The following is a 224,350-nucleotide window of genomic DNA, read 5'->3' on the forward strand; positions in this document are numbered from 1 at the left end:
CCGCTGGATGGACGCGGTGGCGCTGCGCGCGCTGGACCGGGGCGGCGTCGGCGGCCCCGAGTTCTTCGACCGGCTCTTCGACCGCAACCCGCCCGAGCGGGTCCTGCGCTTCCTCGACGGGGTCACCACCCCTGCCGAGGAGATCGCGATCATGAACTCCACCCGACTGCTGCCGATGATCGCCGCCACGGCCGGCGACGCGGCGCACCGCGTACGCGACCGGCTGCGGCCCGCCCGGCCCGCGCCGGCCATCCCGGCGGCCGTGGTGGGCGGGCCGCTCCGGCCCGTCGGCGACTCGCAAACCTGACCGGGGCGGTCAGCGACTCGCGGCCACCCGGTCGCGGATCAGCACGCGCACGTCCTCCATCGGGTCACCGTCACCGGCGGCCAGCAGCGTCTTCGTCGCCGCGATCGTCAACCCCAGCTCCGGGTACGCGTACGCGAGGCTGCCGCCGCTGCCGGCCGCGCCGAACGAACCGTCGCCGTCCACCGCGTACCCGAGGCCCCAGGTCGTCTCCTGCCCGAACACCCACTCCGGTCCGGGCGGCCCGTCGAGCGTCGCCGCCTCCCGCATCCGGGCCGGCGAGGTCAACCGGACGCCGTCCACCTCGCCGATCAGCGCCGCGAGCATCCGCGCCGCCGCCCGAGCGGTCATGGTGCCGGTGGCCGGCACGTCGGCCGCCAGGACGTCGGCGCGGCTGCCGATCTGCGCACCCGGCCGCACGCCGGACGGGGCGACCCGGTCGAAGTTCGGCAGGTTGGCGCTCGCGTAGTCGAACAGCGCCGCCATGTTGCGGTCCTCGACACGGGCCAGCCGGCCCAGCTCGGCCGCCGGAACACCGAGGTACAGCTCGTCGGCCACGCCGAGCGGCCCGGCCACGTCCTCGGCGAGCACCTGGGAGATGCGCCGGCCGGTCACCCGGCGGACCACCTCACCGACCAGCCAACCGAAGGTCCACGCGTGGTACGCCTTCACCTCACCGGCCGGCGCGATCGGCTCCGCGTCGGCCAGGAGGGCGCACATCCGGTCCCAGTCGGTGAAGTCCTCCGGCGTCACGTCGGCGGGCAGGGCCGGCACGCCGGCGGTGTGGGTGAGCGCGTGCCGCAGGGTGACCCGATCCTTGCCGTGCCGGGCGAACTCCGGCCACACGTCGGCGATCCGCAGGTCGTAGTCCAGTTCGCCGCGCTCGGCCAGCACGTGCACCACTGTCGAGGTGAGGACCTTGCCGGTCGACGCGCTCCAGATCGGGGTGTCGGCCCCCAGCTCCCGGCCGGTGTCCCGGTCGGCGACCCCGGCCTGCACCGTCACGATCGGCCTACCGTCGAGGTACGCGGCGACCTGCACCCCGGCTTCCCGTCCGCTGGCGATCAGCTCGTCGATCATCTGCCGTACGTCGGCCCGCAGGCCGTCCCAGTTCCCGTCCACGGTCGTCGACTCTGGCAGACCAGGCGGCGATCGCGCGCAGGATTATCAGCCGGCGGCGAGTCCTCCCTCACTCGGTGAGCAGCCGTCCCCGCAGCCGAGCGGTCAACGACTCGTCCACGCCGAGCCGGTCGGTGGCGTAGCCGACCGCCGACCCGTACGCTGCGGTCAGGTCGGCCAGGAAGTGCCGGATGACGGCCTCGGGGGCGCGACCGTAACCGGGCCAGATCAGCTCACGGTCGGGGTTCAGGGCCCGCCAGTCAGCGATGAGGCGCTCGGTGGCCAGCTCGGTACGCGCGAAGTCGGCGGCGATCTGCTCCTCGTCGACGCCCAGCAGGGCCAGCAGCAGCGCGGCCAGCAGGCCGGTGCGGTCCTTGCCGGACGCGCAGTGGAAGACCAGCGGCGAGTCGGTGGCGGCGATCACCTCCAACGCCTCACGCAGCTCGGCGACGCCGTCCTCGGCGACCTCTGCGTACCGGTCGGCCAGATAGCGCCACGGGTCGACCGTCGGGTCGATCGTCGCCTGGTCGTAGGGGCGGTGCTCGACGCTCAGGTTGTGCCAGGTCAGCCCGTCGATCTGCGGCGCCCGGCCCCGCGCGGCGATCTCCCACGGATACCGCAGGTCGATCACCGTGCCGACACCGAGGGCGCGGAACCGGTCCAGGTCGGCGCCCGCCAGCTTGCCCAGCGAGTCCGAGCGGTAGAGCAGGCCCCAGCGGACCGTTCGACCGTCGTCGGTGCGGTGACCACCGAGGTCGCGGAAGTTGTGCAGACGATCGAACGCGACATGCCGGTCCATCGGCCCGACCCTAGCGCCTCCGGCCCGGCGTGGCGGCCCCCGACGGGTCGGCGCGAGGTCGCCGCCGGGTAGGTTGCCTGCCATGGTGGACGCGGCGGCCGGCAGGGGCGTGCAGATCTGGACCGACGGGGCGTGCAGCGGCAATCCCGGACCGGGCGGCTGGGGCGCGCTGCTGCGCTACGGCGACCACGAGCGGGAGCTGTGCGGCGGCGAGGCCACCCCGACGACCAACAACCGGATGGAGCTGATGGCTGCCATCCAGGCCCTGGAGAGCCTGAACCGGCCGGTCACCGTCGAGCTGCACACCGACAGCACCTACGTGCGCAACGGCATCACGAGCTGGCTGGCGTCGTGGAAGCGCAACGGCTGGCGCACGGCCGCGAAGCAGCCGGTCAAGAACGCCGACCTGTGGCAGCGGCTGGAGGCGGCCTGCGAGCGGCACGAGGTCACCTGGCTGTGGGTGAAGGGGCACAACGGTCACCCGGAGAACGAGCGCGCCGACGGTCTGGCCAACAAGGGCATGACCGAGGCGCGGGCGGCGCTGGCGAGCCGCTAGGTCGTCCGCCCGGATCGGCGGGTCGCGTCGGGGTGCCCCGGCATGCTCGACCCGCCGCCGCTGCTGCCGGAGGAGCCGCCGGTCATCCCCGAGCTGTTGTCCTCGGTGACGATGTCCGGTGGCACGTCGGTATCGGCCGGCGGCGGGACTTCGGTGTCCGCCTCGACCTGCACCAACGGCACCTGGCCGGCCTCGTCCTCGCTGTGCTGCGGGTCGCCCGGCAGCTCGCCGTCGCGCTTTCGGAAGCCCACGCCGTGCCCCCCGTCGATGCCGGTCCGAGTCGGCCGTGGCTACCCGGCGTCATCACCCCGAAACCTCGCCCGGCGAGCGGCTCCCTCCCGGCGAGCGGTTCCGGCGGGCGCAGGGACCGCCGACGGGTGAGGGACCGCCGGCGGGTGAGGGGCCGGCCGGAGGTGGCGGTGCCCGCGTACGCGCGGCTCGCCGCACCCGCCGTCAGCGGCGGCGGCCCCGGCGGGTCGGGGCGGCGGCCCGTGCGGGGCGGCGCACCGGCGTGAGCGCCAGCGCCGTCCAGTGCGCCGGCCGGGTCAGCGTCGCCGGCACTGCGGTGCGGACGTCACCCCGGGCGGCGTCCAGCTGGGCCTGGTGCAGGAACAGGGTGGCGCGCAGGTCCGCGCCGCGCAGGTCGGCCCCGCGCAGGTCGGCGCCCGTGACGTCGGCCAGACTCAGGTCGACGCCGCGCAGGTCGGCGCCGACCAGCAGCGCGCCGCGCAGGTTGGCCCGGCGCAGGTCCGTCCGGCGCAGGTCCGCACCGAGGAGCTGCGCGCCCCGCCGATCGAGCCCGCCGGGGGAGCGGGCCGCGTCACTGGCCCGCGACAGGAGCGGGTTGACGCGGGCCCGGTGCGCGTCGACGTCAACGCCGCGCAGCCGCGCCGGGTCACCGTCGGCGAGCGCGGCGATCTCGGCGCGGGCGCGATCCAGCTCGGCGCGCAGCGCGGCCGGTGGGCGCAGCGACACCGCCTCGCCGAGATACCAGAGCAGTTCGTGCAGCGGACGCAGCACCGTGAACGCCTCGGCCATCGCGGGCAGTGTCTCCGGGGCGTCGCGCCAGTCCCGTCCACCGAAGGTGACCTGGGCGACCTGCTGCCCGGCCCCGAAGCAGTCGAAGACCGTGCAGCCGGCGAACCCCCGCTCCCGCAGCTCGGTGTGGATGCCGCAGCGGTGATCCGGGCGCAGGTTCGGGCAGGGCCGTCCGGCCGGCTTGTCGATGGCGAAGTCGGCCGACGCGGCGAAGGCGGGAACCACGCAGCACAACCCGAAACAGCGCGCGCAGTCGGCACGCAGATGCGACGGCGGCGACGGCGGCGCGGGATCTGTCGACACGGGGGAACGGTCCTCCTGGCGATCGAGGCGGCGACCCCATTGTCCCGCGCCTCGGCCCGACCCAGCGGGTCGGGGGTCACCGTCCGTGCGCGTCGCCGGCCGCCGCGGAGCGGGGAGCGGGGGTACGCGAACCATCCGGCGGCGGCACCAGCCGGCGGATCTCCCGCTGCCCGTCGCCGCCGCCGTACTTCTGGTCGAAGTGCCGGCGTACGGTGGCGGCCGGCGTCCGGTCCCCGTCGACCGGCTCGGCCAGGGCGAACACGCCCGGGGCGCCGCCCGGCGCGCGTGGTGGCAGCACGGCCCGCACGGTCAGCGGCCCGGTCACCTTGAACACTCCGCAGTCGACGTAGTGCTGCCCGTCCACGCTCACGTAGGGCACCTGCACCTCGACCACGTCGGAGTCGTCGTGGCGCAGCGTGACGGCGACCGACCAGTACCGCTCCAGGTTGACGGTTGCCTGCTCGTGCTCCCACAGCTCCTCGAACCGGGCGTGCACGAACCCGCCCCAGGGGCTGTCCATGTCCACCTCGAGCTGGGGCACGTTGAACGACAGCTTCCCGATCGGGAAGAACGAGATCAGCGCCCGGCTGTCCCACTGGTAGAGCTGGATGGACGGGGACGCGTCGTAGAGCCGAACCTGCAACCGGTGCCGCAGTCGGGCGTCGAGCGAGTCCTGGAACAGCGCCAGGTGGCGCAGGTTGGTGCGGATCTGGCGCGGCACGTCCACCCGCTGCCGTTCCAACTCCTCCGAGCGCTGCTGCGCGGCCGTGCAATCCGGGTCCAGCAGGAGCAACTGCACCTGCGCGCCGTTGGCGAGCGCCGCCCGCATCCCCCGCAGCGCCTCCTCGCGCTGCGTGTCCTCCAGCAGGATCGTCCAGGTGTCCAGGATCCGCACCCGGCGTCCGGAGCGGTACAGCCGGGCCACGAAGGCGTGCTGGTCGAAGCTCAGGTGCTCCTGCACACGCGCCCTGCGGGCCTCCTCGAACAGCGGGTCGAAGATGACGTACGAGATGGCCGCGAGCACCACGCTGGAGCCGATGTTGAGCAGCAGGTCGCTGAGGAAGCCGCTGCTGCGCCAGGCGGCCAGCAGCATCACGAGGGCGATCCCGAGTAGCGCGCCGCCGACGCCGAACGCACGTCGTTGCCGGCCGCCACGGTTACCCCGACCAGCCCACTCGGGCATCCGGTCCCCTTTCCGTCCTGGCCCACCGATCATCGAGATGCGGAGGATACGTGCCGGCTTTGCCGCTCGCTGTCCTGTTCGCGACCGACGCGTTCGCCGACCCGGCCGCCCGAACCGCTCTTAAGGTGACGGTAACGGGGTCGGGCGAGCGCGAAAGGTGACGGTGTGGACGACGCGGAACGCGAGAAGGCGCTGCTGAGCGTCCTCAGCACCGAGCACTACGCCCTACAGACGTCCCGCTCCGGCACGATCGACGAGGCCACCGGACGCGCCACCATCTTCCTGTCCGTGCTGTCGGCGGCCCTGATCGGCCTCGGCTTCGCCGCCGGCAACGACAAGGTGGTCCGGCCCTACCTGGGCGCGGTGTTGCCCATCCTGGTGATCATCGGGATCCTGACCTTCCTGCGGCTGGTGGAGACCACCGTGGAGAACTCGCTGGACCTGAAGCGGATTCAGCGCATCCGCGCCTACTACCACCATCGTCTGGCCAGCGAGCACGACTTCTTCGCCGACGCGGTGGTCTCCGAGGACACTGCGCAGGCGGCCTGGACGATGGTGGGCACCCGGCCGGGGCGCTGGGAGTTCCTGCTCACCACGGCGGCGCTCGTGGGCGCGGTCAACGCGGCGCTCGTCGGGTCGGGCGTCGCCCTGCTGCTCGGCATGGTCGGGCGCTGGCACTGGCTGATGGTCGTCGCGGGGGTGGCGGTCGCGCTGGCGGCGTTCGCGGCCCAGTTCGCGTACATCCTTTGGACGTCGGCGGGACGCACGGCCTGAGGGCACTCAGACCCGACGCCAGTCGTCGCTGGCGAGCGCGTTGGCCTGCGGGCCCATCAGCAGCATGCCACCATCGACGGGCCAGGACGCCCCGGTGACGTAGCTGGCGGCAGGCGAGGCCAGCAGTGCGACCACTGCCGCCACCTCCCGGGCGTCGCCGGGCCGTCCCACCGGCACGCCGGGCCGGTCCTGGGTGAACGGGTCGACGTCCTCCTGACCGGTCATCGGCGTGGCGATCTCGCCCGGCGCGACGGCGTTGACGGTGATCCCGTCGGCGGCCAACTCCTGGGCCATCACCCGGGTCAGCAGCCCCAGGCCGCCCTTCGCGGCGCAGTACGCGGCGGAACCCACCCGCGGCGCGTGCTCGTGCACGCTGGTGATGTTGATGATCCGTCCGCCGGCGCCGACGGCCCGCATCCGTCGCGCGGCCCGCTGCGCGCACAGAAAGGGCGCGTCGAGGTCCACGGCGAGCACCTCGCGCCACTGGTCCCAGCCGGTGTCGACGAACGGCGTCGAAGCGCCAGTGCCGGCGTTGTTGACCAGCACCCCGATGCCGCCGAGCCGGTCGGCCAACTCGTCGATCACCGCCGCCGCGTCCGGCAGGCGGGTGAAGTCCACCTCGGCGACCTCGCACCGCCGCCCGGTGGCGCGGACCTCGGTCGCGGTCCGTTCGGCGCCGTCGGGGTCGCCGTACCAGGTGATGCCGATGTCGAAGCCGGCCCCGGCCAGGGCTACCGCGCTGGCCTTGCCGATGCCGGAGTCCGCGCCGGTGACCACGGCGATCCTCGGGTAGTTGTCGTATCGCTGGGGCATTGCTGCGCAGTACCCCGACCGGGCGCGGCGTACCGTCGCCGGATGCGGATCACCCGATACACACACTCCTGCGTCCGCGTCGAGCACGACGGCGGCGTGCTGGTCGTCGACCCGGGCATCTGGAGCGAGCCGGGCGCGCTCGCCGGCGCGGACGCCGTCCTGGTCACCCACGAACACACCGACCACGTGGACGTGCTGCGCCTGGCCGGGCTGGGCGTCCCGGTGTACGCCCCGGAGGGCGCCCGGCTGCCCGACCTCGCCCCGCTGCCGGTGACGCGGGTACGCGCGGGGCAACGCTTCACCGCCGCCGGCATCACCGTCAGCGCGCACGGTGGCCGGCACGCCGCCATCCACGAGGGCCAGCCGGACTGCCCCAACCTCGGCTACCTGATCGGCGACGGGCTCTACCACCCGGGCGACTCGGTGCACGTGCCGGACGAGCCGGTGCACACTCTGCTCGTTCCCGCCCAGGGGTCGTGGCTGCGCCTGGACGAGGCGATCCGCTTCGCCCGCGCGGTGGACGCCGCCGCCGCGTACCCGATCCACGACGCGCAGCTCAACCACCGTGGTCTGGCCAGCGTCGCCGGCTGGTTCGCCGAGACCATCCCCGGCTACCGCCACCTCGCCCCGGGCGACACCGCCTGAGCGACCGGCGTCGTCGCAGCAGTGGGAACCTCGTCGGGCGCGTCACCGGGACCGTCGTGGGTGGTCGGGGCACACGCCGACATCGACGAGCGTGTCGGTCGGGCTCATGTCGGGTGTGGCCTGCGTCACGGTAGCTTCGGCGCACGCCGACGCCCCCGACGGCGCTGCCGAGGAGAACGTTCATGACCCCACCGCGCCGAACCGCCACCGCCGTGACCGCCGTCCTGCTGCTGATCCTGACCATCGCGGCCCCCGCCCAGGCCGCCACCCCCGCCACCACATCGCCCGTCTCCGGGTCGTTGGGCACCTACAACATCTCCGGGGTGTACGTCGCCGGTGTGTCCTCCGGTGGCTACATGGCGACCCAGCTGCACGTCGCCTACTCGTCCCGGATCCGGGGCGCTGCCGTCTTCGCGGCGGGCCCGTACTACTGCTCGCAGAACACCGTCGCCCAGGCGCTCTACGGTTGCGGTGACAACCTGTACCCGACGAACGTGTCCGCCCTGCAGACGTACACCAGGACCTGGGCGACGTACGGCTGGGTCGACCCGGTCGGCAACCTCTCCGGCGACCCGGTGTACGTGTTCCACGGCGCCAACGACACCTCCGTCAAGAAGTCCGTCACCGACGACCTGGTCCGCTATTACCAGCACTTCGGGGCCAGCGTGCAGTACGACAGCGGCTCGGCCGCCGGTCACTCGTGGGTCACGCCGTACGGCACGTCCGGGTGTACGGCCACCGCCTCGCCGTTCCTCAACGACTGCGGCACCGACCCCCAGAACGCCCTGCTGCGCAAGCTGCTCGGCGGGGTGAACGCGCCCAGTCCCGCGGCTCTCGGTGGCCGGCTCGTGCGCTTCGACCAGAACACCTTCGCGGTCAACGGCTGGGCCAACGGGCTGAGCATGGACGCCAACGGCTTCGCCTACGTCCCGTCGGCCTGCGCCGCCGGGCAGTCGTGCCGGCTGCTTGTCGCCCTGCACGGCTGCGCCCAGGGGTACGGGTCGGTGGGCACGGCTTTCGTCGACCGGGCCAACCTCAACCAGTACGCGGACACCAACAACCTGGTCGTGCTCTACCCGCAGGCGGGCACGGCCCTGAGCAACCCGAACGGCTGCTGGGACTGGTGGGGCTACCTGGGCGCGACCAACTTCCCGATCAAGGGCGGCGCGCAGGTGGAGTCCATCATGAACATGGTCCGCCGGCTGGACGGCTGAGGGTGGTGGCCGCCGGGGCGCCGAAGCGGGGCGCGGCGGCGGTGAGCACCGCGGCTGTCGCCGGGACGGACCACCCGTCGGTCAGCTCCGCCACCAGGGTGTCGACCAGCCGGGTCACGGCCGGCTCGGCGCCCTGGTGCAGCGCCTCGGCGACGATCAGCACCGACGAGGTGCCCGCCCGTACGGCGGACCATCCGCTCTGCCGGTTCGTCCATCGCCGGGCGTGCGCCCGCCCGACCGAGTCGACGAAGGTGACCTCGCCCGGGTCGGGGTGCTCGGTGTCGCCGGCGAAACTCAGGTACGTCTCGTCGCCGTGCGCCGGCCGGACCACCAGGTCGCCGTCGACCCGGTCCAGGTCGAGAACGGCAACGGGGATGGCGTAGGCCGCCGAGACGGCGTTGCAGAGATCGACCAGCGGGTGCACGCGGGGCAGTTCGCCGTCCAGACGTAGCCGGCGCAGCAGGGCTTCGGCCGCGCACCGGTACCTGGTAGGTCGTAAGCCCATGGCCGCGTACGCTCGCCGCCACGCCTGGATCTCCGGGAACCCGCTCTCGCTGCCGTCAGCGGTCAACCGCCGTCGGGCCTCGGCGAGGTGGTCGGCCGTGCTCCCCGTCCGGTCGGCGTCGGCGGTGATCCCGTCGGCGACGTGCACCACACCGGCGATCAGGTCGGGATGTGCGGCGCGAAGCTGCGCCGAGTGCTCGAACTGCATGGGACTTCCTATCGTTCGGTGAGGGCGAGCGTCACGCCGAGCGCGACGAACGTGCCGGCGACGGACCGGCGCAGCCAGTCGGTGACGCGGGGGCGGCTCAGCACCCGGTCCCGCAGGCGGGCGGCGAAGACGCCGTAGCCGCTGAACACCACGAAGGTGAGCAGCATGAACACCACGCCGCAGGCGAGCATCGCCCGGGCCGAGCCCGGGGCGGTGGTGTCCACGAACTGCGGCAGGAACGCGACGAAGAACAGCGTCGGCTTCGGGTTGAGCAGGTTGACCAGCACACCGGAGACGATCACCCGGGCCGCCGAGCGGGGTGGGCGCTCGCTCGTCGCCGCGAAGGCGCTGCGGTCGCGGATCGTCGACCAGCCCAGGTAGAGCAGGTAGCCGACGCCCAGGTAACGGACGGCCTCGAACGCCGTGGCGCTCGCCTGCAACAGTGCCGCCAGCCCGGTCAACGCCGCCACCAGGTGCGGCACCACGCCCAGCGTGCAGGCGAACGCGGCCAGCACGCCCGCCCGGGCGCCCCGGGACAGTCCGGCGGAGAGGGTGAAGAACACCCCGGTGCCGGGGGTGATCACCACGATCAGGGCGGTGATCAGAAAGGGGATGCTCACGGTCGTCCTCCGGTGGAGTCGGGCGGGGTGTCTGCGACCCACTCTCCTGCCAAGATGGACCGGTGAGCAGGGCCAAACCGAACGACTCCGAGAGGTCCATAACGGCCGGGTCGGATTTTCTGCACCTCACCGTCGCCGACGCGCCCCCCGGAGGGCGTGCCGACTGGCTCGCCGGCCGGCTGCGCCAGGCGATCGCCGAGGGGCGGGTGCCGATCGGCGCCCGGCTTCCCGCCACCCGGGTGCTCGCCGCCGACCTCGGCGTCTCCCGGGGCGTGGTCACCGAGGCGTACCAGCGGCTCACCGAGGAGGGGCACCTCGCCGGCCGGGGCCGGGCCGGGACGTTGGTCGTCGGCGCCCCGGGAGCGCCGCCCGCGCCGCCCCCCGCCCCGGCCGCGCCGGCGGAACCGGCTGCGCTCTTCCCGCCGACGCCCGGCAGCGACATCTTCGACGCGGTACGCGCGGCCCGCGCGACGATCGACCTGACCCCCGGCGTACCCGACCTGACCGCCTTTCCCCGCGCGGACTGGCTGCGGTCGGAACGCGCCGTGCTCGGCCGTGTCGCCGCGGCGGACCTCGGGTACGGCGACCCGTGCGGGGCGCCCGCGCTGCGCGGGGCCGTCGCCGCCTGGCTGGCCCGCAACCGGGGCATCACCGTCGACCCCGTCGACGTGATCATCGTGGCCGGGGTGTCGCAGGCGGTCGGGCTCCTGGCCCAGGCGCTCCGCCCGGCCGGCATCGATCACATCGCGGTCGAGGAGCCCGGTTCGCTCGGCGTACGGCAGCACCTGAACAACTGGCAGGTCGTCACCCCGCCGGTCCGCGTGGACGACGCCGGGCTGCGGGTCGACGAGCTGGTCGCCAGCGGCCTGCCCGCGGTGTTGCTCACGCCCGCGCACCAGTTTCCGACCGGCGTGGTGCTCGACGGTGACCGGCGTCGCCAACTCCTGGACTGGGCACGGGCCGGCGGTCTGATCATCGAGGACGACTACGACGCCGAACACCGCTACGACCGGCCCCCGGTGCCGGCGCTGCGGGGGCTGTTGCCCGAGCAGGTCTGCTACGCCGGAAGCGTGTCCAAACTGCTCGCCCCGGCGCTGCGGGTCGGCTGGCTGCTCGTGCCGCAGCGACTGCGCGCCGCGGTGGTGGCCGCCAAACGCAACGCCGACCTGGGCAACGCGGTGCTGCCGCAGCTGGTCCTGGCGGAGCTGATGACCTCCGGCGCGCTGGAACGGCACCTGCGGCTGCTGCGCCGCCGGCACACCCGCCGCCGGGACGCGATGATCGCCGCCCTGGCCCGGCACCTGCCCACCGCCACCGTGCACGGCGCCGCGGCCGGACTGCACCTGACGATCACCCTGGCCGACGCCGCTGTGGCGGACACGGAACTGGCGGCGGCGACACTGGCGCGCGGGGTGAAGGTGCAGCCCCTGTCGTGGCACTGCCAACGGCCCCACCGGCCCGGCCTCGTGCTCGGCTACGCGGCCCGGACGGCGACGGAGATCGACGCGGGCGTCGCCGCCGTCGCCGCCGCGCTGGCGCCGACGAATCGGCCGGCTCGCTCAGCCCAGGAAGAGCTGCACGAGCACGAGCACGGCCAGCAGCGCCGGCCCGCGTGAGCCCTGGCGCAGCAGGTCGACCGGGACCATCCCGAACGGCGTGTTGACGGTCGCACCGCCGTAGTTGATCGGCGGGCGGGTGCCGGCCCGCCAGGCGGCGGCTACCACCCCGACCGCAAGCGTCGGCGCCAGCCAGGCCGGGCCGGCGTCGAGGGTCGGCAGACTCGGCAGGGTCAGCAGCCACCACAGGCCCGCGCCGACCGCCGGCACCACCACGTGGATACCGCGCAGCGCCGCGTCGCTGCCACCGAGCGCCCGGCGCAGCCCGGGTGACCGACTGACCGCGCGCAGGCCCCCGGTGAGCCGGTCGGTGGCGAAGTAGGCGAACACCACCTGGGTGGCGCCGGCGAGCCCGGGCAGGGCGAGCGCGGCAGCGTACTGGACGCCGATCAGCCCGGCCCAGATCAGCAGGGCGCTGGGGTGGCGGCGCAGTCGACGTACGTCGGCCTGCAGCAGCGCCCACCACGCCGGGCCGGGCAGGAAACGGCGGCTGCGGACCCGGCCGATGCGCCGCCACCGCCGGCTCTCCACCAGGCTGGTGAGCATGCTCGGGTCGAGCAGGATCGTGGCCGTCGCGGCGGCGTTGGCGAACTGCGCGCCGGTCGTCAGCGTGGCCCGGTCCACCCGGGGCAGCGCGCGTACGGCGAGAACCGTGCCCAGGACCGCGAGGGGCACCCCGACAGCGACAAGCGCGCCGGTCGGCAGCGCCGCCGGCCGGGGCAGTTCGTCGCCGAGGCGACCGGCGATCACCACGAGAGTGGCGACGACGGCGGCCGTCACCATCGGCGTCGCCCCGACCACCGTCGGCCAGCGGCGGCCGGCCCGGCTGCTCTGGGCGACGACGCTCAGGGCGAGCGCGGCGGCGCCCCAGCCGGCGCCGGCCGCCGCGGCCCAGCCCACGGCACCCAGCTGGGTGACGCCGCCCAGCACGGCCACGGCCACCGCGAGCAGTGCCGCGCCGGCCGCCGCGCCCGCCAGCAGGACGCCGAGGCGCGGCGCCAGCCAGGCCCGCCGGTCCACCGGAGTGCTCGTCACCCAGCTCTGGGTGGCCGGGGTGACCAGCAACGGGCCGAGCGCGCGCAGACCCCGCCAGGCGAGCCCCGCGCCGGCCAGCAGCGCGGCGACCGCCAGCCACCAGCGCACCCCCGCGTCGGCCCGGCCCACGGTGGGGGAGACCAGCACGTCGCGGCTGGCGCTGACCGCGAACCAGCCGTACATGCCCACGAAGAGCACGATGACGTACGCGTCGCCCAGCACGTCGCCGAGCGAGTGCTCGTGGTGGCGGCGGCGGGCCCGGCGCAGGTGCGTACGCACCTGTCGGGCGGTGGGCAGCCCGGCGGGCGTCTGGGCGAGCGTGGCCGGCGGGGCGCTCACCGACCGATCTCGATCCGCTCGTCGACCACCGCGTCGATCAGCTCCGGGTCGTGCGAGGCCAGCAGCACTGCGGTGCCGGCGTCCCGTTCCCGGCGCAGCCGGTCGGCCAGCCACTGCCGGCCGCGTACGTCCAACCGCTGCTCCGGCTCGTCCAGGATCAGCACCCGGCGGGGGCGCACGAAGCACGACGCCAGCGCCAGCCGGCGGCGCTGCCCACTGGACAGGGTCACCGGCAGCTGGTCACGGGCCGGTTCCAGGCCCAGCTCGGTCAGCACCTCCTCGACCGGCTCGGCGCTGCCCCCGTGGGCGTACGCGACCAGCTCCAGGTGCTCGACCACCGACAGGTCGGGAAAGAAGTCGATGTCGTCCAGGGCGGCCGCGACCAGGGCCCGCACCTGCGGGTCGGTCTCGTCGGCCCGGTACCCGTGCACCCGCACTTCACCCGCGTCCGGCCGGTCGGCGCCCACCACACACCGCAGCAGGGTGGTCTTGCCGCTGCCGTTGGGGCCCAGCACCACCGCGATCCGACCCGGCGCCACCGTGAAGCTCACGTCGTCGAGCACGACCAGGTTGCCGAAGTTGCGGCTGAGTCCCCGCACCGAGAGAGCGTCCACGGTCACACACTCTCCCAGACCCGTGCCACCGACCAACGCGAGCGATGGACATCACGTCGGCACGGCGCGACGAGCGGCTCAGGGGCCAGCCTGCGGCAGGTCGACGTCCTGTTCCAGGCGGTCGTCCGCGGCGGCCAGCGCCCGGTCGTCGTCGACCTCCTCGGCCACCGTCGCCGCGTCCGCCCAGAGCCGCCGCGCCTCGGCCCCGTCGCCCAGCGCGGCGGCGGCGTCGCCCAGGTACAGCAGGGTGCGGCCCAGCCCCGCCGTCGGCCGGGTCTCCGCCCGCAGCCGCCGGCTCTCGGCCAGCAGCTCGTACGCCGCCCGGGCCTGCCCCGGCGTGCTGGTCAGCAGCGTCGCCCCGGCGTTGAGCAGCGCCGCGGCGCGGCTGGTCGGGTCGTTGACGGACTCGTACTCGCGCAGCGCGGCCCGCCACGCCTGCGCCGCGTCCAGGTGCTCGCCGAGGGCCGCGTGCACCAGCACCAGGTTGGTCAGCGCCGCGGCGTAGCCGCGCGCGTCACCCACCGACCGGAACGTGTTCGCCGCCCTGACCAGGTGGTGGTGCGCGGTGTCCAACTCACCCCGGGCCAGTTGCGCCGCGCCCAGGCCCAGGTCGGTGAGGGCATGCCCGGAGCGGTCCGCCGACGAGCGGTGCCGGCGGGACAGCTCCAGGTGCTCCACCGCGTCGTCGAGCTGCCCCAGATCGAGCAGGGCCAGACCCAGGTTCATCCGTGCCTGGGCGGTGCCCCGCCGGCCGCGCTCGGCCACGGCGAGGGTGAGCGCGGCAGCCGCGCCCTGCGGGTCGTGCCGGCGCCGGCGCAGCACCCCCAGCTCGTTGTGCGCCCACCCGGCGATCTCCGGCCGGTCGTCGGCGGTCGGGGTGGCCAGGACCGTGCGGCAGACCTGCTCCCACTCGTCGAGTCGCTCGACGTGCGCGAGCCATCCGCACAGCGCCACGGCCAACCGGAACCACCACCTGCGGACCCGTCGGGGCAGCGTCTCGGCCGCTCCGGCCGGCACCCGGACCACCGCCAGCAGCAGCTCCTGGTGCAGGTCGAACCAGCCGTACGGGTCGTCGTCGAGCGGCAGCGACCATTCCCGGTCCGGCGGGGAGCCGAGCACGGCCAGGTTGGCCGCGTGTCGTTCGGCCCGCCGGGCCAGGTGCCGGGTCAGTCGGGCCTGCGCGGCGACCCGGGAGCGGGCCGGCTCGGCGTCGCGCAGGTGCAGCCGGGCGTTCGCGGCGAGCAGCGGGCGGACCTCGTACCGGTCGCCGCTCGCGCCGACCACGAACGCGGCGGCGGCCAGCTGGTCGAGAAGCCCGGTCACCCGCTCGGGGTGGCGGCGGGCCAGCGCGGCGATGGTCGGCCGGTCCACCGGGGCGGGGGTCAGCGACATCAGCCGGTACAGCCGACGCGCCTCGCGGGTCAGCGCCCGGTACGCGGTGTCCCGTTCGGTGACGAGTTGGGCCGCCGGCGACACGGCGACGCGCTGGTGCGGCGGGGTGCGCACCGCCCGGCGCAGCGCGTCCAGAACGTCGGAGTGCCGCCAGCCGTGCTGGGCGGTGCGGTAGCCGAGCGCCCGCACGGTGCGGGGCTGCCGTCCGCACAGGTCGACGATCTCGCGTACCGCCGGGTCGGTGCGTGGGTCGGCGCGGCGGATCCGGGCGGCGGGCGCGGCCCCACCGGCCGCCGCGAACAGCTCGACCGCCTCGTCCGGGCCCGGCTCGGCGATCCAGTGCTCCACCACGCCGCCCAGGCCGCTGAGCGCGGGGCCGCCGGCCAGCAGCAGCCGGCAGGTGCGGGCGGTCGGCGGCAGCAGCGCGCGGACCTGCTCGGGACGGTCGACGTTGTCCAGCACCAGCAGGATCTTGCGACCGTCGAGCTTGCGGCGCAGCGCGGCGGCGGCGGCCGCGAGGGCGTCCGGGCGGCCCGACGTCGGTGGGGCGGTGCCCAGGACGCCCGCCAGCGCGGTGAGCACCTGCCGTGCGGAGCGGGGACGACCGCCACGGCGCAGGTCGAAATGGTACTGCCCGTCCGGGAAGTCCTCCCGGCACAGGTTCGCCGCCTGGACGGCGCAGGCGGACGTGCCCACCGCCCGCCGGCCCAGCACCGCCACCGCGTGCTCGCGGGCGAGCAGGTCGAGCACCGCCTGGACGTGCTCCTCCCGGCCGGCGAACCCGGCCGTGTACGGCAGGGTGGGCACGTCGGTAGGCGGTGTGGTGACGACGTCGGTGGGCTCCGGGCCGGTCTGGCGGACGGCACGTCGTCGGCGCAGCTCGAACACCACGAAACCGACGCCGCCCACGACCGCCACCACGATGCTGGCCGGGCCGAGCACACTTGCCGCGAACTCGGACAGCAGGTTGCTGGCCAGGTTGCCGAACACCCCGCTGAGCAGCGTGCCGATCGTCACGAGCACCGGCCAGCGCGGCGCCCGGCCGGGACCGGTGGGGCCGGTCACCGGACGCCCCCGGAGACCAGCCCGGCGACGAGCTGCCGTCGGGCGAGCACCATCAGCACCACCGGAAGCACCGAGGCCAGCACCGACCCGGCGGCCAGGACGCCGCTGTTGGACACGAAGCCGCGGCTCTGCCCGGCCAGGAACAGCCCGAGCGGGGTGGCCTCCGGCCCGCTGAACAGCAGGCCCACCGCCAGGTCGTTCCAGACCTGGACGAACTCCAGCACGGAGACGGCGATCACGGCCGGCAGGTTGTGCCGGGCCAGCCGGTGCAGGGTGCCCCACCAGCGCCGACCGCCCAGCCGGGCGCCCCGCACCTGCTCGGCCGGCAGGTCGGCGAACGCGTTGCGCAGCACCAGCACCGCGAACGGCACCCCCAGCGCCACGTGCACCAGGGCCAGCCCGCGGGCGGTGCCGGAGGAGAGCACCACGCCCAGCACCTCGTTGACCGGCCCGGCGATCACCTGCACCGGGACGACGGTGGCGGCCATCAGCAGCAGCCCGGTCGCCTGCGCGGCCGGCCCGGTCAGCCACGCCAGCGGGTACGCGGCCAGCAGCGCGACGACCAGCACCGTGGCGGTCACGACGGTCGCCAACAACAGCGTGAAGCCCAGCGCCCGCCACAGCTCGCCGCCACCGAGCAGCGCCGCGTAGGAGCCCGTCCCGGGCGGAGCCGACCACCAGCCGCGCGCGGCGGCGTCCACCTGCCCGTGCGCGGAGGTCGCCACGAGCACGACGAGCGGGATCAGCCAGGCCACCGCGCCGCCCGCGGCGAGCAGCCGGAACAGTCGTCGCGGCGGCGGGGTCGTCGGTGCGGGCCCGGGTGTCGCCTCGACGCGGGGTGGCGGCCACGCCTGGCGGACGAAGAACGCCGCCACCAGCATCCCGGCGGCCACCGCCACGAGCCAGACGACGCCGAGCGCGGCGCCCTGCCCGGTGGTGGTGCCGCCCGAGGTCTGCCAGACCCGCAACGCGAGCACCGCCGCGTCGTCGCGGACCGACCCGGGCGTCATGACGAGGATCAGGTCGAAGGTCCGGCTGGTGCCGAGCGCCACCAGCGCGAAGACCACCGCGACGGTACGCAGCAGCAGCGGTCGCCACTGCGCGTCCCACAGGACGTGTCGTCGACCGCCGCCGTAGGCGCGGACCGCGTCGGCGAGGCTCGGTGGCAGCCGGTCCAGTGCGGCCCGGAAGACCAGCACGGCCAGACCCACCCAGGCCCAGACGAACGCCGACATCAGCGCCACCGTGACCAGGCCCGGCCCGAGCAGTTGCGGCGCGTTGTCGTCGGCGCGGCCGGTCAGCCGTGCCGCGAGCAGGGTGGCCAGGCCGCGGGTCGGGTCGGGGTCGTACATGAGGCGGAAGGTCACCCCGGTGACGACAAGCGGCAACGCCACCGGCACCAGCAGGATCAGGCGGACCAGCCCGCCCTCCTTCCAGCGGCGGGACGCCACGGCGAACAGGTAGCCCAGCGCCGTCACCACCGCCGGCACCAGCACCGCCCACAGCACCGTCCGGCCGACCACCGCGCCGGTGCCGGGCGCGGCGAGCGCCGCGCGGAAGTGCTCCGCGCCGACCCAGCGACCGTCGGTGGTGACGCTGGCGTGCAGCGTGCGCAGCACCGGCCACAGCACCAGCGCGCCGAGCAGCAGCGCGGCCGGCAGCAGCAGCGCGGAGGTCGCCCCGGCCGCCGGGTAGGCCCGGCCACGCCGGGGCGGGCCCACGTCGTCGAGCACCGCCAGCTCGCCGAGCACCTTGACCTGGCTCATCGGCCACCGCCCGCGTCGCGGGCCGCCGCCGCGAGCTGCCCGGTGGCCCGGCGAACCGCCTCACCGGCGGAGACACCGTCGGTGACGTCGGCGAAGAAGTCCTGCATGATCCGCCAGATGCCCACCCCGTCGGAGCCGGTGAACGGACCGGGCAGTTGGTCGGAGAGGTCGAAGTGCAGGGTGTCGGGGCCGCGCATCTCGCGGGCCAGCTGGCGACGGACCGGGTCGGCGTAGTCGGTGAGTGCGATGGTGGTGTTCGGCGACAGGTAGCCGCCGGCGCGCAGCCAGGGCTGGAACGAGTCGGCCCGGGTCAGCCACTCGACCAGCTCCACCCCGCCCCGGGCGTCGGCGAACACCACCGCCACGTCCCCGCCCACGATCAGCGCGCCGCCGCCCGTGCCGGCGCTCGGGAACCGGAACGTGACGGGCTCCTCCGGGCCGCGCCGGAACCGGCCGACCACCTCGGCGGTGAAGTCGGCCTCGAAGACCATCACCGCGCGTCGGGAGCGCACCACCTGGATCACCGACTCCTCGTACTGGGTGAGCAGCGCGCGTCGACCGCCGCCGGGGAAGGCGCCGTCGATGCTCCACAGCTCGGCGAGCCGGTCCAGGGTGTCGCGCACCGGCCGGCCCTGCCAGTCGGCGTCCGGCCCGGCCAGGGCGTCGTAGGCGGTCGGCGCGAGGTCGGCCAGCACGTTCTCGAACCAGTCGGTGAGCACCCAGCCGTCCGCCGCGCCGATCGCCAGCGGCGCCGGGCCGGCGCCGCGCCGGGCGAGCGCGCCGAGGCGGCGGGTCAGCGACACCAGCCCGTCCCAGCTGGTCGGCTGCTCGGGCAGCATGGAGGGCAGGTGCCAGACCAGTGACTTGTGCGCGGCCTTGACCCAGACGCCGTAGCGCTGCCCGCCGGCCATCAACAGGTCGCTGAGCCCGATGGGCACCGCGTATTCGGTCGAGGGGCGCACCGGGCGCAGCCAGCCCCGCGCGGCGTACTCCGTCACCAGGCCGGGGCGCGACAGGATCGCCACGTCCGGCGAGGTGCCCGCGAGGTGTCGGGCGCGCAGGAACGCGTCGATGTCGTTGCCGGCGCTGACCACGCGCACCGGGTGGGGATAGGTGGCCACGACCTCCCGGAAGCGGTCCAGCTCGCTGCCGCTCCACACCACTGCCACCTGTACCGAGGGGCTGCCGCCGGCACACCCGGCCGCGGTCGCCGTCGCGCCGGCCGCTGCGGCGCGCAGCAGCGTACGCCGGGTGAGGCGGCCGGCCGGCGTCACCGCAGCGCCTCGTCGGGCTCGGTGACCAGCTCGTGGTGGCGGGGGATCTCGGCGAGCGTGGCCGGGTCGGCGGTGCAGACGAGCACGGCCACCCCCGGCGCGTCCGGAGGCGCCAGTCGGGGCAGCAGGTCGGCGAGGCGGCTGCCGCCGGACGGGTCGACGGGCAGGTCGATCACGAGCACCTCGGGCAGGCAGACCGCCGCGCGGGCCAGTGCCACCCGGAAGCGCTGGGCGTCGGAGAGCAGGTGGGGCAGCAGATCCAGCGTCGGCGCCAGCTCCAGCCGGTCCACCACGGTGGCCGTCCAGTCGTCGGCCACCTCGTGCACCCGCTCGCGTTTGCGCTGGCCGTACTCGATGTTGCGGCGCACGGTGAGCTGCGGCAGCAGCGCCCCGCCGGCGGGCACGTAGCCGATCTGCCGGCGCGGCGGCGCGAGGGCCGTGACGTCCCGGTCACCGACCAGGATCCGCCCGGTGACCGGGGCGGCGAGCCCGGCCAGCACCCGGGCCACGGCGGTGCCGACCCGCTGCGGCGCGACCAGGGCGACCGTTTCACCGGACGGGACGTCGAGGGTCACCGGCCCGGTGCCGGGGACGGCGACCAGTGCGCGTAGTCGTAGCGTGGCCCTCACCTCCGGTGACCGCTGGTGCCCGTCCCAGGGTGGCACACCCTGCCGACAGTCGATGTCCCGCCGATCTTCCACTGTGGAAGCGGCGGTGGCTATCGGGTCGGCGGGCCGGCTGGGGCGTAGAGGGCGGCCAGCCCGGCGGCGGTGGCGGCCAGGCGGTCGCGGAGCGCGAGCGGGGTGAGCACCTCCACGTCGGCGCCGAGGCGCAGCAGGTCACCGTGGGCGTGGGTGAGCGACTCGATCGGCAGGACGGCGGTCACCCAGCCGTGCGCGTCGGGTGGCCCGGCGCTGGCGTCCACCGCGGACACCACCGGGTCGCTGCCGATCTCCCGCAGCCGTTCCCGGCCGGCGGGCGACAGCCGTACGGTGGCCTCGTCGCGGTGCAGCCGTTCCCGGAACCGGAGCACGTGCTCCCGCCACCAGGCCGGCAGGTCGAAGTCGGCAGGTCGGTCGAACTCCTGCGCCAGCGGGGTCAGCGCGAGGATCTGGTTGACCCGGTAGGTCGCCGGCTCGGCGCGGCCCGGCCGGGTGGCCACCACGTACCACCGGCCGCCCTTGAGCACCAGGCCGTACGGCTCCAGCACCCGGGTCACCTCGCCGCGCCAACCGCGGTAGCGCACCTCGATGCGCTGCTGCCGCCAGACGGCCTCGGCCGTGCGGGCCAGCTCGGGGGAGGCGTCGCCGTCGGCGTACCAACCGGGTGTGTCCAGGTGGAAGCGTTGTTGCAGCTGGGTGGCCCGGTCGCGCAGGGGGGCGGGCAGCGCGGCGTGCAGCTTGAGTTGCAGGGCGGCCACCACGTCGCCGTAGCCCAGCTCGTCGGCGGGGCCGGGCAGCCCGGCCAGGAAGAGGCGGTCGGCCTCCTCGGCGGTCAGGCCGGTCAGCCGGGTCCGCCAGCCGTCGACGAGTTGGTAGCCGCCGGCGTGCCCGGCCTCGCCGTAGAGCGGGATGCCGGCGGCGTGCAGCGACTCCACGTCCCGGTAGATGGTGCGTGGGGAGACCGACAGCCGCTCGGCGAGCTGCGCGGCGGTCAGCCGGCCGTGCGACTGGAGCAGCAGCAGGACGGAGAGAAGTCGACTGGCCCGCACTTCACTGACACTAGCTGTCAGGGGAGTGGTCCTACCGTCCCGGCATGGCTTTTCGCGACAAGGATCTACGAACGCCGGGACCAGTCACCGTGGACGGCTGGCAGCTCAAGCGCTACCACATCGACCAGCTGGAGCGGCCGATCGAGCCGGAGGTGTGCAAGGCCGCGTACGACCTGCTGCCAGCGCTGCTGGCCCGCGCGGTGAGCGACGGCACCCCGGCCGCCGGCTGGGTGGTGCTGCACCGGGGCGCGGACACCGGCGCCTACCTGCTGGCGTACACCTGGGTGTGGGACAACGCGCTGCAAGTGCACATCGCGGTGGCCGGGCAGCCCGCGCTGGACTGCCCGGACGTCGACCCGACCCACTTCGTCCAGCTGGGTCGGCGCGAGGTCGGCTGCGTGTGGGAGCTGGCGGTGCTGGAGCACGAGCGGGCCGCCTGGGTCCGGCACATGCTGGTGCCCGAGGCTCCCGACCTGACCGGCTATCTGGATGACACGCGAGCGGAAGGGCCGGTGGGCCGCTGATGGGCGACTTCGACTTCTACGTGGGCACCTGGAACGTGGTCAACCGTCGGCTGCGCGAGCGGCTGACCGGCTGCGACGAGTGGGAGGAATTTCCCGGGGTGTCGGTCGCGCACAGCTTCTTCGGCGGCGGCGGCAACTTCGACGAGATCACCTTTCCGACCAAGGGTTTCTCCGGCGCGACGATCAGGATCTTCGACCCGGCGAGCGGGCAGTGGTCGATCTACTGGATGAACAGCGGTCGGGGGGAGTTGGAGCAGCCGCCGATGGTGGGGCGTTTCGTCGACGGGGTGGGCCGCTTCTACGCCGACGACCAGCACGAGGGGCGGCCGGTCCGGTGCCGGTTCATCTGGTCGGGGATCACCGCGACCACGGCCCGCTGGGAGCAGGCGTTCTCGGTCGACGGCGAACGCACCTGGGAGACGAACTGGATCATGGAATCCACGCGAGCGTCCACCGACTAGCCTGCGGACCATGCGCAGATGGCGGCGGATCAGCCCCTGGGGCGCGGCGCAGGCGGTCACCGGACTCACGCTGCTGGTCGGGTCGACGATGGCGGTCGCCGTGGTGGTCGCCGCCAGCCGTGGACCCGCCCACGGCAGGATCGATGCATCGGCGGCCCTCGGTCTGACCGGCGCGTTGCTGTTCCTCGGGCTGTGGCTGACCGGCGTCCTGCGGATGTACCTCGCCGGGATCTACGTCAACGACCGGGGCGTACGGCTGCGGCACGTGTTCCGCACGCGGACCCTGCCCTGGCCGGAGGTGACCGGGTTCGAGGCCCGTCCCGCGCTGCTCCTCGGCGGGCCCACCGCGCGTGACGCCTGCTGGGTGCTGACGACCAACGGGGCGTTCGAGTCGGCGGTGCAGCGGCGTTCCAGGATGGCGAGCCTGCGCAAGAACAACGGCCCGGTGCTCTCGGCCGACGACTTCGCGCGGATGCTCGCCCGGCTCGACGCCGAGCGCGCCTCCCACCGTCACGGTCAGTTCGGCGGCCCGGCGGTGGTCTCGGGCTAGGTGCCCGGCGTCCGGGGCGGTGTTAGTGTCCGTCCACCGCCCCGGACGGGAGGAACGCGATGCCCTCCGACCACGTCGACGTGCTCATCATCGGCGCCGGCCTGTCCGGCATCGGCGCCGCCTGCCATCTGCGCCGCGACTGCCCCGACAAGACGTACGCGGTGCTGGAGGCACGCGACGCGATAGGTGGCACCTGGGACCTGTTCCGCTACCCCGGTATTCGATCCGACTCGGACATGTTCACCCTCGGCTACTCGTTCCGGCCGTGGACCGACGCGACGGCCATCGCCGACGGCGCGGCCATCCGGGAGTACGTGCGCGACACCGCCCGGGAGTACGACGTGCAGCGCCACATCCGCTTCTCCCACCGGGTGACGCGCGCCGAGTGGGACAGCGGAACCGCCCGCTGGACGGTGCACGCCGAGCGCACCGACACCGCCGAGACCGTGGTGCTGACCTGCTCGTTCCTGTTCGCCTGCACCGGCTACTACCGCTACGACGAGGGCTACACGCCGACCCTGCCCGGCGTGGACGCGTACGCCGGGCGGCTGGTGCACCCGCAGCACTGGCCCGACGACCTGGATCACACCGGCCAGCGGGTGGTGGTGATCGGCAGCGGCGCGACAGCCGTGACCCTGGTGCCGGCCCTGGCGCAGCGGGCCGCGCACGTGACGATGCTGCAACGCTCACCCACGTACGTCATCGCCCTGCCCTCGCGTGACCGGCTGGCCGGCGCGTTGCGGCGCCGGCTGCCGGCGAACGCCGCGTATTCCGTGGTGCGGTGGAAGAACGTGCTGCTCTCCACTGTCAACTTCCAGCTCAGCCGGCGCGCGCCAGCCCTGGTCAAGCGGCTGCTCCGGCGCGGCGCGAAGCGCCAGCTGCCGGTCGGGTACGACGTCGACAGGCACTTCTCGCCCCGCTACGACCCGTGGGACCAGCGGCTCTGCGTGGTGCCCGACGGTGACCTGTTCACCGCGGTGCGGCAGGGGCGGGCGTCGGTGGTGACCGACACGATCGACGCGTTCACCGCGCACGGGGTCCGGCTGGCCTCGGGCGACGAGCTGAGCGCCGACATCGTGGTGACCGCGACCGGGCTCAACCTGCTCGCGCTCGGTGGCCTGACACTGCGGGTGGACGGCGTCGACGTCGACCTGCCCGAGACCGTCGCCTACAAGGGCATGATGCTCTCCGGCGTGCCGAACTTCGCGCTGACCCTCGGCTACACCAACGCGTCGTGGACCCTCAAGGCCGACCTGGTCGCCGGTTACGTCTGCCGGCTGCTGCGCCACCTGGACCGCACCGGCCAGCAGGTCGTCACCCCGCTCCCACCGCCCGACGCGCGGCGGGTGCCGCTCATCGACCTGCGCTCGGGCTACGTGCTGCGCAGCGTCGACGCGCTGCCCAGGCAGGGCGAGCGGGCGCCCTGGCGGCTGTACCAGAACTACGCCCGTGACGTGCTGCTGATGCGGCACGGCCGGCTCACCGACGAGGGTGTGCGGTTCACCCGCCGCACCCGGCAGGGAAGGAGCACCGATCGTGCGGAGGTTTGAGTTCGCCGGCGCGACTGCCGTCGTGACCGGCGCGGCCAGCGGCATCGGCGCCGCGTTGGCGCACGGCCTGGCCGCTCGGGGCAGTGACCTGGTGCTGCTGGACCGCGACGCCGAGCGGTTGGACGCCGTCGCCGCCGCCATCCACGCCGCGCACCCGGACCGGCAGGTGCACACGTACCGGGTGGACCTCGCCGACGCGGCCGCCACCGCCCGGGTCGCGGTCGAGATCGGCCAGCGGCACCCACGCGTCCGCCTGCTGGTCAACAACGCCGGTGTCGGCCTCGGCGGGCGGTTCGACCAGGTGACGTTCGACGAGTTCAGCTGGGTGATCGACATCAACTTCCGGGCCGTGGCGCAGCTGACCCACGCGCTGCTGCCCGCCCTCAAGGCCGAGCCGGGCGCGCACCTGGTCAACATCTCCAGCCTGTTCGGGCTGATCGCGCCGGCCGGGCAGACCGCGTACGCGGCGAGCAAGTTCGCCGTCCGCGGCCTCACCGAGGCGCTGCGACACGAACTCGTCGACGACGGCATCGGTGTCACGTCGGTGCACCCCGGCGGGATCCGCACCCGGATCACCGAGAACGCGCGGGTCGGCAGCGGCGTGTCTATCGAGGAGTACACCGCCGGCCGGGCCCAGTTCGAGAAGCTGCTCACCATCGCCCCGGAGCGGGCCGCCGAGGTGATCCTGCGCGGCGTCGAGCGGCGCCGGGGCCGGGTGCTGATCGGCTGGTCGGCGAAACTCCCCGACCTGCTGGCCCGGATCCTGCCGGCGTCGTACAACCGGTTGCTGGTCGTCGGCCTGAACCGGGGCGTCGACCGGCAGGTGCCGATCCCGCCGCCCGTCGCGGACCCCACCTAATCACGGAGGGCTGCTGCCCCGCTTCTCCTCCTGCGCCAGCACCGCCTCGCGGTGCTCCGGCTCGTCGCGGCGGGCCAGCTCCGCGGCGAGCCGCGGGTCGGCCACCAGCCGCTCCCGGTTGCGGTGCAGGAAGCTCTCGAAACCCCCGGTGTACGGGCAGGCCAGCTCGCCGAGCGCCCGCTCGGGGGTGTAACGGCAGCCGGCGCAGTAGTCGCTGATCTCGTCGATGTCGGTGCCGTCCACCGCGTACGGGCGGGTGTCCACCCGGGCCAGGTCGGCGTACTGGCTCATGCCGATGACGGTCGCGTTCATCACCCAGTCGGTGCCGTCGACGAAGCAGCGCTGGAACCAGTCCGCCACCTCGGTGGGACGCCAACCCCGCTGCAACGCGTAGTTGCCGAGCACCAGCAGCCGGGGGCTGTGGTGCGTCCACGCCCGGTCCCGGACGGCGGCGAGCACGTCGGCCAGGCAGCGCGCCTCCACCGCGTCGGCGTCCAGCTCGGCGAACCACTGCGGCACCGGCTCAGTCGCGGCCAGCCAGTTCGCGCCCCGAAAGCGTGGCTCGTGGTACCAGTACAGCTGCCAGAGGAACTCCCGCCAGCCGAGCAGCCCGCGGATGAACGGCTCCACCGCCGTACGCGGCGCGGCGCCGGACCGCCACGCCTGCTCGGCGGCGCGGACGGCCGGCTCAGGGTGCAGCAATCCCAGGTTGAACGACGACGACAGCGCCGAGTGCGCGAACAGCGGATCGTCCGCGCTCATCACGTCGGCGTAGCGGCCGAACCCGGGCAGCCGGTACGTCAGGAAGTGCGCCAGCCGGGCCTGCGCCTCGGCGTGCGTGGCCGGGTGCTGCCGGGGGCCGTCGCGGCCGACGAACCGCACCCCGTCGGCGGCCCACCGGTCCAGGTCGCGGCGGACCTGCGCGTCGATGTCGTCCTCGACGATCGGCGGTGGAGGCGGCGGCGTAGCCGGCACGGCCGGGGCCTCCGAGCGGGGTCGGCGCGGCGCCGGGGTGCCACCGGACCCGCCGGTGCCCCGGGCCGAGCCGGTCAGCACGTCGTGCCAGCGACGGGCCTGCCGGTAGAAGTCAGCCATCCGCAGCGGACCCCGGCGGGTGCGGTCCGCCCATGCCGCGAAGTCGGCCTGGCTGGTGATGAAGCCGCGCGGCGGCAGCACGGTCAACCCGGGCGCCGAGCGGGCGAACTCCAGCGCGGCCCGGGAGTGCGGATGGCACACCTCCACCGGCTCGGCGACCTGGGCCAGGGCCTCGCGGAACGTGCCGGTACGCAGCAGCAGCGCCCGGTCGCCCAGCTCGGCGGCACGGTGGCGCACTGCGGAGAGGATCAGGTGCGCCTTCTGCCGGTGCATCGGCCGACGGCGAAACAGCTCCCGGACCTCCACCAGGAGGACCGGTTGATCGGGGTCGTCGAGGAAATGTGGCCCGAGTTGGTCGGCCAGCAACCATCGGCGGCGAGGCATGCCGCAATTCTGCCGACTTCCGGGCCGTCCCGCGCGCCGGCAGGCCGGGTGGCCGACCTCTGATCCAGATCGGAATCAGGCCCGGCGCGTCGCAGGCGCCCCGCTGTCGCGTTCGCGCAGCAGCACCGTCAGGGTCACGAGGGCGACGAGCAACACCGCGAGCACCTGCACCGGGGCCGGGCCCAGCGGCACGAGCAGCGCCAGCAGTGCGACGACCGGATAGGCGACGACCACCGCGCCGTGCTGCTGGCGGCGCACGAGCAGCACCCAGACGGTCAGCAGGTAGACGGCTGTCGGCACGGCCACCGCGTACGCGGCGGCCGTGCCGGAGACGTGCGCGAGGTGCCGCTCGTGGTCCACCACCACGGGCAGCCCCGCTCCGACCGCGGCGATCGCCCCGAAGATCAGATAGTGGCCGTAACCCCAGATGAGCGAGTACGGCAACCGGTCCGGCGCGTCCACCGGACGGTCGAAGTAGAGCCACCAGAGCGCGAACACGATGAGCGCGCCCGCCGCCGCGAGCGCCCAGAGACCGTGGTCGCCCGCGTCGAGCCCGGTCTGGATCGCCACCGAGATCGCCAGCACCGCCTCGCCGAGCACGATCAGCGTGAACAGTCCGTACCGCTCGCCGATGTGCCCCGGGTGCCACGGCGTCATCCCCGGACGCTCGGCCACCGCCGGCACCAGCAGATCGGCGAGCGCCAGCAGCACGAACGCCCCGATGCCCCAACCGTCGGGCAGCGCCAGCCGCAGCAGCCAGCCGAGCTGCACGACTGTCACGCCTATCGCGTAGCGGCGTGCCGCCGCCCGGTGCGCCGGATCGCCGGCGGCTGCCCGGATCCACTGTGTGACAGCGGCCAGCCGCATCACCACGTACCCGTAGGTGATGACGGTGAAGTCGCCGTCGGTGAAGGCCCGGGGCACCCCGGCCGCCAGGATCAACGCCCCGGTGATCTGCACCAGCGTCGTGATCCGGTAGACGTCGTCGTCGGTGTCGTACGCCGAGGCGAACCAGGTGAAGTTCATCCACGACCACCAGATCGCGAAGAACACCATCAGGTAGCTGGTCAGCGCGTGGGCGAGGTGACCCTCGGCGACGTCGTGGTGCAGGCTGGTCGCCGCCTGCGCCACGGCCACCACGAAACACAGGTCGAAGAAGAGCTCCAGCGGGGTGGCCGCGCGGTGCGGCTCGTCGCGGCGGCGGGGCCTCATCGGCCGGTAGAACGGTCGCACCGAACGACTGTGGGTCACCGCAGCTCCTCAGACCGACCGCCGGGTCGCCCACACGATAACGGGTCGCGGCGGCGCGATTCGCCCAGGTCAGCCGCGCCGGCGGCCGTGGGTCAACCCCTCCAGCACCAGGGTCAGGCCGGCCCCGACCAACCAGACGTCCTTGGCCAGCCCCGCGCCCTGCTGTGTCGGCCGTACGCTGCCGGGCTCGCGCATCCCGGGCGTCTTCAGGTACAGCTGCACGAGGCCCGCGCCGAACGCGGTCAGGCCGAGCCCCACCAGGGGCGCCGGGACGAACGGCGCGAGCAGCGCGGCCCCCAGGGCGATCTCGGAGTACGACAGCAGCTTGGCGAACCGTGGCGGCTCCAACTGACCGAGCTGCGGCATCGCCGCCACCGCCATCCCGTGCATGGCCTGCGCGGCCTCGCCCTCCAGGTTCCGCTTGCCCAGACCCGAGTTGAGGAAGTACGCCCCGATGGTGACGCGCAGCGGCAGGTGCGCGAGTTTCATGATCACTCCCGGTGGTCGTGGTCCGAATTGTGGCCCGCGTACCCGGCGTGACAGCTGATAACCGCACCGCCCGGCCGACTGGGCCGACAGTGGTGATCGGGGTAGGTTCGCCAGGGGCCCACCGCCGAGCCCGGTTCATCCGCCCGCCCGGTGTCCGGCCCCGCCGTACACCACCAGCAGGAGGCGAAGTGAGCCAGCAAGTCCGGGGAGTCATCTCCCGCAGCAAGGGCGCACCGGTCGAGGTCACCACCATCGTGGTGCCCGATCCCGGCCCCGGTGAGGCGATCGTCCGGATCCAGTCCTGCGGGGTCTGCCACACCGACCTGCACTACCGCGAGGGCGGCATCAACGACGACTACCCGTTCCTGCTCGGGCACGAGGCGGCGGGCGTCGTCGAGCAGGTGGGCGACGGCGTCACCGACGTCGCCCCGGGCGACTTCGTGGTGCTCAACTGGCGGGCCGTCTGCGGCGTCTGCCGGGCCTGCCGTCGGGGCCGGCCCTGGTACTGCTTCAACACCCACAACGCCGCGCAGCGGATGACGCTCACCGACGGCACGGAACTCACCCCGGCGCTGGGCATCGGCGCGTTCGCCGAGAAGACGCTGGTGCACGCCGGTCAGTGCACGAAGGTGGACCCGGCCGCGCGGCCGGCAGCGGTGGGCCTGCTCGGCTGCGGCGTGATGGCCGGGCTGGGCGCGGCGATGAACACCGGCAACGTGACCCGCGGCGACTCGGTGGCGGTGATCGGCTGCGGCGGCGTCGGGGACGCCGCGGTCGCCGGCGCGGCCCTCGCCGGCGCCACCACGATCGTCGCGGTGGACACCGACAGCCGCAAGCTGGACTGGGCCCGACAGTTCGGCGCGACGCACACCGTGAACGCCTCCGAGACCGACCCGGTCGAGGCCATCCGCGCCGCCACCGGCGGCTTCGGGGCCGACGTGGTGATCGACGCGGTGGGGCGACCGGAGACCTGGAAGCAGGCCTTCTACGCCCGGGACCTGGCCGGCACTGTCGTGCTGGTCGGCGTTCCGACCCCGCAGATGCGCATCGAGCTGCCGCTGCTGGACGTCTTCGGGCGCGGCGGCGCGCTCAAGTCCAGCTGGTACGGCGACTGCCTGCCCAGCCGGGACTTCCCGATGCTCACCGAGCTGTACCTGCAGGGCCGTCTCGACCTGGACGCCTTCGTCACCGAGGAGATCGCTCTGGACCAGGTCGAGAACGCGTTCGACCGGATGCACCACGGCGACGTGCTCCGCTCGGTGGTGGTGTTCTGATGGCCGTCCGGGTTGACCACGCGGTCACCTCCGGCACGTTCTCGCTCGACGGGCAGACGTTCGAGGTGGACAACAACGTCTGGGTGATCGGCGACGACGACGAGTGCGTCATCATCGACGCGCCGCACGACGTGCCAACGATCCTCGCGCTGGTGGGAGGTCGCCGGGTCCGGGCGATCCTGGCCACCCACGGGCACGACGACCACGTACGGGTGGCGCCCGAACTGGCCGAGGCCACCGGCGCTCCGGTGCTGCTGCACGACGCCGACCGGGTGCTCTGGGACCTGGTCCACCCCCAGTTGCCGCCGCACGGCGAGGTGCGGGACGGGCAGAGCATCGAGGTGGCCGGCACCCCGCTGTGGGTGCTGCACACCCCCGGGCACAGCCCCGGTGCGTGCAGCTTCTACGCCCCGGAGCTGGGGGCGGTGTTCACCGGCGACACCCTGTTTCATTCAGGACCGGGCGCGACCGGGCGCTCGTACAGCGACTTCGACACCATCATCGAGTCGATCCGCACCCGGTTGCTGACCCTGCCCGCGGAGACTGTCGTGCACACCGGGCACGGCGACGACACCACGATCGGCGCGGAGGCCCCGCACCTGCCGGAGTGGCTGGCCCGCGGTCACTGACGGCGGCTCAGCGTTCGTCGGGTGGGCCGAGCACCGGCTTGACGTCCAGGACGGGGGTGCCGTCGAGGGCCTCCAGGTCGGCCACCTCGACGCGCAACCCGTCCATCGCCAGCACCCGCACCCGGTGCAGGCCGATCGGGTTGGGCCGGTGCGGGGAGCGGGTGCTGAACACGCCGGTGCGCGCACGGGTCTCGTCGCCGCGCGGGTGCACGGTCAGCACGTCGCGCCGGGCGCGGTCCAACCAGGTCAGCACCAGCAGCTCCGCGCCGGCCGACAGGTCGGCCAGAGCCTGCTCGACCTGCGGGTCGAAGATCAGCCACGCGGTGGGCGCACCCTCATCGCCCTGCCGGGGCGCGCTCGCCGCGTCGGTCAGCGGCGAGGCCACCCGACCGACCGGACGCACCACGTACGCGTCGTCGCCATCCGTCTCGACCATCGTCGCTCCCTTCCGGACGGTGTTCAGCCTAGGGCGTTGTTAGGATCCGGCGCATGGCCGCCGAGCACCAGGTTCCCGTCGTCCGTCAGCTGCGCCTCGTGGTGGAGGCGGCCGACCACGAGGCCGCGGTGGCGTTCTACCGGGACGCCCTCGGTCTGCCCGAGGAGGCGGCGTTCACCGGTGACGGCGACGCCCGCGTGGTGATCCTGGACGCCGGTCGGGCCACCCTGGAGATCGCCAACCCGGCGCAGAAGCGGATGATCGACGAGGTCGAGGTGGGCCGGCAGGTCGCGCCGCGCATCCGGGTGGCCTTCGAGGTCGACGACACGCGGGCGACCACGGCCCGGCTGGTCGCCGCCGGGGCGAGCGAGATCGCGCCGCCGACGCGTACGCCCTGGCAGTCGCTGAACTCGCGCCTGGACGCCCCGGCGGACCTGCAGATCACCGTCTTCGAGGAGCTGGGCGCACCGCCGGAGCGCGCCGTGGACCCCGGACATGACGGCGACGTCTGAGCGACGGCTCCGCGCCGCACTCACCCCGGCGCAGGCGGCTGCCCTCGCGTACGTGCGGTCGTCGGCGGTGGTCGAGCGTCCCGCGGCGCTCGCCGCGATCGAGCGGCACCTCGTCGCGGCCGATGGCGGCCACCGGCCGGACCTGCTGCTCGCCGCGGCTGCCCACCGTGGTCGGCTTACCGTCAACTTCCACCCCGATCGCCTGTGCGCCGACGGGCGTTCCGTCGCGGCGGCGCTGGCCGAGGACGGGGTGTACCGCAGTCAGTTCGTCACCGGGATCTCCAACGGCGGCCTCACCGCGTATCCCGGTGGCGATCGGGACCGGTGGGAGCACCGGATGTTCGGCGGCGCGTACCAGCGGCCCGGGGTGGCCCCGGCGGAGCGACCCACGTACGGCGGGATCAACCTGCTCGACCACGCGGACGGCGCCTGTCCCCGCTTCGGCTCCTGTCACCTGCGGCTGCGTCCGGCGGTGTGGGGCCGGGCGACCTTCTGCCTCGGCGACAGCCACCTCGGTCCGGACGTGGTGGGCACGGCGGACGCCTTCGAGGGGGTGTTCGCCGGGCTGCTGGCCGGCGTCGCCGGCACCGGCGAGTGCCTGGGACGGGCCGGGATGGACGTCGCCTCCCTGGCCCGGACGCTGCTGGAGGCGCCGAGCGCGCCGGCCACCCTCGGGCGCGCGCTCGACGACTACGTGGAGGCCCAGATCCACGGCCCGCTCGACCTCGCGCACGATGTCGAGGAACTGGTGGTGGATCCGTCGTTCGCCGGCACCCCGACCGGGGCGGCGCTGGAATCAACCGCCCGGCGGTACGGTTTTCCGCTGCGCTGGCACAGCGGTTTCGCGCTGGCCGTCGACCGGGTTGACGCCGAGTTCCGGGGGCCCGCGATCCCGGTGCTCGCGGCACGCCTGCACCGGGAGTTCGCCCGCCCGGGCACGCCGGTGGACGCGGTGCTGATCGGTCGGGGCGCCGTGTCGGTGGTCACCGAGCCGCAGCGGTGGGCGGACCGGGGCCCGATCGCTGACACCCTGCAGCACCTCAAGCAGCTCTGGCATGTTCTCGTCCGGTTCGGCACGGCCCACCGCGGTTGACCCGGCCGGGTGGATCGTCCCATTTCGCCGTCTGAAGGGTCTGCCATCCGATTCTCGGAGTGACCGGGACCGCAGGCGCCCACGCCTCGGGCATTTCCGGAATGACCGACACGTCAACCCGGTTGTGTCCCCCGTACCGCCGGAGCCCAAACCCCTTTCCGCGGTCATCCTCCCGAGGAGCGTTCACCCCGGAGCGCTCCGCACGATCGAAAGGAACCATCGTGAAGGTCGACTTCACTCGATGGCTCCCCGCCATCGCTAAGGACTCGTACCGCAAGACCGCGCTGAGCGTGGTGGGTGTGGCTGCCCTCGGCGGTCTGGCCCTCGCGCCGACCGCGACCGCCGCCCCGGTCACCAGCGGGCCGCACCAGGGCGCTGTCGCCGCCATCGACCTCGCCACCGGCAAGGCCGCCACCTCGGCCAAGCAGCAGAAGGACCAGCCGGTCGAGTCCGGGCTGACCACCGGCTCCGCCACCGGCAAGCCGCCGGCCGGCAAGCCGAGCCGCGACGAGTTGATCCCGCACGGCATCGAGGGCGCCCAGTCGCGCATCCCGCTCGACGACGCGCAGCTCGCCAACGCCCGGGCGATCGTGGACGCGGCCAAGAAGACAGGCGTCGGCGACCGTGGCGCGGTCATCGGCGTCGCCACCTCGTTGCAGGAGTCGAAGCTCTACAACCTCGGCCACCTCGGCGCGTACAACGACCACGACTCGCAGGGCCTGTTCCAGCAGCGCCCGTCGTCCGGTTGGGGCACGCCCGACCAGATCACCGACCCGGAGTACGCGGCCACAGCGTTCTTCAGCGCGCTGAAGAACGTGGGCGGCTGGCAGGACCTGCCGCTGACCGCCGCCGCGCAGACCGTGCAGGTCTCCGCCTTCCCCTACGCGTACGCGCAGTGGGAGGAGCAGGCGGCGGACGTCGTCCAGCAGCTCTGGTGACACGACACGCACACACACGCCGGCCGGCCCCCATCTCGGGAGCCGGCCGGCGTCGTCGTGTCAGCGCTGTCCGGACGGCGCTGCCTCAGCAGGGCGCGTACAGGCGGCGGGTGCCGACCCCGGCGGCGTACGCGGCCCGGTCGCTGAACCGGCAGCCGTAGTCGGGTCGGGCCACCACCGCCGGATCGGTCACCGTGTCGCCGGCCGGGCGCTTGCCGGTGCGTACCCAGGACACCAGGTCGTCCCAGGCGGCGCCGGCCTCGGCCGGGCTGAACTCGCAGTGCTGCGCGGCCCGGATGGCCCGCTGCACCACCAGCCGGCCACGACCGTGCCGTGCCACGTCGGTGGCGTACGCCTGCTCCATGCTGAACGGCACGAACATGTCGCCCAGGTCGTGCAGGCTGACCACTGGCGCGCTCGGCCGCCCGGCGATCTTCGGCACCTCGGTCAGCGTCGGCAGGAGTCGCTGCACGACGTTCTCCGGAGCCACCCGCTGCACCGACGAGTTGACGTCGACGGGGCTGTTCGGGCTGTAGCGGGTCAGCAGGTTGGTCGAGATCTGGCTGGGCCGCTGAGCGGGGGAGTCGCCGCCGTCGGTCACCGCGATGGAGAAGAGGAAGTCCTTCCAGACCGCGAAGGCCGCCTCCGCGCCGGGCCGTGGCCCGCCCGAACGGTTCACGGTGATGGCCCGCAACTGCTTGCCCCGATCGTTGGTGGTGTCCGGCCCGGTCGGCGTGAGACCCGCCAGCCCGAGCGCCACCTGGATGCGGGGCACGGCGTTGCTGAGGTAGTCGGCCGGCGTCGGGTAGGCCGGCACACCGGCGAGGGTCTGCGCGACCAGGTTGTAGTCCAGATAGAAGTCCAGCAACGTCTGGTCACCGAGCACGCCGCACATGGGCAGCGCCCCGTCGTAGTAGCCCGGATACTGTTCCAACGAGCGCCCGATGACGTACCCGCCCATCGACACCCCCGCCAGGTAGGTGCGGTGAGGTCTGCGCACCGTCCGCCCGAAGTGGTCGGCGAGGTCCCTCGTGCTCAGCACACCGGAGCGGATGTCGAAGCCGTTGCGGTCGTACGACGACGACGCCCACGCGTATCCCTGGGCCAGCAGCCGCTGGCGCAGCTCGAAGGCCGGCGACTCCGGCGAGAGCACCGTGCCCTGGCCGCGGTAGCCGTGCGCCCACACCACCAGGTCGCCGTTCCACCGGGCGGGAACCTCGATGATGTACGCGGCGTGCCGGTGCACGCCCTGGCGTACCGTCGTCGGCTTGCCGGCCACCACCAGCGGCGCCAGCGGCGGATTCTGGAAGGTGTAGCCGGGCAGCGGCTGGTCGCCGGAGGGGTCGTGGCCGGCGGTGCTGGGCGCGGCGCCGGTGGTGTTGGGTGCGGCGGTGTTGGCTGCGGCGGCGGTGGGTGCGGCGGCGGCGGTGGGTGCGGCGCCGAGCAGCCCGACGGCCAGGGTCAGTGTCGCGGTGGCGGCGATCAGGGGGCGGAGCCTGCGAACGGGTACGGACAGCATCGATGCTCCCCATCGGACGGATGTCGCCTGCGGGGGCGACCAGGCGGGACGGTTGCCTACCGGCCGGTAGCGCCCTGAACCTAGGACTGCCGTCGACCGGAGTCAATGGCTGAACTGACCGACCAGTCAGACAGCCGGTGCGGCCCGCGCGTCCCGACCGTGCGGGCTGCGCCCTTACCGTGCCCCCGGGTGCGCCCCGACCGTGCGGCCCGGGTGTGTGACCGGCCGGGGCGGTCGGGTTGACTGGTCGCCGTGGACGACTCGATCTGGGCGGCGGCCCGGTCTGCGCGGAGCTGGCTGGACGCGGCGAACGGCACCGGGCAGACGGAACTGACCTGCCGCATCCTGAAGCTCACCGAGGAGGCGGGGGAGGCGTCAGCCGCCTGGATCGGTCTGCTCGGGCAGAATCCGCGCAAGGGTGTCACCCACACCCGCGAGGACGTGGCGGCCGAGTTGGCCGACGTGGTGTTCACCGCGCTCGTAGCCATCGAGAGCCTCGGGCTCGACGCGCAGACCGTTGTGGGGGCCTGTGCGGAAAAGGTCCGCTCTCGCCTGGAAGGCTGACGCCATCCGACCTCCATGATCCACTCGACTTCATGGAAACCGGGGTATCAGCCGAGTCCGAATACCCCGGTTTCACGTAACCCGAGTGGATCATCCCGTGGCCCTTCCCAACCGCCCGCGTCGCTGTGCCCGACTGGGCGGGATGTCCGTTTCTGGGCGGTCGTTGGGTGGTGACCGGTCGCACCCGTGGGCCGGAATCGTGGCGGGCCGGGGGTCGTTACATACCCTGACGATCGCAGGACCACGGCCACCCCCGCCCGCTCGACCGGGCTGGGAATGGCCGACGCGGCCGGGTCGTTGCAGACCCCCGAACAACCCGTGGCCCCGCCCCCTGGGCCCCGGTGAGGGCCCGGGAATGACCCCGGATGGCCGGCCGTTACACCCGGTCCGGACGCCGCGAGCCCCGCTTGCGGGCCGCCGGGAATGACCGCGGATCGCGGGTCGTTACACCCGGTCCCGGCGCCACGAGCCCCGCTCGCAAGGTCGCCGCGCCGCGAGCCCCCGGCTCGCAGGCCCCCAAACTTTCCCCTTGTTTTGTGCAGCGCCGGACGAGGTGCTCACACCCCACGTCACCGACCCCCCTTGGTGGTGCGTGTGGTGTTCCTACCCCCGAAGGAGCTACCCCCATGAACACGATCTTCCGTAAGAGCATGCTGTCTGTTGCCGGTCTCGCGTTCGCCGGTGGTGTCTTCGCCGGCCCGATCGCCGCGCACGCCAACCCCGTCGACGCCAAGCCCACCGCCGCCGCCGCGGTGCAGTCGGCGGCGCCGAAGCCGCAGGGCGCGCAGTCGCACATCGACTTGAACGGTGAGCAGACCGCCAACGTCAAGGCGATCATCGCCGCGACGAAGAAGGCCGGCCTGCCCGAGCGGGCCGCGGTCATCTCGATCGCGACGAGCCTGCAGGAGTCCAAGCTGGAGAACCTGGGTCACCTCGGCGACGCCAACGACCACGACTCGCTGGGCCTGTTCCAGCAGCGCCCGACCAGTGGTTGGGGCACGCCGGAGCAGATCACCAACCCGGAGTACTCCACGACCGCGTTCCTCAAGGGCCTGCGTCAGGTTGACGGCTGGCAGGACATGCCCCTGACCGACGCCGCGCAGACCGTGCAGGTCTCGGCCTACCCGGACGCGTACGCCCAGTGGGAGCAGCAGGCCACCGACCTCGTCGCCCAGCACTGGAACAGCTGACCCACCGCACCGACCGATGGCCGGCACCCGACAACGGGTGCCGGCCATCGGCGTACCTGGCCGGCACCCCGAAACCGGGGTGCCGGCCATCGGCACACCCAACCCCGCCCACTGACCTGGCCGCCACCTCGAAACCGGGGGCCGGCCAGCGGCATAGCCAGCTTCGCCAGAGTGACCGGCCGCCCCCGCACATCCACCGCTGCAGTTCCGATGAACGGCGTTGTCGGCCTGCGTGACGGTGAATCTTGGACAGTTTCCGTTAGCAGCTAACGGAAACTGTCCAAGATTCACCGATGCGACGTAGCGGAGCGGCGTGGTTGGCGCGGAGTGATCCGATCGGCGGGCGGGTACGTACCTCCCGGCGGGGACCGGCGGAAGGGCAGAGGCATGGCCGCAGTGGGTGACGGCACCGAGCACCAGGCAGAACACGAACCGGGGCAGCAACCAACCCACCCGGCGGCGGCGCGCTCGGCGGTGGCGCAACCGGCGGCGCGGTCGGGGGTGGAGCGTCCGGCCGCAGCTCGGCCGGAGTGCGAGGGCGGCTCGGCTCGGCCCGCCTCCGACGCAGGGCGCCGGTCGTAGACGGAGCCGCGACCACCGGAAGCCGACGCCGCACCGGGGCGCTGGTCGGTCGGTGCCCGGCTGCTGTTGGCCGCCGCGGCTGTGGTGCTGGTTCTCGGGGCCTCGGCGGTGGTGGTCATCGTCGCCGACCCCTACCGTCTCGGCCAGACCTACTCTGGCGCACCCGACGGCGTCCACCCGGACGGCAGCCGACGGGACGCTACCCGGCCGGATGCGGCAGCGGCCGCCGAGCAGACGATGACGACGCCGCTGGCGGGGCGACAGAAGGCCACCTTCGTGCTGGCGGACGGGTTGTCGTCGTTCGACCTTCGGGTGGGCGACCTGGGCGACGACCTCTATCGGATCAGCAGCCCGGCCGGCTCGGGCGTGGCAGTCCGTCCCGTGGTGCAGGGTGAGACCGTCCGGCTCGGGGTGGTGGCCACCGGCACGTCCGAGGGGCGGGCCGCGCGGGTGCTGCTCAGCGAGCGGGTCGCCTGGCGTCTGCGCCTGGAGGGCGGGGTGGGCGAACAGGTGCTTGACCTGGCGCAGGCGCGACTTCTGGGCGTGGACTTCGTCGGCGGCTCCGCCCGCACCGACCTCATCCTGCCGCCGGTGAACGGCGGCACGACGACCGTGCGGCTGACCGGTGGCGTCAACCAGTTCGACATCCGGGTGCCGGGCACTCCACCGGTACGGGTGCGGGCGGGAGCCGGGGCCGGTTCGGTCGCGGTCCGCGACGAGCGTTGGGCCGGGGTCGCCGCGGGTGCGTTGCTGAGTACGCCAGGGTGGGACCGCTCGGCCAACCGGCTCTTCCTTGACCTGGTCGCAGGTGCCGGCACCGTGACGGTGACCGAGTCTCGGTGACCGTCCCGCGACTCGGACGCCGACCAGGTCCGTCGGGCGCCGACCAGGTTCGTCGGGCGCCGACCAGGTTCGTCGGGCGCCGACCAGGTTCGTCGGGCGCCGACCAGGTCCGTCGGACGCCGACGAGGTTCGTCGGAGGCCGACCAGGTCTGTCGGACGCCGGCCGGTGTCGCCGGGCGGTGACGTCGGGGTGCTGGTTGGGGCCGTCGCGCAGTGGCCCGGGCGGGGCAGCGGCCAAAGACGGCGACGTCAGCCGGTGTGGCCGGGGGAGCGGGCCGAATGCGGGGCCGCCGGCGGAGCGGGCCGAACGCGGGGCGGGCTGAATGCGGGGTCACCGGGGCAGCGGGCTGAACGCGGGGCCACCGGGGAGCGGGCCGGGGAGCGGGCCGGATGTCGGGCGGGACTTCGGGCCGCTGCGTGGGACGCCGACCGGCCCGCCCGTGACGTGCTGGGTCGGAGGTCACCCCTGCTGGGAAGCGCCGCTGCCCGGGGAGGGCGCGAGCGTACAGTCGGGCGGTGGAGCGTACCGAATCGATGCTGGCAGAGACCCGACCGCCCGGCGTGGCCGACGTCGATCCCGGCAGCGTGCTGCTGCCGGGCCACGACGTGCCGCTGGGGCGGTACACGACCGTCCGGCGGTTGTTGCCGCAGCGGCCTCGGCGGATGGTCGGCGCGTGGTGCTTCGTGGACCATTTCGGCCCGGACGACGTGGCGCAGCGGCCTGGCATGGAGGTGCCACCGCACCCGCACACGGGCCTGCAGACGGTGACCTGGCTCCTCGACGGCGAGATCATTCACCGCGACAGCCTCGGTAACGTCCAGGCGATCCGGCCCGGCCAGTTGAACGTGATGACCTCCGGGCACGGCATCGCCCACTCGGAGCGGTCGCCGGCCACGCACCCGCCCGTCATGCACGGTGTGCAGCTCTGGGTGGCGCTGCCGGACCCGGCGCGGGCCGGCGCCGCGGACTTCGCCCACCACGCCGACCTGCCCCGGTGGCGCGACGGCGACCTGGACGCGACCCTGCTGGTCGGCGAGTTCGCCGGCCAGCGGTCCCCGGCGGTGGTGCACACCCCGCTGGTGGGCGTGCAGCTCGAGCTAGGTGGGGCGGCGCCGACCACGCTGTCGTTGCGGCCCGATTTCGAGTACGCCCTGCTGGCGATGTCCGGCTCCGCCGAGGCCGCCGGGGTGGGCTTCGAGCCGGGCGCGTTGCTCTACCTGGGTTCGGGTCGGCGCGAGGTGACCGTGCGCGGTGGGGCGGGGGCCCGGCTGTTGCTGCTGGGGGGCACGCCGTTCGAGGAGCCGCTGGTCATGTGGTGGAACTTCGTGGGCCGCTCGCACGAGGAGGTCGCCGCCGCTCGTCAGGACTGGATGGCCGGCCGGCGATTCGGAGTGGTGGCCGACGACGCGGCGTCGCCGCTGCCGGCGCCTGCCCTGCCCACCACCCGGCTCAAGGCGCGCGACCGCACCGGCGGCCTGCACGGCTGACCGGCACGGGCCGGGTCAGGACGCACGCCGGGTCAGGACGCGCGCCGGGACGGGATGCGCGCCGGGACGGGATGCGCGCCGGGCCGGGACGCGCGCCGGGCCGGGACGCGGGCCGGGTCAGGACACGCCGCGCCTGGGCGGGCTGGGGCGGCGGTTGGCCGACGGTGGCGTGGGTAGTCGCCGGCATGGCGACCACTCTGATCACGCCCGTGGAGGACCGCAAACGTCTGGCCCGCCGGCTGGCCGGGAGCGGACGGGGCTTCGCCGAGCAGTACGGCTTCCGCGTGACCAACAATCCGGCGAGCCTGTTCCAGGTGCTCTACCTCGCGGTCCTGCTCGCCCGCCGGGGTGACTTCCGGCGGGCGGTGGACGGCGCGCGGGCGCTGCGCGACGAGGGGTGGGACAGCGCCGCCCGGCTGGCCCGGTCGCTGCACCGGGACCGGGTGCGGGTGTTGCGCGACAGTGGTCAGCGCGGGGACGTCGACGCGTTGGCCGACGTGCTGGGTGATCTGGCCCGGACGGTCGTCGAGCGGTACCGGGGCGACCTGCGCCGGTTGCGTGCGGTCGCCCACCACGAGCCGGCTGCCGAGCGTGCGCTCCTCGCCGACCTGCCCGGGGTGGACGACCAGGTGGTCGACCTGTTTCTGCGCGAGGCACAGGCGCTGTGGCGGGAGGTGGCGCCGGTCGCGGACCGGCGGGCGCTGGCGGCGGCCCGTCGGCTGGGGTTGGGCCGCTCGGCGGATGACCTGGCCGGCTTGGCAAGCGGCGAGTCCGAGCGGCTGGCATGGCTGGTGGGGGCCCTGGCCCGGGTCGATCTGGAGCACCGGTACGCGGAGCTGACCGGGCGTCCCTGACGTGCCCTGGCCCACACTTCGCCAAAAACTGACCGTACGGAGGATGGTCTGTCGTATGGTTGTACCCGGCAGTGCTGACCGCTCGGTTCGAGCGGCCATCCACCGCCTGGTGACCCGCGACCGGTTCGGACGCGGTTCACCGCCTGGACAGGTTTGTGTGGCGCCCCCGGTCGCGGTTCGTGGCCAAGGGGCGCCCGCCTGTCCCGGCGAGGCGCCGCCGTGACGCACGGGCCGCCGCCCGTGACACACAACCGCCGCCGCCCGTGACGCAGCCGGGCGTGAGCGCTCAGCGGGCCAGACCCGCCAGCAGGTTCACCGTGACGGCGATGATGAACGCGCCGAACAGGTACGACACCATCGAGTGCCGCAGCACCGTACGACGCATCTCGTTGCTGGTGAGGTTGGTGTCGGAGACCTGGAACGTCGTCCCGATGGTGAAGGCCACGTACGCGAAGTCCGAGTACCGGGGCGGCTCGGGCTGGTTGAAGTTCACCCCGCCGTCGGGGCCCGTGTAGTAGATCCGGGCGTACCGGGCGGCGAACACGGTGTGCACCACCAGCCAGGACAGCACCACGCTGAAGACGCCGAGGCCGCCGTACAGGTCCCGGCGCGGGCCGGGTGGCGCCGCGTGGGCGCTGGCCACGACGAGGCCGACAGCCAGCAGGCTGGCGAGGCAGGCGATCAGCAGCACCACGTCCCGGATGGCCCGGTTGGGATCTTCGTGTACGGCGAGTCGGGCGGTGCGGGTCGCGTCCATCGGCCAGAGTTTGCGCCACACCAGCACCAGCCAGCTCAGCGCGGCGGCGTCCCAGCCAGCCAGCGGGGCGAGCGATGGCGACAGTGTCAGCGCGAAGACGCAGCCGGCGATGGCGCCGACCACCGCCACGACGACGAGCTGCCCCGCCGCCGGGGTGTGCCCGTCCGGGGGGCGGGACAGCGGACCGGTGCGGCTCATCCGCGCCGCCCGCCCGTCGCGGCGGACGCCACCACCGCCGGGTCAGATGCCGCGCAGATGCTGCGACACCCGGTTGTGCTTCTTGTCCCGGGCCTGCGCGGCGCGTTGCGAGGGGCCCACCTCCGGGGCGGCCTCGATGCCTGCGGACCGGGCAACCTCGGTGCCGTTGGCGTAGTCGACGGGCGGCAGGGCGCGCAGCGCCTTGAGCACGTCCGGCGGGGCACCCTCGCGTTCGGCCTCGCGGACCACGTCGTCCTTCTCGGCCGGGTAGTCCAGGCTCGACAGGTACTGCAGGACGTCCGCGTAGCTCGCCATGTCTGGGGCTCCCTCGGGGCATCGATGTGGTCACGACCGGCGGCGGTTACCCGTCCGCCGTCCGGTCACGCCCGGCTCGGCGCAGGAAATCGCCCGGCTGGGCGCAGGAGGTCGCGCTGGTCGTCGCGGGAGATCCGGCGTCGTTTCCACGACGGCGCGGCGGGTACCCGCAGGCGCCGCCGACAAGCCCGAGGGAGTACGCGATGAACTACGACACCTTCGTCGACCAGGTTTCCCAGCGCACTCGGACGTCGTCCGAGCAGGCGGTCGAGTTGACCCGGGCCGTGCTGGAGACGTTCGCCGAGCGGCTGACCGGCGGGGAGGTGCTGGACCTGGCCGCGCAGCTTCCGCAGCCGTTGCAACTGGTGCTCAAGCCCAGCCCGAGCACCGAGCAGGCGGACCGGTTCGGAGCGGCCGAGTTCGTGGCGCGCGTGGCGCTGCGCGCCCGCGTGGAGGAGCCGGCCGCGCGGGACGCCGTCCGGGCGGTGTTCACCACCCTGCGTGAGGCGATCACCGGCGGGGAGTTCGACGACGTGGCGACCCAGTTGCCGCGCGACTACCGGGGCCTCGTGGAGCAGGCGATGGCGCCGGGCGCCACGTTGCGCCGCGCCTGACGACAGTGCCAGAAATCGAGACGCACAGCGGTTGGCCAGGGCAACCATCGACGTCCGGCTTGGCGTGTCGATCGGCCCTGGCCTAACCTTGTCGTGCGAGGGGAGTACTTCCCACGAACCATTCCGGTCAGTACGGCACGCCCGGCGTGCCTCGGGTGGTTGCCCATCTGGTGATGGGTGAAGGAGACCTCGAACATGACACGGTGTTCGAGGAGACCCCATGACCGAATTGTCATATCTAGCCGCTGCGAGTGATCTGTCGTCGGTGGGTACGCCCACCCTCTGGGCGGTGACCATCGCCGGCGTGGTGCTCCTGCTGGTGCTGGACTTCCTGGTGACGCGCAAGCCGCACGAGGTGTCCATGCGCGAGGCGATCGGCTGGTCGGCGTTCTACGTCGCGCTGCCGCTCGCGTTCGGCGGCTGGGTCTGGTCCCGCTACGGCTCCGAGCAGGGCGTGCAGTACCTGACCGGTTACCTCGTCGAGAAGTCCCTCTCGGTCGACAACCTCTTCGTCTTCATGCTGCTGCTGGCCGCATTCGCGGTGCCGGCCGTGCTCGCCCAGCGCGTGCTGCTCTACGGCATCGCCGGCGCTCTGGTGCTGCGGGCGGTCTTCATCGCCCTCGGCGCGGCGGCCCTGCAGACCCTCGACTTCGCCTTCCTGCTCTTCGCGATCATCCTCGTCGCGACGGCGGTGAAGCTGCTGCGCGACGCTCTCTCCGGGCATCAGCAGGAAGTCGACATCAACAAGATGCGCTCGGTGAAGCTGCTGCGCAAGATCATGCCGGTGGTCGACGAGTACCACGGCACCCGGATGACCGTTCGGCAGGGCGCGAAGCGGGCACTCACCCCGTTCGCCCTGGTGGTCGTCGCGGTGCTGGCCACCGACATCGTGTTCGCTGTCGACTCGGTGCCCGCGGTGTACGGCATCACCGAGGACCCGTACCTGGTCTTCGCCACCAACGCGTTCGCGCTGCTCGGCCTGCGGGCGCTCTACTTCGTCCTGCACGCGGCGCTGAGCCGGCTGGTGCACCTCAGCTACGGCCTGGCGACCATCCTGGCGTTCATCGGCCTCAAGCTGGGCCTGCACTGGGCGCACGGCATCTGGCCCAGCGTGCCGCAGATCCCCACCCTGGCCTCGCTCGGCGTGATCATCGGCGTGCTGGCGGTGGTCACCCTGACCAGCCTGCGGGCCACCCGGGGCGGCACGCCCGAGCAGCGCGAGGTCGTCACGGAGCGGCACTGACCGCGCCGCGCCGGGTCGACGAGGGCGTACGCCAGAAAGCCTCCGACCCGGCCGGCCCGGGTGGTACGACTGTGCAATGGGAATCGTGTCACCGGGCTTTCAGGGTCGGCCCCGCTCACAGGAGCCGGCCCTGCCACCCGGTCAGTACCTGACCGAGGACTTTCCGGTGCTGTCGGCCGGCCCGACACCCCGGGTCTCCCTGGACACCTGGGAGTTCGTCATCTCCGCCGAGAACGGCACCGAGTACCGGTGGTCGTGGCAGGAGCTGATGGCGCTGCCGCAGGAGACCCCGATGGTCGACATCCACTGCGTCACCCACTGGTCGAAGCTCGGCACCACCTGGCAGGGCGTCTCCCTGGACACCCTGCTCGACGGCGTGGACACCGGCGCGCACTTCGCGCTCGCCCACTCGTACGGCGGGTACACCACCAACCTGCCGCTTGACGATCTGCGCGGTGGCCGGGCCTGGGTGGCGCACACCTTCGACGGGGCGCCGCTGCCGGCCGAGCACGGCGGCCCGGCGCGGCTGCTGGTGCCGCACCTGTACTTCTGGAAGTCCGCCAAGTGGGTGCGTGGCATCCGGCTCAAGACGATGGACGAGCCGGGGTTCTGGGAGACGGCCGGCTACCACGACTACGGCGACCCGTGGCGCGAACAGCGGTACCAGGGTGACTGAGCGGGCCGTGGCGACGGGCACCCCGGCCCGCGCGCCGATCAAGTGGCAGGTGGCGCGGTTGGTGGAGCGCCGGGTCGAGACGGCGACGGCGCAGACGCTGGTCCTGGAGGTGCCGGACTGGCCGGGGCACCTTCCCGGGCAGCACGTCGACGTGCGGTTGACCGCGCCGGACGGCTACCAGGCCGCCCGGTCGTACTCGATCGCCGGGCCGGCGGTGGACGGCCCCGGCGGCCCGCGTATCGAGGTGACCGTCCAGCGGGTGCCCGACGGTGAGGTGTCGCCGTACCTCATCGACGTCTTCGGCGCCGGCGACCCGGTGGAGGTCCGCGGACCGCTCGGTGGCTGGTTCATCTGGCGGTCGGAGGACACCGCGCCGGTGCAGCTGGTCGCGGGTGGCTCCGGCATCGTGCCGCTGATGGCGATGATCCGGGCGCGGCGGGCGATCGGCAGCAGGGTGCCGTTCCGGCTGATCTACTCGGTGCGTACCGCGGAGGACGTGATCTACGCCGACGAGCTGCGCCGCCGGGTCCGCGACGACTTCGGCCTCGATGTGGCGTACGTCTACACGCGCGAGGCGCCCGACGGTTGGCGCGGCGAGCCGCACCGGATCGGCCTGGCCGACGTGAACACCCACGGTTGGCCGCCGGACCTGGAACCGCAGACGTACGTGTGCGGGCCGACCGGCTTCGTGGAGGCCGTGGCCGATCTGCTGGTCGGGCTGGGCCACCCGTCGCGGCGGATCAAGACCGAACGCTTCGGCCCCACCGGCTGAGAGCCCGCCCGCTGCCTGTCCCGCCCGCTGCCTGTCCCGCCCGCCGCCTGTCCCGCCCGCCGACGCAACGTCGAGGAGACCCGATGACCGAGATGTCGTACCTGGACGGCAACATGCTCGACGGCCCGATGCGCGAGCTGTTCACCGTCGACCTGAGCACCGCGATGGGCCGCTGCGAGAACTGCGGGATGACCGGCTCGATGGCCAGTCTGCACGTCTACTCGCACGCGCCGGGCCTGGTCGCGCGCTGCCCGTCCTGCGAGTCGGTGATGGTGCGCCTGGTCCGCGCACCGGACCGGGCCTGGCTGGACATGCGCGGCGTCACCTACCTCCAGGTGCCGATGCCGATGGAACGGCCGCTTCCCGAGCCGCTCTGACGGGTCACCCGGCGCCCACGCCGCTGCGGCAGACTGGCCGGATGAGCACCGGTCGGTGGCACGGCGTTCCACCGCGGGCCCGGCTTGTCGTGTCGGCGGCCGTCCTGGTCTTCGCCTACGGCACCGTCGTGCACGTGCTGCAGGTGTTCGTCCCCGGGCTCCGGCCGCCGCTCGCCCTGCCCGGGTGGCTCGCCGCCTACTTCGTGTCCCTGACCCTGTGGGATCCGTTGGCGGCGCTGTTGCTGGCGGCTCGCCGTCGGGCGGGGCTCGCGCTGGGCTGCGCCGTGCTGGTGACGGACGCCGCCGCGAACGGGTACGCCAACTACGTGCTCGACCCCGCCGGTGGCGTCACACCGGGCCGGATCGGGCAGGCCGTCATCACCGCCCTCGCGGTCGCCTTCGTCGGGTCCACCCCGTGGCTGGCACGGTGGTTCGTCCGGCCCGCGACACAGCGCCACTGAGCGGAGCCGCCGCTACGGCGCTTCCGCATCCGCCTCGGCCCGGATGGCGCGGACCGCGTCCACCACAGCGGACAGTCAGCTGACCGGACGGGGCAGGACCGGGGCCACCGTGTCGACGCGGCGTGCTGCCTCTGCGGCGACCCCGATCCGGGTGCTCCGGCTCAACGCACGATCTCCGCGAGGATGTCCACCTGCCCCGGGTCCGGGGCGTAGCAGTACAACACCAGCTCGTCCGCGCCGAACTCCCGGTACGCGGCCACGGTGTCGACGATCTGCGCCGGGTCGCTCAACGGCTCGCCCCAACCGGGCCGGCCGGTGAACGCGTAGTAGGCGGCGATGGCGCCGCGGGCCTCGTCGATCGTGGCGGCCGACCCGACCGCGACGTTGACCTGGCACACGAGGCGCGGCCGACCGGGACGGCCCGCCGCCTCCCACCCCTCCCGCACGGTGCGGACCAGGGGGCCGGCCCAGGCCAGGGGCGCCGCGCAGACGAACCCGTCGGCGTACCGTCCGACCCGCCGCAGTGCCGGCGCGGCGAACCCTCCGATCAGCATCGGTGGCCCCCCGGGCGTGGTGGGGCGGGGCCCGATCGTCGTGCCGCGGTACGGCTCGCCCCGCCAGATCTCGCGCAGCGCGGCGAGTTGCCCGTCGAGCAGTCGACCTCGCTGCCCGATCGGCGTGCCGGCGGCGACGTGGTCGTCGTCGCGACCACCGACGCCGATGCCGAGGACGAAGCGGCCAGCGGACATGCGGTCCAGGGTGGCGACCTGCTTGGCCAGCAGGGCGGTCTCGCGCAGCGGGCCCAGCAGGACTTCCGTCTGGAGGCGGATGCGCGTCGTGGCGCCGGCGAGGACCGCCAGGGCGGTCAACGGTTCGGGATTGTCGAAGGTGAGGCGGTCCAGCAGAGCGAGGCTGTCGAAGCCGAGTGCTTCGGCGGTCGTGGCCCAGTCGAGCAGACGGGCCGGTGCGCTGATGGGCAGGCCGAGGCCGATGTCCATGTCGATCTCCGTAGGGTGGGCAGCGTGAACTGAAGCCGCCACCTTCTCCTCGCTCGCGGCGAGGTCCCGAGTTCATCTGCGACGTGTTTCTCGAACCAGGGATACGAAGTTCCGCGCCAACTGTATGCGGCATCCGCCGAGGCGTCCCGGCTTACCCGCCGTAACGCGCGATGATCGACTCCGTTGCACGGAAATCGGGGTGTCCGAGCACCCGGGACACCCCGATTTCAGCGAAGTCGAGTCGATCAACCGCCGCTGCGGCGAACGCGTCGGAAACTCGGGTGCGGGCGGCGCGGCCGGATCCGTAGGCTCCGATCTCCGGCCCGTCCGGGCTGCCCCCGTCCAAGGATCGGAGATGAGCGCAGCGATGGCCAGTCACCTCTTCGCGGTGTGTTTCGGTGCGAACGAGCCCCTGCGTGTCGCACGCTTCTGGTCCGAGATCCTGGGTCGGGAGCTGTTCGACGACCCCCGCGACGGCGTCCTCGTGCTGCCCGACGACAAGTCCGGTTTCCGGCTCCGCTTTCCGCAGATCCCCGAGCCGAAGGTGTTACAGAACCCGGCACACCTCGAACTGACCAGCGACTCGCCGGAACACCAGCGGCAGACGGTGGCCAGGGCGTTGGAGCTGGGCGCGCGGCACACCGACGTCGGCCAGCTCCCCGAGGAGAGCCACATCGTGCTCGCCGACCCCGAGGGCAACGAGTTCTGCGTCCTCGGTCCGGGTAACACGTTCCTCGCCGGCTGCGGTTTCCTCGGTGATCTGGCCTGCGACGGAACGCAGGCCGTCGGCTACTTCTGGAGCGCGGCGCTCGGCTGGCCGCTGGTCTGGGACCAGGACGAGGAGACCGCCATCCAGTCACCCCTGGGCGGCCCGAAGATCACCTGGGGTGGTCCACCGTTGATGCCGAAGGGTGACCGGGACCGGGTGACGCTCGACCTCGCCGTCGACGACGGCGACGACCCGCAGGCGGAGGTCGACCGTCTGCTCTCCCTCGGCGCCACAGTGGTCGGCACCGACGGGCAGGGCGCGGTGGTGCTGGCCGACCCCGACGGCACCGAGTTCCGGCTGCTGATGCCCCGGTAGTGCGGTGATCAGGAACGCGCACGAGGTGGCGTGACACGGGCGCTGGTTAGGCTGGACGCGTGACTGACGCGGCGGGGCCGATCGAGCCGTCGGGGGTGTGGGCCACCGCCGTGGGCGTGGCCCGGGTGCGGGCGATGGAGACGGCACGCGAACAGCCGTTGTTCCGGGACCCGCTGGCGCTGGCCTTCGCCACGGCCGGCGGGCGAGGCCCCGGGACGCCGCCGCGCGCGCACGCGGACGAGGTGGCACGGCGCCGCTGGCTCGGTGTGGCCTTCTCGATCGTCATCCGGACGAAGTTCCTGGACGACCTGCTGGATCGGGCTGTCGCGTCCGGCGTCCGGCAGGTCGTGCTGCTCGGAGCCGGGATGGACAGCAGGGCCTTCCGGATGGACTGGCCTGCGGGCACCCGGTTGTTCGAGGTCGACACTGCCGAACCGCTCGGCTTCAAGGCCGCGGTGCTGCGGCGGGAGCGTGCCGTTGCGCGCTGCCAGCGGATCACCGTTCCTGTCGACCTGCGCGAGGACTGGCCCGGCGCCCTGGCCGCGGCCGGGCACGACCCGGCGCAGCCGACCGTGTGGATCGCCGAGGGACTGCTGATCTATCTACCCGGGGACGCGGTGGAGTCGCTGCTCGAACGGGTCGGCGCGCTGTCCGCCGCAGGCAGCAGGATGGGCCTCACCCTGGGCTCGCGCGGTGTGGTCGAACGCTTCCGCGACGACGCCGCCGCGGGATCGGCAGCGTCGATGTGGGTCTGGGAGATGCCGGAGGACCCGGTCGGCTGGCTGCGCGGCCTCGGCTGGGAGGCGGAGACCTTCACCCTGCGTGAGCGCGCCGCAGCCTACGGGCGTCCGGTGCTCACCCCGCCGCAGCAGGACGAGGGCGTGGGCGGCCTCGTCTCGGCGGTTCGCGCCGCGCACCTGAGCACGACGACGGCCGGGGTGCGGGTCAGGCCGGCGTGAGGAGGCAGAACTCGTTGCCCTCCGGGTCGGCCAGGACGGTCCACGGGATGTCGCTGTCGCCCAGGTCGACGGCGGTGGCGCCGAGCGACAGCAGTCGGGCCGCCTCGGCCTCCAGGTCGTCACCCGGGTAGGGGCGCACGTCGAGATGGACGCGATTCCACACCGTCTTCACGTCGGGCGTACGGAGAAACTGCAGATAGGGGCCCACGCCCTTGGCGGAGCGCAGCACCGCGCTGTCGTCGGTCACCCGGTGCACGGTCCAGTCCGTCGCCTCACCCCAGAAGCGGGCCATGACCCGCGGATCCGCGCAGTCGACGATCACCGAGGCGATCGGTCCGGTCTCGTCGTAGAGCGAGTCCAGGACGCAGAACTCGTTGCCCTCCGGGTCGGCCATGACCGTCCACGGCACGTCGCCCTGGCCCACGTCGGCGAGCGTCGCGCCGAGACCCTGCAGCCGCGCCACCAGCTCCGCTTGGTGGGCCGCCGAGGTGGTGGCCAGGTCGACGTGCACGCGGTTCTTCACCGTCTTGGGTTCCGCCGAGACGACGAGGTCGACGCAGACGGCGACGGGGTCGGGATAGACGAAGCCCTCGGGTTCGAGGTTGGTGACACCCGGTCCCTCGCTGGAGATGCCCCAGCCGAGCGCCTTCGCCCAGAAACCGCCCAGGGCGGCGTCGTCCCGGGCCTTCATGTTGATCTGCACAAGCCGCGTTGCCATGCCGACGATGCTAGGCGGACGCGCGCGGCCGGTGCAGACGGCGTACGCCCGCTTGATTGTGATGTGGTTCCGCAGCCGGCCATCGAGCACCAGCGGCGGGCCTGGTTGAGGCGGTCGGGCGCGGCGGGCCGGTTGGACAACTGCCGCGCCGGTCGGTCAGAGTGGTCCGCCGTGAGATACCTGCGCAGCGGTGGTCCGGCCGCCATCCGGCGACCCCGGCCCGCCGACGTCGACGAGTTCGTGGCGGCCGCGAGGCGTAGCCGGGACCTGCACCACCCGTGGCTGGCCGCGCCGGCGACCCCGCAGGAGTACGACAACTACCTGCGCCGCATCCGCCGCCGGGACAGCGCCGGCTACCTGATCTGCGACCGGGCCAGCGGTGCGATCGCCGGCTACGTGAACATCAGCGGCATCGTGCTGGGCGCGCTGCGCGGCGGCTACCTGGGGTACGCGGCGTTCGAGCCGTACAGCGGCACCGGGCACGCCTCGGCGGGCATCGCGCTGGTGATCGACCACGCGTTCACGACGGCCGGCCTGCACCGCCTGGAGGCGAACATCCAGCCGGGCAACGAGCCCTCGCGGCGGGTGGCCCGCAAGCTCGGCTTCCGCCTGGAGGGCTTCTCCCCGGACTACCTGTTCATCGACGGCGCGTGGCGCGACCACGAACGCTGGGCCATAACCGCCCCCACCCCACCTCCCACTCCCACCCCACCTCCCGCGTGATCAAGAGGTTCGCGTCACCGACAGCGGCGTGTCGTGACGCGAACCTCTTGATCAACAGGGCAGGGCGGGAGTGGGCGGTCAGCTGCCGGGGCGGGGGAAGGCCACCGGGCTGCGGAGGCCGGATCGGTTGACCGCGCGGATGCCGAAGAAGACGTTGTCCTTGGACAGGTCGATGCTGACCTCGGTGACGTCGCCGACCGGAATCACCCGCTGCCACTCGGCGGCAGTGGTCTCGCGCCACACCACCTCGTAGCCGGCCAGGTCCGGCTCGTCGCCGCGCTGCCAGCGCAGGGTCGTGTTGTTGGTCAGGTCGGTGGTCACGATGATGGCGCCCTTGGGCGTGCCGGGCGCCTGGGCCAGCGACCACAGCGCAGCGCCGTTGACCCTCGCCACCCGGGCGATGTACCCGAAGTCGCAGAACTCCGGCAGGTCACCGAACTGCTTTCCGTCCTGCACGCGGACGTCCTGGTGCTGGTGGGCGAAGTCCTCGTTCGGTTCGGTGAACCGCGCCGCCGGCCAGCCCTCGCGCAGGAACGAGATGTGGTCGCTGCCGCGCAGGTAGCGGTCCCGCCGGTAGATCACCCGCACCCGCATGCCTGTCGCGTCGTTGTCCGCCACGTCCCGGACGAACCGGGCGAGCTGCCGCGACGGTGAGTCGTTCTCGCCGCCGACGGACTGGCGGGTCGTCGCCTCCGCCGGTGTCTCGGCGGTCGGCACCCCCTCGGCGAACAGCCGCACCGCGTACGGGTCGCGGGTGCCGTCGTCGGCGGTGCTGCTGCCCACGATGTCGTCGCTGAACATGCCCTGCACGTCCGCGCCGGCCGCCTTGAGCTGCGCGGCCAGGTACGCCGAGCCGTACAGGCCCTGCTCCTCGGCGGCGACCGCGGCGAACACGATGGTGGCGGCAGTGGGCCGGGTGGCCATCAGCCGCGCCAGCTCCAGCACCACTGCCACGCCCGAGGCGTCGTCGTCGGCGCCGGGCGCGTCGCTGACGGCGTCCATCACGTCGGTGACCCGGGAGTCGTAGTGGCCCGTCACGACGTAGGTGCGGTTCGGCGAGGTGACACCACGCAGGGTGGCCACCACGTTGGTGATCCGGGTGGCGGTGGGGATCCGCGAGGCGGGCTGCTGCACGTACGACTGGAGTTCGACTGTCATCCGGCCGCCGGAGGTGGCCGCGTACTCCTGCAGGCGGGCGTGGATCCAGTCCCGGGCGGCGCCGATGCCCCGCTCGGGGTCGTCCTGGCTGGAGAGGGTGTGCCGGGTGCCGAAGGCGGCCAGCCGGCGCACGATCGCCTCGATCCGGCGTGGGTCGACCTGGCGGAGCAGCTCGCGCAGCTCGCGCTCGGGGCGCTGCGCGCGGGCGGGGCGCCCGGGGCCGGCGGGGCCGGCGTCAGCGGCCGCGGGCGCGGCCAGCGAGGGCACCGCGACGGTGGCGGCGGTCGCCGCGGTGGCGGCGGCGGAGGCGGACAGGAAGGTGCGGCGGGTGGGCCTCGTGGGCCGCTCGCCGATGTCGTCTGATCCCATTCCGGCATCCTGCCCATCGATGGTGACGTTTGTCCATATCGTTGGACGTGGATGGTGCGGGAGCTTTCACCCGCACCGGGTGATGACACTCAGTTGCCGTCGTTCCTACGGTGGGTGTCATGGCTGTCGCGCGCGCGACCCCCGCCGACCCGACCGTCGGCATGGCCTCCGTGACGGGCGTGAGCGGCGACCAGCGGGCGATACCGCCCGAGTTGGGCCCCGACTCGCTCGCCGTGCTCAGCGGCCCCACGTTCCTGTACTCCAACGCGCGCGGCGACGTGCCGCCGGGCAGCATCGGTGGGCTCGTGCACCTGGACACCCGCCTGATCAGCGGCTGGACGCTCACCGTCAACGGCAGTGAGCTGCTGCTGTTGCGGGCCGAAACCCTCGAGCACTACTCCGCGCAGTACGTGCTCACCAACCCCGAGCTGCCGGGGCTGCCGCCGAACAGTCTCGCCATGCGGCGGTTGCGCTACGTCGGCGACGGCTTCCACGAGCGGCTGGAGCTGCTGTCGTTCCAGACCGAGCCGGTCCGGGTGGAGGTGCGCCTGGCCGTCGGCGTGGACTTCGCCGACCTGTTCGAGGTCAAGTCGGTGGTCCGGGACCGCTCCGCGAAGATCGTCCGCGACCACGCCGCCGACGGCTCCGAGCTGTGCTTCTCCTACCGCAACGGCGACTTCTTTGCCGAGACGCGGGTGCGGTGCGCGACGGCGGCGGACCGGATCGACGGTGACGACCTGGTCTGGGACCTGTGGCTGCTTCCGCGCGAGGGGCGGCAGCTGGACCTGCACGTGCCGCTGCCGCCGGGCATGGGCGTGGTCGAGCCGGTGCGGGGCGACATCGCCGACGTCATCCACGGCCGCGCCGACGACCCGCTGCGCCGGTGGACCGAGGACCGGGCGGTGCTGCGCAGCGACAACCAGACGCTGGAGCGCACCATCCGCCAGTCCCGCGACGACCTGGAGGCGCTGCGGCTCGACCTGGAGGTCAAGGGTCAGCGGATCCTGCTGCCCGGCGCGGGACTGCCCTGGTTCCTCACCGTCTTCGGGCGGGACACGCTGATCACCGCGTACCAGACGTTGGTGGCCGGGCCGGCGCTCGCCAAGGGCGCGCTGCTCACGCTCGCCCGGCTGCAGGGCGAGACCTGCGACGACTTCACCGACGAGGAACCCGGCAAGATCCTGCACGAGGTCCGCAGCGGCGAGCTGACCCGCACCGGCCAGAAACCGTACAGCCCCTACTACGGCACCGCCGACGCCACCCAGCTCTGGCTGATCCTGCTGTCGGAGTACTGGCGGTGGACCTGCGACGACGAGACCGTCCGGCACCTGCACGACAACGCGCTGGCCGCGCTGCGGTGGATCGACGAGTACGGCGACCGTGACGGCGACGGCTTCGTGGAGTACGCCACCCGCTCCCCGGAGGGGCTGGGCAACCAGTGCTGGCGGGACTCGCCGGACGGCGTCTGCTTCGCCGACGGGCGCATCCCGGTGCTGCCGTTGGCGACCGCCGACATCCAGGGCTACACCTACGACGCGAAGGTGCGCCTGGCCGAGTTGTTCGACGGCCCGCTGGGCAACCCCGCCCTGGCGGCACGGCTGCGCGACGAGGCCGGCACCCTGGCCGAGCGGTTCAACCGGGACTTCTGGATCGACGAGCGGGGTGGCTACTACGCGGTGGCCCTCGACGGGGACAAGAACGTGGTCGACTCCAAGACGTCCAGCATGGGTCACCTGCTGTGGAGCGGGATCGTGCCGCGGGCGCGGGCCGACGCGGTGGTGCGACAGCTCATGTCGCCCGACATGTTCTCCGGGTGGGGCGTCCGGACGTTGTCCCGCGAGGAACGCCTCTACCGGCCCATCGGCTACCACCTGGGCACTGTCTGGCCGCACGACAACTCGCTGATCGCGCTGGGCCTGGTGCGCTACGGCTACCGGGCGGAGGCGAACCGGATCAGCCTGGCGATGATCGACGCTGCCGAGCAGTTCGGCCACCGGCTGCCCGAGGCGCTCAGCGGGTACGACCGGCAACGGTTGCTGTTCGCCGTCCCGTATCCCACCGCGTGCAGCCCGCAGGCGTGGGCGGCCGGGGCGCCGCTGGCCCTGATCCGCGCGATGCTGGGCATCAACCCGGTCGACGGCCGGCTCACGCTCGACCCGGACATCCCGCCCGAGTTCGGCCGGATAACTGCTCACCGGGTGCGGGCCTTCGGTCAGGAGTGGGGTGTGGAGGCCGTGGGCACCAGCGGTAACGTCCGGCTCGACGCGCGCTGAGCGCGTCGACGTTTGTCCCGGGCTGCGACGGGAAACGGCCCGCAATGACGAAACCTCGTGTGGTGATCGTGGGGGCCGGGTTCGCCGGTTACCACGCGGCGAAGACGTTGAGCCGGATCGCCCGGGACCGGGCCGAGATCGTGGTGCTGAACTCCACCGACTACTTCCTGTACCTGCCGCTGCTGCCCGAGGTGGCGGCCGGCGTGGTCGAGCCCCGGCGCATCGCGGTGCCGCTGACCGGGACCCTCAAGGGTGTCCGGGTGGTGATCGGCGAGGCGGACCACGTCGACCTGCAGAACCGCTGGGTCGGCTTCACCCAGCCCGAGGGGGACAAGAACCGCCTGGCGTACGACCGGCTGGTGCTCGCCGTGGGCAGCGTCAACAAGCTGCTGCCCATCCCGGGTGTCACCGAGTACGCGCACGGCTTCCGCGGTCTGCCCGAGGCCGTCTACCTGCACGACCACATCGTCCGCCAGGTCGAGCTGGCCGAGCAGGCCGAGGACCCGGCGGAGCAGCAGGCCCGCTCCACGTTCGTGGTCGTCGGGGCGGGCTACACCGGCACCGAGGTCGCCGCGCACGGGCAGCTGTTCACCGACGCGCTGCACGCGCAGCGGCCCCGGCTGACCGTCCGGCCCCGCTGGATGCTGCTGGACGTCGCCCCCCGGGTGCTGCCCGAGTTGGACAAGCGGATGTCCGAGACCTCGCACAAGGTGCTCAACCGGCGCGGGGTGGACGTGCGGATGGGCACCTCGGTGGCCGAGGCGACCTGCGACGGGGTCAAGCTCACCGACGGCGAGTACGTGCCGACCTGCACGCTGGTGTGGTGCGTGGGGGTGCGGCCGGACCCGTTCGTCAACGAGCTGGGTCTGCGCACCGAGCGGGGCCGGCTGGTCACCGACGAGTTCCTCAACGTCCCCGGCTACCCGGAGGTCTTCGCCTGCGGCGATGCCGCCGCAGTGCCCGACCTGGTCAACCCGGGGCAGATCTGCGGCATGACGGCACAGCACGCGCAGCGGCAGGGCAAGCGCGTGGCGCACAACATCGCCGCGTCGTACGGCTTCGGGCAGCGCAAGCCGTACAAGCACCACGATCTGGGTTGGGTCGTCGACCTGGGCGGCAAGGACGCGGCCGCCAACCCGTTGCACGTCAACCTGGCCGGGCTGCCGGCCAAGGCCGTCACCCGGGCGTACCACCTGATGGCGATGCCGGGCAACCGCACCCGCGTGGGGGCCGACTGGGTGCTCGACGCCGCGCTGACCCGCTCGGCCGTGCAGCTGGGGCTGGTCCCGGCGAACGCGGTCCCGCTGGAGAGCACGTCGCCGGAGGTCGCAATGCACGGCCGCTGAGCGCAACGCGTCGATTCCGGCCGGTCAGCCCCGCGAGGTGGCGGGACCGGCCGGTCCGCGCGGTGGCACAGCCGGCGGCGGCGGTTCGCCGGGGTCCGCCGGTGGGGGTGGGTTCAGTCGTCGCGGCCCGTACTCGCGCAGCAGGATCTGCACGATGCCGGCGGCGGGGATGGCCAGCAGCGCGCCGAGCAGCCCGGCCAGCTCCGCCGCGAGCAGCACGCTCAGCAGCACGGTCAGCGGGTTGAGCCGGACCGCACGGGACAGGATGAGCGGCTGGAGCAGATGGTTCTCCACCTGCTGGTAGACGACGAAGAAGACCAGCACGATGATTCCGGCGGTGGGGGAGTGCAGGAACCCGGCGCCGGCGGCGAGCACCGCGCCGATCGTCGCCCCCACCAGCGGTATCAGGTCGGCCACCGCCACCAGCAGCGCGATCACGCCCGCGAACGGCACCCCGGTCAGGGCCAGCACCAGGAAGGTCAGCACCCCGCAGATCACGCTGATCAGCAGGTTGCCGGTGAGGTAGCCGTTGACCGTGCGCGACACCTCCCGGCCGACCCGGCGCAGCCGCTCGCCCGCACCGTCCCCGGCCGCCGCGAGGAGGCTGCCGGTGATCCGGGGCGACTCCAACACCATGAGGTACGCCAGCACGACGATCGTGACCAGCCCCGCGACGGTCTCCAGGACACCGCGCAGCACGCCGACGGCGGGTTGACGCAGCCGGCTGCCGGCGTCGCGCAGCTGGTCGGAGTGCTCGCTGACGTAGCGGCGTGCCCCGGTGCGTTCCAGGAGCTGGCCCACCGGGCCGCGGCCGGCGCGCGCGTCGCGCAGCAGCTCGGGCCCCCGATCGGCGAACCGGCCCAGCTCGTCCAGCAGCGGCACGAGGATGACCGTGGCGAGGACCGCCAGCACGACGAACGCGGCGAGGAAGACGAGCAGTGTGGCCACCGCCCGCCGCCGCACGAACCGGCGTTGCAGCCAGTCCACCGCCGGTTTGAGCGCGACCGCGAAGAAGGCGGCCACCACCGCCCAGACCAGCACCCGGCGGGTCGCGTACACGAAGGCCAGGGCGAGCGCGGTCGCCAGCACCAGGCCGATCACGACCAGGGCCCGGCGGGCGGTGGTCCGATCGTCGGCGTTGCTCACCCGGCGGGCCTTCCCCGCGCGCACCCTCGGAAACCCGGCAATGCGGACGCGCGGGCGCGTCCTGGGCCGTGGCTGACAAATGGTCTTCGAGGGGCCCGGCTCGTCCTAGTGGGCGAGTTGCTGGAGCCAGTCCTGCAGGAGTGCGGTCTCGACGGGGCGGAGCGGAACGTCAGTTGGATCCGCCCCGCCGAGGGCGGCATCGAGCGCGAGGGCGCGAGCGGCGAGGGTGGAGTCCGGGGCTGGGCTCGTGTCGGTGGTCAGGGTGTCGATGAGTGCTTCCCGCATGCGCGGTGAGACCTCCGGGTCGCGTTCGCTCTCGGGGATGCCGATCAGGGAGAGCGTGGTGCCGGTTACCGCTGCCAGCGTGAGGTGGGCGGCAAGGACGGGCGGCACCCGTAGGCGGCCGTCGGAGGCGGCGCGGCCGAGGAACGTCATGAGGAGTTCCTGAGCCTGCCGCGCGGCAGGTGGGCGCCGGCCGGGGCGGTCGGTGCCGTACATCAGCAGGTAGAGGGCGGGGTGTTTCAGGCCGAAGTCGACGTGCATGTCCCATCCGCGACGAATGTCGTCGACCGGGTTGCCGCTCGACGGCAACGTGTGCTTCTGCGCCAGGTAGAGGTCGAAGGCGTGGATGGCCAGCGACGAAAGGAGCCCGTCCTTGTCGCCGAAGAGCTGGTACAGGGAGGCGGCACGGATGCCTGCCGCCGCTGCGACGGCGCGGGTGGAGAGCGCCTGGGCGCCCTCCCGTTCCAAGAGCTCGGCCGCGACTTCCAGGATCTGCCGGCGACTGCGGGTCTTCGCATCATCCACGGTTGCAATGCTACGGCATAAGGCGTATCACTGGTTCGGACAGCGATACGGAAAATGCCGTCGCAGTGATACGGGCAGGAGAGGTCGATGAATCGTGTGGGATACGGCGCCATGCAGCTTGCGGGCCCTGACGTCTGGGGATTCCCGGACGACCCGGAGGCGGCGCGGCGGGTGTTGCGCCTGGCTGTCGAGCTGGGCGTGACCTTCTTCGACACCGCGAACGCCTACGGGCCACGAACGGTGAACCAGCTGATCGGGCAGGCGCTGGGACCGATCCCCGAGGGCGTGATCGTGGGCAACAAGGTCGGCGCAGAGCGCGGCCCGGACAAGTCCTGGATCGTCGACGGTCGCCCGGAGACGGTCCGGCGGCAGGTTCACGAGGCCCTTACCGACATGGGAACGGACGCGAGCGAGCTGACCTACCTCCGACTCGTCGGCGACACCCCCGGCGCGCACCAGGACGTACCGCTGGAGGAGTCGCTCGGCGCACTCGTCCAGCTGCGAGACCAGGGGCTGATCCGCCGCATCGGCCTGTCCGGCGCGTCCCCGCAGGTGCTGGCCCGCGCCCAGCAGATGACCCCCATCGCGGCGGTGCAGAACCGCTTCAACCTGCTTGACCGCAGCGGCGTCCAGGTCCTCGTCGACTGCGAGACCCGGGGCATCCTCTTCATCCCCTACTTCCCGCTGGCCGCCGGACGGCTCAGCGGCCACCACGAGCTGACCGGCCCGGCAGAGCGCCTGGGTGCCACACCGGCCCAGATCGCACTGGCCTGGCTGCTGCGCCGTTCGCCCTCCATGGTCGTCATCCCCGGCACGAGCAGTACCGACCACCTGCGGTCCAACATCGCAGCTTCCGACGTTGCCGAACAGTTGACCGACACCGAGGTCGCGCGCCTGACCGGACTCGTCGACGAGTCGAAAGCGGTCCTCGGCCAGCCCACGCCCCCCGCTCATGGCCACCGCTGAAAGGGCCCCGGGGGAAGGCACGGCCTAGTCGTCGGTGAACGGGTGGGCGCCGGCGACGAACGTGTCCAGCGCCGCGGCGTGCAGCAGCCCGCCAGGGATCGGGTCGCGCAGGGCTGCCGCCGCGAGCCGGCCGACCGGTAGACCGCCCGGGCGGTGCGTCGCGGCGAGCACCAGGTTGCCGTAGCGCCGGCCGCGCAGCATCCGGCGGTCCCCGAACACGCAGACGTCGCCGAAGACCGCGCGCAACGTTGCCACCTGCACCCGGGTGCCGACCAGTGGCGGTAGGTCCGTGACGTTGACCAGGTAGAGCCCGCCCGGGCGCAGGGCACGGGCCACCTCGGCCGCGAACTCCACGGTGCGTACGTGGCGGGGCATCCGGGCCGCCCGGTAGATGTCGGCGATCACCAGGTCGTACGCGCCGGGCGTGGTGGCGGTGACGGCGTCCCGGGCGTCGGCGACCTCCACCCGCACCTCGGGCGGCAGCGGCGGCAGCTCCCGGGCGACCAGCTCGACCACCGCCCGGTCCCGCTCGACCACCCGCTGCGCGGAGCCCGGCCGGGTCGCGGCCAACCAGCGCGGCAGCGTCAACGCGCCGCCGCCGAGGTGCAGCACGCTCAGCGGTACGCCCGCCGGGGCGGCCAGCTCCACGGCCGAGGCGATCCGCCGGACGTACTCGAAGTGCAGGTGCCGGGGATCCTCGACATCGACGTACGACTGCTCGACGCCGGCGGAGAGCAGCGTTCGTCCGGTTCGGCGGACCGGATCGGCTACCAGCTCCAACCGGTCGGCGGCACGGTTCATGACGGCACGCTAACCGAGCGGCTCGCGGACCCGACGGGCCGGTGGTCGACGGGCCGCGCGCGGCACAGCGGACGGGCCGGCGGCGCGGGAGGTACCCGCGTCCGCCGGCCCGCGTGCGCCGTCGGCGACGGTCAGCCGCCGGCCATCCCCGCGCCCACCTCGTCGATGGCGTCGTCGATCGTGTGGGCGAGGTCCACGTCGAGCGCGGTCACCCCGTCGGCCTGGTTGGTGCGCACGGTCAGCACGGCGGCCGTGCCGCCCGGACGTCCGATGCTCGGGCCGCGCCCGGTCTCCTCGCGCAGCCGGTCCAGCCGGGCGAGCACCCGGTCCAGGTTGTCCGGCGGCAGGGCGATCACGCGGTAGAGGCCGCCACTGTCGCCGGCCCAGTACGGCAGGTCGTCCAGCGCCGCCCGGAGCTGGGCCTCGTCCAGGGTGGGTGTGGTGGTGGAGGCGCCCACGATGCCGCCGCCGGCCGCCGGCGGGTTCAGCAGCTCCCGCAGGCCGTCGGGGACGTGCAGGGACTCGACCAGGTCGCCGTCCTGGTCGGCGAGCGCGGCGAGTGTCGCCTCGACCTGGTAGCGGGCCTGCTCCGGGGTACGTCCGCTGATCCGGCCCACCTCGGCCAGGAAGCCGGGCAGGTCGCGGTGCCGCTCGATGCCGTCGACGGGCACGACGTCGTGCAGCGAGTTCGGCACGGCGGCGAGCAGGCGTTGCCGCTCCGCGGCGTCCAGTGCGAAGGCCAGCACCAGCACCGTCGCCTCGGCGCCCACCTTGGCCGTCGAGAAGTCGACGCCGGACCGGCGTCGGACGTCGTCGACCAGATCCTGGTAGCCGACACTGTTCACTCCGGCCGCGCCACCGGGTGGCGGCTGCGGGCGCGGATTGTCCGCGGTGCCCTTCGACGGCGGGGCCGGTCCACCGCGCGTGGTGTCCGACTTGTGCCGTCCGGCCGGCGGCGGGCCGGCCCGCTTGCCCTGGTCCAGGCTGGTGAGCTGCTTGGAGGCGCTCAGGCTCGCGCCGAACTCACTGGGCTGACCGCCCTGTTCGCGGGCCTGCCGGGCCAGCGCCCGGCGCCGCTGGTTGTCGCCCTCCATCTGCTTGCGCATGGTGACGCCCCTTCCGCTGGGGATCGATCCTGCGCCCGTCGCGTTCCCGCCGCCCCGGGAGCCGAAACGGACGCCGCCGGCCCGGTAGGGCGGAGCGTCGATGAGGCTTCATCCGCCCGGGGTGAGGGGTGCTCACCCGTGCGGCCCGCAGGATCGGGGCAGGACCGCAGTTCTTCCGAGGTACGCGGAAGGAAGGTCGTCATGAAACGGATCGTCGAGATCGTTCCCGCTCGACCCGGCTGGTACGCCCGCTGGCAACTCGCGCCCGACGCCACCCGGTGCTATCCGGTGAGCCTGTGGGCGTTGCTGGAGGAGGCCGACGGAACCGGCCGGGAAGTGGTCGGAATGGACTGCATCGGCCAGTGGCCGGGTGCGGACGACAACGAGGCGGGTGGGGAGTTTGTCCGCTACCTGTACCAGACGCCCGACTCGGGGGAACCCGACGACATCGAACCTCCGTCGGCCGTCGAACTGCGCGACGGCGGCCCCCGGCTCCAGCCGATGACCGCGCCCTAGACATTCCTCCGGCCCCCGACCCCAGGTCCCAGGGTCGGGGGCCACCCCCCTTTGGTTAGGGGTGGCGACCAGGCGGTGGGTGGGTGCGGTCGTCAGCCCAGGGCGCGCAGGTGGGTGGCGTCGTCGTCGGCGACGGTGTGCTCCACGGCCAGCAGGTCGGTGAGCCCGGTGCGGTCCAGCAGCTGCTGGAGGCGGGCGCTGACCCCGGTCAGCCGGATCGCCCCGGCGCCCCGGTGCACCATCAGCAGGGCGCTGAGGCCCGACGAGTCGCAGAGGCCGACACCGGCCAGGTCGATCGTCACTTGCTGCTCGCCGTGCAGCTCAGCTGCGGCAGCCATCAGCTCCGGGGCGGTGTCGTAGTCCAGCTCACCGGTCAGCCGTAGCCGGACGTGACCGGCGTCGAGCCGGGTCACCTCGATGGTCAACAGCTGGTGAGACATTCCACCATCGTTCCCAGTCAGGCGGCGGAACGCAAACCCCGGGGCCGCGACCCGCCGGATCACGCGCTGGCGGCGGACCGCGGCGAGCCGGGGCCGATCGCACGTGTCGTCGGCAGCGGCCGGTCGAGCAGCGCCGCCACCCCGGTGATGTCCAGGATCGTCGCCAGAAAGCGGGGGACCGCCCGCAGCCGCAGGGTCGTGCCGACCTCCTGGCCCTCCCGCCACGCGTGCACGATCACGCCCAGGCCGCTGCTGTCGATGAAGTGCAGGTCGGCGAAATCCAGCACGATGGCCCGTGGCGCGTCGGCGAGGACCCGGTCGACCTCGGCGCGCAGCGGCGCCACGGTCAGGTACGCCAGTTCGCCGCCCACGCGGATCAGGGGCATGTCGGGATCGGATCGATCGACGGACATGCACAGCTGGGTCGCTTCGGGGCCGCGCCCTTCCGATGCCACGATCACGCCTTTCCGCACGCGACGTTCCAGCCGGTGCGAGGGGATCGTAACAACCGTCGGGCGGGTCCGCCCGGTACGCGACCGAGGCCCCGCGACCTGCCGTGGGATGCCGGTCGCGGTGGACCGGCGTAGGGTGGTCGGAGAGATTTGACCACAGACGCCGGTTCCGGTGCGGGTTCGGGTGGACGACAAGGAGTGAGGCTCAGCTGGTGACTGCTTCCGACGTCAGGGACACCGACCCGGGCGACGGACGGATCTCCACGCCGAGCACCACACGGCCCCCGGCGTGGTCCGCCGACGCGTCGTCCTGGCCGACTCCCACGCTGCCGCCGCTGGCCCCCGACCGTGATCGGGCCGCGCCCGACTGGTCCGAGGTGGTCGAGCACTTCCGCGAGGGCCTGGTGGTCTGCGACGCCGACGGTGTCGTCGAACACGTCAGCCCGGTGGCCGAGCGGTTGCTGCCCGAGGTGGTCCCCGGTGTCGCGCTGGCCGCGTCCGGCGTCGCCGGTCTGGGCGAGGGGCGCCCCGGCGGCTTCACCCACCACGGTCGTCGGCTCACCGCCCGCCAGGTGCCCCTGTCCGCCGGTCGCTGCTGCTGGTACGTGGAGGACGTCACCGAGAGCGTCAGCCGCGCCGACGCGCTGCTCGCCGAACGGGCCCGCTCGGCGTTCCTGGCCGTGGTGGGCGACAAGCTGGGCAACCCGCTGCACCCGGACCGGGCCGCCGCGGCGGTCGTCCGCCTCGCCGTGCCGACCCTCGCCGAGGTGGCCGTGCTGGTGCTGGCGCCGCGTGCGGGGCGAGCCCGGTGGTGGCGGGCCTCCCGGGCGGACGACGAGTCGCCGATTGTCGACAGCGGTGTGCTGGCCGGCCCCGCCCTGCCGGCCGCGATCGCCGAAGCGCTGACCGGCGTCGAGCCGCACGCCCTCGACTGGCTGGTGGAGCAGGCTGTCGACGCCGGCTGGCTGCCCGGCCTGACGGGCGCCGACAGCGTCGCCCGGGTCGTTCCGCTGCCCGGCCGGGACGCTCCGGTCGGGGTGCTGCTGGTCGCCCGACGGTCCAGCCGGTGGTACGACGAGGACGACGTCGGGTTGATTCGTGCCTTCGCCGCCCGGGCCGGCGCGGCGCTGACCACCGCCCTGCTCTACCGCGACCAGGCCGAGGTCGCCGACACCCTGCAGGCCAGCCTGCTGCCGGTCGAGCCGGTCGAGACCGCCGGTGTGCAGTGGGGCACCGCGTACCGTCCGGCCCAGGCGGGGCTGCGGATCGGTGGCGACTTCTACGGCTCACACCGGCTCGCCGACGGCGGTTCCGTGTTCTTCCTCGGCGATGTCTCCGGCAAGGGCGTCGAGGCGGCGGTCTTCACCGGCCAGCTCCGCCAGTGTCTCCAGGCGCTGCACCGGGTGGAGTCGAACCCGGGGCGCCTGCTGCGACTGCTCAACGACGCGCTGCTGGAGACGACCCAGGCGCACGGCCAGGGCCGCTTCGCCACCATCGTGCTCGGTGTGGCCCGTCCGCAGCGCGACGGCGGCGTCACCCTCACGATGGCCGGGGGTGGGCACCTGCCGCCGCTGGTGCTGCGCAACTCGGGCGAGGTCGAGTCGGTGCCGCTGCGCGGCATGCTGATCGGCGTGGTGCCCGACCCGCGCGTCGGTGAGGTGACCGTGCGGTTGGCGCCGGGTGAGACGTGCCTGCTCTACAGCGACGGTGTGACCGAGGCCCGTGGGGGCCGCCGCGGCGACGAGCTGTTCGGCGCCGAGCGGTTGGTCACGGCCCTGACCGGCTGCCAGCGGATGCCGGCGCCGGCCCTGGCCGAACGTGTCGAGCAGGTCACCTGTGACTGGCTGGGGCACGGCGACCACGACGACATCGCGGTGCTGGCGTTGCGGGCGGTCAGCCCGGGCGGGCGGGGTGCGCGGCACCTGCACTCGGTGCCCCCCTCGACGAGCGCCGACGAGCAGAGGGAGAGCCCCGCGTGACCGCCCCCGCCACGACCACGGACCTGACCGGCGCCTACCCCGGCTACCTGGCCTGCCTCGCCGACGCCGACGAGTACGCCGCGATCGACGTGGCGCTCGGCCTGCTCGACGCGGGCGTGCCGCCGGAGCGGGTGCTGCTCGACCTGGTCGCGCCGGCCCAGGCCGAGGTGGGGGAGCGGTGGGCCCGCAACGAGTGGAGCGTGGCCCAGGAGCACGCGGCGACCCACATCAGCGAGCGGGTGGTGGCCGCGGTGGCAACGCACGCCAACCCGCGCCCGACCGGCGGGCGGATCGTGGTGGCCTGCATGGACGGCGAGTGGCACGCGCTGCCGCCCCGGCTGGTGGCCGAGGTGCTGCGTCTGCGCGGCTGGCAGGTGACCTTCCTGGGCGCCAGCGTGCCGGCGGCGCACCTGGTGTCGTACCTGCACCGGCATGACGCGCAGGCGGTCGCGTTGGCCTGCGCGCTGCCGATGCGGCTGCCGCACGCCCACCGGATGATCGAGGCGTGCCGGCGTTCGGACGTGCCGGTCGTGGTCGGCGGGCGGGGCTTCGGCGCGGACGGCCGGTGGGCGGCCCGGCTCGGCGCGGCCTGGGCGCCGAACGCGCCGGCGGCGGCCGAGTTGATCGCCGACGAGCGGGCGCTGCGGCGGGTGCCCCCGGCGCAGCTCGGTCACCTGGCCGACGACGAGTACGCGAGTCTCGTGCGCCGCAGGGGTGAGCTGATCGACAGCGCGCTGACCGACCTGCGCGAACGGGTGCCGGCGACCCGCGACTACACGGCCGCCCAGCTCGACTCGACCGCGAGCGACCTGGGGCACATCCTGGACTCGCTGGCCGCCTCGCTCTACGTCGACGACGCCTCGCTGTTCACCGAGTTCGTCCAGTGGCTGGTGGAGATCCTGACGAGTCGGGGGGTGCCGGCCGGTGCGGTTGCCCTGACCCTGGAGCACTACGCCGCCGTGCTGCGCGACTTTCCCCGCGCGTCACACACGCTCGCGCGCAGCAGTGCCGGGCTGCCCGCGGCGTCCCGTCCCGCGCTCTGACGGATCGCCCGGACGATCACCACGCGCTGCGGACCGTCGTACCCCCCTGCGTATACTTGCCGGACTGCAAACGTCCCACCCGACGGGTGGAGCGAGGGGGAGAACGGTGACGTTCAGCGTCAGCCACGCCGAGCGCGACGGCGGTGCGGCCTGCCTGCGGCTCGCCGGTGAGCTGGACCTGAGCACCGCCGGGGAGCTGGCTGCCGCCATCGACAAGCTCACCGCGGCGGGCGAGCGGCGGGTGCTGCTCGACCTCACCGACCTGACCTTCTGCGACTCCACCGGGATGGCCGTGTTCGTCCGCGGCGACAACCAGGTCGCCGCCGACGGGGGTTGGTTGCGGATCACGGGCGCCACCGGGCGGGTCGAGCGTGTGTTGCGGGTCACCGGTCTGGCGGACGTGCTGCGATACCTTCCGGACACGGTCGACCCGGCGTTCAAGAGCGCCTCCTGATCAGCTAGATTTCCCCGCCAGCACGGTGACCGTTCCGGTCTCCTTTCTCCGCCGACCCGAGGCAGGTAGTGATGGGCGACAGCCCGCAGCCGGTACGCATCCTGGTGGTCGACGACGATCCGGGTGACGTGCTGATGATCGAGGAGGCGTTGGCCGACTCCGACGTCGAGAAGATCATTGACGTGGTCAGCGACGGCGAGGAGGCGATGGAGTTCCTGCGCGCCGAGGGCCGGCACGTGCAGGCCCGCCGACCGGACGTCATCCTGCTGGACCTGAACATGCCGCGGATGGACGGGCGTCAGGTGCTCGGCGCGGTCAAGCAGGACGAGGATCTGCGGACGATTCCGATCGTGGTGCTGACCACCTCGAACGCCGACACCGACATCGTGGGCAGCTACACGTTGCAGGCCAACGCGTACGTCACCAAGCCGATCGACCTCGACGACTTCAACGACGTGGTGCGCCGCATCGACGAGTTCTTCGGCCGCGTGGTCGTGCTGCCCAAGCGCCAGTGATCCGCCCGGCGCGGCCGGTCGGCATTGTCCCCGCCGCCGGCCCGACGTGGCCCGTCGCCGCGCCGCGCCCGCCTGACGCGCACGCATGCTGAACAATTTTCCCGAACCGCCTCGGTCGTCGTCGCCGCGTCCGAGGATCCAGGTGGGGATGTAACAGCGGCTGCCTGGGGGCGACAGTATGAGGTTCTCCGTCGTGAAGACCGGCTACGACCAGCGGCAGGTGGATTCCTGCCTGGATGAGCTGGGGATCCGGTTGTCCCGACTCGCGGCGCGGGCGGAGGGCGCCGCCGGGGCGACCCGCGAGTGGGACGAGATCCGCCAGGAGGCGACCTGGCTCAGCGGGCTGCTCCAGCGGCTCGACCTGGGCGACGCGGGGACGACCCGGCAGGCCGGCGACGCCGTGCGGCGGGAGGCGGCCGAGATCCTGGCGCAGGCCCGCTGCGAGCTGGACGAGGCCCGCGAGGAGGCCCGGCGCGTGCGCGAGCAGGCGTACGCGGACGCCGTGCAGGCCCGGCGGGACTTCGAGGAGGCGTTGCAGGCGCGGCGTCGCCGGGCGGCGCTGGTCGACGAGATCCTCACCGGCGTGAGCGTCGAGCCGGTGCCGGCCGACACGCCCACGGCGGCGGCCGGAACGGGCGTACCGGCGACCCGGGTGGCGGCCGGCGGCCGGGACGCGGGCGCCGAACCGCCCAGCGGGCGTCCGGCCCGCTGAACGCAGGCTCAGACGGCGAGCGCCGCCGCCACGGTGCTGGCGCGCTCCTCGTGCTGGGCGTACGCGTCGGGGAAGGCGGAGATCTGCACGGCCTGGGCGGCGGCGGTGACGCTCATGTCCTCCCAGCCGGGGATCTCGGCCAGCGCCGTGTAGAAGGCCCGGGCGGCGTACGAGGGGCGCATCAGCTCGGCCACCGTGCCCCAGCCGCTGCTGGGCCGCTGCTGGAACAGCCCGACCGAGTCGTGGTCGGCGCCGCTGCCCTGGTGCGGGTACTGCGTCGACTCCGGCAGCACGTCGCTGGCCAGGTTGTAGAGGTTGCTCTCCTGCATCGCGGTGGCCAGCGCCACCACCAGGGCGCGGCGCGGCATCTTCAGCTCCAGGCCGACATCCACGATGATCTTGGCGTTGTCCATCTGGGTCTGGTCGAGCCCGGCCACCGGGCGCGGCCGGCGGGGCTTGACCGGCTTCTTGGGCGCCTTGCGGGTGGCGGTGGGGGTGGGCGTCGGCGACGCCGTGGGGGTGGTGGGAATGACCCGGGCGGGGGCGGCGTCGCGGTCCAGCGACCGGGAGGCGCGCTCGTCGGCGATGGCGGCCCGGTCGGCCAGCGCGTCGGCCATCGGTCGTACGGGCCGCGGGGTGTCCTCGGCGCCCCGGGCGGCGGCGAACGCGCCCAGGCCGAGACAGCAGGTGACGCCGGTGGCCAGGGCGACCCGGACGGGGGTGGAGCCCAGTCGGGGGCGGCGCGGCGGGTCGGGGGCCCGGTGACGGCCGATCGTCCGTTCGGTTGATGCGGCGTCGCCCGAACGGGTGGTCGGGAGCGCGTCGGTCAGCTTCTGGGCGGCGGGGTCGACGGGATGCACCCGCCGAGGCTAGATAGTCGACGGCCCGCTGCCATCGGCCCGTACGGTGGCATGCGCCACAATTTGCCCGGATCATGGCTGTCATATCGGGCGAAGATCGGTGGAAATGGTGAAACCTCGCTGATCAGGCGAGCCGGTTATTCCCGACTAGCCCGGCTAACCCGGTCACCGCTGCCGGATCCCGCACCGACTCCGGCCGCTCCCCGAGCATCCACTCTTCGGAGGGTGTCCGCTCCACCGGACGGTGGAGGCCCACGGTGGTCGTCCGACGGATGGGCCTGCGAAAGCCCGCAGACCGGCACTGATCAGTGTCGGCCGTTCTCCGCCGGCGTCACGGTCAGTCGGTGCCGCGTGTTGTCTCCGCTGGAGAACGGCCAGAGCCGATCGGCGTACTCGACCAGATCGGCCAACTGCGCGCGGCTCAGGCCGGCCGACGAGATCGAGGCGTGCACATCGGCGCGGTAACGGCCGTCGTCGTCGCGGCCCAGCTTCGCCTCGGCGCGTACCTGGACCGTGTGCGCCTCGTTCGTGATCTCCCCGGCCGCCTCCACCGCCGCGTGGTGCAGGCAGGACGCGAAGGCCGCGGCCAACAACTGCTCCGGTCTCAGGCCGGTGCAGTGCGCCGCCAGCGGCGACGCCAGCGGCGTGCTGAGCCCCCCGTCGTCGGTGCGTACATGGCCGCCCTCGGCCGTCGCGGTGGCCTCATGCAGCCAGGAACTGGGACTCGGCATCGCGTTCCTCCCGTCACTCACCAGCCCGGCTACCCGGCCGAGGGCTGGCGAAACGCCGGGCCACCCGGGTTCAGGGCCCGTCGACCATCGACAGCGCCTCGGTGGCCTCCGCGGCGGCCCGTTCGGTCCACGGCGACGTCGACGCGGATCGGCGCGGCGTGGGGATCATCATCGGCACGTACACCCGGGCGTCCACGGCCTCGGCCAGCAGCAGCGCGGCGACCAGGCTGGTCGGACGCTCCGCCGGGTCGTCGGCCAGGCAGGAGCGGCACAGCTCGGACACCTCCGGCGGCAGCCCGTCGATCTCGGGCAGCGGCTCCGGAGGCCGGGTCCGACGCTGCGTCAGCAGCTCCGCCGCATTGCTCGCCTGGTAGGGCAGCCGACTGGTCAGGCAGTAGTAGAGCAGCACACCGAGGGCGTACATGTCGGCCGCCGGGGTCGGGGGCGTGCCGTCGAGCTGCTCGGGCGCCAGGTACGCCGGGGTGCCGAGCACCATGCCGTCCGGCATCGGGTCCGCGACGCCGGCCGGGGTGGCGATGCCGAAGTCGAGGACCTTCACCCCGACCGGGGTGAGCATGACGTTGGCCGGCTTCACGTCGCGGTGCACGATGCCGCTCGCGTGGGCGGCGGACAGCGCGGCGGCGACCTCCGCGCAGACGCGTACCGAGATGCGCCAGTCCAGCGGGCCGGCCCGCAGGTGCGCGGCGAGCGTCTCGCCCTCGGCCAGCTCCATCACGATGTAGGGCGTCCGGCGGCCGGGGAGCGTCGAGGACGTGCCGAAGTCGTGCACGCTCGCGACGTTCGGGTGCACCAGCCGCGCGGCGGAGCGGGCCTCCGTGCGGATGCGGTCCACCAGGTCGTGCACATCCCCCGGGCCGGGCGAGATGAGCTTCACCGCGACCGGCCGGTCCAGCACCCGGTCGTGCGCTCGCCACACCTCGGACATCCCGCCCACGCCGATACGCTGTTCGAGCTGGTACCGCCCGTCCAGCGTGCGCATCGACCACTCCTCGCTCTCGCCCGCCGACGGCGGGTGCCTTCGAACGCGGTACCCGGGGTCCGAGCTGGGCAAACCGTGCGGTGATCGGGCGCGGCCGATCCGGGCGTACACCGGCGCGGCCCGGTGGCGGGTGCGGTAGCTTGCGATCCAGGGCTGGGCGCACCGAGCGTGCCGGCACGGTCACCAGGGGGACACCGCGATGAGCGAGGTCACCGTACGCTTCGTGGGCGGTCCCGCGGACGGCCTGGTCCGCGAGGTTCCGGCCGATGCGGACGGGGCCCCGCCACGGCGTTGGATCATGCGGCACCCGGACGGCACCGGCCCGACGCAGCCCGGTCCCGACCACCTCTACGAGCGCGACAGGCCGGACGGCCTGGGCGGGTGGAGCATGCGGTTCGTGCGGACCGACGCCTACGGGGTGTCCGAGTGAGCACGGGCGAGGGCTGAGCGGTGGTCCGGCGGCCCGGCCGCACAGCTGGCGCACAGGTGGGGCAGAGCCGCGACACAGCGGACCCGCCCACGATGGGGGCCATGGTCATCCAGGGGCAGACCGTGCCGGGCCGGATCGAGCTTCGCCGCCCCGACGGCGAACCGGTCCGGGTGCTGGTGGTCGACGACGAGGCGACGCTCACCGACCTGCTGGCGATGGCGCTGCGCTACGAGGGTTGGCAGGTGCGCAGCGCCGGCAACGGGATGGCGGCGCTGAGCGCCGCGCGGCAGTTCCAGCCGGATGCCGTCGTGCTCGACGTGATGCTGCCCGACCTGGACGGCTTCCAGGTGCTGCGCCGGCTGCGCGAGCACGCCCCCACCGTGCCGGTGTTGTTCCTGACCGCCCGCGACGCGGTCGAGGAGCGCATCGCCGGGCTGACCGTGGGCGGCGACGACTACGTGACCAAGCCGTTCAGTCTGGAGGAGGTGATCGCCCGGCTGCGCGCGCTGCTGCGCCGCTCCGGCTTCGCGGTCGCCGCCCAGGGGGAGGCGCTGCTGACCGTCGGCGACCTCAGCCTCGACGAGGACAGCCACGAGGTCCGCCGCGCCGGCCAGCTCATCACGCTGACCGCCACCGAGTTCGAGCTGTTGCGCTACCTGATGCGCAACCCGCGCCGGGTGCTGAGCAAGGCGCAGATCCTCGACCGGGTGTGGAACTACGACTTCGGTGGCCAGGCCAACGTGGTGGAGCTGTACATCTCGTACCTGCGTAAGAAGATCGACGCCGGCCGACCGCCGATGATCCACACGCTGCGCGGCGCGGGCTACGTCCTCAAGCCCGCCGACTGACCGGGGGCCGCGCCGCCGGCCGCTGCGCGTCGCCCGGCGCTGGCTTGCGGGCCGGTCGCTGCGGACCCGCCTGGTACTCGCCCTGGTGGCACTGCTCGCCCTGGTCAGCGTGGCGATCGGCGGGCTCACCACTGTCGCCCTGCGGCACTTCCTGGTCGGCCAGGTCGACGCCCAGTTGACGATGGGCGACCGGCCGCGCGCCGACGTGCCGCCGTGGTTCCGCCAGGGCAGCGACCCCGGGCGGCCCGCCTCACGTCCGGGCGGCGTCGACCCGCCCCCGCCGGAGCCTCCGCGCGGTTTTCCGCCGGGCTCGCTGGCCGTGCGCCTCGCCGACGGCGTCACCACGGCGACGAGGAGTACCGAGAACGGCAGCCTCGCCGACGTGCCAGCCGCGGACGCCGCGCGGCTGGTCGCGCTGCCCACCGACGGTCGGCCGCGCACCGTCGGCCTCGGCGGGGGCGGTGATGTCCGGGCGGTGGCGCGGCAGCTCCCCAACGGAGACGTGCTGGCCGTGGCGATCCCGCTGTCGGGCGTGCGGGACACCGTCTGGGCGCTGGTCGCCGCGCAGGCCGGTGTGGCCGCCGTCGGGCTGCTGCTCGCGGGCGCGGCCGGCGCGCTGATCGTGCGCGCCACGCTGCGCCCGCTGAACCGGGTCGCCGCCACCGCCACCCGGGTCACCGAGCTGCCGCTGGACCGGGGCGAGGTCGCGCTCGCCGTCCGGGTGCCGGCCGGGGACACCGACCCGCGGACCGAGGTCGGTCAGGTCGGCGCGGCGCTCAACCGGATGCTCGGCCACGTCGCCGACGCGCTGTCCGCGCGGCAGGCCAGCGAGACCCGGGTACGCCAGTTCGTCGCCGACGCCAGCCACGAACTGCGCACGCCCCTCGCGGCGATCCGGGGGTACGCCGAGGTGGCCCGGCGCGGCCGCGACGAGGTCCCCGCCGACGTGGCGCACGCGCTGCGCCGCGTCGAGTCGGAGAGCACCCGGATGACACGTCTCGTCGACGACCTGCTGCTGCTGGCGCGGCTCGACACCGGCCGGCCGCTCGCCGTGGACCCGGTCGACCTGTCCGCCCTGGTGGTGGACGCGGTGAGCGACGCGCACGTGGCCGGGCCCGAGCACCGCTGGCAGCTCGACCTGCCCGAGGTGGTCATCCGGGTGCCCGGCGACGCCGCCCGCCTGCACCAGGTGGTGGCGAACCTGCTGGCCAACGCCCGCGTGCACACCCCGCCCGGCACGACTGTCACCACCACGCTGGCCGTCGAGGCGGACGCCGCCGTGCTCACCGTCGCCGACGACGGGCCGGGGGTGCCGGCGGAGCTACGGCCGGAGATGTTCGAGCGGTTCGCCCGGGGCGACAGCTCCCGGTCGCGGGCGCACGGCAGCACCGGCCTCGGCCTGGCGATCGTGGCGGCGGTGGTGGAGGCCCACCACGGCACCGTCGCCGTCGACAGTCGGCCGGGGCGGACCGTGTTCGTCGTCCGCCTGCCCAATCCCACAGCTGACGCATAGTCGGCGCACGGGGTCCCGCCAGTCCGGCCGCCGAGGCTTGCCGCATGGACAGAACAGACACCCTGCCGACGACGCCCGCCGAACCGGTGGGACCGCCCCGCACGACCACGCACCCCGGGGAACACTCGCCGCCGGCGGGCCGTGCGGCGACCTGGACCCGGCTCGCCCTGGTGGTCCTGCTCCTGGGCACCGGCCTGCTCTATCTCTGGGGCCTGAGCGCCTCCGGCTGGGCCAACTCGTTCTACGCGGCAGCCGTGCAGGCCGGCTCGGTGAGCGCGAAGGCGTTCTTCTACGGCTCGTCGGACGCGGCCAACTCGATCACCGTGGACAAGACGCCCGCCTCGCTGTGGTTGATGGCCCTGTCGGTGCGCGTCTTCGGGCTCAACAGCTGGGCGATGCTCGTCCCGCAGGCACTGTGCGGGGTCGCCTCCGTCGGCGTGCTCTACGCGAGCGTCAGGCGCTGGTACGGGCCGGTCGCCGGCCTGATCGCCGGCGCCGTCCTCGCCCTCACCCCGGTGGCGACGCTGATGTTCCGCTTCAACAACCCGGACGCGCTGCTCGTGCTCTTGCTGGTCGGCGGCGCGTACGCCGTCGTGCGCGCGCTGGAGACGGCCAGCACCCGGTGGATCGTGCTGGCCGGCGCGCTTGTCGGCTTCGGCTTTCTGACCAAGATGCTCCAGGCGTTCCTGCTGGTGCCGGTGTTCGCGGGTGTCTACCTGCTGGCCGCGCCGACCGGGCTGTGGCGGCGGGTGCGGCAACTGCTGCTGGCCGGTCTCGCGGTGGTGGTGTCCGCCGGCTGGTGGGTGGCCGTCGTCGAACTCGTCCCGGCCAGCTCCCGCCCGTACATCGGCGGGTCGCAGGGCAACAGCATCCTGGAGTTGACCCTCGGCTACAACGGCCTCGGCCGGATCACCGGCGACGAGGTGGGCAGCGTCGGCGGCGGCGCCGGGCGGATGGGCGGTGGCGGCGGCCCGTTCTCCGGGCAGACCGGCCTGCTGCGGATGTTCGACGGCGAGGTCGGCGGTCAGATCTCCTGGCTGCTGCCGGCCGCGCTGATCCTGCTGGTCGCGGGTCTGGTGGTGGCCGGGCGGACCGCGCGGACCGACCGCACCCGGGCTGGCCTGCTGCTGTGGGGCGGCTGGCTGCTGGTCACCGGTCTGATCTTCAGCTTCATGTCCGGGATCTTCCACGCCTACTACACGGTGGCGCTCGCCCCGGCCGTCGGCGCGCTCGTCGGCATCGGCGTCACCCTGCTCTGGCGCGAACGCCGCCCGCAGGCCGACCCGGTTGACGATCCGGTTGCCGCGTCCCGCTGGCGGCGGTGGCGTCCACTGGCCGCCACGGCGACGCTCGCGGCCACCCTCGCGGTCACCGTGTGGTGGGCGTGGGTGCTGCTCGGGCGCAGCCCCGACTGGTACCCGTGGCTGCGTACCGCCGTGCTGGTCGCCGGCCTGCTCGCCGCGGCCCTGATCCTGCTGGCCGCCCGACTGCCGCGCCGGCTGGTGTCAGTGGTGCTGGGCGTCGGCGCGGCGGCGGCCCTGGCGGGGCCGGCGGCGTACGCGGCGCAGACCGCCGCGACCCCGCACACCGGCTCGATCCCGAGCGCCGGCCCGGCGGTGGCGGGCGGTTTCGGTCGCGGTGGCTTCCCCGGCGGGCGACCGCCTGGCGGCATGGCGTTCCCCGGCGGTGGGCAGGTCCCTGGCGACGGCCGCACCGGCGACCGGAACGGCGGGCAGTTCCCCGGCTTCCCGGGCGGCGGGCAGGCGCCGGGCGCACCCGGCGGTGCGCAGGCGCCCGGTGCTCCGGGCGGCGGGCAGGCGCCGGGCTTCCCGGGCGTTTTCCCCGGCGGCGGTCGGCTGCCCGGCGGCGGTGGTGGCCGGGAAACCGGGGGCGGCATGGGCGGTCTGCTCGACGCCCGCGAGCCCAGCGTCGCGCTGCGCGAGCTGCTGGAGCGCGACAGCGAGGACTACACCTGGGTGGCGGCCACTATCGGTTCCAACAACGCCTCCGGCTACCAGTTGGCCACCGGCGAGCCGGTGATGCCGATCGGCGGATTCAACGGCAGCGACCCGTCACCGACGCTCGCGCAGTTCCAGCGCCACGTCGCCGAACACAAAATCCACTACTTCGTGGGGGGTGGCGGCTTCCGGGCCAACGGTGGCAGCTCCGCCTCGCAGGAGATCTCCGCCTGGGTCGGGGAGACCTTCACGGCGCAGACAGTGGACGGGATCACCGTCTACGACCTGAGCGCCGGCGCGGAGGCGTCGTGACCGCGCTCGGCGGCCCCCGTGCCGCCGTCCGGACCCGATCCACCAGCGACGGCGCGGTGCTGGACGTGGTGATCCCCGTCTACAACGAGGAGGCCGACCTCGGGCCCTGCGTACGCCGGTTGCACGCGCACCTGACCGAGCACTTCCCGTACCCGTTCCAGATCACCGTCGCCGACAACGCCAGCGTGGACGGGACCCTCGCCGTGGCCGAGGCGCTCGCCGCCGAGCTGCCCGGCGTCGGCGTACGCCACCTGGACGCCAAGGGGCGGGGGCGGGCGCTGTCCGCTGCCTGGTCCGCGTCGTCCGCGCCGGTGCTTGCGTACATGGACGTGGACCTGTCCACCGATCTGGCCGCACTGCTGCCGCTCGTCGCGCCGCTCATCTCCGGCCACTCCGACCTGGCGATCGGCACCCGGCTGGCGCACACGTCCCGGGTGGTGCGCGGCACCAAGCGGGAGGTGATCTCCCGGGCCTACAACCTGTTGCTGCGGGGCGCGCTGGCGGCGCGGTTCTCCGACGCGCAGTGCGGGTTCAAGGCGATCCGCGCGGACGTGGCCGCCGGGCTGCTCCCGCACGTCCGCGACACCGGCTGGTTCTTCGACACCGAGCTGCTGGTGCTCGCCCAACGGGCCGGGCTGCGCATCCACGAGGTGCCGGTGGACTGGGTCGACGACCCGGACAGCCGGGTCGACATCGTCGCCACCGCCCTGGCCGACCTGCGGGGGATGGGCCGCCTCGGCCGGGCGCTGATGACCGGCGCGCTGCCGCTGGCCGAGCTGCGCGCCCAACTCGGGCGGGCGTCGCTGACCGCGCCGTCGCCGCAGGTGCCGGTCGGGCTGCCCCGGCAGCTGACCCGGTTCGCCGCCGTCGGGGTGGCCAGCACGCTGGCGTACCTGCTGCTGTTCGTGGCCACCCGGGGCGCGCTCGGGGCGCAGCCGGCGAACCTGCTGGCCCTGCTGGTGACGGCGGTGGCGAACACGGCGGCGAACCGGCGGCTGACGTTCGGCATCACCGGCAGCCGGCACGTCGGTCGCCACCACGCGCAGGGGCTGCTGGCGTTCGCGCTCGGCCTGGCGCTGACCAGCGGGGCGCTGGCGGTGCTGCACGCCTTCGTCGCCGTGCCTGCCAGACCGGTGGAGCTGGCCGTCCTGGTGGCCGCGAACCTGGCCGCGACGGTGCTGCGCTTCGTGCTGCTGCGCCTCGGCATGCACCACCGGCGGGGCTGAGACAGCCGGCGGTCAGCCGCCCAGCACGTCCGCGAGGACCTCGACGACGCGTCGCGCGTGGCGTCCGTCGGGGTCCTCGTCGGCGTTCAGGTCGGTCACGCTCATCCCGAGCAGCCGATCGGCGCGGGCCAGCGGGGTCACCAGCGCCGCCAGGTCGGGCCAGCGCAGCCCGTCCGGCTCGGGGTAGGTCACCGCCGGCAGGTCCCGCGGGTCCACCACGTCCAGGTCGAGGTGCAGCCAGGCCGGCTCGTCGCCGCCGGCCGCCAGGGCCGCCCCGACCACAGCCGCGCCCCGGCGCAGCAGGTCGGCTGCGGGCACCTGGTGGATCGCCGGATCGATCCGGGACGCCTCGACCCGGCCGTCGTCGTCGGACGGCGGGCGGTGCCCGAGCAGGTGTACCCGTGCGGGGTCGACCAGGGCCTCGTCGACGCCGATCGCGGCGGCCGGGCCGTGCCCGGTTACCACCGAAAGGTCCATGTCGGCGGCCTCGCCGGTCGGCGAGGTCGCGCCGTCGAGGAAGTCGGGATGGGCGTCGACGAACCACAGCTCGGTCGTGCGCGGCAGGCCGCGGCAGATGCCGGGCAGGATCGCGCAGTCCCCGCCGAGCACGAGCGGCCGACGACCGTCGGAGATCAGTGCGGCGACCCGGCTGCTCAGCGCCGCGCCGGCCCGGACCAGGCCGGCGGCCCCGATCACCCCGCTCGCCGGGTCACGGGCCGGGTCGCGGAGCCATGCCTCGTCCACCTGCCCGTCGTCGTCAGCGGTGAGCGCGTCCAGCAGGCCGGCCCGGCGCAGGGCGGCTGGGGCCCGCTCCTCGCCGCGTCGCGCGCCGGAGGAGTCCAGTGGCGCGTCCACGACTGTCCAGCGCACCTTCGCAGCGTACCGACGGCTGGCGCTTTCTGTGGCCAGGCTGGGAGTCCTCCGATGTGGCCGCGACGGCGGGAACGAGCAGCGTACGGTGATGGACAAGTCCGGCTTTCTGGGTTAAAAGCCTCACCGCTGCATTCCCGGGACGCCGGTGTCGAGACGGGCGAGGGGAAGGAGCGGTCGGTGATCCATCTGGCCTACCTGGACGCGGGATCCGGCAGCCTGATCGTGCAGGCCGTCGTCGGCGGGGTGGCCGGCGCCGCGGTCGCCGCCAAGCTCTACTGGCGACGGCTGGTCGACCGGTTCCGCCGGCAACCCACCGACCAGCGGTAGCGGTCGCCGCGACGATGACTACCTCACCCACCGGGGTACGCCCCGAGCCCGCCTCCTTCCGCGACCCCGCCAACCGGGTGTTCCACGTCGGCGACGAGGTGCTGCGTGGGCTCGACGCCCAGGCCGCCGAGCACTGGCGGACCCTCGCGGCCAGCCCGTTCTTTCCCACGCTCGTCTCGGCGGGCAAGGTCTGCGCCACCGAGGACGCGCCGCCCACGCTGGTGCCCGCCGCGGCCGGCACCCCGTGGGCTGCGGTGCTGCGCCACGAGCGCATCCCGTTCGTCTCCCACCCGTACGAGTGGTCCTTCGGCATGCTGCGCGACGCCGCGCTGCTGCACCTGGAGATCCTGCGCACCGCCCTCGCGAACGGCTTCACCACCAAGGACGGCTCCGCCTACAACCTGCAGTGGCGCGGCGCGAAACCGGTCTTCATCGACATCGGCTCGTTCGAGCCGGTCCGCGACGGGGAGCCGTGGGCCGGCTACCGGCAGTTCTGCCAGACCGTGCTCTACCCGCTGCTGCTCACCGCCCACCTGGGCGTGGACTTCCAGCCCTGGCTGCGCGCCCAGGTCGACGGCATCGAAGCCGACCAGCTGCGCCCCCTCTTCGGCGGCACCCGCCGGCTGCGCCCCGGCGTCCTGACCCACCTGCACCTGCACGGCGCCATGCAGCAACGCAACGCCGCCGCCAGCACCAGCGACGTGAAGGCCCAACTGCGCGCCGCCGGCTACTCCCGGGACCTGCAGGTGGCCACCGTACGCGGCATCGAGAAGCTCGTCCGCCGGCTGGAGCACCGTCCGACGGGCAGCCACTGGTCGGACTACCAGCGCACCTGCGGCTACTCGGCGCGCGACCGGGTCGCCAAGGAGCAGTTCGTGGTCACCGCGGTGGCCGCCGCCGCCCGTCCGCGCCTGGTGCTCGACCTGGGCGCCAACGACGGCCGGTACGCCCGACTGGCCGCCGGACACGCGGACTACGTGGTCGCCGTCGAGCAGGATCCGGCCGTGGTCGACGAGCTGTACCGGGCGTTGCGCTCCGAGGGGCAGCAACGGATCCTGCCGCTGGTCGTCGACCTGGCCGACCCGTCGCCCGGCGGGGGTTGGCGTGGCGTCGAACGTGCCGGCTTCGCGCAGCGGGCGTCGGCGGACGTCGTACTCGCCCTGGCCCTGGTGCACCACCTGGCGATCGGCCGCAACGTGCCACTGCCGGAGGTCGTCGACTGGCTGGCCGGGCTGAGCGCACCCGGCGGCGCCGTGGTGGTGGAGTTCGTCCACCCGGACGACCCGATGGCCACCCGCCTGCTGGCCAACAAGCCCGACGGGCTCTTCCCGGACTACCGGCGCGACACCTTCGAACGGCTCCTCGCCACCCGGGGCCGGATCACCGACCGACTGGAACTGCCCTCGGGCACCCGCACGCTCTACCGGGCGGTGATGGGTGGCTGAACCGGCAGTCGCCGACCCGTCGGGACCCGTCGCCGGCCCGCCGGCACCCGGGCGCTGGGACCGGGGCTGGCGCGGCGAGCTGGGCCGGCTGCTGGAGATCGTGGCGCTGGTCGGGCTGGTCATCACCCAGCCGCTGCTGGACGTACTCGGCCGCAGCCCCGACTTCTTCCTCTTTCACCGCGCCGACGTCGGCCAGATCCTGCTGCTGGTCGCCCTGGTGGCCCTCGCGCCCACCGTGCCCGTGGCGCTGCTCGGCGCACTGAGCCGACTGGCCGGCCGCACCGCCCGCGCGCTCACCCACATGACGCTGGTCGGGCTGCTGCTCGCCGCCTTCGCCGTGCAGGTGGGCCGGCACACGACGCCGCTTCGGGGCGTACCCCTGCTGGTGCTTGCCGGTCTGGCCGGTCTGGGCGGCGCGGCCACCCACCGTCGGTGGCGCTCGCCCGGCCGCGCGCTGCGACTGGCCGCCGCCGGACCGGTGGCCTTCGTGGCGCTGTTCCTGTTCGTCTCGCCCACCTCGGCGGTCGTGCTGCCGCGCGGCGACGGCGGCGCGGTCGGCGCCGCGCAGGGCGCGGCCGTGCACCCGCCGGTGGTCATGCTGATCCTCGACGAGCTGCCGCTGGTCAGCCTCCTCGGCGGCGACGGCCGGATCGATGCGGCGCGGTTCCCGCACTTCGCCGAGCTGGCGGCAGGCTCGACCTGGTACCGCAACGCCACCGGGGTGAGCGGCTGGACGCCCAACGCGTTGCCGGCGATGCTCACCGGCCGCTACCCGGCACGGCCGGTCGCGCCGCACTACTCGCAGTACCCGGACAACCTGTTCACCGCCTTCGGTGGCCTGTACGACATCCAGGCCCAGGAGAGCATCACCCGGCTCTGCCCACCCAGCCGGTGCGAGCAGCCCGTCGCACCCGAACAGGGCCTCGGTGTGCTGGTCCGCGAGACCGGCAAGCTGCTCGGCCAGGTCGCCGGGCCGACGAACACCCGCGTCGACCCGGAGGACTCGTACCGGGAGCAGACCCGCGTCGAGGCCGGCCTGGACGCCGCCGAGCCGGTCCCCGCCGATCCGAAGTTCCGCTGGGACAGCCTCGACGACAACCAGCCGGCACGGTTCACCAGCTTCCTGGCCGGCCTGAAGCCGCAACCCCGACCCGCCCTGCACTTCCTGCACCTGCTGATGCCGCACTCCCCGTGGGCGTACCTGCCGTCCGGCGCCCGCTACGACGCCCCGGAGGACCTGCCGAACGACGGCGCGGGCTGGGTCGAGCTGGCCCGCCAGCGGCACCTCGCCCAGCTCGGCTACACCGATCGGCTGATCGGGGAGACCCTGCGGACGCTGCGTGCCAGCGGCCTCTACGACCAGGCCCTCGTCGTCGTCACCGCCGACCACGGGGTGAGCTTCCATCCGGGGGCGCAGGGCCGGGGCATGGACGCCATCAAGGCCGCCGCCGGCGAGGTCGCGTGGGTGCCCATGTTCGTCAAGGAACCCGGGCAGCAGACCGGCCGGGTGGACGACCGCAACTGGGAACACGTCGACCTGCTGCCCACCGTCGCCGACGAAGCCGGCATCCGCCTGCCCTGGCACGTCGACGGCCGCTCCGCCCGGCAGGCCCCCCGCGCTGACGCCACGAAACACTTCTACGACACCCCCGGGCAGGTGGTCACCTTCGGAGGCGGCGTGCCCACCCCGCCGCCGCTGCCGACACCGCACCCCCTGGTGGGCACCGAGGTCCGCGCCGGCCCGACCGGCGGCAGCGCCCAGGTCGCCGACCTGGCCGCCTTCCGGGCCGCCGACCCGGACACCGGCACCCTCCCGGCGCTGGTCTGGGGTGACGTGCCGGACGCGATACCAGACGGCACGCTCCTGGCCGTCGCCGTCAACGGCCGGATCGGCGCGGTGGTCCCGGTGGTGCCGACCGACCCCGGCGGCCGGCGCTTCGCCGCGCTGCTCACCGACGACCGGCTGTTCCGCGCCGGCACGAATCAGCTCGACGTCTACCAGGTCGCAGCGGACGGTACGCTACGACGCCTCGCGTTGTCCTGATCTGCCGGCCTCCCGGCGGGGTTTCTTCGGCTCCCGCCTGGCGGGACGGTGGGTTTCCCGGCGGCCCAGTCGGGAATCGGGTGACGCATACCTCACCGCCGAACCACGGCGGGCAGTGTCCCCCGAGCCGCAATTACGGTAGAAGCGAAGGCAATTCAACGTAGATCTGCCGGCGAAGCGAGGAACCACATGACGGAAGTCAAGCTCGATCACCCCGGTGGGCAGCTGTCGATGCCGGTACACGCCGCGGTCGAGGGCCCCGCTGGCATCGGGGTGAGCAAGCTGCTGAAGGAAACCGGGATGACGACGTACGACCCCGGTTTCGTCAACACCGCAGCTGCCTCATCCGCGATCACCTACATCGACGGCGACGCGGGGATCCTGCGTTACCGGGGATACCCGATCGAGCAGCTGGCCGAGAAGTCCTCCTTCCTGGAGGTCTCTTACCTGCTCATCTACGGTGAGCTGCCCACCGAGCAGCAGCTGACCGAGTTCACCGAGTGGATCCGGCGGCACTCGCTGCTGCACGAGGAGATGCGCCGCTTCTTCGACGGCTTCCCCCGCGACGCGCACCCGATGGCGGTGCTGTCGTCGGCGGTCAGCGCCCTGTCGACCTTCTACCAGGACAGCCTGGACCCGTTCGACTCCGAGCACGTGGAGATCTCCACGGTCCGGCTCATGGCGAAGGTCCCCACCATCGCCTCGTACGCGTACAAGAAGTCCATCGGGCAGCCGCTGCTCTACCCGGACAACTCCCTCGGGTACGTGGACAACCTGCTGCGCATGACCTTCGGTGTGCCGGCGGAGCCGTACGAGGTCGACCCGGTGATGTCGAAGGTGCTGGACATGCTCTTCGTCCTGCACGCCGACCATGAGCAGAACTGCTCCACGTCGACCGTCCGGCTGGTCGGCTCCAGCAACGCCAACCTGTTCGCCTCCGTCTCGGCGGGCGTGAACGCCCTGTTCGGCCCGTTGCACGGCGGCGCCAACCAGGCGGTGCTGGAGATGCTCCAGCAGATCCACGCCGGCGACGGCGACGTCCGGTCCTTCGTCCGCAAGGTCAAGGACAAGCAGGACGGCGTCAAGCTCATGGGCTTCGGCCACCGGGTCTACAAGAACTACGACCCGCGGGCGGCGATCGTCAAGAAGGCCGCGCAGGACGTGCTGGGCCGGATGGCCAAGCCGGACCCGCTGCTGGACATCGCCATGGAGCTGGAGGAGATCGCGCTCGCCGACGACTTCTTCGTCTCCCGCCGGCTCTACCCGAACGTGGACTTCTACACCGGCCTGATCTACAAGGCCATGGGCTTCCCCACGAAGATGTTCACGGTGCTGTTCGCGCTCGGCCGGCTGCCCGGCTGGATCGCCCAGTGGCGCGAGATGATCAACGACCCGGAGACGAAGATCGGCCGTCCGCGGCAGGTCTACGTCGGCGCCGCCGAGCGGGACTACCTCCCCTTCGCCGACCGCTGACCTCCGTTCTTTCGCACCACCCGCAGGCCGCCGACCCGATCCGGGCCGGCGGCCTGCGCCGTACCCGGCCGCTCGCCCGCGGCGGCCCGTGGGGCTTCCGCCGGGCCTTGCGGCGTGGCTGTCCGTGGGGCTTTGGCTGCGTTGTCTTGCGTGGCGGCCCGTGCGGCTTCCGCCGGGCCTTGCGGCGTGGCTGTACGTGGGGCTTTGGCTGCGCTGTCTCGCGTGGCGGCCCGTGCGGCTTCCGCCGGGCCTTGCGGCGTGGCGGCCTTGCGGCGCATTGGCTTGGCGGACTGGGCGCTTCGGGCTTGGCGGGCCGACCGGGCCCGCACCGGCCGGTGGCCCTCCTACCCTCCTACCGATACCCCGAGTGCCTGGTTCGGCCCCTGTCGAGCTGCCCCATTTATGGGGCGAGGCGGTGCGGGGCGGTGCGGGAGGCGGGGTGGTGCGACGCGGGTCGGTGCGAGGCGAGGCGAGGCGGGCAGGGCGGTGCGAGGCGGGGCGGGGCGGGGCGGTGCGAGGCTGGCAGGGCGGTGCGGTGCGGGCGGTGCGAGGCGACGCGGTGCGAGGCGAGGCGGGCACGGCGGTGCGAGGCGGGGCGGGGCGAGGCGGGGCCGTGCGAGGCTGGCAGGGCGGTGCGGTGCGGGCGGTGCGAGGCGACGCGGTGCGAGGCGAGGCGAGGGGCGGGGCAGGGCGGGGGAGGCTTCAAACGCCCGATTCCGGCTGGCCACGCTGACGGACGGCTTGGCGGGTTGATCGAACTGGAGCCACCGATGATCGACTCCAGTTCGCCGATATCGCGGTATCCACGGCGTCGGGACACCACAACCTCGGCGAGGTGGAGTCGATCAAGGCGCGGTCCCGGCCAATCTCGGTGAAGTGGGGGGTAGGTCAGGGGGCGGTCCCCGACCTTCGGCTTATCGGTGGCGCTCATCCGCGCTTCGGTGGCGCTCATCCGCCCCTTCGGTGACGCTGATCCGCGCTTCTGGCTTTCAGCGTCCGCCCCATTTATGGGGCAGGTCGACAGGACGCGAACAAGGCACCCAGAGGGCCGGGGACACCGGGCCCGGGCGGCGCGGCGCGGCGTGTGGGCCGCGTCGGACGTTGAGGGTCAGAAGGCGGAGATGTCCCGGGCTCGCTCGCTGCGGCTCAACGCCCCGATCAGCGCCGACTGGCCGTGCCGGCGGACGGCCAGGCGGACCAGCAGGTCGCGTACGGGGTCGAAGACCTCCGCCGGGAACTCCGGCGTGGGTACGCCGACGCTGACCGCGAGGTCGTCGGAGTGCACGACGATCTCCAGTTGGCGCGTGAGCAGGAAGTCGGCGCGGCGCAGGGACCAGCCCTGCCACGGGATCGGCACGACGTCGAGGGCGGCACCCCGCGACAGCAGGTCGCTGACCTTCGCCAGCGCCTCCCCGGAGCGGGCGTGCAGGTCTTCCGGGCCGTGGAGCGCGTCGGCCTCGTCCGAGCCAGCGGCGACCGCGTCGGCGGACGGAGTGCCCTCGGTGACCCAGGCGGCCCGCTCGTAGTGGCTGTCGGCCGACTCCAGCGTGGGCAGGTCGGCGGGTGTCGGCAGCAGCTCGGCGGCCCGTATGGCCTGATGCCCGAGGTGGCACGCCAGGGCGCCCACGGACAGGTGCGGCAGGGCGCTCGGCTTCGACCACTGTGCGGACACCTCGGGGCGCCGGATCAGGTCCAGCGCGATGGCGGCGGCGACCGGAAAGGCGGAATCGAGGGCGTCAACAGGACGAGACATCCGCACATTCTGGCAGGCCCGACCGACGGCGCCGAGCAGCGAGACAGGGCCGGCGCGGCAGCCAGCGCCCAGCAGCGAGAGACGGCCAGCGCCGAGCAGCGAGCCAGGGCCGGCGCCGCAGCCAGCGCCGAGCGGCGAGGCTCGGCTTGCGGGGCGTCGGGGTGTCCCCGGCGCAGGGACACCCCGACGTCCCGAAGACCGGGTCGATCAGGTCAGCGTCAGCGCAGGCCGGCGGCGGCGAGCAGGTTGCCCTCGGGCAGCGCCGGGAGGGCCCGGCCCTGGGACATCCGCTGCTCGGCGCGCTCGGCCGTGAACGTGGCGTCGTTGGCGATGGCCGCGGCGTAGCTGGCGGCGGTGCGCTGGGCGATGGCCGACCAGCCGTACTGGTCGTTAACCATCCGGCGGGCGCGACGGGCCATGGCGCGGGCCCGCTCACGGTCGGACAGCAGCGCGTCGACGGCGTCGCCGAGCCCGTCCGGGTCGTGCGGTCGGAACGTCATCCCGGTCGCTCCCGGTTCCACGATCTCGGCGAGACCGCCGGTGGCCGCGACGGCCAGGGGCGCTCCGGCGGCGGCGCCCTCCAGGGCCACCATGCCGAACGGCTCGTAGATGCTCGGCACCGCGAAGCAGTCGGACGCGGCCATCAGCGCCGGCAGGTCGTTGCCGCCCAGGAAGCCCGGCATGGTGACCATGCCGCCCAGGCCACGGCGGTGCACCTCGGCCTCCAACTCGGCGCGGTACGGGCCGTCGCCGGCGATCACCGCGCGCAGCCCCGGGTGCCGCTCGCGCAGGCGGGGGAGGGCGGCGATCAGGTGCTGCACGCCCTTCTCGTAGACGAGCCGGCCGGCGAAGGTGACCAGCGGGCCGTCCCCGGCGAACCGGGCCCGCGCCGCAGCCACGTCCCGCGCCGGCACCTTCCAGCGGTGCGACTCCACGCCGTTGGCGACCACGTCGACGCGGCCGGCCGGTACGCCGAACAGCGCGCCCACCTCGTCGCGCATGTAGCCGGAGCAGACGATCACCCGACCGGACTCGCTGCTGAGCCACTGCTCGACACCGTGGATGGTGCGGTTCATCTCCTCGGGCAGCCAGCCCTGGTGCCGGCCCGCCTCGGTGGCGTGGATGGTGGTGACCAGCGGGAGGTCGAGGTGTTCGGCGAGGGTGGTCGCGGTGTGGGCGACGAGCCAGTCGTGGGCGTGGATGACGTCGTAGCTGCCGGCCTGGGTGGCGCGCAGGGCGGTGCGGGTGAGGGTGTGGTTGAAGGCCATGGTCCAGGCCAGGAGGCTGCTGGTGGCGAGGGGGAAGGTGACGGGGTCTTCGGGGGCGCGCAGGATGCGTACGCCGTCGGCGTATTCCTCCAGGGGTGCGCCGTCGGCGTGGCGGGTGACGACTGTGACGTCGTGGCCGGCGGCGGCGAGGGCGACGGAGAGGGCGTGGACATGGCGGCCGAGGCCACCGACGAGCACCGGCGGGTACTCCCAGGACAACATGAGGATGCGACGGGTCTGCGGCGGCACCCCGGGACCGGAGTGCGCGGGCACGATCGCGCCGGGCTGCGCGGACGGACCGGGCTGCGCGGGAAGCTGCGGCCGGGAGGTCAGGGTGGGCCGGTGGCTCCGGTCCTTGGTGGCAGCGAGCTGCTCATCGACCCGCAGGGTCGTCACATCAATCTCCGTCCATGCATGGTGGTGCGCGCCGGCGTCAGTGGCGGCGGAGCGAGAGGTGGAAAGGGTGGCTGAGGGCCGAGTGGGGTCGCGCGCGGACGCGTGCCCCCCGACAAGCAAAAGGCATCGAGCCCCGGAACGCACCTTGAAAGCGTCCATGGTGACGGAGGACACCTGAGGGTGTAGCACGCATCAGACAGGTGGATTCCGGTCATCGCCTGAAAGGATGGATTGGCGCACCGGGGCGCAGGGCAATACCGGCGTGCGCGCGGGCGACCTGTCGTCGGCGCGCTCGTGGCGCGGTGCGCACATGACCATGGTCTGAAGGAGCGACATGCAGGTCTGGCCGGGCGAGCGGTATCCCCTGGGCGCCACCTACGACGGGATGGGCACCAACTTCGCCATCTTCTCCGAGGTGGCCGAGCGGATCGAACTCTGCCTCTTCGACGAGTGGGACACCGGCGCCGAGCGCCGCGTCGAGCTGCGCGAGGTGGACGCCTACGTCTGGCACGCGTACCTGCCGGGCATCGAGCCGGGGCAGCGTTACGGCTACCGGGTGCACGGGCCGTACGACCCGGCGAACGGGCTGCGCTGCAACCCGCACAAGCTGCTGCTCGACCCGTACGCCAAGGCCATCGACGGTGACGTCACGTGGGACCCGGCGGTGTACGACTACGACATGGGCGACCCGGAGCGGATGAACGAGAGCGACTCGGCGCCGTTCATGCCGAAGTCCGTGGTGGTCAATCCGTACTTCGACTGGGGCAACGACAAGCCGCCGCGTACGCCGTACCACCACTCGGTGATCTACGAGGCGCACGTGCGTGGGCTGACCATGCGCCACCCGGACATCCCGGAGGAGCTGCGCGGCACGTACGCGGGCATCGCCTCCCCGCCGATGATCGAGCACCTGACCCGGCTCGGTGTGACGGCGATCGAGCTGATGCCGGTGCACGAGTTCGTACACGACCACCGGCTCGTCGACCTTGGCCTGCGCAACTACTGGGGTTACAACACGATCGGCTTCTTCGCACCGCACCACGGCTACTCGGCGCTGGGCCACCTCGGGCAGCAGGTGCAGGAGTTCCGGGGCATGGTCAAGGCGCTGCACGCGGCCGGCATCGAGGTCATCCTCGACGTGGTCTACAACCACACCGCCGAGGGCAACCACCTCGGGCCGACGTTGAGCTTCAAGGGTGTGGACGCGCCCAGCTACTACCGGCTCAGCGAGGAGGACCGGCGCTACTTCGTGGACTACACGGGCACCGGCAACAGCCTCAACGTGCGCAGCCCGCACTCGCTGCAACTGATCATGGATTCGCTGCGGTACTGGGTGACCGAGATGCACGTCGACGGCTTCCGGTTCGACCTGGCGGCCACCCTGGCCCGCGAGTTCTACGAGGTGGACCGGCTGTCGACGTTCTTCGAGGTGGTGCAGCAGGACCCGGTGGTCAGCCAGGTCAAGCTGATCGCCGAGCCGTGGGACGTCGGCCCCGGCGGCTACCAGGTGGGCAACTTCCCGCCGTTGTGGACCGAGTGGAACGGCAAGTACCGCGACACGGTGCGGGACTTCTGGCGCGGTGAGCCGGCCACCCTGGCCGAGTTCGCGTCGCGGATCTCCGGCTCCGCCGACCTGTACCAGGACGACGGCCGCCGCCCGTTCCACAGCATCAACTTCGTCACCGTCCACGACGGGTTCACCCTCAACGACCTGGTGTCGTACAACGACAAGCACAACGAGGCCAACGGCGAGGACAACCGGGACGGCGAGAGCCACAACCGCTCGTGGAACTGCGGCGTGGAGGGCGACACCGACGACGACGCGGTGCTCGCCCTGCGGGCCAAGCAGCGGCGCAACTTCCTGGCCACCCTGATGCTCTCGCAGGGCGTGCCGATGATCGGCCACGGCGACGAGCTGGGCCGCACCCAGCACGGCAACAACAACGCCTACTGCCAGGACAGCGAGCTGGCCTGGATCGACTGGGACAACGTCGACGAGCAGCTGCTGGACTTCGTCCGTACGCTCACCGATTTCCGCAAGCGGCACCAGGTGTTCCGCCGTCGCCGGTTCTTCACCGGCCTGCCGGTGGGTGGGCGCGGCATCGACGAGCCGTTGCCCGACCTGGCCTGGCACACCCCCGACGGGCGGGAGATGACCGGCGAGGACTGGGGCAACGACTTCGGCCGCTCGGTGGCGCTGTTCGTCAACGGTGAGGGTATCCGCGAGCGCGGCCAGTACGGCCAGAAGCACCACGACGCCTCGTTCCTGCTCTGCTTCAACGCCCACGACGCGCCGCTGGACTTCACGATGCCCGGCAGCGAGTACGGCCAGAAGTGGGAACGGGTGATCAGCACAGCCGAGCCCGAGCCCGACGACGCCACGGTGATCAGCGCGGGCGGCACCATCCGGGTGCCGGACCGCTCCCTGGTGGTGCTGGAAAGGACGATCTGACATGGCCTCCACCCCTCCGCAGGCCACCTACCGCGTCCAGGTCCGTCCCGGCTTCGACCTGGACGCCACCGCAGGCATCCTCGACTACCTCGTCGACCTGGGCGTCAGCCACCTCTACACCGCCCCGCTGCTGGCCGCGACGCCCGGCTCTCAGCACGGGTACGACGTTGTCGACCACCGCACGGTCAACCCGGAGCTGGGCGGCGAGGCCGCCCGGCAGCGGCTGCTGCGGGCGCTGCGCGAGAAGCGGCTCGGCCTGGTCGTCGACATCGTGCCCAACCACGCCGGGGTCGCCGTACCGCCGGCCAACCCGCCCTGGTGGGACGTGCTGCGCCGGGGGCGCGACTCGTCGTACGCCGACTGGTTCGACATCGACTGGGACCGGGGCCGGCTGCTGCTGCCGGTGCTGGCGGACGACCCGGCCGCCCTGGACGACCTGAAGCTCGTCGACGGGGAGCTGCGCTACCACGAGCACCGCTTCCCGATCGCCGACGGCACCGGCGACGGCAGTGCCCGCGAGGTGCACGACCGGCAGCACTACGAGCTGATCTCGTGGCGGCGCGGCGACGCCGAGTTGACGTACCGCCGGTTCTTCGCCATCGCGGGCCTTGCGGGCCTGCGCGTGGAGGACCCGGCGGTGTTCGCCGCCACCCACGAGCTGATCCTGGCCTGGGCCGCCGCCGGCGAGGTCGACGGCATCCGCGTCGACCACCCGGACGGCCTGCGCGACCCCGCCGGCTATCTCGCGCGGCTGCGCGAGGCCGCGCCGGAGGCCTGGCTCGTGGTGGAGAAGATCCTGGAGTACGGCGAGGAGCTGCCGGACTGGCCGGTGGACGGCACCACCGGCTACGACGCCCTCGCCGCGGTCAACGGCCTCTTCGTCGACACCGACGCCGAGGGCGACTTCACTGTCCTGGACACGCACCTCACCGGGCACCACACCTCGTGGCAGGACCTGACCCACACCACGAAGCTGGCCGCCGCGACGACGCTGCTCGCGGCCGAGCTGACCCGCCTGGCCGCGCTCGCCCCCGAGGTGCCGACCGAGCAGGCCCGCGCGGCGCTCGCCGAGCTGGCCGCAGCCTTCCCGGTGTACCGCGGCTACCCGCCGCACGGCGCCCGGCACCTCGCCGCCGCCCGCTCCGAGGCCGGCCGCCGACGCCCCGACCTGACCGGCGCCCTGGACGCGATCACCCGCCGGCTGCGCGACAGCGACGACGAGCTGGCGATGCGCTTCCCGCAGCTCACCGGCGCGGTGATGGCCAAGGGCGTGGAGGACACCGCGTTCTACCGCTGGACCCGGTTCGTGGCGCTCAACGAGGTCGGCGGCAGCCCCGCCCACTTCGGTGTGCCACCTGCGGAGTTCCACCGCTTCGCCGCCGCCCAGCAGGTCCGCTGGCCCGCCAGCATGACAACCCTCTCCACCCACGACACGAAGCGCGGCGAGGACGTGCGCGCCCGCCTCGCCGTGCTCAGCGAGCTGCCGGGCCGTTGGGCGGAGCAGGTCAAGAGCTGGATGGAGTACGCGCCGCTGCCCGATGCGTCGTTCTCCCACCTGCTCTGGCAGACCGCTGTCGGCGCGTGGCCGATCGAGCGGGAGCGGCTGCACGCGTACGCCGAGAAGGCCGCCCGGGAGGCCGCGGCCTCGACCAGTTGGGCGGACCCGGACCCGGCCTTCGAGCAGGCCATGCACGCGGTCATCGACCGGATGTACGACGACCCGAGCCTGCACGACGAGCTGACCGAACTCGCCGCCGCCATCACCCCGGCCGGCTGGTGCAACTCGCTCGGGCAGAAGCTGATCCAACTCACCATGCCCGGTGTGCCGGACACCTACCAGGGCACCGAGCTGTGGGACAACTCCCTTGTCGATCCGGACAATCGCCGGCCCGTCGACTTCGACGTACGCCGGGAGATGCTGGCACGGCTCGACGGCGGCTGGCGTCCCCCGGTCGACACCGACGGCGCGGCGAAGCTGCTCGTCGTGTCGCGGACGCTGCGCCTGCGGCGGGCGCACCCGGAGCTGTTCACCGGCTACCGGCCGGTGCCGGCGCACGGGCCGGTCGGCCGGCACGTGGTGGCGTTCGACAGGGGTGGCGCGATCGCCGTGGCGACCCGCCTGCCGCTGGGTCTGGCGCGCGCCGGCGGCTGGTGCGACACAGCCCTGTCGCTTGGTGTTAACGAGGTGAAGGACCTGTTCACCGGCCGGGTCTACAGTGGCGGGGAGACGTCGCTGGACACTCTTCTGGCCGACTATCCCGTCGCTCTGCTGGCTCCTCTCACCGCTGCCGAGGAGGCCGTTTCATGACCGAGTTTTCCGTCTGGGCACCGGACGCCGCCCGGGTGCGGCTGCGCCTGGCCGGCGACACCGACCACGAGATGCGCGCCGCCGCCGACGGCTGGTGGCAGGTCGAGGTGCCCGACGCAGGCCCCGGCACCGACTACTCCTTTCTGCTGAACGACGACGAGACCCCGCTGCCCGACCCCCGCTCACCGTGGCAGCCTGCGGGAGTGCACGGGCCGAGCCGCCGCTACGACCACTCCGCCTTCGAGTGGTCCGACAGCCTGTGGACCGGCCGGCAACTGCCCGGCAGCATCCTCTACGAGCTGCACATCGGCACCTTCACCCCCGACGGCACCTTCGACGCGGCCATCGACCGCCTCGACCACCTGGTGAACCTCGGTGTCGACCTGATCGAACTTCTCCCGGTCAACGCCTTCAACGGCGAACACAACTGGGGGTACGACGGCGTCTGCTGGTTTGCCCCGCACCAGCCCTACGGCGGCCCCGACGGCCTGAAACGGTTCGTCGACGCCGCCCACGCTCGCGGGTTGGGGGTGATCCTCGACGTCGTCTACAACCATTTCGGGCCCTCCGGGGCCTACGCGCCGCGGTTCGGGCCCTACCTCGCCGAGCAGAGCAACACGTGGGGCCGCTCGGTCAACCTGGACGGCCCGCAGTCCGACGAGGTACGCCGCTACATCATCGACAGCGTGCTCATGTGGCTGCGCGACTACCACGTCGACGGCCTGCGTCTGGACGCCGTGCACGCCCTGCCGGACTCGCGAGCCGTCCCCATTTTGGAGGAGCTGGCGGTTTCCGTTGAATCCTTGTCGACTCATCTGGGCCGGCCGCTGTCGCTCATCGCCGAATCCGACCTCAACGACCCGCGGCTGATCACGCCTCGGGAGGCGGGCGGGTTCGGGCTGCACGCCCAGTGGAACGACGACGCCCACCACGCGCTGCACACGTTGCTGACGGGGGAGCGGCAGGGGTACTACGGCGACTTCGGCTCCCTGGAGACGCTGTCAGACGTGCTGACGGGCGGGTTCTTCCACGCCGGGACCTGGTCTAGCTTCCGCAACCGGCACCACGGGCGGGCGCTGGATTCCCGCATCCCCGGTCATCGGCTGGTCGCCTACCTCCAGAACCACGACCAGATCGGGAACCGGGCTACCGGGGATCGGATCTCGGCTTCTCTCTCGCCGGCGCTGCTGCGGGTCGGGGCGATGCTGCTGTTGACGGCGCCGTTCACCCCGATGCTGTTCATGGGGGAGGAGTGGGCTGCTTCCACGCCGTGGCAGTTCTTCACCTCGCACCCTGAGCCTGAGCTGGCTACCGCCGTGGCTCTGGGGCGGCGGCGGGAGTTCGCGTCGCACGGGTGGGCAGAGGCGGACGTGCCGGATCCGCAGGATCCGCAGACGTTCGTACGGTCCCGGTTGGACTGGGCCGAGCTGGACAAGCCTGAGCACGCTTCGATGCTGGCGTTCTACCAGCGGTTGATCTCGTTGCGGCGGTCCGTTGCGGATCTCTCGGATCCTCGGATGCACTCGGTGTCGGTGCAGCACGGGGACCAGTTTCTGCTGATGCGGCGGGGGGAGACTCTTGTCGTGGCGAACTTCGCTGGGCGGGGGCAGGGGGTGTCGCTGCCTGGTGTGGCTCGCCGGGTCTTGTTGGCTACCGGCGAGGGGGTCACGGTGATGCGGGACCGGATTGAGCTGCCAGCGGAGACTGCGGCGATCGTGGCGCTCTGACCCGTGCCTGCCCTGCCGGCCATAGGTACATAGGGCAACTTCAACGACGAGCACAATCGCCCCGTCAGTCAGTGTATTAATAGACTCGTCATTCTAGATTCCGCGAGTCGAACAGAGTCCCCGCAGGAAATACGTTCTCAAGAAGTGGATCAATGGACTCCTGCCGATATGACCTCGGAATTAGTCGCCCGAGCCCCCTGCCGAGCACTCTTTCGGCCCCCGCCTTGAGGTCAGCTAACTTCCTGCCATAGGCAGCGAGCATTTCAGCCCGTTCAATCGCAAACTTCGCATAGTCATCGTCGAAGAGGCTCGGTGGAAGAAGGGCCGAATCCATTACGGCCTGGACTTCCGTTGGCATTAGCGATCGATACTTCGACGGCGCCTTGTCACTAATTATTCGATTCTCGGCTCTGGAGATGATTGCAAAATTAGCGAGTGCGTTCGCCCTGCTTGACCAACTGTTGTCTTGAGGGTTCAATGAAGCGAGGAAGGCTCGGGGGTAGCAATGATGATATTCACGTCTGTTCGGCTCCGAGAGGACATCATCCAATGAGACCGGCTCCCCGGATAGGAATGTCTTAGGAGCTCGGGAGGCTAAGAGAAGAACGAAAGTTTTGGTCGCAACGTTCCTTATGGAGAAGCCATTTGTGAGGAAAAAGGACGCCTTAAGCGAGGACGTGACTTCAGCCAGACTTGACTCTTCGCCTTTGCGGAGCTTCAGCGATTCTTCAATGTCCCGCTTGATGTTGCGCTGGGGGTTGCCGCTATACCTGTGCGAGAAGCAACTACGCCAAAACCACGTCACAAGCTCCTGACGCTGGTCGTTTGTCACAGGATCAGATTGCCGGATGGAAAAGAATGCTGAGAGCGGGATCAGGAGGCTTGCGTATGGCAGAAGTTTCAGGTGGCGAACATGAAAATTCTGACGCACAAAATCGATGCTGCGACGAATAGCCCTCTCCACCACGCCAAAATCTTGCCGGACCACTCCGCCGTTGACGGATACGAGGGCTGCGGGCGACGGATCGCCGGTCAACACCGCCGCCGTGCAACGCATCATCAAGTCGCTATCGTCGCCTACGTCTTCAAAGCCGAAGTCTTCGAACTCTTCAGAAAGCTGAGCAAAGCGCTCCTGGAGGTTGAATTCATCACTCCAAGTCCAGGCAGTCAAAAGTTGATAAGTGTCGAGCGGCGTTCCCATCCGGTTAACCCGTTCGAAGACAATGGCAACAGTAGCCCGATCCTCTGTTTCGAAGGTCTGAACGGGCAACAGTAGACTTAAAAACCTTTGCTGAACCGTCACGATCTCTCGATGCCGGTTCTCGTCAAGCTCGCGAGTTCTCAGCGAGAATTCTACTGGCTCAAAGAATGTGGACAGTGGGAAATATCTTTCGGGGTTTGCTTGGTCCGACGGCAACGCCGCGAAGCGGGAATCTTGAGCATCTTCAATCGCGTCGAAATCGTAGTAGATAGGCAGCCAAACTTCCGGGTCGTAAGCGACCGACTCAATTCTCCGTTGGAACGTTGTGAAGATAGAGGTTAGTCGCTGCTGGCCGTCCAGTACGTAATCCACTGGATAGTCCTTATCGGGCGGTGGAAGCTCAAATGTCCCGAGTCTATTTTCAACTTTTAGGCGTTCAGTCGTCCGCCACAACAGAATCGACCCAATCGGAAACTGCTTGTAGATTGAATCCATTAACAACGCCGAAGCCTTGGGTTCCCACACAAACTTTCGCTGGAAGCCAGGTATTCGGATCGTGCCGTCAACTAGCCGGTCGATTGCTGACAAGATGCTCAAGTGCTCGCTCACCGATCCACCATACTGGACAGTGGGAGCCTAGGGCGCTCACCATGCCGACGGAGCGGTGGCGTGTTGTGACGGTTGCAGAGGAATCACGGTGGATGTGGGCCTTCTGCTTCAGACGCTTACGTGACCGGGGCCCGATGCCAGGGCGGGACGTTAGCCCCGGCGCCCCGCCCCGCGCATTCCCTCGTTGGTAGGGAGATTCGGTGTCGAGCTGGGGTAACCGAGGGCCAAGCGAGGACTTAGGCTGTGTCGATGCGCCTAGCATCTCCACCGAGACGCCGGGCCAGACGAGGACGTTGGTAGTTGGACCATCTGCTGCCTACCGGGTAGGAGATTGGGGAATTGGGTTAAGGGGAGAAATGCTGTTTACCTCGGTGTCGATCAAAGACTTCCGGTCGGTGGTCGATTCTGGCGAGATCCCACTAGGTCCGGTGACGCTGCTTGTTGGCCGCAACAACTCAGGGAAGTCGACCATTGTACGCGCGCTGTATCTGTCTCAAGAAGGGGCGCCGCAGGAGGAAGGCGACGTTCGTGTTGGAGCTTCACAGTTCGAGATAAACCTCAAATTGGGTCCATGGCACCGATTTGTTCAGCTGGGTGATCTAAGAATTGAACCCGGGTCTACTATCCGCCTGTGGGGAAAAGGGCATGCGGTGCATGCCAAGCTTCCCGAAAAGGGAGACGCGCATGTGCGGCTTGCCGAAAATGTAGAGCCTAGAAACGCGATATATCCAGTACTAGCTACACGACGCCAATCGCGCTACGAAGAGCAAGTCCGACGTGATTCTGCTATAACAGTAAGCCCAACCGACTCGAATCTCGTTTCGAGAGTGATGGCTCTCGCTACCTCGGAAATTCCTGAGTCCCGTGCGTTTCGTGCCGCATGCCGAGATGTATTGGGTATCAACTTAAATATTCTGACAGGTGAGCAGGGGCAACAGCGGCTAGGTGTTCAAGTTGATAGATTTACCGAGATACCTTTAAGTGCGATGGGTGCGGGAATTACCTCAGCCCTAAACTTGCTGCTTAGCCTTAGTTCAAGCCACAACAAGCTGTTCTTGATTGAGGAGCCGGAGAATGACCTTCACCCAAAGGCATTGAAGGCGCTCTTGGACCTGATTCTGGATGCCGCGTCTACTAACCAATTTATAATATCAACTCATAGTAGTATCGTGTTGGCAAAGCTTGGCGTTGTGCCTGGCACTGTGGTCGTTCATAGTAAGAGTGACGGCGAGATTCCGCCAACCAGTACCTACGATATAATCGATTCGCCAGCCTCGCGGCTATCCGTCATGCAGGACCTTGGCTACGAGCTGGCCGACCTCGATCTCGGAGAGGGATGGCTAATTTTCGAGGAGTCCAGCGCCGAGCGCCTAGCGAGAGAATTCCTTATTCCTTGGTTCGCTCCACGGCTGCTTCGCCTTAGGACGCTTGCGGCGAGCGGCACCTCACGCCTTGAGCCGATCATGCAGGACTATCTGGAACTTTTTCTGTTTGCTCACCTTGAACCGATGTACCGTGGTCGAGCATGGGTCATTGCAGATGGAGACGAATCAGGCGTCTCCGTTATTGACAGCCTAAGGCGGAAATTCCGTGGGTGGCCACCTAATCGCTTCATCAATTTTGACCAAGCCAATTTCGAGTCGTACTATCCTCCGTTGTTCAAGGAGGATGTGCAGCGGGCCTTTTCGCAGGCAGATAGAAAGAAGCGTCGGGAAGCGAAGCGTCTGATCCTTAATAAGGTTCTTGCTTGGATTGCGGAGGACGAGTTTGCTGCGAAGGAGGCTTTTGCCGAATCTGCGGCAGAGGTGATTGACAAGTTGCAGGAAATTGAAAAAGCTTTACTTGCCCTGGGTCGGGTGCGAGGGGGCATGACTGAGTATTAAGCAGCGATTCTCTAGTGGGCGGGCTTGGATGGGGGCTTCGACGGGCTGACGGAGGAACAGGGCGCGCGTCGGCTTATTTTCATGCATTCTGTGGTATTGGTCCGGTTTCGGAATCTGCTGCATCACCCGACATCAGACGAACGGCCAAGCCCGCCAGCAAGGTACACCGGAGCGTGTCGGTCACGGGCGCGCATTGCCGCCTGAACTCGTATGGCGACATTGTTGGGAAGGTGCCGCTCGGCCTCTTGTCTCGAGAAGAAGGCGACGTCTTCCAACTCTTGGCGCGGCAGATTGAAGCCCTTAAGGCTGGCGACCGACCCGCAGTCGAAGGTGAAGCTAACGATTGCCCGAGGCCTTGGCCCAGTGGACGGTGCCCAGTCGACCACTAGTAGATTACCCACGACCACAGCTACCCCCAGCTCCTCGCGGATTTCGCGGGCGCAGGCGTCGTGCGGGTATTCGCCCTCGTCCACATAGCCGCCAGGGAAGGCCCAGTGGTGGCGGTATGTGGGTTTCACGAGCAGCACGTTGCCCGCCGGGTCGGTGATAAAGGCCGCAGCTGCGGCGTAGAAGGACGCCAAGTTCGCGTACCACGTGGCGGGCTCCGTCCAGGTCACCTCGGTGACGCTAGCGGACGTGTCCAGGTTAGATGGCTGCTGGCATGGCCGCGAGGGTATGCAGGACTTCGTTGACCTGGGCTGATGCCTGCTCCGGGCTAAGGGTGGTAGCCAGTTCGCGGACGCGCTGTTGAACACGCTCCGACCGGATCCCCGCAGCGTGCTGCCCGAGCTTCGAGGCCCAGTTGCAGGCGGCGTCGATTTCTCCAGCACGGGCATATGTCACGGCGATGAGGGCGGTGTGCAGGGCACGGGTCCGGGTGTTCTTGCTACCGAGGTTGAGCGCGTCGGGAGCGTGTCGAAGGGCCTGCGTGTGCAGATGTAGGTCGCCCAGGCACCTCAGCGCGGCCCCCGCCAGGTGGGCGGGGCTAAAGTAGCGAACCCAGCGCGGGCCGGGGTCTGCGCTGGTTCGGTCGAGGGCGCGCTCAGCCTTGGTCAGGGCGAGCTGGCAGGCACGTCGCTCGCCTGACTGTCCGTAGGCGGTGGCGGCGGTGGCATGCAGCCGAGCGAGGATTGCGGCAGGTGCCCGGCCAGCCCCGTCAATGGCTGCTTCGACGAGCCGGGCTGCCTCCCGGGCGTGCCCCAAGAACACAGCTTGGGTGGCGAGGTTCGCCAGCAGGTGAGCACCGTAGAGGCGATCGTCGGCGGCCTTAGCGAGCCGCAGGCCGAGGGTCACATGATGTTGCGCCATGGCATGCTCGCCCGCGTCGTACGACATGAAGGCGAGTTGCCCGGAGAGCGTTGCCGCTGCGCGCATGAGGTCGCGCCCCACGGCATCGGTGTAGGTGCCGCGCAGCATGGGCGCGACCTGTCGCACCAGGAAGTCGGCCATGACGGCACGGGTGCGCGGAGAGCCGCTGCCGTGACGCCGGTCAAGATCAGTGAAGTGGTCCGCCAGCGCGTACAGCGATTGAACGTCAGTGGAGGTGACCTGCTGCGGGCCGTTACGGCTGACTTTCTCGTCGGGCAGGTCATACCGCCAGCCGAGCGCTGCCTCTAACGCCTTGCCGCCGTCGAACACCCCGCTGGCCTGTTGGTTGAGTTGCTTGGCCAACCTCGTCCAGATCTGCTCGGCGGTATCAATCGCCCCGTCGACGGACGCGGGGTAGACACATGTTCCGATGCCGTCGGCTGCGCCGAACCCCAACTCCGTGACGGCGACTGAGCGACCGAGCTTGCGGGCAAGTGTTTCCGCCATCGCGGCTTGTGCGTGCTCGCCAGGCCGTCGGCCTCGCAGCCACCAGTAGACGCTGGCAGCGTCGTAGCGCCAGGCGCCCTCGTTGCGGCCGGCGTGATTGAGCTGGCGAGCGAAGGCGGCATGGGCGTTGCCGTAGCCGGCGGCAAGAAGCAGCCCTTCGAACGCCGAGTTCGTCACCGGTCGCGCCATGTCCGCCTCCAGGCATCAGCCAACTACTAGTAGTGACGAGCCTATGGGCTGCCGCCGTCTGATGGGGACCTGCGCAACCCCGCGCAACCCACGTCCTGAACAGCGCAATCTAGCGCATCGCCTGCCATCTGGTCTGCCGACAAGCCGCCCGCTTTGCTGATCCCAGGAGTTGCGAATGATGGCGAAGCTGAGCGCGACGCCCAGGTTGACGGAGGCAGCTATGCAGGGCGACGAGTCCGCGAGCAAAGGCGAACAGTCCGACGCGGCCGAGCGGGAGGCTGCCAAGCAGCGCCTCCTGGCCCAGGCCGAGGCGGAGCGCGTACCCGTAGAGGACACGACCCGCGCGGTCCCGGACCGGCGGTGGCGGCGTGACCAACGATGACATCCCTATCGGCCGCCGGGTGGCGAGCTGGCGGGTACGGCGGCAGATGACCCAGCAGATGCTCGCCGACCGGCTGCGGAGGTCGAAGAGCTGGGTCGACAAGATCGAGCGGGGCGTCCGCCCCCTGGACCGGTACTCGGTGATCCAGGAACTGGCCCACGTCCTGCGCGTCGAGCCGGAGGCGCTGCTCGGCCAGCAACGCAGCACCCCGGCGGGCACGCCGGACGGGGTGGACGGCATCCGCGCCGCTCTCGCCCGCTACGACAATCCACACGCTCCACCGCAGACGGATGAGCTGCGACGGCAGGTCGGGCACGCCTGGTTGACCTACCAGCACGCGCACTACGGGCAGTTGGTGCGCCTGTTGCCGGGTCTGCTCGACGCCGCCCAGGGCGCGCGGTCGGCAGAGCTGCTGGTGCCGGCGTACCGGATCACCTCGTCGCTTCTGGTCAAGCTCGGTGAGGCCGACCTCGCCTGGCTGGCAGCCGACCGCGCGATCGGCGCCGCCGGCGACGACCCCGCCCTCGCGGCGACGGCGGCCATCGCGGTCGGCCAGGCGCTGCGCGCGTCGGGCCGCGACCGCCTCGCCCTGACCGCGACGCTCGCCGCCGCGAACCGCACCCGGCCGCAGCGGTCGGCGGGGGAGTGGGCAGTGAGCGGGACGCTGCTGCTCCAGGCCGCGCTCGCCGCCGCCGGCTGCGGCGAGCACCGCCGCGCCGACGAGCTGACCGACCGGGCCGCGGGCGTCGCCACAAACCTTCGGGGGTACGACGACACGCACCGCACCAACTTCGGGGCGATCGCCGTCGACCTGGCGCGGGTGCTGTCAGCGGCGCAACGGGGTGACGCCAACGAGGCGCTGCACAGGCACTCGACACTGACTCGACGAGAGGCGTGGCGGCGGTTGCCGGCCGAGTATCGGGGCGCCTACCTCGTCGACGTCGCGCGGGCGTACCTCCAGGTGGGTGACCTGCGCGGGGCGGCACGGGCGCTGGTCGACGCGGACAGTGTCGCGCCGGCCGAGGTCCGGTGCCGGCCGTTGGCGCGTACCGTCATCGCCGATGTCGCTCGCGCGCAGCCGGCGCCGGCCGGCGTGGCGCGACTGGCGACGCTGGTCGGCCTCACCCGCTGACTGCCCGACCGGTACACGCCTCGGCCGGTCAATCCCGCCGCGGACTCACAGAATCGTTGTCAGCACACCTCCATCGACGCGTACCGCCGATCCGTTGATCGCGGACGCGGCGGGGCTGGCGAGGAAGGTGACGGTGTTCGCGATCTCGCTCGGTTCGATGAAGCGTCCCAGCAGGGAGGTCTGGTTGGCGCCGATGATCGCCACTTTCAGGTCGTCCTCGAGGAGGGACTGGGCATCGGCCAGCGACCTGACCGTTTCGGCGACGCCGGTGGAATACGTGGGGCCGCCCAGCACCGAGTTGACTGTCACCGCGGTGCCCTTCGTCAGCTTCGCCAGGCCGTTGCCCACTGCGAGCATCGCCGTCTTGGACGTGCCGTAGTGGATCATGTCGGCGGGAATGTTGACGCCCGACTCGCTGCTCACGAACACGATCCGGCCCCACCCCCGATCGAGCATTGCCGGCATGAGGTGCCGCGCAAGCCGGACCCCGCTGAGCACGTTCACCTCGAAGTAGCGCCGCCACTCCTCGTCGGAAATCAGGTCGAAAGGCTTGAGCTCGAAGAGCCCGACGTTGTTGATGAGAATGTCGACGCTGGGTAGTTCGTCGCACAGCCTGTCGACGTCATCGACAACCGAGAAGTCCGCCGGGATGCCAGTGACGGACACTCCGGGCGCCTCCCGACGCAACACGTCGACAGCCTCGGCCAGCTTTGCCGGGTCGCGGCCGTTGAGGACCACGTTCACACCCTCGCCGGCCAGGGCCTTCGCGGTTGCGTAACCGATGCCTTGACTGGATCCGCTGATGAATGCGGTCTTGCCGCTGAGCTGCAGGTCCACGTGCTGTTCTCCTCGTAAGTGGTCGCCGACCGGTGCACCTGCCGGACGTCGGCAGGCGTTCCTCTCGACCTTGCCGCAGACCGATGAGCATCTGATGAGCATCGCGTCAGTGGCTGACGCTGGCGTGGTCGGACCGTCGGTGCCTGCGGCCGATTGGCCTGACTGCGAGGAACGTCCCGCCTCGGGGTTCCTGGGTCTGCCGTGCCGGTTTGACCCGTCCCAACCGGGCGCCCCGCACGGCGGCCGCTGCGGCGACGGAATCAGCCAGGGTCGATAGTCTGCTGTCCGTGACGGGTCGTGAGGTCATCGACACCGCAGGGGGTGCGCGCAGTGGGCAGATGGTTCAACCGCGACCGGAAACGCGACGACGAGCCACCGCGCGAATCGACGTCGTCAGTCCCGGTCATCGAGATCACCGTCACCCACGGCGGGCGCTCGACCACCAAGACGGTCGGTGGTCCGACCGCCTACGGGCTGCAGTACCGCGCCTTTCACGAGGAGTACGGCGCGACCGATCCGCGGACGCTGGAGGCGGGGACCCAGTACGCGCGGGAGTTGATGCGCACCAACGACGTCGCCGAGGCCGTGGCCGTCTATCAGGAGGTCGTCGCGTTGCGCAGCTCGGCGCTCGGGCCGGAGCATCCGGACACCCTGCGCAGCAGGCACAGCCTGGCCTTCGCGCTCTGGCAGCGCGGCTCGCACGCCGAGGCCGAACGGGTGCAACGGGACGTCTACGAGGCGCGGCGTCGGGTGCTGGGCGACGCCGACGCCGAGACGTTGCGCAGCGGCAACAACCTGGGCTGGCTGCTGATCGAGCTGCGTCGCCTCGGCGAGGCCGAGCCGCTGCTGCGCACGGTCGCCGACGGCATGGCGCGAACGCTGGGCCGCGACGACGCCGAAACCCTGGCCTGCCAGATGAAGCTGGCCGGGCTCCAGCACCTGCAGGGCAGCAGCCAGCAGGCCGAGCGGGCGCTACGGGACGTGGTCCAGCGGCTGACCCGGACGGTCGGCCCCACCAGCCCGGTGTCCCTCCAGGCCCGCAGCAACCTGCTCGTCGTCCTGCTCGACAACGGCCGGGCGGCCGAGGCGGTCGAGGCCGCCCGGGCGCTCGCCGACGACGCCGGGCGCGCGCTCAGCAACACCGACGGGGTACGTCTGCACGCCCGGCACTCCCTGGCCAGAGCCCTCGCCGGGGTGGACCGGCGGGCCGAGGCGATCCGGTTGCTTGCCGACACGCTGCCGGACAGCGAGCGAGGGCGAGGCGTCGACCATCCCGCGACCCTGGAGATGCGGACGCTCTTCGCCCAACTGCTTGTCGAGGACGGTGACCGGCGGGCCGGCCCGGAGGCGCGCGCCGCGCTGGCCGGATGCGAACGCGTGCACGGCCCCGGTCATCCCGACACGGAGAAGGCCCGGGCGCTGGTCCGGTTCATCGACGGGCGTTGACAGGTCAGCCTCCGGTGTGGATGTGCGCCGCCCACAGCGTCGGCGCCAGCGGGTAGCGGTCCCGCAGCCCCCGCACGGCCGAGTGCAGCGCGTACGCCGCCAACCCAGTCGCGTCGCGGTGTGCGTAGAAGGCGGTGGTCAGGGCGAGGGAGACCGCGTCGTCGACCTCCCACAGGGTGCCGATGACATGCCGGAACCCGGCCAGCTGAAAGGCGCCGGTGATGTGCAGCGACTCGTCGACGAGCGTCGGCGGGGCCTGGGCTGTCGCGCAGGCCGACAGGAAGGCGAACTCCGCGTCCAGGTCCAGCCTGGACACGTCGGCCACGGTGAGCGGGTTGTCCTGGTGATCGTGGACCAGCAGCCGGCCCTGCGCCGGGTCGTGCGGATCGGCCACCGCGTGGCACGCGAAGTGCGCGTACGCCGAGTCGGCCAACCGGTCCAGGACCTGCTCCCGGGTAGCCTGCGCGTCCAGCCCGACCCACGCTCCGGGCAGCGCCCGCGCCGCCGACGCGGCCTCGCGTTCGGCGCTGGGCAGCGCCCCCGGGCCGCCGGGGGTGGCGCGCATCGCCACCACGCAGGACCGGGCGTCGGGCCGGGACTGCCGCGGCGCGGTGCGTTTGCGGGCGAGCGCGGTCACGGTCGGGGTGTAGGAGGAGACCACCCGGTCGAGGGCGGACCGGCCGGCGCCGGCCTGCGCGGCGTGCAGGGGAAAGAACGCCAGCGGGCCGACCGGGCACCACCAGACGCGCGGCAGCTTCCCGGCGCCGCCGGGCGCGTCGATCCGGTCCAGCACCGGCCCGACCAGGGCGTGCCACAACCAGTCGAGCACGCCGGTGAGCACCGACTGGGCGCGCAGCCGGCTCCGCGCGTCCGCCGCCGGCTCGTACGCCGTGGTGGTGGCCTCCCGGAGCAGCCGCAGCTGCGTCATCGCGTCGGTGAGCGACAGATCCGGCAGCGGCAGCACCGTCACGCGGTGCTGCCGCAGGATGAGCGCGTCGCAGCGCAACTCGCTGGCGATCGGCACGATCACGGGCCCGTCGACCCGGTCGAGCAGCTGCCGGGCGCTGGGCGGGCGCAGGAAATCGCCCAGGCCGGGCAGCTTACGGATCGTGTCCAGCAGCACGTTCCACTCGGTCTCCCGGTCCCGGCCGAAGGTGGTGGGTCGGGGCGACTCGGGGACGGGCGCTTCGAAGTCCCGGCGCATGCGCTGGAAGTCGGCCGCCAGACGCCCGTCGGCGCGTTGCAGCGCCGCCCACTCGCCGTCGGCCGTCAACCGCTGGTGCAGCAGCAGGCCCCGCCCGCGCTCCAGCAGCTCCAGAGCCCGCTCCGGCTGCCCGGCGCCGATCGCGCAGGAGGCGGCGGTCGCCGCCACCCCGGCCGTCGAGCTCAGGTCGGCGTACTGGTCGTGCCGGGTACGCCCCCGCGAGGCCAGCCGGGGCAGCAACGTGATCGCCTCGTCGAAGGCATCCGTCGCCTCCTCCCACCGGCCCAGCGCGGTGAGCGTGTACGCCGCCTTGTCGAAGGCCTGGATCCGGACCGGCACGGCCCCGGAGTCGATGCGGCCGGCGACGCGCGCCCGCTCGGCGGCCTCGGTGAGCAGGGCCTTCTCACCAGTACGCAGATAGGTCGCCCGCAACCCCTGGGCGATGGACAACCCGGTTTCGACACGCTGCGGATCGTGCGCGGGCAGGGCGTCCAGCGCCCCGCGCAGCAGGACGAGCGACTCCTCGAGGTAGGCGGGCTCCCCGGTCGCGTCGTAGAGCAACCGGAGGCTGTAGCCCAACTGGTCCAGGTACAACGCGTGGTTGGCCTCGCCGCGTACGGAGAGCGCGAGCGCCCGGCGCAGCAGGCCGATCGCCATCTCCAGGGCCGAGATGTCGCCGGTCAGTTGGTGCGTCTTCATGCCGACGGTGGAGAGGCTGGCCAGCGCCGTCCGATGGTGCGGATGCCGCTCGGGAACGGTGTTCAGCGCGGCGGCGAACTCCTCCCAGGCCTGGCCGAGCAACTCGGCGCGGCCGGTGCGGTCGACAAGGGTGAGCAACGTCTGCCCGAGCAGGAAACGCGGATCGACGCCCTGCGGCGTGTGGTCCCGCAGCACCGCGATGGCCCGTTCGACATCGGCGACGTGGGTGGTCCCGGCCGCCCTGGCCAGCAGGCACCGGGCTCGCAGCATGACGATCTGGTCCTGGTTGGGCCCGGTGGCGTCCACCGAGGACACCAGCTCCAACGCCTCGTCGACGTAGTCCTCCACACCGGTGAGCTGGTAGGCGCGCAGCAGCGCCTCCGCGTGGATGCCCCGCAACGCGGGCCGGTGCTCCGCGCTGATCCACGTCTCGGCCATCTTCGCGATCGCGGTGAGCCGGTAGAGCGTGTCGACCGAGCCGTCGAAGTCGTGCCGGACCCGGTAGACCTGACAGGTCTTGAGCATCAGCACCGCGCTGTTGGCGAGGTCGGCCGAGGTGTCCTCGGCGAACCGCAGATACTGCTCGGCGATGTCCAGGAGCTGCGGCTCGCTCTCGATCCGGGCCCGGGCCAGCAGCACGTCGGTGTACGTGGCTAGCGCGCGGACGCCGTGCGGCGTACCCAACTCCTGGGCCAGAAAGGAGTCGGCCATCGTGCGGATCGCGGCCTCCAGCACGACGGTCGCCTCGATCAGGTCCTCCCGCGCCCGGTCCGTGTCGTACCTGTCGAGCAGCGCGGCCCCCAGCTCCACCTGGGCCTCGGCCCACCGCCGGTCGCCGCGCGGCTGCCCGGCCGCGGCACGACGCCAGTGGTCGACAACGTCCCTTGCGGAGCGACTCACCAGCGCACCTCCCCGTCGCGGTTGCTCCCCAGCCTGCCAGCCGCACGCCACATCGACAGGAGATAATCAGCCGATGAGTCAATCGGCGCCGGACCGGCAGCTCGACGACGACCGGGCCACCCGGCTGGCCCGGGTCTGCGCGGACATCGCGCAGGTGGGCGACCTGCTCGGCCCCGAACCGGCGCGGGCCCTCGCGCGGCTGCGGGACCTGTCGCTGTCCGACCAGGCCGTGGACGCGGTTCTCGCCGAGGTGACCGAGTTGATGCGCGTCGGCGGGCTGGTCGGCGGCGACACGACGGTCCGGGGAGACCGCTACCTGCCGCTGGCCGGCATCCACGGCCGCCGCCCGGAAATCGTGCAGGTGTGCCCCGGCGACCTGTGCGACCGGGTCGAGATCCCCCGGCCGGACGCCGGCTCGCCGCCGCGCTGCGCCGTGTGGGACTGCCCGCTGCCGACGTTCCGGATGGACCGGTGAACGCGGTCATCGCCTCGCTCGGCGGCAAGCTGGCCGAGCGGTGGCTCGCCGCCCTGGCGCTGCCCGGTCTGGTGTTCGTGGCGATCGCCGCCGCGGCGGTGCGCCTCGGCCACGCACACTGGTGGGACCTGCCGCTGCTGGGTCAGGAGGTGGACCGGCTCGCCCTCGGGCCACCGGCCCGCAGCACCGGGTCCGCGCTGCTGATCGTGCTCGGTGTCGTGCTGGGCAGCGTCGTGGCCGCGCTGGCCGCCCAGAGCCTGGAACGCCTGGTCCTGGCCCTGTGGACCCAGGACTGGGGTCGGGCCGGCGAGGCATTGACCCGCCGGCGGCGACGCCTGTGGAACGCCGCGATGGACCGGTACGAGAACGCCCTGCGGGACAAGGCACGCCGGCTGCGGTCCGCCGACCACACCACCGGACCGCTGCCGGACACCCAGGCGCTCGCCCGCGCCTGCGACCGGATCGCGGTGACCGAGCCGGACCGGCCGACGTGGATCGGTGACCGCATGCTCGCCACGGCCGTACGCGTGCGGGCCTGCTACGGCCTGGACCTGGCCGCCGCCTGGCCCCGACTGTGGCTGCTGCTGCCCGAGGAGACCCGGGGCCCGCTCGCCCTCGCGCAGGCCGACTTCGCCGCCGCCGCCCGACGGGTGGGCTGGGGGCTGCTGTACCTGGCGCTCGGCCTGCTGTGGTGGCCCGCGGCCGTCGTCGGCCTCGGCCTGTGCGTGGCGGGCTGGCGGCGGGGGCGTGGCACCGTCTCCGTGCTGGCCGACCTGGTGGAGGCGGTGGTGGATCTGCACGTACGCACCCTCGCCGCCGCGCTGGGACATCCCACCGACGGCACCTTCGGCACGACCGACGGACAGGCGCTGACCGTCCTGCTCCGCAAGGACCGGTGATCCCGGGGTTCGAGGCCGGCGGCGTTTCCGGGAACGTGAGATCCGGGCAGGTATCCCGGGCACTGCCGTCGGGGCGTACGGCCATCGCCGATGTCGCCCGCACGCAGCCGGCGCCGGCCGGCGTGGCGCGACTGGCCACGCTCGGCGGCCTCACCCGTTGACGGGCCGCAACAAACCCACGCTGACCAGCAATTTCCGCGATTCCTGACGTAGACGTCGGTCAATTGGATGCTTGACCTCTCAATTTTCCCGGTGGTAACTTTCATCGACCAAAGCCTCTGGGAAGAGAGAGATCTGTGCGACTGAAGTCCCTCGCCCTTGCCCTGTCCACCGCCGGCCTGCTGGCCACCGTCCCCGCCGCGTCGGCGTCCGCCGCCGGCCCGTGGCCGGACGAGGAGCCGTGGCCGCCCGGCAACTGCCAGCAGGGCACCTTCTGCGCCTGGCCCAACTGGGCTCCGGTGAACACCGGCCCCACGGAGACCCCGTCCCTGGTGACCACCGGCCCGTGGACCGGCAGCGCCCCGACGAAGACCTTCTACAACTACACGACCGCGAACGTCGAATTGGAATACCACCACACGTGGCAGGACGCATCGACGGTCATCACGCACTGTGCCACCCCGCGCGGCAACATCTTCTACCTTCAGGTGATCGTGACCAAGGTGAACTGGCACGGTTCCTGCTAGTCGCGTGGTGGGGATCCACCCACGAACGTCCCTCCGCCGCTGATGTCACGGGCGAACCCGACCGGGGTTTCCGGGAACGTGAAAAGCGGGCATGTACCCCGGCACTGCTGGAGGGGAGACGGCAATGCTGGTGACTGGTTATCTCGGCGCGGTGCTCATCGGCGCTCTCGTCGGCCTGCTCGGCCGGCTCATCCTGCCGGGGAGGCAGCGGATCGGCATCTTCGCCACGTTCGTTCTCGGCGTCGGCTCGGCGGTGTTGGGCACCGTGGTCGCCAGGGCGCTGCACGTCGACGATGACGCCGGCGTGAAGGTGTGGGTGCTGCGCTGGGACTGGATCGTGCTCGCGATCCAGGTCGGCCTCGCGATCATCGCCGTGGCACTGGCGAACATGCTGACCTTCACCCGGCTTGCCGGCGGCGATGAGACCCCTCGCCGGCGCGTCCGTCGCACCAAGGCCAAGCGCGAATCGTGATCGCGATCTTTCCGCCGGGTGGGCTGACGAGGTCGGCGGGTCTCCGATCCCCGATCAGCGTGCCCCCGTCACACTGATTCGCTCTCAAGATCCGCACAACATCAGGGATGTTGCTGTCTCCCGGATGGCGGAGGCAGCAGTATCAGGGAAGTTGCGCGGATCTTGGCGAGCGAGCGGGCGGACCGGCGGGCGGCGCCGAGAACCGCAGCGGAGGGACCACTCGCACGAGTGGTCCCTCCGCTGGGTCGCGTGGCTAGACTTCAGGTTGGCAGTTCACCTGTGCTCTGCTGCGGCGGACGCAGACCTCGGGAGGGTGTTGCAGCACCCTCTCGAGGGGCCGTCCGGTCGGACGGCGCCTACTCGCAGAAGACCCGCACGGTGGCATCGGGGGAGTCCACCTCCACCGTCATGTCGTCGAGGTGCTCCACGAGCGCCTCCAGCTGCTCGGGCTTGAGCTGCGTCAGGTCGATCGGCACGCCCGAGTCGCTGAGTGAGGCGTTGGCCTTGACCAGCGCCTGCGGCGGGACCAGCGCCGCCAGCCGTACGCCGGCCCGCAGCAGTTGCAGCGGCACCCGCACGTTGACCCGCGACGGCTCGCCGTTGTCGGTGGCGTCCACCACCACCCGCAGGTACTTCAGCTTGCCCTTCGGTCGGGCGTCGAGACCTGCCGCCGCCGGTGCCTGGTCCCGTTCGAGTGCGGCGATGAGCTGCTCCGCCTCCTCTGCGGTGATCTTGCCGGCGGCCAGCATGTCGAGGATGTCCTTGCGTTGTTCGGTCATGTCGAACCTCTCCTATCGGATGGCCACGAGCACGGCCGTGCGGCCCTGCTCGATGTCGAAACGGGCGCCGGGCAGCGCGGAGATGACGCGCCAACCGGCGCCGAGTGCCCGCACCGCGCCGATGCGGAACACCAGGCAGGCCACGATCGCCGCGAGCGCGACCAGGACCACGACCGGGAAGAGCAGGAGCACCACCGGGAGCACCGGAACCCACAAGCGGATGGGTCGGTGGCCCGGGCGATCGACCTTCACGGTCACCAACTGCGGCATCACGACCGGCCTTCCAGCTCGGCCAACGCCTGCTGGGCGTTGATCTCACCGCGGCGCAACCGGTCGATGACGTCGGCCCGCGACGGCGCCGGGTCGGTCTCGACGAAGTCGAGCATCTGCGTGATCCGGTTGAGCCGTGACTTGATCGTCGGGTAGCTCACCCCGAAGATGCGTTCCATCTCCTTGATCGAGCCGTGGCAGCGCACGAACGCAGTGACGAAAACCTGATCCTCGACGTTGAGCTGAGCCAGCTGCGGCAGCTCGAACTCGCCCTCGATCGCGACGCCGTTGCCCGCCAGGCGCACCCGCTCGACGACGAACGGCTGCCCCCGCGTCAGGCTGGTGAGTTCCTGCCAGTCCATCGCCTGATCTGTCATACCTAAATTTGTACCTTAAGAATCCTCAACTTCCAAGAGTCGGACCTTAACTTTCTTAATATCGGTGCTCGGCTGCCCCGATGACCGTCTGGGCCCAGGCCGCAGCGCGACGGCCTGGGCCCGAACAGTGGCGGATCACCGTCAGGCATCTCTCCCGACGGTGCGCGCGTGGGTCGTCGCGGGCCGGGAGGTGACGTCGCGGTTCGGGACGGAAGTCCGACGTTCCGTGTTCGCCTGCTCACGGAAAGTCCAATCTGGAACCCGGCTCGCCGTGGGGCGGCCGTACACAGCGGACAGTGGAGGTTCGGATGCTGATCATCGCGGAGGAGCGGGACACCTACCCGCCGAAGGGTCAGATCCCCAACCTGGAGACCGACGAGAAGGCGTGCGGCGACATCCTGGTCCGGATCACACCGCTCCTGCCCAGCGACCTCAGGGGCGAGGTGGTCGGGGCGTTGGTGGACTGGTCGGCGAGCACGTTGCTGGAGCACCGCACCTTCGGGACCTGGGCCGAAGCCATCACCGCCGCGACCAGCTACGCGCGCAACGACATGGCCCGTGCCACCGACGAGGGCCAACGCCAGCGTGACGAGGCTGTCGGCGACGGCGACCTGGCGAAGCTCAACGCGGCGGTGGGGAGCACGGGACGCACCGGCGACCCGCAGATCACCCGACGCGACGAGAGCCGCAGGTGGGCGAACTGCGGAATAGCCGCGTTCCAGATTCGCGAGCAGTTGCGCCACAGGGGCGGCGAGCCTGTCCGCCTGTCCAGCCAGACCTACGGCAAGGGCAAGGGCGCCGCGCTCAAGCAGGCGCTGCGCGTCCAGCCCGCCACCGCCCAGACCGTCCTGCTGCTGGACTGCCAGTTCCCGCAGGTGCACAACTTCGTCATCGAGGTGCACCACGACGGGGCGCGTTACCTGGCCCAGGGCTACCAGGGCACCTACTTCGCGCACTGGTGGCTCGGCATCAACGACAGCTACTCCGGAGAGGCTTCGCGCGAGATTCTCGCCCTGCGCGAGCGGTACGGGTTGGGTCGGGCGATCAGCAAGGAGAACTACGAGAGCCTGCTCGACGGCCTGGCCGCGGCCATCTCGTCCGACTGGCACCAGGCCGCGAACCAGTGGCAGACGTTGCCGTTCAATCCGGACCGGCAGGAGATCGACGGGATCCGCCGCCGGTCCGAAGCGCCAACGATCCTCGTCGAGGTGTTCGAGCTGCGCAAACCGGCGGTGGCTCGGGCGGCGTTCGGCGCGAGCGGCGCTGTGTCGCTCAGCGAGCTGGCGACCCGCGGGATGACGACCGCCTGACGCGATGTTCCCGGCCGGTCGGCAACCGACCGGCCGGGAACACGGGCCGAGGCGGGACCCGGTGCGGTCCCGCCGCGTGCGCGTCTATGCACCCGAGATGGCCTTGAGCGCCGTGTCGAGCGCCTGGTCGGCCGGGACGGGTACGTCGGGGACCACGCCGACGCCCTCCCAGTTGGTGCCGGTGACGCTGTTGATGGTCCGGGCGGTCGGCACGGTCACGAGGATGTGTTCGGTGACCGGGTGGCGGGCCGTCGGGTGCGCACCGCCGCGGGTCGTCTCCCCGACGACGACCGCCCGGCCGTGCGCCTGAAGGGTGTACGCCACGTCCTCGCCCCCGGAGAACGTCGTCGCGCTGGTGAGCACATGGACCGGACGGTCCGCGTAGCGCGGCGCGGGAAGGTGCGCTGTCGTCCAGAACTGGCGGGTGGCGCCGGTGGACCGCTCGTAGAAGTCGTTGAGATGCACCTGGTCGTCGCGGAAGAAGTAGCTGCACCACATCGCGGCGCCCTCCGGTGTTCCGCCGGTGCACGCGCGCAGGTCGAGGATGAGCGCGGAGCTGAGGGCGACCAGTTGCATGGCCGCGCCGATCGCGGCGGCGCCCTCGTCGGCGTACGCGATGCGCCGCACGTCGATGAGCCCGACGTTCCCCTCCAGGTGCTCGACCCGGCGGATCCCCTGGTTCTCCGCCCTGAGCAGCGCGCGGAACGCGGCCCGCCCGCCGTCCTCGTCCGCCGGATCGAGCGACTGCGGCTGGTCCGTCCAGAGCAGCCGCAGATGCCTGTCCGGGCACGCCTGCTGAAGGTGGGCGGTCACCGTCGTGCAGAGCGCCGGCCCGTCCAGGTCGTCGTACTCGCCGGCAGCGAGACGACGCCGGATCGCGGCGTCGATGTCGGCGACCTTCGCGGGAAAGACGTATCCCGCCTCGATCCGGTCCAGGGCCTGTCGGATTATCTGTTCGTTGGAGGGCACGGCGGGCCAGGGTAGACCGCGCGCAGCCTCATGGCCATCGAATTCCGCGCGGCGCCAGGTGCTGAGCCTCCAAGCCTTGCGGCGCAGCGGGCTCAGGGGCGCGGCAGGAAGCCCACGAGCGACGTGCTGATCGCGAGCCGCAGGGCTGTCCGCAGGTCGATGTGGTAGACCGCGAGCGCCGGCTCGGACTCGTAGACGGCGAGCAGGCTCGGCGGCGGCGACGTGTAGGCGGACACCGCGCCCGCCACGAGCAGGGCTTGCAGGCAGAACAGTTCGGCGCGTTCGCCGACCTCGGGCAGGTGCCGCCGGATGAGGTCGGCCATCCGTGCGAGGTTGGCGAGTGAGGCGCGCTTGTGGCGGCGGACCGCCTCGACCGAGACGTTGTGCTCGAGCACTCCGCCCTGTGCGCCGAAGAGATCGCAGAGCACCGTCTGGGCGGCGAGCGACCGGCTGAGCACGTCCGCCGCCTGCTCGGCCCGTTCCCGCGCGGACCGGCTCGGGTCGACGCCCTGGCCCAGTTCCTGCTCCAGCTCGGTCAGCCAGGTCGCCGTCCGGTCGTCCAGCAGGTCGAGCAGCACCGCTTCGCGGGACTCGAAATAGCGCAGCACCGCCGTCTTGGCCAGGCCCACCCGCCGGCTCAGCTCGTTCAGGGTCACCTCGGCCACCGACATCTCGTCGAGCATCGCCGAGGTCGTCTCCAGGATCGCCTGGCGCCGGACCGCACGCTGCTCCTCGCTGCGTGCCCGCTGGAACGTCATGACGCCAACCCTAACTTAGGTACCGCCGGTCTCTTGACAGTGTACCGGCGGTACATTACCGTTCGGGCATAACTTACCGGCGGTACCTTGGGAGCCTGAGATGAACTGGACCGAGCAGCAGATTCCGCGCCAGGACGGCCGGGTGGCAGTGGTCACCGGCGCCAACACCGGGTTGGGCTTCGAGACCGCCCGGCTGCTCGCCGAGCGCGGGGCGTCGGTCGTGCTGGCCGTACGCGACACCGAGAAGGGCAGGCGGGCCGCCGCCCGGATCAACGGCGACGTCTCCGTCCAGGAACTGGACCTGACCTCGCTGGAATCCGTGCGCGCCGCCGCGGCCGACCTGCGTGCCACCCACCCGCGGATCGACCTGCTGATCAACAACGCCGGCGTGATGTACACCCCGAAGCAGACCACCCGCGACGGCTTCGAGATGCAGTTCGGCACCAACCACCTGGGCCACTTCGCGCTCACCGGCCTGCTGCTCGACGTGCTGCTGCCCGTGCCCGGCTCCCGCGTGGTAACGGTCAGCAGCGTCGGGCACCGCATCCGCGCCGCCATCGGATTCGACGACCTGCAGTGGGAGCGTTCGTACAGTCGGGTCGCCGCCTACGGCCAGTCGAAGCTCGCCAACCTGATGTTCACCTACGAGTTGCAGCGCCGGCTCGCCCCGCACGGCACCACGGTCGCGGTGGCCGCGCACCCGGGCGTCTCCAACACCGAACTGGTCCGTAACGCCCCGGCGGCCGTGCGCGCACCGATCACCTGGTTCGCCCCGGTGATCACCCAGCCCGCGGCGGCGGGCGCGCTGCCCACCCTGCGCGCCGCCACCGACCCGTCCGTCCTCGGCGGGCAGTACTACGGCCCCGACGGCCTGGGCGAGACGCGTGGCTACCCGAAGCTCGTCACGTCCAGCCCCGAGTCCTACGACCTGACGGTGCAACAACGCCTCTGGGCCGTCTCGGAAGACCTCACCGGCGTCCGGTTCCCGGTCGGCCAGGCGGCCTTCGCGGCGTGACCGTGCCACGAGGCAGGTGATCGGTCGCGGGGGGGGGCGGGGGGGGGGGCGCCGCCCCCCCGCGGGAGGGCCGGGGGGGGCGGGGCGCGCCCCCCCGCGGCGGGGGGGGCCCCGGGGGGGGGTGGTGGAGGGCCCCGGCGCCGGGGGCCCTGCGGGCGGCCCCCGCCCCCGGCGGTTGTTGCGGGCGCGGGGCGGCCCCCGCCGGCCCCCCCCCGCGACCGTCAGCGTGGCCCGACGCGCAGCCCTCGGCCGACCTGCCAGCAGGCGGCGGGCCAGGCCGTGACGAAGCCGGCGATCAGCCCGATCTGACCGGCGAACCAGAAGGTGGGGCTGTCGGGCCGTAGGGGCGGCTCGGGAAAGACCATGTGGTGCGCCAGCGTCAGCCACGCGAACAGCGCCGACTCGAACACCGTGATGGTCAGCAGTTCCGCCCTCACGACTGCCGTCAGCGCGCGCCAGATCTGCGCGACGCGGCGAGCCGGCCCCTCGAAGAACCGAAAGAGCACAGCGATCGTCACCGCCGCCAGATAGTCGCCGACGTAGGCGATCCACAGCCCGTTGCGAGCCGGGTCGAACCTGAGCGCGTACAGGGCGACCTCGGCGACGATGAAGCCGAGAGCGCAGTGCGCGCCACAACGTGACACCTGCGTCAGGATGACGCCCCGGTGCGGCCGTCGAGGCTTGTCGTCCCGCCGTCGTGGCTCAAGCGCCTGCGGCCTGCCCCAGTTCCAGTAGAGGCGGACGGCCGCCGGGCCGACGTAGAGGACGGTCACCAGCCAGACGATCTCCATGACCTTGACCGGCTGACGATGCCCGCGCAGGTAGGTGTCGGCGAGGACGATCGCGAAGCTGACGACGCCGACCGCGAGCGAGGCCCAGGAGAGCGCCAGGAGCCAGGTTGGCTGCATCCCCGCCCCTTCCACGCGCCGGGCGCCGGTGCCTGCCGCGGCCGAACGTGGAGGGGGTTCGCTGACCGGTGTCGACGGCCGAGGACGCCCCACAGTCTGTCACGCCGTACCCGTGCGTACCGGCGGATCGGGCGTCCTGCTGGCCGCGGTCGCGCACGGCCGCCGCGCGTCGGTCTGGCCCCCGCGCCCGCTAACTGTCGAAGTCGACGCCGGCGAGCGACACCTCGCGGTGCGCGGCGAGGCGTTCGGCCTGTGCGGTGATGGCCTCGCGCGTGCCGGTTGACAGCCTCTGCCAGGGCTGGACCGCGACCGTGAGCGTCCGGCCGGACTTGCGGGGACGCCAGGTGCCGACCAGGTCGCCGTCGACCAGGACCGCGCCGGGGCGGCCCAGCACCGGCCACAACTCCTTCGCGCGGGCGGCGTCGGGTGCCACGGTCGCCCGGTCCTTCGCCTGAAGGAACAGGTCGAACGGGCCGAGCAGGCGGGTCACGCCGCCGCCGGCCGACGTCAACGCCTCCTCGTCGGCGGCCAGCAGCGAACGGGACTCGCCGTCGACAGTCACCTCGACCACGTCGTCGGGCCAGCGCGCCTTCACGTCCTTGACCGGGGCGTCGAGATAGCCGGCCACCTGCTTCGGGGTGGCCGGGCCGAGCAGGCGCAGGTACGCGCGGATGACGTCGAACCGGTCAGCCGGGGCGGACGCCTTGCCGAACCCGGTGATGCGCCGCAGGACCGGAGGTGACGTGTCGAGCTGCAACTCCAACCCCGCCCGCGCGGCGGCGAGCCGGAACGGCATCTCGTACAGGTGTGTGGCGTCGCAGACCCGGCAGAACCGCAGGTACGGCTCGGGCAGCACCGTGGCCAGACGGCCGGAGACGTCTCCCTTGACCGTCGGCGTGGCGACGATCTCCCGCATCCGGCCGGCCACCTCGTCGAGGGCGGCGAGGTTGCCGATGCCGGCGGCCTTCAACGGCTTGGCGGCGTCGTAGATGCGCTTGCCCGCGTCGGCGTCGGAGAAGGGCTCGACCGCGGCCACCACGTGCCCGACGTCCGCCCGGCGGTAGAGGTGCGGTGCGCCCCGCACCGTCCAGAGCAGGACCACGTCGGCGTCGGACAGCGCGGTCACGTCGACCCCACGGGCAGCGAGGGCCCACCGGGCGCCGTCCGGGCCGGTGTTCTGCACCCCGATGTCCAGCAGGGCGGTGTCGGCGAGCGTGCCCTGATCCCGGTCGAGCTGCTGGGCCTGGACGCGGAAGTTCATCACCTGGCGCCGATCAACCATGCCTGCACCCTAGCCACGGGCGGCGCTTCCGTCGTCGGGCCACCAGCGAGACTCGCCAGTTCTCCAGCGCCCACGACCCGCGAAGCGCCGTGACGCGCCCTTCTCGGCCACCCTGGCGAGAGCGGCGAAGCGGTGCGCGCCGAGGCGGAACGCCGAGGGCCACGTCGATCCCTGGTGCGCGGTAGTCTGCCCCGGCTGTCGATCAACGGGGGTTCGGAAATGGCAATTCGTAGCTGGCTGCTCGTCGGGCTGTTGGTGCTGGTGGCAGGCTGCGAGTCGGGCGGAAAGGGAACGCCCGAACCTGCCCCCACCGACCCGCTCGCGCAGGTGCGTGCCGCGGCCGCCAAGACCGCCGGGGTGCCCGCGCACGTCACGTTGAGCGCGCCGAACGTCGAGGTGGCGGGCGACACCGACCCGGCGGGCCGGGCGCTGACCCTGACCGTCACCACGGGCACCGGCGGCGAGGCTGTCGAGTCCCGGGTGCGGGTGGTCGGCGACGACGCGTGGATGACGCTGGGCAGCACCTACATGCCGAACCTCGACCCGACGAAGTTCATCTGGTTCCCGACGGCGGAGTTCGCCTCGGCGTCAGTGGTGCACCTGGGGGACGCGTTCGATCCGGCCGGGATCAAGGGCTTCGCCGCAGCCATGACGGCCGCCACGCGTACGGGGGAGGGCACCTACTCCGGCAAGCTCGACTTCGGCGTGGCGCCGGCAGGGGTGTCTCGGGGCCTCCTCCCCGCGAAGGCAGAGAGTTTGGAACGCCACGGCGGTGTGTCGCAGTCCGTGCCGTACGAGGCGTCGGTGGACGCTCACGGCTACCTCACGTCGCTGACCGTCTCGTTGCCGACCTTCGCCACCACGGCCACGTTCTCCGACTTCGCCAAGCCGGTCACCATCGGCAAGCCGAGCGACGCCGAGATCATCGAGGTGCCGGACGCGTTGCGCCGCCTCATGTCGCGCTAGCGGCCGTCGCGGCGGTCTGCGGCTCCGCAGGTGAGCTCCGGCGTACGCAGATGGAGATGTCCGCGTCGTTCGAACCACCCGTCCAGTGTCCGCCCGGAGTGGGCGGCGTCGACAAAGCGCACGGTCACCCCCCGCCTCTGGCCCGAACGCGCCGCCATGCGTCGTCACCGTCGCGCTGGGGCGGCGGCGTTCCGCCGTCCTGAATGGTGCGGTGGCCGGGCTGTCGTGATCCGGACAATCGCCGGACGCGCCCGGCGCGACCTGCGTGGACAGTCGGCGTCGCACCCGCTGATCCCGACGGGGTGTCCGCGAGCGGTGCCCGGATGGTGCAATGGGGGCACGATGCTGGCATTGATGACGGAGGTGCGTGTGGACGGTGTGGAACTGCTTCTCGCCGCGCTGGCGCTCGGTGCGTCGACGGGCGTCACCGACGCGACAAGCGCCGTGGTCCGCGATGCCGCCGACAGTTTCCGGGGCCTGGTGCGTCGCCGGCTGACCGGCGAGGGCCAGGAGGCGCTGCGGGCGTTCGAGGCCGAGGGCGCCGACTCGGGCGTCTGGCAGGTACGCCTCGCCGACGACCTCACCCGCGCGGGCGTCGACCGGGACGAGCAGATCCTCAGCCTCGCGCGGGAGCTGCTGGCGCAGGCCGAGACGGCCGACGTGCGCACCGAGATCGGCCAGGTCGACCTGCGCGGGGCGAAGGGCGTCCAGTTCGGCAGTTACAGCACCCAGCACATCACCTTCAACTGAGGCAACCGGCAGATGGGCGACAGTCGGCAGCCGGAGGACGACCCGTCTCGCGGCGTCGACGCCCGCCACGCCCGGGGCGTGCAGTTCGGCCCCCACAGCCGCCAGTACAACATCTTCGGCCCGGTCGTACGGTCGGCGTACCTGGCGGAGGTGCACCGGATCGCCCCGGCCGACCTGCTCGACCGGGAGGACGAGCTGGCGCGGCTCACGGCCTTCTGCACGGGTGACGGGTCGGGCGCGTACCTGCGGTGGGAGGCTGGCCGGGGCGCCGGGATGACCGCGCTGCTGTCCTGGTTCGTGCTGCACCCGCCGCCGGGCGTACGGGTCGTGTCGTACTTCGTCGTCGCCGGCCGCACCGAGCGGCAGACCCGCGACGCGTTCATCGACGTCGTGTTGGAGCAGTTGGTCGAGCTGACCGACGGGTCCATGCCGGGTCATCTCACCGGGTCCACCCGGGAGGCGCACCTGCTGGGCGGGTACCTCGACGCGGCCCAGGCGTGCGAACGGCGGGGCGAGCGGCTGGTGCTCGTCGTCGACGGCCTCGACGACCGGCGGGACGCCGCCGGTGTCGCGACGCTCCTGCCCGACCGGCTGGTCGGTGGAATGCGGGTGGTCCTCGGCACCGACTTCGGGTGGCGGGTCCCGGCCGACCTGCCACCACGGCACCCGCTGCGGGAGTCGCACCGGCCCCACCTGCTGGCGCCGTTCGTCGGCCCCGACGAGCAGGCCCGACGGGAGGCGCGGGACGCCCGCAATGCCGACGAGCGGGTCCGGCGGGAGGCGGAGCGACACCAGGCCGCCGATGAGCGCCGAGCCGTGCAGCGGCAGATCGACAAGTGGCGGGCCGCCGAGGTGGAACGGGCCAGGCCGGCGGCGCGGGCGGCAGCCGTACGCCGGGCGCTGACGTTCGTCGCCGGGTGGACGGGGCTCCTCGTGCTGCTCACCTGGTTGGCCCGGGGCTGGCCCGATCCGCGGGTCGCGGGCGTCCTGAGCGCCCAGCTCGTGGCGGGCGGGCTGGCCGCGGCGATCGTGCTCGTACCGTCGGCGTTCCGACTCGGCGCGGCGTACGCGCCCAGGCCGGCCTCGGCGGTGGCCTGGATCGATCGATCCCGGTACGGCCTGCTGGTGCAGGTGCTCGCCTTTGTGGTGTTCGTCGTCCTGGGCGGCGCTGGCGCGGCCGACTACCTCGACGCCCGCGACGACCGGCAGCTGGAGCGGTCCGTCGGCCGGGCCGGGGCTCTGCCCTCCTTCGACGAGGTGGTGGCGTTCCTGTTCCTGCTGCTCATCGCGGTCGGCTGCGTCGCGGCCGGCCTGTACCTCGCCGCGAGAGCCGTCCGACCCTGGTACGAGCAGCACCGGGAGCGGGAACGAGCGTCCCGGGCACTCGTCGACGAGGCGGCCGTCGCGGCCGAGCGGGAGGCGTACGCGGGAATGAGCGCCGACGTGTTGTCACCGCGAGCGGCCGACCGGGCCCGGGCGTACCAGGACCTGCTGGCCCGGCTGGCGGGGCAGCGCCGGCGTCACCCGCGCCGCTAGGTCTCGTCGTCGGCGAGGTCGCGGGGTGTGAACGGGGTCAGGAGGAGATCGGTGAGGCGCCGTGTGGCGTCCGTGTCACCGGTCAGCGCGAGCACGCCCGCGTCCGCTGCCGCCGCCATGGTCATCTGCTGCCCGCAGACGGCTCGGAGGGTGTCGATGTCGGTGGTGAGTGTCGCGTCGGGTTCGGCTGTCGTGCCGCGGCGCAGCTGCACCGAGTCGTCGGCGACCTCGGCGAGGTAGGTGTCGGCGTCGATGTGGAAGGCGTAGACGCCGCGGAGATCGCCCGCCCGCGCCGGATCGAACCCCACCTTGATGGTGAGCAGCAGGGAGTCGATGCCGAGAGCGCCCTCGGGTAGCTGCGGGGACTGGCTTCCCCAGCGGCCGAACTCCAGCAGGATGGGCTCCAGCGCGCGCCCCCATGCGGTCAGCTCGTAGAGGTGGACCCGCGCCGGCGGCCCCAGGTCCCGCCGTCGCACCACGCCGTGCTCGGTCAGCTCGCGCAGTCGCTGGCTCAGCACGTTGGGGCTCACCCCGGGGAGCCCGCCGAGCAGGTCGTTGAAGCGCCGGGGGCCGAGCAGCAGGTTGCGGACCACCAGCAGCGCCCACCGCTCGCCGATGATGTCCAGTCCACGTGCGACACCGCACGGATCCCCGTAGTTACGCCCGCCGCTCACGATCTCCACACTACACGGCTCCTAATTCAGGAGTGACGCTTGTTTTGTAGGAGTTGTGCCTCTAGCTTGACTCTCATGAGCCTGCCCAAGACCGAGACGGCGAGCCTGCCGCAGGGTGATGTGAAGCTGCTCGACACCCCCGTGGCGCGGCGCCTGCTCGCGGCCCCCGTGGCGCGGCTCGCCTGGACCAGCAGGGACGGGACGCCGCGACTGATCCCGGTGAACTTCCTGTGGACCGGCGACGAGCTGGTCGTCGGCGCGTTCGCCGGCACGTACAAGATCCGCGACCTGCGGGCCCGGCCGGACGTGGCGATCTGCATCGACACCGCCAACGGGCTACCCGAGGTGCTCATGCTGCGCGGCAAGGTCACCCTGACGGAGGTCGAGGGCGTCCTGCCGGAGTACGCCGTCATCCAGCGCGCGGGGATGGGCGACGAGGCGGGCGACACCTACCTCGCGGCGATCGACAAGCCGGGCCTGCGGATGGTCCGGATCGGCCTGCGCCCGACGTGGGTCGGCGTCGTCGACTTCCAGGAGCGCTTTCCCGACCGGACCCCGGAACCCGTCCGAGCCGCGCTCGCCGGCGGTCGCTGACCCGCATCAACACACCTGATGGAGGAGCGCATGTCGAAGATCGTCGTGTCGATGTGGATCACCCTGGACGGATTCGTCGCCGGCCCGGACGACGAGATGGACTGGCTGCTGGCCGACGACCAGCTGCAGACGTACGAGCGGGATCTGGTGGAGAGCGCCGGCAGCCTGCTGCTGGGCCGGACCACCCACGCCGACTTCGCCGGCTACTGGCCGGTCGCCGCCCGCAACCCCGACGAACCGGCCGCCGTCCGCGGCTACGCCCAGCGACTCGACGCCCTGGAGAAGATCGTCGTCTCCGCCTCGGGAAACATCGCGGACTGGAAGGGCACCCGCAGGATCACGCGCGTCGACCCCGACGAGATCGCCGAGATCAAGCGCGCGTCCGGCGGCGACATCGTGGTCTACGGCAGTCTGGCGGTGATCCGGTCCCTTGCCGATCTCCGGCTCATCGACGAACTCCACCTCCTGGTGCACCCCCTGTTCCTGCGCCAGGGCAAGGCGTTGTTCGACGGCGGGCGACCGCCCGCACGACTGGCGCTGGTGTCCGCCGAACCCTTCGAGTCCGGCGTCGTCCTCATGACGTACCGCCCGCTCAACGGCGGGTGACGCGACGCGGGCCGCGCGTCCCGCCCCCGACGGTCCCGCTCCCCGGGGGCGGGGACGTGGCTCCCTCGGAGCGGGGATTCGCTGGTCGTGCCGTTCGGGCAGCGTCATCGCGGAAGGAACCGACGCTTCCCACCGATGGGGGTTACGACCGTGACGCAGACCCGGACCGTCGACGCCTCGACGACACCACCGCCACCGCGATGGGCCCGCCGTGCCGGTCACGTGGCGTGGATCGCGCCCGTGCTGGGGTTCATCCCGCTGCACGTGCCCTGGATCCTCGGCATCCCGCTGTTCGCCAATCCCGACCCGTTCGCGCAGTGGTACCACGGTCGCGGGCCCGGCGTCGGGGATCACCCGGTCGACGGCTTCCTGGGCCTGCCGGCCGGCGCGTTCTATCTGGGCCTGCTGTGCGTCCTCGCCGGGCTCGGCGGCGTCCTGGCGCTCGGCCTGATCCGCGACTGGGGACTGACCTTTCCCCGGTGGGTGCCGGGGCTGCACGGACGCCGGGTGCCACCGTGGGTGCCGCTGACCCCGACGGTCCTCGGATCCGCCGTGATGATCGGATATTCGGCGACCCTGCCCTGGCAGTTCGCCGCCGACCTGTCCGAGTCCGACGCGCAGGACATCTTCACACCGACGGGCGTCCTGATCGGCCTTCCACTGCTGCTGGCCTGGGCGATCGCGTTGCCGCTGGCCGGCTGGTCCTACTACCGCCGTACCCGTGTGTCGCGCTGACCGGTCCGCGCGCGGACGCGGTGCGGCCGCGCGCGGATCACTCGAAGAACTTGATGCCGAACCCGGTGTCGGCCGTGGGGCCGGGCACGTTGGCGCGGCGGTAGGTGGTGTTGCCCCACCAGCAGAACGTCCCGGTGTACCAGTAGCGGTTGGCCCAGGAGTACGGGGTGCCCTTGGGGACGGCGTGGAACATCAGCGGGAACCGCGGCCCGGCCGGTGGGCTCGTGGCGATGTCGCCGTTGAGCAGGACGAAGCTGTGGTGGCCGGGGCCGTTGACATGCAGGGTCGGGTCCCAGCCGGCCATCATGGTGGCCGGGTTCGAGCCGAACAGGCAGCCGTTGGACTTGTACCAGTCCCACACGTACGTCGGGTCACCGCCGGCCCGCAGGCGCAGGTCGGCCAGGCAGTACTGGTCACTCCAACTGCCGTTGGCGGAGTAGACGATGTGGAGCTGCCCGTTCGGGTCCCGGATCGCCTCGGGGGCCTCGTTGATGTACGGGTTGCCGACGACGCGCTCCCAGCTCTCCCGGGGCTGGGAGATGATGAACCGGTTGCCGGTCGGGGTGAGCGGGTCGCTCATCCGGCTGAGGTAGATGTTCTGTTCGACGTTGGTGTCGCCGGCCCACCCCGACCAGACGAACCACCGCTGCCCGTTGAAGGTGAACAGGCTGCCGTCGATGGCCCACTTGCCGCCGGGCAGCGCGAGCTGCCGCTCGGCCGTGTAGCCGCTGGCCGGTGACGCCGAACTGATCACGTACATGCGGTGCGCCGCGCCGCGCCCCGCCGAGAAGTAGATGTGGTAGCGGCCACCGTCGGTGACGATCTCCGGTGCCCAGACCTCGCCCAGGTCGCGGGTGTCCGACCAGACCTGACGGGCGGTGGCCCCGGCGAGCGCGTCGGTCGAGGACGCCTGCCGGACGGCGATCCCACCGTTGGCCGACTGCGCGGAGATGTACGTGCCGCCGACGCGGATCACGCTCGGGTCGGCGGCCCGCAGACCTGTCCGCACGGCCTCCGCCGGCCCGGCGGCGGGCACGGACAGCCCGGTGCCGACGACGGCGGCCAGCAGGACGGAGAGGAGCCGGGTGAGGATTCGATCGTCCATCGGGGGTCCTTCCGTCGCCCGGGGTGGCTTAGATCCGCAGTCTATTGGAGAACATGAATGGCGTGCGGGTCTGCCTGGGGTCGCGGGGTGCGGCAGCCGGGCGCTCGACGCCGGGAAACTAGAGTCGGTGGTGTGCGGATCAGGATCGAGGGCAGCGACCTCCCAGGCCGCCGGGCCGACGCCGACGCCGACGCGCTGCGGCTCGGCAACGTGCACGTCGGAATCCAGCAACGGACCGAGGTGATCGATCGCGTACGGGCCGACGCGGCCACGGCGAGCTGGGAGTTCGAGGTGTCCAGCCGGGATATCGACGGGGCGCTGGACGTCGGCGGACCGTACGTGCACGGCCGTCCCGGAGCGCGGTTCCTGTATCTGAGCTGGGGCGCGTTGACCGACGACGGGTTCGCGATGTTCCGGCGGGCGAAGCTGATGTTCACCGACATTCCGACCGAGCTGCTGCGCGCCGCGCACGAGAGCAACGCTCTGCTGGTGGGCGCTCTGGGGCTGACGGACGCGACCGGCGGGCCGGTGTGCGCCCGGGTCCACCCACCCGCCATCACCTGGACGGTGCAGTGACGACCGCCACCTCGTCCACCGGGTGACCCCGGTCGCGCGAGGCGACCGGGGCGCCGGTGGGCCCGGTGTCGTCAGCGGGCCTCGTGGTCGAGGGCGGCGACCTCGCGTACGGCGGTGGCGACCGCTGCGAAGTCCTTCTTGAGGATCGCGCCGTGGTTGCTGGCGACCTTCGCGCCGACCCGGATGTTCGGGTTGCGGACGGTTACCGCGTCGAGGCTGGCGCGGATGCGCTCCTGCTCGTCGCCCTTGCTGCCCAGGGACGTCCCCGACGCGACCACGTACCGCACCGGAACGGTGATGGCGTCCAGCACCGGGCCCAGCTCCCGTTCGCGGGAGAGCCTGCCCAGCTCGATGTTGCTCTCCGCCATCTGAGTGGCGTTCATTCGTGGGGTCAGGCCCGTCGGACGCAGCAGTGGCATGAACAGGTTCATCCGCCGGAACAGCTTGCGGATGCGCTGCTCCATGGCCTCGTCCAGCCAGTCGTGCGGGAACGCGCCGTCCACCAGCACCGCCCCGACGGTACGGTCCGGGTTCCGGCTGGCCCAGTGCGCGCCGACCACCGCGCCGTACGACCAACCCACGAGCACCGCACGGTCCACGCCCCGGGCGGCGAGAACGGCGTCGACGTCCCGGACGGCGGCCTCGAAGGAGTAGTCCGCCGAACGTCCCGACTTTCTGCCGCGGGCTCGCTCGTCGTAGGTGATGTGCCGCCAACCGGTGCCCAGGTCGGCGATCACGCGTCGCCAGTACCCCTGGGTGGCGAACTGGCCGTTGAGGAAGACCACCGGGATGCCCGTACCGCCGGTGTCGGTGACGGCCAGGGCCGTGTCGTCGACCGGCACCATGCCGGTCCACGTCGAGCTGGTCGAGGAGGGGTTGTTCGTCGTCATTGTCGTACTCCTTGGGGGGTTCGGGGGTTTCAGAGGCTGCGGGCGGTGATGTCGCCGTGCGAGGTGGTGGCGTGGATGTCGAGGTCGGCGCTGCCGGTGTTGGTGAGCGCGTTGCTGACCCGGCCGTGGTCGGTGCCGGCATCCAGGGCGGCCGAGACGCCGTTGGCGGCGGCGATCGAGATGTCGCCGGACTGGGTACGCAGCACGACCGCGCCGCGTCGGGCCTCGGCGACGTGGATGTCGCCCCGCGTCGTGCTGATCTCGGCCGGGCCGTTGAGCCGGCCGACCTCGACGTCGCCGTCGATCGCGGTGAGACGCACGCTCGCGGCTTCGTCGATCTTGATGTGGCGGTACGCGCCGTCGACGGTGACGTCGCCGAGGCGTCCGACGCCGCGCAGCTCGGCGCTGGCGGCCCGGACCTCGACGCGGGAGTCGGCGGGGAGTTGGACGGTCACCTCCACCGAGCCGGACGGGCCGAGGAACCGGTTGGCGGGGGTCGCGGTCGTGACTCGCAGGACGCCGTCGGCGTACGCGATGGTGGTCCGCTCGGCGGCCCGGGTGTCGCGGTTGCGGCCGACGTCGGTGGGCCGGACCTCGACTGTGGTGTCCGCGCGGTCGGCGGCGATGAACTGGATGCGCCCGGCGGGGATGTCCAGGACGGCGGAGATGGGTGCGGGGGTCGGGAAGCTCGGCATGTCGTTCTCCTGGTGCTCGCAACGGCGTTTCTGATATGAGAAACGCTACGTTGCTTTCCACATGAGGGCAACAAGCTCGTTGCTTCCAAAGTGCATATGCCCAGGTAAACAGGCTGCAAGTGTTGCAATGGATCAGAATGTAACGCAACGCTGCACCGATGTGTCATTGCAATCGAATGACGGTGAACGCTATGGTGGGGGCGCGCGGGGGCGCTCCGAAAACACCACCACCGAGGAGATCGCGATGCCGGGAGGCAGACTCACCCAGCAGGAACGCCAGCAGATCGCGCTGGGGCTGGCCGACAGCCTGCCGTACGCCGAGATAGCCCGGCGGCTCGACCGTCCGACCTCGACGGTCACCCGTGAGGTGCTGCGCAACGGCGGTCCCAACGCCTACCGCGCCGACCTGGCGCACCGCGCCACCGAACGCCGTGCCCGCCGACGTGTGCCCGCCTCCACCCGAGTGGCCGAGTCGGTCCCGCAGCCGCACGGTCGCGACGCCGAGGCCGTCGCCGAGTACACGGAGACGTTCACGACCGTCCTCATGGCCACCGGCCTGAACAAGATGGGGGCGCGGGTGCTGACCTGCCTGTTCACCACCGACTCGGGCAGCCTGACCGCGTCGGAGCTTGCCGAGCGCCTCCAGGTCAGCCCGGCGTCCATCTCCAAGGCGATCGCCTTTCTGGAGAGCCAGAGCCTCGTGCGCCGAGAGCGCGACGAGCGCCGCCGCGATCGCTACGTCGTCGACAACGAGCTCTTCTACCAGGCGACGATCGCCAGCGCCCGCGCCAACGACCAGCTCGTCGAGACGGCCCGCCAGGGCGTCGCCGTCCTCGGTCCGCAGACCCCCGCCGCCGCCCGCCTGGAGAACATCGCCCGCTTCCTGGACTTCATCAGCGAGAGCATCACCCGCGCCGCCGAACAGGCCCGCGACGTCCTGCACAGCCGACCCGAGTGACCGTCAGGCGATTCCGTGCGTCGACGGCGGCCGGTCCGGCCGGTGCCGGGCGAACGCGTCGACCCGGCCCCAGCGGCCGGGAATGTCCAGCAGCGCGATCCGGGAGAAGGCGGCGGGCAACGCGGGATTCACGGCGAGATGGTCGTCGTGCGGATCGATGCCGAGCATGGTGCGCAGCAGCAGCATGGGCGCCCCGCTGGACCACGCCTGCGGGCTGCCGGCGGTCGGGTACCGGACCGGGTACCGGGTGGTGCCGCGGTCGTACCCGCCGAACGCCTCGGGCAGCCGGCCCTGGAAGAAGGTCGCGGCGGACAGGATCCCCTCGGCGATGCGACCCGCCTCGCTGTCGAACCCGTACCGGCGCAGGCCCCAGGCGATGAACGAGTTGTCGAACGGCCAGACGGTGCCGTTGTGGTAGCCGAGCGGGTTGTAGCGGCTCTGCCCCTCCGCGAAGGTCCGCACCCCCCAACCCGAGAAGAGTGCCGGGCCCATCAGGTGCTCGACGACACGTGCGGCCCGCTCGGGTGGCACGATGCCGCTCCACAGCAGGTGCCCGATGTTCGAGGAGAGGCTGTCGACCGGGGTCCCGTCGTGGTCCAGGGCGAGGGCGTAGTAGCCGCGGTCGTCGAGCCAGAAGTCGCGGTTGAAGCGGTCGAACAGCGCTGCCGCCTCGCTCTCCAGCCGCTCGGCGAGGTCGGGGTCGCCCCAGAACGCACGCGCCATCCGCGCCCCGCGGATCTTGGCGTCGTAGGCGTATCCCTGGGTCTCGCACGTGGCCCTCGGGAACCCGGGTAGCCGGCCGTCGGCGTAGGAGATGCTGTCCCAGGAGTCCTTCCAGCACTGGTTGTCCAGGCCCGTGGCGCGGTTGCGTTTCTGGTACGACACGTAGCCGCTCGACGTCAGGTCGGCGTACGTGTCGATCCAGGTCAGTGCCGCGCGCGCCTCCTGCTCCAACTCCATCACCAGCGCGATGTCACCGCTCCACCGCTCGTACTCGTCGAGCAGCACCACGAACAGCGGCGACGCGTCGACGGTGCCGTAGTAGGGCGAGTGTGGCTGTTCCTCGAACGCGGCCGACTCCCCGTAGCGCAGCTCGTGCAGGATCCGCCCGGGGTCCTCCTCCAGGACGTCGTCGGTCCGGGCGCCCTGCAGCGACGCGAGGATCCGCAGGGTCGGCGGGGCCAACGACGGTGTGACGGCCAGGGTCTGCAGGCAGGTCAGCAGGCTGTCGCGGCCGAACAGGGTCATGAACCAGGGCAACCCGGCAGCGGGTACGGCCGCGCCGCCGAGCGAGAGCGGCGCGAAGCGCAGCGCCGCCAGGTCCACCAGGCTGCGGTGGTAGACCTGCTGCAGCGCCGCGCTGTCGGTGTCCAGTGTCGGGGCCTGCGCGACCCACTCCCGCACGCTGTCCGGCAGGGTGGATTCGTCCGGTCGCTGCGCCCGCAGGGCGTCCCGCAGGTCGACGCCGTCCGGGCGCAGTGCCCGCATGGCGGCCTGCAACCGGGTGGTCCACTGCTGTCCGGGCTCCAGGTGCACGGCGAACCGTAGGCCGCTCGGATCGATGGTGGCCGGCTCGCTCGTCGACACCACCACCTCCCGCCGGTACGTGCCGCGCCGATAGCCCATCAGCAACTCGTTCGCGTCGACCTGGGTGTAGCGGGTCCCGGCCTTGTCGTGCAGGTCGAACTTGATCTCGAAGATGTCGGCGAAGTCGGCCTCCACCTCCAGGCGGACGTCCAGGTCGACAACCGACTGACCGTAGTTGAAGATCGTCAGCGACTCGGTCAGGTCCGGGCCGATGTGTCGGCGCCGGATGGCGGACACGTCCGCCTCGACGTAGTCGACGGCCCCGCCCGGCACGACGAAGAACGTCACCTCGTAGTACTGGCTGTCGTCCACCGACAGGGCGGCCATGCGTTCACCGTTGACGGTGAGCACCCAGCGGGACAGGTAACGGGTGTCGGCGGCGAACAGCCCGACCGGGGTGGCCGAGGAGGAATGCACGTCCCCACTGGCGTCCGACACGAGGAACGTGTTCCCGTCGATACACGACACGGTGCCGGGGATGTCCCTCATCGGCTACGTCCCACTGGCCGGCTCGGCTGCGCGCCGCGGTTCGGCTGCGCGCGGGAACAGCCGTCCGAGGCGCAACGCCAGGCCGAGGTCGCCGTCGACCATGATCTCGCCGCGGGTGATCGCCGCCAAGCCGTTCACCTCACCGCGCGCCATCGCCTCCGCGACCTGCACGGACACCCTGATCACGGTGGTGGCGGGGTCGCCGCTCCTGGACACCCGCATGTCGCCGTGGTCGATGACGAGGAACCACTGCTCCAGGTCATCCCCGTCCCCGATGTCGAAGCGCACGCTCCCACACACCTTGCGGAAACGCGGGTCCTGGCAGTCAGCGGCCAGCCGCTCGAAGAAGGCGCTGGTCGCCGTCATCCCACCTCCCCGGGCCCGCGTTCGTAGAAGCGGATGCCGGCTACCCGGTGCGAGGCGCTGTTAACACCCAGGGCGGGCCTCGTTCAGGGCGAGAGCGTGAAGCGGGTCCAGGTGGTCGCGTCGGAGGTGACGAGGAGGTGGTCCGGCTGGCTCGTCGGATCGGCGTCGTTCCCGAAGAGCCAGGCGTACCCGGGTGCCACGCTGGCGGTTCCGACGAGCGGGCCGTACTCCCGCACGACAGTGAAGGTCTTCCCGTCGTCCCGGCTGACCAGGAGCCGCGCGAGCCGGTCGGCCCCGGTGCCCCCGCCGGGGCTGATCGCCAGCAGGGAGCCGTCCGACCCGACCGTGAGGTCCCAGATCGCCTCGTCCGGCAGGTCGGTGCCGGTGTCGGTCCAGGTCTTCGCGCCGTCCGTGGTGCGCAGGAGCCGCGCTCCGCCGCCCACCGCCGACGACTCGGTCAGCACGTACCCCTCCCGTTCGTCGAGCCCCACCACCGCCGTCACCATCGCGTCGCCGGGCACGGTCCAGGTGGTCCAGGTCGCGCCCCGGTCGACGCTGCGGGCGACCGTCGCTCCCGAAACGCTCCCCATCTGGTACGCCGCCCAGATGCTGCCGTCGGCGGCCGGATAGAGGCTGAACAGTGGGCGCCACGAAGGCGCCGTGGTGAGCCGGTACACCGTCCCGCTCGACGGGTCCACCGCCAGCGGCTCGGACAGTGGCTCACAGCCGAACCAGCAGAAGACCGGCCGGGCCGTTGCCGGGAACGCGGGTACGTCGAGGATCGCGGAAGCCGCGTCCCGCCAAGTGCGACCGTAGTCGGTGGAGAGGAAGAGCACCCCGACGTCGCTCACCAGGTAGGTCCGGTCGCTGAGCACGGAGACCTCGATGCGGGTGTCCACTGTTCCGGTGGTAGTGGTCGCACACCTGGTGCCGTCGAACACCGCCGCGTCCCAGTCCGACCAGGTTCGGCCGCGGTCACCGGTGTACGCGAAACGAACGACACAGCCGTCCCTCCACACGTCGACCCCGGAGTCGGGCCCGGTCAGCGTGAAAGCGTCCCCGTGCGCGGTCGACGGTTGCGTGGGAATCACCCGGTCGGCCCCGTCCGCCCCCGCCACCAACGGCACGACCGCCAGCCCGACCAGCGCGACCAGAGCGGCCGCCACCATCGTGACCGACCGACGCCGACGGGAACGGGCAGCCGACCGCAGCTCGTCGAGGGGCGGCGCGGAAATGGCCCGGGTGAGGGTGTCCGCGTCGAATCCAGAGAACTCACGACCGGACATCGATCCTCCCGACTTGTGTAGCGTCCGCACCGGCATTGGTGGCGTTCGTGGTGGCGGTGCCGTCGCTCTCGGTGTCGGCGAGCAGCGCGGCCAGGGCGTGTCGACCGCGCGACAGCCGGGACTTCACCGTCCCGGCCGACACGCCCAGCGTGGCCGCGACCTCGTCCACCGGCAGGTCGACGAGGTAGTGCAACGCCAGGGCGTGCCGCTGCCCCTCCGGCAGCACGCGCAGCGCGGCGAGCAGGGCGAGGTGTTCCGGGGAGTGGTCGGCGACGGCCGGCGGCGGGCCGATCCGGCGCAGCAGCCCGTCGAGGACGCGGCGACGGCGGTACCGGCTGCGGGCCCAGTTCACGGCTACCCGACGCAACCAGGCCTCTGGATTCTCCAGCCCCGCGAAGCGCCCCGGCGACACCAGCGCTCGCGTGAAGGCCTCCTGGACCGCCTCCTGCGCCTCGTTCAGGTCGCCGGTCACCGCGTACAGCTGGACCACCAGGCGCCGGTAGCAGCCGGCGTAGACCTCGGAGATCAGATCGCCGTCGGACACCCGTCACCCCCCTTCTCCACCACTCCCACCAACGGGGCGGGAGGAAGGTTCCGGTGGCCGGCCAGAATATGTGGCCCGGCGGAAATCTGATGTCGGCGCGGCGGGCGTACCGCTCACAATGGCCGCCATGGCGAGAGAGCACGTACTGGCGAGGGTCGAGGCCGACCTGCGGCGTGGGCACGTCCACCCCGCGATGCAGCGGCTGGCGAGCCTGACCGCCGCGCACCCCGACGACCTGGAGCTGCGCTCCCGGCGTGCCGCGCTGTACCGGCAGGTGGGCAACGTCGCCGAGGCCGGTCGGTGGGGTTTCCTCACCGAGGACGCCGACGCGCCGGAGATCGTCGCGTTTGAAAGGGCCTACCCGGGCGCCTGGTCACGTCTGCGCGCGCTGCGGGTGGTCGCCGACCCCACCGACCGGCTCGGTCCGGTGGCGGGCGCGCGGCTCGCCCACCTGGTCGCTCAGGCCGAACGGGAGGGTCCTGCCCCGGTCGTCTGGACCGACCTCGGCCCCCGCTCGGGCGAGCCCGACTCGTGGCACGACGCCCTGGGCTGCCTGGTGACGACCGTGATCGGCCTGGTCCTGGTGGCGCTCACCGTCGTCGGCCTGTTCACCGTGCTGCGCTGGGCCCTGTAGCCGGCGGGCCGGTCAAAGGTCGAAGTCCACCACGACCGGCGCGCGTCGGACCCGCACGGGAGTCGCCGCGTCGAAGTCGGCCGCGTGCCGGTGCCACACCGGCGGGGCGTACGCGCAGTCGCAGCGCAGCCGCACCCGCTGGCCGGGCAGCAGGCGCAGGGCGTAGCCGGTGCCCACGTCGGCCACACCGGCCAGATCACCGGTGGTGGCGTCGAACGCGAGCACCTGGGCGTAGGTCAGCAACTCGTCGACGCGTACCGCACCGCTGACCAGCGTGCCGGCGGGGAGCGCCTGGTCCAGGGTCGCCGTCCGCCCGGCGCGCACGCGCACCGTCCGCGCCTGCTGCCGAGCGCCGGCCCCACCGGACCACACGGTCGCCAGCCCGGCGGCGGCGAACTGCACCGGCCAGTCGTACGGCCCGAGGCCGCTGCGTCGGCCGGCACGAGCGCGGCGCAGGCCCGAGGCGCCGCGGCGCCCGTGGCGGCGTCGCGGACCACGGTGCGGACGCCACCGGGCGCGGGCGCGAACGGCTCGGGGGGACTCGCGAGAGCCGGCGCGGTCGCCTCGACGACCAGCAGGCCGACGACGACTGTGGTGGCCAGCGAACGAAGGAGAGCAGGGCTCATGAGCCCTGACGGTACGGGCGCCCGAGGGATTCGCGTCAGTCGATGTCGCCATGCCGACCCGGCGACTGTGGAAAAAACTCCGCCAGGTCCGGACTTCGCGATCGATGCGGCGCGGTGCGGGGCGTTCTGTCCCGAATCGGTCTCGCGGGGTGGGCGTACCGCATAGCGTCACGGAGGCGGACCCACCGCCGAGGCGCCGCGCGTCGGCGGGCACGGCCCCGCGGAAGGAACCCGACATGGATCGAGTCGAGACGGTGCTCCTGCCGGAGCTGGACGGGCCGGTCCCGACGACCCTGCCGAGGGCGCTGGGCCTGTTGAGCCTGGCCCTGGGCGTGGGCGCGCTGGCCGTACCCCGGTCCCTCGCGCGACTGACCGGGGTGGACGACTCCCCGGCGGCGCAGGCGGTCATCCCGGCCGTCGGCGCACGCGAGCTGGTGCACGCCGCCGGTCTGCTCGGCGGCCGCCGCCCCGCCGGCTGGGCGTGGACGCGGGTGGCCGGTGACGCGCTCGACCTCACCCTGCTGGGCCGGGCGATGGCCGACCGTCGGGGTGAACGCCGACGCCGCCTGGCGTTGACGACCGCCGCGATCGCCGGCATCACCGCCCTGGACACGGCAGTCGCCATCGGCGCCGGCCGGGCGCGACGGGCCCGCGCCCGGGTGATCCGGATGGAGATCGCGGTGACCGTGAACCGGTCGCCCGCGGAGGCGTACCGGTTCTGGCGCGACGTGGAGAACCTGCCGAAGTTCATGGCGCACCTGGAGTCGGTACGCGCCGACGACCTGCGCCGCTCCCACTGGGTCGCGCGCGGCCCGGCCGGTCGCCACATCGAGTGGGACGCCGAGATCATCGACGACCAGCCGAACAGGTCCCTCACCTGGCGCTCGCTGCCGGGCGCCCGGGTCGCCAACGCCGGGCGGGTCCGGTTCGTGCCCGCCCCGGGTGACCGGGGCACCGAGGTGCGGGTGCAACTGCGCTACGCGCCCCCGGCCGGCGCACTGGGCCGGGCGGTGGCCAAGCTCTTCGGTGAGGAGCCCGAGCAGCAGGTCCGCGACGACCTGCGCCGGTTCAAGCAGGTGCTGGAGGCCGGCGAGGTGGTCCGCTCCGAGGGCAGCCCGAACGGCACCTCCGTACGCCAGCAGGCCATGCAGCGGCCCGCGCAGCCGCTGCCGACGTCCCGTCGCTGACCGCCCACGCCTTCGAAAGGGATCCCAGAGATGAAGGCCACCGCCTGGATGGGCACCGACAGCGTCAAGGTGATCGACGTGCCCGACCCGACGATCATGAATGCCCGCGACGCGATCGTGAAGATCAGCACCACCGCGATCTGCGGCTCCGACCTGCACCTCTACCACGGCTACATCCCGGCCATGCGCAAGGGAGACATCCTCGGCCACGAGTTCATGGGCGAGGTGGTCGAGGTGGGCCCGCAGGTGCGCAACCTCAAGCCCGGTGACCGGGTGGTGGTGCCCTTCCCGATCGCCTGTGGGCACTGCTCGTCGTGCCAGCGGGGCCTGTACTCGGTGTGCGAGAACTCCAACCCCAACGCCGGCATCGCCGAGAAGGTCATGGGCCACTCGCCGGCCGGCATCTTCGGCTACTCCCACCTCCTGGGCGGGTACGCGGGCGGTCAGGCCGAGTACGCCCGGGTGCCGTTCGCCGACGTCGGCCCGCTCAAGGTGCCCGACGACATCCCCGACGACCAGGCGGTCACGCTCGCCGACGTCTTCCCGACCGGCTACATGGGCGCCGAGATGTGCGACATCAAACCGGGGCAGGTCATCGCGGTCTGGGGCGCGGGACCGGTCGGGCTGCTCGCCGCCGCCAGCGCCCGGCTGCTCGGCGCGGAGCGCGTGATCGTCATCGACCGGCTCCCGTACCGGCTGCGGCTCGCCGAGGAGCGCGCCGGCGCCGAGACGATCAACTACGAGCAGGCCGACGTGCTCGACACCCTCAACGAGATGACCGCCGGTCGGGGGCCGGACGCGTGCATCGACGCGGTAGGCCTGGAGGGCCACCACGGCAACGCGGCCCTGTACGCGTACGACCGGGCCAAGCAGGCCACGCGGACCGAGACGGAACGCCCGTTCGCGCTGCGCGAGGCGATCCTGGCCTGCCGCTCCGGCGGGGTCGTGTCGGTCATCGGCGCGTACGGGGGACTCGTCGACAAGTTCCCGATGGGCGCGTTCATGAACCGGTCACTGATCATGCGGACCGGCCAGTGTCACGTGCAGCGCTACACCCGGCCACTGTTGGAGCGCATCCAGCGCGGCGAGATCGACCCGAGCTTCATCGTCAGCCACCGCCTGCCGCTGCGCGACGCACCGAAGGGCTACAAGATCTTCCAGAAGAAGCAGGACGACTGCACGAAGGTGCTGCTGAAGGTCTGAGCGTCGGCCGGCAGGCGGGGCGCTCGCCGGACGGCCGGACGCCCCCACCAGCGGAGCGCCTGCGGCTAGCGTGTCGACGATGGAGAGTGTGGACACGTCGACACCGACGACGGACGACACAGGCGTTCGGCTGCGGCCCGTGGGCGAGCCCGACCTGGCGATGCTGCGGCGGTTCTGCGTCGAGCCCGGGCTGATCGGCCTCGACTGGGCCGGCTTTCGTGACCCGGGCGCACCGGCGCGGCGCTTCGCCGTCGACGGTTGGCTGGGCGCCGACGACGGTCGTCTCGTCGTCGAGGTGGAGCAGGATCAGGCCGCCGGGATCGTCAGCTACACGTCCAGGCGGTACTCGGGGTCGGCGTCGTACTGGGAGATCGGGATCGTGCTGCTCCCCGAGTGGCGGGGGAGGGGCATCGGCTGGCGAGCCCAGGCGCTGCTCTGCGACTACCTGTTCACCCACACCCCGGCGCACCGCATCCAGGCCGGCACCCACCCGGAGAACGTCGCCGAGCAGCGGGCGCTGCAGAAGGCCGGCTTCCAGTTGGAGGGTGTCGTGCGGGCCTGCGAGTTCCGGGCCGGCGCCTGGCGCGACGGCTATCTCTACAGCCGGCTGCGCGACGATCCGCCGCCCGCGGCGCTCGCCGGCTGATTCCGGTCCACCGCCACCCAGGCGTCTCGGCACCGGACACCGCGCCACCCCGTTTGTGCCCGGCCAGCCGGGGAAACCGCCCCGTTCGCCCGGCGGGCCGCACGGCCGGCCGAGCCGACGGAAGGAGCGGGTCATGGAGTACGACCAGATGATCGCCACGGTACGCCAGCGCGCGGGCCTCGGGGAGAACGAGGCCGTACGGTCCGTACAGGCCGTCCTGTCGGTGCTCGGTGAACGGCTCGCCGGACAGGAGGCCGACCACCTGGCAGCACAGCTACCGGATCGGCTGGACACGTCGGTCACCCGCAACCCGCAGGGCCGCCGGTGGGACATCGGTGAGTTCCTCAAGCACGTCGGTGACCGGGAGCAGGTCGCGAACCCGGACCAGGTGCGTCAACACGCTCAGGCGGTGCTGCGGACCGTCGCCGAGGCCCTCAACGACGACGAGCGACAGGACCTGCTCGCCCAACTGCCGGGCGGCATCACCGACCTGTTCGGCGTGCCGACACCGCGCGGCTGACCGTCGCCCCGCTTCAGGGGATCGGCCACTCGTGCACCGGCCGGTTGCTGTGCATCAGCGTCACGTAGTGCCGGACCACCTCGCGCAGCGCCTCCGGCCGGTCCAGGTGATCGGCGGACTCCAACCGGTGCAGCGTCTCCACCTGCCAGGTCGCGCCGTTGCGGCTGGTCAGGCACCGCTGCTCGATGATGCCCAGCAGCCGGTCACGCTCGGCCGGGTCGAGGCCCCACCGGTCCAGGCCGTGGTGCGCCATCGGCAGCAGCCGGCGCAGCACCAGCTCGGTGACCGGCAGGTAACCCAGGCCGGGCCAGAAGACCTGCGCGTCGATGCCGTGCCGGGCGCAACTGGTGAAGTTCTCCTCGGCGGCGCTGAACGACATCTGTGACCACAGTGGGCGGTCCGACTCGGCCAGGGCGCGGACCAGTCCGAAGTAGAAGGCGCCATTGGCGATGGTGTCCAGCACGGTCGGCCCGGCCGGCAGCACCCGGTTCTCGACGCGCAGGTGCGGCCGGCCGCGCGACACGTCGTACACCGGGCGGTTCCAGCGGTAGATCGTGCCGTTGTGCAGCCGCAGCTCGGCCAGGTTGGGCACCTCGCCGGCCGCGAGGGTCTGCGCCGGGTCCTGCGGGTCGCACACCGGCAGCAGCGCCGGGAAGTAGCGGACGTTCTCCTCGAACAGATCGAACACGCTGGTGATCCACCGCTCGCCGAACCACACTCTGGGGCGTACGCCCTGGGCTTTGATCTCTTCCGGCCGGGTGTCGGTGGCCTGCTGGAACAGCGGGATGCGGGTCTCGCGCCACAACTCCCTGCCGAAGAACAGCGGCGCGTTCGCGCCCAACGCCACCTGGATGCCCGCGACCACCTGGGCGGCGTTCCAGTAGTCGGCGAACTGCGCCGGGCTGACCTGCAGGTGGAACTGGGTGCTCGTGCAGGCCGCCTCCGGGGTGATCGTGTCGGCGGTGACCGCCAGGCGTTCCACCCCGCTGATGGCGATCGGCAGGTCCTCACCCCGGGCGGCGAAGATCTGCTCGTTGAGCAGCTTGTAGCGCGGGTTCGCCGAGAGCGTCTCGGCGGTCAGGTGTTCGGGGCGCAACGTCGGCAGGATGCCGATCATGACCATGTGCGCGCCGATCGCGCGCGCCTTCTCCTCGGCGGCGTTGAGGCTGGCCCGCACGTGCTCCTCGAAGTCGGCGGTGCCGGTGCCGGTCAGCCGCCGCGGCGGCACGTTGATCTCGATGTTGAACTGGCCCAGCTCCGTCTGAAAGCTCGGATCCTCGATGGCCGCCAACACGTCGGCGTTGCGCATCGCCGGGTTCGACGCCTCATCGACGAGGTTCAGCTCGATCTCCAGCCCGGTCATCGGCCGGTCGATGTCGAACCGCGACTCGCGCAACATCTCGGCGAAGACGTCCAGGCAGTTGCGCACCTTCTCGCGGTAACGCGCCCGGTCCTCCCGACTGAAGGTCCGTACGCCGACATCCTCGCCCATGGTCACCACCCTGTCACCGCTGGTCCCCCCAAACCTCGCACGGAGTCGGCGGGCGGGGGAAGACCCGAGGGTTCTTTCCTACCCAGTAGCGGGCCCCGTGACCCCTGTCGCACGCTGCGTGGTCGGCGCGGGCGCGAACGGCCGGCACCGCTAGCATTGCCGGATGCGCGAGAAGGTGACCCGGCTGTTCGTCGCGGCGGCGATCGCCGAGGCCTGCTCCTGGCTGGCCCTGCTGGTCGGGATGGCCGTCAAGTACGGCCCGCCCGGCAATGAGCTGGGCGTCAAGATCTTCGGCCCGATCCACGGCGGCCTGTTCGTCGCGTACGGGCTGCTGGTGCTCGCGGTGGCCCGGCTGCGCCGCTGGAGCCTGCCGGTGAGCGTCGTGGCGCTGGCCTGCGCCGTGCCGCCGTTCGCCACCGTGATCTTCGAGCGCTGGGCACACCGCCGGGGCCTGCTCGGCAGCGTCGACCAGCCGACCCGCGAGCCCACGCCCGTCGGCTGACCCGCCGCCGAACCCGCGCGCTGGGGCGGGAGCCACGCCGGGTGCGGGCCCCCGCTCACTCCGTCAGGAAGTCGGCGAGCAGAGCGGCGAGCGCCTCCGGCGCCTCCTCGGCCATGTGGTGACCCGAGTCGACCGACGCCGCCCGTACGTCGTCGGCCCACTCCCGCCAGATGGCCGCCGGGTCGCCGTGCAACTCCACCATGTCGTCGCGCTCGGACCAGACGAACAGGACCGGGCAGCCGATCCTGTGCCCGGCCGCCCGGTCCGCGTCGTCGGCCGCGCGATCCGGCCCGAGCCCCGCGCGGTAGTCCTCGCACATTGCGTGCACGGTCGCCGGGTCGTGGATCGCTCGGTGGTAGTCCTCGTACGCCTCCTCGCCCATCTCGGCGGGGTCACCCCCGTACCAGGCGTCCGGATCGGCGTTGATCACCCGTTCCGCCGGCTTGTCGGTCTGCCCCAGGAAGAACCAGTGCCACCAGCGAGCGGCGAACCGGGCATCGCAGGTGCGCAGCGCCTCGCCGATCGGCACCCCGTCGAGCACGCCCAGGCGACTGACCCGATCCGGGTGGTCCAGCGCGGTGCGCATCGCCGCGTACGAGCCTCGGTCGTGGCCGACCACGGCGGCGCGCTCGTGGCCCAGCGCGTCGAGCAGCGCCACCACGTCGCGGGCCATGGCCCGCTTGGCGTACGCGGAGTGGTCGGGGGTGTCGGCCAGTTTCGTCGAACGGCCGTAGCCGCGCAGGTCCGGGCAGATGACGGTGTGCCGCCGGGCGAGCAACGGCGCCACCCGGTGCCAGGTGGCGTGGGTACGGGGATGCCCGTGCAGCAGCACGACGGGCGGGCCGGAGCCGCCGTGGCGGACCCGAAGGCGTACCGGACCAACGTCGATCTCGTCGAGGGTGAAGCCGGGAAACATGCCGGTGCCGGTGCCCGCCCGTCGCGGCCCGGAAACCCTCCGCGGGAGGGGGGCCGTCCCCCGACGCTCAGGTCAGCGCGGAACAGGCCACCACACCGGCCAGCAGTAGAGCGCCGATCATCGCCTGCAACAGCAGCGGCGGCCCCAGGTGCGACCAGAGCGTCGCGGTACGCGGCGTGAGCAACTGCCCGGTGGTGAGGTTGACGATCCGCTCGATGCGCGGCGGCAACTCCGGATCCCGCTGCGGGCGCAGGGTGAGCTGCACCTGGTCGGCCGGGTGCAGCGCGCTCTGCGGCAGGTGCCCGTGCAGCTCCACCTCGCAGAGCTGACCTGCGGTGTTGCGCAGGCGCACCGGGGTGACCAGGTATTCCGGGCCCTGCTTCAGCTCCTTCCAGCGCCGCCGGGTGCCGCCGCCGCCGAATGAGAAGAGCGCGCGCAGCAGCAGGGCGGGCAGCCGGGCGAACGCCGCCGCGGCGAGCACCGCGACCAGCACCGGTTGGCCGACGCGTATCTCGCGGGTGTAGCCATCGAGCAGGCGGACCAGCCGCCCGGTGACGATCCGCTCCGTCGGGTGCACGATCCGTCGGGTATCGAGTCCGCTGTCCATCCCCACCACCGAGAGTCCGCTTGTGTTCACTGATCGTATCGATGTCCCCGGTTGAACGACGTGAATGAAACCTGGTCACGGGCTCACGGCCACGAGGTGACATCCCGGGCGAGCAGGGTAAGCGGGGGGCCGAGCTGGAAAGGGGTCGAGCATGCAGCTGTCCTTCCTGCGCCCGCTCTACGACCGACCCGGGCCGTGGTGCTCGGTGTACCTGGACGCCTCCGCGGACACGGAGGACGCCCACCCGGCACTGGACCTGCGCTGGCGCGCACTGGAACGGAGCCTTGCCGAACAGGGGGCCGACGAGGCGAGCATCGCCGCGTTGGACCGGGTGATCCGGGGTCACGACCCGATGGTCGGGGACTACGGCCTCGCCGTCTTCGCCAGCCACGGGCGGGTGGCGCTCTCCGAGTACCTGTCCGCGCCACCGCTGCGCGACCTGGCCAGTTTCGGGCCGTTGCCGCACGTGATGCCGCTGCTCGCCCAGCGCGGCGAGCAGGTGGCCTGGGTCCGGGTCGTGGCCGACCGCACCGGCGGCGACGCGATGGCGGTCAGCGCGGGCGGGGTGCCCCGACGGGCGCACGTCGCCGGCCGGGACAGCTTCCCGCTGCGGCGCGTCCAGCCCGGCGGGTGGTCCCAGTCGCGCTACCAGCGGGCCGCCATGGAGGCGTGGCACCAGAACGCCGGCGACGTGACCGCCGCGACGGTGGAGCTGGCCGACAAGGTGGGCGCCGACGTCGTGGTGGTGGCCGGTGACGTCCGGGCCACCGGGATGATCGCCGCCCAGATGCCGGAGCGCTGGCAGGACCTGGTCGTCCGCACGGACGCCGGATCCCGGGCCGGCGGCGCCGACCAGACCATGCTGGACGACCTCACCGTGCAGACCATCGCGGAGGTCGCCGACCAGCGGATCACCGCCGCGCTGGACCGGTTCGGCGTGCAGGAGGACGTCGGCGCCGGCCTCGACGCGGTCGTCTCCGCCCTGCAACGCAACCAGGTCGACACCATGATCATCGTCGACGACCCGTCGGCCAACGGCGAGCTGTGGATCGGCCCCGAGCCGACCGAGATCGCCGTCGACCCGACCCAGCTCAGCGCGATGTCGGTCGACGACCCGCAGCGGGTACGCGCCGACGCGGCGCTGGTCCGGGCGCTGGTCGGCACCGACGCGGCGTTGACGGTGCTCGGCGCGGACGAGGCGCCCCAGCTCACCGACGGCGTCGGCGCGGTGCTGCGCTACGTCGACGAGGGCACCCCGGGGCGCGGCAATGGCTGAGCGCCGCGTCGCGGACCTGGTGGTGGAGCGGCTGCGCGCCTGGCGGGTCCCGCGCGCCTTCGGCTTTCCCGGCGCGGCGATCGCCCCGCTGGTCGAGGCGCTGGACCGCTCCGGAGGCGACCCGGCGTTCATCCCGGCCCGCCACGAGGAGACCGCCTCGTTCATGGCCACCGGGCACGCCAAGTTCACCGGCGGCATCGGGGTCTGCCTGGCCACCCAGGGGCCCAGCGCGGTGCAACTGCTCAACGGTCTCTACGACGCGAAGCTGGACAGCAAACCGGTCGTGGCGATCGTCGGCGAGGACGTCACCGGCCCCCTGGGCGGCGCGCACCAGCAGATCGGGTTGAGCCGGCTCTTCGGCGACGTGTGCAACCAGTTCGTGCAGTACGGCCGCAGCCCGGAGAGCGTGCCGGCGCTGCTGGACCAGGCGTTCCGCACCGCGGCGGCGACGCGCAGCCCGACCTGTGTGGTGCTGCCCCGGCACCTGCAGGAGGCAGTGGTGCCCGACCTGGGCACCCACGCGGTCGGCGTGATCACAGCGACTCCCGGCGAACCGCTGGCCCGGGTGCTGCCGCACGAGGTGGACCTCGACGCCGCCGCGCAGGTCCTCGGCAACGGCCAGCGCACCGCCATCCTGGTGGGACAGGGGGGCCGGGGCGCCGCCGCCGAGATCGTCGAACTGGCCGACCGGCTCGGCGCCGGGGTGGCCACCTCGCTGCTGGGCAAGCCGGTCCTCGACGAGCGGCTGCCGTTTCACGCCGGGGTGCTGGGCGAGGTCGGCACGCCGGCGGCCGCCGAGCTGATGGGCGGCTGCGACACGCTTCTGCTGGTCGGCACCAACGACCCGTGGACCGACTACTTCCCGATGCCCGATCAGGCCCGCACCGTGCAGATCGACATCGACGGCACCCGCATCGGCAGCCGGTACCCGGCCGACGTGCCCCTGGTCGGGGACGCGGCCGAGACGCTGCGCGCGCTGCTGGCCCGGGTGCCGTCGCGGCCCCACCAGCAGTGGCGTGCCACGGTGGAGAGCGCCGTCGACCGCTGGCGGGCGACCGCCGCCGACCGGGCCGCCGCGCCCGCCGACCCGATCAACCCGCAGCTCGTGCTCCAGGAGCTCTCCACCCGGGTGCCGCAGACCGGGTCGGTAGCTGTCGACGTCGGCTCGGTCCTCTACTGGTACGCCCGGCACCTCGTCCTGCCGCCCGGGGTGAACGCGCAACTGTGCGGCACCCTCGGCTCGTTGGGCTGCGCCCTGCCGTACTCCGTGGCCGCCAAACTCGCCGCACCCGACCGGCCGGTGATCGCCCTGCTCGGCGACGGGGCCATGCAGCTCAACGGCCTCGCCGAGCTGATCACCGTGTCGCACCACTGGCAGCGGTGGGCCGACCCACGGTTGGTGGTCCTCGTGCTCAACAACCGCGACCAGAACGGCATGGGCGGCGGCCGGGCGCCGTCGTCCGACCCCACCCGCCGCCGCCCGGACGTGCCGTACGCCGGCTGGGCCCGCCTGCTCGGGCTGCACGGTGTCCGGGTGGACCGCCCGGAACTGGTCGGCGCCGCCTGGGACGAGGCGCTCGCCGCGGACCGCCCGTGCGTCCTGGAAGCGGTGGTCGACCCGGCGGTGTCGTTGGCGCCGCCGGAGCCGGCCTTCGCCGACCTGCGCGGACTGTACGCCGACGGGGAACCGGCCCGGCGGGTACGCGAGCAGGTCGAGCAGGCGGTGGCCGTCGAGGATCTCGTTTAGGCGTACCTCACCAGGGCATCAGTAGCGGCCCGACGACGCTGGAGGTCACATGCTGGAGCCCGCCGACCGCCGCTACGGTCCTGCGCCCCTGCCGCAGCCGCGCGGCCCACTGTCCGTGGCGGTGACCGACGCGCTGCGGCAGCCGCCGCACGACCTGCCTCCCGACCTGGGCGCCGACCTGGACCCGGCGGACGCGTTCAGCGACGAGGACCTGCAACTGACCCTGTTCCTCTGCTACGAGCTGCACTACCGCGGCTGGAGCGGGGTGGACGAGAGCTGGGAGTGGCAGCCCACCCTGCTGGCCCTGCGGGCCCGCGTCGAGCGGCCCTTCGAGGCGGCTCTGCGTCGGCTGGCCGGCGCCCCGGCGGTACCGGCCGGCGGTGTCGCTGCCGGGCTGGGCGAGCTGGTCGCGGCCGACGACGGGCCGCCGCTGGCCGCCACGCTCCAGCGGCACGCCGACCTCGCCCAGTTCCGCGAGTTCGTCGCCCACCGCTCCGTCTACCACCTGCGCGAGGCGGACCCGCACAGTTGGGCGCTGCCCCGGCTCGGCGGTCCCGCCAAGGCCGCCCTCGTCGAGATCCAGACCGACGAGTACGGCAACGGCCGGCTGGACCGGATGCACTCCGAGCTGTTCCGGCGCACCCTCGACCGGTTGGGTATGGACACCGGCTACGGCGCCCACCTGGACGCGGTGCCCGCGGTGACGCTGGCGACGAACAACCTGATGTCGCTGTTCGGGCTGCACCGACGGCTGCGCGGCGCGCTGCTCGGGCACCTGGCGGCCTTCGAGATGACCTCGTCCCTGCCGAACCGCCGCTACGGCAACGGCCTGCGCCGGCTCGGCCTGGACGAGGTGGCGACCCGCTTCTACGACGAGCACGTGGAGGCCGACGCGGTGCACGAGCAGATCGCCGCGCACGACCTGTGCGGCGGCCTGGTCCGTACCGAGCCGGCGCTCGCCTCGGACGTGCTCTTCGGCGCGGCGGCGGCGCTCGCGGTGGACCGGCTGTTCGCGGCGCACCTGCTGGACAGTTGGGCCGCCGGCCGCAGCTCACTGCGGTCACCCGCGCCGCCGTCCCCGCCACCAACCGTCCCGCTCGTCGGGCCGACCCCGGTGACCCCTGTCGTCCCGCTGGCGCCGAGCGTGCTGGTCTGACCCGACCCGACCCGACCCGACCCGACCTGACCCGACCCGAACCGCCGGCCGGGCGGGCGGGTCCGCCCGGTCCAGTTCCGTCCTTTGCTCTGCTTCCGCCCAGGCGACAGTGACGGACCCTTTCCGTTGCGTCGGTGGAAGCAGAGCAAAGGGGCCGAGCGAGGGTGGGTTCACCCCTCGCGGGCGACGCCCGCGCGGAAGTTGATCACCTTGTGGGTGCCGTCGCAGAACGGCTTGAGCGCCGACTTGCCGCACCGGCACAGGGCGACGGTGCCCCGGCGCGCGTCGATCCGCTCACCGTCCGGAGTGAGCAGGGCGAAGTCGCCGCGGACCAGCAGCGGGCCGTCCTCGTACGGGGTGATCGTGGCGGCGGACTCGCCGGTGTCCTCGGTGCGCATGAGCCCGGAAGTGCCCGCCCCGGCCGCGACGAAACCCGTGCGGGCGTCCGGGGTCCCTCAGGTCCGATCGTCCCCGCCGGCCCGCTCAAGCCGCCCGGAGCCGATCGTCGCCGAACGGCGTTGACCTGTGGATTGGTGCCGCCGGGTGGGTGATGCCCCGTTTGAACCCCATCGGGACGGGAAGCCGGGCCGCGTGGTGAGCGAACGAGGCAAGGTGGGCCCGGTGCACAAGGTGCACAAGGGGCTGACGGCCGACGGCGCCGGTCTGGCCGGCGACCGGGTCGTGGCCCAGGGCAGCGCCGCCCGGGTGCTGGTCGCCGCCACCGCCCGGGCGTTGCGTGGCGCGGACTGCGCCGACCTCGGGCACACCGGGCCCACGTCGCGGTTCCCGGGCGCCCCGGAGCCGGTACGCCGCGCCGCGGTGAGCCGGGCCGCCGGGCGGGTCGCCCTCACCGTCGAGCAGGTCGGTGAGGTGGACGCGGCCCGGGTCGCCCGCTGGTTCGTCGACCAGTACCCGCGCCGGAGCTACCCCGGCGTGCTCATCGGCTCGCCGCACGGTGCGGCCGCCCACCTCGCGGTGGCCCTGGGGGTGCCGTGGCTGCCCGCCGGCTTCGAGATGACCGCGCACTGGAGCGACGGCGCCGTGGACCGCCCGGAGGCGGCGCTGGAGCACGGCGGCGCGCTCGCCGAACGGCTGCTCGCCGGCAACCCCGACGTGCACCTGCGCCAGGTGCACTGCCCGGCCAGCCGAGGGCCGCTGACCGGGGCCACCGTGTCGCTGGCCGCCCGCTGGAAGGCGCTGCCGGCCGCGTACGCGCAGTTCCTGACCGACCGGCTGAGCGCGGGCGCCCCGATACTGCTGGTCCGCGACGCGCGCACGTGGCCGGTGGTGGAGCGCGGCGCCGGGCACAGCTTCCAGGTCGGCTGCCCGGCCAGCGGGCTGGACCCGGTGGACTTCCACCCCGACAGCCACGCCCTACGGCAGGTCCTGCGCGCCGTGGGCGGGGACGCGACCCGGTGGACGCCGCCGGAGGTGTCGGCGCCGTCGGGCGACGCCGAGCACGGCGTGGACCCGGACTTCGAGCGGACCACGCGGGACTGGGCCGCGGCCCGGCAGCATCCGCTGCACCGCGTCCTGACGCCCCGGCCGGCGGCGCTGAGCGCGGGCGTGGCCGACCTGTACCGGCGGTGGCTGCGGGCCGCCGGCAAGACCGGTGACCGGTTGGTGGTGGAGTGTGGGCGGCTGCTCGATCCGTGGCAGGTGGTACGGGCGGGGCTGGTGCCGTACTGGTGTGAGAACGCCACCCGGCGCAGCGTCGACGAGGCCGAGTGGTGGCTGGCCGGCAGCGAGACGTTCAGCTCGGTGGACGTCCTGCCCGAGCCTCCCGGGATGCGCTCGCCCGCCCTGGCCGGGCTGCCGCAGTGGCTGGCCGTCGCGGGCTTCGGCCGGCGGCGGCGGGCGCTGGACCGGACCTCCGCCCGGGGCTATCCGGTGACGTCCGTGCCGACCCGCCGGGCCACCGAGGTCCTGCGCGCCCAGCCGTACGACCTGCCCGCTCCGCCCCCGCTGGGGGCCGCTGAGGCCCTGTCGGTGCTCCGCGAGAGCGGCGGCCACCAGGGGTTGCTCGTCTCCTGAGGGGAGCACGCCGAAACTTCCTCGCGAACCCGGGGTCCCGTGATTGAGTACCTACGGAGCGGGAACATCGCTGGCTGCGACGGCCTGATTGCGCCGCGTAGAGGCGTTGTCGCCCGCTGGCATCCCAGTCACTGACCCACTTTCCGGCCCGGTGCGTGGCCCGACCACGCGCACGACCGGTTTCCCGATCCGGGCGGGGGACCTTCCTGAGGGAGGCGCGGATGTTCGGACAGACGAGCACGACCACGACCACACCACCACCCACCGAGCGTGGTCTGGAGGACCTGGACGCGGCGGCGCTGGCGTACGCGGCCCGGATCGAGGGGCTGCCGCCGGAGCGGCGGGGGGAGGCGCGCGACGACCTGGTGCGCTTCGCGCTGCCGTTCGCCGGGCGACTGGCCCGCCGGTACCGCGGCCGGGGGGAGCCGCTGGAGGACCTGGAGCAGGTGGCCCGCCTCGGGCTGGTCAACGCCGTCGACCGGTACGACCCGGAACGGGGTTCGTTCACCGCGTACGCGGCGATCACCATCGTCGGGGAGATCAAACGGCACTTCCGGGACCGCACCTGGGGCGTGCACGTGCCCCGGCGGCTGCGCGACCTGATCCTGGAGGTGGGCCAGGCCACCGCCGCGCTGACCAGCGAGCTGTCCCGGGCGCCGTCGGTGGCCGAGCTGTCGGCCCGCTTGGAGACGCCGCAGGAGGAGATCCTCGCGGCGCTGGAGTCGGCGGCCGGCTACAGCCCGGCGTCACTGAACGCGCCGGTCGGCGGGGAGAGTTCCGCGGAGTTCGGTGACCTGGTCGGCGAGTCGGACAACGCGCTGGAATCGGTCGACGACCGGGTGACGGTGAGCGGCCTGCTGCACCGGCTGCCCTGGCGCGAACGCCGCATCCTCGCCATGCGCTTCTACGGCAACCAGACCCAGGCGGAGATCGCCGCCCGGTTCGGCATCTCGCAGATGCACGTCTCCCGGCTGCTGTCGCGGGCGCTGACCTGGCTGCGGCAGGCCATGCTCGCCGACGCGCCACCGCCCTGGCAGAACGGCGCCGCCGAACCGGACCCGGGCAAGACCCGCATCTCGGTGCGGCAGAACGGCGACGGGGTCGTCGTCGAGGTCGGCGGCGAGGTGGACCGGGACGGCGCGGACCAGTTGCGCCGCGCGATGCTGGAGGCCGTCAACGGCCAACCGAGCGAGGTCGTCGTCGACCTGGTCGGCGCGGGTGGCTTCGACGCCGGCGGAATCGCCGCGCTGATGGCGGGACACGAGGCGGCCGAGCGCACCGGCGTGCCGCTGCGGCTGACCCGGGTGCAGCCCGCGGTGCGTCGCTCGCTCACCGCCGCCGGCCTGGCGCCCGCCCGGGACTGACCGGCCGGCACGTACGCACACGAGGAAGGGGCCCACACCACCCGCCGGTGGTGTGGGCCCCTGGCCGGGTACGCGGGTCAGCGGTCCTCGGTCTCGCCGTCGCTGTGCGGGTGCCGCCAGCGTTCGTGCGGCTTCGGCGCGTCCTCGGCGTCCTTGGGCGCGTCACTCTCCTCGAAGCTCGGCCGGCGCACGCCTTCGGGCTCCGGCACGTCCACCGGGCGGGCGCCGGACTCCGGCGCGGGCTGGTACGCGACCGCGTCCCGGGCGCCGTGCGCTCCCTCGGCGGCGGGTGACTCGGGCCTGTGGTGCTCCATGTGCAGCTCGTCGGCGAACTGCTGCGGCGGCTTCGTGGTGCGCTGCGGCAGGTCCCGGCCCAGGTCGGCGACGAGCGGGCCGTACTTCAGGTCGAACGCCGGACGCTCGGAGCGGATCCGTGGCATCTGGTCGAAGTTGCGCAGCGGCGGCGGGCAGCTGGTGGCCCATTCGAGGGAGTTGCCGAAGCCCCACGGGTCGTCCACCGTCACGATCGCCCCGTACCGCCAGGACTTCCACGCGTTGTAGATGAAGAACAGGGTCGACACGCCGAGGATGAACGAGAAGATCGTGGAGACGGTGTTCAGGGTGGTGAAGCCGTCGGTGGGCAGGTAGTCGGCGTACCGGCGGGGCATGCCCTCGTTGCCCAGCCAATGGTGCACCAGGAAGGTGCCGTGGAAGCCGACGAACATCGTCCAGAAGTGCGCCTTGCCGAGCCGCTCGTCGAGCAGCCGGCCCGTCATCTTCGGCCACCAGAAGTAGAAGCCGCCGAAGAGCGCGAAGACCACGGTGCCGAACACCACGTAGTGGAAGTGCGCCACCACGAAGTAGCTGTCGGTGGTGTGCCAGTCGACCGGGGGACTGGCCAGCAGCACCCCGGTGAGGCCGCCGAGCAGGAAGGTGACCAGGAAGCCGATGGCGAAGAGCATGGGCGTTTCGAAGGTGAGCTGGCCCTTCCACATGGTGCCGATCCAGTTGAAGAACTTCACGCCGGTGGGCACCGCGATCAGGTAGCTCAGGATGCTGAAGAACGGCAGCAGCACCTGGCCGGTGGCGAACATGTGGTGCGCCCAGACCGTCATGGACAGCACGGTGATCGCGATGGTGGCCAGCACCAGCCCGGTGTAGCCGAAGATCGGCTTGCGGGAGAAGACCGGGATGATCTCGGTGATGATGCCGAAGAACGGCAGCGCGATGATGTAGACCTCGGGGTGTCCGAAGAACCAGAAGAGATGCTGCCAGAGCATCGGCCCGCCGGTGGCCGCGTCGTACACGTGCGCGTTGAGTAATCGGTCCGCCGTGAGCGCGAGGAGCGCGGCGGCCAGCAGCGGGAACACCAGGATCACCAGCACGCTGGTGAACAGCATGTTCCACGTGAAGATCGGCATCCGGAACATGGTCATGCCGGGCGCGCGCAGGGTCAGGACCGTGGTGATCAGGTTGACCGCGCCGAGGATGGTGCCGAGCCCGGAGACCACCAGGCCGAGCACCCACATGTTCGCGCCCACCCCGGGGCTGTTGTCCACGTCGCTGAGCGGGCTGTACGCGGTCCAGCCGAAGTCCGCCGAACCTCCCGGGGTGAGGAAGCCGCCGACCACCATCAGCCCGCCGAACAGGTACAGCCAGTAGGCCAGCGCGTTGAGGCGGGGGAACGACACATCCGGTGCGCCGATCTGGATCGGCACGATGAAGTTGCCGAAACCGAACGCGGCGGGCGTGGCGAACAGCAGCAGCATCACCGCGCCGTGCGAGGTGAAGAGCTGGTTGTACTGCTCCGAGGACAGGAACTGCAGACCTGGGCGGGCCAGTTCGGCCCGCATCACCATCGCCTCCAGGCCGGCGAACACGAAGAAGGCGAAGGAGGTCAGCAGATACAGCAGACCGATCTGCTTGTGATCTGTCGTGGCGAGGAACTTGATCAACGAGTTGCCGGGGACCGGCGCCCGCAGGGCTCCGGGGAAGCCCCCGAAGCGGGCCGGTGCCAGGATCGCCGGGCCCCGATCGCGACCGGGTTCCGTGGTTACCCGCTTGGGCATGGTTGCTCACCCCGTCGTGACGGCAGAAAGGACGGGCGTGCCTACCCGACCCTCGCACCATGTAACCAGGCTTAAGCGGTAATTTCGGTCAGATCGCCGGTACCGGTCGAAGCCGGCCGCGCGCTCAGGTCGCCGGCAGCATCGCCCAGACGGCCTTGCCCTGACCCGCCGGCACGCTGCCCCACCGCTGCGCCAGCTCGCGGACCAGCAGCAGCCCCCGGCCACCCTCGGCCCGCAGGTCCAGGCCGGCGGGCTGCGCGGCGACCCGGCTGCCGTCCACCACGGCCAGGTGCAGGTACGGCCGGCGCAGGGTCACCGTCACCTGCATGGGGGTGCCCGCGTGCCGGACCACGTTGCCGACCAGCTCGCTGAGCACCAGCGCTGCGGGGCCCGCCGCGTCGGGCAGGTTCCACCGGGCGCACGCGTCGCCGACCAGCTCCCGGGCCCGCCGGCAGGCCCCGGCGACCGGCTCCAGCCGGGCCCGCATCCGCAGCGCGCCGGCCGCGCCGGCCACCCGGGTCGCCTCCGCGCAGTCCGGCGACACCGGCACCACCCGGCAGGTCGTCGACTCGGCCAGCCAGCGGGCGGCGGCCGGAGGCGGCGCGCACAGCACCACCGGCACGGCCGGCCACTCCTCGGCCCGCCGGGCCGTCGCCGCGAACACCGACAGCGCCAGCCGGTCCCGCACGGTCACCCGCGCGAGGTCGACCACCAGCGCCTCCGGCTGGGCGGCCAGGGCCCCGTCCAGTGCCTGGTGCACCGACCGCATCGTGCCCAGATCGAGGGCGCCGGTGAGCTGGACGACCGCCACCGGTGCGGTCTCGCGCACCTCGCAGGTGATCCGGCTGGGCATCGGCGGGCCCTCGATTCGCTGGTCGGGTCGGGATCTGCCCACTACCCGAGGCCCCGCGGCGCCAAACCGTACCGGCCGGTCTCAGGACGCGCGTCACGTCCCGACGCGCAGGTCAGCGGCGTGCCCGGCCGGTCAGCAGACCCAGCGCGATCAGGCCCAGACCGAGGCCGAGGTGCAGCCAGTCGTCAGCGACGTTGACCGGCAGGACGTTCGCACCGGTGTCGTGATCCACCGCCACGCCGTAGAGCCAGAGCACCAGGTAGACGGCGCCGCCGCCGATGAGGAACGTGCGGGCGCCGCTGGTCGTCCGCGCCAGCGCCAGGCCGGCCACCCCGAACAGCAGGTGGACGAGGTTGTGCAGCACCGACACCTGGAAGGCGCCGAACAGGAACGCCCCCGAGCCGTGCCCGGCGAACCGCAGATTGTCCGTACCGCTGGTGATCCCCGGGACGAAGCCGAGCACGCCGACCAGCAGGAAGAGCACGGACGCGGCGCTGGCCGCCCGGCGTACCGGCGGCTTGCCGTCGGCCGGGTTGGCCCGGGCCCGGGAGTGCGCCATCGGTCCGACCATCACCGGCTCCTCGCTGCGCGACGGGCGTGAGTGGTGCGCCTTCCCGTTGCCGCCGGCGGCAAACGCGCCGACGGCAACGGGCGCGCTCAGACCGGCTGCAGGCGCGGCGCGGTGGCGAGCTCGCGGACCCGCTGGTACAGCTCGACGTAGCGCTCGGCCATCACCGCTGGCGTGAACCGCTGCGCGGCCACCCGCCGGCACTCGTCCGGGTCGAGCAGGTCGGCGGCCAGCACGAGGTCGCCCAGCTCGTCCTCGTCGGCGGTGAGCAGGCCGGTGCGACCGTGCTCGATCAACTCCGGCAGGCAGCCCCGCGCGGTGGCCACCACCGGCGTGCCCAGGGCCAGCGACTCGACCACCGCCGTGCCGCCCGGCTCCTCCCAGCGCAGCGGGAACAGCGACGCGCGGGCGCTGGCCAGCAGGTCGTCACGCTCCTGACCGGCCACGGTGCCGATCCAGCGCACCAGATCACCGTCGACGTGCGGGGCCACCTCGTCGAGGAAGAACCGCACGTCCGGGTTCTGCCGGGCCTCGTCGCCCGCCGCCGCCAGGTCGGCCGGGCGATGGTACGGGCCGACGGGACCGGCCAGCACCAGCGGGACGCCGATCCGCTGCGCGAGCCGCGCGCCCACGTCCTGTCCCTTGCCCGGGTTGATCCGACCGAGGATGAGCAGGTGCTCGCCCTTCTCCGGGCGGGGCCGGCGGTCGGCGTCCACGGCGAGCGGCGTGGACAGGTGCACGTGACCCACCGAGTGCTCGCGCAGCGCCAACGGCGCCCGGGCCAGCTGCGACGCCGAGACGCCGTTGACCCGGACCCGGTCGCCGCCGTCCAGGCTGCCGTACAGCGCGGGGTGCTTGGCGAGGTCCCAGTGCAGGGTGTGCAGGGTCGGCGGCCCGGACGGCCCCATCGCGGTGAGGGTGGCCAGCCCGACCGCCTCCACGTGGTCGTGGACCAGGTCGATGTCGTCGCGGGAGTGCAGCTCACGGACCACGCCGGCCAGGTGCGCCTGGGCGATCCCACAGACCTGGTTGTACGGCCGCTGCAGCGCCGCGAACTGCCCGTCGGCGAAGACCGACACCTTCTCGTCCACCGGCAGGCTGCTGCTGTCCACCGAGGCGAGCACCACCCGCACGCCGAGTCGCCGCAGCTCCGGCACCAGGGTGGCGATCACGTTCTCGATGCCGCCGTAGCCGGGCGGGGGCACCGACAGCCACGGGCCCGCGTTCATCAGCACGGTGAGGCTCATCGGCCGCGCTCCCGCATACCGGCCGGGTACGGCCGTACCTCGGCGCTCACGCCGCGGCCACCCGTCGACGGGGCACCCGGTGGCGCAGCTCGGCCAGCGGCGGGCGCTCCTCGATGGACACGTCGCTGACCACGATCTCCCGGTCGAGGTTCGGCAGCGTGTCCGACCCGCCCCGGCGGAACTGCGTGAGCAGCGCCTCCGGCATCATGCCGGGGCTGGCCCAGCCGCGTCGTTGCAGCCGGGACCAGGCGGTCAGCATGATCTGCGCGGACATCCGACCGAGCGCGGCCGTGTCCTGGTGGCGGTGTTTGCGCTCGCCCAGGTCGACCTGCGCCAACGCGTCCAGGCCGACCAGGTCCAGCAGGTCGATCATCATCGCCGTCTCCACGCCGTACCCGGAGACGAACGGCACCTGGGCCAGCACGTCGCGGCGAGCGGCGTACTCACCGGCGAGCGGCTGCACGAAACCGGCCAGCTCGGGCCAGAAGAGGTTGAGCAGCGGTCGGGCCATCAGCTCGGTCACCCGGCCGCCGCCGTCCTGCTCCACGCTCGCGGCACCGACCAGGGGCCGGTGATAGAAGCCCTTCACGAAGTCCACCGACGGGTCGGTGAGCAGCGGCCCCAGCAGCCCGCTGACGAAGTGCGGACGGAACTCCCGCAGGTCGGCGTCGATGAACGCCACCACGTCGCCCTCGGCCGCGGCCAGCCCCGCCCAGAGCGCGTCGCCCTTGCCGGTGAGCCGGGGCAGACCCCGGGTCATCGCGTCCTGGCTGACGACCTCCGCGCCGGCGGCGCGCGCCACCTGCGCGGTGCGGTCGGTCGACCGTGAATCCACCACGATCAGTTCGTCGACGAGAGCGACCCGGTCCATCAGGTGTTCCCGGATGGTCGACACGATCGCGCCGACCGTCGCCTCCTCGTTACGTGCCGGCAGCACCACGCTGACCCGGCTCTCTCCCTTGGCGCGCAGCAGCCGGCGTGCCGGCCAGTCCGCCGCCGAGGTGGTCCGGTACGTGGCCCACGCCTCCACCACCGGTGACACGGTCGTATCCCGCACGGGCACCCCTCCGTTTCGTGCGTGGAACAAGCGGAGTCTTTAGTTCCCACTCGCCACCACGCGCTAACCGTTCCCAGGGCAACAGCTTGATCACGACGGTGACATCGTGGCGTTCCCGGGGGATGAACGTTTGATTGCGCACACCCCAGGGGACTGCTCCCACCGAAGTCGAAACGTTTTCGAAAGAGGTTGTCGCATGGGTGTATGCCGGGTGGGTCTCGTGGGAGCCGGCGGGGTGGCACAACGCCATGCGCGGGTGCTGTCCGGGTTCGACGACGTCGAACTCATCGGGGTGACCGACGTCATGCCAGATGCGGCGTCCGCGCTGGCCGAGCAGCACGGCGGGCGGACCTTCCGCGACGTCGCGGAACTGCTGGCCGCCGCCCCGGACGCGGTGTACGTCTGCGTGCCGCCCTTCGCGCACGGTCCCGCCGAGGAGGCGGTGATCGACGCCGGGGTGTCGATGTTCGTGGAGAAGCCCGTCGCCGTCGACCTGGTCACCGCCGAGCGCATCGCCGACCTCGTCACCCGGCGTGGGCTGCGCACCGCCGTCGGGCACCACTGGCGCTATCTGAGCGTGCTCGACCAGGCCCGCGAGCTGCTCGCCGACCGTCCGGTGCGGATGGTCAGCGGCGCCTGGCTGGACAAGGTGCCGCCGGTCGCCTGGTGGTCGCGCCGCGACCGCTCCGGGGGCCCGGTGGTCGAGCAGGCCGCTCACGTGCTGGACCTGATCCGGGTGCTGGCCGGCGAGGTCACCGAGGTCACCGCGTACGGCAACGGCACGCCGCCACCGGTCGAGGGCGCCGACATCGACTCGGTGACCACCGCCACGCTGCGCTTCGCCAGCGGCGCGGTCGGCACGCTCAGCGCGGCCTGCGTCCTGGGTTGGAAGCACCGGGCGGGGCTGGAGATCCTCGCCGACGGGCTGGCCCTGGCGCTGACCGAGGACGGTCTGCTGATCCGCGACGCCGATGGCGAGCGACACGTCCCCGCCGATCCGGAGGCCGCCCGGGTGGCGGTGGACCGCGCCTTCGTCGACGCGGTACGCGGCGTCGGCGACGACATCCGCGTCCCGTTCGCCGAAGCGCTGCGGACCCAGCGCCTGGCCCTCGCGGTGGCCGACTCGGCCCGCACCGGCCAGGCGGTGCGGCTCGGCACGCCCGCCGCGCCGGTCGCGCTGTCCAGCGGGGTGACCGTCGATGCGTGATCGGGTGGTCACGGTCACCGCCCCCGGTCGGGTGGAGCTCGTCGAGCAGGAGGCCGCGGCGCTGCGCCCCGGCACCTTCCGCGTCGAGACGCTGTTCAGCGGCGTCTCCGCCGGCACCGAGCTGAGCTACGTCAAGGGCACGAACCCCTATGTGAACGTCACCTGGAACGCCGACCTGGGGCTCTTTCAGCCCGGCGAGGCCAGCACCCCGTACCCGGTCACCCGGCTGGGGTACATGCAGGTCGGTCGGGTGGTGGAGAGCGCCACGGCGGCGGTCCCGGTCGGCGCCGTCGGCGCGATGACCTACGGGCACCGCACGGGCTGGCTGGCCGACCCGGTCGCCGAGCGGTTCGTGCCGCTGCCCGCCGACCTCGACCCGCTGCTCGGCGTCTACGTCGCGCACATGGGTCCGATCTGCGCCAACGGCCTGCTGCACGCCGCCGCCGACCTGCACGGCGCGGACGTCCGCTCGCTCGGCGACGGCGTACGCGGCCGGCGGGTCGCCGTGGTCGGCGCGGGCGTGGTGGGTCTCCTGACCGCCCTGCTGGCCCGGCGACACGGCGCCGCCTCGGTGGTGGTACTCGACCCCACCCCGCGCCGCCGCGAGGTCGCCGAGGCGCTCGGCCTGGAAACCCTCGACCCGGACGCGGACGACCCGGCCGTGGTGCTCAAGACCCGGTGGGCGCACACCGCCGGCGACCGGGGCGCCGACGTCGTGTTCCAGTGCCGGGGGCAGGCGTGGGCGTTGCAGCTCGCGCTGCGGGTGTTGCGCCCGCAGGGCACCGTGATCGACCTGGCCTTCTACCAGGGCGGCGCGGACGCGGTCCGCCTCGGTGAGGAGTTCCACCACAACGGGCTGGCGTTGCGCTGCGCCCAGATCGGGCGGGTGCCGCGCGGGCTCGCGCCCACCTGGGACCGGGAACGGCTCTCCGCCGAGACCATCGACCTGCTGCGGGCCCACGGTGACGTGATCCGCAAGCACCTGGTCTCGGCGGTGGTGCCGTTCGACGAGGCGCCCACCCTGCTCACCGACCTGGCCGAGCGCCGCCGCCAGGAGTTGCAGGTGGTCCTGGCGGTCTGAGGAGCCGTCGCGGCGTGAACCGGCCGGCTACCGTTCGCCCCATGAGCAACTCGAAGGACCGGCCGGTCGGCGACGCTCGCGCGAGCCGACCGGTCGGCCTGGCCGCGCTGCTGCCGTACCTGCGGGAGCACCGCGGCACCCTCGTCGCGGTGGGCGCGCTGTCGCTGCTCGGCTCGGCGGCGTCGCTGGCCCAGCCGCTGCTCACCCGGTCGGTGCTCGACCGGATCGGCGCCGAGGACCCGGTGTCGGCCCTGGTGGCGGTGCTGGTGGCGCTCGTGGTGCTCGGCGCGGCGATCGGCGGGCTGCGCGACTACCTGCTGCAACGCACCGCCGAGGGGCTGGTGCTGAGCACCCGCCGACGGCTGGCCGGTCACCTGCTGCGGCTGCCCATCGCCGAGTACGACAGGCGGCGCACCGGCGACCTGCTCTCCCGTGTGGGCTCGGACACCACCCTGCTGCGGGCGGTCGTCACCTCCGGGCTGTTCGAGACGGTCACCGGTGCGGTGATGGTGGTCGGCGCCGGCACCGCGATGGTGCTGCTCGACCCGCTGCTGTTCGGCGTCACCCTGCTCGGGGTGGGGCTGGGGCTGGGCTTCGCCGCCACCTTCGCCCGCCGGGTCCGGGCGCTGGCCCGCCTCGCCCAGGAGCGGATCGGCGAGATGACCTCGGCGGTGGATCGGGCCATCTCGGCGGCCCGGACCATCCGGGCCAGCCGCGCCGAGGGCCGGGAGACGGAGACCGTCACCGGCAGTGCCCGCGAGGCGTACGCGGCGGGGCTGCGGGTGGCCCGGGTGCAGGCGCTGATCGGCCCGATCGGCTCGGTCACCGTGCAGGGGGCGTTCCTGCTGGTGCTGGGGATCGGCGGGGCACGCGTCGCCGCCGGGGCGATCTCCGTCGGTGACCTGGTCGCCTTCGTCATGTACCTGTTCCTCCTGGCGTTGCCGCTGGGCCAGGTGCTGCGCGCGTACACCCAGTTGCAGTCCGGTCTGGGCGCGTTGCAGCGGATCGAGGAGATCCTGGCCGTGCCGGCGGAGGGCGCGGCGGACCCCTCGCCGGCGGCCGGAACCGCCACCGCGACCCCCCGCCGGCCCGCCCCGATGATCGAGTTCGACCGGGTCGGGTTCGGCTACCCGGGCGGCACGCCGGTGCTGCACGACGTCAGCTTCGCGGTGCCGACCGGCACCCGTACCGCCCTGGTCGGCCCCTCGGGCGCCGGCAAGTCGACGCTGCTGGCCCTGGTCGAGCGCTTCTACGAGGTGAGCGCCGGCGCGGTCCGCGTCGACGGGGTCGATGTGCGGGAGCTGCCCCGCGACGCGCTGCGCGCCCGGCTCGGGTACGTGGAGCAGGAGGCTCCCGTGCTCGCCGGCACGCTGCGCGAGAACCTGCTGATCACCACACCCGACGCCACCGACGACCGGCTGCGCGAGGTCCTCGACGAGGTCAACCTGAGCCACCTGGTCCAGCGCACCCCGCAGGGGCTGGACGTGCAGGTGGGCGAGGGCGGGGTGCTGCTCTCCGGTGGTGAGCGGCAGCGGCTGGCCATCGGCCGGGCGCTGCTGGCCGGCCCTCCGGTGCTGCTGCTCGACGAGCCGACCAGCAACCTCGACGCGCGCAACGAGGCCGCGCTGCGCCGGGCCATCGACGCGGTGGCCGCCCGCCGGACACTGCTGATCGTGGCGCACCGACTCGCCACCGTGGTGGACGCCGACCAGATCGTCGTGCTCGACGGGGGCCGGGTGGTGGCCGTCGGCACCCACGCCGAGCTGACCGCCACCGACCCGCTCTACCGGGAGCTGGCCACCCACCAACTGCTGGTCGCCTGAGCCGGCGGCGACGCGGAATCGACATGCCGGCGGATACCCGACCGGCCGGGCCGCGCAAGGCGGCCGGAATCGCGTACCGTTGCCGCTCATGGGTGTGTCGCAACGGTTCAAGAGCAAGTTCCGGCGGTTCCTCCAGCGCCCGGGATCAACCGTGGATCTTGCTCCGCTGGAGAAGCTGCTGCCGGCGATCGAGGCGCGCGAGGATGACCTCGCCGCGCTGGACGACGCCGAGTTGACCGAGGCCGCCGGCGTCGCCGCTGGATACGAGGAGATCTGCGCCGTCGGCCGCGAGGCCGCCCGCCGGGGCCTCGACCAGCGACCGTACGACGTGCAGCTGCTCGGCGCGATGTCGCTGCTCTCCGGCAAGGTCGCCGAGATGGCCACCGGTGAGGGCAAGACGCTCACCGCCGCCGTCGCCGCGTACGGGCACGTCCGGCTCGGCAACGGGCCGGTGCACGTGCTCACCGTCAACGACTACCTGGCCCGCCGCGACGCCCAGTGGATGGAACCCATCTACACGCTGCTCGGCCTGACCGTCGGCTGGGTCAACGAGGCGTCCACGCCGCAGGAGCGGCGCGACGCCTACAACTGCGACGTCACCTACGTCTCGGTCAGCGAGGCGGGCTTCGACTACCTGCGCGACCAGTTGGTGACCGACGTGGCCGACCGGGTGCAGCCCGCCCTGGCCACCGCGATCATCGACGAGGCCGACTCGATCATGATCGACGAGGCCCGGGTGCCGATGGTCCTGGCCGGCGCGGTGCCCGGCGAGCAGGATCCGGTGCACGCCGCCGCCGCGCTGGTGCGCGGCCTGCGCAAGGGCCGGCACTACACGGTCGCCGAGGATGGGCGCAGCGTGGCCTTCACCTCCGCCGGCCTGGCCGCCGTCGAAGCCAAGCTCGGCATCGACCTGTACGACGAGGAGCATGTCGAGCAGCTCTCCGCCGTTCACGTGGCGCTGCACGCCCAGGCGCTGCTGCACCGTGACGTGGACTACATCGTCCGGGACGGCTCGGTCGAGCTGATCGACGAGATGCGCGGCCGGGTGGCGCAGCGCCGCCGCTGGCCCGACGGGCTGCAGGCGGCGGTCGAGGCCAAGGAGGGCCTGGACGCCACCGCCGAGGGCGAGGTGCTGGGCACCATCGCCGTGCAGGCGTTCATCGCGCTCTACCCGAAGGTGTGCGGCATGACGGCCACCGCGGTGCTGGTCGGCGACCAGTTGCGGGAGTTCTTCGGCCTGGAGGTCGCGGTGATCCCGCCGAACACCCCGTGCGTCCGCGAGGACGAGCCCGACCGGATCTACGCGACCCGCGCCGAGAAGGACGAGGCGCTGATCGACGAGATCCAGCGCTGGCACGCCAAGGGGCGGCCGGTGCTGGTCGGCACCCTCGACGTCAAGGAGTCCGAGGGGCTGGCCGCCGGGCTCAACGCGGCGGGCGTGTCCTGCGTGGTGCTCAACGCCAAGAACGACGACGAGGAGGCGGCGATCATCGCCGAGGCCGGCGCGTACGGCGCGGTGACCGTCTCCACCCAGATGGCCGGCCGGGGCGTCGACATCCGGCTCGGCGGCAGCGACCAGGCCGACCGGGACCGGGTGGCCGAGCTGGGCGGCCTCTACGTGATCGGCAGCGGGCGGCACGACAGCCGCCGCGTCGACGACCAGCTGCGGGGCCGCGCCGGCCGGCAGGGTGACCCGGGTGGCTCGGTCTTCTTCGTCAGCCTGGAGGACGACCTGGTCGTGCGGCACGCCGCCGACGCGGTGCCCCCGTCGCCGCGGATGAACGCGGACGGTCTCGTCACCGACGAGCAGGTCGACTACGCGGTCGAGCATGCCCAGCGGGTCGCCGAGGGCGTCAACCACGAGATCCACCGCAACACCTGGCGCTACAGCGTGGTGATCGAGCAGCAGCGCATCGCCCTGGCCGCCCGCCGGGAGCGGCTGCTGACCAGCGACGTGGCCGCGCTGATGCTGCTGGACAAGGTGCCCGAGAAGGCCGGCGAGATGGACGAGGACCTGCTCGCCCGGGTGGCCCGGTCGATCGCGCTCTTCCACCTGGACCGGCTCTGGGCCGAGCACCTGGCCGAGCTGTCGGAGGTACGCGAGGGCGTGCACCTGCGTGCGCTGGGCCGGCTCGACCCGCTGGACGAGTTCCACCGGGCGGCGGTGCCGGCGTTCAACAACCTCGTCCCGGAGATCGAGGCCCGCACCATCGCCACGTTCACCGAGACCGAATTCGATGAGGATTGGGAGCCCGAGGACGGCACCCTGATCCGGCCGACCGCCACCTGGACGTACCTGGTGCACGACAACCCGTTCGGCTCCGAGCTCGACCGGCTGATCGCCTCGATCGGGCGGCGGCTCAGCGGCGCGTCGCGCTGACCTGACCGTCAGGGGCCTCTGCCACATCTCCCGGTGTGGCAGAGGCCCCTGCTTACGCCGTTTCGATCCCGGTTTGCGAGGGTAGTAGGGCGGGTCGGTCAACTCGGAAGAGAGCAGACGATGGCACACGTGACGACGTCGGCGGGATGCACGCGAGGGCGTTCGAGGGCAGTGGAACGGTGAACCTGGACACGCGGGAACCGGTGGTCGAGCGACTCGGTGTGCTGGAGACCGCCGCGCTGTTGCGGGAGCTGACCGCCGGCCTGATTGCGTTGACCGATTTCGACGAGGCGCTGCTGGCGCTGGTGCGGGTCACCCGCGACGCGGTGGCCGGGGTGCGGTGGTGCGGTTTCACCGCGCTGCGGGCCGGCGAGCCGGCCAGTGTGGCCGCCTCCGACGAGCGGCTGGCCTGCCTCGACGACCTGCGTTACGGGCCCGACTCGCCGGCGATGAGCGCGATCCAGCGTCGCGAGATGATCCTCGCGGTCGACCTGACCGGCGAGTCACGCTGGCCGGCCTGGACACCGCGCGCCCGCGACCTCGGCGTCCGAGGGGTCATCTCCGCCCCGCTGGACATCGACGACCAGGTCATCGGGGCGATCAACCTGTACGCTGCCGCGCCCGACGTCCTCACCCCGCAGCACCAGTTGACAGCGATGCTGCTCGCCGAACACGCCGGCCTGCTGCTGGCCGCCGTCCGGGACCGGAGCCGCCAGCAGGCGCTCGCCGGTGAGCGGGACGCCTCGCTCCTGCACGACGGTGTCGTCGGGCAGGCCATCGGTGTGATCATGACGCAGCGCGGCTGTCCAGCGGCCGAGGCCCTGGACGTGCTGCGGACCGCCGCCTCGTCCCTGGACATCCCGCTGCGCGAGGTGGCCGAACGCCTCATCCGGACGGTCTCCCGCCCCCGCGAGAGCTGACCCGCGCCGCGCGGTGCCGCCGTGCCCGTTCTCCCGGTCGGCGGCGAGTCGGGCGGCGTCGTTTCGCGCCTCGTGGGGTCGGGTAGCACTCTGGTACTGGTGAGCTGCGCCGACCCTGGGGAGGACCGATGCAGAGCCGGCTGCGGGTGCAGGGGCATCCCATCCAACCGATGCTGGTGACGTTCCCGCTGGGGCTCTTCGTCAGCGCCGCGGTCTTCGACCTCACGGACGTCATCGGCGGGCCGGCCTTCCTCGGTGAGGTCGGCTACTGGACCGGTGTCGCCGCCCTGTTCGCCGCCGCGATGACGGCGGTCGCGGGCATGGTCGACCTGTGGGACGTGCCGGTCGACGGCACCCGCCGCACCGCCATCGCCTTCAACCTGGTGAACGCGGCAATGGCGGGCCTGTTCCTGGTCACCTGCCTGGTGCGCGCCCACTCGCCGGACCGGGGCGCGACGGTCGCGATCCTGGCCACCGAGCTGGTCGCGCTGACCGCCGGTGCGATGGGTGTGCACCTCGGCGCGCGGCTCATGCGCCAGTTCGACGCGGGTCGGACCGACACCGGCAGCCTGGACACCCTCGCGGGTGGCACCGTCGAGGTCGCCCGTCCCCGCCCGTGACGGGCCGGGCGCACGCGCCCGCAAATCGGTTGCCCGCCGTCCGGCCGGCCGGCGAGGCTGACCGCCATGAGCGCCGAACGTGATGCCGAGGAGTTGATCGCGGAGGCGGCCGCCGCGCCGGTCGACGGCTGGGGCTTCGACTGGCTGGCCGGTCGGGCCACCGAGGAACGTCCACCCTGGGGGTACGCCGGGTTGATCGCCGAACGGATGGCGCGCGCCGACGCCGCGCTGGACGTGGACACCGGCGGCGGCGAGGTGCTGGCCGGGATTCCGTACCCGCCGAAGGTGTTGGTGGCGACCGAGGCGTGGCCGCCGAACGTGAACCTCGCCCGGCGGACCCTGCGCCCGCTCGGAGCGACTGTGGTGGCGGTCGCCCCCGACTCGGCGCTGCCGTTCCGGGACGGGTCCTTCGACCTGGTGGTCAGCCGGCACCCGGTGCGCACCGACTGGGCCCAGACGGCCCGGGTGCTGCGCCCCGGCGGCACGTACCTGTCCCAGCAGATCGGTCCGGGCACCATGCGGGAGCTGAGCGAGGCGATCCTCGGCCCGCTGCCTCCGCCGGACGGGCGGCACCCGGAGGCAGCGGTCGCCGCGGCCGAGGCCGCCGGGCTGCGGGTGGTCGACCTGCGCCGGGCCACGCTGCGCGCGGCCTTTCACGACATCGGGGCGGTCGTCTGGTTCCTGCGCAAGGTGGTCTGGACGGTGCCGGGTTTCACTGTGGACCGCTACCGCCCCGAACTGCTCGCCCTGCACCGGCGCATCACCGCCGAGGGCGCCTTCGTCGCCCACGCCCGACGTTTCCTCATCGAGGCCACCCGCCCCGCCGCCACGCGGTGACCCTGACGTATCCCCGGGGCGTCGCGCCCCGGGGGTACGGGTCAGTGGGGGTGGGCCTGGCGGTGGGTGGCCAGGATGTCGGCGCCGAAGTCGCTGGCGGGGCGGCGGAGCACTGTGTGCGCGTGGTTGCCGTCGTCGCTGGTGTTGTCGTACTCGATCAGCAGGTCGTCGCCCTGCACCCGGTAGTAGTGCCGCTGGCCCGGCCTCGTCGGGCCGGCCCAGGCGAAGTGCAGCTGGCCGCCCTGGACGCGGGTCGCCTCCTGAACGGCGAGTTCGGGAGGCAGCCGGTCCAGGTAGAGCGCGACGACCTGGTCGAGCAGCGCGCGGCCGGTCGGGCCGAGCCGGTCGGCCGGCACGCCGAGCGGTTCGAGAGGCCCGTCGACCCGCGCGCGGGTGGCGCTGATGATGTCCGTCGGCGCCTCGTCGGCGATGATCGCGGCGGCCCGCCCGGCCGGCCCGAGCGCGTCGAGCAGGGCGCGGGCCAGGTCCTCCTCGACACCGAGCGGTCGGGAGACGGCGTGCCCGGCGTGGCGCACCGCCGCCGGGTTGGCGCCGAAGAAGATCGGCGCGGGGGAGACCTGGTCGTCGACCACGGTCATGGTCACCGACAGGTGGTGCCCTTCGAGCCGCCACGCCCAGCGGTCGTCGCGGGCCGGGTCACCGAACACAGCGACCCAGTAGTCGCCGCTGTGCCGCCCGCGGCGCCAGCCCTCGGCCCGGTCGAGGACCTCCTCCAGCGCGACGATCGCCATGGCCTGGGCGTACGCCGAGGGGCTGAGCGCGGTGGCCAGCAGCCGGTGCGCGGCCTTGCGCCCGGCGATGTCGAGCTCGGCGAGGCAGACGCCGGGGCGGGGGCGGGGCCGGTATTCCAGCCAGCGTCGGGCCGAGTCGTCGGTGAACGGGTACACGGCGCCGATGCGGGTCGCGGGGTCGAGCGCGGCCAGCAGCGCGGTGCCGGCGGCACGCATCTGTTCGGGCAGGGGATCTTCCACCGACCCTGTATACCGGCCCGTCGGGGGTCGCGTCAGCCGGCCCGCAGCAGCGCGGTCATCTCCGGCAGGTCGAAGAACTGCGCGGTCTCGGCCGCCGACGGGGTGCCGTGCGCCGGGTCGGCCCCGGCGGCGAGCAGCGCGCGGACTGCGTCGGTGCTGCTGCGAAAGACGGCGGCGGCGAGCGCGGTCTGACCTCGGTCGTTGGTGCGGGTGTGGTCCGCGCCGCGGGCCAGCAGAGCGGCCACCGTGTCGGGGTGGGCGTGGTAGGCGGCCAGGATCAGCAGCGTGTCGCCCTTGTCGTTGGTCAGGTTGACCGGCAGGCCGGCGTCGACCTGAGCGGCGAGCTCCTCGGTGGAGCCCGCGCGGGCCAGGTCGAACATCCGGTGCGCGAACGCCAGGGTCTCGGCGTCAAGGTCGTCGGTCACCGGTCCAGGGTAGTCGCCGAGGTCCTGATAGGTTGCTCGGCCGGCGCGGTGGGGGAGGGGTCCGATGGGTGGGACGGTCTACGTGGGCAACGCGGGCGTCGACGGCGTCGGCAACGGTGGCTGGCTGCTCGGGCACTTCGCGCCGCCGGACGAGATCCGGCACAGCACCGACGTCGAGGTGAAGTGGGGCGTGCACCCACCCGGGGAGGCCCGCGCGCGGTGGGCGACAGGTGAGCGTCGGACCACCCTGCTGGTGCTGGTCGACGGGTGCTTCCGGGTGGAGCTGCCGGACCGGACGGTCCGGTTGGCCGAACCCGGCGACTACGTGGTGTGGGCCCGGGGAGTGGATCACTCCTGGTACGCGGAGCGCGCCTCGGTGGTGCTGACCGTGCGGTGGCCGTCGCTGCCCGGCTACCGGGTGGGCCCGCCGGTTCTGCGCTGAGCCAAGGCGGTGGCGTGCTCGTCTCCCGGCATGTGGAATTACCTACTAAACCTATAGGGTTTGCCGGCTAGAGTACGGGGGCACCCCGCCGAACGACCCGCTGAGGAACCACCGATGACCCACGTTCGCCCGGCTCCCGACCTGCTCGCCGTCGCCGCCCGGTGGGCCGACCCGGCCGGCTGGCCGGTCCCGCTGCGCTTCGATCCCACCGAGCGCTGGTACGCCCGGCTCGCCACCGCCGACGACCACGAGGTGTGGGCCCTGAGCTGGCTGCCCGGCCAGGGCACCGACCTGCACGACCATGGCGGCTCCGCCGGCGCGTTCCGGGTGGTCGCCGGCGCCCTCACCGAGGAGACGGTCAGCCGTGCGGCGTTGCGCCCTCGGCTGCTGCCCGCCGGCGCCGCCCGCCGCTTCGGCCCCCGCCACGTCCACCGGGTCACCAACCGCGGCCCGGCGCCGGCGGTAAGCGTGCACGTCTACCGGCCGGCGCTGCGCCGAATGACCCGCTACGACCTGCTCGACGGGCGCCTGCGGGTCGCCGAGGTCGCCGAGGCCGGCCGGTCCTGGTGAACCTCCCGTCCGCACCGCCCTCTCGTCACCGGAAGGAATCGACAATGCTGGTCACCGCAGCGCCCTGTCCGGCACCCGTGCCACCGCCGGGTTCCCGGGGCATCGACGAGCTCCTCGCCGCCGCGCGAGCCCGCCTCGACCGACTGGACCCGGAGCGGGCGCACCTCGCGCACCGGGCCGGCGCGTTGCTCGTCGACATCCGGCCCGCCGCCCAGCGCGCCGCGCACGGCGTCGTGCCCGGCTCGCTCACCGTCGAGCGCAACGTGCTGGAGTGGCGCTTCGACCCGCGTTGTCCCGCCCGGCTGCCCGAGGCCGTCGACTACGACGTGCCGGTGGTGATCATCTGCCAGGAGGGCTACACGTCGTCGCTGGCCGCCGCCGCGTTGCAGGACATCGGCCTGCACCGGGCCACCGACGTCGACGGCGGGTTCGCCGCCTGGCGCATCGCCGGCCTGCCGGCGCTCGGCCCCACCCCGCTGCACCGCGCAGCCCCCCTCGCGCCACCGGTCACCGCCGGCCGGGCACGCCGCTGACCCCCACGCCCCACCGGGCGTGGCGGGCGTACCGCCATCTCAGGAGGCACGATGTCCGTCATCGCGATCCCCACCCGTCCCTACTCGCCGGGTCACCCGGGCCGGGCCGCCGTGCGCCCGCGTACCGGCCCGACCCTGACCATCACCCTCGACCTGGCCCCCGGGCCGGTGAGCCCCCGGTTGGCCCGGCTGGTGCAGCTGCTCGGCGAGCTGGCCGAGGCCGGGGAGGGCCGGCTGCGGCCCGCCGACGACGTGCCGTCGACGCCGCGTCCGCTGCCGCGCCCCGCCGCCGCCGAGCTGCCCGTCGACGACACCGACGGGACCGACGTGCGCATCCTGGCCGGCTCGCGGGTGGTCCGCCGCGGCGACCGGGTGGTCGCGCTGACCCGCATCGAGTACGACCTGCTGCTCTTTCTCGCCGAGCGCCCGCACCGGGTCTTCACCCGCCTCCAGCTGCTGTCGAACGTGTGGGGCTACGAACACGCCGTGGCCCGCACCGTGGACGTGCACGTACGGCGGCTGCGCGCCAAGCTGCCCGGGGCGGAGGTGATCACGACCGTCTACGGGGTGGGTTACCGGCTCGGCGACGGGGCGCGGATCAGCGTCGACCACACCCGCTGAGCAGCACTCGGGCGGCGGTCCGCAGGCGACCGTGAAGGGCAGCATGGTGAACAGGACGGGGACCCCCGTATCGGGGCATCCTGGCGGCTCTGCTGTAATCATCTGGCTTCGTACGCAGAGCGAGCATCTGGCTCCGATGTGTTCGTCAATTGTCACATTCATGCAACGCAGCCGCCTCTTGACCCTCGCCCGGGTGCCGGGAAGCATCGATGAAGCGGCGTCCCGGGCCGTGGGGAGATACCCGGACCAGCCCAAGGAGGACCATGTCGGTCAGCCCCGCCTCGTCGCGCGCCGGATGGCATACGTCCCAACCCGCGGTGCCCGGTCGACCTCCCGGCGGTCAACGCCGCCCGGCGAACACCGCCGCGCCGATGCTCACCGTGACGCTGTCCATCCCGCTGGCCTGTGAGGAGTCGCTGACCCCGCCGGCCCGGCGGCTGCTCGAAGCCGCGCGCGAGATGCTGGAGCGGGGCGAGGGCGTGATCACCAGCTCCGTTCCGGCCGAGCGTCGCGCCGACGGGGTGCCGGCCAACCGGGCACCCGCCCGAGCCCTCACCCCGACGATCCCCGCCCTGCACATCCTCGCGTCGTCCCGGTCGGTGCTGCGCGACGACGAGCCGCTGCCGCTGACCCGGCTGGAGTTCGACCTCCTGCTGCATCTGGTCGCCCACCCCCGCCGGGTGTTCACCCGGCTGCAACTGCTCAACGCCGTCTGGGGCTACGAGCACGCCGGCGTCCGCACCGTCGACGTGCACGTACGCCGGCTGCGCGGCAAGGTCGGCGTGGACGTTCCCCTGGTCACCACCGTCTACGGCGTCGGCTACCGGCTGGCCGACGACGCCCGCGTCACAGTCGACCGCACCGGCTGACCGTCCGACGACCGCCCCTGCGGCGCGGGGCAGGATGGTTCGGTGCGTATCCGTCCCATCTCGCCCGACCGGCTCGTCGCCGAACTGACCGACCGGCTCGACGACGCCTCCCGCACCGTCGAGCCCGCCCGGCTGCGCGTGGCGATCGACGGCGCTCCCGCCGCCGGCCCGGACGAGCTGGCCGCCGCGCTTGTCGACCCGCTGCGCGCCCGGGGCCGCCCGGTCCTGCACGTCCGCGCCGCCGACTTCCTCCGACCCGCGTCGCTGCGCTTCGAGCTTGGCCGCACCAACCCGGACGCCTACTACGAGGGCTGGAACGACGAGGCCGGCCTGCGCCGCGAGGTGCTCGACCCGGCCGGCCCCGGCGGCGACGGGCGGGTGCTGCCGTCGCTGTGGGACGCCACCGCCGACCGGGCCAGCCGCGCCCGGTACGTCGACCTGGCACCCGGCGGCGTGGTCCTGGTCAGCGGCGCGCTCCTGCTCGGTGGGGCGCTGCCCTTCGACGTGACAGTCCACCTTCAGCTGTCCCCGGCGGCGCTGCGCCGCCGCACCGAACCGGCCGACGAGTGGACCCTGCCGGCGTTCGACCGCTACGCCGACGAGGTGGTCCCCGCCAGCTTCGCCGACGTGGTGGTACGCGCCGACGATCCCCGTCACCCCGCGCTCGTGCAGGCCGGCGACAGCTGAGAAATTCGCCGGTTTGCGTGGCACGCCCCGCGGGTACTCGCCCGGCTCACAGAGCGCGGGTGACCGCCCGCGTACCGGATGCGACCGTTGACCGGGGCCCACGCCGCCGGCACCCGGTTCACCTTGAGCCATCAGGCCAGGAAAGGCAGGCAGCGATGCTCGTCCACGACACGGTCGGTACCGGCCGATCCCAGACGGAGATCGACCAGATCCGGCACTCCCTGCAGGCGCGCTACGACGAGCTGACCGCCGAGTACGAGCAGGCCGTGCTGCAGAGTCAGGTGCTGCGGCTGGTGGAGGTCGGCGACACCGCCGGCGACGACCAGGCCGACAGCGGCACCAAGACGGCCGAGCGTGACACCGCGCAGTCCCTGCTGCGGACCATCCTCGACCGGCGCACTCAGTACGAGCACGCCCTGGGCCGCCTCGCCGAGGGCACGTACGGTTGGTGTGAGGGCTGCTCGGCGGCGATCCCGGTGGAACGCCTGGAGATCTTCCCGGCCGCGACCACCTGCGTGACCTGCAAGCAGACCCGCGAGCGGCGGGCGGCCTGAGCGACGGCAGCGGTTGCCGGTCGGTCCACGGCACGATGGACTTGCGCCATGGGTGACATCCTGGTGGGCACCGCGTCCTGGACCGACCGCACACTGCTCGACTCGGGCTGGTATCCCCAGACCGCTGACAACCCGGAGAAGCGCCTGGCGTACTACGCCCGGCAGTTTCCGCTGGTCGAGGTCGACGCGACCTACTACTCACCGCCCGCCGAGGCGACCGCACGGCTGTGGGCCGAGCGCACCCCGGCCGACTTCACCTTCAACGTCAAGGCGTTCAGCCTGCTCACCGGGCATCCCACCCGGGTCAGCGCGCTCTACAAGGACCTGCGACCGGAGACGGACAAGAAGAACGTCTACCCCGACGACCTGCCCGCGCAGTCGTACGAGGAGGTGTGGACGCGTTTTCTGTCCGCCCTGGACCCGCTGGTCGAGGCGGGCAAGCTCGGCGCGCTGCTGTTCCAGTTCCCGCCCTGGTTCACGATCAAGCGGGCCAACAAGCAGTACCTGCTGGAGGTGGCGAAGCGCTGCGCGCCGCTGCGAGGAGTCTACGAGTTCCGCCACGCGTCCTGGTTCGACGGCGACAACGCCGAGGAGACCCTCGCCTTCCTGCGCGAGCACCGACTGTCGTACGTCTGCGTGGACATGCCGCAGGGCCACCGCTCGTCGGTGCCCCCGGTGCTGGCCGCCACCGGCGACCTCGCGGTGATGCGCTTTCACGGCCACAGTGACAAGTGGACCAGCAAGGACATCCACGAGAAGTTCGGCTACCACTACTCGAAGCGGGAGCTGGCCGACTGGGCGCCGAAGCTGCGCGAGCTGGCCGACTCCGCCGGGCAGACCCACGTCCTCATGAACAACTGTTACCGGGACTATGCCCAGACCAACGCGGCAACGCTTGCGGGTCTCCTCGACGCGGGCTGACCTCACCCGATCCGGGTGGGGCCGGCTCACCCGCCCGACCGGCACGGTGGACACGGTGGGTACGGCCGCCCGGGAGCGGCCGACGCCGCAGACGACACGGAGGTGACGGGGATGACGGTTCGACTGGTGACGGATCGACGGCGCGGCGGCGTCCTGCACGTCGTGGGCACAGCCGGCGATACCCGGCGCGCGCCTCAGGGCACCCCGGTGCGGGCCCGCCGTGGCCCGGTGGGGCCGCCGCGACGCGCCGACGACCGACGGTGGGACACCACGGAACGGGGGTCGACCGATGGCTGACGCGATGATCTCCGCGTTCGAAAGTTCGCTGGACAAGACGAACCTGATCCTCAAGGACATCGAGGCCGCCTACGGGTGGCCGAAGGAGCGGCGTAACCAGTCGTACGCGGCGCTGCGCACCGTGCTGCACCTGCTGCGCGACCGGTTGGCGGTCAACGAGAGCGTCGAGTTCGCCCAGCAGTTGCCGGTGCTGGTCCGCGGGATCTACTTCGACGGCTGGAACCCGTCCGACGTGCCGATCAAGCTCAACCGCGACGACTTCCTCTACGAGGTCCGCCAGGGCTTCCCGTACGACGTCGAGGGCGGCGCGGAGCGGGTGACGCAGGTCGTGCTGGACACCCTGCGTCGGCACGTCACCCAGGGTGAGTGGCAGGACGTGAAGGACACCATGCCGAAGGATCTCGCCACGTTCATGCCGTGACGCCGCGCCGCCGTGAGCCCGCCCGACGACCCGTCGGGCGGGCTCAGTGCTCGGAGGTGTCCGCCTCGGCGGCCGACGGCACCCGGGACACCTGATGACCGGCCCCGCGGGCCAGCGCCGCGAAGGCGACGGCGTCGGTGACGGCCGCGCCGCCGGGGTCGTTGTTGAAATAGACGTACGCCGGCTCGTCCGCACCGAATGCGTCGGTGAGCCGGCGGGCCCACGAGCCGAGCGCGGTACGCCCGTAGTGCGGCCACGGCCGGGCCCGCCCCTCGTGCAGCCGCAGGTAACCGAAGTCGGTGGTCCGCCAGCGGGGCGCCACCGGACGACCCAGGCGATCCGCCCAGACCAGCGCGGCCCGCCGCCGTTCCAGGACTGCCCGGGTCGCGTCGGTCCACCACGACGGGTGCCGCGGCTCGACCGCGACCCGCACGTGCGCCGGGAACAGCCGCAGCGTCGCGTCGAGCGCGTCGACGTCCGCCCGCAGGTTCGGTGGCAGTTGCAGCAGCACCGGCCCGAGCCGGTCACCGAGGGCCGTGGCCCGGCCGAGGAACCGGGCCACCGGCTCGGCCGGGTCCCGCAGACGCTTGATGTGGGTGAGGTAGCGGCTCATCTTCACCGCCACGCAGAAGTCCGCAGGTGTCCGCGCCCGCCACGCCGCGAACGTCTCCCGCGCCGGCAGCCGGTAGAAGGCGTTGTTGACCTCGACGGTGGCGAAGCCCGCCGCGAAGTGCTCCAACCAGAGTCGCTGCGGCAGCCGCTGCGGGTAGAAGCGGCCCCGCCAGTCCCGGTACTGCCAGCCCGACGTGCCCACCAGGATCACCGTCTCATCCTGACACCGACCGCCGCCGCCCGCGAACCGACCGTGTCGTCCCGGTTCGGCGTCTACGGTGTGGGTTAGAGAAGATCGCGCGTGGGGTACCACCCGCAGCACGACGGACCCCGGCGTACGGCGGGGCGGCACACCCGAGGGAGTACCGATGGCACTCAACGACGATGACATGCAGACCACGGGCGGCGGCGGCCTGGAGGGTCCGGCCGACGGTGGCGCGACCCCGGGTCACCAGGACGGCGGCGCTGACGGTGGCGCGGAGGGTCCGGCCGACGGCGGCGCGACCCCGGGCCAGCAGGACGGCGGCGCTGACGGTGGCGCGGAGGGTCCGGCCGATGGCGGCGCGACCCCGGGTCACCAGGACGGCGGCGCTGACGGTGGCGCGGAGGGTCCGGCCGACGGTGGCGCGACCCCGGGCCAGCAGGACGGCGGCGCTGACGGCAGCGCCCGGTAACGGACCGTCATGACGCACCTCGACCCGCCGGGCGGCCACGGCCGCCCGGCGGTTCCGTTCGCGGGCGCCGCTGCGGCGCTGGCCCGCTGTGTCTCGGTCGAGCCGGCCAAGTTCGCCGCCGCGCACTGGGGGCACACCCCGCTGCTGTCCCGCGCCGCCGAGCTGCCCGACCCGGCCGGCTTCACCGACCTGTTCAGCCCCGCCGACGCTGACGAGCTGCTCAGCCGGCGCGGTCTGCGTACCCCCTTCCTGCGGGTCGCCAAGGACGGCCAGCTCGTCCCGGCGGCGCGGTGGACCGGCGGCGGCGGCGCCGGCGCGGAGATCGGCGACCAGGTGCTCGACGAACGGGTCCTGGAGCAGTACGCCGCCGGCGCGACCCTCGTGTTGCAGGGCCTGCACCGGATCTGGCCGCCGCTTGTCGACTTCGCCCGTGACCTGGGCCTCGCGCTGAACCAGCCGCTGCAGATCAACGCCTACCTGACCCCGGCGGGCAGCCAGGGCTTCGCCACCCACTACGACACCCACGACGTGTTCGTGCTCCAGGTCGACGGCCGCAAGCACTGGCGGATCCACCCGCCGGTGCTGCCCGACCCGCTGGAGAAGCAGCCGTGGGGTGGCCGCGCCGACGAGGTCTCCGCCACCGCGCAGGGCGAGGCGGCGTTGGACGTGGTGCTCGCCCCCGGCGACGCCCTCTACCTGCCGCGCGGCTGGCTGCACAGCGCACAGGCCCAGGACGCCAGCTCGCTGCACCTGACCGTGGGCATCCGCGCGCTGACGCGCTACGCCCTGGTGGAGGAGCTGCTCGCGCTGGCCTCCGAGGACCAGCGGCTGCGGGCGAGCCTGCCGTTCGGCACCGACGTGGCCGATCCCGACGCCATCGAGCCGGAGCTGACCGAGACGGTGGAGGCGCTGCGGGACTGGCTGCTGCGCGCCGACCCGGCCGCCGTCGCGGCGCGACTGCGCCACCGCGCCTGGCCGGCCGCCCGACCGGCGCCGATCCGCCCCCTCGCCCAGGCCGGGGCCGTGGCCGCGCTGAACGCGGACTCCCGGCTCACCCTGCGGCCTGGCCTGCGCTGGCAGCTCGTGCCGCACGGGGACGGCCAGGTGGCGCTGCGGTTGTTCGACCGCACGATCACGCTGCCCGCCGACTGCGAGCCGGCGACCCGGGCGTTGCTCGGTGGCACCGCGATCCGCGTCGGTGACCTGCCCGGACTGCCGGACGACGCCGACCGGGTCACCCTGGCTCGCCGGCTGCTGCGCGAGGCCGTCCTGGTGCCGGCCTGACCGGGTCCCACCCGGGCCTGCCGGGGGGTTGTGGCGGGTGAGCGGTATACCGCAGAGGCATAAATATGACTCTGGGGTATACCGCTCACCGCCACCTTCGCCCCGCCGGACGTGACTGACAGTGACCGCGGCCAGCGGGCCGCAGGTGTCGGCTCAGGTCAGCGGCCGAGCACCAGCAGCAGCACCGTCGTGACCAGCCCGGCGCCGAGCACCACGGTGATCGGTCGAGGGCCGAGCACCGCGTGTCGGCGGTCGGCGAGCACCCGCGCCGGCACGAGACCGATCAACGGCCCGAGCAGGGTCACCACCAGCGCCAGCACCGGCATCCCGACTGCCAGGTCCCCGCCGTACCCGACGCCGAGCGCCCGTGCGCCGGAGCCCAGCGCATACGCCACGACCGCGCCGGCCACCCCGCAGAGCGCCAGCAGCGGGTTGACCGAACCCGGCAGCTCACCGGGCTGCCCGGCCCGGTCGAGCAGGTCCCGGACCCGACCGAGCAGCAGCACCGGCTCGCCGGCCGCACTGTCGTTGGTCGGCGCGGGCGGCGCACCGAGGCGGCGGGCGCCGAGGCGGGCCCGCACCTGCTGCCACAGGTGCGCCACCTCGGCGTCGACGCGTTCCTGCTCCTCGCGGGCGTCGACCAGCTCCTGCTCGGCGCGGCGTACGTCGTCGGCGGCGTCGGCGACGGCCCGCTCGGCCGCCGCGCACTGCCGCTCGTACCAGGTGTGCGCCTCGGCGCGCTGTTCGCGTACCTGGGCGCTCAGCTCGGCCAGTCGCCGCAGTTGCGCCGTGTACGTGTCACTGGTCACCGGTTGGTTCATCGCGACGGTCCATAGGGGATGAGCACCTGGCCGGTGCGGTGCACCGCCCGGTCGAAGAAGAGCCCGCGCCAGGGCCGGGGATACCAGTCCGGGCCGCCGGTGCCCGGATACAGCGAGGCGCCCAGCTCGCCGCCGTGCGTGTCCAGAGCAACCCAGGCGCCGATCTGGTCGGTGCGGGCGGCCGGGCCGCCCAGGTCCGCGCGCATCCGCGCCACGCCCCGCCACCAGGCCAGCACGTGGGTGCGCCGCTCCGGACCGTCGTGCAGGATCCGGCGCAGATGCTCCAGGCCGGTGCGCCGACCCGTGCGCGCGGCGAGGGCGCCGGCCGCCGCGTCGACCGCGAACAACAGCAGGTAGTGCGGGCTGCCGGGGCCGGACAGCCCGTCGGCCGTCTCGCCCATCAACTCGCCGACGGTCTCCTCGTCGTACCAGGAGGCGTCGTCGGCCAGGTCGTCGTAGAGCGCGCGGGCGATCGGATCGGCGTCCGGGTCGAGGCAGGCGATGGAGAACCGGGCGGTGCCCGGCGGGTGTTGGCGGGCCAGCGACCGGGCGGCCGAGTCGAGCACCGCGCACGCCTCGTCCACCCGCGTACCCAGCACCGCCAGGTTGCGCCCGGGCGCGCGGGGCAGCCGCAGCGCCGCCGAGCGGGACTGCACGTCGATGATCTCGCCGAGCAGGGCCACCGGGTTGCGCGGCGCGCGGCCGTCGGTCGGGGCTTCGAGGCCCCGGAAGTCCGGGGCCTCGTCCAGCCGGGGGATCGCGTCACCGTCGAAGAGCCGGGCCGGCGCGGCGTCCGGCGGGCGCATCCGCCACAGCCGGTGTTGCAGGCCGCTCCACGTCTCCCAGTCGCTGGCCGACGGGATCCGCGCGACCTCGTTGCCCTCCACCATCCCGGACTCGGCGTTGACCACCGCGTGCCAGCGGGGCAGCGACTGCGCCGCGTCGTTGCGCTCGGCCAGGATCCGCAACGCCTTGGGCAGCGCGATCCGCAACGTGAACTGGGCGACCAGCGCCGGACGGCCCCACAGCGCCTCGATGCCCCGTACGTCCTGCGAGGCGAGCACCAGGTGGATGCCCTGCGACCGGCCGCGGCGAGCCAGGTCCTCCAGCAGGTCGGCGGCCTCCCGGGCGACCACGTCCCGGCCGGCCAGCAGCATCTGGAACTCGTCGACAACGGCGACGATCCGGGGCCAGTGCCCGGTCGGGTCGACCGCCCGCAGCTCGGCCAGCTTGGTCACCTCGTGCTTCTTGGCGGCGTCGGCACGGCGACGCAGCTCCTCGGTGAGGAACCGCAGCAGCGCCAACCCGAACTCCCGGTCGGTGTTGACGTTGATGCCGACCAGGCGCATGTGCGGCAGCCAGCTCGGGTCGCGTCGGCCCTGCGCGAACCGGGCGAAGGACACCCCCTCCTTGAAGTCGAGCAGATAGAACTCCAACTCGGCGGGGGAGTAGCGGGCGGCGAGGGCGCCGATCCACGCGAAGATCAGGTTGGTCTTGCCGGTGCCGGACGGCCCGCCGATCAGCGCGTGCGGTGGATAGTCGCCCAGGGTCAGGCGCACCGGTCGGCCCTGCGGCCCCTCGCCGATCGGGGCGGTCAGCCCGCTGGCCGAGTCCTCCCGCCACATCTGCTCCGGCGGGGGCAGCAGGTCGGCGAACGGGGTCGGCGGCGGGCCGGCGTTGACGCGGGCCGCGATCTCCCGGCAGGTGTCGGTGACAAGCGTCGCCGGTGGCGGCGGGTCCAGCCGGACCGACAGGCCGGACGGGCCGCCGATCCACGCGCCGGACGCCTCGGTCACCACCCGGGTCACCGTCGGGTCGTCCGGCAGCGGGATGCCCCGGACCACGAGGTGCACCCCGCAGGCGGCGCCGGCGCGGACCACGCGTTCGAGTTGGCCGCGTTCGTGCCGGCTCAGCTCGTCGCCGCCGAGCAGCACCGCCACCCGCCACGGCTCGGGACGGCGGCCGGTCGCCGCGGCCAGCTCCCGCAGCGAGCCGTGTTCGCCGGCCAGCACCGTCTCGTTGATGCGGCGGATCTGCTCGACCAGGTCGTCCAGCAGCGGACCCAACCCGCCCGGGCCGACGAAGGTGAGCAGCCCCGCGGTGCCCAGGGGCGCGAACCCGGCCAGGCCGCCGCCAAGGTGCTCCGGGTCGTAGCCGACAAGGCGTACCCCGCCCGGGTCGGCGCGGCCGACGGCCCGCAGCAGCAGCGCGGACACGACCGCGTCGCAGCCGGCGCGGTCGTCCCCGGACAGGTGCACGTGCCCCGCGTCGAGCAGCGGCACCAGCGCGGGCACCGGGTCGACGTCGTCGAGCCGGACCGTGCCGACCCGCAGCGCGCCGGGCGGCTCGGCCCGGCGGGTGGGCGTGGGCGTCCAGCCCGGCCAGTCGGCGCCGGCGCAGCCGGGTGCCTCCCGGCGGGCGGCGTCGGCGGCGTGGCGGGCCAGCTCGGCGAGCCGGGTGGCGTGCCGGGCGTCGATCTCGGCGAGGCGGCGGTCCCGTTGGGCGCCCACCCGCTGCGGTACGGCGGCCGCCGCGCGCCGGACCCGGGTCAGCCGTTCGCGACCAGCCGTCAGGTCGGCCTGGGCGGCCGACAGTCGGGTACGCGTGGCACCCAGCGCCTCGGAGAGGGTGTCCCGGATGCGGGTGACGAGTTGGCTCCGCCGGTCAGCCATCGGAACCCCGGCGGGCCGGCGCGTCCCGCCACGGGCTGCCGGTCTGCGGCGGCAGCCCGGCGGGCCGCTGCGGTACGACGCCGCCGGACGCCTGCCTGCCGTTCACCGCGCCAGGACGGGGACCGACGCCGCCCGAGGGTGGTGGTTCGGGGGGCCGTGGACGACTCGCGTTCCCGGAGCGTTGCTCGGCGGGACGAGCACCCGCGTCGCCGGTGCGCTGGTCACCGGTGGCCGGTGGCGTGCCGGTGGCAACGGGCAGGTCGCGGCCGAGGCGGGCGAGCAGCAGCCCGGTCGCCACGCCTGCGGTGACCGCGGAGTCGGCGGCGTGCGGCGGTTCCCCCGAGGAGCGGGGTGGCGGCATCCGGCACACCCGGGTCAGCAGCGTCTCCAGCACCGGCGGCGGCAGTCCGGGGAGCAGGTCCCGGACCCGCCCGTCCAGCTCGCCGCGCAACCGGCCGAGGTCGGCGGCGCGCGGCGGATGACCCAGCAGCTCGCCGGCCAGCTCCCGCAGCAGCGGCGGCGCGAGCGCGGCCATCCCGAGCCCCACGTCGGCGGACGCCCGCCGCAGCTCGGTGCGCAGCCGGTCCCGGTCGCCGGCGCGCACCCCGCCGACGACCCGGCGCAGCAGCTCCTGCGAGTCGCGCAGCCGTTCGTCGGGCTCGTCGGGGCCGCCGTCGCGCCCGCCGGTCAACTCGGCCACCCGTACCGACCACCAGCGACGCATCCGCACCTGCTCGGCCTGCTCCGGTGCCACAGTGGTCGGCCCGTGCGGCGGGGGCGCGTCGTGGCGCGGGTCGCGCTGCTGCGGGCGGGGCGCCGGGGCGCCGTCGGCGGCCAGCCCGATCGCGGCCAGATACGCCGACAGCTGCTCCTGCGCCACCCGCAGCGCGTAGTTGGCGCTCTCGGCGTGCTCGGTCGCGGCGGACAGCTCGGGCACCCCCATCGGGTTGGCCGACTCCTGTCGGACCCAGCGCAGTCGTTCCGCGGCCAGGCCGAACTTCTCCAGGGCCTGCCCGAGCAGGCCCACCGGGAACTCCTCGCTGGCCGCGCGGACCTGGCCGCCGATGTCCTCGATGATGGACACGGTGGCCTACAGGGTGGAGACGTAGAGCTGCGCCTGCTCGACCGCGACAAGTGTCGCGGCGAGGCACTCCTCCAGCTCCTGGCTGGCCTGGGTCAGCGACGCCTGGGCCGCCTCGACCGTCTCGTGCCCGCTGCCCTCCAGCGCGCCGGCAAGGGTCTGCTGCGCCTCGGCGAGCTTCTCACCGGCTGCCTGGACGGCTGTCTGCCCGTCGCCGATCTGTTGGAGGGCGACATCGATGGCAGCCTTCAGCTCGGCGACGCTCGCCACGGCGGAACCTCCTGGGGGCGGGGAGATCTCCATTAGAGCTTACTGGCGTCGGTGGGAGAACATCCGCCCTGGCGGTGTTCCTGCCCGACTGACCGTTAACCCCCCTGAAGTGCCGGGAGTCCGTTCTGTGGGAGTCCCAGTATGAGAACTTCTCAATTATCGCGGAGCCAGCGCGGCCCGTACACCTCCGCGCCGAGGGCGGTCACCCGCTCGCGCAGCTCCCGGTCGGCGGTGACCACCAGCCGACGGCGCTGCGGCGCCGCCTGGACCAGTTCGACAACCGTGTCGTCGCCGGAGCCGGGGGCGGAGACGACGCGGACGTCGTCGGTGCCGGGTACGTCCCGGGCGGCGCCCTCGACCACGAGCACCACCTCGACCGGGGCGGTCAGACGGGCGGGCAGGCCCGTGGCGGCCACCGGGGCCAGGGAGTCCCGCAGCCGGGCGGCGGCCCCGGCCCGGTCCCGCCACCACCCGTTCGGGCGGGAGCCCACCACGTTGGCGCCGTCCACGATCAGCAGCGGGTTCTCAGTCATGGCGTCAGCCTGCCACCCGTGGCCGGCGCCGGCCGGGTGCCACTCCACAACGCGGTGTGCGCCGCCACGTGCGGCGTTTGTCGGGCCGAGCGCCGGGTAGCCCCTGGCGACCGTGCCGCGCCCGACTGCGGAGGACAGACATGATGGGACCCGGTGACCTCGGCTCCGACCCGTGGGACGAATTCCTGGCCCGGTACTTCGGCCGGGGTGAGGGAGGACGCCGACCGCCGCACCGGGTCGACATCACCCGACTGATGACGGCCGACGCGCGCGAGATGCTGGCCGACGCGGCCCGCCGCGCCGCGCAACGGCAGAGCAACGACCTGGACACCGACCACCTGCTCTGGGCCGCCCTGCAACGCGAACCCCTGCGCGACCTGGTACGCCGCGCCGGCGCCGACCCGGACACCCTGCTCAACGCGTTGGGCGGCAAGGGCGACGGCGCACCGCGCGGGGAGGTACCGCCCAACCTGTCGCTGACCCCGGCCGCCAAGCGGGCGCTGCTCGACGCCCACCAGCTGTCCCGGGCGATGGGCGCCAACTACATCGGCCCCGAGCACATCCTGATGGCCCTGCCGCTCAATCCCGAGTCGCCGGCCGGACGGATGCTGGCGGCCGGCCGGATCCAGCCCGAGTCGTTGCAGGCCGCCAATGCCGAACGCGGCCCGATGACCGGGCCGAAGCCGGACCGCGGCACCCCCACCCTGGACCAGTACGGGCAGGACCTCACCGACCTGGCCCGCGCCGACCAGATCGACCCGGTGATCGGGCGGGCCGACGAGATCGAGCAGGCGGTGGAGATCCTGTCCCGGCGGACCAAGAACAACCCGGTGCTGATCGGCGAGGCCGGTGTCGGCAAGACCGCGATCGTCGAGGGTCTGGCCGAGCGGATCTGCGACGGCGACGTGCCGCAGACCCTGCTCGGCAAGCGCGTGGTGCAACTCGACCTCGCCGGCCTGGTCGCCGGCACCCGCTACCGGGGCGACTTCGAGGAGCGCCTCAAGAAGGTGATCGACGAGATCCGGGCGCACCGGGACGAGCTGATCATCTTCCTCGACGAGATCCACACCCTGGTCGGTGCCGGCGGGGCTGGCAGCGAGGGCGGAATGGACGCGTCCAACATGCTCAAGCCCGCCCTCGCGCGGGGTGAACTGCGGGTGATCGGCGCGACCACGCTCGACGAGTACCGCAAGAGCATCGAGAAGGACGCCGCGCTGGCCCGGCGGTTCCAGCCGGTGCTGGTGCCCGAGCCCAGCGTCGACGACACCATCGCCATCCTGCGCGGCCTGCGCGACAGGTACGAGGCCCACCACCAGGTGCGCTTCACCGACGAGGCGCTGGTCGCCGCCGCCGAGCTGTCCGACCGGTACGTCACCGACCGGTTCCTGCCGGACAAGGCCATCGACCTGATCGACCAGGCCGGCGCCCGGGTCCGGCTGCGCACCCGCACCCCGGCCTCCGACGTGCGGGAGCTGGAGCAGGAGCTCGACGACGTACGCCGGGACAAGGAGCAGGCAGTCACCGACGAGCAGTACGAACGGGCCTCGGCGCTGCGGGACCGGATCTCCGAGCTGGAGGAGGAGATGCGCCGCGCGACCGGCGCCGACGGCTCGTCCTCGCAGGTGCCCGAGGTGGGCCCGCAGGAGATCGCCGAGGTGGTCTCGCGGGCCACCGGCATCCCGGTCAGCCAGCTCACCGAGGAGGAACGCGACCGGCTGCTGCGCCTGGAGGGTCATCTGCACGAGAGGGTGGTCGGTCAGGACGACGCGGTCACCGCGGTGGCCGAGGCGGTGCGCCGCTCCCGGGCCGGGCTGGCCGACCCGGAGCGCCCGATGGGCAGCTTCCTGTTCCTTGGCCCCACCGGCGTCGGCAAGACCGAGCTGGCCCGGGCCCTGGCCGAGGCGTTGTTCGGCGAGGCGGACCGGATGGTCCGGGTGGACATGAGCGAGTTCCAGGAGCGGCACACGGTCAGCCGGCTGGTCGGCGCCCCGCCCGGGTACGTCGGTTACGAGGAGGCCGGTCAGCTCACCGAGGCGGTGCGCCGCCGCCCGTACGCGGTGGTGCTGCTCGACGAGATCGAGAAGGCCCACCCGGACGTGTTCAACATCCTGCTGCAGGTGCTCGACGACGGGCGGCTCACCGACAGTCAGGGCCGCACGGTGAACTTCAAGAACACCGTCCTGATCATGACGAGCAACCTCGGCTCCGAGCTGATCACCGGGGCGCAGCGGGCCGTCGGGTTCGGCACCGGCGCACCCGGCAGCGAGCAGGAGAACGACGAGCTGCGCGAACGCCTGATGCGCCGCCTCCAGGAGAACTTCCGGCCGGAGTTCCTCAACCGCATCGACGAGGTCATCATCTTCCGCCGGCTGGAGGCCGAGCAGTTGCGCGACATCACCGCGCTGCTGCTTGAGGAGACCCGCCGCCGGATGCACGCCCAGGACATCCAGGTGGAGTTCACCAACGCCGGCATCGACTGGCTGGCCGAGCACGGCTACCAGCCGGAGTTCGGGGCCCGTCCGCTGCGCCGGGTGATCCAGCGGGAGGTGGACAACCACCTGTCGCGGATGCTGCTGGAGTCGGCGATCTCGCCCGGGCAGAAGGTCACCGTGGACGCCCGCGACGGGCAGCTCACCTTCGACGTGACCGCAGGTGAGCGGGGGTACACCGCCGCCACGACAACGCACCCCCGATGACCGGGCCGGCCCGACGGGACGACCACGAGGACCCGCACGAGCACGCGGGGTCCGCGAAGCCCCGGGACGAGGACGACGACGAGCATCCCGACCCGATCCTGGCGCCCCCGACCGCGAACCCGCGCCGCACGCGGGTGCCCGCCGAGGGCCTGCATCCGAAGACCGACCAGGACGACCCGGAGACGTCGGGTCACCATCGTCGAGAGGAGACCTGATGGTACGCGACACGCGGCTCGACCCCGAGGTGGAAGTGCTCTGGGAGGACTTCCACGCCGAGGTGAACGTCCCGTCGGAGCAGCTGCGCACCTGGCTGCTGACCCGGGGCTCCGGCGAGGAGTCGTTCAGCCCGAACCCGGACCTCGACCTGCCCCAGCCGGGACGGGAGATCCTCAAGGTGCTCAACAAGCGCAAGGTCGATCTGACCCCGGAGGACATCGAGGTGATGCGGGAGGCGGTCGAGCGGATCCGCGAGCTGATGGACGCCAAGCCCCGACGGGGCAACGCCGACGACGAGTGGCGGCACTCGCTGCTCGACCTCGGTCACGACCCTCTCGTCGAACGCTGAGCGAGGCCGTACGCGACGGTGCCGTCCCGGTGTGGGGCGGCACCGTCGCGTGCCGCTACTGGCCCTGGTCGGGTTCCAGGCTGCCGATGGTCAGTCCCGCCGCGTCGGCGGCGGCGTCGCGCTCGCCCCGGGTCTGGTCCTCCCGGGTGAGCAGGTTGGCGTACTCGGTGACGTCGGCCGGGTCGGGCACCTCCGGCAGCCGGCGCAGGAACGCCTCCACCTGGCGGGTGGCGGCGGTGTGCGCGGCGGCGGCCTGGCGGAGCAGTTCCCGGTCGTCGGCGGGCGGGTAGAGATCGGTCATGTCCGCCAGATACCCCGACAGCGGCCGTTCGCACCGCCACCGACCTGCCAGTAGGCGGCGTCCGGGTCGCGTCGCCGGGACTACCCGCCCGTACCGCCGGTCGGTTGGGGGTGGCCGGTGATGCCGTCCAGGATGGTGGTCAGGTTGTGGTTGAAGGTCTCCTCGGCGCTGAGGTGGGCGCCCTCGATGACGAGCCGGGCGACGGTGGGGTAGCGGCCGGTGTCGAGCATGCGGGTCAGGTAGGGGCCGAGGCTGGTCTGCCAGGCGCTGAACTCGGTGCCGGTGGAGCGGGCGGTGCGTCGCTCGGTGACCTCTCGGCGCAGGGCGCCGCCGACGAAGGCGTTGAGGGCGCCCAGGGCGCGCTGAAGGTCGTCGATGCCGTGTATGCCGGGGGCCTGGCTGAGGGCCGCGGCTGTCGTTTCGCCCACGGCGAGTGCGTGCGGGCCCAGGTGTGGCCGCCCGCCGAGCAGGTCGGCGAACCACTCGTGGTCGAGGGCGGCGGCGCGGGTCCGCCGAAAGACGGCAAGCACGGTGGCCCGCCACCCGGCCTGCTCGCCGGTCTCGGCGATCCGGGCGTAGACCGTGTCGACCATCAGGTCGAGCAGCTCCGATTTGGTGGCGACGTAGTCGTAGAGCCGCATCGGACCGACACCGAGCTCTTTGGCGATCTTGCGCACCGACAGTCCGTCGAGGCCGTGCGCGTCGGCGAGCCGGATCGCCGTGGCGGCGATCTTCGCACGGCTCAACGGCACCGGCGTCGCCCGGGGTTGGGGCTCGGGGCGTTCCCAGACGGGCACGACCTCATTACCGTACGATGTATCCACGCAATACAGTGTACGGTAAGGGCATGACGAAGCGACTGGCGATCGCCGGTGGTGGCCTGGGTGGCCTGACGCTGGCACGGATCCTGCACCGGCACGGCATCGACGCGGTGGTCTACGAACGCGAGGCCGGTCGCACCGCGCGCTCCCAGGGCGGAATGCTCGACCTGCACCCGGAGTCCGGGCAACTGGCCCTCGCCGAGGCGGGTCTCGACGACCGGTTCCGGTCCGAGGCCCGGCCCGAGGGCGAGGAGCATCGCATCCTCGACCCGGCCGGGCGCACCCTCGTGCACCACACGCCCCAACCCGGCTCGTTCGCCGGCCGCCCCGAGATCGACCGCACCGTCCTGCGTGATCTTCTGCTCGACTCGCTGCCGCCCGACGCGGTGGTGTGGCGGCGCCGCCTCGTCGCGGCCACGGCCCGACCGGGCGGGGGCTTCGGGTTGACCTTCGACGGCGGCCACCGGGCCGACTGCGACATCCTCGTCGGCGCGGACGGCGCACGCTCCGTCGTCCGGGCGCTGCTGACCGACGCGGGCCTGTCCCACGTGTCCAGCCACGTGGACCTGACCATCGACGACGCCGACCGACGCCACCCCGATCTCGCCGAGCTGGTCGGCCCGGGAAACCTCTGGTGCGTCGGCGTGAGCCAGATCCTCGCGGCGCAACGCCTCGGCGACGGCAGCATCCGCGTCGGGATCTCCCTACCCGCCGACGACCGGGACCTCGACACCTACCGGGACAAGCGTGCCCTGCTGGGCCTGTTCGACGGCTGGGACACCCGCCTCACCGCCCTGATCGACGCGGCCGACGGCCCACCGACGCCGCGCCGGGTCATGGTGATGCCGGTCGGCGCGCGCTGGGCCCACCAGCCGGGAGTCACCCTTCTCGGCGACGCCGCGCACCTCATGCCGCCCGTCGGCGAGGGCGCCAACCAGGCCATGCTGGACGCCGCCGAACTCGCGCGCGAACTCGCCGCCAACCCCGCCGACCCGGACGCGGCGATCCGGGCGTACGAGGAGGCGATGTTCGCCAGGATCCAGCCGATCGCCGAGATGTGCGCGCGAGTGCAGGCGATGATGCTGTCCCCGACGGCGGCGGACGACCTCGTCCGCTTCTTCACGCCCCGGTCCGCCACACCGTCGGGTGGGGACGAGGAACCCGTCGCCGCGCACCGCTAGACCGCTCGTGCGCCCTCACACCTCGCTGGGCTGCCGGACGCCGAAAGCCGGATTGCGCACCAGCCAGTCCAGGTAGGTGGGGTGCGGCGCCAGCGAGTCGGTGTACGCCGCCTTGGCCGTGGCCAGCAGCAGCTCCGCGTCCCCGGCGGCCGGCGAGTCCGGATGCCACCCCAGCAGCAGCCGCCAGCGCAGCGGGACACCGGCCAGCCGGCGGGTGACCAGGCCGCCGACGGGGCGGAACGTCGCCTGGCAGAGGGCCACCGCCACGCCCGCCTCCACCAGATCGACGCAGCCACGGATGTCGGTCTCGTACACCTTGCGCGGGGTGAAGCCGGCGCGGGCGCACGCGGCGGCGAAACAGTCGCCGAAGCAACCGTCGCCCGGCGCGGCCACCCACTGCTCATGGCCCAGGTCCGCCAGGCGCACCTCGGCCCGCGCCGCGAGCGGGTGGGTCTCCGGCAGCAGCACCAGCACCGGGTCGACGGCCACCTCCCGCCAGCTCAGTCCGAACGCGGCCGACGGGGTGGCGTCGCCGCACACACCGGTGAGGGCGAAGTCCAACCGCCCACCGGCCACCAACTGCGCAAGCTCGTCCACCGACCAGGAGGCGTACGTGGTGATCTGGGCCGGTGGCTGCTCGGCGGCCAGCCGGTGCACCAACCGGCCCAGGATCGGGCTGTTCACCCCGCCGAGGCGGTAGCAGCGGGGCGCCGCGCCCGCGCCGGCGAGCCGGGCCGCCTCGTCCTGCAGGCCCTTCATCGCCGGCAGCAGCACCCGGGCGCGGGCGAGCACCAGCTCACCGAGCGCGGTGGGCCGGGCGCCGCGCCGATCCCTGTCGAACAGCGGCCCGCCCAGCGTCCGCTCGATCCGCTGAAGCTGGGCGGTGAGCGCCGGCTGGGCGAGCCCGAGCGCCGACGCCGCCTTGGTCACACTCCCTGTCTCCGCGATCGCGCAGACCACCCGCAGGTGTCGCAGCTCCAGGTTCATACGGTGACGGTAGGACCACGCCGCAGCCTGCGGAAGAGGCCAAGCGGATCGGTGACGTTGAATGCATTTAGTGGCGCGGCCCGCGCTGTCAGTCGCGCGGCGGCTCCGGCAGGTCCGCCAGGTACGTCGGCCGCCGCGTCACCGCGTCACGGACCTTGTCCACCACGCCCACCGCCGGCTCGACGATCCGGTTCCACGGTGGCGTGGCCGGCGTGCCCGGGTGCGGCCGGGTCGGCGCGGCCTCCTCGGCGATCTCCAACCGGTTGCCCAGGCGGATCAGCTCCTCGGAGGTGGCCACCGCGCGCAACTCGGCCACGAGCGCGCCCACCCCGTCGACGTGGCGGCGGACCCGCTCGGCGACCTCGGTCAGGGTCTCGTCGGACAGTCCCTTCAGGGCCGCCAGCAGTGCGGCGTCAGCGTCGATCTCCGCGTCCACCCGGTCGGCGCGGGCCGGCAGCGCCGCCCGTACCGCCGGCAGCAGGTACTGCTCCTCGGCGGAGACGTGTCGCGACAGCGCGGCGGTGAGCACCGCCAGCCCCTCCTGCGGCGTGGCGTCCGGGCCGGTCAACTGGTCCACGAGAGCCAGCAGCTGCCGGTGCTCGCGGTCCACGATGTCGGCGATGCTGCGGCCACCGGGCCGGTAACCGTCCTCGGACACGGGCGCGGGCGGCAACGGGGGCAGGGGGACGGCGGACATGGTGCCCTCCTCGACTGGCGGGCGGAAGCTCCGGCAGGGGATGTGCGGTCGTGGGCGGCGGTACCCGAACGCGGACGCCGCGAAACCGGCACGCGGATCCGCCGAGGTGAATGCCCGGCCCCGGCACGCCGGTGCGCCGGCCCGCCGGTCACCGCGGACTGGTATGAAGGGGCGATGACGAGCGACGCCGCCTCCGCCCGACCGGACCCCAGCGCGGAGGTCGTGGACCTCTGCCGCGACCTGCTGCGCATCGACACCACCAACACGGGTGACAACGCCACGAGCGTCGGCGAGCGCCGCGCCGCCGAGTACGTGGCGGAGAAACTCGCCGAGGTGGGCGTCGAATCGGTCCTGCACGAGTCCGCGCCCGGCCGGGCCAACGTGGTGGCCCGCATCCCCGGCGCCGACCCGAGCCGGGGTGCGCTGCTGGTGCACGGCCACCTGGACGTGGTGCCCGCCGACGCCGACGAGTGGTCCGTGCACCCGTTCTCCGGCGAGGAGCGCGACGGCTACCTGTGGGGTCGCGGCGCCATCGACATGAAGGACTTCGACGCGATGGTGCTCGCCGTGGTGCGGCACTGGCAGCGTACCGGCGTACGGCCCCCGCGCGACATCGTGCTGGCGTACACCGCCGACGAGGAGGCGGGCAGCGACTACGGCGCGCGCTTCCTGGTGGAGAACCACCGCGGCCTCTTCGACGGCTGCACCGAGGCGATCGGTGAGGTCGGCGGCTTCTCCTACTCGGTCAACGACAGCCAGCGGTTGTATCTCATCGAGACCGCCGAGAAGGGCATCGACTGGCTGCGGCTGCACGCCAAGGGCCGCCCCGGGCACGGGTCGATGGTGCACGACGACAACGCGGTCACCGCGCTCGCCGAGGCCGTGGCCCGCATCGGCCGGCACCGCTTCCCGGTGGTGGTCACCGACACCGTACGGGCGTTCCTGGAGGAGGTCTCGGACCTGCTCGGCATCGAGCTGGACCCGAACGACCCGGAGACGGCGATCGCCAAGCTCGGCCCGATCGCCAACATCATCGGGGCGACCATCCGCAACACCGCCAACCCCACCCGCCTCAGCGCCGGTTACAAGGACAACGTCATCCCCGGCCGCGCCACCGCCACCATCGACTGCCGCAGCCTGCCCGGCCAGTCCGAGCTGCTGGAGCGGCAGCTGCGCGAGCTGGTCGGCCCGGACATCGCCATCGAGTACGTCCAGCGGCAGCCGGCGCTGGAGACCACCTTCGACGGCGACCTGGTCGAGGCCATGTCGGCGGCCCTGCGCGCCGAGGACCCGGGCGCGCGCCCGGTTCCGTACATGCTCTCCGGCGGCACCGACGCGAAGGCGTTCTCCCAGCTCGGCATCCGCTGCTTCGGGTTCGCGCCGCTGCGGCTGCCCGCCGACCTGAACTTCTCGGCGCTGTTCCACGGCATCGACGAGCGCGTTCCGGTCGACGGACTACAGTTCGGCGTGCGGGTTCTCGACCGGTTCCTCCGCTCCTGCTAACCGTGTCCGGTAGCTGCACCCGGCGCGTTATCTCCCCATCGTGAAGGGACTGCCCCACATGACCGACCAGCACGGTGAGCTGGACGCCGCTCTCGAGCGGGTGATCGAAGCGGCCCGCCACCACCTGGCCGCCGTACGCGCCGCGCAGGGCCGCGTCGACGACGACGACGTCTGGCAGGCGTACGTGGCGTTGAACAACGCGTCCTTCGCCTACGACGAGCAACTCCTCGACGCCTTCGGCGAGGTGACCCCGTGGGACGTCGACTCGATCGACCCGGACGAGGCCGACGAGCGCTTCGGCGGTGAGGGCGCCGAGGCCAGCGACCCCCACCCGCGGGTGATCTCGGTTCGTCAACGTCGCGACTACCGGGTGCCGAGCATCGCCGCGCTGCTGCGGGCGGCCGAGGCGGCCCGACGCGAGGGCACCCCGGAGGACGACGAGCCGGCGCCGGTGGAGGGCGTCGGCGAGGCGGTGCTGGAGCTGCTGCAGAGCGGCGACGGCTCGCTCGGCGCGCTGGACGTCCCCGAGTTGGAACCCCTGGACGGGGTGGTCATGGTCAGCGAGGTGGGCACACCCGTGGACCTGGAGTCGTTCGACGATGACGACGCCGTCGGCCCGTTCCAGCCGGCGAGTGACGACCGGCTCGTCGGCCGACTCGACGAGCACCCGTTCCTGGAGCTCGACGACGACCACGACCACGCCGGGCACCAGCACTAGGGCCGGCGTCCCGCCCGTCGCCGGTGCGCCTGCGCCTCGCGCGACCGGGGACCAGGCACGAGGCCAGGTGAGGCCCGGGGCCCGAACCGTTCGCGGTTCGGGCCCCGGGCGTGTCGCCGCCCGTCCCGGCCCGGCATCAGTACGACAGGCCCGGCTGCGGTTGGTTGACCCGCCGACGACGCAGCACGACCTGCCGCGTGCCGTCACGGAACAGCCGCACCCGAGCCAACTCCCATCCGGAGAACTCGGCCTGGATCGCCAACTGCGCCGCTGCGGTCAACCGGTCGACGTTCGGCGGCAGCCGCAGCGGCGCGTACTCGTAGTCCATGCCGTCCATGCTGCCCAGCCCAGCGGCCGTCCGCCACCCCCTCGGGGGTGACCAACGCCGCTGCCCTGCCTGATTCGTGCCGTCCCGGGTGCCCGCGCGTGGTCCTCGTCGCGGTCCGCGGGCGCCCCCGGTCAGCGCCCGACCCGGTGCGCGCGCACGTGCGTCAGCCGTCGCGCTCGGGGTAGCCGATGGGCACCGACGAGACGTCGTCAAGCGCGGTGGTGATCTCCTCGGGCAGCGTGATCCGCTCGACCTGCAACGCGCCGAGCAACTGCCCCACCGTGCGGGCGCCGAGGATCGGCGCGGTCACCCCGGGTCGGTCCCGGATCCACGCCAGCGCCACCTCCAGCGGCGACACCCCCAGGCCGCCGGCCGCGGTCGCCACCGCCTCCACGATGCTCGAGCAGCGCGGCTCCAGGTACGTGGAGACGAACCGCTCGAAGTGCGGCGAGGCGGCCCGCGAGTCCGCCGGCCGGCCGTGCCGGTACTTGCCGGTGAGCACGCCCCGACCCAGCGGCGACCAGGGCAGCACGCCGAGGCCCAGCGCGTCGCACGCCGGCAGCACCTCCCGCTCCACGCCCCGCTCCAGCAGCGAGTACTCGACCTGGGCGGCGACCACCGGCGCCCGGCCCGGCCAGGCCGTCTGCCAGGCGGCGGCCCGCGCGGTCTGCCAGCCGGAGAAGTTCGACACCCCCACGTAGCGGACCTTCCCGCTGGCCACCGCGTGGTCCAGGGCGGCCAGGGTCTCCTCCAGGGGGGTGTCCGGGTCGTACCCGTGCACCTGGAACAGGTCGACGTGGTCCGTGCCGAGCCGGCGCAGCGACGCCTCCAGGGTGCGCAGCAGGTGGCCCCGGGAGCCGTCACGACGCCTACCGCTGCCCGGCCGCAGCCCCGCCTTGGTGGCGATCAACAGCTCGTCGCGCGGAACGAGGGTGCCCAGCAGCGACCCGATCACCGACTCGGCGTCGCCGTCGCCGTACACGTCTGCGGTGTCGATCAGGTTGCCGCCCGCGTCCAGGTAACTCTTCAGCTGGGCGGCCGCATCGTCGGCGTCGGTGTCCCGGCCCCAGGTCATGGTGCCGAGCGCGAGCCGCGAAACCGCCAGCCCGCTTCGGCCGAGCGGTCGCTGTTGCATGGGTGAACCTTATTTCGAACCCGCCGCCACGGATATCCTCGCTCCCGTCATCTCTGCCGGTTCTGCCGGTTCCGCCTCCGGCGGACACCGTGACGGGCGGGGGATCATTGGCGGTGAGCCGGTGACAGGGTCCGTTTTCGGCATTGCGTAACCTGGTGCGACCTGTGCCACGGATGGGGGAGGACCAGTGCGACTCGGGCTCAACCTTGGATACCAGACAGCGTGGAGCACACCCGCCGACCACCTGGCGCTGGCCCAGGAGGCGGATCGCCTCGGCTACTCGGTGGTGTGGGCGGCGGAAGCCTACGGCTCCGACTCGCCGAGCACGCTCGCCTGGATCGCCGGCCAGACGCAGCGGATCGACGTGGGCTCGGCGGTGATGCAGATTCCCGCCCGTACGCCGGCCGCGACCGCGATGACCGCCGCCACCATCGACGCGCTCTCCGGCGGCCGGTTCCGGCTGGGCCTCGGCGTGTCCGGCCCGCAGGTCTCCGAGGGCTGGCACGGGGTGCGGTTCGCCAAGCCGCTGGGCCGGACCCGCGAGTTCGTCGACATCGTCAAGCTGGCCGTCGCCCGCAAGGAGGTGGCGTACGACGGCGAGCACTACACCCTGCCGCTGCCCGACGGTCCCGGCAAGGCGCTGCGGCTGAGCTTCCACCCACCCCGCGAACACATCCCGATCTACCTCGCCGCGGTCGGGCCGAAGAACCTGGAGTTGGCCGGCGAGATCGCCGACGGCTGGCTCGCCGTGTTCTACGCCCCGGAGTTCGCCGACGAGCACCTCGCCGCCGTGACCGCCGGGCGGGCCAAGGTCGGCAAGGAGCTGGCCGGCTTCGACGTGGTGCCCTCCGTGCCGGTCGTCGTCGGCGACGACGTGGCCTCCTGCGCCGAGCTGGTGCGCTGGTACGCCGCGCTCTACGTCGGCGGGATGGGCAGCCGCACGCAGAACTTCTACAACCAGCTCGCCACCCGGATGGGCTACGGCGACGCCGCGCGCGAGGTGCAGGACCTGTACCTGGCCAAGCGGCAGCGCGACGCGGCCGCCGCGGTGCCGATGGAGTTCATCGACCGCACCTCGCTGCTCGGCCCGAAGGAGCGCATCGCCGAACGGATGCGGGAGTACGCCGCCTCCGGCGTCACCACGCTGTCGGTGACCCTGTTCGTGGCCGACCGGGACAGTGGCGTGCAGACCCTGCGTACGGTCGCCGAGGCGCTCGACCTTTCCGGAGTCGGCGAGTGACCTGGATCGAGGCCATCGTCCTGGGCGTCGTCCAGGGGCTGACCGAGTTCCTGCCGGTCAGCTCGTCGGGGCATCTGCGGATCACCTCGGCGATCTTCTTCGACCGCGACGCGGGCGCGTCGTTCACCGCCGTCACCCAGCTCGGCACCGAGGCGGCCGTGCTGATCTACTTCGCGAAGGACATCTGGCGGATCACGCGTACCTGGCTGGTGGGGCTACGCGACAGGTCGGTGCGCTCCAGCCTCGACTACCGGATGGGCTGGTACGTGATCGTCGGCTCGATCCCGATCGGGCTGTTCGGTTTCGTGTTCAAGGACCAGATCAAGACCGCCGGACGCAACCTGTGGGTCGTGGCGACCACGCTGATCGTGTTCGCGTTCGTGTTGGCGTTCGCGGAGTACTGGGGGCGGCAGACCCGCACCCTGGAGAACTTCCGGATGAAGGACGGCATCGTGATGGGCTTCGCCCAGGCGATGGCGCTGGTCCCGGGCGTGTCCCGCTCCGGCGGCACGCTCACCGCGGGCCTGCTGCTCAACCTGACGCGGGAGGCGGCGGCGCGCTACTCGTTCCTGCTGGCCATCCCGGCGGTCGTGATGTCCGGCGTGTTCAGCCTCGGGGACGTCTTCGAACCGTCCGCTCCGGGCACGTCAGTGCCCACCGTGGCCCAGACGATCGTGGCCACCGTCATCGCGTTCGGTATCGGCTACGCGGCCATCGCCTGGCTGCTGCGCTACGTCGCCCACCACACCCTGTACGTCTTCGTGCTGTACCGGGTGGCGCTGGGCACCCTGGTCCTCGCTCTCCTGCTGACCGGCACGATCAGCGCCACCTGAGTCGACCGCGCCCGGCCCCCATCCCGCGCGTAAGGGGTGGGGGCCGGTCCCTGTCCACGGTCCGGCGAAACTGGTCGTTTCCCCCGTTGTGCACGCAAGCCCCTTAGCGCACCTATCCTGCTGATATCGGGCTGTCTCCCCGGGTGGGATCTGCTCGCGTCGGAGGGGGCGACAGTGACTGCCAGTGCTGGCCCGAAGCGCGGCCGGGGGCTGCCGCCGAGGCGCAACCTCGTCGCGGTCGTGTCGATCGTGGTGCTGTCCGGCGCGTTCTTCGGCTACGACCAGGGCATCATCAGCGGCGCGCTCCGCGACATTCGCCAGACCTTCCACGCGGACACCTTCGCCGTCGAGGTGGCGGCGAGCTGGGTGACGCCCGGGGCGTTGGTGGGTGCGTTGCTCGGTGGTCACCTCGCGGACCGGATCGGTCGGCGGGGGGCGCTCTGGGTCGCCGCCGCCACGTTCGCGGTGGGCACCGTCGTGCAGGCGGTGGCGCCGGTCATCGGGGTCATGTTCGGTGCGCGGTTGATCCTGGGGCTGGGCATCGGCGTGGCCTCGGTCGCCGGCCCGATGTACGCGGCGGAGGCCGCGCCGGAACGGATCCGCGGCAGTCTCCTGGCGATCTACCAGTTCTCCACCACGTTCGCCATCTTCATCGGCTACCTGGCGGACGAGCTGTTCGAGGCCGGCACCTCCTGGCGTTACCTGCTGGCGGCGGCCTCCCTGCTGGGCGTGGCCCTCGCTCTGGTCACCACGGTCATCCCCGACTCGGCGGTCTGGTACTTCGGACGGGGGGACCGGCGCCGGGCGGAGGCATCCCTGCGGGCGACAGTGCCGCAGTCGAAGGTGCCCCAGCGGCTGCACGCCATCGAGGAGAGCCTCTCGGCCGGCAAGGCGGGGTGGCGGGAGGTGCTGTCGCCACAGTGGCGGCGTCCGCTGGTGCTCGGTGTCGGCATGGCGCTGTTCCAGCAACTGACCGGGATCAACGGGATCATCTACTACGCCGATGAGATCTTCTCGTCCGCCGGGTTCCACACCCCGCAGGCGCAACTGGCCGCGACCACCTGGGCGATCGGCGCTGTCGACTCACTCTTCACGCTTGTCGCTGTCGCCTTCCTGGATCGGCTCGGTCGCCGGCCGCTGCTGCTGGTCGGGCTCCTGGGCATGGCGGTCTCGCTCGTGGTGGTCAGTCTCAGCTTCGCCCGGATGGCCCCGGGGGCGCAGAGCGCCGGAGCGACCGGGCACCATCCCACCGACGCGGGCATCTTCCTGCTGATCGGCGTGGTCATGTTCGTGGCGTTCTACGCGATGTCCATCGGGCCCACCGCCTGGACGGTCATCAACGAGATCTTCCCGGGTCGCATCCGGGGCCGGTGCGTCGCGATCGCCTCCGCCACCCACTGGGGCACCGAGTACCTGATCACGCAGTTCTTCCTGAGCATGCTCGACGCCCTGGGAAGGTCGGGCGTGTTCGCGCTCTTCGCCGGCACCTGTGTGCTCGGCTTCGTGTTCGTCTGGCGGTACCTGCCGGAGACCAAGGGCAAGACCCTCGAACAGATTCAGCGGATGTGGCAGACCGACGCGCGTGCCCGCCGGCCGCACCGTCGCGACGACCGGTCGGCCGGTACGGCGTGATTCTCGGCTTCTGACCCGCGACGCAGGGGATCGGGCGTACGGTTCCGGTAAAGCCGTCCAAAACGGATTTAGTGGACAAATAAGTTCATTCGGGTGGAGCGTTGGTGCCCACCCGGGGCGAATCCGCTCGGCGGGCTGGCGGCTCCCGACCGACCGTCGCGAAGGACCAGGACGTGCATCTGACACCAAGGGAATTCGACAAGCTGACGATCCTCTCGATGGCCATCGTCGCCAACGCCCGCAAGGCCAGGGGGATCAAGCTGAACCACCCCGAGGCCGTGGCGGTGATCTGCGCCGCGGCCCTGGAGGGGGCCCGGGAGGGCAAGACCGTCGAAGAGGTCATGAACGACGCCCGCAGCACCCTCAGCGCCGACGACGTGATGCCGGGCGTACCGGACATGCTGCCCATGATCCAGGTCGAGGCGGTCTTCACCGACGGCTCGCGCCTGGTCACCGTGCACTCACCGATCCGCTAGGCGCAGCCAGCCCAGAGGCGATCTCCAGGAAGGTGGAGCAGGAAATGGCCACGCAACATCCCGGCCCCAACTCGAAGCACGTGCGACCCATCGGGGGCTACGTGCTGAGCGATCAACCGCTGGAGCTGAACGCGGGGCGGCCCGTCACCGAGGTCGTCGTCCACAACACCGGTGACCGGCCGATCCAGATCGGCTCCCACTTCCACTTCTTCGAGGCCAACCGGATGCTCGCCTTCGACCGTGAGGCCGCCTTCGGCAGGCGGCTGAACATCCCGGCGACGACCTCCATCCGCTTCGAGCCGGGCGACAAGAAGACCGTCGAGCTCATCCCCTTCGGCGGGCAGCAGCGCGTCTACGGATTCAACGGCCTGGTGCAGGGGTGGAGCGGCAGCGAGTCGACCCCCAGTTACCGGCCGGACCGTACCGAGGCGATCCACAACGCCAAGACCCGGGGCTTCAAGTTCGCCCCGGAGCAGCAGGACGACCCCAAGGGCAAGAAGAAGTAGATCGATTAACCCGCAGGGCTGCGCGCCTCGGGCAGGAGAGATGATTCGATGAGCCAGATTTCCCGGCAAGAGTATTCCGGCATGTACGGCCCCACGACGGGTGACCAGATCAGGCTCGGCGACACCGACCTGTACATCGAGATCGAGAAGGACCTGCGGGTCCTCGGCGACGAGGTGATGTACGGCGGGGGCAAGACGCTGCGCGACGGCATGGGGGTCAACAACCAGTACACCAACGCGCAGGGTGGCCTGGATCTGGTCATCACCAACGTGACCATCCTCGACGCGACGCTCGGCGTGGTGAAGGCCGACGTCGGGGTCAAGGACGGCAAGATCGCCGGCATCGGCAAGGCCGGTAACCCGAACATCATGGACGGGGTCACCCCCGAGCTGGTGACCGGTCCGGGCACCGAGGCCATCTCCGGCGAGCACCTCATCCTGACCGCCGGGGGCATCGACACGCACGTGCACCTGGTGACGCCGCTGCAGGCGCAGGCCGCCCTGAGCAACGGCGTGACCACCCTGTGGGGCGGCGGCACCGGCCCGACCGACAGCACCAACGGCGTCACCATCACCCCCGGGCCCTGGAACATCCACGCGATGATGCGGGCCTTCGAGAGCATCCCGATCAACATCGGCCTGATGGCGAAGGGCAACAGCACCGGCCGCGCGCCGCTGGTGGAACAGATCATGGCCGGTGCGCCGAGCTTCAAGATCCATGAGGACTGGGGCGCCCCGCCGGCGGTGATCCGGGCCTGCCTGGACGTCGCCGACGAGTTCGACGTGCAGGTCAGCATCCACACCGACACTCTCAACGAGAGCGGATACCTCGAGGACAGCATCGCCGCGTTCGAGGGCCGGACGATCCACACCTTCCACACCGAGGGCGCCGGTGGCGGCCACGCGCCGGACGTCATCAAGGTCGCCGGCCAGATGAACGTGCTGCCCAGCTCGACCACGCCTACGGTGCCGTACGGCATCAACAGCCAGTCCGAGCTGTACGACATGATCATGGTCTGTCACAACTTCAACCCGCAGGTCCCCTCGGACGTGGCCTTCGTGGAGAGCCGGATCCGGACCGAGACGATCGCGGCCGAGGACGTCCTGCTCGACGAGGGCGTCATCTCGATGATGCAGAGCGACTCGCAGGCCATGGGGCGCGTCGGCGAGACCTGGCTGCGCACCATCCAGCTCGCCGGGCAGATGAAGACCGCCCGCGGCAAGCTCGCCGAGGACTCCAGCGCCAACGACAACTTCCGGGTGCTGCGGTACGTCGCCAAGATGACCATCAACCCGGCCATCACCCAGGGGATCTCGCACGTGCTGGGATCGGTCACGCCGGGCAAGATGGCCGACCTCGTGCTCTGGGAGCCGGCGTTCTTCGGGGCCAAGCCGAAGCTCGTGCTCAAGGGCGGCATGATCGCCTGGTCGATCATGGGTGACCCGAACGCGTCACTGCCGACACCGCAGCCGGTCTACTACCGGCCGTCGTTCGCCGCGTTCGGCAGCCAGCTGGCCAAGACCTGCGTGACCTTCGTGTCCCGGGCCGCGCACGAGGCCGGCATCGCCGAGCAGCTCGGCCTGCAACGGCAGGTCATGCCCGTGTACCGGACCCGCGGGCTCACGAAGCGGGACATGGTCCGCAACGACCGGCTTCCCAAGCTCGAGGTCGATCCGGAGACCTTCGCCGTGAAGATGGACGGCGTGCACGCGACGGTGCCGCCGGCCCGGAACCTGCCGCTGAGCCAGCTCTACTTCTTCAGCTGACCCCCCGCCGGGGCCGCCTCGTGGGTGGCTGGTCCCGGCACACCTACCGAAAGGAGAGGCCCGTGCTCGTCGAGACGGTGCTGGGCAACATGAACGAGCCGGACTGGACGCTCCGCCTGAAGGAAGCGCGCATCGACGACCTGGTCCTCGACCAGTGGGACGCCCAGAAGAGCCGCATCCGCAAGATGACCAGCTCCGGGGCCGAGTTGTCGGTCGCGCTCGCGCGTGGGGTCCGCTTGCGCGACGGCGACGTCCTGGCCTGGGACGACCTCACCGCCACGGCGGTGGTAGCCCGGGTGCAGCTGGGCGAGGTGATGGTGGTCCACCTCGACCAGCTGCGCGGCGAGTCGGCTGAGCTGCTCATCCGCTCGGCCGTCGAGCTGGGTCACGCCATCGGCAACCAGCACTGGCCCGCCGTGGTCAAGGGCACCAAGATGTACGTCCCGCTGACGGTGGACCGCAAGGTGATGGACTCGGTGATGCGCACCCACGCCTTCACCGGGATCACCCACGAGTTCGTGCCCGGCACCGAGGTCATCGCGTACCTCGCGCCGCACGAGTCGCGGCGGCTGTTCGGCGGCGCCGACTCGACGCCGCACTCCCATCTCCCCGCCGACCTCAACTGAGCGGGGGCGCACGGTGCGCACCATGGCCGAAACCCTGAAGCTGCTCCAGTTCGGCGACTCCGTCTTCCCGGTCGGCGCCTTCTCCTTCTCCAGCGGCCTGGAGATGGCCGTCGAGCACGGTGTCGTCCACGACCGGACGACCCTGCAGGACTACGTCCGGACGGTCACCCGGCTCGCCGCCACCGGGGACGGGGTCGCGCTGCTCGCCGGTCACCGGGCCGCCGGCGCGGGGGACCTCGACCGGATCCGGCGGGCCGACGAGGCCGTCCACCTCCGCAAGATCAACGAAGAGATGCGGACGATGTCCGTACGCATGGGACGCAAGCTGGCCGAAGCCGCGACCCGGATCGTCGGGGAGACCCTGCTCAAGAAGCGCCTCAGCGAGTCGGCCGGCGGCGTGCCGGTCACCTACCCGGTCGCGCTCGGGGTGGTCTTCGCCGACCTCGGCGTGCCCGAGGAGGACGCGTTCGCCGCCCACCAGTACGGCGCGGCCTCGACGGTGCTCAGCGCCGCCATCCGGTTGATGCGGGTCGACCATCTCGACGCGCAGTCGATCCTGTTCGCGGTCAACGAGAAGGTCACCGACGACTACCGCGACGTGCGCACGGCCGACCTCGACGACATGCAGACCTTCGGGCCGCACCTCGACGTCCTGGCCGCCGCGCACCAGCACGTCCACGTGCGGATGTTCATGAGCTGAGAGCCGAACATCCGCATTCTCCCGCACCTGAAACGCCTTTCGAGAAGGACAGGTCACATCATGAAGTCGGCAAGTCGTATCGGCGTCGGCGGCCCGGTGGGCAGCGGCAAGACCGCGATCATCGAGGCTGTCGTGCCCCGTTTCGTGGACAACGGACTGCGCGTACTGGTGATCACCAACGACGTCGTCACCACCGAGGACGCGAAGCACGTGCGCCGCGCCCTGACCGGGGTCCTGGTCGAGGAGCGGATCCTCGGAGTGGAGACCGGTGCCTGCCCACACACCGCAGTGCGGGAGGACCCGAGCATGAACCTGGCCGCGGTCGAGGACATGGAATCCCGCTTCCCGGACAGCGACGTCGTGCTCATCGAGAGCGGCGGGGACAACCTCACCCTGACGTTCAGCCCCGCGCTCGTCGACTTCTTCATCTACGTCATCGACGTGGCGGCCGGCGACAAGATCCCGCGCAAGAACGGTCCGGGGATCTCCAAGTCCGACATCCTCGTGATCAACAAGACCGACCTCGCCCCCTACGTGGAGGCGGACCTCGACGTCATGGCGCGCGACGCGGACCTGATGCGCAACGGCAAGCCCGTCGTGTTCACCAACTGCAAGACCGGCGAGGGCATCGACGAACTGGTGTCGCTGATCCGCCGCAACGCGCTCTTCGACGCCGAAGTGGTCGCATGATCACACTGGACAGCGCGCGGGAACTGGAGCCGTACCAGGACCAACCGGCCCAGTTGCCCGCGGCGTCCAACGGCAAGGTCGGCATCCTGCGCCTCGGGTTCGAGCGGCGCGGCGACCGGACGATCCTGCACGACCTCTACCGGCAGTCGCCCCTGCTCGTCCAGCGGGCCCTCTACTGGGACGAGGAGATGCCGCAGCTGCCCTGCGTCATGATCCTCACCACCTCCGGCGGTGTGCTCCAGGGCGACCGCCTGCACCTGGACGTCGACCTGGCGCCGGGCAGCCAGGCGCACCTGGTCACGCAGGCCGCCACCAAGATCCAGGAGATGGACGCGAACTACGGCTCGCAGATCCAGCGGTTCACCCTGGCCGAGGACACCTATCTCGAATACCTCCCGGAGCCGACGATCCCGTACCGGGGCAGCCGGTTCGTCACCGACACCGAGGTGCGGCTCCCGGAGAGCGCCACCATGCTCTACGGCGAGATCCTGCAACCCGGCCGGAAGTACTACCGCGACGGCGAACTCTTCGCGTACGACCTCTTCTCCTCCTGTCTGCGGGCCGAGCGTCCGGACGGCCGGCGGTTGTTCGTGGAGAAGTTCGTGGCGGCCCCCGGCCGGTTCCCGGTGGCGCGGCTCGGGGTCCTGGACCGCTTCCACATCTTCGGCAACGTCGTGCTGCTCACCAGCGCCGAGCGGGCCGCCCGCGTCTTCGAACGGACCGCGACGCCGGTCTGGGACGAGCAGACGCCGCTGGCCAGCGCCGTCAGTCGGCTGCCGAACGACGCCGGCCTCATGTTCAAGGTCCTGGGGCAGGAGACCGAGCCGGTTCGTGCCGCGGTCCGCGCCTTCTGCGTGGCCGCCCGTGAAGAGGTGACCGGCCGCACCTTCCCGCCGACGTTCAGCTGGCGATGACGCATCCGAGGAGAGTGTCGTGACGAGCGTGACCCAGGGCTGGGACAGGCTGAGTGACCGCAACCCGTTCCTCGGGTTCGTCGACGCCTGCCTGCGCGGGCCCGCGCAGGTCGTCCTGCAGAACAACCCGCTCACCGGCCTGCTCGTCCTCGTGGCGGTCGCCTGGGGGGCCGTCGAGAACGGGCAACCGCGGATTTTCGGGGGAGCGGTCCTCGGCCTGGTCGTCGGCACCGCCACGGCCGTCGCCCTGCGGGTCGACGAGCCCTCGTTACGTAAGGGACTGTTCGGCTTCAGCCCGTTCCTGACCGGCATCGCCGTCCCGACGTTCCTCGACGACCGGCCGCTCATGTGGCTCTACCTGGTGCTCGGCGCGATCGCCACGACGGTGGTCACCCTGGCCCTGAACGCGATCTTCAAGACCTGGGGGCTGACCGCGTTCACCATGCCGTTCGTGCTGACCACCTGGGTCCTGCTGATGGCCGCCTACCAGTTCGACAGGTTCACCGTGCTCACCAAGCTGAAGCCCATGTTCCCCGGTGCGGGGCAACTGACCGGGGGCCGCTTCGACTGGGACCTGATCCCCACCTTTCTGCGCGGGGTGTCCCAGGTCTACCTGATCGACAGCTGGGTCACCGGTCTGCTCATCCTGGTCGCGTTGCTGGTCAACTCCCGCTGGTCGGCGCTGTTCGCGGTGATCGGCGCCGTCGGCGCGACCCTGCTGGCGCTCTGGTTCGGCGCCGACGCGTCCTCCCTGGACAAGGGCCTGCTCGGCTTCAACGCGGTGCTGACGGCGATCGCCGTGGGCGCGGTGCTGCACCGTCCCGGAGCGATGGTCACCATCTACACCCTCTTCGGCATCGCGCTGACGCTCTTCGTCCAACTGGCCCTGGCGACGGTCCTCACCCCGCTGGGCATTCCGGTGCTGACCGGGCCGTTCAACATCGCCACCTGGCTGCTGCTGCTGCCCAGGCGGCACTTCGCGCCGGTGCCCAACCACGAACGCGTCAAGGAGTCCATCCTCACCGAGGTGAGACGCACCGTCTGACGTACCGAAAGGAGAGGTGAGCTCCCATGCTCGCTCAGGAAGCGGTGAACTCGGGCGACACCGCCTGGGTGCTCGTCTGCGCCGGCCTGGTGCTGTTCATGACTCCCGGCCTGGCCGCCTTCTACGGCGGGATGGTCCGCACCCGCAACGTGCTCGCCATGCTCCAGCAGAACATGATCGCGCTGGGCGTGGTCAGCCTGACCTGGGTCCTGGTGGGCTACACCATCGCGTTCGGTGACGACGCCGGCACCGGCCTCTTCGGCAACCTCGAACTCTTCGGCCTGACCGACCTCAGGGTGCCGCCCGCGCCCCACCTGCACGTCATCGCCGGTCAGGTGACCATACCGACCCTGGCGTTCGTCGCGTACCAGATGATGTTCGCGGTGATCACCCCCGCGCTCGTCACCGGCGCGACGGCGGGCCGGCTCAAGTTCGCCGGCTGGGTCGCGTTCCTGGCGATCTGGTCCATCGTGGTCTACGCGCCGGTCGCGCACTGGCTCTGGCACCCCGACGGTTGGCTGGCCAGGTTGGGCGCCCAGGACTGGGCCGGTGGGATGGTCGTGCACGCCTCGGCGGGCGCCGCCGTGCTGGGCACGTTGCTGGTCGTCGGACGCCGGCGCGGTTGGCCACGCACCGCCTCCCCGCCCAACTCGATCCCGCTGACCATCCTGGGCGCGGGCATCCTCTGGTTCGGCTGGTTCGGGTTCAACGGCGGCGACGGACTCCAGGCCAACGGTCTGGCCGCCCAGGCGCTGATCAACACCCATCTCGCGGCCGCCGCCGGAATGCTCGTCTGGCTGGTCGCGGAGCGGGTGAAGGACGGCCACAGCACCGTCGTGGGCGGCGTCTCCGGCGCGGTCGCGGGGCTCGCGACGGTCACCCCCGCCGCCGGGTACGTCAACACGGTCTCCGCCATCGCCATCGGCGCGATCGCGGGATTCGTCTGCCACTTCGCGCTGCGGTTGAAGTACCTGCTGCGGCTCGACGACGCGCTGGACGTCCTCGCGGTCCACTTCGTCGGCGGAATGCTCGGCTCGCTGCTGGTCGGCTTCTTCGGCGACAGCGGCGTCAACCCGCTCGGCAAGGACGGCCTGTTCTTCGGCGGCGGCGGATCCCTGCTGTGGCACCAGATCGTCGGCGTGGTCACCGTGGTGGCGTTCTCGTTCGTGCTCAGTTGGGCGATCGCCGCCGCGGTGCAGGCCGTGCTCGGGCTGCGTGCCCCCGCCGACGTGCAGGACAACCTCGACCACGCCCAACAGGACGCCGACGCCTACCACCTGGGCGGCGTGGCGGGTCTCAACGGCAGCGGGGCGCCGCAACGCCGCCAGCCGGGAGCGGGACGCGCCGCCGAACGTCCCACCCGGCCGGTCCAGAACGCCCGGCTGGTCACCGCGACGGTCAACCCGACGCTGCTGCCGACGACCCGGGAGCTTCGCGACGCCCTGGTCGGCGCGGGAGCCACCTCCATCGTGCTCTCCGACGCGACGGTCTCCACCGCCGAACCGACAGCCCGTTCGCTGCCCCGGGGCTACTGGCAGGACCAGGATCTCGTGGGCCGGGCCCGGGTCGAGGTGGTGGTGGAGCGCGAGGCGGTGCCCGCGGTGCTGGACGTGCTGGGTCGGTACGGCGCCGAGCGGTCGGACGGCTTCGTGCAGGACGTCCAGCTCGCGACCGACGTGCGCTGAGGTCAGGTGCGGGCCCGTCCGGAGCGGACCAGGAACGCGAGGGCGGACAGGCCCAGCGCTCCCCACGCCGGCACCCAGAGGGGTTGTTCCTGCGCCATCGTGCCGAGGCCACCACCGGCGGCGTAACAGGTCAGGGCCAGGAGCCCGAGGAAGGTGCCGTGGCGGGCCCGCCTCCTGCCGGTGTCCGGTCCGGCCAACCAACGACCGATGCGTTCACCGATCTTGTCCACCGTGCCGGACTGGTAGGTGATGGCGGTGGTGATCCCGGCGGTGCGGACGAACAGGGTCGCCAGGGCGCCCATGGCGAGACCGCCGGCGGCGGCCAGCGCGATCCGTGGCCACCCGCCGTGGCGGCCGTAGTGCAGCAGGACGTTCAGAACCGCCCAGAGCGCCAGGGCGACCACGGCGCACCCGAGGCCCCGGTAGGACGGCGACCAACGGCTGGGTGCCGCCCGTACCTGGGAGACCACGCCCGTCCCGGCGGCGAACGCGATCAGTGACGCCGCCGACTCGGGCCAGGCGGCGTGCCGCCCGGCCAGGCCGATGCCGAGCAGGACGGCGTTGCCCGACTGGTTGGCGACGAACGCGCCGTAGCGCAGGAACGCGAAGGCGTCCACGAAGCCGGCGATCCCGGTGGTGAGGGCGAGGACCAGCAGCGGGTACCGGAACTCCCGGGACGCGTCCTGCGGGTCCGACTGCTGTCCGGAGGTCGAGTCGCCCATCGCGTTCCCCACCTCCGGTAGCGCGGACCCGGACACGCCAGGCATCCCGTATTTTACGGTCACGCTGCTGCTTCATCCCCTTTTCGTCCAGCCCGACCGCAGCGGCCCGGACGCGCCCCCGCCCGACGGCGACGTCCGGTCGGGCGCAGGTCATAGGGTGGTCCCCGTGGCGACCCTTCTGCTTCTGCGACACGGCCGGACGACCGCGAACGCCGACGGCGGCCTGGCCGGCCGCCAGCCGGTCGAGTTGGACGAGACGGGCCGGGCCCAGGCGGCGGCGGTCGGCGAGCGCCTGCGGCGGGTGCCGCTGGCCGCGGTGGTGACCAGCCCGCTCATCAGGTGCCGGCAGACCCTGGAGCTGGCGCTGCCCGACGCCGCCCCGATCGTGGAGGACGGGTTGATCGAGTGTGGCTACGGAGCCTGGGAGGGGCAGCCACTGAAGAAGCTGGCGAAGGAGTCGCTCTGGCCGGTCGTCCAGCAGCACCCGAGCGCCGCGGTCTTCCCCGAGGGTGAGGCGATGGCGGCGATGGCCGCTCGGGCGGTCGCGGCGGTGCGGGCCTGGGATGCCCGGATCACTGCCGAGCACGGCCCGGAGGCGGTCTGGCTGGCGTGCAGCCACGGCGACGTGATCAAGGCGATCGTGGCCGACGCGCTCGGCGTACACCTTGATCTTTTTCAGCGGATCGTGGCCGACCCGGCGTCGGTGACGGCGATCCGGTACACCCCGCTGCGGCCGTTCCTGCTGCGGCTCAACGACACCGGTGGCGACCTGGGCGCACTGGCGCCGCCGCCCCGCAAGCGCCGCCGGGCGACCCGGGCGGCGGCGAGCGCCGCCGACTCCGACGCGCCGGTGGGTGGCGGCGCGGGGGCCGGCCGGTGAGCCGGCGTCCGCCACGCCCGGGCGCGAGGGGTGGTACGCCGGGCGTGGCGAGCAGCACGGTGATTAGGGTCGGTGGGGTGCGCGATGCCATGGCGGGCCGGATAGGGTCGTGGGTATGACCCACCAGGTGCACGCCTTCGAACCGCCGGAGCGGTTCGTCGCCGGGACCGTCGGGCCGCCGGGGGAGCGCACGTTCTTCCTGCAGGCCCGCGGCGGCGGCAGGCTGGTCAGCGTCGCGCTGGAGAAGGTCCAGGTGTCCCTGCTCGCCGAGAAGCTGGAGGAGCTGCTCACCGAGGCGCAGCGTCGCTTCGGGGTGGACCTGCCCGAACTGGCGCCGGTGATCGGCGACAACGAGCCGCTGGACACTCCGGTCGACGAGGAGTTCCGGGTCGGGACCCTCGGGCTGGCCTTCGACGTGGACACCGCGACCGTGGTGATCGAGGCGATCGCCGCCGGCGAGGTGGAGCCCGAGGTCGAGCTGGGCGACGAGGACGACGAAGACGACGAGGACGAGGACGAGGAGCCGGACGAGGACCTGGACCGGCTCCGGGTCCGGCTCACCCCGCAGGCCACCCGCCAGTTCATCGAGCGGGCCCGGCGCGTGGTCAACGCGGGCCGGCCGCCGTGCCCCCTGTGCGGCCAGCCGTTGGATCCCGCCGGGCACCTGTGCCCGCGGCACAACGGTTACCACCGGTGACCTTGTCCGGCCTCGAACCCCTGCGCGACGGTGACGCCGCGCTGCGGCTGCTGCGCGACGGCACGCTCGACCTGGAGGGCCGGCTGGTCGACGCCTCGAACACCACCCTGCGGGGCATCCTGACCCTCGACGGCGTCACGGCCCGCTGTGTCTACAAGCCCGTGCGCGGCGAGCGGCCGCTGTGGGACTTCCCGGATGGCACCCTCGCCGGGCGGGAGGTGTCGGCGTTCCTGGTCTCCGACGCCACCGGCTGGGGCCTGGTGCCACCCACCGTGCTGCGTGACGGTCCGTTCGGCCCCGGCTCGTGCCAGCTCTGGATCGACGAGCCGGCCGACGCCGAGCCGCTCGTCGGGTTCGTGCCGGCCGACGAGCTGCCGCCCCGCTGGCACCCCATCGCGGCGGCGCGGGACGACGACGGCGTCGCGTACGCCCTCGCCCACGCCGACGACCCCCGGCTGGCCCGGCTCGCGGTGCTCGACGCGGTGATCAACAACGCGGACCGCAAGGGCGGCCACGTGCTGGTCGGCGCGGACGACCGGATCTACGGCGTGGACCACGGGGTGAGCTTCCACGTCGAGGGCAAGCTGCGGACGGTGCTGTGGGGCTGGGCGGGCAAGCAGTTGCCGCCGGACGCCGTGGAGATGCTCGACGGGCTCGCCGAGCAGGTCGCCGGGGCGCTCGGCGACGAGTTGGCCGATCACCTGACGATCAGCGAGATCGCCGAGTTGGCCACTCGCATCGACGTCCTGCGCAAGACCGGGCGCTTCCCGCAGCCGCCGGAGGACTGGCCGGCGGTGCCCTGGCCGCCCATGTGACCCGCTGTCATCTTGATCACCCGTGGGGCGGCCCGGTGCCGCCTGAGGGCTGGTTAGGCTGAGGCCATGGAGTCTTGGGCGGGACACGAGGTGCCACGGCTGCCGGGCAGGGGCGAGCCGCTGGCGTTGTACGACTCGGCGCGGCAGGGTGTCCACCCGAGCGAGCCGGCCGACGCGGGAAGCATGTACGTCTGCGGCATCACCCCGTACGACGCGACCCACCTCGGCCACGCCGCCACCATGATCACGTTCGACCTGGTGCAGCGGATGTGGCGGGACGCCGGCCGTCAGGTGCGCTACGTGCAGAACGTCACCGACATCGACGACCCGCTGCTGGAGCGGGCCGCCCGCGACGGCGAGGACTGGGTGGTCCTGGCGATGCGGGAGACGGCGCTGTTCCGCGAGGACATGGAGGCGCTGCGGATCATCCCGCCGGAGCACTACGTGGGCGCCGTCGAGTCGATCCCGGACATCGCCGACAAGGTCGAGGTGCTGCTCAAGGACGGCGCCGCGTACCGCCTCGACGACGGCACCGGCGACGTCTACTTCGACATCTCCGCCACCGGCCGGTTCGGCTACGAGTCCAACCTGACCCGCGAGCAGATGCTGGAGATCTTCCCCGAGCGCGGCGGTGACCCGGACCGCGCCGGCAAGCGCGACCCCCTCGACCCGCTGCTGTGGCGTGGCGCCCGCGAGGGTGAGCCGTCCTGGCCGGGCGGGGAGCTGGGCCCGGGCCGCCCCGGTTGGCACATCGAGTGCGCGGTCATCGCGCTGAACCTGCTCGGCGACCGGATCGACGTGCAGGGCGGCGGCAACGACCTGCTGTTCCCGCACCACGAGGCGTCCGCCGCGCACGCCGAGCGGCTCACCGGCCAGGCGCCGTTCGCCGAGCACTACGTCCACGCCGGGATGATCGGCCTGGACGGCGAGAAGATGTCCAAGTCGCGCGGCAACCTGGTCTTCGTGTCCCGGCTGCGCGCCGACAAGGTCGACCCGATGGCGATCCGGCTTGCGTTGATCTCCGGGCACTACCGCGGCGACCGCACGTGGACCGACGAGCTGCTCACGGCCGCGCAGGAGCGCCTGGACCGCTGGCGGCGGGCCGCCGCCGCGCCCGCCGGGCCGTCCGGGGCCGAGCTGCTGGCCGGAGTACGCGAACGCCTGGCCGACGACCTGGACACCCCGGGTGCCCTGGCCGTGGCCGACCGTTGGGCCGACGCGACCCTGTCCGGCACCACGGACGACACCGAAGCCCCGACCCTGTTCGCCAAGACGGTCGACGCCCTCCTGGGCATCCACCTCTAACAGCAGCCCGCCCCCGCGAGCCCTCGCGCGCCCGTGGGGGCGCCTCGCGCGCCCGTGGGGGCGCCTCGCGCGCCCGTGGGGGCGTCGATCATGGAGTTGTGGTGGCCGGTGCGCGGTGCTGCGCCCGCTATGCGAAGCACCACAACTCCATGATCGATGACGCGACCGCCACACCTCTGCGTCGATCTTGCACTTGCTGTCGTGACGAAGGTTCCCTATCGGGGCAAAGTGGCGACCGAAAGTGCAAGATCGGCGGGGCGGGGCGGGGCGGGGCGTGGGGTGGGAGCAGGGTCAGCCTAGGACCAGGCCGGGGTCGGGCTCCGGGTCGGGGGTTGGGCCGGGGATCTTGTATTCCTCGGTGAGGGTGGTCATCGGGCCGGGCCAGGTCGCCTGGGCCACCTCGATGGGCTTGCGGTTCGCGTCGTACGCGACGTGCAGCAGGTGCAGGACCGGAGTGTCGGGCCGGATCTGGAGGGTCTCGGCCTCTTCCCGGCTGGGCTGGCGGGCGCTGATCGTGTCGGTGGCCGAGACGTACCGCCGGCCGGTGGCCTCCTCGGCCTCCTGGTAGAGCGGCCGGCCGAACGCCTCGGCGCGCTCCAGCGAGGTGCCGGCGGTGTCGGCGGGCAGGAACCAGGAGGCGCCCACCTCGACGGGGGAGTCGTCGGTGCGCACGAGGTGGCGGCGGCAGAGCAGGTCCGTGCCGTCGGAGACGCCGAACGCGTCGGCGACCTCGGCGGGCGCGGGGGCGCGGCCGACGGAGACGAGTTGTTGGCGGTACCGGGCGGCCAGGTCCGTGTGATAGCCCCGGAAACCGCCGTACCGGCCCCGGGAGAGCCGGTTGAGTCGGCGCCGGGTGCCCCGGACGTACGTACCGGAGCCGGGTTTGGTGATCAGGATGCCCTCGACCCGCAGCTGGTCGACGGCGCGTTGCACGGTCTGCTTGGCGACGCCGAACATCTCGGCGATGGCCGGGATGGACGGTAGGCGTTCGCCAGGCGCCCAGTCACCGCGGCGGACCTGGGCCTTGAGCTGCGCGGCGATCTGCCGGTGGGGGAACTCGGCCGCGCCGGGATTGATCTGCACACCCGCCTCCTTGATCACATCTAGGTTCCTAGGATGCCGTAGAGGGTGTGACGACGCCACCCCGGACACGCCAAAACGGGCCCCCGGACCACAAAAGGTCCGAGGGCCCGCCGTGGACGGTGCTACCAGGAGCCGGCGGTGGGGCCGGCCGAACCGCCCCGACGCCGCAGGTACTTCTCGAACTCCTGCGCGATCTCGTCGCCGGTCAACGGGGTGATGCCCTCATCGCCGACCCGTTCCTCCAGCTCGCGGACGTACTCGCCCAGCTCGGCGTCCTGCTCGGCGGCGCTGCGCACCCGCTGCTCCCACTCGGCGGACTCCTCGGCCAGGTCGGCCATCGGCACCGGCAGGTCGACGACCTCCTCGACCCGGTGCAGCAGTGCGAGGGTGGCCTTGGGGCAGGGCGGGTTGTTGGCGTAGTGCGGCACGTGCACCCAGAACGACACCGCGTCGACCTCGGCGCGGGCGCAGGCGTCGTGCAGCACGCCGACGATGCCGGTCGGCCCGTCGTAGCGGGTCGGGGTGAGCTGGTAGCGCTCCGCGGCCTGCGCGTCGGAGGCGCTGCCGCTGATCGGCAACGGCCGGGTGTACGGCACGTCGGCCAGCAACGCGCCGAGCAGCACCACCCGTTCCACCTCCAGGCTGTGGCAGATCTCCAGAACCTGCTCGCAGAACGTCCGCCACCGCATGCTCGGCTCGATGCCCCGGATCAGCACCACGTCGCGCTCGGTGCCCTCGGGGCTCGCGACCATGAACCGGGTCGTCGGCCACTCCACCCGGCGGGTCTCCCCGTCGGCCATGGTGATGGTGGGCCGGCTGACCTGGAAGTCGTAGAAGTCCTCCGGATCCAGCTCGGCGATCTGCCGCGCGTTCCAGACCTGTTCCAGGTGCTCGACGGCCGCGGTGGACGCGTCGGCGGCGTCGTTCCAGCCCTCGAATGCGGCAATGGCCACGGGGGACCGCAGTACCGGCAGTCCGTCGAACTCGGTCACGCCGTCACCTCACCCTGCTCGTCGCGGCCGACACCGGGACCGCGCCCGGTCGTCGGGCCGTGGTGCACGGTGGCGTCCCTGTTGTCCTTCACGTCCGCCAGCCTACGTGCCGGGCAGGGATGCGGCCCGTCGGCCGCGCCGGTCCGCCCGGTCCACGACCGGGCATACGGCGGCGAACCGGACAGCGTGATCCGCCCGACACAATATGGGATCGGGCCCGGACGGCGCTCGGGTTCGCGCAGGACCGCACTAACCTGAACGGGTGCGGACTTCGTTGCTTGATGTGCTGGCCGATCGGATCCTCATCGCCGACGGGGCGATGGGCACGATGTTGCAGGCCGCTGACCTCACGCTCGACGACTTCGACGGGCTCGAAGGGTGCAACGAGATCCTCAACGTGACCCGTCCCGACGTGGTGCGGGGGGTGCACGACGCCTATCTGGCCGCCGGCGCGGACTGCGTGGAGACCAACACCTTCGGCGCCAACCTGGCCAACCTCGGTGAGTACGACATCCCGCACCGCATCCGCGAGCTGGCCGAGGCCGGCGCCCGGATCGCCCGGGAGGCGGCCGACGCGGCCAGCACCCCGGCCCGGCCCCGGTTCGTGCTCGGCTCGATCGGGCCGGGCACCAAGTTGCCGACCCTCGGGCACGCCGGCTACGCGACCCTGCGCGACGCCTACCAGGAGAACGCCGCCGGTCTGATCGTCGGCGGCGCGGACGCGTTGATCATCGAGACCTGCCAGGACCTGTTGCAGGTCAAGGCCGCGGTCGTCGGGTCGAAGCGGGCGATGGCCGAGCTGGGGCAGCAGGTGCCGATCATCTGTCACGTGGCGGTGGAGACCACCGGCACGATGCTGGTGGGCAGCGAGATCGGCGCGGCCCTGGCGGCGATCGAGCCGCTCGGGGTGGACCTGATCGGCCTCAACTGCTCCACCGGCCCGGCCGAGATGAGTGAGCACCTGCGCTACCTGTCGCAGCACTCCCGGATCCCGCTGTCGGTGATGCCGAACGCCGGCCTGCCGGTGCTGACCGCCGACGGGGCGTACTTCCCGCTGACTCCCGTGGAGCTGGCCGACGCTCTGGAACGGTTCATCACCGAGTACGGCGTGGGGCTCGTCGGCGGTTGCTGCGGCACCACGCCGGAGCACATCCGGGTGCTGGCCGAGCGTCTGCACGGCGTCACCGCCCCGGCGCGCGAGCCCCAGCACGAGGCGGGTGTCTCGTCGGTCTACCACCCGGTGCCGTTCGCCCAGGACGCGTCGGTGCTGATGGTGGGGGAGCGGACCAACGCCAACGGTTCCAAGGCGTTCCGGGAGGCGATGCTCGCCGGTGACTGGCGGGCCTGTGTGGAGATCGCCCGCAGCCAGGCGCGCGACGGTTCGCACCTGCTGGACCTGTGCGTGGACTACGTCGGCCGCGACGGCACCCAGGACATGCGCGAGCTGGCCGGCCGGTTCGCCACCGCGTCCACCCTGCCGATCATGCTGGACTCCACCGAGCCGAACGTGGTGGAGGCCGGGTTGGAGATGCTCGGCGGCCGCTGCGTGGTCAACTCGGTGAACTTCGAGGACGGCGACGGCCCCGACTCCCGCTACGCGCGGGTGATGCCTGTCGTGCGCGAGCACGGCGCCGCCGTGGTGGCGCTGCTCATCGACGAGGAGGGCCAGGCGCGTACGAAGGAGTGGAAGGTCCGGGTCGCGGCGCGGCTGATCGACGACCTGACCGGCCGGTGGGGCATGGACCGCGCCGACATCCTGATCGACGCGCTGACGTTCCCGATCGCCACCGGTCAGGAGGAGACCCGCCGCGACGGCATCGAGACGATCGAGGCGATCCGGGAGATCTCCACCCGCTACCCGGGGGTCAACTTCACCCTGGGCATCTCGAACATCTCCTTCGGCCTCAACCCGGCGGCCCGCCAGGTGCTCAACTCGGTGTTCCTGCACGAGTGCGTGCAGGCCGGCTTGACGTCGGCAATCGTGCACGCCAGCAAGATCCTGCCGATGTCGAAGATCCCCGACGAGCAGCGCGAGGTCGCGCTGGACCTGGTCTACGACAGGCGTCGCGAGGGGTACGACCCGGTGCAGCGCTTCCTGGAGCTCTTCGAGGGCGTCGACGTGACAAGCGCGCGGGCCACCCGGGCGCAGGAGCTGGCGGCGCTTCCGCTGGACGAGCGGCTCAAGCGGCGCATCATCGACGGTGAGCGCAACGGCCTGGAGGCCGACCTGGACGAGGCGATGGCCGGCGGCCGGTCCCCGCTGTCGATCATCAACGACATCCTTCTGGACGGCATGAAGGTCGTCGGTGAGCTGTTCGGCTCCGGGCAGATGCAGCTGCCGTTCGTGCTCCAGTCCGCCGAGGTGATGAAGACCGCTGTGGCGTACCTGGAGCCGCACATGGAAACCACCGAGGACGGCGGCAAGGGCCGGATCGTGCTGGCCACCGTGCGCGGCGACGTGCACGACATCGGCAAGAACCTCGTGGACATCATCCTGTCCAACAACGGCTACGAGGTCGTCAACATCGGCATCAAGCAGCCGATCAGCGCCATTCTCGACGCCGCCGAGCAGCACCGCGCCGACGCGATCGGCATGTCCGGGCTGCTGGTCAAGAGCACCGTCATCATGAAGGAAAACCTGGCCGAGATGGCCACGCGCGGGGTCGCGGAGCGCTGGCCGGTCCTGCTCGGCGGGGCGGCGCTGACCCGCGCGTACGTCGAGGACGACCTGCGGTCGATGTTCCCCGGGCAGGTGCACTACGCGCGGGACGCGTTCGAGGGTCTGTCCCTGATGGACAAGGTGATGACCGCCAAGCGCGGCGGCGCCCCGGTCATCGACCCGGAGCGCGAGGCGGCCCTGGCGGCCCGTCGTGCCCGCCGGGAACGACAGCGGTCCATGGTCACCGAGTCCCTGCCGGAGCTGCACGACTCGTCGGTCCGCTCCGATGTGGCGCTGGACGTGGAGGTGCCCGCCCCGCCGTTCTTCGGCACCCGGGTGGTCAAGGGTGTGCCGATGGCCGACTACGCGGCGCTGCTCGACGAGCGGGCCACGTTCCGCGGGCAGTGGGGGCTCAACGGCGCCCGCGGCGGCAACGGCCCGTCGTACGACGAGCTGGTGGAGACCGAGGGTCGCCCGCGCCTGCGGTACTGGCTGGACCGGCTGATCGCCGACCAGATCCTTGAGGCAGCCGTGGTGTACGGCTACTTCCCCGCGTACTCCGAAGGCAATGACCTGGTGGTGCTCGACGAGAACGGGCACGCGGAGCGCGCCCGGTTCTCCTTCCCCCGCCAGCGCCAGGAGCGTCGGCTCTGCCTGGCCGACTTCTTCAAGCCCAAGGGCGACCAGCTCGATGTGGTCGCGCTGCAACTGGTCACCGTCGGGCAACCCGTCAGCGAGTACGCCGCGAAGCTGTTCGCCCGCAACGAGTACCGCGACTACCTGGAGGTGCACGGGCTGTCCGTGCAGCTCACCGAGGCCCTGGCCGAGTACTGGCACCGGCGCATCCGCGCCGAGCTGACCCTGCCCGACGGGCGTCCGCTGGGCCACGACGACCCGACGGACCTGGCGGGCATCCTGCGCAACGACTACCGGGGCTGCCGGTACGCGTTCGGCTACCCGGCCTGCCCCGACCTGGAGGACCGGGCGAAGATCGTGGACCTGCTGGGGTCAGAGCGGATCGGCGTGGAGCTGTCCGAGGAGTTCCAGCTGATGCCGGAGCAGGCCACCGACGCCATCGTGGTCCACCACCCGGAGGCGAGCTACTTCAACGCCAAGTGACGGCCGCAGCCTCGCTGACCTGCAATTACGGTCGAGCATCAGGTCAGCCTCGGCCTCTGACCGGGCCGGCCGGGCTGTCAGCGATGTCGTGTCTCAGGACCCGCGTGACAGATCAGTCTCAAGACGTGGGTGACACATTCGGCTGGATGCCCTCCTATCTGTGGCTCGACGGGGCCGTTGTAGACCCACCTGTCGCGCGCGGTGGCACGGAACCAGCGACGGCCCGTTCCGTTACTCCCGTCTCGGCCGCGTATCCGGGAGATTCGACCGCCGGTCCAAGCCAACCCCTGACGGTGGCTGCCACCGCGGCACGTGGCGGTTTGATCGGGACCATATGGCGGCCTTTTGACCAGACCAGCAGCATTTCTTCAGTGGTGCTGATCCTCGTCGTGACCATGGTGATCCGTCGGCCCTTCTGATCCCAGGTGTGCCACAACGCCCACCCCTGCGGCCGTGCCTCAACGCCGAGTCGCTCGCAGATGTCGATGTACTCCTGCTCGCTCAGGACGGTCGTGGGACGAACCAGGAGTGCTCCGGCTAGACCGACCAGCGGGGCGTCCGGTTCGACGCAGCCGTCATCCTCGAAGTGGTAGTGCCGCAGCTGGCGTCCCAGCGCGTTGACGGCACGCTGGAGAGGCGTCGCATCGTCAGGATCGGGATCAAAGCTCAGCCAGCCCTCGTCCAGCGCCCGATCGACGACGTCATTGGCAAGGAGCTCTATCTCGCGGAGGTACTCCGCGTCAGTTGGGTCGATATCCGGCACCAGTTCACCCTGCCAGGCGCGCTCACGGTCGTCCTCCCCATTACGTGCCACGCACGTCTGTTCTGGTGGCGGCGCAGCGACCGCCACCCGTGGCGTTCCCGCAACGCTGGCCGGTCTTCTTCCTGGCGCCGCACTTGCCAGCGTGCGGAACTCCCCCTCCAGGCGCGCATGTGAGGATGCCTACATGGAACGGACACTGGGGCGACGGGCGGCCTCGGACGCGGTAAGCGACCAGGGGTGGCGGTATTTGCTGGGCGCGTTGCGCACCTCGGTTCCCGTCGGTTCATTGGTCCAGGCAACCGAGGTGGTGGCTCGCGCGGTGGCGGCGTGCGGTAGCGACGCCGATCGGCACCTACGCGCTGACATCCGGCCGGACCGGGTGGTCCTGACTCTGCAGTCGTTGGATCAGGCGGCGCTTACCGCTTGCGACATCGACCTCGCGCATCGGCTTTCCGCCGCGATGCGGATCGTCGGGCTCCGGACGGATCCTGAGATTGGTACGGGAGCGCCGCGGTCGGTCCAGCTGGTGGAGATCGCTATCGACGCGCTCGACATCGCGGCGGTCCGGCCGTTCTGGAAGGCCGTGCTGGGCTACACGGATGAGGCGGGAGCCGACGGTCCCACGGATCCGATCGTCGACCCGGTCGGGCAGGGTCCGGCGATCTGGTTTCAGCACATGGATCAGCCACGCCCGGACCGGAATCGCATCCACTTGGACATCTGTGTCCCGCACGACGAGGCGCCACGGCGGATCGAAGCCGCGCTGGCCGCCGGCGGTCGACTTGTATCCGCGTCCCATGCCCCCGCATTCTGGGTCCTCGCCGACATCGAGGGTAACGAGGCGTGTGTGACGACCTGGCAGGGCCGGGACGACTCGTAGACCGGGCTGACGCGTACGCCTCGAAAGCCACCGGGGACAGCTACGGCGGCGCGGGAAACCCTAGGCCTGTCGCGTGCCTGACGAATCCGTCCCAGCGCAGGCACGACAGGCGGACCTTGTTCCTCGGTCGTCCTGGTCGCCGTCGGTGGCATCCGACTGCCTGCGGTCGCACTCGAACTCAGGCAAAGCATGGACCATTGCCGCCAGGATGCCATGCGCGAGCGGAAGGCCGGCCAGCTCGTTGATCGCGAACCACGCCATGTCGTCGTGCTCCTCGGGTGCGCGGTTGGTCGGAGTGCCGGCCCAGTCCCCGATGTGCCAGACGCCCGCGTGAAGGGCGTCCGCACCAGTGCCGTCATGCACGACGCCCAGCCGTGCGGCCGACTCCGTCACGATGTGCACACCGAGTTCCTCGTGCATCTCGCGCGCGAGGGCCTGTAGTTCCGACTCACCCGCTTCGACCAGCCCGCCGGGCAGGTCCCAGACATCGGGGTAGGCCCGTTTGGTAGGCCTGCGGTGTACGAGCAGGACCGAGCCGTTTTCAACGAGTGCGCCCGTGACGACGACATGCATGGCGGGAGTAGAGCACAGGGATGGGACAAACTCGCCAGAGCCGAAGGGGATGGAGCGTGCCACCGGCTCGGTGGCGATGCTGCCCGCGTTAGTGTTCCTCGATCATCGGCTCAGCCCAGGCCGCGTGACCGAACTCCCAGGTCCAGGTGATGCCGTCGGAGTCGCCCGTGGTCAGGTTGGCGGCGGCGGCGATCAGATGTCGCCCTGCCGGCACGATGGCGACTCGCTGCCGGACTCGCTTCGCGTGGCGGATCCGGTACTTCAGGCCCTCGATGTCGACGACTCCGCACCCGTCGCCTGGCTGGTCGACGGCGGTCGAGTCCACCGTGACGGGCCAGCCTTCCTTCTGGGCCTTGTAGAGCCAGACCTCGAAGGCGCGTTGCTTGCCGTCGTTCTCTGAGACCCGGGCGATGATCTCGATCGGGTCCGTCCGGTTGTCCATCGTTGTCCTCTTGCCGTGGGCGGGGAGTGCACCGTAACGGTCGGGCGCGCGGCGCGCGGCCTGTCACTCGTACCGGTACTTCAGCGCGTCCGCCTCGGCCTGCTCGATGTCGGCGATCGTCAGCTCCGGCATCCGCAGCTGGGCCAGCGTCACCTCGGCCGAGGTCGGCTGCGCGTCCGCTGGCAGCCACCGCTCCGGATCCCAGACTCCGGTGCGCAGGAGCGACTTGGGGCAGTGCGGGTAGACCTCGTCGATTCCCACCACCAGCGCACTGGCCGGCGGCTTGCCCACGGCGGTCAGCTGTGACAGCAAATCGGGGCGAGTGGAGACGCAGGCCCGGCCGTTCACCCGAAGCGTCGTGGAGCGCCCCGGGATGATGAACAGCAGTCCGGCCCGTCCGGTGGCGATGACGTTCTGCAGAGTGTCCAGGCGCTTGTTGCCGGTCGCGTCCGGTATCGCCAGCGTCCGTGCGTCCAGGACGGCCACGAACCCGGCGGGGCCGCCGCGCGGGGAGACGTCGCAGTTGCCCTCGGCGTCCACGCTCGCGACCAGGACCAAAGACGCGCAGCCGATCAACGTTCGGGTCTGCGCGGTGAGTTCGGTCATCTGTTTCCGTACGGCCGCCTCGCTGGGTAGGGCGTAGGCCTGGCGCAGCGTCTGCTGGTCGGGCACGGCGTCGAGGCGGAGCGAGTCGAAGGCGGTGGCGGCAGGGGCTGGCGTCATGCCCCGACCCTATGGGGCACCCCGAAGCGGTGGGGCCCGTGCCTTCGGGCCGCAGCTCAGGGCGCTGCGCGGTCGCGGCCGACCCAGGTGGCGACGCACACCTCGTTGCCCTCCGCGTCGGCCAGGACCCACCACATTGGCGCGTGCGCGTCGGAGACCAGGTGGCCGCCGGCGGCCAAGGCGGCGGCGATGCGCGCCTCGGCCTGATCGTGCGGAACAGCGATGTCGAGATGCATGCGGTTGCGCTGCGGGCGTGGCTCGTCCATCTGCTGTACGCCGAAGCCGGGGCCGCGGCGCGACGGGTCGTAGAGGTAGTCGTCGCCGATCTGGGAGTAGCCGAGCACCGCACGCCAGAACGGCAGCACGTCGGCGCCGACGAGCGCGTCGAGGGTGAGATTGATGACCTGCACGGCGGTCGGATCGGCGGAGAGGCCCCGCTCCCTGGCGGCGGCCGAGATCCGCCGGGCCAGCCCGGCATCGCGCCGGGACAGGGACACGGTGACGCCGGCGCCGCGTACGTCGATGGTCAGAATCTCCTGCTCGGCCTCGTCGGCGAGCCGGCCGATCTCCTCGACGAGAGCGATGCTCCCGGTCAACGAGCCGGTGGGGAAGTGGGCCGAGACCAGGTGGTACAGGGAGCGCCAGTCCTGCACACCCTCGGCCGCGTGGAACTCGCCGGCCGTGATCTGCCGCGTCATGGCAGCGAACGTAACATCGGACGCCCGCAACCGGAGTCCGGACGCCGGGCGGCGATCACCGTTGGGACTCGTAGGATCTGCTGATGATCGAACCTGACCCGGTCACCCGGTCGTCGCTGCGCCGTGTCTCGCCGATAGTGGCGCCGATGTCGGTGGCGACACGTCCGCCTCGGATCTGGTCCGACGAGCAGTGGAAGCGGATCGCGCTCGGTTACCGGGCTCGCGACATGGACGAGAAGTGGAACGTGTTCGTTGGCGCATCTCCGCGCTGGGGGCGCTGGCCACTCAGGAGTCGGGACGCACCGACCTGCCCGCGGGGGTCGTCAAACACAGCGCGCTCGGGCTGAGATCACCCCGGTAGGCCGATCCGGGGATGCGACCCGCCAACCAGGCCGCCATTGCGTGTCGAGAACGCCCTGGCGGCTTCGTCTCAGGGGAGGATGCGACCACGGCGGCGCACCAGAGCGAGGAGATCCCCCATGGCGATCCAGCGGATGGACAACGTCCTCATTGTTGTCAACGACCTTGACGCTGTCATCGCGTTCTTCGTCGAACTCGGCATGGAGTTGGAGGGCAGGGGGCCGGTCGAGGGGCGGTGGGTGGAGCGTGTGATCGGCATCGACGACGTCCGGCAGGAGGTGGCGATGCTGCGGACCCCGGACGGTCACGGCAAGGTCGAGCTGGCGATGTTCCACACGCCGAAGGCGATCAGCCAGGCACCGGAGAACGCGCCCGCGAACACGCTGGGGATTCGCCGGATCATGTTCGCCGTCGACGACATCGAGGACGTCATCGCCCGGCTGCGCGCCCACGGGGCCGAACTCGTCGGCGACGTCGAGCGGTACGAGGACATCTTCCTGCTCTGTTACGTGCGTGGCCCGGAGGGCATCATCGTCGGGCTGGCCGAACACCTCGACTGAGCCGCGAGAGTCAGGCCCCGACCTCGGCGACCATGGTGTCCGCGTTCTCGAACGACTCGACCGTGCGGAACCCTTCGGACGCGTAGAGACGGACGGCCGCGTTCGCCCGCTCCACGCTCAGCGACACGGTACGGATGCCGCGGTCCCGGGCGGCGTCCAGGACGGCGCGCAGCAGCGCCCGGCCGACACCCCGCCCTCGCCAGGCTCGGAGCACTCCGATGGTCAGCTCCGGCACGTCGTCGGCGACGTACCCGTAGCCGGGATCTTCGGCGCTCAGGTGGCGGAACCAGGCGGCGCCGAGCGGCCGGTGAGCGGGGCCGACCGCGACCACACCGACGTCGGTGGGCCGCATCCACCCCGTGACGTAGTGGGCCAGCGCGGGATCGGCCAGGATCCGCTCGCGCGGCCAGTCGCGCTCGGGTAGCCAGTTGACGGCCTCGACGAGCATGTCCACCAGGAAGTCGGCGTCGGCCGGGGTGGCCGCGCGGATGTCAAAGTCGGTCACCGCGCAAGCCTCGCACGCGTACGCCGACCTGGCCGGCCACCCCTTCTGTGTGTTCGTCGGCTGACGGCGCGGTCCGACTCGCCGCTACACGGCGAAGGTGAATTCGAAGGTGCCCGCCTCGACGCGACTGACGAACTCGCTCACGTCGTCGGCCTGCCGGACGGCGCTGTCCCAGCCACCGCTCGTGAGGTCCACCAGCAGCACCGGCATGGTCTCGCTTCGCAGGTCGAGCACGAGTTGCTCCCGGGCGCCGTCACCGCCGATGATCGCGATACCCGGGTGGGTGTCGTCGCCCGACACGTCCCCCAGCTCGATCGTCTGGCGGGGCGTGTTGAGCCAGACGTAGGTGCCGGTGGTCATCCAGCCTCGTCGTAACCACGACCCACCCTGCAGATAGCTGCGCCAGGCGGCGGGCAGAGCACGACCCAGCGCCACCTCGGCGTCGGTGAACTCCTGGTCGTCCACCGGGCCGCGGTAGTCGGCCTCCTCGACGATCGCGCCGACGATGTGGTCGTTGAAGGCGTCAAGCTCCTCGGCGGGGATCCAGTACTCCAGGACGTCCCGGCCGCCGACCTGGTGGACGTCGTAACGGTCCAGGTACGACCGCTGGACGTCGAACCGGGTCACGTATCCGACGCCCCCGGCGGGAACGTTCCAGTCCCGCGCGATCTTCGTGGCGTACCAGCGGTTGAGCACCGGATAGAAGATCGGCTGGTCGGGAAGACGTGGTGGCCAGGCACGCCACCCGGACGCCGCCACGAGGTCGAGTTCGGCCTGCCCGGTGGGCCGCCACAGGGTGATCGTCTCGGCGGTGTCGATGGCCTGCTCCTGGGCGTAATCGTGCGACTGGTCGTTCCCCCGTGATCACGGTGTGGAAGCCGATCACGCTAGCAGCAGCCGCGTGGAGGAGCCGGCCGGCGTCGGGTGGCGGGAGTGTGCCGCTGAGAGCGAACATGCGCCACGGCGGAGCGTGCGGTCCCTACGATGTCCGAAGAGGTGGCCGCTGTGAACGGGGATGACCATGCCGGAACCGCGCGCTTTCTGGCTCGACGAGAACTTCGACCGGGAGCACGGCGTTGACGGTCGTGGCCGTTACGAGGCCGAGGTGCTGAGGCGGATCGACGAGTTCGCTCCCAGCTGGGACGACATCGCGCCGGTGAGTTTCGCGGCGACCGCGTGGCGCATCGCGGGTGAGCTGGAGCCCGGCTACGTCCGTTGGCACCGGCGGATCCTGTCGGCGTCCTGCACGCGTAGCCCGTGGGACGGGGGAATGGTCTGCGCGGTGACCGTGATCTCGCGCTGGCCGGCGGAGCTGACCTGGACGAAGCAGTGGCAACGCGACAGGGGTTGGCAGGACTGGCCGCGGATGTTCGGCCAGTACACGACCCCGTCGGAGCAGGACGTGACGCGCCGCCCGCACCTGCGCGCGCTGCTCCAGGTCGAGGCGCCGGTTCCGCTCGGTGAGCTGCCGCCGGCGCCTGCCGGGCCGCAGGATCAGGTGGCGGCCGCGGCGCGCAGGGCGGTAACGGTGCTGGCCCGGGAGCTCAACGACCTCCTCGCGCCGATGATCGGCCAGCTCGAGGCCGGAGTGCCGGCCGACTCCTGAGAGCCGCCGGACTGCCGGCGGCGACGCCGCCGAGACCGAACGGCGGGCGGCCGGCGACACGAGCGGGGAGTCCGGGGCGACGGTTGCCGCCCCGGACGCCACAGCTCACGCGGTCCGGTAGGCCCGCAGCACCGTCTGCGTCACCGTGTTGCCGGCGGTGTCGGTGGCCGTCACGCGCAGCGACACGAAACCGGCCCGCCGTGGGTGCGCGATGAGCGCGGCGCCGCCCACCACCGGCAGTGCGACCCACGTCCTGCCGTCGTCGAACGACGCCGAGACGCCGAGCTTCCGGTTGGGCGCGGCCGAGGAGCCGGCCTGCCGGTCCAGGCTCACCGGAATGGCCATGATCCGGCCCGCCCGGGCCGTGTTGGTGTCGTCGAGCGTCGGCGTCGGCCGCGCCGTCGTCAGGGGCAGCCGCTGCGGTGCCGAGGTGTGCGCGGAGGTGAACGTCCAGGCCACCGTGACCGACGTCGACAGCGTGTCCGGGGTGCCGCGCCGGGCGGTCGCCTCCAGCCGGTAGTCGGCCTTGCCGGCGGGCACCGTGAACTCCGCCCACGGACTGTCGGACGTGCCGATCCGGGTGCCGTTGCGGAACAGCCGGACCTCGACCGGCAGGTCGTCGCGGCTGGCGGGGCGGCCCGTCGCGTCACCGAACAGCGGCAGCGACGCGATCGAGATGGTGTCGCCGTCGCGCCCCGCGTACCCCAGGGGGCTCAGGGTCGGCGCCTGGGTCACCGACGGGCCGAACGGTGCCGCATTCCAGGTCTGGGTGTACGTCCGTCCCGGTTGGAGGGACGACTCCTGCGTGGTGGAGTTGTCGCCCTCGACGAACGTGGAGGTCCAGGTGAGGCCGCCGTCGGTGTTGTAGTACTCCGTGCCGTGAAAGGGCAGGTCGATGGGCGTGTGCGACCCGATCGGGCCGGATCCACCGGTCGCCGCCGCGCGGTGGAAGCGGACCGCCGTCGCCGTTGTCGACTGGCGGCGGTAGGTCACGTCGACGGTGGCGAGGTTCTTCGGCGTCAGCTTCGTCGACAGGCCGGTGAACATGTCGCCCTGGCGGACGTAGGCGAGGTCGTACGTGTAGGGGCTGTTGCGGAAGGTCCCGTCCCGACCGGGGCGGCCGAGCCCGACGCCGAGCGTCGCGGCGAACTCGGGGGCGGCGACGGCGGGTCCGATCCGGCCGAAGAACACGTCCGCGAACGACACCCCGCTGAGCTGCACGCCCGGGTAGCGCAAGCCGTCGTCCCAGTTCGCGCTCACGTTGATCGCGGTGGGCGCGGCGTCGCGCTGCGGCACGGTCAGTGCGACGGGCCTGGCGGTACGGGCGTCGACGGCCTCGGTCACCGGGCCGTGGACGTCCAGCACCGGCTGGACGAGCAGCGTCGAGGCGCTTCCCTCGTGGATGGTGCTGTAGAGCGCGTAGCGGCCGACGGGCAGCCGCAGCGTGCCGCCGCCCGGCTCGGCGGTGAGGGTGCTGAACTCGCCGGTGGTGAGGTTCGCCGCGACTGTCGTGTACTCGGTGGCCGGTTTCCCGTCCCGACCCGTGTGGGGGAGCGCGACGTCGTAACTCTCGATCTCGCGGTTGAGGGCGAACGGCGTGCGTACCCGCAGGTCGCCGGCGCCGGTGGCGACCACCGCGCCCTGGTAGACGCCGTCGGCGGCGTCGACCCGGGTGTCCACGGTGATCGTGGCCTCGGCCCGTCCGCCGGCCGGCACCACGAGCGTGGTCGGGCTGACGGTGAGCATGCCGGCCGGCGCGGGGGCGACGGTCAGCGACAGGGTGACCGGCGCGGCGCCGGTGTTGCGGTAGCCGACGACCCGGGTGACGGGGGTGTCGTCGGCGTGTGGCCAGCGCTGGACGGGAAAGTCGATGGCGGCCACGTCGGCGGCGACCGGCTGGGCGACCGCGCGGGCGATGTCGACCCGGCCGGCGCCCTGCTCGTAGAGGGTGTCCGCGCCGGTCGGTTTGGCCGAGTCCATCAGCGCGGCCTTGAGCTGCGGGCCGGTCCAGTCGGGGTGCTGGCCGGCGAGGATGGCGGCGCTGCCCGCCACGTGCGGGGTGGCCATCGACGTGCCCGACATGGTGGCGTAGTCGCCGCCGGGGGCCGCCGCGACGATGTCGACGCCCGGCGCGCTGATCTCGGGCTTGATGTGATTGTCGCCGACGCGCGGGCCCCGGCTGGAGAAGTACGCCCGCTGGTCGTCGGCGTCGACGGCCGCCACGGCGAGCGCGTCGTCGGCGGACGCCGGCGAGGACACGGACTTCGGCTTGCCCTCGTTTCCGGCGGCGACCACGAAAAGCGTGCCGTACTGGCGGCTGAGGTCCTGCACCGCCGTCTCCAGGGGGTCGAGGCCGGGCGCGTCGTCGCCGCCCACGCTCAGGTTGACCACCCTGGTCTGCGGGGCGAGCCACTGCATGCCGGTGATGATGTCCGAGTCCTGGCACTCGGTGGTGGCGCAGACCTTGCCGACGAGCAGCTTCGCACCCGGCGCGACGCCCCGGTACCGGCCACCGGACGCGGCGCCGCTGCCCACGATCGTCGACGCCACGTGGGTGCCGTGCCCGACCGCGTCGGCGGGGTCGCCGCCGCCGGTGAAGTCCCGGACCTCGGTGAGGTGCCCGGCGAAGTCGGGGTGGGTGGCGTCGATGCCGGTGTCCAGCACGCCGACGGTGACGCCGGTGCCGTCGAAGCCGGCCTGCCAGGCCGCCGGGGCGCCGATCTGCGGCACGCTGCGGTCCAGCGTCACCCGCCGCTTGCCGTCGAGCCAGATGGCGCTGACCCCGTCGGTGAGCGTGCGGGCCATCGACGTGCCCCGGGTGAGCGACGACCACAGCGTCACCCGTTCGTCGCGGCCAGCCCGCACCGCGAGGGCGTGGGCGGCGGGCAGGTCGGCCCGCACACGCCCGTCGCCTCCGAGGGTAGCGGTCCGCGCCCCCGCCGCGCTCTTTCCGGGGTACGCCACCAGCAGCGGCAACTCGGCCGCCCGGTCGTCGTAGCCGAACTCGGCGAGCGTGGTGAGGTCGAACAGCCGCCGGTCGAGCCGCCCGTCGCGCAGGAGCGGCATGGCGTCCACCGGGATGACGAACTGGTGGCCACCCTCGCGGCTGGTCACGAACCGCATCGCGGTCCGTCCCGTTCCCCGCTCGATCGCCGGGCGGCCGGCCGCGTCGACGGACACCCGGTCGCCGGTGATCAACGTGAAGGTGCCGGGCGTGCCGGGCCTGCTGGGCGTGCCGGAGACGGTGGCCGCCGGCCGCACCTGCGCGCTCGCCGGGTTGGCCGTCAGGCCCGCCGCGACCAGTGCTGTCGCGAGCACCCCGGCCGTCAGGGCGCGTCGTTGACGTCGTCGCACATCGTCCTCTCCGCCACGGGCGTCTCCCGGGACGGCACGATGACGCCTGGGCCCGCCCGCCGGTTGATCTTCGCGTGTGTGACCGTGGTCACAAATCGACCCCGCCGAGGGGCGGCCGGATTGATGCGGCGAGTTCCATGCGCGGTGACCAGGGGGACAAGGCTTCGGAGGGCGCAGGTCGGATGCGTGATGCTGAGGAGTTCGATGCCCTCTACGCCGCCTGCGCCGGGCGGATCGTGGGTCACGTCTACGCGCTGACCGGCAACCGCAGCGAGGCCGAGGACGCCGTCGCGGAGGCGTTCATGCGGGCCTGGCAGCGCTGGCACACCGTCCGGGAGGCGGACAGCCCGGAGGCGTGGGTCCGCGCGGTGGCCTCCCGGGCGGCGGTGAGCAGCTGGCGTAAGACGTTCAACCGGATCCGTGCCCACCACCGGGCCGCCGTCGACCAGAGCGTGCCCGGCCTCAGCGAGGACCACGTGGCGCTGATCCAGGCGCTGCAACGGCTCAGCGCCAACGAGCGCCGCGCCGTCGTGCTGCACCACCTGAACGACCTCAGCGTCGCCGAGGTGGCAGCCGAGATGCGGGCGCCCGTCGGGACCGTCAAGACGTACCTCGCCCGTGGTCGCCGCGCGATGGCCGGGTTGCTGACCGAGGCGAACCAGGAGGGAACCTCCCATGGCTGATCCGCACGACGACCTGCGGGCGATAGTCGACGAGGTCCGACGCGTCACCACCCTGCCCCCGGCTTCGACGCTGCGGGGGCGCAGCGACCGGCGGCGGCGACGCCGCGCGGTCGTCACCGGCGTGGGGCTGGCCGTGCTGGTCGCGACCGTCGGCACCACAGTGCTGCGGGTACGCGCCGACGTCACGACGCCGACCGGTGGCCCGGCGGGCGTGGTGTCGCCCCCCACCCCAAGCGAGACCACCCCGGCCGAGACCACCCCGAGCCAGACCGCACCGGCGGGACCGCAGGACATCCTCGCCGGTCGCCGACAGGTCCGGATCGTGGTTCCCGGCCTCGGCGGGGCGGCGCTGGCGACCGATCCAGACGGCGACCGCGTACGGGCCACCGCCGGGGCGGGCGTCGACGACCGGGCGCTGTGGGTCCTGCGGCCGGCGGGAAAGGCGTTCCGGATCGAGGCGGCCACCCCGGCCGGAGCCGGCCAGGTCTGCATGACCGTCGTGCACGACGCCGCGCCGGGCAGCGTCCGTGCCCGCGGCTGTGACCCGGACGCGGCGACGCAGCTCTTCATCATCGACCGGGTCGCCGACGGCAGCTACTCGATCCTTCAGGGCAGGCGCTACGTGCAGGTCGTCGACGGCACGAACGCCCTCGTCCCCGACCTGCCGGAGGCCCTGACCACCACCTACGAGTTCGAGGACCGGGGCTCGTCGGGCTCCTGACCGGCGGCGTCCCGGCACTGTGGTGCGGGGCCGGTCCACTGTCGACTCCGCGGGGTCGGGCTCAGGAGACCAGGGTGCCGCCGTCGATGGTCACCACCGTGCCGGTGCTGTAGGTCGCCCGCAGCAGATAGACGAACGTCTCGGCGACCTCCTCCGGCTCGCCCACCCGACCCAGCGGAAGTGACTCGCCGAGCTGGGCGTACATCTGCTCTCGGGTCTCCTCCGTCAGGGAGTCCCACAGTGGCGAGCGGATCACGCCGGCCGAGACGGCGTTGACCCGGATCGGGGCGAGTTCGACGGCGAGCGCGCGGACCAGGGCGTCGATCGCCCCGGTGATGCTGGACGGGACCGTCCAGCCGGCACTCGGCCGGTGGTTGGCGGTGCCGGTGGTGAGGGTGATCGACCCACCGGGCCGCAGGTGCGGCAGCGCCGCGTTGACAGCGGACAGGGCGCCGAAGTACCGCAGGTCGAAGGCGGCACGAGCGGCGGCGAGGTCGAGGGCGTCGACGGACATCAGCGCGAGTGGCTCGCCGGCGGTGTAGACGAGGTGGTCGAACGGGCCGATGTCCTGGAACAGTCGGGCCACGTCGGCGGGGTCGGTCAGGTCGGCCACGTACCCCTGGGCGCCGGTCGGCAGGGTCGCCAGGGCGCGGTCCACGCTGCGCTGGTTGCGGGAGGCGACCACGACCTGGGCGCCCTCGCTGGCGGCCCGGACGGCGGTGGCGAGCCCGATTCCCGATGTTCCGCCGAGTACGACGACCCGCTTGTCGCTGAGGCTCATGATCGTGTCCTTTCGGATCCGTGGTGGGGACGGTTCCCACCATGCGCGACTCCGACGTCCACGTCCAAGACCTCTTTCACCTGCTGTGATGCCCGGAGGGTATTGTGGGACAGGTCGCATGCGGGGGCGGACGGGGGAACCGGATGGATGTCGATCTGCGCAAGCTCCGCTACTTCGTGGCGGTCGCCGAGGAGCTGCACTTCGGGCGGGCCGCGGCGCGGCTGCACATCGCCCAGCCGGTCCTGTCGCGCCAGATCCGGGCGTTCGAGCAGGAACTACGCGCCGAGCTGTTCGTCCGGGACCGCCGCTCCACCGTACTGACCGAGGCCGGTCGTCAACTGTTGACCGACGCCCGTCCGCTGCTCGCCTCGGCCGAGGCACTGCACCGACGGGTGCAACGGGCCGCGCACGGCAGGTCGACGTTCACCATCGCGTTCATGCCCGGCATCATCGTCACCGCCGAGGCTCGCGCGATCGCCGAGCGGCACCCCGACCTGTCCGTCGATGTCGTGCGCACCTCCCCGCGCGATCAGGCCGACGTGGTACGCGAGGGACGCGCCGACGTCAGCTACGTACGCCTTCCGGTCGACAAGCGCGGCCTGAGCCTGCGCCCCCTGTTCAGCGAACCGCGGGTCGTGGTCCTGCCTCGCGAGCACCGTCTGGCCGGCAAGGAGTCGGTCGACCTCGCCGAGCTGGTCGAGGAACGGCTTCTCCAGGACCCGGACGTGGTGCCCGAGTGGCGGGACCTGCCGAACCGTCCGAGCGACAGCGATCCCCGCCCTCGGCCCGTGCTGTCCTCCGTCGAGGAGAAGCTGGAACACGTCGCCGCGGCCGCGGGAATGGTGATCCTGCCGCTGTCGATCGCGACGTTCTACACCCGACCGGACGTCGCCCACGTGGCCGTCGACGACCTCGGGCCCAACCAGGTGTGCCTGGCCTGGGCCGAGGACAATCGATCACCGCTGGTGCGGGAGTTCGTCGACCTCGCCGCGTGGCAGGCGCAGGCGGCCGGCCGCGGGTCCGCGGGCAGGGATGGCTGGTGACTACGCTCGGGGCATGTTCCGTGCGGCCCGGCCCGATGACTTCGCGCAGATCATCCGCCTCTACCGGCAGCTGAACCCGGACGATCCGGTGGTGGACGACGGATCCGACGAGGCGGCCTTTGCGCAGATCGTGGGCGCACCGGGGCTGCACCTGTTCGTCCTGGAACGGGACGGGGTCGTCGTCGCCACGACGTACCTCAACGTGATCCCCAACATCAGCCGGTCGGCGTCGCCCTACGCCGTCATCGAGAACGTCGTCGTCGAAAAGTCCCGGCGCGGCACCGGTCTGGGCCGGCAGATCATGGCCGGCACGCTCCAGGCGGCGTGGAACGCCGGCTGTTACAAGGCGATGCTGATGACGGGCTCGCGCGACCCGTCGACGCACGCCTTCTACCGCGCCTGCGGGTTCTCGGCCGACGTCAAGACCGCGTACCTCGCCCGTCCGCCCCGATCCACGAGCTAGGCGGGGAAGGTCTCGCGCAGCGCGGCGTCCAGCGACCGACCGGTCGTCGGCTCGACGAACAGTTCGGCGAGCAGCAGGTCCGCGAGGTAGGTGGGGTTGATGCCCGACTCCTTGCCGCCGAGGCCCTGCATCGCGCCGCCGAGTCGCAGGGCGACAGTCGCCGCGCCGGCCGGCAGCCGGGCGACCCGGCGGCGTCGGCCCACCGACTCCGCGATCCGCCCGATCATGTCGTGCCAGGTGAGGTTCTCGTCGGCGACCGGGATGTCCGCGCCGCTCGCCTGTTCCAGAGCGTCCGCAGTGACCTCGGCGACGCTGCGCGCCGAGGCCGCGGCGCTCCCGCCGTTCGGGGCGACCAGAGGGGTACGCGACCGTGCCCACCGGTCCAGCGGCCCGGCCCAGTTCGGCAGCCGGTCGCCGGAACGACCGAAGACGAACGGCAGTTCGAGGACGGCGATCGGCAGGTCCGGGCCGGCCGCCGCGCGTCCCTCCCGGGCCTGCTCGACCCGGCACCTGATGTACGTGTGCCGCTCGGCGAGCCGCCACTGTGGATGCCGCCGGTCGAAGTAGGTGTAGTAGGAGCCCAGCACGGCGCCGCGGGTGAGGCCCTCGGCGCGGGCGGCGGTGAACAGGCGCACCACCGGATCGACGTTGTCGCGGCGGAACTGCGGATAGATCGGCTTGGGCAGCGGCCGCTGCTCGTCGGTGCGGGTGCCGTACACGACACCGTCGTGACCGGCGAGCACCGGCCGCAGCTCCTCGATCGAGGCGGACCCGACATCGAGCAGGTGGTCGACGCCCGGCTGGGCGGTCCGCGCCACAGAGGTGGTGGTGTGGCCGCGCTCGCGCAGCACGTCCACGATCTGCGCGCCGATCAGGCCGCTGCCACCAACCACGAGGATTCGCACGCTGCATCGTCCACTCTGGAACGGGGTGCTTGTCAAGCCACGGTGCGAGCCGACCCACGCCGGCCCGAGGCGACGGTCGGAAAAGGAGCCGGGGCGGACGGTTCGCACCGCCCGCCCCGGACTCCCGCCGTTCAACGGCCCGGCCGCCGACCAGGCCGGGTACCGCCGCCTAACTGCCCAGGACGAACTTCTCCCAGGCTCCCACCGACGTGCGGTTGGCGATCAACGAGCTCGCCCCGGCGTTCTCGGCGCACACGATCTGGTTGTTGACCGTGGCGCGCAGGCTCACCGTCCCATCCGAGTTGGAGATGAGCTGGAACGTCTCCGACGTCCCGATCGACGTGCCGCTGGCGACCAGCGCTCCGGCGCCCGCGTTCGTGGCCGAGACGTAGAGCCCGTTGGCGCGCGACCGCAGCGCGATGTTGCCGTTGCCGGCATCCACCCGGTCGAACTGCTCGGTGCTACCGACGCTGGCCTTGTTGGCGATCAACGCGGTGGTGCCGACCGCCGACACGTACTGGTTGTTGATTTGGGCCCGCAGCGTGGTCACCGGCGTGCTGGGGGTGCCGGTGGCGAAGGTGAACGCGTCGACGTCGAACAGGTAGCCCGACCCGCCCTTGAACACCAGGTACAGCGTTGTCGACCCGCTGGGCGGGTTGCTGATCGTGCCGGACACCTCGGTGAAGGTCTCCCAGTTGCCGGTCACCGGCACCGTGACAGTGCCCAGCAGGGTGCCGGTGGCCGAACCGGTCCGCACCTCGATCGTGCCACCCGCCCCGGCCGACGACGCCCGCACGGTGATGCGGTTCGCACCGGTCAGGTTGTACGGCTGGTACGAGATCCAGTCGTTGTTCTCGATGAACCCGGCGGTACGACCACCCTCGGCGCTGGTGTGGTCGGTCGCCTGCACACCCGACTGGGCGCCGAAGTGCTCACCCTGGCGGTGCTTCGGCTGCAGCGTCTTGATGCTGTGCGTGGTCAGCCCGCCGTTGTCGGTGTAGGCGGCGTCGAAGACCCCGTAGATGTTGGCCGCCGCGTCGTGCTCACCGTCGGTCGGGACGGTGATCGAGCCGCTGCACCCGTTCTTCGAGGTGATCTGGTGGGCGTGGCTGTCGTGGCCCAGCGCGTACGTCATGCTCACCTTGGAACAGTCGATGGTGCCGTCCTGTGGGTCGCTCACGCTGATCTGGTACGACACGGTGTCACCGAAGCTGAACAGCTGCCCGTCGACGGGCGAGGTCAGCGTCACCGTCGGCGCGGTGTTGCCCACGGTGACGACCAGGCTCGCCGTGCCGGACAGGCCGGTCGGGTCGGTGACCTTCAACGTGGGGGAGTAGGTGCCGTTGGTGGTGTACGTCTTGGTGGGGTTGGCCGCCGTCGACGTGGTGCCGTCACCGAACGTCCACAGGTAGCTCAGCGCCCCGCCCTCGGGGTCGGAGCTGCCGGCGGACGAGAAGTTCACGGTCAACGGGTTGGCCCCCGACGTCGGGTTCGCCGAGGCGACCGCGATCGGGTTGCGGTTGCCGCCGCCGATGTACTCGATCCGGAACAGCGCCTGGTTGTTCGAGCCCGTGCCGTAGTCCAGCACGTACAGCGCGCCGTCCGGGCCGAAGGCCATGTCCATGACCTGCGTGCCGCTCCACGGGAACGAGGAGATCTCGCCGCGGGAGCCGTCGGAGTTGATGGCGATGGGCTTGATCCAGCGGCGGCCGTACTCGCCGGCGAAGAACAGGCCGTTCAACGACTGCGGGAACTTGACGCTGGAGTTGAGCGAGGCGTCGTACCGGTACACCGGCCCGGCCATCGGCGACTCGGAGCCGCTGCCGAACTCCGACGGTGATCCGGAGTCGCCGGCGTACTTGATCCAGGCCGGCTTCGCCGCGGGCAGCGTGCCCAGGCCCGTGTTGCGGAACGAGTTGTTGGTCGGCCCGCCCGTGCAGTTGTACTTCGACTGCGACGGCCCGGACGGGAAGGTGTATTCATTGTATGTTTCGGTGCTCGTGTTGCTGCCGGTGCAGTACGGCCAGCCGAAGTTGCCGGGCGCCGTGATGCGGTTGAACTCCACCTGACCCTGCGGACCGCGGCTGGAGTTGGTGCTCCCGGCGTCCGGGCCGTAGTCGCCGACGTAGACGACGCCTGTCGCCTTGTCGACGCTCATCCGGAACGGGTTGCGCAGACCCATCGCGTAGATCTCCGGACGGGTGTTGGCCGTGCCGGGCGCGAACAGGTTGCCCGACGGGATCGTGTACGTCCCGTCCGCCTGCGGCTTGATCCGCAGCACCTTGCCCCGCAGGTCGTTGGTGTTTCCCGCCGAGCGCTGGGCGTCGAACTGCGGGTTGCGGTTGGTCCGCTCGTCCAGCGGCGCGTA

At 72.4% G+C, this 224,350-nt stretch carries 221 protein-coding genes and 2 pseudogenes (2 of these 223 running past the window's edge); 128 read left to right on the top strand and 95 right to left on the bottom strand.

The genetic code is table 11. The features are described 5' to 3' along the window. Positions 1 to 307, top strand: partial view of a lycopene cyclase family protein gene (locus tag AB0B97_RS02195; protein WP_357489927.1) — the final stretch only. 947 nt of this gene lie to the left of the window's left edge; the window shows 307 of its 1,254 coding nt (coding positions 948-1,254); its start codon lies beyond the left edge, outside the window; the stop codon is at positions 305 to 307. A gap of 9 nt (positions 308 to 316) precedes the next feature. On the opposite strand, the gene AB0B97_RS02200 is transcribed toward AB0B97_RS02195, so the two are convergent. Both AB0B97_RS02200 and AB0B97_RS02205 read right to left on the bottom strand, forming a co-directional pair. Beyond that, positions 317 to 1,426 carry a serine hydrolase domain-containing protein gene (locus tag AB0B97_RS02200; protein WP_357489929.1) on the bottom strand — a complete coding sequence of 370 codons (1,110 nt, stop codon included), beginning with the start codon at positions 1,424 to 1,426 and terminating at the stop codon, positions 317 to 319. A gap of 67 nt (positions 1,427 to 1,493) precedes the next feature. Further along, positions 1,494 to 2,222: a tyrosine-protein phosphatase gene (locus AB0B97_RS02205; RefSeq protein ID WP_357489931.1), complete on the bottom strand. Its 729-nt coding sequence runs from the start codon at positions 2,220 to 2,222 to the stop codon at positions 1,494 to 1,496. An 82-nt stretch (positions 2,223 to 2,304) separates the two neighbouring features. On the opposite strand from AB0B97_RS02205, the gene rnhA reads away from it, so the two are divergent. Then, complete coding sequence (gene rnhA / locus AB0B97_RS02210; RefSeq protein ID WP_007459445.1) at positions 2,305 to 2,778, top strand: ribonuclease HI; 474 nt, start codon at positions 2,305 to 2,307, stop codon at positions 2,776 to 2,778. Here rnhA and AB0B97_RS02215 read toward each other — a convergent pair. The 3 genes from AB0B97_RS02215 to AB0B97_RS02225 form a co-directional block, all read right to left on the bottom strand. Then, the gene (locus AB0B97_RS02215) at positions 2,775 to 3,029 is read right to left on the bottom strand and encodes a preprotein translocase YidC (RefSeq protein ID WP_234591488.1); all 255 of its coding nucleotides are present in this window, start codon (positions 3,027 to 3,029) and stop codon (positions 2,775 to 2,777) included. The two genes, rnhA and AB0B97_RS02215, sit on opposite strands and share 4 nt — an antisense overlap. Before the next feature lie 202 nt (positions 3,030 to 3,231). Next, on the bottom strand, positions 3,232 to 4,119 hold the full coding sequence (locus AB0B97_RS02220; RefSeq protein ID WP_357489934.1) for a pentapeptide repeat-containing protein: 888 nt from the start codon (positions 4,117 to 4,119) through the stop codon (positions 3,232 to 3,234). Positions 4,120 to 4,195: 76 nt separating this feature from the next. Beyond that, positions 4,196 to 5,302 carry a DUF5919 domain-containing protein gene (locus tag AB0B97_RS02225; protein WP_357489936.1) on the bottom strand — a complete coding sequence of 369 codons (1,107 nt, stop codon included), beginning with the start codon at positions 5,300 to 5,302 and terminating at the stop codon, positions 4,196 to 4,198. Positions 5,303 to 5,467: 165 nt separating this feature from the next. Between AB0B97_RS02225 and AB0B97_RS02230 the strand changes: the two genes are divergently transcribed. Beyond that, positions 5,468 to 6,076: a hypothetical protein gene (locus tag AB0B97_RS02230; RefSeq protein ID WP_357489938.1), complete on the top strand. Its 609-nt coding sequence runs from the start codon at positions 5,468 to 5,470 to the stop codon at positions 6,074 to 6,076. Positions 6,077 to 6,082: 6 nt separating this feature from the next. On the opposite strand, the gene AB0B97_RS02235 is transcribed toward AB0B97_RS02230, so the two are convergent. Then, on the bottom strand, positions 6,083 to 6,889 hold the full coding sequence (locus AB0B97_RS02235) for an SDR family oxidoreductase (protein ID WP_357489940.1): 807 nt from the start codon (positions 6,887 to 6,889) through the stop codon (positions 6,083 to 6,085). A 42-nt stretch (positions 6,890 to 6,931) separates the two neighbouring features. Between AB0B97_RS02235 and AB0B97_RS02240 the strand changes: the two genes are divergently transcribed. Both AB0B97_RS02240 and AB0B97_RS02245 read left to right on the top strand, forming a co-directional pair. Continuing rightward, positions 6,932 to 7,534 (top strand): MBL fold metallo-hydrolase, encoded by a 603-nt coding sequence (locus AB0B97_RS02240; RefSeq protein WP_357489942.1) that lies wholly within the window; start codon positions 6,932 to 6,934, stop codon positions 7,532 to 7,534. 182 nt (positions 7,535 to 7,716) lie between these two features. Continuing rightward, complete coding sequence (locus tag AB0B97_RS02245) at positions 7,717 to 8,748, top strand: PHB depolymerase family esterase (RefSeq protein WP_357489944.1); 1,032 nt, start codon at positions 7,717 to 7,719, stop codon at positions 8,746 to 8,748. Here the strand turns inward: AB0B97_RS02245 and AB0B97_RS02250 are convergent. Together AB0B97_RS02250 and AB0B97_RS02255 are read right to left on the bottom strand one after the other, a co-directional pair. Next, entirely contained in the window at positions 8,717 to 9,460 is a 744-nt protein-coding gene (locus AB0B97_RS02250; protein ID WP_357489946.1) for a phenylalanine--tRNA ligase beta subunit-related protein, read from the bottom strand. The two genes, AB0B97_RS02245 and AB0B97_RS02250, sit on opposite strands and share 32 nt — an antisense overlap. Before the next feature lie 8 nt (positions 9,461 to 9,468). Next, positions 9,469 to 10,080 carry a LysE family translocator gene (locus AB0B97_RS02255; protein WP_357489948.1) on the bottom strand — a complete coding sequence of 204 codons (612 nt, stop codon included), beginning with the start codon at positions 10,078 to 10,080 and terminating at the stop codon, positions 9,469 to 9,471. A 62-nt stretch (positions 10,081 to 10,142) separates the two neighbouring features. Here AB0B97_RS02255 and AB0B97_RS02260 point away from each other — a divergent pair, with 62 nt between their 5' ends. Then, complete coding sequence (locus tag AB0B97_RS02260) at positions 10,143 to 11,696, top strand: PLP-dependent aminotransferase family protein (protein ID WP_357489950.1); 1,554 nt, start codon at positions 10,143 to 10,145, stop codon at positions 11,694 to 11,696. Here the strand turns inward: AB0B97_RS02260 and AB0B97_RS02265 are convergent. From AB0B97_RS02265 to AB0B97_RS02295, 7 genes are all read right to left on the bottom strand, one after another. Next, positions 11,640 to 13,070 carry a DUF6297 family protein gene (locus AB0B97_RS02265; RefSeq protein ID WP_357489952.1) on the bottom strand — a complete coding sequence of 477 codons (1,431 nt, stop codon included), beginning with the start codon at positions 13,068 to 13,070 and terminating at the stop codon, positions 11,640 to 11,642. The two genes, AB0B97_RS02260 and AB0B97_RS02265, sit on opposite strands and share 57 nt — an antisense overlap. Beyond that, positions 13,067 to 13,690 (bottom strand): ABC transporter ATP-binding protein, encoded by a 624-nt coding sequence (locus AB0B97_RS02270; protein ID WP_357489954.1) that lies wholly within the window; start codon positions 13,688 to 13,690, stop codon positions 13,067 to 13,069. The genes AB0B97_RS02265 and AB0B97_RS02270 overlap by 4 nt, the downstream gene beginning before the upstream one ends. A 72-nt stretch (positions 13,691 to 13,762) precedes the next feature. Beyond that, the gene (locus AB0B97_RS02275) at positions 13,763 to 16,141 is read right to left on the bottom strand and encodes a tetratricopeptide repeat protein (RefSeq protein ID WP_357489956.1); all 2,379 of its coding nucleotides are present in this window, start codon (positions 16,139 to 16,141) and stop codon (positions 13,763 to 13,765) included. After that, on the bottom strand, positions 16,138 to 17,907 hold the full coding sequence (locus AB0B97_RS02280; RefSeq protein WP_357489958.1) for an ABC transporter permease subunit: 1,770 nt from the start codon (positions 17,905 to 17,907) through the stop codon (positions 16,138 to 16,140). Before AB0B97_RS02280 ends, AB0B97_RS02275 begins: the two co-directional genes overlap by 4 nt. Further along, the gene (locus AB0B97_RS02285; protein ID WP_357489960.1) at positions 17,904 to 19,181 is read right to left on the bottom strand and encodes an extracellular solute-binding protein; all 1,278 of its coding nucleotides are present in this window, start codon (positions 19,179 to 19,181) and stop codon (positions 17,904 to 17,906) included. Before AB0B97_RS02285 ends, AB0B97_RS02280 begins: the two co-directional genes overlap by 4 nt. Further along, positions 19,178 to 19,810: an ATP-binding cassette domain-containing protein gene (locus tag AB0B97_RS02290; protein ID WP_357489962.1), complete on the bottom strand. Its 633-nt coding sequence runs from the start codon at positions 19,808 to 19,810 to the stop codon at positions 19,178 to 19,180. Before AB0B97_RS02290 ends, AB0B97_RS02285 begins: the two co-directional genes overlap by 4 nt. An 89-nt stretch (positions 19,811 to 19,899) precedes the next feature. Further along, positions 19,900 to 20,892 (bottom strand): WYL domain-containing protein, encoded by a 993-nt coding sequence (locus AB0B97_RS02295; RefSeq protein WP_357489964.1) that lies wholly within the window; start codon positions 20,890 to 20,892, stop codon positions 19,900 to 19,902. A 44-nt stretch (positions 20,893 to 20,936) separates the two neighbouring features. Between AB0B97_RS02295 and AB0B97_RS02300 the strand changes: the two genes are divergently transcribed. Genes AB0B97_RS02300 through AB0B97_RS02320 form a run of 5 tightly spaced genes read left to right on the top strand, consistent with a single transcriptional unit; the run spans position 20,937 to position 24,836 of the window. After that, positions 20,937 to 21,416: a hypothetical protein gene (locus tag AB0B97_RS02300; RefSeq protein ID WP_357489966.1), complete on the top strand. Its 480-nt coding sequence runs from the start codon at positions 20,937 to 20,939 to the stop codon at positions 21,414 to 21,416. Beyond that, the gene (locus AB0B97_RS02305) at positions 21,416 to 21,877 is read left to right on the top strand and encodes a hypothetical protein (protein ID WP_234589955.1); all 462 of its coding nucleotides are present in this window, start codon (positions 21,416 to 21,418) and stop codon (positions 21,875 to 21,877) included. The genes AB0B97_RS02300 and AB0B97_RS02305 overlap by 1 nt, the downstream gene beginning before the upstream one ends. Before the next feature lie 10 nt (positions 21,878 to 21,887). Then, on the top strand, positions 21,888 to 22,427 hold the full coding sequence (locus AB0B97_RS02310) for a PH domain-containing protein (RefSeq protein ID WP_357489969.1): 540 nt from the start codon (positions 21,888 to 21,890) through the stop codon (positions 22,425 to 22,427). Between the two features lie 59 nt (positions 22,428 to 22,486). Then, positions 22,487 to 23,977, top strand: coding sequence for an NAD(P)/FAD-dependent oxidoreductase (locus AB0B97_RS02315; RefSeq protein ID WP_357489971.1), 1,491 nt, complete (start codon positions 22,487 to 22,489; stop codon positions 23,975 to 23,977). Next, positions 23,964 to 24,836 carry an SDR family oxidoreductase gene (locus tag AB0B97_RS02320; RefSeq protein ID WP_357489973.1) on the top strand — a complete coding sequence of 291 codons (873 nt, stop codon included), beginning with the start codon at positions 23,964 to 23,966 and terminating at the stop codon, positions 24,834 to 24,836. Before AB0B97_RS02315 ends, AB0B97_RS02320 begins: the two co-directional genes overlap by 14 nt. On the opposite strand, the gene AB0B97_RS02325 is transcribed toward AB0B97_RS02320, so the two are convergent. The 3 genes from AB0B97_RS02325 to AB0B97_RS02335 form a co-directional block, all read right to left on the bottom strand. Then, positions 24,837 to 26,315 (bottom strand): cryptochrome/photolyase family protein, encoded by a 1,479-nt coding sequence (locus tag AB0B97_RS02325; RefSeq protein ID WP_357489975.1) that lies wholly within the window; start codon positions 26,313 to 26,315, stop codon positions 24,837 to 24,839. It lies immediately after the preceding gene. 75 nt (positions 26,316 to 26,390) lie between these two features. Beyond that, positions 26,391 to 27,566 (bottom strand): low temperature requirement protein A, encoded by a 1,176-nt coding sequence (locus AB0B97_RS02330; RefSeq protein ID WP_357489977.1) that lies wholly within the window; start codon positions 27,564 to 27,566, stop codon positions 26,391 to 26,393. Positions 27,567 to 27,635: 69 nt separating this feature from the next. Beyond that, a complete protein-coding gene (locus AB0B97_RS02335) occupies positions 27,636 to 28,055 on the bottom strand; it encodes a hypothetical protein (protein WP_357489979.1) in 420 nt (139 codons plus the stop codon). A gap of 188 nt (positions 28,056 to 28,243) precedes the next feature. Between AB0B97_RS02335 and AB0B97_RS02340 the strand changes: the two genes are divergently transcribed. Then, positions 28,244 to 29,329, top strand: a complete 1,086-nt coding sequence (locus tag AB0B97_RS02340) for an S-(hydroxymethyl)mycothiol dehydrogenase (protein ID WP_357489981.1) — start codon at positions 28,244 to 28,246, stop codon at positions 29,327 to 29,329. Beyond that, positions 29,329 to 29,958, top strand: coding sequence for an MBL fold metallo-hydrolase (locus tag AB0B97_RS02345; protein WP_357489983.1), 630 nt, complete (start codon positions 29,329 to 29,331; stop codon positions 29,956 to 29,958). Before AB0B97_RS02340 ends, AB0B97_RS02345 begins: the two co-directional genes overlap by 1 nt. A 7-nt stretch (positions 29,959 to 29,965) precedes the next feature. On the opposite strand, the gene tsaA is transcribed toward AB0B97_RS02345, so the two are convergent. Beyond that, positions 29,966 to 30,394 (bottom strand): tRNA (N6-threonylcarbamoyladenosine(37)-N6)-methyltransferase TrmO, encoded by a 429-nt coding sequence (tsaA, locus tag AB0B97_RS02350; protein WP_357489985.1) that lies wholly within the window; start codon positions 30,392 to 30,394, stop codon positions 29,966 to 29,968. A 53-nt stretch (positions 30,395 to 30,447) separates the two neighbouring features. Between tsaA and AB0B97_RS02355 the strand changes: the two genes are divergently transcribed. From AB0B97_RS02355 to AB0B97_RS02365, 3 genes are all read left to right on the top strand, one after another. Further along, positions 30,448 to 30,906 carry a VOC family protein gene (locus tag AB0B97_RS02355; protein ID WP_357489987.1) on the top strand — a complete coding sequence of 153 codons (459 nt, stop codon included), beginning with the start codon at positions 30,448 to 30,450 and terminating at the stop codon, positions 30,904 to 30,906. Then, entirely contained in the window at positions 30,890 to 31,999 is a 1,110-nt protein-coding gene (locus AB0B97_RS02360) for a DUF3626 domain-containing protein (protein WP_357489989.1), read from the top strand. Before AB0B97_RS02355 ends, AB0B97_RS02360 begins: the two co-directional genes overlap by 17 nt. A 221-nt stretch (positions 32,000 to 32,220) precedes the next feature. Continuing rightward, positions 32,221 to 32,937 carry a hypothetical protein gene (locus AB0B97_RS02365; protein WP_234590002.1) on the top strand — a complete coding sequence of 239 codons (717 nt, stop codon included), beginning with the start codon at positions 32,221 to 32,223 and terminating at the stop codon, positions 32,935 to 32,937. Positions 32,938 to 33,022: 85 nt separating this feature from the next. On the opposite strand, the gene AB0B97_RS02370 is transcribed toward AB0B97_RS02365, so the two are convergent. Then, entirely contained in the window at positions 33,023 to 34,456 is a 1,434-nt protein-coding gene (locus AB0B97_RS02370; RefSeq protein ID WP_357489991.1) for a hypothetical protein, read from the bottom strand. 252 nt (positions 34,457 to 34,708) lie between these two features. Here AB0B97_RS02370 and AB0B97_RS02375 point away from each other — a divergent pair, with 252 nt between their 5' ends. The 5 genes from AB0B97_RS02375 (at position 34,709) to AB0B97_RS02395 (ending at position 39,977) form a co-directional block, all read left to right on the top strand. Further along, positions 34,709 to 35,020 (top strand): MazG-like family protein, encoded by a 312-nt coding sequence (locus AB0B97_RS02375; RefSeq protein ID WP_357489993.1) that lies wholly within the window; start codon positions 34,709 to 34,711, stop codon positions 35,018 to 35,020. Positions 35,021 to 35,646: 626 nt separating this feature from the next. Then, positions 35,647 to 36,210, top strand: coding sequence for a hypothetical protein (locus AB0B97_RS02380; protein WP_357489995.1), 564 nt, complete (start codon positions 35,647 to 35,649; stop codon positions 36,208 to 36,210). 648 nt (positions 36,211 to 36,858) lie between these two features. After that, positions 36,859 to 37,635, top strand: a complete 777-nt coding sequence (locus AB0B97_RS02385; protein ID WP_357489997.1) for a hypothetical protein — start codon at positions 36,859 to 36,861, stop codon at positions 37,633 to 37,635. A 516-nt stretch (positions 37,636 to 38,151) separates the two neighbouring features. Continuing rightward, on the top strand, positions 38,152 to 39,123 hold the full coding sequence (locus tag AB0B97_RS02390) for a pirin family protein (protein WP_357489999.1): 972 nt from the start codon (positions 38,152 to 38,154) through the stop codon (positions 39,121 to 39,123). 185 nt (positions 39,124 to 39,308) lie between these two features. Further along, on the top strand, positions 39,309 to 39,977 hold the full coding sequence (locus AB0B97_RS02395; RefSeq protein WP_357490001.1) for a hypothetical protein: 669 nt from the start codon (positions 39,309 to 39,311) through the stop codon (positions 39,975 to 39,977). Positions 39,978 to 40,263: 286 nt separating this feature from the next. Here the strand turns inward: AB0B97_RS02395 and AB0B97_RS02400 are convergent, their stop codons facing one another. Then, positions 40,264 to 40,932: a DUF1345 domain-containing protein gene (locus AB0B97_RS02400; protein WP_357490003.1), complete on the bottom strand. Its 669-nt coding sequence runs from the start codon at positions 40,930 to 40,932 to the stop codon at positions 40,264 to 40,266. Positions 40,933 to 40,974: 42 nt separating this feature from the next. Next, the gene (locus tag AB0B97_RS02405) at positions 40,975 to 41,247 is read right to left on the bottom strand and encodes a DUF2795 domain-containing protein (RefSeq protein WP_234588572.1); all 273 of its coding nucleotides are present in this window, start codon (positions 41,245 to 41,247) and stop codon (positions 40,975 to 40,977) included. Between the two features lie 203 nt (positions 41,248 to 41,450). Here AB0B97_RS02405 and AB0B97_RS02410 point away from each other — a divergent pair, with 203 nt between their 5' ends. The 6 genes from AB0B97_RS02410 (at position 41,451) to AB0B97_RS02435 (ending at position 45,390) form a co-directional block, all read left to right on the top strand. Beyond that, the gene (locus AB0B97_RS02410; protein ID WP_357490005.1) at positions 41,451 to 41,861 is read left to right on the top strand and encodes a DUF2267 domain-containing protein; all 411 of its coding nucleotides are present in this window, start codon (positions 41,451 to 41,453) and stop codon (positions 41,859 to 41,861) included. A 220-nt stretch (positions 41,862 to 42,081) separates the two neighbouring features. After that, a complete protein-coding gene (locus tag AB0B97_RS02415; RefSeq protein ID WP_357490006.1) occupies positions 42,082 to 43,104 on the top strand; it encodes a TerC/Alx family metal homeostasis membrane protein in 1,023 nt (340 codons plus the stop codon). Positions 43,105 to 43,180: 76 nt separating this feature from the next. Further along, on the top strand, positions 43,181 to 43,780 hold the full coding sequence (locus tag AB0B97_RS02420; RefSeq protein ID WP_234588575.1) for a sulfite oxidase-like oxidoreductase: 600 nt from the start codon (positions 43,181 to 43,183) through the stop codon (positions 43,778 to 43,780). Between the two features lie 7 nt (positions 43,781 to 43,787). Beyond that, entirely contained in the window at positions 43,788 to 44,552 is a 765-nt protein-coding gene (locus tag AB0B97_RS02425; protein ID WP_234588624.1) for a ferredoxin reductase, read from the top strand. Positions 44,553 to 44,635: 83 nt separating this feature from the next. Beyond that, a complete protein-coding gene (locus AB0B97_RS02430) occupies positions 44,636 to 44,929 on the top strand; it encodes a DUF6510 family protein (protein WP_234588577.1) in 294 nt (97 codons plus the stop codon). Between the two features lie 41 nt (positions 44,930 to 44,970). Continuing rightward, entirely contained in the window at positions 44,971 to 45,390 is a 420-nt protein-coding gene (locus tag AB0B97_RS02435; protein WP_357490008.1) for a hypothetical protein, read from the top strand. Between the two features lie 161 nt (positions 45,391 to 45,551). On the opposite strand, the gene AB0B97_RS02440 is transcribed toward AB0B97_RS02435, so the two are convergent. Next, positions 45,552 to 46,388 (bottom strand): LLM class flavin-dependent oxidoreductase, encoded by an 837-nt coding sequence (locus tag AB0B97_RS02440; protein ID WP_357490010.1) that lies wholly within the window; start codon positions 46,386 to 46,388, stop codon positions 45,552 to 45,554. A gap of 367 nt (positions 46,389 to 46,755) precedes the next feature. On the opposite strand from AB0B97_RS02440, the gene AB0B97_RS02445 reads away from it, so the two are divergent. Then, positions 46,756 to 47,472, top strand: coding sequence for a VOC family protein (locus AB0B97_RS02445; RefSeq protein WP_357490595.1), 717 nt, complete (start codon positions 46,756 to 46,758; stop codon positions 47,470 to 47,472). A gap of 59 nt (positions 47,473 to 47,531) precedes the next feature. After that, complete coding sequence (locus AB0B97_RS02450) at positions 47,532 to 48,431, top strand: class I SAM-dependent methyltransferase (RefSeq protein ID WP_357490012.1); 900 nt, start codon at positions 47,532 to 47,534, stop codon at positions 48,429 to 48,431. Here AB0B97_RS02450 and AB0B97_RS02455 read toward each other — a convergent pair. Beyond that, the gene (locus tag AB0B97_RS02455) at positions 48,418 to 49,149 is read right to left on the bottom strand and encodes a VOC family protein (protein WP_357490014.1); all 732 of its coding nucleotides are present in this window, start codon (positions 49,147 to 49,149) and stop codon (positions 48,418 to 48,420) included. The two genes, AB0B97_RS02450 and AB0B97_RS02455, sit on opposite strands and share 14 nt — an antisense overlap. A gap of 171 nt (positions 49,150 to 49,320) precedes the next feature. Between AB0B97_RS02455 and AB0B97_RS02460 the strand changes: the two genes are divergently transcribed. Then, positions 49,321 to 49,872 carry a GNAT family protein gene (locus AB0B97_RS02460; RefSeq protein ID WP_357490016.1) on the top strand — a complete coding sequence of 184 codons (552 nt, stop codon included), beginning with the start codon at positions 49,321 to 49,323 and terminating at the stop codon, positions 49,870 to 49,872. 78 nt (positions 49,873 to 49,950) lie between these two features. On the opposite strand, the gene AB0B97_RS02465 is transcribed toward AB0B97_RS02460, so the two are convergent. Beyond that, positions 49,951 to 51,399, bottom strand: coding sequence for a M20/M25/M40 family metallo-hydrolase (locus AB0B97_RS02465; RefSeq protein ID WP_357490018.1), 1,449 nt, complete (start codon positions 51,397 to 51,399; stop codon positions 49,951 to 49,953). Between the two features lie 119 nt (positions 51,400 to 51,518). Between AB0B97_RS02465 and AB0B97_RS02470 the strand changes: the two genes are divergently transcribed. Further along, positions 51,519 to 53,672: a glycogen debranching N-terminal domain-containing protein gene (locus tag AB0B97_RS02470; RefSeq protein ID WP_357490020.1), complete on the top strand. Its 2,154-nt coding sequence runs from the start codon at positions 51,519 to 51,521 to the stop codon at positions 53,670 to 53,672. A gap of 44 nt (positions 53,673 to 53,716) precedes the next feature. Then, positions 53,717 to 55,018, top strand: coding sequence for an NAD(P)/FAD-dependent oxidoreductase (locus AB0B97_RS02475; RefSeq protein WP_357490022.1), 1,302 nt, complete (start codon positions 53,717 to 53,719; stop codon positions 55,016 to 55,018). Between the two features lie 24 nt (positions 55,019 to 55,042). On the opposite strand, the gene AB0B97_RS02480 is transcribed toward AB0B97_RS02475, so the two are convergent. Both AB0B97_RS02480 and AB0B97_RS02485 read right to left on the bottom strand, forming a co-directional pair. Beyond that, positions 55,043 to 56,188, bottom strand: a complete 1,146-nt coding sequence (locus AB0B97_RS02480; protein WP_357490024.1) for an AI-2E family transporter — start codon at positions 56,186 to 56,188, stop codon at positions 55,043 to 55,045. 81 nt (positions 56,189 to 56,269) lie between these two features. Then, positions 56,270 to 56,971: a TetR/AcrR family transcriptional regulator gene (locus AB0B97_RS02485; protein WP_357490026.1), complete on the bottom strand. Its 702-nt coding sequence runs from the start codon at positions 56,969 to 56,971 to the stop codon at positions 56,270 to 56,272. Between the two features lie 87 nt (positions 56,972 to 57,058). Here AB0B97_RS02485 and AB0B97_RS02490 point away from each other — a divergent pair, with 87 nt between their 5' ends. Then, on the top strand, positions 57,059 to 57,937 hold the full coding sequence (locus tag AB0B97_RS02490; protein WP_357490028.1) for an aldo/keto reductase: 879 nt from the start codon (positions 57,059 to 57,061) through the stop codon (positions 57,935 to 57,937). 24 nt (positions 57,938 to 57,961) lie between these two features. Here the strand turns inward: AB0B97_RS02490 and AB0B97_RS02495 are convergent, their stop codons facing one another. After that, on the bottom strand, positions 57,962 to 58,738 hold the full coding sequence (locus tag AB0B97_RS02495) for a fused MFS/spermidine synthase (RefSeq protein ID WP_357490030.1): 777 nt from the start codon (positions 58,736 to 58,738) through the stop codon (positions 57,962 to 57,964). A 131-nt stretch (positions 58,739 to 58,869) separates the two neighbouring features. Next, positions 58,870 to 59,844, bottom strand: coding sequence for a DUF2267 domain-containing protein (locus AB0B97_RS02500; RefSeq protein ID WP_357490032.1), 975 nt, complete (start codon positions 59,842 to 59,844; stop codon positions 58,870 to 58,872). A 201-nt stretch (positions 59,845 to 60,045) separates the two neighbouring features. On the opposite strand from AB0B97_RS02500, the gene AB0B97_RS02505 reads away from it, so the two are divergent. Continuing rightward, the gene (locus tag AB0B97_RS02505) at positions 60,046 to 60,360 is read left to right on the top strand and encodes a hypothetical protein (RefSeq protein ID WP_357490034.1); all 315 of its coding nucleotides are present in this window, start codon (positions 60,046 to 60,048) and stop codon (positions 60,358 to 60,360) included. A 92-nt stretch (positions 60,361 to 60,452) separates the two neighbouring features. Here the strand turns inward: AB0B97_RS02505 and AB0B97_RS02510 are convergent, their stop codons facing one another. Then, positions 60,453 to 60,800, bottom strand: coding sequence for an STAS domain-containing protein (locus tag AB0B97_RS02510; protein ID WP_357490036.1), 348 nt, complete (start codon positions 60,798 to 60,800; stop codon positions 60,453 to 60,455). Between the two features lie 59 nt (positions 60,801 to 60,859). After that, the gene (locus AB0B97_RS02515) at positions 60,860 to 61,186 is read right to left on the bottom strand and encodes an STAS domain-containing protein (protein WP_357490038.1); all 327 of its coding nucleotides are present in this window, start codon (positions 61,184 to 61,186) and stop codon (positions 60,860 to 60,862) included. Positions 61,187 to 61,464: 278 nt separating this feature from the next. On the opposite strand from AB0B97_RS02515, the gene AB0B97_RS02520 reads away from it, so the two are divergent. From AB0B97_RS02520 to AB0B97_RS02540, 5 genes are all read left to right on the top strand, one after another. Further along, complete coding sequence (locus tag AB0B97_RS02520; protein WP_357490040.1) at positions 61,465 to 63,231, top strand: PP2C family protein-serine/threonine phosphatase; 1,767 nt, start codon at positions 61,465 to 61,467, stop codon at positions 63,229 to 63,231. After that, positions 63,228 to 64,274, top strand: coding sequence for a cobalamin-dependent protein (locus AB0B97_RS02525; protein ID WP_357490042.1), 1,047 nt, complete (start codon positions 63,228 to 63,230; stop codon positions 64,272 to 64,274). The genes AB0B97_RS02520 and AB0B97_RS02525 overlap by 4 nt, the downstream gene beginning before the upstream one ends. A 106-nt stretch (positions 64,275 to 64,380) precedes the next feature. Continuing rightward, complete coding sequence (locus AB0B97_RS02530) at positions 64,381 to 64,728, top strand: STAS domain-containing protein (protein WP_357490044.1); 348 nt, start codon at positions 64,381 to 64,383, stop codon at positions 64,726 to 64,728. A 71-nt stretch (positions 64,729 to 64,799) separates the two neighbouring features. Next, entirely contained in the window at positions 64,800 to 65,243 is a 444-nt protein-coding gene (locus tag AB0B97_RS02535) for a response regulator (RefSeq protein WP_007459564.1), read from the top strand. 178 nt (positions 65,244 to 65,421) lie between these two features. Then, the gene (locus tag AB0B97_RS02540; RefSeq protein ID WP_234588612.1) at positions 65,422 to 65,955 is read left to right on the top strand and encodes an ATPase; all 534 of its coding nucleotides are present in this window, start codon (positions 65,422 to 65,424) and stop codon (positions 65,953 to 65,955) included. 8 nt (positions 65,956 to 65,963) lie between these two features. Here the strand turns inward: AB0B97_RS02540 and AB0B97_RS02545 are convergent, their stop codons facing one another. From AB0B97_RS02545 to AB0B97_RS02555, 3 genes are all read right to left on the bottom strand, one after another. Next, positions 65,964 to 66,815 carry a hypothetical protein gene (locus AB0B97_RS02545; RefSeq protein ID WP_357490047.1) on the bottom strand — a complete coding sequence of 284 codons (852 nt, stop codon included), beginning with the start codon at positions 66,813 to 66,815 and terminating at the stop codon, positions 65,964 to 65,966. Between the two features lie 305 nt (positions 66,816 to 67,120). Then, entirely contained in the window at positions 67,121 to 67,546 is a 426-nt protein-coding gene (locus tag AB0B97_RS02550) for an OsmC family protein (RefSeq protein WP_266241740.1), read from the bottom strand. A 70-nt stretch (positions 67,547 to 67,616) separates the two neighbouring features. Beyond that, on the bottom strand, positions 67,617 to 68,546 hold the full coding sequence (locus AB0B97_RS02555; RefSeq protein WP_357490049.1) for a serine/threonine-protein kinase: 930 nt from the start codon (positions 68,544 to 68,546) through the stop codon (positions 67,617 to 67,619). A 199-nt stretch (positions 68,547 to 68,745) separates the two neighbouring features. Here AB0B97_RS02555 and AB0B97_RS02560 point away from each other — a divergent pair, with 199 nt between their 5' ends. From AB0B97_RS02560 to AB0B97_RS02580, 5 genes are all read left to right on the top strand, one after another. Next, positions 68,746 to 68,976 (top strand): hypothetical protein, encoded by a 231-nt coding sequence (locus tag AB0B97_RS02560; RefSeq protein ID WP_357490051.1) that lies wholly within the window; start codon positions 68,746 to 68,748, stop codon positions 68,974 to 68,976. 101 nt (positions 68,977 to 69,077) lie between these two features. After that, a complete protein-coding gene (locus AB0B97_RS02565; protein ID WP_357490053.1) occupies positions 69,078 to 69,824 on the top strand; it encodes a response regulator transcription factor in 747 nt (248 codons plus the stop codon). Positions 69,825 to 69,846: 22 nt separating this feature from the next. Further along, positions 69,847 to 71,337, top strand: a complete 1,491-nt coding sequence (locus tag AB0B97_RS02570) for a HAMP domain-containing sensor histidine kinase (protein WP_357490597.1) — start codon at positions 69,847 to 69,849, stop codon at positions 71,335 to 71,337. Positions 71,338 to 71,381: 44 nt separating this feature from the next. After that, positions 71,382 to 73,607 (top strand): glycosyltransferase family 39 protein, encoded by a 2,226-nt coding sequence (locus AB0B97_RS02575; protein ID WP_357490055.1) that lies wholly within the window; start codon positions 71,382 to 71,384, stop codon positions 73,605 to 73,607. Then, the gene (locus tag AB0B97_RS02580) at positions 73,604 to 74,833 is read left to right on the top strand and encodes a glycosyltransferase (RefSeq protein WP_357490057.1); all 1,230 of its coding nucleotides are present in this window, start codon (positions 73,604 to 73,606) and stop codon (positions 74,831 to 74,833) included. Before AB0B97_RS02575 ends, AB0B97_RS02580 begins: the two co-directional genes overlap by 4 nt. Positions 74,834 to 74,845: 12 nt before the next feature. On the opposite strand, the gene AB0B97_RS02585 is transcribed toward AB0B97_RS02580, so the two are convergent. Continuing rightward, positions 74,846 to 75,703 carry an arginase family protein gene (locus AB0B97_RS02585; RefSeq protein WP_357490059.1) on the bottom strand — a complete coding sequence of 286 codons (858 nt, stop codon included), beginning with the start codon at positions 75,701 to 75,703 and terminating at the stop codon, positions 74,846 to 74,848. A gap of 180 nt (positions 75,704 to 75,883) precedes the next feature. Between AB0B97_RS02585 and AB0B97_RS02590 the strand changes: the two genes are divergently transcribed. The 4 genes from AB0B97_RS02590 (at position 75,884) to AB0B97_RS02605 (ending at position 80,995) form a co-directional block, all read left to right on the top strand. Beyond that, positions 75,884 to 76,033: a hypothetical protein gene (locus tag AB0B97_RS02590; RefSeq protein WP_007459587.1), complete on the top strand. Its 150-nt coding sequence runs from the start codon at positions 75,884 to 75,886 to the stop codon at positions 76,031 to 76,033. A gap of 14 nt (positions 76,034 to 76,047) precedes the next feature. Then, a complete protein-coding gene (locus AB0B97_RS02595) occupies positions 76,048 to 77,478 on the top strand; it encodes a class I SAM-dependent methyltransferase (protein WP_357490061.1) in 1,431 nt (476 codons plus the stop codon). Further along, a complete protein-coding gene (locus AB0B97_RS02600) occupies positions 77,471 to 79,522 on the top strand; it encodes a sulfatase-like hydrolase/transferase (RefSeq protein WP_357490062.1) in 2,052 nt (683 codons plus the stop codon). Before AB0B97_RS02595 ends, AB0B97_RS02600 begins: the two co-directional genes overlap by 8 nt. Before the next feature lie 189 nt (positions 79,523 to 79,711). After that, positions 79,712 to 80,995 carry a citrate synthase gene (locus AB0B97_RS02605; RefSeq protein ID WP_357490064.1) on the top strand — a complete coding sequence of 428 codons (1,284 nt, stop codon included), beginning with the start codon at positions 79,712 to 79,714 and terminating at the stop codon, positions 80,993 to 80,995. 1,108 nt (positions 80,996 to 82,103) lie between these two features. Here the strand turns inward: AB0B97_RS02605 and AB0B97_RS02610 are convergent. Both AB0B97_RS02610 and AB0B97_RS02615 read right to left on the bottom strand, forming a co-directional pair. Continuing rightward, complete coding sequence (locus AB0B97_RS02610) at positions 82,104 to 82,748, bottom strand: maleylpyruvate isomerase N-terminal domain-containing protein (RefSeq protein WP_357490065.1); 645 nt, start codon at positions 82,746 to 82,748, stop codon at positions 82,104 to 82,106. Between the two features lie 218 nt (positions 82,749 to 82,966). Beyond that, a complete protein-coding gene (locus AB0B97_RS02615; protein WP_357490067.1) occupies positions 82,967 to 84,412 on the bottom strand; it encodes a glycosyltransferase family 4 protein in 1,446 nt (481 codons plus the stop codon). Between the two features lie 334 nt (positions 84,413 to 84,746). On the opposite strand from AB0B97_RS02615, the gene glgX reads away from it, so the two are divergent. Genes glgX through treZ form a run of 3 tightly spaced genes read left to right on the top strand, consistent with a single transcriptional unit; the run spans position 84,747 to position 90,899 of the window. Next, the gene (gene glgX, locus AB0B97_RS02620; RefSeq protein WP_357490068.1) at positions 84,747 to 86,864 is read left to right on the top strand and encodes a glycogen debranching protein GlgX; all 2,118 of its coding nucleotides are present in this window, start codon (positions 84,747 to 84,749) and stop codon (positions 86,862 to 86,864) included. 1 nt (position 86,865) lies between these two features. Further along, positions 86,866 to 89,172: a malto-oligosyltrehalose synthase gene (gene treY, locus AB0B97_RS02625; protein ID WP_357490070.1), complete on the top strand. Its 2,307-nt coding sequence runs from the start codon at positions 86,866 to 86,868 to the stop codon at positions 89,170 to 89,172. Beyond that, positions 89,169 to 90,899 (top strand): malto-oligosyltrehalose trehalohydrolase, encoded by a 1,731-nt coding sequence (treZ, locus tag AB0B97_RS02630; protein ID WP_357490072.1) that lies wholly within the window; start codon positions 89,169 to 89,171, stop codon positions 90,897 to 90,899. The genes treY and treZ overlap by 4 nt, the downstream gene beginning before the upstream one ends. A gap of 88 nt (positions 90,900 to 90,987) precedes the next feature. Here the strand turns inward: treZ and AB0B97_RS02635 are convergent, their stop codons facing one another. Continuing rightward, a complete protein-coding gene (locus AB0B97_RS02635; RefSeq protein WP_357490073.1) occupies positions 90,988 to 92,709 on the bottom strand; it encodes a DUF262 domain-containing protein in 1,722 nt (573 codons plus the stop codon). Between the two features lie 356 nt (positions 92,710 to 93,065). Here AB0B97_RS02635 and AB0B97_RS02640 point away from each other — a divergent pair, with 356 nt between their 5' ends. Next, complete coding sequence (locus tag AB0B97_RS02640; protein ID WP_357490599.1) at positions 93,066 to 94,592, top strand: AAA family ATPase; 1,527 nt, start codon at positions 93,066 to 93,068, stop codon at positions 94,590 to 94,592. Positions 94,593 to 94,714: 122 nt separating this feature from the next. Here the strand turns inward: AB0B97_RS02640 and AB0B97_RS02645 are convergent, their stop codons facing one another. Next, positions 94,715 to 95,209: an NUDIX hydrolase gene (locus AB0B97_RS02645; protein ID WP_357490075.1), complete on the bottom strand. Its 495-nt coding sequence runs from the start codon at positions 95,207 to 95,209 to the stop codon at positions 94,715 to 94,717. Positions 95,210 to 95,237: 28 nt separating this feature from the next. Beyond that, complete coding sequence (locus tag AB0B97_RS02650) at positions 95,238 to 96,596, bottom strand: hypothetical protein (RefSeq protein ID WP_357490077.1); 1,359 nt, start codon at positions 96,594 to 96,596, stop codon at positions 95,238 to 95,240. Between the two features lie 175 nt (positions 96,597 to 96,771). On the opposite strand from AB0B97_RS02650, the gene AB0B97_RS02655 reads away from it, so the two are divergent. Further along, on the top strand, positions 96,772 to 96,978 hold the full coding sequence (locus AB0B97_RS02655; protein ID WP_357490078.1) for a hypothetical protein: 207 nt from the start codon (positions 96,772 to 96,774) through the stop codon (positions 96,976 to 96,978). Next, positions 96,965 to 98,110 (top strand): helix-turn-helix domain-containing protein, encoded by a 1,146-nt coding sequence (locus AB0B97_RS02660; RefSeq protein WP_357490080.1) that lies wholly within the window; start codon positions 96,965 to 96,967, stop codon positions 98,108 to 98,110. The genes AB0B97_RS02655 and AB0B97_RS02660 overlap by 14 nt, the downstream gene beginning before the upstream one ends. 45 nt (positions 98,111 to 98,155) lie before the next feature. On the opposite strand, the gene AB0B97_RS02665 is transcribed toward AB0B97_RS02660, so the two are convergent. After that, positions 98,156 to 98,947 (bottom strand): SDR family oxidoreductase, encoded by a 792-nt coding sequence (locus AB0B97_RS02665; protein ID WP_344359097.1) that lies wholly within the window; start codon positions 98,945 to 98,947, stop codon positions 98,156 to 98,158. Between the two features lie 330 nt (positions 98,948 to 99,277). Here AB0B97_RS02665 and AB0B97_RS02670 point away from each other — a divergent pair, with 330 nt between their 5' ends. Continuing rightward, the gene (locus AB0B97_RS02670; protein WP_357490082.1) at positions 99,278 to 100,393 is read left to right on the top strand and encodes a tetratricopeptide repeat protein; all 1,116 of its coding nucleotides are present in this window, start codon (positions 99,278 to 99,280) and stop codon (positions 100,391 to 100,393) included. A gap of 4 nt (positions 100,394 to 100,397) precedes the next feature. On the opposite strand, the gene AB0B97_RS02675 is transcribed toward AB0B97_RS02670, so the two are convergent. After that, on the bottom strand, positions 100,398 to 103,196 hold the full coding sequence (locus AB0B97_RS02675; protein WP_357490083.1) for a CHAT domain-containing protein: 2,799 nt from the start codon (positions 103,194 to 103,196) through the stop codon (positions 100,398 to 100,400). A gap of 73 nt (positions 103,197 to 103,269) precedes the next feature. Between AB0B97_RS02675 and AB0B97_RS02680 the strand changes: the two genes are divergently transcribed. The 4 genes from AB0B97_RS02680 to AB0B97_RS02695 all read left to right on the top strand — a co-directional run bounded on the left by AB0B97_RS02680 (position 103,270) and on the right by AB0B97_RS02695 (position 105,728). Then, positions 103,270 to 103,671, top strand: a complete 402-nt coding sequence (locus AB0B97_RS02680; RefSeq protein WP_357490085.1) for a hypothetical protein — start codon at positions 103,270 to 103,272, stop codon at positions 103,669 to 103,671. Beyond that, positions 103,668 to 104,570, top strand: a complete 903-nt coding sequence (locus AB0B97_RS02685; RefSeq protein ID WP_357490086.1) for a hypothetical protein — start codon at positions 103,668 to 103,670, stop codon at positions 104,568 to 104,570. Before AB0B97_RS02680 ends, AB0B97_RS02685 begins: the two co-directional genes overlap by 4 nt. A 296-nt stretch (positions 104,571 to 104,866) precedes the next feature. Further along, a complete protein-coding gene (locus AB0B97_RS02690) occupies positions 104,867 to 105,256 on the top strand; it encodes a hypothetical protein (RefSeq protein ID WP_357490088.1) in 390 nt (129 codons plus the stop codon). A gap of 124 nt (positions 105,257 to 105,380) precedes the next feature. Then, positions 105,381 to 105,728 carry a GlsB/YeaQ/YmgE family stress response membrane protein gene (locus AB0B97_RS02695; RefSeq protein ID WP_357490089.1) on the top strand — a complete coding sequence of 116 codons (348 nt, stop codon included), beginning with the start codon at positions 105,381 to 105,383 and terminating at the stop codon, positions 105,726 to 105,728. Positions 105,729 to 106,084: 356 nt separating this feature from the next. Here the strand turns inward: AB0B97_RS02695 and AB0B97_RS02700 are convergent, their stop codons facing one another. From AB0B97_RS02700 to AB0B97_RS02710, 3 genes are all read right to left on the bottom strand, one after another. Further along, complete coding sequence (locus AB0B97_RS02700) at positions 106,085 to 106,507, bottom strand: hypothetical protein (protein ID WP_357490091.1); 423 nt, start codon at positions 106,505 to 106,507, stop codon at positions 106,085 to 106,087. A gap of 12 nt (positions 106,508 to 106,519) precedes the next feature. Continuing rightward, positions 106,520 to 106,702, bottom strand: a complete 183-nt coding sequence (locus AB0B97_RS02705; protein ID WP_234583672.1) for a hypothetical protein — start codon at positions 106,700 to 106,702, stop codon at positions 106,520 to 106,522. A gap of 74 nt (positions 106,703 to 106,776) precedes the next feature. Continuing rightward, positions 106,777 to 107,154, bottom strand: a complete 378-nt coding sequence (locus tag AB0B97_RS02710; RefSeq protein ID WP_357490092.1) for a DUF2089 domain-containing protein — start codon at positions 107,152 to 107,154, stop codon at positions 106,777 to 106,779. A 308-nt stretch (positions 107,155 to 107,462) separates the two neighbouring features. On the opposite strand from AB0B97_RS02710, the gene AB0B97_RS02715 reads away from it, so the two are divergent. Continuing rightward, the gene (locus AB0B97_RS02715) at positions 107,463 to 108,464 is read left to right on the top strand and encodes a hypothetical protein (RefSeq protein ID WP_357490094.1); all 1,002 of its coding nucleotides are present in this window, start codon (positions 107,463 to 107,465) and stop codon (positions 108,462 to 108,464) included. 84 nt (positions 108,465 to 108,548) lie between these two features. Here the strand turns inward: AB0B97_RS02715 and AB0B97_RS02720 are convergent, their stop codons facing one another. Continuing rightward, complete coding sequence (locus tag AB0B97_RS02720) at positions 108,549 to 109,433, bottom strand: S41 family peptidase (protein ID WP_357490095.1); 885 nt, start codon at positions 109,431 to 109,433, stop codon at positions 108,549 to 108,551. A gap of 92 nt (positions 109,434 to 109,525) precedes the next feature. Beyond that, positions 109,526 to 110,191, bottom strand: a complete 666-nt coding sequence (locus AB0B97_RS02725) for a TetR family transcriptional regulator (protein WP_357490097.1) — start codon at positions 110,189 to 110,191, stop codon at positions 109,526 to 109,528. Positions 110,192 to 110,291: 100 nt separating this feature from the next. On the opposite strand from AB0B97_RS02725, the gene AB0B97_RS02730 reads away from it, so the two are divergent. Next, positions 110,292 to 111,206 (top strand): SDR family NAD(P)-dependent oxidoreductase, encoded by a 915-nt coding sequence (locus tag AB0B97_RS02730; RefSeq protein WP_357490099.1) that lies wholly within the window; start codon positions 110,292 to 110,294, stop codon positions 111,204 to 111,206. A 221-nt stretch (positions 111,207 to 111,427) separates the two neighbouring features. Here the strand turns inward: AB0B97_RS02730 and AB0B97_RS02735 are convergent, their stop codons facing one another. Beyond that, a complete protein-coding gene (locus tag AB0B97_RS02735; RefSeq protein WP_357490100.1) occupies positions 111,428 to 112,114 on the bottom strand; it encodes a DUF4396 domain-containing protein in 687 nt (228 codons plus the stop codon). A gap of 190 nt (positions 112,115 to 112,304) precedes the next feature. Then, complete coding sequence (locus AB0B97_RS02740) at positions 112,305 to 113,396, bottom strand: winged helix DNA-binding domain-containing protein (protein WP_357490102.1); 1,092 nt, start codon at positions 113,394 to 113,396, stop codon at positions 112,305 to 112,307. A 219-nt stretch (positions 113,397 to 113,615) separates the two neighbouring features. Here AB0B97_RS02740 and AB0B97_RS02745 point away from each other — a divergent pair, with 219 nt between their 5' ends. The 3 genes from AB0B97_RS02745 (at position 113,616) to AB0B97_RS02755 (ending at position 116,648) form a co-directional block, all read left to right on the top strand. Beyond that, positions 113,616 to 114,362, top strand: coding sequence for a hypothetical protein (locus tag AB0B97_RS02745; RefSeq protein ID WP_357490104.1), 747 nt, complete (start codon positions 113,616 to 113,618; stop codon positions 114,360 to 114,362). Between the two features lie 354 nt (positions 114,363 to 114,716). Then, positions 114,717 to 115,112, top strand: a complete 396-nt coding sequence (locus AB0B97_RS02750; RefSeq protein WP_357490106.1) for a hypothetical protein — start codon at positions 114,717 to 114,719, stop codon at positions 115,110 to 115,112. A 12-nt stretch (positions 115,113 to 115,124) separates the two neighbouring features. Then, a complete protein-coding gene (locus tag AB0B97_RS02755) occupies positions 115,125 to 116,648 on the top strand; it encodes a hypothetical protein (RefSeq protein WP_357490108.1) in 1,524 nt (507 codons plus the stop codon). Here the strand turns inward: AB0B97_RS02755 and AB0B97_RS02760 are convergent. After that, positions 116,645 to 117,322, bottom strand: a complete 678-nt coding sequence (locus AB0B97_RS02760; RefSeq protein ID WP_357490110.1) for a winged helix-turn-helix transcriptional regulator — start codon at positions 117,320 to 117,322, stop codon at positions 116,645 to 116,647. The genes AB0B97_RS02755 and AB0B97_RS02760 overlap by 4 nt on opposite strands. Positions 117,323 to 117,397: 75 nt before the next feature. On the opposite strand from AB0B97_RS02760, the gene AB0B97_RS02765 reads away from it, so the two are divergent. From AB0B97_RS02765 to AB0B97_RS02775, 3 genes are all read left to right on the top strand, one after another. Then, positions 117,398 to 117,916 carry a pyridoxamine 5'-phosphate oxidase family protein gene (locus tag AB0B97_RS02765; RefSeq protein WP_357490112.1) on the top strand — a complete coding sequence of 173 codons (519 nt, stop codon included), beginning with the start codon at positions 117,398 to 117,400 and terminating at the stop codon, positions 117,914 to 117,916. Positions 117,917 to 117,946: 30 nt separating this feature from the next. Beyond that, positions 117,947 to 118,522 (top strand): dihydrofolate reductase family protein, encoded by a 576-nt coding sequence (locus AB0B97_RS02770; RefSeq protein WP_357490114.1) that lies wholly within the window; start codon positions 117,947 to 117,949, stop codon positions 118,520 to 118,522. Positions 118,523 to 118,672: 150 nt separating this feature from the next. Then, positions 118,673 to 119,257: a hypothetical protein gene (locus AB0B97_RS02775; protein ID WP_357490116.1), complete on the top strand. Its 585-nt coding sequence runs from the start codon at positions 118,673 to 118,675 to the stop codon at positions 119,255 to 119,257. A gap of 37 nt (positions 119,258 to 119,294) precedes the next feature. Here the strand turns inward: AB0B97_RS02775 and AB0B97_RS02780 are convergent, their stop codons facing one another. Beyond that, positions 119,295 to 120,362, bottom strand: coding sequence for a glycoside hydrolase family 43 protein (locus tag AB0B97_RS02780; RefSeq protein WP_357490118.1), 1,068 nt, complete (start codon positions 120,360 to 120,362; stop codon positions 119,295 to 119,297). 132 nt (positions 120,363 to 120,494) lie between these two features. Between AB0B97_RS02780 and AB0B97_RS02785 the strand changes: the two genes are divergently transcribed. Further along, positions 120,495 to 120,938 carry a DUF5990 family protein gene (locus tag AB0B97_RS02785; RefSeq protein ID WP_357490120.1) on the top strand — a complete coding sequence of 148 codons (444 nt, stop codon included), beginning with the start codon at positions 120,495 to 120,497 and terminating at the stop codon, positions 120,936 to 120,938. 71 nt (positions 120,939 to 121,009) lie between these two features. Here the strand turns inward: AB0B97_RS02785 and AB0B97_RS02790 are convergent, their stop codons facing one another. Beyond that, positions 121,010 to 121,828, bottom strand: coding sequence for an alpha/beta hydrolase (locus tag AB0B97_RS02790; RefSeq protein ID WP_357490122.1), 819 nt, complete (start codon positions 121,826 to 121,828; stop codon positions 121,010 to 121,012). Positions 121,829 to 121,857: 29 nt separating this feature from the next. Then, the gene (locus tag AB0B97_RS02795) at positions 121,858 to 122,523 is read right to left on the bottom strand and encodes a DUF4097 family beta strand repeat-containing protein (RefSeq protein ID WP_357490124.1); all 666 of its coding nucleotides are present in this window, start codon (positions 122,521 to 122,523) and stop codon (positions 121,858 to 121,860) included. Positions 122,524 to 122,767: 244 nt separating this feature from the next. Between AB0B97_RS02795 and AB0B97_RS02800 the strand changes: the two genes are divergently transcribed. Continuing rightward, positions 122,768 to 123,481 (top strand): helix-turn-helix domain-containing protein, encoded by a 714-nt coding sequence (locus tag AB0B97_RS02800; RefSeq protein WP_357490126.1) that lies wholly within the window; start codon positions 122,768 to 122,770, stop codon positions 123,479 to 123,481. Between the two features lie 3 nt (positions 123,482 to 123,484). Here the strand turns inward: AB0B97_RS02800 and AB0B97_RS02805 are convergent, their stop codons facing one another. From AB0B97_RS02805 to AB0B97_RS02820, 4 genes are all read right to left on the bottom strand, one after another. Next, entirely contained in the window at positions 123,485 to 125,548 is a 2,064-nt protein-coding gene (locus AB0B97_RS02805; protein WP_357490601.1) for a glycogen debranching N-terminal domain-containing protein, read from the bottom strand. Between the two features lie 12 nt (positions 125,549 to 125,560). Continuing rightward, positions 125,561 to 125,923, bottom strand: a complete 363-nt coding sequence (locus AB0B97_RS02810) for an SCP2 sterol-binding domain-containing protein (protein ID WP_357490128.1) — start codon at positions 125,921 to 125,923, stop codon at positions 125,561 to 125,563. 83 nt (positions 125,924 to 126,006) lie between these two features. Then, entirely contained in the window at positions 126,007 to 127,209 is a 1,203-nt protein-coding gene (locus AB0B97_RS02815; protein WP_357490130.1) for a hypothetical protein, read from the bottom strand. After that, positions 127,196 to 127,753, bottom strand: a complete 558-nt coding sequence (locus AB0B97_RS02820) for a sigma-70 family RNA polymerase sigma factor (RefSeq protein ID WP_357490132.1) — start codon at positions 127,751 to 127,753, stop codon at positions 127,196 to 127,198. The genes AB0B97_RS02815 and AB0B97_RS02820 overlap by 14 nt, the downstream gene beginning before the upstream one ends. A 127-nt stretch (positions 127,754 to 127,880) precedes the next feature. Here AB0B97_RS02820 and AB0B97_RS02825 point away from each other — a divergent pair, with 127 nt between their 5' ends. Next, entirely contained in the window at positions 127,881 to 128,387 is a 507-nt protein-coding gene (locus AB0B97_RS02825; protein WP_357490134.1) for a DUF6584 family protein, read from the top strand. Positions 128,388 to 128,399: 12 nt separating this feature from the next. On the opposite strand, the gene AB0B97_RS02830 is transcribed toward AB0B97_RS02825, so the two are convergent. Further along, entirely contained in the window at positions 128,400 to 128,789 is a 390-nt protein-coding gene (locus AB0B97_RS02830; protein ID WP_357490135.1) for a hypothetical protein, read from the bottom strand. A gap of 460 nt (positions 128,790 to 129,249) precedes the next feature. Here AB0B97_RS02830 and AB0B97_RS02835 point away from each other — a divergent pair, with 460 nt between their 5' ends. From AB0B97_RS02835 to AB0B97_RS02850, 4 genes are all read left to right on the top strand, one after another. Then, complete coding sequence (locus tag AB0B97_RS02835) at positions 129,250 to 130,200, top strand: SRPBCC family protein (RefSeq protein ID WP_357490136.1); 951 nt, start codon at positions 129,250 to 129,252, stop codon at positions 130,198 to 130,200. A 30-nt stretch (positions 130,201 to 130,230) separates the two neighbouring features. Beyond that, the gene (locus AB0B97_RS02840; protein WP_357490138.1) at positions 130,231 to 131,403 is read left to right on the top strand and encodes a zinc-dependent alcohol dehydrogenase; all 1,173 of its coding nucleotides are present in this window, start codon (positions 130,231 to 130,233) and stop codon (positions 131,401 to 131,403) included. Positions 131,404 to 131,482: 79 nt separating this feature from the next. Beyond that, the gene (locus AB0B97_RS02845; RefSeq protein WP_357490139.1) at positions 131,483 to 132,049 is read left to right on the top strand and encodes a GNAT family protein; all 567 of its coding nucleotides are present in this window, start codon (positions 131,483 to 131,485) and stop codon (positions 132,047 to 132,049) included. Between the two features lie 133 nt (positions 132,050 to 132,182). Next, positions 132,183 to 132,569 carry a DUF2267 domain-containing protein gene (locus AB0B97_RS02850; protein WP_357490141.1) on the top strand — a complete coding sequence of 129 codons (387 nt, stop codon included), beginning with the start codon at positions 132,183 to 132,185 and terminating at the stop codon, positions 132,567 to 132,569. A gap of 13 nt (positions 132,570 to 132,582) precedes the next feature. Here AB0B97_RS02850 and AB0B97_RS02855 read toward each other — a convergent pair whose 3' ends face one another. Then, positions 132,583 to 134,061: a glutamate--cysteine ligase gene (locus tag AB0B97_RS02855; protein ID WP_234583634.1), complete on the bottom strand. Its 1,479-nt coding sequence runs from the start codon at positions 134,059 to 134,061 to the stop codon at positions 132,583 to 132,585. Positions 134,062 to 134,224: 163 nt separating this feature from the next. Between AB0B97_RS02855 and AB0B97_RS02860 the strand changes: the two genes are divergently transcribed. After that, positions 134,225 to 134,563, top strand: a complete 339-nt coding sequence (locus AB0B97_RS02860) for a DUF3817 domain-containing protein (protein WP_357490143.1) — start codon at positions 134,225 to 134,227, stop codon at positions 134,561 to 134,563. Positions 134,564 to 134,618: 55 nt separating this feature from the next. Here AB0B97_RS02860 and AB0B97_RS02865 read toward each other — a convergent pair whose 3' ends face one another. Together AB0B97_RS02865 and AB0B97_RS02870 are read right to left on the bottom strand one after the other, a co-directional pair. After that, positions 134,619 to 135,479: an alpha/beta hydrolase gene (locus AB0B97_RS02865; protein ID WP_357490144.1), complete on the bottom strand. Its 861-nt coding sequence runs from the start codon at positions 135,477 to 135,479 to the stop codon at positions 134,619 to 134,621. A 67-nt stretch (positions 135,480 to 135,546) separates the two neighbouring features. Continuing rightward, on the bottom strand, positions 135,547 to 136,095 hold the full coding sequence (locus tag AB0B97_RS02870) for a hypothetical protein (RefSeq protein WP_357490603.1): 549 nt from the start codon (positions 136,093 to 136,095) through the stop codon (positions 135,547 to 135,549). 142 nt (positions 136,096 to 136,237) lie between these two features. Between AB0B97_RS02870 and AB0B97_RS02875 the strand changes: the two genes are divergently transcribed. Genes AB0B97_RS02875 through AB0B97_RS02885 form a run of 3 tightly spaced genes read left to right on the top strand, consistent with a single transcriptional unit; the run spans position 136,238 to position 140,265 of the window. Then, a complete protein-coding gene (locus AB0B97_RS02875) occupies positions 136,238 to 137,362 on the top strand; it encodes a Vms1/Ankzf1 family peptidyl-tRNA hydrolase (RefSeq protein ID WP_357490145.1) in 1,125 nt (374 codons plus the stop codon). Then, positions 137,355 to 139,109, top strand: a complete 1,755-nt coding sequence (locus AB0B97_RS02880) for a thiamine pyrophosphate-binding protein (protein ID WP_357490147.1) — start codon at positions 137,355 to 137,357, stop codon at positions 139,107 to 139,109. Before AB0B97_RS02875 ends, AB0B97_RS02880 begins: the two co-directional genes overlap by 8 nt. A 49-nt stretch (positions 139,110 to 139,158) precedes the next feature. Then, positions 139,159 to 140,265: an iron-containing redox enzyme family protein gene (locus AB0B97_RS02885; RefSeq protein WP_357490148.1), complete on the top strand. Its 1,107-nt coding sequence runs from the start codon at positions 139,159 to 139,161 to the stop codon at positions 140,263 to 140,265. A 170-nt stretch (positions 140,266 to 140,435) separates the two neighbouring features. On the opposite strand, the gene AB0B97_RS02890 is transcribed toward AB0B97_RS02885, so the two are convergent. Further along, positions 140,436 to 140,663, bottom strand: a complete 228-nt coding sequence (locus tag AB0B97_RS02890; protein ID WP_234583627.1) for a CDGSH iron-sulfur domain-containing protein — start codon at positions 140,661 to 140,663, stop codon at positions 140,436 to 140,438. A gap of 244 nt (positions 140,664 to 140,907) precedes the next feature. Here AB0B97_RS02890 and AB0B97_RS02895 point away from each other — a divergent pair, with 244 nt between their 5' ends. Together AB0B97_RS02895 and AB0B97_RS02900 are read left to right on the top strand one after the other, a co-directional pair. Continuing rightward, positions 140,908 to 142,299, top strand: a complete 1,392-nt coding sequence (locus AB0B97_RS02895; RefSeq protein ID WP_357490605.1) for a hypothetical protein — start codon at positions 140,908 to 140,910, stop codon at positions 142,297 to 142,299. Positions 142,300 to 142,520: 221 nt separating this feature from the next. Further along, on the top strand, positions 142,521 to 143,663 hold the full coding sequence (locus AB0B97_RS02900; RefSeq protein WP_234583626.1) for a SigB/SigF/SigG family RNA polymerase sigma factor: 1,143 nt from the start codon (positions 142,521 to 142,523) through the stop codon (positions 143,661 to 143,663). Between the two features lie 77 nt (positions 143,664 to 143,740). Here the strand turns inward: AB0B97_RS02900 and ctaD are convergent, their stop codons facing one another. The 5 genes from ctaD to AB0B97_RS02925 all read right to left on the bottom strand — a co-directional run bounded on the left by ctaD (position 143,741) and on the right by AB0B97_RS02925 (position 149,430). After that, positions 143,741 to 145,732 (bottom strand): cytochrome c oxidase subunit I, encoded by a 1,992-nt coding sequence (ctaD, locus tag AB0B97_RS02905; RefSeq protein ID WP_357490150.1) that lies wholly within the window; start codon positions 145,730 to 145,732, stop codon positions 143,741 to 143,743. Positions 145,733 to 145,856: 124 nt separating this feature from the next. After that, entirely contained in the window at positions 145,857 to 146,585 is a 729-nt protein-coding gene (locus AB0B97_RS02910; RefSeq protein WP_357490151.1) for an STAS domain-containing protein, read from the bottom strand. 112 nt (positions 146,586 to 146,697) lie between these two features. Continuing rightward, positions 146,698 to 147,144 (bottom strand): DUF4383 domain-containing protein, encoded by a 447-nt coding sequence (locus tag AB0B97_RS02915; protein WP_234583699.1) that lies wholly within the window; start codon positions 147,142 to 147,144, stop codon positions 146,698 to 146,700. Positions 147,145 to 147,242: 98 nt separating this feature from the next. Next, positions 147,243 to 148,400: a glycosyltransferase gene (locus AB0B97_RS02920; RefSeq protein ID WP_357490153.1), complete on the bottom strand. Its 1,158-nt coding sequence runs from the start codon at positions 148,398 to 148,400 to the stop codon at positions 147,243 to 147,245. 46 nt (positions 148,401 to 148,446) lie between these two features. Continuing rightward, positions 148,447 to 149,430, bottom strand: a complete 984-nt coding sequence (locus AB0B97_RS02925) for a glucosyl-3-phosphoglycerate synthase (protein WP_357490607.1) — start codon at positions 149,428 to 149,430, stop codon at positions 148,447 to 148,449. Between the two features lie 223 nt (positions 149,431 to 149,653). Between AB0B97_RS02925 and AB0B97_RS02930 the strand changes: the two genes are divergently transcribed. From AB0B97_RS02930 to AB0B97_RS02960, 7 genes are all read left to right on the top strand, one after another. Further along, entirely contained in the window at positions 149,654 to 150,664 is a 1,011-nt protein-coding gene (locus tag AB0B97_RS02930) for a Gfo/Idh/MocA family oxidoreductase (protein WP_357490154.1), read from the top strand. Further along, a complete protein-coding gene (locus AB0B97_RS02935; protein ID WP_357490155.1) occupies positions 150,657 to 151,745 on the top strand; it encodes a zinc-binding alcohol dehydrogenase in 1,089 nt (362 codons plus the stop codon). The genes AB0B97_RS02930 and AB0B97_RS02935 overlap by 8 nt, the downstream gene beginning before the upstream one ends. 41 nt (positions 151,746 to 151,786) lie before the next feature. Further along, on the top strand, positions 151,787 to 153,568 hold the full coding sequence (locus AB0B97_RS02940) for an ABC transporter ATP-binding protein (protein ID WP_357490157.1): 1,782 nt from the start codon (positions 151,787 to 151,789) through the stop codon (positions 153,566 to 153,568). An 88-nt stretch (positions 153,569 to 153,656) separates the two neighbouring features. Beyond that, a complete protein-coding gene (secA2, locus tag AB0B97_RS02945; RefSeq protein WP_234583616.1) occupies positions 153,657 to 155,948 on the top strand; it encodes an accessory Sec system translocase SecA2 in 2,292 nt (763 codons plus the stop codon). 179 nt (positions 155,949 to 156,127) lie between these two features. Then, a complete protein-coding gene (locus tag AB0B97_RS02950) occupies positions 156,128 to 156,868 on the top strand; it encodes a GAF and ANTAR domain-containing protein (RefSeq protein ID WP_357490159.1) in 741 nt (246 codons plus the stop codon). 128 nt (positions 156,869 to 156,996) lie between these two features. After that, positions 156,997 to 157,488: a DUF2231 domain-containing protein gene (locus AB0B97_RS02955; protein ID WP_357490160.1), complete on the top strand. Its 492-nt coding sequence runs from the start codon at positions 156,997 to 156,999 to the stop codon at positions 157,486 to 157,488. Positions 157,489 to 157,554: 66 nt separating this feature from the next. Beyond that, positions 157,555 to 158,325, top strand: a complete 771-nt coding sequence (locus AB0B97_RS02960) for a class I SAM-dependent methyltransferase (RefSeq protein ID WP_357490162.1) — start codon at positions 157,555 to 157,557, stop codon at positions 158,323 to 158,325. A 41-nt stretch (positions 158,326 to 158,366) separates the two neighbouring features. On the opposite strand, the gene AB0B97_RS02965 is transcribed toward AB0B97_RS02960, so the two are convergent. Both AB0B97_RS02965 and AB0B97_RS02970 read right to left on the bottom strand, forming a co-directional pair. Then, positions 158,367 to 159,317, bottom strand: a complete 951-nt coding sequence (locus AB0B97_RS02965; protein WP_234583609.1) for a DUF3500 domain-containing protein — start codon at positions 159,315 to 159,317, stop codon at positions 158,367 to 158,369. Between the two features lie 32 nt (positions 159,318 to 159,349). Beyond that, positions 159,350 to 159,742 (bottom strand): ankyrin repeat domain-containing protein, encoded by a 393-nt coding sequence (locus tag AB0B97_RS02970; protein ID WP_357490164.1) that lies wholly within the window; start codon positions 159,740 to 159,742, stop codon positions 159,350 to 159,352. Between the two features lie 64 nt (positions 159,743 to 159,806). Here AB0B97_RS02970 and AB0B97_RS02975 point away from each other — a divergent pair, with 64 nt between their 5' ends. From AB0B97_RS02975 to AB0B97_RS03015, 9 genes are all read left to right on the top strand, one after another. Further along, on the top strand, positions 159,807 to 160,184 hold the full coding sequence (locus AB0B97_RS02975; RefSeq protein ID WP_357490166.1) for a signal peptidase I: 378 nt from the start codon (positions 159,807 to 159,809) through the stop codon (positions 160,182 to 160,184). Positions 160,185 to 160,298: 114 nt separating this feature from the next. After that, entirely contained in the window at positions 160,299 to 160,754 is a 456-nt protein-coding gene (locus AB0B97_RS02980) for a cysteine dioxygenase family protein (protein ID WP_234583605.1), read from the top strand. A gap of 44 nt (positions 160,755 to 160,798) precedes the next feature. Then, entirely contained in the window at positions 160,799 to 161,287 is a 489-nt protein-coding gene (locus tag AB0B97_RS02985; RefSeq protein WP_234583604.1) for a rhodanese-like domain-containing protein, read from the top strand. Positions 161,288 to 161,338: 51 nt separating this feature from the next. Beyond that, positions 161,339 to 161,908, top strand: coding sequence for a winged helix-turn-helix domain-containing protein (locus AB0B97_RS02990; protein WP_357490168.1), 570 nt, complete (start codon positions 161,339 to 161,341; stop codon positions 161,906 to 161,908). Positions 161,909 to 162,171: 263 nt separating this feature from the next. Further along, complete coding sequence (locus tag AB0B97_RS02995) at positions 162,172 to 162,777, top strand: winged helix-turn-helix domain-containing protein (protein ID WP_234583602.1); 606 nt, start codon at positions 162,172 to 162,174, stop codon at positions 162,775 to 162,777. Between the two features lie 42 nt (positions 162,778 to 162,819). Next, on the top strand, positions 162,820 to 163,464 hold the full coding sequence (locus AB0B97_RS03000) for a uridine kinase (RefSeq protein WP_234583601.1): 645 nt from the start codon (positions 162,820 to 162,822) through the stop codon (positions 163,462 to 163,464). A 155-nt stretch (positions 163,465 to 163,619) separates the two neighbouring features. After that, the gene (locus tag AB0B97_RS03005; RefSeq protein ID WP_007459738.1) at positions 163,620 to 164,018 is read left to right on the top strand and encodes a TraR/DksA C4-type zinc finger protein; all 399 of its coding nucleotides are present in this window, start codon (positions 163,620 to 163,622) and stop codon (positions 164,016 to 164,018) included. Between the two features lie 48 nt (positions 164,019 to 164,066). Continuing rightward, the gene (locus AB0B97_RS03010; RefSeq protein ID WP_234583600.1) at positions 164,067 to 164,939 is read left to right on the top strand and encodes a DUF72 domain-containing protein; all 873 of its coding nucleotides are present in this window, start codon (positions 164,067 to 164,069) and stop codon (positions 164,937 to 164,939) included. Between the two features lie 289 nt (positions 164,940 to 165,228). Further along, a complete protein-coding gene (locus AB0B97_RS03015) occupies positions 165,229 to 165,657 on the top strand; it encodes a DUF2267 domain-containing protein (RefSeq protein WP_234583599.1) in 429 nt (142 codons plus the stop codon). A 43-nt stretch (positions 165,658 to 165,700) separates the two neighbouring features. Here AB0B97_RS03015 and AB0B97_RS03020 read toward each other — a convergent pair whose 3' ends face one another. Continuing rightward, positions 165,701 to 166,480 (bottom strand): DUF72 domain-containing protein, encoded by a 780-nt coding sequence (locus AB0B97_RS03020; protein ID WP_357490172.1) that lies wholly within the window; start codon positions 166,478 to 166,480, stop codon positions 165,701 to 165,703. Between the two features lie 157 nt (positions 166,481 to 166,637). Between AB0B97_RS03020 and AB0B97_RS03025 the strand changes: the two genes are divergently transcribed. Further along, a complete protein-coding gene (locus tag AB0B97_RS03025) occupies positions 166,638 to 166,943 on the top strand; it encodes a hypothetical protein (protein ID WP_234583596.1) in 306 nt (101 codons plus the stop codon). Between the two features lie 9 nt (positions 166,944 to 166,952). Then, complete coding sequence (locus AB0B97_RS03030; RefSeq protein ID WP_234583594.1) at positions 166,953 to 168,227, top strand: cupin domain-containing protein; 1,275 nt, start codon at positions 166,953 to 166,955, stop codon at positions 168,225 to 168,227. Positions 168,228 to 168,385: 158 nt separating this feature from the next. Here AB0B97_RS03030 and AB0B97_RS03035 read toward each other — a convergent pair whose 3' ends face one another. The 5 genes from AB0B97_RS03035 to AB0B97_RS03055 all read right to left on the bottom strand — a co-directional run bounded on the left by AB0B97_RS03035 (position 168,386) and on the right by AB0B97_RS03055 (position 173,604). Next, the gene (locus AB0B97_RS03035; protein ID WP_357490175.1) at positions 168,386 to 169,048 is read right to left on the bottom strand and encodes a hypothetical protein; all 663 of its coding nucleotides are present in this window, start codon (positions 169,046 to 169,048) and stop codon (positions 168,386 to 168,388) included. Next, complete coding sequence (locus AB0B97_RS03040) at positions 169,045 to 171,720, bottom strand: FtsK/SpoIIIE domain-containing protein (RefSeq protein WP_357490177.1); 2,676 nt, start codon at positions 171,718 to 171,720, stop codon at positions 169,045 to 169,047. The genes AB0B97_RS03035 and AB0B97_RS03040 overlap by 4 nt, the downstream gene beginning before the upstream one ends. After that, positions 171,713 to 172,804: a hypothetical protein gene (locus AB0B97_RS03045; RefSeq protein ID WP_357490179.1), complete on the bottom strand. Its 1,092-nt coding sequence runs from the start codon at positions 172,802 to 172,804 to the stop codon at positions 171,713 to 171,715. Before AB0B97_RS03045 ends, AB0B97_RS03040 begins: the two co-directional genes overlap by 8 nt. A 6-nt stretch (positions 172,805 to 172,810) precedes the next feature. Continuing rightward, positions 172,811 to 173,071 (bottom strand): hypothetical protein, encoded by a 261-nt coding sequence (locus tag AB0B97_RS03050; RefSeq protein ID WP_007076395.1) that lies wholly within the window; start codon positions 173,069 to 173,071, stop codon positions 172,811 to 172,813. Between the two features lie 152 nt (positions 173,072 to 173,223). After that, entirely contained in the window at positions 173,224 to 173,604 is a 381-nt protein-coding gene (locus tag AB0B97_RS03055) for a hypothetical protein (protein ID WP_234582026.1), read from the bottom strand. A gap of 140 nt (positions 173,605 to 173,744) precedes the next feature. Here AB0B97_RS03055 and AB0B97_RS03060 point away from each other — a divergent pair, with 140 nt between their 5' ends. The 3 genes from AB0B97_RS03060 to AB0B97_RS03070 are packed head-to-tail and all read left to right on the top strand — an operon-like array spanning position 173,745 to position 176,865. After that, positions 173,745 to 176,300 (top strand): ATP-dependent Clp protease ATP-binding subunit, encoded by a 2,556-nt coding sequence (locus AB0B97_RS03060; protein WP_357490181.1) that lies wholly within the window; start codon positions 173,745 to 173,747, stop codon positions 176,298 to 176,300. Then, entirely contained in the window at positions 176,297 to 176,515 is a 219-nt protein-coding gene (locus AB0B97_RS03065) for a hypothetical protein (protein ID WP_357490183.1), read from the top strand. Before AB0B97_RS03060 ends, AB0B97_RS03065 begins: the two co-directional genes overlap by 4 nt. Next, positions 176,515 to 176,865: a DUF3140 domain-containing protein gene (locus AB0B97_RS03070; protein ID WP_234582023.1), complete on the top strand. Its 351-nt coding sequence runs from the start codon at positions 176,515 to 176,517 to the stop codon at positions 176,863 to 176,865. Before AB0B97_RS03065 ends, AB0B97_RS03070 begins: the two co-directional genes overlap by 1 nt. Positions 176,866 to 176,920: 55 nt before the next feature. Here the strand turns inward: AB0B97_RS03070 and AB0B97_RS03075 are convergent, their stop codons facing one another. Beyond that, complete coding sequence (locus AB0B97_RS03075; protein WP_266241928.1) at positions 176,921 to 177,166, bottom strand: hypothetical protein; 246 nt, start codon at positions 177,164 to 177,166, stop codon at positions 176,921 to 176,923. Positions 177,167 to 177,246: 80 nt separating this feature from the next. Then, positions 177,247 to 177,990 carry a TetR/AcrR family transcriptional regulator gene (locus tag AB0B97_RS03080; protein ID WP_357490184.1) on the bottom strand — a complete coding sequence of 248 codons (744 nt, stop codon included), beginning with the start codon at positions 177,988 to 177,990 and terminating at the stop codon, positions 177,247 to 177,249. Between the two features lie 23 nt (positions 177,991 to 178,013). On the opposite strand from AB0B97_RS03080, the gene AB0B97_RS03085 reads away from it, so the two are divergent. Continuing rightward, positions 178,014 to 179,168 (top strand): FAD-dependent monooxygenase, encoded by a 1,155-nt coding sequence (locus tag AB0B97_RS03085; protein ID WP_357490186.1) that lies wholly within the window; start codon positions 178,014 to 178,016, stop codon positions 179,166 to 179,168. 15 nt (positions 179,169 to 179,183) lie between these two features. Here AB0B97_RS03085 and AB0B97_RS03090 read toward each other — a convergent pair whose 3' ends face one another. Together AB0B97_RS03090 and AB0B97_RS03095 are read right to left on the bottom strand one after the other, a co-directional pair. Continuing rightward, positions 179,184 to 180,155, bottom strand: a complete 972-nt coding sequence (locus tag AB0B97_RS03090; RefSeq protein ID WP_357490188.1) for a LysR family transcriptional regulator — start codon at positions 180,153 to 180,155, stop codon at positions 179,184 to 179,186. Between the two features lie 88 nt (positions 180,156 to 180,243). Beyond that, positions 180,244 to 180,852: a hemerythrin domain-containing protein gene (locus tag AB0B97_RS03095; RefSeq protein ID WP_357490189.1), complete on the bottom strand. Its 609-nt coding sequence runs from the start codon at positions 180,850 to 180,852 to the stop codon at positions 180,244 to 180,246. Positions 180,853 to 181,026: 174 nt separating this feature from the next. On the opposite strand from AB0B97_RS03095, the gene AB0B97_RS03100 reads away from it, so the two are divergent. Then, positions 181,027 to 182,355 (top strand): M20/M25/M40 family metallo-hydrolase, encoded by a 1,329-nt coding sequence (locus AB0B97_RS03100; protein WP_234582017.1) that lies wholly within the window; start codon positions 181,027 to 181,029, stop codon positions 182,353 to 182,355. A 58-nt stretch (positions 182,356 to 182,413) separates the two neighbouring features. Then, positions 182,414 to 183,073, top strand: a complete 660-nt coding sequence (locus tag AB0B97_RS03105) for a hypothetical protein (protein ID WP_234582016.1) — start codon at positions 182,414 to 182,416, stop codon at positions 183,071 to 183,073. Between the two features lie 136 nt (positions 183,074 to 183,209). On the opposite strand, the gene AB0B97_RS03110 is transcribed toward AB0B97_RS03105, so the two are convergent. Together AB0B97_RS03110 and AB0B97_RS03115 are read right to left on the bottom strand one after the other, a co-directional pair. Beyond that, a complete protein-coding gene (locus tag AB0B97_RS03110; protein ID WP_053655860.1) occupies positions 183,210 to 183,401 on the bottom strand; it encodes a DUF5703 family protein in 192 nt (63 codons plus the stop codon). A 163-nt stretch (positions 183,402 to 183,564) separates the two neighbouring features. Next, positions 183,565 to 184,536 carry an aldo/keto reductase gene (locus tag AB0B97_RS03115; protein ID WP_357490191.1) on the bottom strand — a complete coding sequence of 324 codons (972 nt, stop codon included), beginning with the start codon at positions 184,534 to 184,536 and terminating at the stop codon, positions 183,565 to 183,567. A 187-nt stretch (positions 184,537 to 184,723) separates the two neighbouring features. On the opposite strand from AB0B97_RS03115, the gene AB0B97_RS03120 reads away from it, so the two are divergent. From AB0B97_RS03120 to AB0B97_RS03175, 12 genes and pseudogenes are all read left to right on the top strand, one after another. Continuing rightward, on the top strand, positions 184,724 to 185,776 hold the full coding sequence (locus tag AB0B97_RS03120; protein ID WP_357490192.1) for an LLM class F420-dependent oxidoreductase: 1,053 nt from the start codon (positions 184,724 to 184,726) through the stop codon (positions 185,774 to 185,776). Next, entirely contained in the window at positions 185,773 to 186,609 is an 837-nt protein-coding gene (locus AB0B97_RS03125) for an undecaprenyl-diphosphate phosphatase (protein WP_357490193.1), read from the top strand. Before AB0B97_RS03120 ends, AB0B97_RS03125 begins: the two co-directional genes overlap by 4 nt. 174 nt (positions 186,610 to 186,783) lie before the next feature. Next, positions 186,784 to 188,241, top strand: a complete 1,458-nt coding sequence (locus AB0B97_RS03130) for a sugar porter family MFS transporter (RefSeq protein WP_357490195.1) — start codon at positions 186,784 to 186,786, stop codon at positions 188,239 to 188,241. A gap of 173 nt (positions 188,242 to 188,414) precedes the next feature. Continuing rightward, the gene (locus tag AB0B97_RS03135; protein WP_179778963.1) at positions 188,415 to 188,717 is read left to right on the top strand and encodes an urease subunit gamma; all 303 of its coding nucleotides are present in this window, start codon (positions 188,415 to 188,417) and stop codon (positions 188,715 to 188,717) included. Positions 188,718 to 188,761: 44 nt separating this feature from the next. Beyond that, positions 188,762 to 189,097, top strand: a pseudogene (locus tag AB0B97_RS03140) (urease subunit beta); the annotation flags it as partial. 174 nt (positions 189,098 to 189,271) lie between these two features. Continuing rightward, complete coding sequence (locus tag AB0B97_RS03145; RefSeq protein WP_357490196.1) at positions 189,272 to 190,990, top strand: urease subunit alpha; 1,719 nt, start codon at positions 189,272 to 189,274, stop codon at positions 190,988 to 190,990. A 62-nt stretch (positions 190,991 to 191,052) separates the two neighbouring features. Next, on the top strand, positions 191,053 to 191,616 hold the full coding sequence (gene ureE / locus AB0B97_RS03150; RefSeq protein ID WP_234582009.1) for an urease accessory protein UreE: 564 nt from the start codon (positions 191,053 to 191,055) through the stop codon (positions 191,614 to 191,616). A 22-nt stretch (positions 191,617 to 191,638) separates the two neighbouring features. Beyond that, the gene (locus AB0B97_RS03155; RefSeq protein WP_357490198.1) at positions 191,639 to 192,316 is read left to right on the top strand and encodes an urease accessory protein UreF; all 678 of its coding nucleotides are present in this window, start codon (positions 191,639 to 191,641) and stop codon (positions 192,314 to 192,316) included. A gap of 60 nt (positions 192,317 to 192,376) precedes the next feature. Next, positions 192,377 to 193,006, top strand: coding sequence for an urease accessory protein UreG (ureG, locus tag AB0B97_RS03160; protein WP_234582007.1), 630 nt, complete (start codon positions 192,377 to 192,379; stop codon positions 193,004 to 193,006). After that, positions 193,003 to 193,920: an urease accessory protein UreD gene (locus AB0B97_RS03165; RefSeq protein WP_357490200.1), complete on the top strand. Its 918-nt coding sequence runs from the start codon at positions 193,003 to 193,005 to the stop codon at positions 193,918 to 193,920. Before ureG ends, AB0B97_RS03165 begins: the two co-directional genes overlap by 4 nt. Positions 193,921 to 193,939: 19 nt before the next feature. After that, entirely contained in the window at positions 193,940 to 194,965 is a 1,026-nt protein-coding gene (gene yut, locus AB0B97_RS03170; protein WP_357490201.1) for an urea transporter, read from the top strand. Positions 194,966 to 194,991: 26 nt separating this feature from the next. Next, positions 194,992 to 196,650, top strand: a complete 1,659-nt coding sequence (locus tag AB0B97_RS03175; protein WP_357490203.1) for an ammonium transporter — start codon at positions 194,992 to 194,994, stop codon at positions 196,648 to 196,650. Positions 196,651 to 196,652: 2 nt separating this feature from the next. Here the strand turns inward: AB0B97_RS03175 and AB0B97_RS03180 are convergent, their stop codons facing one another. Then, positions 196,653 to 197,372, bottom strand: a complete 720-nt coding sequence (locus tag AB0B97_RS03180) for a YoaK family protein (protein ID WP_357490204.1) — start codon at positions 197,370 to 197,372, stop codon at positions 196,653 to 196,655. A gap of 157 nt (positions 197,373 to 197,529) precedes the next feature. On the opposite strand from AB0B97_RS03180, the gene AB0B97_RS03185 reads away from it, so the two are divergent. The 4 genes from AB0B97_RS03185 (at position 197,530) to mshC (ending at position 201,069) form a co-directional block, all read left to right on the top strand. Further along, entirely contained in the window at positions 197,530 to 198,252 is a 723-nt protein-coding gene (locus tag AB0B97_RS03185) for an MSMEG_4193 family putative phosphomutase (protein WP_357490206.1), read from the top strand. Positions 198,253 to 198,367: 115 nt separating this feature from the next. Then, positions 198,368 to 198,949: a DUF3090 domain-containing protein gene (locus tag AB0B97_RS03190; protein WP_234582001.1), complete on the top strand. Its 582-nt coding sequence runs from the start codon at positions 198,368 to 198,370 to the stop codon at positions 198,947 to 198,949. Next, positions 198,946 to 199,764 (top strand): SCO1664 family protein, encoded by an 819-nt coding sequence (locus AB0B97_RS03195; protein ID WP_357490207.1) that lies wholly within the window; start codon positions 198,946 to 198,948, stop codon positions 199,762 to 199,764. Before AB0B97_RS03190 ends, AB0B97_RS03195 begins: the two co-directional genes overlap by 4 nt. Before the next feature lie 66 nt (positions 199,765 to 199,830). Next, the gene (gene mshC / locus AB0B97_RS03200; RefSeq protein WP_357490209.1) at positions 199,831 to 201,069 is read left to right on the top strand and encodes a cysteine--1-D-myo-inosityl 2-amino-2-deoxy-alpha-D-glucopyranoside ligase; all 1,239 of its coding nucleotides are present in this window, start codon (positions 199,831 to 199,833) and stop codon (positions 201,067 to 201,069) included. Positions 201,070 to 201,360: 291 nt separating this feature from the next. Here mshC and AB0B97_RS03205 read toward each other — a convergent pair whose 3' ends face one another. Further along, positions 201,361 to 202,152: a GntR family transcriptional regulator gene (locus AB0B97_RS03205; protein WP_234581998.1), complete on the bottom strand. Its 792-nt coding sequence runs from the start codon at positions 202,150 to 202,152 to the stop codon at positions 201,361 to 201,363. 122 nt (positions 202,153 to 202,274) lie between these two features. Continuing rightward, positions 202,275 to 203,144 (bottom strand): PAC2 family protein, encoded by an 870-nt coding sequence (locus tag AB0B97_RS03210; RefSeq protein ID WP_007459801.1) that lies wholly within the window; start codon positions 203,142 to 203,144, stop codon positions 202,275 to 202,277. A gap of 262 nt (positions 203,145 to 203,406) precedes the next feature. Here AB0B97_RS03210 and metH point away from each other — a divergent pair, with 262 nt between their 5' ends. After that, positions 203,407 to 206,922, top strand: a complete 3,516-nt coding sequence (gene metH / locus AB0B97_RS03215) for a methionine synthase (RefSeq protein WP_357490211.1) — start codon at positions 203,407 to 203,409, stop codon at positions 206,920 to 206,922. Positions 206,923 to 207,076: 154 nt separating this feature from the next. Here metH and AB0B97_RS03220 read toward each other — a convergent pair whose 3' ends face one another. Further along, positions 207,077 to 207,685, bottom strand: a complete 609-nt coding sequence (locus tag AB0B97_RS03220) for a hypothetical protein (protein ID WP_357490213.1) — start codon at positions 207,683 to 207,685, stop codon at positions 207,077 to 207,079. Between the two features lie 184 nt (positions 207,686 to 207,869). On the opposite strand from AB0B97_RS03220, the gene AB0B97_RS03225 reads away from it, so the two are divergent. Then, positions 207,870 to 208,565 (top strand): VOC family protein, encoded by a 696-nt coding sequence (locus AB0B97_RS03225; protein WP_357490214.1) that lies wholly within the window; start codon positions 207,870 to 207,872, stop codon positions 208,563 to 208,565. Between the two features lie 60 nt (positions 208,566 to 208,625). Here the strand turns inward: AB0B97_RS03225 and AB0B97_RS03230 are convergent, their stop codons facing one another. The 4 genes from AB0B97_RS03230 to AB0B97_RS03245 form a co-directional block, all read right to left on the bottom strand. After that, a complete protein-coding gene (locus tag AB0B97_RS03230; RefSeq protein ID WP_357490216.1) occupies positions 208,626 to 209,138 on the bottom strand; it encodes an NUDIX domain-containing protein in 513 nt (170 codons plus the stop codon). A gap of 88 nt (positions 209,139 to 209,226) precedes the next feature. Further along, a complete protein-coding gene (locus tag AB0B97_RS03235; RefSeq protein ID WP_357490218.1) occupies positions 209,227 to 209,580 on the bottom strand; it encodes a hypothetical protein in 354 nt (117 codons plus the stop codon). Between the two features lie 63 nt (positions 209,581 to 209,643). Continuing rightward, positions 209,644 to 210,303, bottom strand: coding sequence for an MSMEG_1061 family FMN-dependent PPOX-type flavoprotein (locus AB0B97_RS03240; protein WP_357490220.1), 660 nt, complete (start codon positions 210,301 to 210,303; stop codon positions 209,644 to 209,646). A gap of 56 nt (positions 210,304 to 210,359) precedes the next feature. Then, the gene (locus tag AB0B97_RS03245; protein ID WP_357490222.1) at positions 210,360 to 211,001 is read right to left on the bottom strand and encodes a VOC family protein; all 642 of its coding nucleotides are present in this window, start codon (positions 210,999 to 211,001) and stop codon (positions 210,360 to 210,362) included. Between the two features lie 479 nt (positions 211,002 to 211,480). On the opposite strand from AB0B97_RS03245, the gene AB0B97_RS03250 reads away from it, so the two are divergent. Beyond that, positions 211,481 to 211,921 carry a VOC family protein gene (locus AB0B97_RS03250; RefSeq protein ID WP_357490224.1) on the top strand — a complete coding sequence of 147 codons (441 nt, stop codon included), beginning with the start codon at positions 211,481 to 211,483 and terminating at the stop codon, positions 211,919 to 211,921. Between the two features lie 10 nt (positions 211,922 to 211,931). Here the strand turns inward: AB0B97_RS03250 and AB0B97_RS03255 are convergent, their stop codons facing one another. Beyond that, entirely contained in the window at positions 211,932 to 212,426 is a 495-nt protein-coding gene (locus tag AB0B97_RS03255; RefSeq protein WP_357490226.1) for a GNAT family N-acetyltransferase, read from the bottom strand. Between the two features lie 492 nt (positions 212,427 to 212,918). Continuing rightward, positions 212,919 to 213,245 (bottom strand): annotated as a pseudogene (locus AB0B97_RS03260) (ADP-ribosylation/crystallin J1); the annotation flags it as partial. A gap of 202 nt (positions 213,246 to 213,447) precedes the next feature. Here AB0B97_RS03260 and AB0B97_RS03265 point away from each other — a divergent pair. Then, a complete protein-coding gene (locus AB0B97_RS03265; protein ID WP_357490228.1) occupies positions 213,448 to 214,032 on the top strand; it encodes a hypothetical protein in 585 nt (194 codons plus the stop codon). A 105-nt stretch (positions 214,033 to 214,137) separates the two neighbouring features. Here AB0B97_RS03265 and AB0B97_RS03270 read toward each other — a convergent pair whose 3' ends face one another. Further along, complete coding sequence (locus tag AB0B97_RS03270) at positions 214,138 to 217,386, bottom strand: S8 family serine peptidase (protein ID WP_357490230.1); 3,249 nt, start codon at positions 217,384 to 217,386, stop codon at positions 214,138 to 214,140. A gap of 182 nt (positions 217,387 to 217,568) precedes the next feature. Here AB0B97_RS03270 and AB0B97_RS03275 point away from each other — a divergent pair, with 182 nt between their 5' ends. Both AB0B97_RS03275 and AB0B97_RS03280 read left to right on the top strand, forming a co-directional pair. Next, on the top strand, positions 217,569 to 218,069 hold the full coding sequence (locus AB0B97_RS03275) for a SigE family RNA polymerase sigma factor (RefSeq protein WP_357490232.1): 501 nt from the start codon (positions 217,569 to 217,571) through the stop codon (positions 218,067 to 218,069). Further along, the gene (locus tag AB0B97_RS03280; RefSeq protein WP_357490233.1) at positions 218,062 to 218,790 is read left to right on the top strand and encodes a hypothetical protein; all 729 of its coding nucleotides are present in this window, start codon (positions 218,062 to 218,064) and stop codon (positions 218,788 to 218,790) included. The genes AB0B97_RS03275 and AB0B97_RS03280 overlap by 8 nt, the downstream gene beginning before the upstream one ends. A 61-nt stretch (positions 218,791 to 218,851) precedes the next feature. Here AB0B97_RS03280 and AB0B97_RS03285 read toward each other — a convergent pair whose 3' ends face one another. Continuing rightward, entirely contained in the window at positions 218,852 to 219,571 is a 720-nt protein-coding gene (locus tag AB0B97_RS03285; protein ID WP_357490235.1) for an SDR family oxidoreductase, read from the bottom strand. A 143-nt stretch (positions 219,572 to 219,714) separates the two neighbouring features. Here AB0B97_RS03285 and AB0B97_RS03290 point away from each other — a divergent pair, with 143 nt between their 5' ends. Together AB0B97_RS03290 and AB0B97_RS03295 are read left to right on the top strand one after the other, a co-directional pair. Further along, positions 219,715 to 220,614: a LysR substrate-binding domain-containing protein gene (locus AB0B97_RS03290; protein WP_357490236.1), complete on the top strand. Its 900-nt coding sequence runs from the start codon at positions 219,715 to 219,717 to the stop codon at positions 220,612 to 220,614. A 13-nt stretch (positions 220,615 to 220,627) separates the two neighbouring features. Continuing rightward, a complete protein-coding gene (locus tag AB0B97_RS03295; RefSeq protein ID WP_357490237.1) occupies positions 220,628 to 221,077 on the top strand; it encodes a GNAT family N-acetyltransferase in 450 nt (149 codons plus the stop codon). Here the strand turns inward: AB0B97_RS03295 and AB0B97_RS03300 are convergent. Both AB0B97_RS03300 and AB0B97_RS03305 read right to left on the bottom strand, forming a co-directional pair. Beyond that, entirely contained in the window at positions 221,074 to 221,982 is a 909-nt protein-coding gene (locus AB0B97_RS03300; protein ID WP_357490239.1) for an NAD-dependent epimerase/dehydratase family protein, read from the bottom strand. The two genes, AB0B97_RS03295 and AB0B97_RS03300, sit on opposite strands and share 4 nt — an antisense overlap. Before the next feature lie 169 nt (positions 221,983 to 222,151). Continuing rightward, positions 222,152 to 224,350 carry the 3' portion of a PQQ-dependent sugar dehydrogenase gene (locus AB0B97_RS03305; RefSeq protein WP_357490240.1) on the bottom strand. Its footprint extends 630 nt past the window's final position, so only the last 2,199 of its 2,829 coding nucleotides appear in the window; its start codon lies beyond the right edge, outside the window; it ends in the stop codon at positions 222,152 to 222,154.

Origin of the sequence: Micromonospora sp. NPDC049004, from assembly GCF_040649315.1 — a bacterium.
Lineage (GTDB): Bacteria > Actinomycetota > Actinomycetes > Mycobacteriales > Micromonosporaceae > Micromonospora.

Bases quoted from the DNA above. Each gene is read 5' to 3' on its own strand.
- AB0B97_RS02205 (WP_357489931.1), bottom strand. From the start codon at position 2,222: ATGGACCGGCATGTCGCGTTCGATCGTCTGCACAACTTCCGCGACCTC.
- rnhA (WP_007459445.1), top strand. From the start codon at position 2,305: ATGGTGGACGCGGCGGCCGGCAGGGGCGTGCAGATCTGGACCGACGGG.
- AB0B97_RS02225 (WP_357489936.1), bottom strand. From the start codon at position 5,302: ATGCCCGAGTGGGCTGGTCGGGGTAACCGTGGCGGCCGGCAACGACGT.
- AB0B97_RS02235 (WP_357489940.1), bottom strand. From the start codon at position 6,889: ATGCCCCAGCGATACGACAACTACCCGAGGATCGCCGTGGTCACCGGC.
- AB0B97_RS02240 (WP_357489942.1), top strand. From the start codon at position 6,932: ATGCGGATCACCCGATACACACACTCCTGCGTCCGCGTCGAGCACGAC.
- AB0B97_RS02245 (WP_357489944.1), top strand. From the start codon at position 7,717: ATGACCCCACCGCGCCGAACCGCCACCGCCGTGACCGCCGTCCTGCTG.
- AB0B97_RS02250 (WP_357489946.1), bottom strand. From the start codon at position 9,460: ATGCAGTTCGAGCACTCGGCGCAGCTTCGCGCCGCACATCCCGACCTG.
- AB0B97_RS02280 (WP_357489958.1), bottom strand. From the start codon at position 17,907: ATGAGCCAGGTCAAGGTGCTCGGCGAGCTGGCGGTGCTCGACGACGTG.
- AB0B97_RS02300 (WP_357489966.1), top strand. From the start codon at position 20,937: ATGGCTTTTCGCGACAAGGATCTACGAACGCCGGGACCAGTCACCGTG.
- AB0B97_RS02305 (WP_234589955.1), top strand. From the start codon at position 21,416: ATGGGCGACTTCGACTTCTACGTGGGCACCTGGAACGTGGTCAACCGT.
- AB0B97_RS02310 (WP_357489969.1), top strand. From the start codon at position 21,888: ATGCGCAGATGGCGGCGGATCAGCCCCTGGGGCGCGGCGCAGGCGGTC.
- AB0B97_RS02315 (WP_357489971.1), top strand. From the start codon at position 22,487: ATGCCCTCCGACCACGTCGACGTGCTCATCATCGGCGCCGGCCTGTCC.
- AB0B97_RS02325 (WP_357489975.1), bottom strand. From the start codon at position 26,315: ATGCCTCGCCGCCGATGGTTGCTGGCCGACCAACTCGGGCCACATTTC.
- AB0B97_RS02335 (WP_357489979.1), bottom strand. From the start codon at position 28,055: ATGAAACTCGCGCACCTGCCGCTGCGCGTCACCATCGGGGCGTACTTC.
- AB0B97_RS02345 (WP_357489983.1), top strand. From the start codon at position 29,329: ATGGCCGTCCGGGTTGACCACGCGGTCACCTCCGGCACGTTCTCGCTC.
- tsaA (WP_357489985.1), bottom strand. From the start codon at position 30,394: ATGGTCGAGACGGATGGCGACGACGCGTACGTGGTGCGTCCGGTCGGT.
- AB0B97_RS02355 (WP_357489987.1), top strand. From the start codon at position 30,448: ATGGCCGCCGAGCACCAGGTTCCCGTCGTCCGTCAGCTGCGCCTCGTG.
- AB0B97_RS02360 (WP_357489989.1), top strand. From the start codon at position 30,890: ATGACGGCGACGTCTGAGCGACGGCTCCGCGCCGCACTCACCCCGGCG.
- AB0B97_RS02370 (WP_357489991.1), bottom strand. From the start codon at position 34,456: ATGCTGTCCGTACCCGTTCGCAGGCTCCGCCCCCTGATCGCCGCCACC.
- AB0B97_RS02380 (WP_357489995.1), top strand. From the start codon at position 35,647: ATGAACACGATCTTCCGTAAGAGCATGCTGTCTGTTGCCGGTCTCGCG.
- AB0B97_RS02395 (WP_357490001.1), top strand. From the start codon at position 39,309: ATGGCGACCACTCTGATCACGCCCGTGGAGGACCGCAAACGTCTGGCC.
- AB0B97_RS02400 (WP_357490003.1), bottom strand. From the start codon at position 40,932: ATGAGCCGCACCGGTCCGCTGTCCCGCCCCCCGGACGGGCACACCCCG.
- AB0B97_RS02405 (WP_234588572.1), bottom strand. From the start codon at position 41,247: ATGGCGAGCTACGCGGACGTCCTGCAGTACCTGTCGAGCCTGGACTAC.
- AB0B97_RS02410 (WP_357490005.1), top strand. From the start codon at position 41,451: ATGAACTACGACACCTTCGTCGACCAGGTTTCCCAGCGCACTCGGACG.
- AB0B97_RS02415 (WP_357490006.1), top strand. From the start codon at position 42,082: ATGACCGAATTGTCATATCTAGCCGCTGCGAGTGATCTGTCGTCGGTG.
- AB0B97_RS02420 (WP_234588575.1), top strand. From the start codon at position 43,181: ATGGGAATCGTGTCACCGGGCTTTCAGGGTCGGCCCCGCTCACAGGAG.
- AB0B97_RS02430 (WP_234588577.1), top strand. From the start codon at position 44,636: ATGACCGAGATGTCGTACCTGGACGGCAACATGCTCGACGGCCCGATG.
- AB0B97_RS02435 (WP_357490008.1), top strand. From the start codon at position 44,971: ATGAGCACCGGTCGGTGGCACGGCGTTCCACCGCGGGCCCGGCTTGTC.
- AB0B97_RS02440 (WP_357490010.1), bottom strand. From the start codon at position 46,388: ATGGACATCGGCCTCGGCCTGCCCATCAGCGCACCGGCCCGTCTGCTC.
- AB0B97_RS02445 (WP_357490595.1), top strand. From the start codon at position 46,756: ATGGCCAGTCACCTCTTCGCGGTGTGTTTCGGTGCGAACGAGCCCCTG.
- AB0B97_RS02455 (WP_357490014.1), bottom strand. From the start codon at position 49,149: ATGGCAACGCGGCTTGTGCAGATCAACATGAAGGCCCGGGACGACGCC.
- AB0B97_RS02465 (WP_357490018.1), bottom strand. From the start codon at position 51,399: ATGGGATCAGACGACATCGGCGAGCGGCCCACGAGGCCCACCCGCCGC.
- AB0B97_RS02470 (WP_357490020.1), top strand. From the start codon at position 51,519: ATGGCTGTCGCGCGCGCGACCCCCGCCGACCCGACCGTCGGCATGGCC.
- AB0B97_RS02475 (WP_357490022.1), top strand. From the start codon at position 53,717: ATGACGAAACCTCGTGTGGTGATCGTGGGGGCCGGGTTCGCCGGTTAC.
- AB0B97_RS02490 (WP_357490028.1), top strand. From the start codon at position 57,059: ATGAATCGTGTGGGATACGGCGCCATGCAGCTTGCGGGCCCTGACGTC.
- AB0B97_RS02495 (WP_357490030.1), bottom strand. From the start codon at position 58,738: ATGAACCGTGCCGCCGACCGGTTGGAGCTGGTAGCCGATCCGGTCCGC.
- AB0B97_RS02500 (WP_357490032.1), bottom strand. From the start codon at position 59,844: ATGCGCAAGCAGATGGAGGGCGACAACCAGCGGCGCCGGGCGCTGGCC.
- AB0B97_RS02505 (WP_357490034.1), top strand. From the start codon at position 60,046: ATGAAACGGATCGTCGAGATCGTTCCCGCTCGACCCGGCTGGTACGCC.
- AB0B97_RS02510 (WP_357490036.1), bottom strand. From the start codon at position 60,800: ATGTCTCACCAGCTGTTGACCATCGAGGTGACCCGGCTCGACGCCGGT.
- AB0B97_RS02515 (WP_357490038.1), bottom strand. From the start codon at position 61,186: ATGCCCCTGATCCGCGTGGGCGGCGAACTGGCGTACCTGACCGTGGCG.
- AB0B97_RS02535 (WP_007459564.1), top strand. From the start codon at position 64,800: ATGGGCGACAGCCCGCAGCCGGTACGCATCCTGGTGGTCGACGACGAT.
- AB0B97_RS02540 (WP_234588612.1), top strand. From the start codon at position 65,422: ATGAGGTTCTCCGTCGTGAAGACCGGCTACGACCAGCGGCAGGTGGAT.
- AB0B97_RS02550 (WP_266241740.1), bottom strand. From the start codon at position 67,546: ATGCCGAGTCCCAGTTCCTGGCTGCATGAGGCCACCGCGACGGCCGAG.
- AB0B97_RS02555 (WP_357490049.1), bottom strand. From the start codon at position 68,546: ATGCGCACGCTGGACGGGCGGTACCAGCTCGAACAGCGTATCGGCGTG.
- AB0B97_RS02560 (WP_357490051.1), top strand. From the start codon at position 68,746: ATGAGCGAGGTCACCGTACGCTTCGTGGGCGGTCCCGCGGACGGCCTG.
- AB0B97_RS02565 (WP_357490053.1), top strand. From the start codon at position 69,078: ATGGTCATCCAGGGGCAGACCGTGCCGGGCCGGATCGAGCTTCGCCGC.
- AB0B97_RS02575 (WP_357490055.1), top strand. From the start codon at position 71,382: ATGGACAGAACAGACACCCTGCCGACGACGCCCGCCGAACCGGTGGGA.
- AB0B97_RS02595 (WP_357490061.1), top strand. From the start codon at position 76,048: ATGACTACCTCACCCACCGGGGTACGCCCCGAGCCCGCCTCCTTCCGC.
- AB0B97_RS02605 (WP_357490064.1), top strand. From the start codon at position 79,712: ATGACGGAAGTCAAGCTCGATCACCCCGGTGGGCAGCTGTCGATGCCG.
- AB0B97_RS02610 (WP_357490065.1), bottom strand. From the start codon at position 82,748: ATGTCTCGTCCTGTTGACGCCCTCGATTCCGCCTTTCCGGTCGCCGCC.
- glgX (WP_357490068.1), top strand. From the start codon at position 84,747: ATGCAGGTCTGGCCGGGCGAGCGGTATCCCCTGGGCGCCACCTACGAC.
- treY (WP_357490070.1), top strand. From the start codon at position 86,866: ATGGCCTCCACCCCTCCGCAGGCCACCTACCGCGTCCAGGTCCGTCCC.
- treZ (WP_357490072.1), top strand. From the start codon at position 89,169: ATGACCGAGTTTTCCGTCTGGGCACCGGACGCCGCCCGGGTGCGGCTG.
- AB0B97_RS02640 (WP_357490599.1), top strand. From the start codon at position 93,066: ATGCTGTTTACCTCGGTGTCGATCAAAGACTTCCGGTCGGTGGTCGAT.
- AB0B97_RS02650 (WP_357490077.1), bottom strand. From the start codon at position 96,596: ATGGCGCGACCGGTGACGAACTCGGCGTTCGAAGGGCTGCTTCTTGCC.
- AB0B97_RS02655 (WP_357490078.1), top strand. From the start codon at position 96,772: ATGATGGCGAAGCTGAGCGCGACGCCCAGGTTGACGGAGGCAGCTATG.
- AB0B97_RS02680 (WP_357490085.1), top strand. From the start codon at position 103,270: ATGAGTCAATCGGCGCCGGACCGGCAGCTCGACGACGACCGGGCCACC.
- AB0B97_RS02695 (WP_357490089.1), top strand. From the start codon at position 105,381: ATGCTGGTGACTGGTTATCTCGGCGCGGTGCTCATCGGCGCTCTCGTC.
- AB0B97_RS02700 (WP_357490091.1), bottom strand. From the start codon at position 106,507: ATGACCGAACAACGCAAGGACATCCTCGACATGCTGGCCGCCGGCAAG.
- AB0B97_RS02710 (WP_357490092.1), bottom strand. From the start codon at position 107,154: ATGACAGATCAGGCGATGGACTGGCAGGAACTCACCAGCCTGACGCGG.
- AB0B97_RS02715 (WP_357490094.1), top strand. From the start codon at position 107,463: ATGCTGATCATCGCGGAGGAGCGGGACACCTACCCGCCGAAGGGTCAG.
- AB0B97_RS02725 (WP_357490097.1), bottom strand. From the start codon at position 110,191: ATGACGTTCCAGCGGGCACGCAGCGAGGAGCAGCGTGCGGTCCGGCGC.
- AB0B97_RS02730 (WP_357490099.1), top strand. From the start codon at position 110,292: ATGAACTGGACCGAGCAGCAGATTCCGCGCCAGGACGGCCGGGTGGCA.
- AB0B97_RS02735 (WP_357490100.1), bottom strand. From the start codon at position 112,114: ATGCAGCCAACCTGGCTCCTGGCGCTCTCCTGGGCCTCGCTCGCGGTC.
- AB0B97_RS02740 (WP_357490102.1), bottom strand. From the start codon at position 113,396: ATGGTTGATCGGCGCCAGGTGATGAACTTCCGCGTCCAGGCCCAGCAG.
- AB0B97_RS02745 (WP_357490104.1), top strand. From the start codon at position 113,616: ATGGCAATTCGTAGCTGGCTGCTCGTCGGGCTGTTGGTGCTGGTGGCA.
- AB0B97_RS02750 (WP_357490106.1), top strand. From the start codon at position 114,717: ATGACGGAGGTGCGTGTGGACGGTGTGGAACTGCTTCTCGCCGCGCTG.
- AB0B97_RS02755 (WP_357490108.1), top strand. From the start codon at position 115,125: ATGGGCGACAGTCGGCAGCCGGAGGACGACCCGTCTCGCGGCGTCGAC.
- AB0B97_RS02765 (WP_357490112.1), top strand. From the start codon at position 117,398: ATGAGCCTGCCCAAGACCGAGACGGCGAGCCTGCCGCAGGGTGATGTG.
- AB0B97_RS02770 (WP_357490114.1), top strand. From the start codon at position 117,947: ATGTCGAAGATCGTCGTGTCGATGTGGATCACCCTGGACGGATTCGTC.
- AB0B97_RS02780 (WP_357490118.1), bottom strand. From the start codon at position 120,362: ATGGACGATCGAATCCTCACCCGGCTCCTCTCCGTCCTGCTGGCCGCC.
- AB0B97_RS02790 (WP_357490122.1), bottom strand. From the start codon at position 121,828: ATGACGACGAACAACCCCTCCTCGACCAGCTCGACGTGGACCGGCATG.
- AB0B97_RS02795 (WP_357490124.1), bottom strand. From the start codon at position 122,523: ATGCCGAGCTTCCCGACCCCCGCACCCATCTCCGCCGTCCTGGACATC.
- AB0B97_RS02800 (WP_357490126.1), top strand. From the start codon at position 122,768: ATGCCGGGAGGCAGACTCACCCAGCAGGAACGCCAGCAGATCGCGCTG.
- AB0B97_RS02810 (WP_357490128.1), bottom strand. From the start codon at position 125,923: ATGACGGCGACCAGCGCCTTCTTCGAGCGGCTGGCCGCTGACTGCCAG.
- AB0B97_RS02815 (WP_357490130.1), bottom strand. From the start codon at position 127,209: ATGTCCGGTCGTGAGTTCTCTGGATTCGACGCGGACACCCTCACCCGG.
- AB0B97_RS02825 (WP_357490134.1), top strand. From the start codon at position 127,881: ATGGCGAGAGAGCACGTACTGGCGAGGGTCGAGGCCGACCTGCGGCGT.
- AB0B97_RS02835 (WP_357490136.1), top strand. From the start codon at position 129,250: ATGGATCGAGTCGAGACGGTGCTCCTGCCGGAGCTGGACGGGCCGGTC.
- AB0B97_RS02840 (WP_357490138.1), top strand. From the start codon at position 130,231: ATGAAGGCCACCGCCTGGATGGGCACCGACAGCGTCAAGGTGATCGAC.
- AB0B97_RS02845 (WP_357490139.1), top strand. From the start codon at position 131,483: ATGGAGAGTGTGGACACGTCGACACCGACGACGGACGACACAGGCGTT.
- AB0B97_RS02850 (WP_357490141.1), top strand. From the start codon at position 132,183: ATGGAGTACGACCAGATGATCGCCACGGTACGCCAGCGCGCGGGCCTC.
- AB0B97_RS02855 (WP_234583634.1), bottom strand. From the start codon at position 134,061: ATGGGCGAGGATGTCGGCGTACGGACCTTCAGTCGGGAGGACCGGGCG.
- AB0B97_RS02860 (WP_357490143.1), top strand. From the start codon at position 134,225: ATGCGCGAGAAGGTGACCCGGCTGTTCGTCGCGGCGGCGATCGCCGAG.
- AB0B97_RS02865 (WP_357490144.1), bottom strand. From the start codon at position 135,479: ATGTTTCCCGGCTTCACCCTCGACGAGATCGACGTTGGTCCGGTACGC.
- AB0B97_RS02875 (WP_357490145.1), top strand. From the start codon at position 136,238: ATGCAGCTGTCCTTCCTGCGCCCGCTCTACGACCGACCCGGGCCGTGG.
- AB0B97_RS02880 (WP_357490147.1), top strand. From the start codon at position 137,355: ATGGCTGAGCGCCGCGTCGCGGACCTGGTGGTGGAGCGGCTGCGCGCC.
- AB0B97_RS02885 (WP_357490148.1), top strand. From the start codon at position 139,159: ATGCTGGAGCCCGCCGACCGCCGCTACGGTCCTGCGCCCCTGCCGCAG.
- AB0B97_RS02890 (WP_234583627.1), bottom strand. From the start codon at position 140,663: ATGCGCACCGAGGACACCGGCGAGTCCGCCGCCACGATCACCCCGTAC.
- AB0B97_RS02900 (WP_234583626.1), top strand. From the start codon at position 142,521: ATGTTCGGACAGACGAGCACGACCACGACCACACCACCACCCACCGAG.
- ctaD (WP_357490150.1), bottom strand. From the start codon at position 145,732: ATGCCCAAGCGGGTAACCACGGAACCCGGTCGCGATCGGGGCCCGGCG.
- AB0B97_RS02910 (WP_357490151.1), bottom strand. From the start codon at position 146,585: ATGCCCAGCCGGATCACCTGCGAGGTGCGCGAGACCGCACCGGTGGCG.
- AB0B97_RS02915 (WP_234583699.1), bottom strand. From the start codon at position 147,144: ATGGCGCACTCCCGGGCCCGGGCCAACCCGGCCGACGGCAAGCCGCCG.
- AB0B97_RS02920 (WP_357490153.1), bottom strand. From the start codon at position 148,400: ATGAGCCTCACCGTGCTGATGAACGCGGGCCCGTGGCTGTCGGTGCCC.
- AB0B97_RS02930 (WP_357490154.1), top strand. From the start codon at position 149,654: ATGGGTGTATGCCGGGTGGGTCTCGTGGGAGCCGGCGGGGTGGCACAA.
- AB0B97_RS02935 (WP_357490155.1), top strand. From the start codon at position 150,657: ATGCGTGATCGGGTGGTCACGGTCACCGCCCCCGGTCGGGTGGAGCTC.
- AB0B97_RS02940 (WP_357490157.1), top strand. From the start codon at position 151,787: ATGAGCAACTCGAAGGACCGGCCGGTCGGCGACGCTCGCGCGAGCCGA.
- secA2 (WP_234583616.1), top strand. From the start codon at position 153,657: ATGGGTGTGTCGCAACGGTTCAAGAGCAAGTTCCGGCGGTTCCTCCAG.
- AB0B97_RS02955 (WP_357490160.1), top strand. From the start codon at position 156,997: ATGCAGAGCCGGCTGCGGGTGCAGGGGCATCCCATCCAACCGATGCTG.
- AB0B97_RS02960 (WP_357490162.1), top strand. From the start codon at position 157,555: ATGAGCGCCGAACGTGATGCCGAGGAGTTGATCGCGGAGGCGGCCGCC.
- AB0B97_RS02975 (WP_357490166.1), top strand. From the start codon at position 159,807: ATGGGTGGGACGGTCTACGTGGGCAACGCGGGCGTCGACGGCGTCGGC.
- AB0B97_RS02980 (WP_234583605.1), top strand. From the start codon at position 160,299: ATGACCCACGTTCGCCCGGCTCCCGACCTGCTCGCCGTCGCCGCCCGG.
- AB0B97_RS02985 (WP_234583604.1), top strand. From the start codon at position 160,799: ATGCTGGTCACCGCAGCGCCCTGTCCGGCACCCGTGCCACCGCCGGGT.
- AB0B97_RS02990 (WP_357490168.1), top strand. From the start codon at position 161,339: ATGTCCGTCATCGCGATCCCCACCCGTCCCTACTCGCCGGGTCACCCG.
- AB0B97_RS02995 (WP_234583602.1), top strand. From the start codon at position 162,172: ATGTCGGTCAGCCCCGCCTCGTCGCGCGCCGGATGGCATACGTCCCAA.
- AB0B97_RS03005 (WP_007459738.1), top strand. From the start codon at position 163,620: ATGCTCGTCCACGACACGGTCGGTACCGGCCGATCCCAGACGGAGATC.
- AB0B97_RS03010 (WP_234583600.1), top strand. From the start codon at position 164,067: ATGGGTGACATCCTGGTGGGCACCGCGTCCTGGACCGACCGCACACTG.
- AB0B97_RS03015 (WP_234583599.1), top strand. From the start codon at position 165,229: ATGGCTGACGCGATGATCTCCGCGTTCGAAAGTTCGCTGGACAAGACG.
- AB0B97_RS03025 (WP_234583596.1), top strand. From the start codon at position 166,638: ATGGCACTCAACGACGATGACATGCAGACCACGGGCGGCGGCGGCCTG.
- AB0B97_RS03030 (WP_234583594.1), top strand. From the start codon at position 166,953: ATGACGCACCTCGACCCGCCGGGCGGCCACGGCCGCCCGGCGGTTCCG.
- AB0B97_RS03035 (WP_357490175.1), bottom strand. From the start codon at position 169,048: ATGAACCAACCGGTGACCAGTGACACGTACACGGCGCAACTGCGGCGA.
- AB0B97_RS03040 (WP_357490177.1), bottom strand. From the start codon at position 171,720: ATGGCTGACCGGCGGAGCCAACTCGTCACCCGCATCCGGGACACCCTC.
- AB0B97_RS03055 (WP_234582026.1), bottom strand. From the start codon at position 173,604: ATGACTGAGAACCCGCTGCTGATCGTGGACGGCGCCAACGTGGTGGGC.
- AB0B97_RS03060 (WP_357490181.1), top strand. From the start codon at position 173,745: ATGATGGGACCCGGTGACCTCGGCTCCGACCCGTGGGACGAATTCCTG.
- AB0B97_RS03065 (WP_357490183.1), top strand. From the start codon at position 176,297: ATGACCGGGCCGGCCCGACGGGACGACCACGAGGACCCGCACGAGCAC.
- AB0B97_RS03070 (WP_234582023.1), top strand. From the start codon at position 176,515: ATGGTACGCGACACGCGGCTCGACCCCGAGGTGGAAGTGCTCTGGGAG.
- AB0B97_RS03075 (WP_266241928.1), bottom strand. From the start codon at position 177,166: ATGACCGATCTCTACCCGCCCGCCGACGACCGGGAACTGCTCCGCCAG.
- AB0B97_RS03085 (WP_357490186.1), top strand. From the start codon at position 178,014: ATGACGAAGCGACTGGCGATCGCCGGTGGTGGCCTGGGTGGCCTGACG.
- AB0B97_RS03090 (WP_357490188.1), bottom strand. From the start codon at position 180,155: ATGAACCTGGAGCTGCGACACCTGCGGGTGGTCTGCGCGATCGCGGAG.
- AB0B97_RS03095 (WP_357490189.1), bottom strand. From the start codon at position 180,852: ATGTCCGCCGTCCCCCTGCCCCCGTTGCCGCCCGCGCCCGTGTCCGAG.
- AB0B97_RS03100 (WP_234582017.1), top strand. From the start codon at position 181,027: ATGACGAGCGACGCCGCCTCCGCCCGACCGGACCCCAGCGCGGAGGTC.
- AB0B97_RS03105 (WP_234582016.1), top strand. From the start codon at position 182,414: ATGACCGACCAGCACGGTGAGCTGGACGCCGCTCTCGAGCGGGTGATC.
- AB0B97_RS03110 (WP_053655860.1), bottom strand. From the start codon at position 183,401: ATGGACTACGAGTACGCGCCGCTGCGGCTGCCGCCGAACGTCGACCGG.
- AB0B97_RS03115 (WP_357490191.1), bottom strand. From the start codon at position 184,536: ATGCAACAGCGACCGCTCGGCCGAAGCGGGCTGGCGGTTTCGCGGCTC.
- AB0B97_RS03145 (WP_357490196.1), top strand. From the start codon at position 189,272: ATGAGCCAGATTTCCCGGCAAGAGTATTCCGGCATGTACGGCCCCACG.
- AB0B97_RS03155 (WP_357490198.1), top strand. From the start codon at position 191,639: ATGGCCGAAACCCTGAAGCTGCTCCAGTTCGGCGACTCCGTCTTCCCG.
- ureG (WP_234582007.1), top strand. From the start codon at position 192,377: ATGAAGTCGGCAAGTCGTATCGGCGTCGGCGGCCCGGTGGGCAGCGGC.
- AB0B97_RS03165 (WP_357490200.1), top strand. From the start codon at position 193,003: ATGATCACACTGGACAGCGCGCGGGAACTGGAGCCGTACCAGGACCAA.
- AB0B97_RS03175 (WP_357490203.1), top strand. From the start codon at position 194,992: ATGCTCGCTCAGGAAGCGGTGAACTCGGGCGACACCGCCTGGGTGCTC.
- AB0B97_RS03180 (WP_357490204.1), bottom strand. From the start codon at position 197,372: ATGGGCGACTCGACCTCCGGACAGCAGTCGGACCCGCAGGACGCGTCC.
- AB0B97_RS03190 (WP_234582001.1), top strand. From the start codon at position 198,368: ATGACCCACCAGGTGCACGCCTTCGAACCGCCGGAGCGGTTCGTCGCC.
- mshC (WP_357490209.1), top strand. From the start codon at position 199,831: ATGGAGTCTTGGGCGGGACACGAGGTGCCACGGCTGCCGGGCAGGGGC.
- AB0B97_RS03225 (WP_357490214.1), top strand. From the start codon at position 207,870: ATGGAACGGACACTGGGGCGACGGGCGGCCTCGGACGCGGTAAGCGAC.
- AB0B97_RS03230 (WP_357490216.1), bottom strand. From the start codon at position 209,138: ATGCATGTCGTCGTCACGGGCGCACTCGTTGAAAACGGCTCGGTCCTG.
- AB0B97_RS03235 (WP_357490218.1), bottom strand. From the start codon at position 209,580: ATGGACAACCGGACGGACCCGATCGAGATCATCGCCCGGGTCTCAGAG.
- AB0B97_RS03240 (WP_357490220.1), bottom strand. From the start codon at position 210,303: ATGACGCCAGCCCCTGCCGCCACCGCCTTCGACTCGCTCCGCCTCGAC.
- AB0B97_RS03245 (WP_357490222.1), bottom strand. From the start codon at position 211,001: ATGACGCGGCAGATCACGGCCGGCGAGTTCCACGCGGCCGAGGGTGTG.
- AB0B97_RS03250 (WP_357490224.1), top strand. From the start codon at position 211,481: ATGGCGATCCAGCGGATGGACAACGTCCTCATTGTTGTCAACGACCTT.
- AB0B97_RS03265 (WP_357490228.1), top strand. From the start codon at position 213,448: ATGCCGGAACCGCGCGCTTTCTGGCTCGACGAGAACTTCGACCGGGAG.
- AB0B97_RS03275 (WP_357490232.1), top strand. From the start codon at position 217,569: ATGCGTGATGCTGAGGAGTTCGATGCCCTCTACGCCGCCTGCGCCGGG.
- AB0B97_RS03280 (WP_357490233.1), top strand. From the start codon at position 218,062: ATGGCTGATCCGCACGACGACCTGCGGGCGATAGTCGACGAGGTCCGA.
- AB0B97_RS03285 (WP_357490235.1), bottom strand. From the start codon at position 219,571: ATGAGCCTCAGCGACAAGCGGGTCGTCGTACTCGGCGGAACATCGGGA.
- AB0B97_RS03290 (WP_357490236.1), top strand. From the start codon at position 219,715: ATGGATGTCGATCTGCGCAAGCTCCGCTACTTCGTGGCGGTCGCCGAG.
- AB0B97_RS03295 (WP_357490237.1), top strand. From the start codon at position 220,628: ATGTTCCGTGCGGCCCGGCCCGATGACTTCGCGCAGATCATCCGCCTC.